General features: G+C 55.7%; 201 protein-coding genes and 2 riboswitches (1 of these 203 cut by a window edge). Of the genes, 112 read left to right on the plus strand and 89 right to left on the minus strand.

Annotation, left to right across the window (positions count from 1 at the left end):
• Positions 1-221: 221 nt before the first annotated feature.
• From KA369_10005 to KA369_10015, 3 genes are all read right to left on the minus strand, one after another.
• Complete coding sequence (locus tag KA369_10005) at positions 222-413, minus strand: hypothetical protein (GenBank protein MBP7736291.1); 192 nt, start codon at positions 411-413, stop codon at positions 222-224.
• 8 nt (positions 414-421) lie between these two features.
• The gene (locus KA369_10010) at positions 422-1096 is read right to left on the minus strand and encodes a hypothetical protein (GenBank protein ID MBP7736292.1); all 675 of its coding nucleotides are present in this window, start codon (positions 1094-1096) and stop codon (positions 422-424) included.
• Between the two features lie 81 nt (positions 1097-1177).
• Entirely contained in the window at positions 1178-4138 is a 2961-nt protein-coding gene (locus tag KA369_10015; GenBank protein MBP7736293.1) for an N-6 DNA methylase, read from the minus strand.
• Positions 4139-4859: 721 nt separating this feature from the next.
• Between KA369_10015 and KA369_10020 the strand changes: the two genes are divergently transcribed.
• The gene (locus KA369_10020; GenBank protein MBP7736294.1) at positions 4860-5222 is read left to right on the plus strand and encodes a nucleotide pyrophosphohydrolase; all 363 of its coding nucleotides are present in this window, start codon (positions 4860-4862) and stop codon (positions 5220-5222) included.
• Positions 5223-5229: 7 nt separating this feature from the next.
• On the opposite strand, the gene KA369_10025 is transcribed toward KA369_10020, so the two are convergent.
• Positions 5230-5703: a PaaI family thioesterase gene (locus KA369_10025; GenBank protein MBP7736295.1), complete on the minus strand. Its 474-nt coding sequence runs from the start codon at positions 5701-5703 to the stop codon at positions 5230-5232.
• A 208-nt stretch (positions 5704-5911) separates the two neighbouring features.
• Here KA369_10025 and KA369_10030 point away from each other — a divergent pair, with 208 nt between their 5' ends.
• Positions 5912-7462, plus strand: a complete 1551-nt coding sequence (locus KA369_10030; protein MBP7736296.1) for a hypothetical protein — start codon at positions 5912-5914, stop codon at positions 7460-7462.
• A 35-nt stretch (positions 7463-7497) separates the two neighbouring features.
• Here KA369_10030 and KA369_10035 read toward each other — a convergent pair whose 3' ends face one another.
• From KA369_10035 to KA369_10045, 3 genes are all read right to left on the minus strand, one after another.
• Complete coding sequence (locus KA369_10035) at positions 7498-8247, minus strand: hypothetical protein (GenBank protein MBP7736297.1); 750 nt, start codon at positions 8245-8247, stop codon at positions 7498-7500.
• A 132-nt stretch (positions 8248-8379) separates the two neighbouring features.
• A complete protein-coding gene (locus tag KA369_10040; protein MBP7736298.1) occupies positions 8380-9333 on the minus strand; it encodes an inositol phosphorylceramide synthase in 954 nt (317 codons plus the stop codon).
• Positions 9334-9462: 129 nt separating this feature from the next.
• On the minus strand, positions 9463-9882 hold the full coding sequence (locus KA369_10045) for a hypothetical protein (protein MBP7736299.1): 420 nt from the start codon (positions 9880-9882) through the stop codon (positions 9463-9465).
• A 139-nt stretch (positions 9883-10021) separates the two neighbouring features.
• Between KA369_10045 and KA369_10050 the strand changes: the two genes are divergently transcribed.
• The 3 genes from KA369_10050 to KA369_10060 all read left to right on the plus strand — a co-directional run bounded on the left by KA369_10050 (position 10022) and on the right by KA369_10060 (position 12348).
• Positions 10022-10345, plus strand: a complete 324-nt coding sequence (locus KA369_10050; GenBank protein ID MBP7736300.1) for a hypothetical protein — start codon at positions 10022-10024, stop codon at positions 10343-10345.
• A gap of 98 nt (positions 10346-10443) precedes the next feature.
• Positions 10444-10947: an ORF6N domain-containing protein gene (locus KA369_10055; GenBank protein ID MBP7736301.1), complete on the plus strand. Its 504-nt coding sequence runs from the start codon at positions 10444-10446 to the stop codon at positions 10945-10947.
• Between the two features lie 72 nt (positions 10948-11019).
• Positions 11020-12348 (plus strand): MFS transporter, encoded by a 1329-nt coding sequence (locus KA369_10060; protein ID MBP7736302.1) that lies wholly within the window; start codon positions 11020-11022, stop codon positions 12346-12348.
• A gap of 61 nt (positions 12349-12409) precedes the next feature.
• On the opposite strand, the gene KA369_10065 is transcribed toward KA369_10060, so the two are convergent.
• From KA369_10065 to KA369_10090, 6 genes are all read right to left on the minus strand, one after another.
• Entirely contained in the window at positions 12410-13252 is an 843-nt protein-coding gene (locus KA369_10065; protein ID MBP7736303.1) for a hypothetical protein, read from the minus strand.
• Positions 13253-13282: 30 nt separating this feature from the next.
• Positions 13283-14110, minus strand: coding sequence for a hypothetical protein (locus tag KA369_10070; protein ID MBP7736304.1), 828 nt, complete (start codon positions 14108-14110; stop codon positions 13283-13285).
• Positions 14111-14238: 128 nt separating this feature from the next.
• Positions 14239-14967 (minus strand): response regulator transcription factor, encoded by a 729-nt coding sequence (locus KA369_10075; GenBank protein ID MBP7736305.1) that lies wholly within the window; start codon positions 14965-14967, stop codon positions 14239-14241.
• Positions 14960-19993: an AAA family ATPase gene (locus tag KA369_10080; protein MBP7736306.1), complete on the minus strand. Its 5034-nt coding sequence runs from the start codon at positions 19991-19993 to the stop codon at positions 14960-14962. The genes KA369_10075 and KA369_10080 overlap by 8 nt, the downstream gene beginning before the upstream one ends.
• 685 nt (positions 19994-20678) lie before the next feature.
• Positions 20679-21587, minus strand: a complete 909-nt coding sequence (locus tag KA369_10085) for a FecR domain-containing protein (protein ID MBP7736307.1) — start codon at positions 21585-21587, stop codon at positions 20679-20681.
• A 62-nt stretch (positions 21588-21649) separates the two neighbouring features.
• Positions 21650-22165: an RNA polymerase sigma factor gene (locus tag KA369_10090; GenBank protein ID MBP7736308.1), complete on the minus strand. Its 516-nt coding sequence runs from the start codon at positions 22163-22165 to the stop codon at positions 21650-21652.
• 115 nt (positions 22166-22280) lie between these two features.
• Between KA369_10090 and KA369_10095 the strand changes: the two genes are divergently transcribed.
• From KA369_10095 to cfa, 10 genes are all read left to right on the plus strand, one after another.
• A complete protein-coding gene (locus tag KA369_10095; protein ID MBP7736309.1) occupies positions 22281-22544 on the plus strand; it encodes a hypothetical protein in 264 nt (87 codons plus the stop codon).
• Between the two features lie 117 nt (positions 22545-22661).
• Positions 22662-22949, plus strand: a complete 288-nt coding sequence (locus tag KA369_10100) for a hypothetical protein (GenBank protein MBP7736310.1) — start codon at positions 22662-22664, stop codon at positions 22947-22949.
• A 233-nt stretch (positions 22950-23182) separates the two neighbouring features.
• Positions 23183-24322 (plus strand): hypothetical protein, encoded by a 1140-nt coding sequence (locus tag KA369_10105; protein ID MBP7736311.1) that lies wholly within the window; start codon positions 23183-23185, stop codon positions 24320-24322.
• Between the two features lie 77 nt (positions 24323-24399).
• On the plus strand, positions 24400-25203 hold the full coding sequence (locus tag KA369_10110; protein ID MBP7736312.1) for a FecR domain-containing protein: 804 nt from the start codon (positions 24400-24402) through the stop codon (positions 25201-25203).
• A gap of 97 nt (positions 25204-25300) precedes the next feature.
• Positions 25301-26377, plus strand: a complete 1077-nt coding sequence (locus KA369_10115) for an AraC family transcriptional regulator (GenBank protein ID MBP7736313.1) — start codon at positions 25301-25303, stop codon at positions 26375-26377.
• Positions 26378-26481: 104 nt separating this feature from the next.
• Entirely contained in the window at positions 26482-27465 is a 984-nt protein-coding gene (locus KA369_10120; protein ID MBP7736314.1) for an NAD-dependent epimerase/dehydratase family protein, read from the plus strand.
• A gap of 47 nt (positions 27466-27512) precedes the next feature.
• Positions 27513-27872: a hypothetical protein gene (locus tag KA369_10125; protein ID MBP7736315.1), complete on the plus strand. Its 360-nt coding sequence runs from the start codon at positions 27513-27515 to the stop codon at positions 27870-27872.
• A gap of 175 nt (positions 27873-28047) precedes the next feature.
• Positions 28048-29715, plus strand: a complete 1668-nt coding sequence (locus KA369_10130; protein MBP7736316.1) for a thiamine pyrophosphate-binding protein — start codon at positions 28048-28050, stop codon at positions 29713-29715.
• A gap of 67 nt (positions 29716-29782) precedes the next feature.
• A complete protein-coding gene (locus KA369_10135) occupies positions 29783-30994 on the plus strand; it encodes an alcohol dehydrogenase catalytic domain-containing protein (protein MBP7736317.1) in 1212 nt (403 codons plus the stop codon).
• Positions 30995-31170: 176 nt separating this feature from the next.
• Entirely contained in the window at positions 31171-32286 is a 1116-nt protein-coding gene (cfa, locus tag KA369_10140) for a cyclopropane fatty acyl phospholipid synthase (protein ID MBP7736318.1), read from the plus strand.
• A gap of 8 nt (positions 32287-32294) precedes the next feature.
• Here cfa and KA369_10145 read toward each other — a convergent pair whose 3' ends face one another.
• Complete coding sequence (locus tag KA369_10145; protein ID MBP7736319.1) at positions 32295-34382, minus strand: SpoIIE family protein phosphatase; 2088 nt, start codon at positions 34380-34382, stop codon at positions 32295-32297.
• 286 nt (positions 34383-34668) lie between these two features.
• A riboswitch (TPP riboswitch) is annotated at positions 34669-34765 on the plus strand.
• A 268-nt stretch (positions 34766-35033) separates the two neighbouring features.
• Between KA369_10145 and thiM the strand changes: the two genes are divergently transcribed.
• The 5 genes from thiM to KA369_10170 all read left to right on the plus strand — a co-directional run bounded on the left by thiM (position 35034) and on the right by KA369_10170 (position 39800).
• Positions 35034-35825, plus strand: a complete 792-nt coding sequence (gene thiM, locus KA369_10150) for a hydroxyethylthiazole kinase (protein ID MBP7736320.1) — start codon at positions 35034-35036, stop codon at positions 35823-35825.
• A complete protein-coding gene (gene thiE, locus KA369_10155; GenBank protein ID MBP7736321.1) occupies positions 35822-36433 on the plus strand; it encodes a thiamine phosphate synthase in 612 nt (203 codons plus the stop codon). Before thiM ends, thiE begins: the two co-directional genes overlap by 4 nt.
• Positions 36430-37701: a phosphomethylpyrimidine synthase ThiC gene (gene thiC / locus KA369_10160; GenBank protein ID MBP7736322.1), complete on the plus strand. Its 1272-nt coding sequence runs from the start codon at positions 36430-36432 to the stop codon at positions 37699-37701. Before thiE ends, thiC begins: the two co-directional genes overlap by 4 nt.
• Positions 37698-38663 (plus strand): thiamine-phosphate kinase, encoded by a 966-nt coding sequence (thiL, locus tag KA369_10165; GenBank protein MBP7736323.1) that lies wholly within the window; start codon positions 37698-37700, stop codon positions 38661-38663. Before thiC ends, thiL begins: the two co-directional genes overlap by 4 nt.
• A 264-nt stretch (positions 38664-38927) precedes the next feature.
• The gene (locus KA369_10170) at positions 38928-39800 is read left to right on the plus strand and encodes a class I SAM-dependent methyltransferase (protein MBP7736324.1); all 873 of its coding nucleotides are present in this window, start codon (positions 38928-38930) and stop codon (positions 39798-39800) included.
• Positions 39801-39943: 143 nt separating this feature from the next.
• Here KA369_10170 and KA369_10175 read toward each other — a convergent pair whose 3' ends face one another.
• The 6 genes from KA369_10175 to KA369_10200 form a co-directional block, all read right to left on the minus strand.
• Positions 39944-41506 (minus strand): amidohydrolase family protein, encoded by a 1563-nt coding sequence (locus KA369_10175; protein ID MBP7736325.1) that lies wholly within the window; start codon positions 41504-41506, stop codon positions 39944-39946.
• A gap of 211 nt (positions 41507-41717) precedes the next feature.
• Positions 41718-42248, minus strand: coding sequence for a hypothetical protein (locus tag KA369_10180; GenBank protein MBP7736326.1), 531 nt, complete (start codon positions 42246-42248; stop codon positions 41718-41720).
• A 16-nt stretch (positions 42249-42264) separates the two neighbouring features.
• Positions 42265-43329 (minus strand): 4Fe-4S binding protein, encoded by a 1065-nt coding sequence (locus KA369_10185; GenBank protein MBP7736327.1) that lies wholly within the window; start codon positions 43327-43329, stop codon positions 42265-42267.
• Between the two features lie 20 nt (positions 43330-43349).
• Positions 43350-43973, minus strand: coding sequence for a TetR/AcrR family transcriptional regulator (locus KA369_10190; GenBank protein MBP7736328.1), 624 nt, complete (start codon positions 43971-43973; stop codon positions 43350-43352).
• A gap of 482 nt (positions 43974-44455) precedes the next feature.
• Complete coding sequence (locus KA369_10195) at positions 44456-45850, minus strand: hypothetical protein (GenBank protein ID MBP7736329.1); 1395 nt, start codon at positions 45848-45850, stop codon at positions 44456-44458.
• Between the two features lie 252 nt (positions 45851-46102).
• The gene (locus KA369_10200) at positions 46103-46930 is read right to left on the minus strand and encodes a phosphate ABC transporter substrate-binding protein (protein MBP7736330.1); all 828 of its coding nucleotides are present in this window, start codon (positions 46928-46930) and stop codon (positions 46103-46105) included.
• A 453-nt stretch (positions 46931-47383) separates the two neighbouring features.
• Here KA369_10200 and KA369_10205 point away from each other — a divergent pair, with 453 nt between their 5' ends.
• Genes KA369_10205 through KA369_10220 form a run of 4 tightly spaced genes read left to right on the plus strand, consistent with a single transcriptional unit; the run spans position 47384 to position 51279 of the window.
• The gene (locus tag KA369_10205; GenBank protein ID MBP7736331.1) at positions 47384-48139 is read left to right on the plus strand and encodes a phosphate ABC transporter ATP-binding protein; all 756 of its coding nucleotides are present in this window, start codon (positions 47384-47386) and stop codon (positions 48137-48139) included.
• Between the two features lie 14 nt (positions 48140-48153).
• Positions 48154-48810, plus strand: coding sequence for a phosphate signaling complex protein PhoU (phoU, locus tag KA369_10210; GenBank protein ID MBP7736332.1), 657 nt, complete (start codon positions 48154-48156; stop codon positions 48808-48810).
• Positions 48811-48843: 33 nt separating this feature from the next.
• Positions 48844-49533 (plus strand): response regulator transcription factor, encoded by a 690-nt coding sequence (locus KA369_10215; protein MBP7736333.1) that lies wholly within the window; start codon positions 48844-48846, stop codon positions 49531-49533.
• 9 nt (positions 49534-49542) lie between these two features.
• Positions 49543-51279, plus strand: coding sequence for a HAMP domain-containing protein (locus KA369_10220; GenBank protein ID MBP7736334.1), 1737 nt, complete (start codon positions 49543-49545; stop codon positions 51277-51279).
• 65 nt (positions 51280-51344) lie between these two features.
• Here the strand turns inward: KA369_10220 and KA369_10225 are convergent, their stop codons facing one another.
• Together KA369_10225 and KA369_10230 are read right to left on the minus strand one after the other, a co-directional pair.
• Complete coding sequence (locus KA369_10225; GenBank protein ID MBP7736335.1) at positions 51345-52349, minus strand: inorganic phosphate transporter; 1005 nt, start codon at positions 52347-52349, stop codon at positions 51345-51347.
• The gene (locus KA369_10230; protein MBP7736336.1) at positions 52346-52972 is read right to left on the minus strand and encodes a DUF47 domain-containing protein; all 627 of its coding nucleotides are present in this window, start codon (positions 52970-52972) and stop codon (positions 52346-52348) included. Before KA369_10230 ends, KA369_10225 begins: the two co-directional genes overlap by 4 nt.
• Positions 52973-53402: 430 nt before the next feature.
• Between KA369_10230 and KA369_10235 the strand changes: the two genes are divergently transcribed.
• Positions 53403-54455, plus strand: a complete 1053-nt coding sequence (locus tag KA369_10235) for an NAD(P)-binding protein (protein ID MBP7736337.1) — start codon at positions 53403-53405, stop codon at positions 54453-54455.
• A gap of 1 nt (position 54456) precedes the next feature.
• On the opposite strand, the gene pstA is transcribed toward KA369_10235, so the two are convergent.
• The gene (gene pstA, locus KA369_10240; GenBank protein ID MBP7736338.1) at positions 54457-55323 is read right to left on the minus strand and encodes a phosphate ABC transporter permease PstA; all 867 of its coding nucleotides are present in this window, start codon (positions 55321-55323) and stop codon (positions 54457-54459) included.
• A gap of 1 nt (position 55324) precedes the next feature.
• On the minus strand, positions 55325-56200 hold the full coding sequence (gene pstC, locus KA369_10245) for a phosphate ABC transporter permease subunit PstC (GenBank protein MBP7736339.1): 876 nt from the start codon (positions 56198-56200) through the stop codon (positions 55325-55327).
• Between the two features lie 345 nt (positions 56201-56545).
• Between pstC and KA369_10250 the strand changes: the two genes are divergently transcribed.
• The 4 genes from KA369_10250 (at position 56546) to KA369_10265 (ending at position 60694) form a co-directional block, all read left to right on the plus strand.
• Complete coding sequence (locus KA369_10250) at positions 56546-57874, plus strand: PhoH family protein (protein MBP7736340.1); 1329 nt, start codon at positions 56546-56548, stop codon at positions 57872-57874.
• Positions 57875-57947: 73 nt separating this feature from the next.
• Positions 57948-59696, plus strand: a complete 1749-nt coding sequence (locus KA369_10255) for a hypothetical protein (GenBank protein MBP7736341.1) — start codon at positions 57948-57950, stop codon at positions 59694-59696.
• Between the two features lie 56 nt (positions 59697-59752).
• On the plus strand, positions 59753-60196 hold the full coding sequence (locus KA369_10260; GenBank protein ID MBP7736342.1) for a rhodanese-like domain-containing protein: 444 nt from the start codon (positions 59753-59755) through the stop codon (positions 60194-60196).
• A 12-nt stretch (positions 60197-60208) separates the two neighbouring features.
• A complete protein-coding gene (locus KA369_10265; GenBank protein MBP7736343.1) occupies positions 60209-60694 on the plus strand; it encodes a hypothetical protein in 486 nt (161 codons plus the stop codon).
• A gap of 82 nt (positions 60695-60776) precedes the next feature.
• Here the strand turns inward: KA369_10265 and KA369_10270 are convergent, their stop codons facing one another.
• The 3 genes from KA369_10270 to KA369_10280 form a co-directional block, all read right to left on the minus strand.
• On the minus strand, positions 60777-61628 hold the full coding sequence (locus KA369_10270) for a hypothetical protein (GenBank protein ID MBP7736344.1): 852 nt from the start codon (positions 61626-61628) through the stop codon (positions 60777-60779).
• 230 nt (positions 61629-61858) lie between these two features.
• On the minus strand, positions 61859-62848 hold the full coding sequence (locus tag KA369_10275; protein ID MBP7736345.1) for an inorganic phosphate transporter: 990 nt from the start codon (positions 62846-62848) through the stop codon (positions 61859-61861).
• Between the two features lie 213 nt (positions 62849-63061).
• Entirely contained in the window at positions 63062-63451 is a 390-nt protein-coding gene (locus KA369_10280; GenBank protein MBP7736346.1) for a DUF1232 domain-containing protein, read from the minus strand.
• A gap of 394 nt (positions 63452-63845) precedes the next feature.
• Here KA369_10280 and pcnB point away from each other — a divergent pair, with 394 nt between their 5' ends.
• From pcnB to KA369_10300, 4 genes are all read left to right on the plus strand, one after another.
• Positions 63846-65207 carry a polynucleotide adenylyltransferase PcnB gene (gene pcnB, locus KA369_10285; GenBank protein ID MBP7736347.1) on the plus strand — a complete coding sequence of 454 codons (1362 nt, stop codon included), beginning with the start codon at positions 63846-63848 and terminating at the stop codon, positions 65205-65207.
• Between the two features lie 270 nt (positions 65208-65477).
• A complete protein-coding gene (locus tag KA369_10290; GenBank protein MBP7736348.1) occupies positions 65478-67412 on the plus strand; it encodes an FAD-dependent oxidoreductase in 1935 nt (644 codons plus the stop codon).
• Positions 67413-67435: 23 nt separating this feature from the next.
• A complete protein-coding gene (locus KA369_10295) occupies positions 67436-68038 on the plus strand; it encodes a TetR/AcrR family transcriptional regulator (protein ID MBP7736349.1) in 603 nt (200 codons plus the stop codon).
• Positions 68039-68085: 47 nt separating this feature from the next.
• Positions 68086-69888 carry an acyl-CoA dehydrogenase C-terminal domain-containing protein gene (locus KA369_10300; protein ID MBP7736350.1) on the plus strand — a complete coding sequence of 601 codons (1803 nt, stop codon included), beginning with the start codon at positions 68086-68088 and terminating at the stop codon, positions 69886-69888.
• On the opposite strand, the gene KA369_10305 is transcribed toward KA369_10300, so the two are convergent.
• The gene (locus KA369_10305; GenBank protein MBP7736351.1) at positions 69885-73019 is read right to left on the minus strand and encodes an efflux RND transporter permease subunit; all 3135 of its coding nucleotides are present in this window, start codon (positions 73017-73019) and stop codon (positions 69885-69887) included. The two genes, KA369_10300 and KA369_10305, sit on opposite strands and share 4 nt — an antisense overlap.
• Before the next feature lie 417 nt (positions 73020-73436).
• On the opposite strand from KA369_10305, the gene KA369_10310 reads away from it, so the two are divergent.
• Positions 73437-74912, plus strand: a complete 1476-nt coding sequence (locus KA369_10310; GenBank protein MBP7736352.1) for a TolC family protein — start codon at positions 73437-73439, stop codon at positions 74910-74912.
• A 21-nt stretch (positions 74913-74933) separates the two neighbouring features.
• Here KA369_10310 and bamA read toward each other — a convergent pair whose 3' ends face one another.
• The 3 genes from bamA to KA369_10325 all read right to left on the minus strand — a co-directional run bounded on the left by bamA (position 74934) and on the right by KA369_10325 (position 81986).
• Positions 74934-77771 carry an outer membrane protein assembly factor BamA gene (gene bamA, locus KA369_10315; GenBank protein ID MBP7736353.1) on the minus strand — a complete coding sequence of 946 codons (2838 nt, stop codon included), beginning with the start codon at positions 77769-77771 and terminating at the stop codon, positions 74934-74936.
• Positions 77772-77777: 6 nt separating this feature from the next.
• Positions 77778-81647 carry a translocation/assembly module TamB domain-containing protein gene (locus KA369_10320; protein ID MBP7736354.1) on the minus strand — a complete coding sequence of 1290 codons (3870 nt, stop codon included), beginning with the start codon at positions 81645-81647 and terminating at the stop codon, positions 77778-77780.
• A 78-nt stretch (positions 81648-81725) separates the two neighbouring features.
• Positions 81726-81986, minus strand: coding sequence for a hypothetical protein (locus tag KA369_10325; protein MBP7736355.1), 261 nt, complete (start codon positions 81984-81986; stop codon positions 81726-81728).
• A gap of 197 nt (positions 81987-82183) precedes the next feature.
• Here KA369_10325 and KA369_10330 point away from each other — a divergent pair, with 197 nt between their 5' ends.
• Entirely contained in the window at positions 82184-82534 is a 351-nt protein-coding gene (locus KA369_10330) for a cupin domain-containing protein (protein ID MBP7736356.1), read from the plus strand.
• Between the two features lie 5 nt (positions 82535-82539).
• Here KA369_10330 and KA369_10335 read toward each other — a convergent pair whose 3' ends face one another.
• Complete coding sequence (locus KA369_10335) at positions 82540-83613, minus strand: DUF2804 domain-containing protein (protein MBP7736357.1); 1074 nt, start codon at positions 83611-83613, stop codon at positions 82540-82542.
• 543 nt (positions 83614-84156) lie between these two features.
• Between KA369_10335 and xsc the strand changes: the two genes are divergently transcribed.
• Positions 84157-85881: a sulfoacetaldehyde acetyltransferase gene (xsc, locus tag KA369_10340; protein MBP7736358.1), complete on the plus strand. Its 1725-nt coding sequence runs from the start codon at positions 84157-84159 to the stop codon at positions 85879-85881.
• A 19-nt stretch (positions 85882-85900) separates the two neighbouring features.
• Positions 85901-87094 (plus strand): acetate kinase, encoded by a 1194-nt coding sequence (locus KA369_10345; protein MBP7736359.1) that lies wholly within the window; start codon positions 85901-85903, stop codon positions 87092-87094.
• A gap of 12 nt (positions 87095-87106) precedes the next feature.
• Here the strand turns inward: KA369_10345 and KA369_10350 are convergent, their stop codons facing one another.
• Positions 87107-87340 carry a hypothetical protein gene (locus tag KA369_10350; GenBank protein MBP7736360.1) on the minus strand — a complete coding sequence of 78 codons (234 nt, stop codon included), beginning with the start codon at positions 87338-87340 and terminating at the stop codon, positions 87107-87109.
• A 253-nt stretch (positions 87341-87593) separates the two neighbouring features.
• On the opposite strand from KA369_10350, the gene KA369_10355 reads away from it, so the two are divergent.
• The 5 genes from KA369_10355 to KA369_10375 all read left to right on the plus strand — a co-directional run bounded on the left by KA369_10355 (position 87594) and on the right by KA369_10375 (position 93312).
• Entirely contained in the window at positions 87594-88430 is an 837-nt protein-coding gene (locus KA369_10355) for an SDR family oxidoreductase (GenBank protein MBP7736361.1), read from the plus strand.
• Between the two features lie 102 nt (positions 88431-88532).
• The gene (locus KA369_10360; GenBank protein MBP7736362.1) at positions 88533-90227 is read left to right on the plus strand and encodes a thiamine pyrophosphate-binding protein; all 1695 of its coding nucleotides are present in this window, start codon (positions 88533-88535) and stop codon (positions 90225-90227) included.
• Positions 90228-90320: 93 nt separating this feature from the next.
• A complete protein-coding gene (locus KA369_10365; protein ID MBP7736363.1) occupies positions 90321-91610 on the plus strand; it encodes an MFS transporter in 1290 nt (429 codons plus the stop codon).
• Positions 91611-91851: 241 nt separating this feature from the next.
• Positions 91852-92667, plus strand: a complete 816-nt coding sequence (locus KA369_10370; protein MBP7736364.1) for an SDR family oxidoreductase — start codon at positions 91852-91854, stop codon at positions 92665-92667.
• Between the two features lie 18 nt (positions 92668-92685).
• The gene (locus tag KA369_10375) at positions 92686-93312 is read left to right on the plus strand and encodes a TetR/AcrR family transcriptional regulator (GenBank protein MBP7736365.1); all 627 of its coding nucleotides are present in this window, start codon (positions 92686-92688) and stop codon (positions 93310-93312) included.
• Between the two features lie 27 nt (positions 93313-93339).
• Here the strand turns inward: KA369_10375 and KA369_10380 are convergent, their stop codons facing one another.
• From KA369_10380 to KA369_10415, 8 genes are read right to left on the minus strand one after another with little or no spacing between them, the layout of a single operon-like run.
• The gene (locus KA369_10380; GenBank protein ID MBP7736366.1) at positions 93340-94941 is read right to left on the minus strand and encodes a (Fe-S)-binding protein; all 1602 of its coding nucleotides are present in this window, start codon (positions 94939-94941) and stop codon (positions 93340-93342) included.
• Between the two features lie 3 nt (positions 94942-94944).
• Entirely contained in the window at positions 94945-95841 is an 897-nt protein-coding gene (locus tag KA369_10385; GenBank protein ID MBP7736367.1) for a respiratory nitrate reductase subunit gamma, read from the minus strand.
• A gap of 17 nt (positions 95842-95858) precedes the next feature.
• Complete coding sequence (gene nrfD / locus KA369_10390) at positions 95859-97007, minus strand: polysulfide reductase NrfD (GenBank protein MBP7736368.1); 1149 nt, start codon at positions 97005-97007, stop codon at positions 95859-95861.
• A gap of 7 nt (positions 97008-97014) precedes the next feature.
• Positions 97015-97785 (minus strand): 4Fe-4S dicluster domain-containing protein, encoded by a 771-nt coding sequence (locus KA369_10395; protein ID MBP7736369.1) that lies wholly within the window; start codon positions 97783-97785, stop codon positions 97015-97017.
• The gene (dsrJ, locus tag KA369_10400) at positions 97776-98168 is read right to left on the minus strand and encodes a sulfate reduction electron transfer complex DsrMKJOP subunit DsrJ (protein MBP7736370.1); all 393 of its coding nucleotides are present in this window, start codon (positions 98166-98168) and stop codon (positions 97776-97778) included. Before dsrJ ends, KA369_10395 begins: the two co-directional genes overlap by 10 nt.
• The gene (locus KA369_10405) at positions 98161-99771 is read right to left on the minus strand and encodes a (Fe-S)-binding protein (GenBank protein MBP7736371.1); all 1611 of its coding nucleotides are present in this window, start codon (positions 99769-99771) and stop codon (positions 98161-98163) included. Before KA369_10405 ends, dsrJ begins: the two co-directional genes overlap by 8 nt.
• Complete coding sequence (gene dsrM, locus KA369_10410) at positions 99764-100759, minus strand: sulfate reduction electron transfer complex DsrMKJOP subunit DsrM (GenBank protein MBP7736372.1); 996 nt, start codon at positions 100757-100759, stop codon at positions 99764-99766. Before dsrM ends, KA369_10405 begins: the two co-directional genes overlap by 8 nt.
• Positions 100756-101325, minus strand: coding sequence for a hypothetical protein (locus KA369_10415; GenBank protein MBP7736373.1), 570 nt, complete (start codon positions 101323-101325; stop codon positions 100756-100758). The genes dsrM and KA369_10415 overlap by 4 nt, the downstream gene beginning before the upstream one ends.
• Before the next feature lie 70 nt (positions 101326-101395).
• Here KA369_10415 and dsrA point away from each other — a divergent pair, with 70 nt between their 5' ends.
• Together dsrA and dsrB are read left to right on the plus strand one after the other, a co-directional pair.
• Complete coding sequence (gene dsrA / locus KA369_10420) at positions 101396-102562, plus strand: dissimilatory-type sulfite reductase subunit alpha (protein MBP7736374.1); 1167 nt, start codon at positions 101396-101398, stop codon at positions 102560-102562.
• A 21-nt stretch (positions 102563-102583) separates the two neighbouring features.
• Positions 102584-103642, plus strand: coding sequence for a dissimilatory-type sulfite reductase subunit beta (dsrB, locus tag KA369_10425; GenBank protein ID MBP7736375.1), 1059 nt, complete (start codon positions 102584-102586; stop codon positions 103640-103642).
• A gap of 102 nt (positions 103643-103744) precedes the next feature.
• Here the strand turns inward: dsrB and KA369_10430 are convergent, their stop codons facing one another.
• The 4 genes from KA369_10430 to KA369_10445 all read right to left on the minus strand — a co-directional run bounded on the left by KA369_10430 (position 103745) and on the right by KA369_10445 (position 108102).
• Positions 103745-104569 (minus strand): nitrilase, encoded by an 825-nt coding sequence (locus tag KA369_10430; GenBank protein ID MBP7736376.1) that lies wholly within the window; start codon positions 104567-104569, stop codon positions 103745-103747.
• On the minus strand, positions 104566-105981 hold the full coding sequence (locus KA369_10435; GenBank protein ID MBP7736377.1) for a cobyrinate a,c-diamide synthase: 1416 nt from the start codon (positions 105979-105981) through the stop codon (positions 104566-104568). The genes KA369_10430 and KA369_10435 overlap by 4 nt, the downstream gene beginning before the upstream one ends.
• 27 nt (positions 105982-106008) lie before the next feature.
• Positions 106009-106326: a TusE/DsrC/DsvC family sulfur relay protein gene (locus tag KA369_10440; GenBank protein MBP7736378.1), complete on the minus strand. Its 318-nt coding sequence runs from the start codon at positions 106324-106326 to the stop codon at positions 106009-106011.
• A gap of 162 nt (positions 106327-106488) precedes the next feature.
• The gene (locus KA369_10445) at positions 106489-108102 is read right to left on the minus strand and encodes a methyl-accepting chemotaxis protein (protein MBP7736379.1); all 1614 of its coding nucleotides are present in this window, start codon (positions 108100-108102) and stop codon (positions 106489-106491) included.
• Positions 108103-108337: 235 nt separating this feature from the next.
• Here KA369_10445 and KA369_10450 point away from each other — a divergent pair, with 235 nt between their 5' ends.
• The 3 genes from KA369_10450 to KA369_10460 all read left to right on the plus strand — a co-directional run bounded on the left by KA369_10450 (position 108338) and on the right by KA369_10460 (position 112029).
• Positions 108338-109198 carry a hypothetical protein gene (locus KA369_10450; GenBank protein MBP7736380.1) on the plus strand — a complete coding sequence of 287 codons (861 nt, stop codon included), beginning with the start codon at positions 108338-108340 and terminating at the stop codon, positions 109196-109198.
• Positions 109199-109396: 198 nt separating this feature from the next.
• Entirely contained in the window at positions 109397-111337 is a 1941-nt protein-coding gene (locus KA369_10455) for a HAMP domain-containing protein (protein ID MBP7736381.1), read from the plus strand.
• A 74-nt stretch (positions 111338-111411) separates the two neighbouring features.
• Positions 111412-112029 (plus strand): hypothetical protein, encoded by a 618-nt coding sequence (locus KA369_10460; GenBank protein ID MBP7736382.1) that lies wholly within the window; start codon positions 111412-111414, stop codon positions 112027-112029.
• An 86-nt stretch (positions 112030-112115) separates the two neighbouring features.
• On the opposite strand, the gene KA369_10465 is transcribed toward KA369_10460, so the two are convergent.
• Together KA369_10465 and KA369_10470 are read right to left on the minus strand one after the other, a co-directional pair.
• Positions 112116-112973, minus strand: coding sequence for a hypothetical protein (locus KA369_10465; GenBank protein MBP7736383.1), 858 nt, complete (start codon positions 112971-112973; stop codon positions 112116-112118).
• A gap of 309 nt (positions 112974-113282) precedes the next feature.
• Positions 113283-114527 carry a PD40 domain-containing protein gene (locus KA369_10470; GenBank protein ID MBP7736384.1) on the minus strand — a complete coding sequence of 415 codons (1245 nt, stop codon included), beginning with the start codon at positions 114525-114527 and terminating at the stop codon, positions 113283-113285.
• A 232-nt stretch (positions 114528-114759) separates the two neighbouring features.
• Between KA369_10470 and KA369_10475 the strand changes: the two genes are divergently transcribed.
• Together KA369_10475 and KA369_10480 are read left to right on the plus strand one after the other, a co-directional pair.
• Positions 114760-114924 carry a hypothetical protein gene (locus KA369_10475; GenBank protein ID MBP7736385.1) on the plus strand — a complete coding sequence of 55 codons (165 nt, stop codon included), beginning with the start codon at positions 114760-114762 and terminating at the stop codon, positions 114922-114924.
• The gene (locus tag KA369_10480) at positions 114921-115274 is read left to right on the plus strand and encodes an STAS domain-containing protein (GenBank protein ID MBP7736386.1); all 354 of its coding nucleotides are present in this window, start codon (positions 114921-114923) and stop codon (positions 115272-115274) included. Before KA369_10475 ends, KA369_10480 begins: the two co-directional genes overlap by 4 nt.
• A 29-nt stretch (positions 115275-115303) precedes the next feature.
• On the opposite strand, the gene KA369_10485 is transcribed toward KA369_10480, so the two are convergent.
• Together KA369_10485 and KA369_10490 are read right to left on the minus strand one after the other, a co-directional pair.
• Positions 115304-116395, minus strand: coding sequence for a hypothetical protein (locus KA369_10485; GenBank protein MBP7736387.1), 1092 nt, complete (start codon positions 116393-116395; stop codon positions 115304-115306).
• A gap of 188 nt (positions 116396-116583) precedes the next feature.
• Complete coding sequence (locus tag KA369_10490; protein ID MBP7736388.1) at positions 116584-117621, minus strand: hypothetical protein; 1038 nt, start codon at positions 117619-117621, stop codon at positions 116584-116586.
• A gap of 281 nt (positions 117622-117902) precedes the next feature.
• On the opposite strand from KA369_10490, the gene KA369_10495 reads away from it, so the two are divergent.
• The 4 genes from KA369_10495 (at position 117903) to KA369_10510 (ending at position 120647) form a co-directional block, all read left to right on the plus strand.
• On the plus strand, positions 117903-118331 hold the full coding sequence (locus tag KA369_10495) for a MarR family transcriptional regulator (GenBank protein ID MBP7736389.1): 429 nt from the start codon (positions 117903-117905) through the stop codon (positions 118329-118331).
• 21 nt (positions 118332-118352) lie between these two features.
• Positions 118353-119162, plus strand: coding sequence for an MBL fold metallo-hydrolase (locus KA369_10500; GenBank protein MBP7736390.1), 810 nt, complete (start codon positions 118353-118355; stop codon positions 119160-119162).
• Positions 119163-119269: 107 nt separating this feature from the next.
• The gene (locus KA369_10505; protein MBP7736391.1) at positions 119270-120085 is read left to right on the plus strand and encodes a ZIP family metal transporter; all 816 of its coding nucleotides are present in this window, start codon (positions 119270-119272) and stop codon (positions 120083-120085) included.
• A 22-nt stretch (positions 120086-120107) separates the two neighbouring features.
• Entirely contained in the window at positions 120108-120647 is a 540-nt protein-coding gene (locus KA369_10510; protein MBP7736392.1) for a hypothetical protein, read from the plus strand.
• A 28-nt stretch (positions 120648-120675) separates the two neighbouring features.
• Here the strand turns inward: KA369_10510 and KA369_10515 are convergent, their stop codons facing one another.
• The 12 genes from KA369_10515 to KA369_10570 all read right to left on the minus strand — a co-directional run bounded on the left by KA369_10515 (position 120676) and on the right by KA369_10570 (position 141913).
• On the minus strand, positions 120676-121857 hold the full coding sequence (locus KA369_10515; GenBank protein MBP7736393.1) for a response regulator: 1182 nt from the start codon (positions 121855-121857) through the stop codon (positions 120676-120678).
• A 22-nt stretch (positions 121858-121879) separates the two neighbouring features.
• Complete coding sequence (locus tag KA369_10520; GenBank protein ID MBP7736394.1) at positions 121880-122251, minus strand: response regulator; 372 nt, start codon at positions 122249-122251, stop codon at positions 121880-121882.
• A 10-nt stretch (positions 122252-122261) separates the two neighbouring features.
• Positions 122262-126746 carry a response regulator gene (locus KA369_10525; GenBank protein MBP7736395.1) on the minus strand — a complete coding sequence of 1495 codons (4485 nt, stop codon included), beginning with the start codon at positions 126744-126746 and terminating at the stop codon, positions 122262-122264.
• 21 nt (positions 126747-126767) lie between these two features.
• Positions 126768-126989 (minus strand): hypothetical protein, encoded by a 222-nt coding sequence (locus tag KA369_10530; GenBank protein MBP7736396.1) that lies wholly within the window; start codon positions 126987-126989, stop codon positions 126768-126770.
• A 128-nt stretch (positions 126990-127117) separates the two neighbouring features.
• Positions 127118-131305 (minus strand): PAS domain S-box protein, encoded by a 4188-nt coding sequence (locus KA369_10535; protein ID MBP7736397.1) that lies wholly within the window; start codon positions 131303-131305, stop codon positions 127118-127120.
• 66 nt (positions 131306-131371) lie between these two features.
• Positions 131372-132484, minus strand: coding sequence for a two-component system response regulator (locus KA369_10540; GenBank protein MBP7736398.1), 1113 nt, complete (start codon positions 132482-132484; stop codon positions 131372-131374).
• Positions 132481-136122, minus strand: coding sequence for a response regulator (locus tag KA369_10545; protein MBP7736399.1), 3642 nt, complete (start codon positions 136120-136122; stop codon positions 132481-132483). Before KA369_10545 ends, KA369_10540 begins: the two co-directional genes overlap by 4 nt.
• Positions 136123-136641: 519 nt before the next feature.
• A complete protein-coding gene (locus KA369_10550; protein ID MBP7736400.1) occupies positions 136642-137958 on the minus strand; it encodes a DEAD/DEAH box helicase in 1317 nt (438 codons plus the stop codon).
• A 158-nt stretch (positions 137959-138116) separates the two neighbouring features.
• Positions 138117-138884: an alpha/beta fold hydrolase gene (locus KA369_10555; protein ID MBP7736401.1), complete on the minus strand. Its 768-nt coding sequence runs from the start codon at positions 138882-138884 to the stop codon at positions 138117-138119.
• Positions 138885-138907: 23 nt separating this feature from the next.
• Entirely contained in the window at positions 138908-139354 is a 447-nt protein-coding gene (locus KA369_10560) for a small multi-drug export protein (GenBank protein ID MBP7736402.1), read from the minus strand.
• The gene (locus KA369_10565; GenBank protein ID MBP7736403.1) at positions 139351-140778 is read right to left on the minus strand and encodes a cellulase family glycosylhydrolase; all 1428 of its coding nucleotides are present in this window, start codon (positions 140776-140778) and stop codon (positions 139351-139353) included. The genes KA369_10560 and KA369_10565 overlap by 4 nt, the downstream gene beginning before the upstream one ends.
• Positions 140779-140905: 127 nt before the next feature.
• Positions 140906-141913 (minus strand): AraC family transcriptional regulator, encoded by a 1008-nt coding sequence (locus tag KA369_10570; GenBank protein ID MBP7736404.1) that lies wholly within the window; start codon positions 141911-141913, stop codon positions 140906-140908.
• A 196-nt stretch (positions 141914-142109) separates the two neighbouring features.
• Here KA369_10570 and KA369_10575 point away from each other — a divergent pair, with 196 nt between their 5' ends.
• The gene (locus KA369_10575) at positions 142110-143540 is read left to right on the plus strand and encodes a glycoside hydrolase family 1 protein (protein ID MBP7736405.1); all 1431 of its coding nucleotides are present in this window, start codon (positions 142110-142112) and stop codon (positions 143538-143540) included.
• Positions 143541-143554: 14 nt separating this feature from the next.
• Here the strand turns inward: KA369_10575 and KA369_10580 are convergent, their stop codons facing one another.
• Both KA369_10580 and KA369_10585 read right to left on the minus strand, forming a co-directional pair.
• Entirely contained in the window at positions 143555-144877 is a 1323-nt protein-coding gene (locus tag KA369_10580; GenBank protein MBP7736406.1) for an MFS transporter, read from the minus strand.
• 31 nt (positions 144878-144908) lie between these two features.
• Positions 144909-145805: a carbohydrate kinase gene (locus KA369_10585; protein ID MBP7736407.1), complete on the minus strand. Its 897-nt coding sequence runs from the start codon at positions 145803-145805 to the stop codon at positions 144909-144911.
• A 242-nt stretch (positions 145806-146047) separates the two neighbouring features.
• On the opposite strand from KA369_10585, the gene KA369_10590 reads away from it, so the two are divergent.
• The 11 genes from KA369_10590 to KA369_10640 all read left to right on the plus strand — a co-directional run bounded on the left by KA369_10590 (position 146048) and on the right by KA369_10640 (position 157176).
• Positions 146048-146614 carry a TetR/AcrR family transcriptional regulator gene (locus KA369_10590; protein ID MBP7736408.1) on the plus strand — a complete coding sequence of 189 codons (567 nt, stop codon included), beginning with the start codon at positions 146048-146050 and terminating at the stop codon, positions 146612-146614.
• A 5-nt stretch (positions 146615-146619) separates the two neighbouring features.
• Positions 146620-146820, plus strand: coding sequence for a hypothetical protein (locus KA369_10595; protein MBP7736409.1), 201 nt, complete (start codon positions 146620-146622; stop codon positions 146818-146820).
• A 75-nt stretch (positions 146821-146895) separates the two neighbouring features.
• Positions 146896-147486 carry a TetR/AcrR family transcriptional regulator gene (locus KA369_10600; GenBank protein MBP7736410.1) on the plus strand — a complete coding sequence of 197 codons (591 nt, stop codon included), beginning with the start codon at positions 146896-146898 and terminating at the stop codon, positions 147484-147486.
• Positions 147487-147845: 359 nt separating this feature from the next.
• On the plus strand, positions 147846-149375 hold the full coding sequence (locus KA369_10605) for an FAD-dependent oxidoreductase (protein MBP7736411.1): 1530 nt from the start codon (positions 147846-147848) through the stop codon (positions 149373-149375).
• Positions 149376-149403: 28 nt separating this feature from the next.
• The gene (locus KA369_10610; protein MBP7736412.1) at positions 149404-150108 is read left to right on the plus strand and encodes a hypothetical protein; all 705 of its coding nucleotides are present in this window, start codon (positions 149404-149406) and stop codon (positions 150106-150108) included.
• 37 nt (positions 150109-150145) lie between these two features.
• Positions 150146-151480, plus strand: coding sequence for an FAD-dependent oxidoreductase (locus tag KA369_10615; protein MBP7736413.1), 1335 nt, complete (start codon positions 150146-150148; stop codon positions 151478-151480).
• A 20-nt stretch (positions 151481-151500) separates the two neighbouring features.
• The gene (locus tag KA369_10620; GenBank protein MBP7736414.1) at positions 151501-152583 is read left to right on the plus strand and encodes an NAD(P)-binding protein; all 1083 of its coding nucleotides are present in this window, start codon (positions 151501-151503) and stop codon (positions 152581-152583) included.
• A gap of 20 nt (positions 152584-152603) precedes the next feature.
• Entirely contained in the window at positions 152604-153314 is a 711-nt protein-coding gene (locus KA369_10625) for a hypothetical protein (GenBank protein ID MBP7736415.1), read from the plus strand.
• Positions 153315-153516: 202 nt separating this feature from the next.
• Positions 153517-154131, plus strand: coding sequence for a TetR/AcrR family transcriptional regulator (locus KA369_10630; protein ID MBP7736416.1), 615 nt, complete (start codon positions 153517-153519; stop codon positions 154129-154131).
• Positions 154132-154322: 191 nt separating this feature from the next.
• Positions 154323-156509, plus strand: coding sequence for a hypothetical protein (locus tag KA369_10635; GenBank protein MBP7736417.1), 2187 nt, complete (start codon positions 154323-154325; stop codon positions 156507-156509).
• Positions 156510-156639: 130 nt separating this feature from the next.
• The gene (locus KA369_10640; GenBank protein MBP7736418.1) at positions 156640-157176 is read left to right on the plus strand and encodes a hypothetical protein; all 537 of its coding nucleotides are present in this window, start codon (positions 156640-156642) and stop codon (positions 157174-157176) included.
• Between the two features lie 51 nt (positions 157177-157227).
• Here the strand turns inward: KA369_10640 and KA369_10645 are convergent, their stop codons facing one another.
• Entirely contained in the window at positions 157228-157923 is a 696-nt protein-coding gene (locus KA369_10645) for a hypothetical protein (protein ID MBP7736419.1), read from the minus strand.
• Positions 157924-158285: 362 nt separating this feature from the next.
• Positions 158286-159368: an EFR1 family ferrodoxin gene (locus tag KA369_10650; GenBank protein ID MBP7736420.1), complete on the minus strand. Its 1083-nt coding sequence runs from the start codon at positions 159366-159368 to the stop codon at positions 158286-158288.
• 199 nt (positions 159369-159567) lie between these two features.
• On the opposite strand from KA369_10650, the gene KA369_10655 reads away from it, so the two are divergent.
• The 6 genes from KA369_10655 (at position 159568) to KA369_10680 (ending at position 164242) form a co-directional block, all read left to right on the plus strand.
• A complete protein-coding gene (locus tag KA369_10655; GenBank protein MBP7736421.1) occupies positions 159568-160050 on the plus strand; it encodes a hypothetical protein in 483 nt (160 codons plus the stop codon).
• Between the two features lie 25 nt (positions 160051-160075).
• Positions 160076-160864, plus strand: coding sequence for an electron transfer flavoprotein subunit beta/FixA family protein (locus KA369_10660; protein ID MBP7736422.1), 789 nt, complete (start codon positions 160076-160078; stop codon positions 160862-160864).
• An 11-nt stretch (positions 160865-160875) separates the two neighbouring features.
• Complete coding sequence (locus KA369_10665; protein MBP7736423.1) at positions 160876-161832, plus strand: electron transfer flavoprotein subunit alpha/FixB family protein; 957 nt, start codon at positions 160876-160878, stop codon at positions 161830-161832.
• 157 nt (positions 161833-161989) lie between these two features.
• The gene (locus tag KA369_10670; GenBank protein MBP7736424.1) at positions 161990-162352 is read left to right on the plus strand and encodes a sulfite exporter TauE/SafE family protein; all 363 of its coding nucleotides are present in this window, start codon (positions 161990-161992) and stop codon (positions 162350-162352) included.
• A gap of 139 nt (positions 162353-162491) precedes the next feature.
• Positions 162492-163052: a sigma-70 family RNA polymerase sigma factor gene (locus KA369_10675; GenBank protein MBP7736425.1), complete on the plus strand. Its 561-nt coding sequence runs from the start codon at positions 162492-162494 to the stop codon at positions 163050-163052.
• A 17-nt stretch (positions 163053-163069) separates the two neighbouring features.
• Positions 163070-164242, plus strand: coding sequence for a zf-HC2 domain-containing protein (locus KA369_10680; GenBank protein ID MBP7736426.1), 1173 nt, complete (start codon positions 163070-163072; stop codon positions 164240-164242).
• A 34-nt stretch (positions 164243-164276) separates the two neighbouring features.
• On the opposite strand, the gene KA369_10685 is transcribed toward KA369_10680, so the two are convergent.
• Both KA369_10685 and KA369_10690 read right to left on the minus strand, forming a co-directional pair.
• The gene (locus tag KA369_10685) at positions 164277-165404 is read right to left on the minus strand and encodes a hypothetical protein (GenBank protein MBP7736427.1); all 1128 of its coding nucleotides are present in this window, start codon (positions 165402-165404) and stop codon (positions 164277-164279) included.
• A 107-nt stretch (positions 165405-165511) separates the two neighbouring features.
• On the minus strand, positions 165512-166096 hold the full coding sequence (locus tag KA369_10690) for a hypothetical protein (GenBank protein ID MBP7736428.1): 585 nt from the start codon (positions 166094-166096) through the stop codon (positions 165512-165514).
• A gap of 162 nt (positions 166097-166258) precedes the next feature.
• Between KA369_10690 and KA369_10695 the strand changes: the two genes are divergently transcribed.
• The 3 genes from KA369_10695 (at position 166259) to KA369_10705 (ending at position 167700) form a co-directional block, all read left to right on the plus strand.
• A complete protein-coding gene (locus KA369_10695; protein ID MBP7736429.1) occupies positions 166259-166696 on the plus strand; it encodes a DNA-binding protein in 438 nt (145 codons plus the stop codon).
• Positions 166697-166862: 166 nt separating this feature from the next.
• On the plus strand, positions 166863-167072 hold the full coding sequence (locus tag KA369_10700; GenBank protein MBP7736430.1) for a DUF2892 domain-containing protein: 210 nt from the start codon (positions 166863-166865) through the stop codon (positions 167070-167072).
• Between the two features lie 49 nt (positions 167073-167121).
• Complete coding sequence (locus KA369_10705; protein MBP7736431.1) at positions 167122-167700, plus strand: carboxymuconolactone decarboxylase family protein; 579 nt, start codon at positions 167122-167124, stop codon at positions 167698-167700.
• A gap of 116 nt (positions 167701-167816) precedes the next feature.
• On the opposite strand, the gene KA369_10710 is transcribed toward KA369_10705, so the two are convergent.
• Positions 167817-168602, minus strand: a complete 786-nt coding sequence (locus tag KA369_10710; protein ID MBP7736432.1) for a hypothetical protein — start codon at positions 168600-168602, stop codon at positions 167817-167819.
• A gap of 183 nt (positions 168603-168785) precedes the next feature.
• On the minus strand, positions 168786-169532 hold the full coding sequence (locus KA369_10715) for a hypothetical protein (GenBank protein MBP7736433.1): 747 nt from the start codon (positions 169530-169532) through the stop codon (positions 168786-168788).
• Between the two features lie 391 nt (positions 169533-169923).
• Here KA369_10715 and KA369_10720 point away from each other — a divergent pair, with 391 nt between their 5' ends.
• On the plus strand, positions 169924-170211 hold the full coding sequence (locus KA369_10720; protein MBP7736434.1) for a PilZ domain-containing protein: 288 nt from the start codon (positions 169924-169926) through the stop codon (positions 170209-170211).
• Between the two features lie 67 nt (positions 170212-170278).
• On the opposite strand, the gene KA369_10725 is transcribed toward KA369_10720, so the two are convergent.
• Positions 170279-171151, minus strand: a complete 873-nt coding sequence (locus KA369_10725; GenBank protein ID MBP7736435.1) for an MBL fold metallo-hydrolase — start codon at positions 171149-171151, stop codon at positions 170279-170281.
• A gap of 364 nt (positions 171152-171515) precedes the next feature.
• On the opposite strand from KA369_10725, the gene KA369_10730 reads away from it, so the two are divergent.
• The 16 genes from KA369_10730 to KA369_10805 all read left to right on the plus strand — a co-directional run bounded on the left by KA369_10730 (position 171516) and on the right by KA369_10805 (position 181794).
• Entirely contained in the window at positions 171516-171860 is a 345-nt protein-coding gene (locus tag KA369_10730) for a winged helix-turn-helix transcriptional regulator (protein MBP7736436.1), read from the plus strand.
• Positions 171861-171872: 12 nt separating this feature from the next.
• Positions 171873-172472, plus strand: coding sequence for a hypothetical protein (locus tag KA369_10735; protein MBP7736437.1), 600 nt, complete (start codon positions 171873-171875; stop codon positions 172470-172472).
• A gap of 567 nt (positions 172473-173039) precedes the next feature.
• Positions 173040-173756, plus strand: a complete 717-nt coding sequence (locus KA369_10740; GenBank protein MBP7736438.1) for an isoprenylcysteine carboxylmethyltransferase family protein — start codon at positions 173040-173042, stop codon at positions 173754-173756.
• A 273-nt stretch (positions 173757-174029) separates the two neighbouring features.
• Positions 174030-174620 (plus strand): RNA polymerase sigma factor, encoded by a 591-nt coding sequence (locus tag KA369_10745; protein MBP7736439.1) that lies wholly within the window; start codon positions 174030-174032, stop codon positions 174618-174620.
• Between the two features lie 479 nt (positions 174621-175099).
• Entirely contained in the window at positions 175100-175342 is a 243-nt protein-coding gene (locus KA369_10750; protein ID MBP7736440.1) for a hypothetical protein, read from the plus strand.
• A complete protein-coding gene (locus KA369_10755; protein MBP7736441.1) occupies positions 175329-175505 on the plus strand; it encodes a hypothetical protein in 177 nt (58 codons plus the stop codon). Before KA369_10750 ends, KA369_10755 begins: the two co-directional genes overlap by 14 nt.
• A gap of 30 nt (positions 175506-175535) precedes the next feature.
• Complete coding sequence (locus tag KA369_10760; protein ID MBP7736442.1) at positions 175536-176105, plus strand: isoprenylcysteine carboxylmethyltransferase family protein; 570 nt, start codon at positions 175536-175538, stop codon at positions 176103-176105.
• A gap of 112 nt (positions 176106-176217) precedes the next feature.
• Positions 176218-176553, plus strand: coding sequence for a winged helix-turn-helix transcriptional regulator (locus KA369_10765; protein ID MBP7736443.1), 336 nt, complete (start codon positions 176218-176220; stop codon positions 176551-176553).
• A 68-nt stretch (positions 176554-176621) separates the two neighbouring features.
• A complete protein-coding gene (locus tag KA369_10770) occupies positions 176622-176858 on the plus strand; it encodes a TM0996/MTH895 family glutaredoxin-like protein (protein MBP7736444.1) in 237 nt (78 codons plus the stop codon).
• An 11-nt stretch (positions 176859-176869) separates the two neighbouring features.
• Positions 176870-177949, plus strand: a complete 1080-nt coding sequence (locus tag KA369_10775) for a permease (GenBank protein MBP7736445.1) — start codon at positions 176870-176872, stop codon at positions 177947-177949.
• A 28-nt stretch (positions 177950-177977) separates the two neighbouring features.
• Positions 177978-178376, plus strand: coding sequence for a putative zinc-binding protein (locus tag KA369_10780; GenBank protein MBP7736446.1), 399 nt, complete (start codon positions 177978-177980; stop codon positions 178374-178376).
• Positions 178377-178410: 34 nt separating this feature from the next.
• The gene (locus tag KA369_10785; protein ID MBP7736447.1) at positions 178411-178893 is read left to right on the plus strand and encodes a hypothetical protein; all 483 of its coding nucleotides are present in this window, start codon (positions 178411-178413) and stop codon (positions 178891-178893) included.
• Entirely contained in the window at positions 178890-179588 is a 699-nt protein-coding gene (locus tag KA369_10790) for a sulfite exporter TauE/SafE family protein (protein ID MBP7736448.1), read from the plus strand. Before KA369_10785 ends, KA369_10790 begins: the two co-directional genes overlap by 4 nt.
• A 14-nt stretch (positions 179589-179602) precedes the next feature.
• Entirely contained in the window at positions 179603-180649 is a 1047-nt protein-coding gene (arsB, locus tag KA369_10795; protein MBP7736449.1) for an ACR3 family arsenite efflux transporter, read from the plus strand.
• Between the two features lie 40 nt (positions 180650-180689).
• Positions 180690-181367, plus strand: coding sequence for a tetrahydromethanopterin S-methyltransferase subunit A (locus KA369_10800; GenBank protein MBP7736450.1), 678 nt, complete (start codon positions 180690-180692; stop codon positions 181365-181367).
• The gene (locus KA369_10805; protein MBP7736451.1) at positions 181360-181794 is read left to right on the plus strand and encodes an arsenate reductase ArsC; all 435 of its coding nucleotides are present in this window, start codon (positions 181360-181362) and stop codon (positions 181792-181794) included. The genes KA369_10800 and KA369_10805 overlap by 8 nt, the downstream gene beginning before the upstream one ends.
• A gap of 31 nt (positions 181795-181825) precedes the next feature.
• On the opposite strand, the gene KA369_10810 is transcribed toward KA369_10805, so the two are convergent.
• Positions 181826-182404 (minus strand): flavin reductase family protein, encoded by a 579-nt coding sequence (locus KA369_10810; GenBank protein MBP7736452.1) that lies wholly within the window; start codon positions 182402-182404, stop codon positions 181826-181828.
• 217 nt (positions 182405-182621) lie between these two features.
• Between KA369_10810 and KA369_10815 the strand changes: the two genes are divergently transcribed.
• The 4 genes from KA369_10815 to KA369_10830 all read left to right on the plus strand — a co-directional run bounded on the left by KA369_10815 (position 182622) and on the right by KA369_10830 (position 189397).
• Complete coding sequence (locus tag KA369_10815; protein ID MBP7736453.1) at positions 182622-183263, plus strand: TetR/AcrR family transcriptional regulator; 642 nt, start codon at positions 182622-182624, stop codon at positions 183261-183263.
• 85 nt (positions 183264-183348) lie between these two features.
• On the plus strand, positions 183349-184884 hold the full coding sequence (locus tag KA369_10820) for a hypothetical protein (protein ID MBP7736454.1): 1536 nt from the start codon (positions 183349-183351) through the stop codon (positions 184882-184884).
• Positions 184885-184988: 104 nt separating this feature from the next.
• Positions 184989-186713, plus strand: a complete 1725-nt coding sequence (locus KA369_10825) for an amidohydrolase family protein (GenBank protein ID MBP7736455.1) — start codon at positions 184989-184991, stop codon at positions 186711-186713.
• Positions 186714-186832: 119 nt separating this feature from the next.
• Positions 186833-189397, plus strand: a complete 2565-nt coding sequence (locus KA369_10830; GenBank protein MBP7736456.1) for a penicillin acylase family protein — start codon at positions 186833-186835, stop codon at positions 189395-189397.
• On the opposite strand, the gene KA369_10835 is transcribed toward KA369_10830, so the two are convergent.
• The 3 genes from KA369_10835 to KA369_10845 are packed head-to-tail and all read right to left on the minus strand — an operon-like array spanning position 189388 to position 193834.
• Positions 189388-191856, minus strand: coding sequence for a hypothetical protein (locus tag KA369_10835; GenBank protein MBP7736457.1), 2469 nt, complete (start codon positions 191854-191856; stop codon positions 189388-189390). The genes KA369_10830 and KA369_10835 overlap by 10 nt on opposite strands.
• 1 nt (position 191857) lies before the next feature.
• Complete coding sequence (locus KA369_10840; protein ID MBP7736458.1) at positions 191858-192967, minus strand: hypothetical protein; 1110 nt, start codon at positions 192965-192967, stop codon at positions 191858-191860.
• 9 nt (positions 192968-192976) lie between these two features.
• Positions 192977-193834, minus strand: a complete 858-nt coding sequence (locus KA369_10845) for an SDR family NAD(P)-dependent oxidoreductase (GenBank protein MBP7736459.1) — start codon at positions 193832-193834, stop codon at positions 192977-192979.
• A 470-nt stretch (positions 193835-194304) separates the two neighbouring features.
• Between KA369_10845 and KA369_10850 the strand changes: the two genes are divergently transcribed.
• Positions 194305-195738 carry a hypothetical protein gene (locus KA369_10850; protein MBP7736460.1) on the plus strand — a complete coding sequence of 478 codons (1434 nt, stop codon included), beginning with the start codon at positions 194305-194307 and terminating at the stop codon, positions 195736-195738.
• 61 nt (positions 195739-195799) lie between these two features.
• Here the strand turns inward: KA369_10850 and KA369_10855 are convergent, their stop codons facing one another.
• The 3 genes from KA369_10855 to KA369_10865 are packed head-to-tail and all read right to left on the minus strand — an operon-like array spanning position 195800 to position 198492.
• A complete protein-coding gene (locus KA369_10855) occupies positions 195800-196306 on the minus strand; it encodes a transposase (GenBank protein ID MBP7736461.1) in 507 nt (168 codons plus the stop codon).
• Between the two features lie 20 nt (positions 196307-196326).
• Positions 196327-197433, minus strand: a complete 1107-nt coding sequence (locus KA369_10860; GenBank protein ID MBP7736462.1) for an AraC family transcriptional regulator — start codon at positions 197431-197433, stop codon at positions 196327-196329.
• 3 nt (positions 197434-197436) lie between these two features.
• Positions 197437-198492, minus strand: coding sequence for a helix-turn-helix transcriptional regulator (locus KA369_10865; protein ID MBP7736463.1), 1056 nt, complete (start codon positions 198490-198492; stop codon positions 197437-197439).
• Positions 198493-199017: 525 nt separating this feature from the next.
• Here KA369_10865 and KA369_10870 point away from each other — a divergent pair.
• A complete protein-coding gene (locus tag KA369_10870; protein MBP7736464.1) occupies positions 199018-199770 on the plus strand; it encodes an SDR family oxidoreductase in 753 nt (250 codons plus the stop codon).
• A 13-nt stretch (positions 199771-199783) separates the two neighbouring features.
• On the opposite strand, the gene ribB is transcribed toward KA369_10870, so the two are convergent.
• The 5 genes from ribB to KA369_10895 form a co-directional block, all read right to left on the minus strand.
• A complete protein-coding gene (gene ribB / locus KA369_10875; protein MBP7736465.1) occupies positions 199784-200443 on the minus strand; it encodes a 3,4-dihydroxy-2-butanone-4-phosphate synthase in 660 nt (219 codons plus the stop codon).
• Positions 200444-200547: 104 nt separating this feature from the next.
• Positions 200548-200696, minus strand: a riboswitch (FMN riboswitch).
• Between the two features lie 80 nt (positions 200697-200776).
• Positions 200777-201502 (minus strand): DUF3592 domain-containing protein, encoded by a 726-nt coding sequence (locus KA369_10880; protein ID MBP7736466.1) that lies wholly within the window; start codon positions 201500-201502, stop codon positions 200777-200779.
• Between the two features lie 66 nt (positions 201503-201568).
• Entirely contained in the window at positions 201569-202396 is an 828-nt protein-coding gene (locus KA369_10885; protein MBP7736467.1) for a 4Fe-4S binding protein, read from the minus strand.
• A gap of 26 nt (positions 202397-202422) precedes the next feature.
• Positions 202423-202806, minus strand: coding sequence for a hypothetical protein (locus tag KA369_10890; GenBank protein ID MBP7736468.1), 384 nt, complete (start codon positions 202804-202806; stop codon positions 202423-202425).
• Positions 202807-202849: 43 nt separating this feature from the next.
• Positions 202850-203674 (minus strand): 4Fe-4S binding protein, encoded by an 825-nt coding sequence (locus tag KA369_10895; GenBank protein MBP7736469.1) that lies wholly within the window; start codon positions 203672-203674, stop codon positions 202850-202852.
• 303 nt (positions 203675-203977) lie between these two features.
• Here KA369_10895 and KA369_10900 point away from each other — a divergent pair, with 303 nt between their 5' ends.
• The 4 genes from KA369_10900 to KA369_10915 all read left to right on the plus strand — a co-directional run bounded on the left by KA369_10900 (position 203978) and on the right by KA369_10915 (position 207278).
• Entirely contained in the window at positions 203978-204757 is a 780-nt protein-coding gene (locus KA369_10900) for a hypothetical protein (protein ID MBP7736470.1), read from the plus strand.
• Between the two features lie 95 nt (positions 204758-204852).
• Entirely contained in the window at positions 204853-205317 is a 465-nt protein-coding gene (locus KA369_10905; GenBank protein MBP7736471.1) for a winged helix-turn-helix transcriptional regulator, read from the plus strand.
• A 49-nt stretch (positions 205318-205366) separates the two neighbouring features.
• Positions 205367-206206: an EFR1 family ferrodoxin gene (locus KA369_10910; GenBank protein ID MBP7736472.1), complete on the plus strand. Its 840-nt coding sequence runs from the start codon at positions 205367-205369 to the stop codon at positions 206204-206206.
• Between the two features lie 82 nt (positions 206207-206288).
• Positions 206289-207278 carry an NAD-dependent epimerase/dehydratase family protein gene (locus KA369_10915; protein ID MBP7736473.1) on the plus strand — a complete coding sequence of 330 codons (990 nt, stop codon included), beginning with the start codon at positions 206289-206291 and terminating at the stop codon, positions 207276-207278.
• Positions 207279-207288: 10 nt separating this feature from the next.
• Here KA369_10915 and KA369_10920 read toward each other — a convergent pair whose 3' ends face one another.
• On the minus strand, positions 207289-207816 hold the full coding sequence (locus KA369_10920) for a hypothetical protein (protein ID MBP7736474.1): 528 nt from the start codon (positions 207814-207816) through the stop codon (positions 207289-207291).
• 252 nt (positions 207817-208068) lie between these two features.
• Between KA369_10920 and KA369_10925 the strand changes: the two genes are divergently transcribed.
• The 5 genes from KA369_10925 to katG all read left to right on the plus strand — a co-directional run bounded on the left by KA369_10925 (position 208069) and on the right by katG (position 214887).
• Complete coding sequence (locus KA369_10925) at positions 208069-209046, plus strand: hypothetical protein (protein ID MBP7736475.1); 978 nt, start codon at positions 208069-208071, stop codon at positions 209044-209046.
• A 116-nt stretch (positions 209047-209162) separates the two neighbouring features.
• Positions 209163-211628, plus strand: coding sequence for an FIST C-terminal domain-containing protein (locus KA369_10930; protein ID MBP7736476.1), 2466 nt, complete (start codon positions 209163-209165; stop codon positions 211626-211628).
• A gap of 109 nt (positions 211629-211737) precedes the next feature.
• Positions 211738-212136 carry a transcriptional repressor gene (locus tag KA369_10935; protein MBP7736477.1) on the plus strand — a complete coding sequence of 133 codons (399 nt, stop codon included), beginning with the start codon at positions 211738-211740 and terminating at the stop codon, positions 212134-212136.
• 93 nt (positions 212137-212229) lie between these two features.
• Positions 212230-212700, plus strand: coding sequence for a bacterioferritin (gene bfr / locus KA369_10940; protein ID MBP7736478.1), 471 nt, complete (start codon positions 212230-212232; stop codon positions 212698-212700).
• An 18-nt stretch (positions 212701-212718) separates the two neighbouring features.
• Positions 212719-214887, plus strand: a complete 2169-nt coding sequence (gene katG, locus KA369_10945) for a catalase/peroxidase HPI (GenBank protein MBP7736479.1) — start codon at positions 212719-212721, stop codon at positions 214885-214887.
• Positions 214888-215173: 286 nt separating this feature from the next.
• Here katG and KA369_10950 read toward each other — a convergent pair whose 3' ends face one another.
• From KA369_10950 to KA369_10970, 5 genes are all read right to left on the minus strand, one after another.
• Positions 215174-215728, minus strand: a complete 555-nt coding sequence (locus KA369_10950) for a helix-turn-helix domain-containing protein (GenBank protein ID MBP7736480.1) — start codon at positions 215726-215728, stop codon at positions 215174-215176.
• 31 nt (positions 215729-215759) lie between these two features.
• Entirely contained in the window at positions 215760-215921 is a 162-nt protein-coding gene (locus KA369_10955; protein MBP7736481.1) for a hypothetical protein, read from the minus strand.
• 322 nt (positions 215922-216243) lie between these two features.
• The gene (gene treS / locus KA369_10960) at positions 216244-217887 is read right to left on the minus strand and encodes a maltose alpha-D-glucosyltransferase (protein ID MBP7736482.1); all 1644 of its coding nucleotides are present in this window, start codon (positions 217885-217887) and stop codon (positions 216244-216246) included.
• Positions 217887-220079: a bifunctional alpha,alpha-trehalose-phosphate synthase (UDP-forming)/trehalose-phosphatase gene (locus KA369_10965; protein MBP7736483.1), complete on the minus strand. Its 2193-nt coding sequence runs from the start codon at positions 220077-220079 to the stop codon at positions 217887-217889. The genes treS and KA369_10965 overlap by 1 nt, the downstream gene beginning before the upstream one ends.
• A 5-nt stretch (positions 220080-220084) precedes the next feature.
• Entirely contained in the window at positions 220085-220930 is an 846-nt protein-coding gene (locus KA369_10970; GenBank protein MBP7736484.1) for a diguanylate cyclase, read from the minus strand.
• Between the two features lie 489 nt (positions 220931-221419).
• On the opposite strand from KA369_10970, the gene KA369_10975 reads away from it, so the two are divergent.
• The 4 genes from KA369_10975 to KA369_10990 are packed head-to-tail and all read left to right on the plus strand — an operon-like array spanning position 221420 to position 225636.
• On the plus strand, positions 221420-222223 hold the full coding sequence (locus KA369_10975) for a sensor histidine kinase (GenBank protein MBP7736485.1): 804 nt from the start codon (positions 221420-221422) through the stop codon (positions 222221-222223).
• 1 nt (position 222224) lies between these two features.
• Positions 222225-223298 carry a mechanosensitive ion channel family protein gene (locus KA369_10980; GenBank protein ID MBP7736486.1) on the plus strand — a complete coding sequence of 358 codons (1074 nt, stop codon included), beginning with the start codon at positions 222225-222227 and terminating at the stop codon, positions 223296-223298.
• A 39-nt stretch (positions 223299-223337) separates the two neighbouring features.
• Positions 223338-224165 carry an amino acid ABC transporter substrate-binding protein gene (locus KA369_10985; protein MBP7736487.1) on the plus strand — a complete coding sequence of 276 codons (828 nt, stop codon included), beginning with the start codon at positions 223338-223340 and terminating at the stop codon, positions 224163-224165.
• Between the two features lies 1 nt (position 224166).
• Positions 224167-225636, plus strand: a complete 1470-nt coding sequence (locus KA369_10990) for a hypothetical protein (protein MBP7736488.1) — start codon at positions 224167-224169, stop codon at positions 225634-225636.
• Between the two features lie 19 nt (positions 225637-225655).
• Here the strand turns inward: KA369_10990 and KA369_10995 are convergent, their stop codons facing one another.
• Positions 225656-227467 carry a sodium:proton antiporter gene (locus KA369_10995; protein ID MBP7736489.1) on the minus strand — a complete coding sequence of 604 codons (1812 nt, stop codon included), beginning with the start codon at positions 227465-227467 and terminating at the stop codon, positions 225656-225658.
• 793 nt (positions 227468-228260) lie between these two features.
• Here KA369_10995 and KA369_11000 point away from each other — a divergent pair.
• Positions 228261-229469 (plus strand): glycosyl transferase, encoded by a 1209-nt coding sequence (locus tag KA369_11000; GenBank protein MBP7736490.1) that lies wholly within the window; start codon positions 228261-228263, stop codon positions 229467-229469.
• Positions 229470-229927: 458 nt separating this feature from the next.
• On the plus strand, positions 229928-230686 hold the 5' portion of the coding sequence (locus KA369_11005; GenBank protein ID MBP7736491.1) for a trypsin-like peptidase domain-containing protein. 750 nt of this gene lie beyond the right edge of the window; only the first 759 of its 1509 coding nucleotides appear in the window; it begins with the start codon at positions 229928-229930; its stop codon lies off the right edge, out of view.

A 230686-nucleotide genomic window follows, 5' to 3' on the forward strand; every position in this document is an offset into this window, starting at 1 on the left:
GATAATCTTATCAGCTTTCATAAAAGTCCTCCTCCTGACTGTTTTAAATGTGGTAATTTAATTTTCGTCAGTTAGAGGACTTTTTTATTGCATGAAAAATGTGCGAAAGATACTATACGTTATCCGGCGGGGCAAATGTCGCACCGGTGCGACATTGAATATTAGTAACTCGATTCAGGCTTGTATTAGACAAATAGGGGACAGAGGCGAAGGTCGACTTGTTATGATTTATTTGAGGAATTTTTTTTAGGTTTTAATATATTAACAGTTCCGGTGGATGACTGAACAATTCCACTTTGTGTAACTGTTAATTTAGAAGGATCAATGGACGTAGTAGTATTGCCGGTAAATGCCTTTTGTAAGCTATCTCCGGAAAAGGATTCATCCAAACGATTGAATTTTTTGTTAGTCATTTCGATCCTCAAGAATTAATTTTCAATATACTTTTATCGTAGGCTTTAATTTCGTCAATTTCATTAATTCTTATAATAATATAATCAACAATAGTTAATTCTTCAAGTTTTTTATTTCTACCGCTATGAATAACGTATGGTTTTGTAATAATAATGTATTTATCGTCTACTGTATCTGGAGCGCTATATAAAATGCCTAAAAATCTATTATTCCCGGATTTTACTTCCACCGCTTTGTTCATATTTTCGTTAAAAAATCTAAACGCAACTGATGGATACCAATCACGACCCGTAAACCATTTAATAATTCCATTGTAGTATTTCCATTTTCGCAGTATCCCAAATAGATTTGATAATGCAAATGTCCATAAACACACAACGAGAAAATAAATTATCACCGATTGCTTTATTTTAAATATTCTAAGATGCAATTCATCAAATTTTTTATCCGCAAATAAATCATTAAGAGTATTCAGTATTATTACCCTCTCGGAATTTGCCAATGGAATACAGGGTATCGCTATAGCGATCACCCAGATAATGGCGCTCCATAAGATTATATTTAATGTTTTTTCAAATTGAGGGATTTTTTCTCTTAGCAAATGGTGTTCTCTTGTTTGAACGAATATGAATCCCGGAATTAGCAATAAAATATATAATCCGATTTTCAAAGGTTCAATCATGAGAATAATCCTTTTTTATATATTCTGAGTAGTTCTAACGGTTGTTCTATAGCTTAACGAATGAGTTTGCATAATATAAAATTATTTACACATATTTTCCACGATTTTTATCTCCTCCTCCGTGAGGCCATACAGTTCGTAGACCAGGGCGTCTATCTGGCGGTCGATAAGATCGGCTTTTTTTCTTATAGCTGATAATGCTAATTCAGATTGAGATTGTAACTTCTCTTTTTTAGTCTCGATCATCTGTAACGTTAAAGACGCTAATTGTTGTTTTTTATCATTGGAAACATTTTCAAGTGGAATGGGAATTTGTGATATATACATCGGTTTATATTCATAATAACCACCCTGCTTGGTTGAGGCAATCGAATAAATAATATAATCAGATACTTTTGAATTTAGTATCGCCACGAGTAAGAATAAAAATTTTATTTCATTATCTAATGAAGATTTATCATTTGGTCTAATAATTGTTGTCTTGTCATTTGAGTAATTTGAATTATTATCTATTAAATATGATGCATTTTGTACAATTGCTGGTACAATTATTTTCGGCTTTTCAAATTCCTCATAATATGCAACAGTATCCTGAATTTCATACCATTGATAACTCCCCGGTTTTCTCCCAGTCCCTGGTTCAAGTTGTTTTTTATATTGGCTTAAATATTCTTTTATCGCAGGATAATCATTAATCTTGATGCCACGGCGGGTGAATATTAAGTACTTATCAGCCACCGGCGTTTCATATCGTTTGATGTCCCGACCGGCAAGAAAGGGTTTGATGATCTCAGCGCTTTTAGGGTCTTCCTTGATGAGCCTTTCCCTTGTTTCCGCATCTATAACAAATGCTTCATTAAGTCCGGTCTTGATTCCATAATAAATCTTCCCGCCGACATATTCCCCCAGTGGAACGCCCTTGCTCTTTATCTTTTCCAGCAGATTCGCTGTTTTTTCATCCGAGAGTGACCATCCTTCGTTGTTGAGGCCTGACGTTGAAACAGCGAAGCGCTTCCCGTCAAGATAAGTCCTGAGATCGATGAAATCAAGGTCCCCGACTTTAGCGGCGTCAAATCCGCCGGTTTTTCCTTTGGCAACGGTGATAATGCATGGATAGGTGGTGGCGTCCTGGAACACCGGCAGGTCGCCGAAGTCTATGATTTCGGCTATGCCTGATTTCAGCAGTAACTCCCTCAAAGGTCCGCCGTAGTTGGCGCGCATCCACTTGTTCGCCACGATATATGAGAAGCGGCCGCCGGGTTTCAATAGAGATACACCTTTTTCTATAAAATAGGCGTATAGGTCCGCCACACCATGATAGGCCTTGAAATGGCTCTGGAAATACTCTTTATAATCCGAAATCATCTCCTGGCGAACGTACGGCGGGTTCCCGATAACGCAATCAAAGCCGCCGCTTTTCATGACTTCCGGAAACCCATTTTTATCGGCCCAGTCGAAGGCGTTCACGCTTTTGAATTCCTCGTCGCTGAAGAGCTTCAGGTCCCTGCCATCGTAGTAGTCGCTTCCGATCAGGCTGTTGCCGCACCGGATGTTCTTCGTCATGTCCGGCAGGAGGGTTCCCACGAAGAGCTGCGCCTCGCCCTTGTCGAAACCCTCTTCAAGAAGTTTCAGGTAGAGGCTCATGATTGCAACTTCCGTTGCCTCACGGTCTATGTCCACGCCATATATATTGCCGGTGAGAATTTCCCTTTTTTTCTGGATGGTGAGATTCACTTCGCCTTCGGGCGTTTCATACCAGTGGTCCTTGTATTTCTTCTCGGCCCTGTGTTCACTGTACCAGTGGCGGTGGTATTCGATCAGATAGTCAAGGGCGCCGATAAGAAAGCTTCCGGACCCGCACGCCGGGTCGAGTATTTTGATCTTGCCGATTTGCTCAGGCGAAAGCCCCTTAACGGCTTCGCCGACGGTGTTTTCGACGATATATCGGACGATGTATTCCGGCGTGTAGTATACGCCGCCGGCCTTGCGCACTTCCGGCTTCTCCTCAACCTTGGCCCGGTGCTCGCCGGTGAGGCGTATCTTTGAGCCGAGAAACTTTTCATAAATGCGGCCCAGAATTTCCGGCTCTATGATATCGAACTGGAAGGGCGATTCCGGCCAGCAGAGGCTCTTGACGATGCCCTTTATGGCTTTTCCGTCGATGGCAAGGTCTTCGCTGAAATGTTTTTTAAACAGGAGGCCGTTGTAAGCTCCGTCAAGACGCTGGAACACGGGTATCAGGGATTTATATACCGCATCATCATCTTTTGTTTCGGCCATGCGCATGAGCAGGCCTTCTTCCTCTATGCCCCGGTCCTCGATGTTTCTTATAAATATCAGACGATCGAGTATTCGCTGTACAGCTTCATTGATTTCGTCTACAGACAGGGCTTTATTCCGCAAAGCGATATTTTTTGCCAGTGTTTCCCTGTATTGGGTTATATCAGCAAGGAATTCCGTATCAAGTGATTTGGTGCTCTTGGAAATTTTTCCAGCAAGAAGGTCAAGGCTTCCTTCAAGGACCGCTTCTTTAGAGAACATTCCGTAGAGGCGGTCCCATTTGTCAGGGAAGTCCGTGTACTTAAAATCATAATCTTTTATGAGCCCCTGCAACGGATTGTCAAAAATCGGACGCGCCATACTGTTGAAGACCCGGAATTCCTGAAAATCGGTGAGAACCACGATCGGCGTTTTACCGCCGGTTGAAAAGGCATATCGCTTGGCCTGGAAAACCGGCCCTTTTTCTGTGAGAGGCACCCAGGGAGCTTTGGCTTCGACAAAGAATTTTACCTTGCCGTTAATCCTGAATGCATAATCAGGTTTTTTTGTGCTTGAATTGTCTCGCTGTGAAAACTCACGGTGCACATCCCAGTGGCGCCGTTGAATTCCGGTCTGGTCGAATTCCCATCCAAGGGCCATGAAGAGGGGATCTATGAAACGGTTGCGCGCCTCAGTCTCCTGAAATGATTTGTCCAGGTACATCTTTTCGTTTTTGTGGAAATCCTCAACCTTCTGCTCCACAAGCAGCTTTCCGCTTTTCATGTCCATGACTGTGTTCCCCGGCAGGATGATGGCGTAATGGTTCTATACCTTATTAATTAATCAACAATAATTCCGGTTAAATACCATTTATAGTGTGTTATTTGATCTGTAATCAGATCGCCGGGCACGAGGCCCGGCGTCGCGAGGATGCCCCAGGAGGTTCCCGACACGGATGTCGCAATGCCGGCTTCGCCACGGATGGCGAAAAGAAGCCGGCGCCCTTCCGGAGCGAAAGGCGTAAAAGACATTATTGCAATCATCTTTGCCAGGACGATCACACCTTCAGTCGATTCCCCATAAACCAGCAACCTGAAACCAACCAGGCCTCAAAACGTCCGCCGACAGGCGGACAAACCTAACAAGGGTGGATGTCTGAGTCGAATCCGGCGAAGCCGGTTCGACGAGTTCACCCGAAGCCCGTCGCGGCGTTTGAGCGACCCGGTGGGAGGAGCACGAGGAGGGAGGCCGGGGAGGCCTTCCTCCTCGTAAAACCGCAGACCGTCTCACGGTCAAAGCCCCCGCCCTGGTTCAGGGCAAAAAACAGGCAGCATCGTGGAGCCTGAGCTGCCGGGATGAATGGGAAACCATTCGAGGGCGAGGATACGCATCCTCACCCTCGGATGTGGTCCTGCCCCGGATAGGGGCACAATAATAAAGTCCATTATTTCTTGACGCCCCGCTGCGGGGCACTACAACAGATACCACCGCACCGGAGGACGCCATGGACAACACCACCACAATCGAAGATTTGAAAAAATCCGTAATAGAATTCCGAGACCGGCGGAACTGGAAGCAGTTCCACGACATCAAGAACCTTTCCATGGGCCTTTCGGTGGAGGCGGCGGAGCTGCAAGAGCTCTTTCTCTGGAAGACTCCGGCTGAGATCGAAGCCATGGTCGGAACTGCCGGAGAGCGGAAAAAAATAGAGGAGGAGCTCGCGGACGTATTCGTGTTTCTGCTGTACCTGGCAGAGGCGGCAGGCATCAACCTTTCGACAGCGGTACGGGAGAAGCTCCAGGTGAACGAGAAGAAATATCCAGTGGAAAAAAGCTACAACAGCAGCAAAAAGTATACTGAATTCTAAGACCCGGCTACTCCTTCGGAATCATGGAGTCAGGGATCTTCACGGCCACGACGGTGCCCCTGGCGCAGACGATGCCGCCCACCGACAGGTCCGTCTCCACCACGACCTTCCGCTCCTTGATCTCTGTTACCCGTGAGCGGAGCTCCAGGGGCCCCTCGATGGGAGTGGGCTTCAGGTAATCCACGTGGAGCGACCCGGTGACGAACCGCAGGGGAGGTTCCGTGCCCATTTCCCGCCCTTCCCGGCGGTACGCGGCAGCTGCAGCTGTCCCCGTGCTGTGGCAGTCGATGATCGACGCGATGAGGCCGCCATAGACGAATCCCTTCATGCCTATATGGTACGGCTCCGGACAGATCGTGCACACGCTCTCGTCCCCGTCCCAGTGGCTCTTGATCTTTAAACCATGGTCATTGAGACGGCCGCAGCCGTAACAGTGGCTGAAGTGGTCCGGGTAGAAATCCTGAAAGGCTTTGCGATCCATGTCGGTCCTCCTTTGCGGATAAAGGCCTGTTTCGTCGATGGCCGGTGTCCGGCGAGTTATGTAAAATCCTGTATATTTATGTCGCTGTTGTGTGCTTTGAATATTATGTGGTCAAGAATAAAATAGTTATATATTATTGATGATAGATACCGATGCCCTTTCGAATTAGCGTAAGCATGCATTTCACCATAATATAAAGCGAGGGCCTATGGGAAAAAAACCTGATTCCTTCTATTACTACTTTCTGAGCGCCTACTCGACAAGCTCCTTCATGGCCCAGCAAAAGGCCAAGGTCTTTCTCTGGTTCGAGGTGGCGGGCCTCGCGCTCATTGTTGTTGCCGCAACGGCCACCAATATCGTGACCCCCGAGGTCGCGGGCACGGTCTATAATGTCACAATGGGGATCATTGCGCTATCCTTCATCTTCTGCATGGTCATTCTGAAGAAAGGTCTGTACAAGCTCGCGTCGAATCTGGGCGTGTTCATCCCCTTTGCCGTCGTGGTGCTCCAGGCCTACCGGGTGCCCACGGGTGTGGGCAAATACATCTACCTGCTCTACCTCATCATGTTCATCGTGATGATAACCCTGTACGGGAACAAGCTTTCCCTGGTTATCGGCACGGCTCTCATTATAGCAGCCGGGGTCTTCGTCGTCCTGACCGCCGGCGCGCTGATAGAACAGGACAAGGTCGTGACGTCGGTCGTCAACTTCGTCATTGTCGTCCTCTTCATGTCATCCCTCTGCTTCCTGCTTCTCTCGATCGTCACGGCGAACATCAGGGAGATAGAGAAAAAGAACGCCGCGGCGGAGGAGCAGCTGGGGAAAATCAACAGCATGGTGGAAACATGCGCCGCGGTGTCGGCACAGTTGAAGTTGATATCCGGAAATATCTTCAACGGCGCGGCGTCCTTTTCCGAGGATGCCCAGTCCCAGGCCTCCAGCGTCGAGGAGATCACCTCCTCCATTGAAGAGATCGCGGCCAGCGCCGAGTCCTCCGCGTCCATGGCGAAGCAGCAGCAGCAGAGGACCGGTGAGTTCATCGAAAATCTCAAGGCGATGTTCGACCTGGTGAGCGAAAGCGCCAACAAGATGACCTCCGCCATGAGCATCAAGAGCGAGCTCAACGCGCGCATCGGCGATTCCGGGGAGGAGGTGGCCACGTGCCGGAGTTCCATGGAGAAGGCCCTCGTGTCCAGCGGCATGGTCTTCGAGGCCACGAACCTGATCAATGACATATCGGACCAGATCAACCTCCTGTCACTCAATGCCTCCATCGAGGCGGCCCGGGCCGGCGAGTACGGCAAGGGCTTCGCCGTAGTCGCAGAGGAGATCGGCAAGCTCGCGGAAAAGACCCTGGTGAACGCCAAGGAGATCACCAGGCTTGTGGGGGAAACGAACACAGAGCTCAAGGTGACGAGCGATTCCCTGGGGAACGTGGCGAACGTGGCGGAGAGCATCGCGCAAATAGGGGAGCGCTTCGGCGACATCATCAATGAGGTCGCCGGCCTATCCGAGAGGGACCTGGAGATCAACCGGAACATGCAGCGGAACGCGGAAAGCGTCCTCGGGGGATCCAACGAGCTGAAGATGTCCATGGAGGAATTGAAACTGGCCATCAACGAGATCACGAAGTCGTTGTCGATCATCAATGAGTCGACACAGCATCTCGCCTCGGGATCGGAAGATCTTTCAGGGACAGCGGACGGCCTCGTGAAGTCGATCAATGAATTGAATGTCAACCTGAGCTCGATGACGTGAGACGGCGCGCGGCCTCTTCGCCCGGCCCGGCGGGATCAGTACTTGAAGGGGTCCTTGTAGGTAAGGCCGTTCCCCTCGGGGCGCTCCAGCTTCTTATATTCGTCCTCGTACTCCTTGAGGTACTTCCTGGCTTTCTGGAACGTCAGGAACAGCTCGTTGTCCTTTCCCCGCTTTCCCTTGTGAAACTCGAAGCCGTATTTTTTTATGTACAGATCATTTATGAGGGCTTCGTCGGACCGCGCGGTGAGGTCCACCGCGACGGTTTCGGGCTTTTCGTTCGGGTGCATGTCGATGGCGAAGCAGCACGCCATGGCTATGGTGGCCCGGGCCACGCCGCGGACGCGGTAGAAGGTGTCGTCCCCTTTAAATTTGCCGAAATAGGCAGGCTTGATATTGTCGGGATAATTCAGCGGCAGGGACGTGAAGTAGTCGATGTATATGCCTGAACGCGGGTGCGTGGTGGTGAAGCGGTAGTTGAAAATGTTGTACCCCAGGAGGAGAAGGGTCTTGTCGTGGCTGATCACGATGGCGTTGCAGACGAAATGGTTCTTTTTCAGGAAATCCATCGCCGTCAGGCGCTTGTCCTCCGGTTCGCAATGAAGGCCATAGCGGCTGTAATAGAACTCCTGGAGATGGTTCTGCCCCCTGCTGTCGATCTTGTTGAACAGGCGCTCCTCCATCCGGTGAAGAGGCATGATGCGTCCGGCGAGCAGCTTCTTGTTGATGTGAATGGGCGCCCAGTTCGCCTTGATGCTGAATTTGAGTAAGGAATCGGGACCGGTCATAATTATCACGTTCTCCGTCAATGATGGTGTCTTTTTTCCTGCAGTACCAGCATTTTTTTCTTGCCGGTCCAAAATAGTGCGATTCGTTTCCGGCAGTGCGGGCGGGTTTTTCTGTAAAAAAGCGCTATCCCTTCAGGCGGGGATTTCGGCCGCGTTGTCCGGTTCTTCCTGTTCCCGGTCAAGGCGCGTGAAGAGCAGCGCGTAGATCCGGGGCCCGAACATATATACGCCGGCCACCGCGATCAGTATCCCCGCTACGGCGTCTACCGCGTAGTGGTACCGGCCGTACACGGTGGATATGCAGAGGCTGACCACGATCGGCGACGTGGCCCAGAAGGCCCTGCGGGCGTAACGCCACGCGAATATGAAGATAGCCACGGTCCCGGCAATGTGGCCGGAGGGCATGGCGCCGCCGGGAATGTCCGCTCTGGCGAGAAATTCACGGGCAAACCAGGAGACCGGTCCGGCCTCGAGGTAACCGCACGTTGCGGGATCGTAATGTACCGGGCCCTGGGCGGGAAAAATGGCCTGGATGATAAAGCAGGCGTAAATGACCAGGCCCGCGTTGAACATGACGTACATGAATTCCTTCTGTCGTTTCGAAAAATAGAGGTAGAGGGGCAGGTACAGGGTGACCCAGTAATAGGAGAGATAGGAAAAGTTCATCCATTCGGTGAGCCAGTACCGGTCACCCCACCGGTGCACAAGGTCGCGGGCGACATGGAAACCGAAGAGGGCCATGTCCGCCCGCAGCAGGAAGTCGTCAAAGGGTACGGGAAAGTAGAATTTCCCGATCGGGTATGTCCACCGGAAAAACGGTCCCAGCAGGAACAGCGGGTAGATGTGCCTGAGCCACCGCACCAGGGGATTCCGCACCAGGGGGTGCCGGATGCGGTCCGTCAGGGGCGCTATGACCGCGGATGTCAGAAGGACCGCGGAATAATTCAGCATCAGGACCACTGCGGTCCGGCCACCCTCCCTGATCCGCAGGGCCACCAGGAGGAGCATGGCGCCGCAAAAGGCGGACACGAGGACATCCACCGGCGTGAGGCGGGCATAGTATTGTTTGAGGCGATAGGTCATCATAAATTGTTCACAGCGGCCATGGGCGGTTCTCGATACCGGAACAGCCGGTAAGGAATTCCATGCCATGGCCTGGTAGGCTACCAGTTCCGGTACGGCGTGTCAAGAGCAAATCATGGGCCGCCCGGGTTATCAGGGAGCCTTCGTTGTTTTCCTTAAGTGAAAAGTGCCCCGGTCATCCGGTTTCACCGATTCGTATTCGCCGTTGAGCTCCGTGAGATCTTCGCCGGACCGCGCCGTATAGGTGATGGTCCCGCCCTCTTCGACAATGACGCCCTTGAATTGCGGATCCCCGGTCACGGCCGCGGAGGCGGCTGTAATAGTGGTGGTGACCTTTTTCTCGATACGGCGGGGACCTTCGCCGTATGAAATGGTCGCTTCCACCGTGAAGGAGCCCTGTTTCGGCAGAGGATCGGGGAACAGGGCCGATACCGCGCCCGCGGCTTTGCCGCCTCCGGAGCTCGACCATGTTCCTTCCCACAGGGCCCGGGCCGGCGCCGCCGCCCGGGTTGGGGCGCCGCTGGAGCTGCAGGTCATAACGCCGGCGGCCATGATAATCGCGCAAAAAATTTTCAGAAATTGAAGCATGGACGATATTTTGATTGAAATGCTCCGCCTATCAAGCACAATTTCGCCATCGGCAGGGATGCTGTCCGGGGCCGCCGTATCATACAGCGCTCGTCGGAATGACATGAAAGAATTCATACACAGGAAAACCGGTGAGGAAATGATGACCGCTCCCTGGTCCTGCACCGTCGTGGAGGAGGGGACGTTGACCTGTAAAGGGCGGCAGTTCCTGTTCGTTGTCGGCGACGCCCTGGTGGGCAGCTCCTGCGTGGGCGTCGGCACCCTCCGCTATATCCAGGTCCCCGGCTTTGTCGCGCTGTGGCGGTTCCGTGTCGATGACAATGGCGATCCTGTCAGCGCCGTGGACCCGGTAACGGACGATGAACTGCGCGACGCCATACAGCAGGCCCTCACGGAAAAATTCCCCGGCCTCCAGGTCTGCTTTTAGCGGAATTTAATTCCATCATAATCCCCAAAAAATTTTAATATTCAGGCAGTGTCATTCGTATATTCTATCAAAGTGCTTTTTTATCGGAGGCGGAAGATATGGATGTCATGACTGAGAAACAGATTGTTGATAAAATATATATCGTTAGAGGGATCAAGGTGATGTTTGATAACGATCTGGCAATGTTGTATGGTGTAGAAACAAAACAATTGAAACGGCAGGTTGGCAGAAATATCGATCGATTTCCCGATGATTTCATGTTCAAACTGAATTATGAGGAATACCGTGAGTTTATAAGGTGCCAATTTGGCTCCTTAAAACAAGGTAAACATTCCAAGTATCAGCCGATGGTCTTTACCGAGCTTGGCGTGGCTATGCTTTCGAGTGTATTGCAATCGCAACGGGCTGTTCATGTAAATATTCAAATAAAGAGGATATTTGCCAATCTTCGGAGAATAATATCATCCAATGAAACACTTATGAAGAGAATCGATGAAATGGAACGAAAGTATGACGGTCAGTTCAGAATTGTTTTTGTGGCGATCAGGCAGTTATTAAAAGAAGAAGAAACAGAAGACCGGAAGATTGGATTTACCTTTTAAATAATTCTTGACCTCTTTCCCCGCATTGCCCTTCGTCATGATTATACGGCCACTGCCGGCATGTACACTTACATGAACGCCTCCAATCAAATATCAGCCAATAGAATCAGCCATGCCCTGCGCTCGCTGCGGCACCGGAATTACCGGCTCTTTTTTTTCGGCCAGGGCCTGTCGCTGGTCGGCACCTGGATGCAGTCCGTCGCGACGAGCTGGCTGGTGTACCGCATGACCCATTCCGAGTTCATGCTGGGCCTTGTCGCCTTTGCCGGCCAGGTGCCCATCCTTCTGCTCTCGCCCATTGCCGGGGTCCTGGGGGACCGGGTGCACCGGCGCTCCATCCTAATCGCGGTGCAGGTCGTCGCCATGGCGCAGGCCTTCGCATTGGCCGCCCTGACTATCGCCGGCGTCATCCGGATCTGGGAGATCGCCCTCCTTGCCCTGCTCCTCGGCGTGGCCAACGCCTTTGAGATGCCCTCGCGCCAGGCCTTTGTCGTGGAAATGATCGATGACCGGGCGGATCTGGGGAATGCCATAGCCCTGAATTCCGGCATATTCAACGGCTCTCGCCTTCTCGGACCGGCCGTCGCCGGCATCCTGGTGGCCTGGGCCGGGGAAGGGATCTGCTTCGCCCTGAACGGGGCGAGCTATGTGGCCGCGCTGGCGGCCTACCTTATGATGAACATGACGGCGCGGCGGCCTGTCAGGCCCGGCGCCGGGCTCCTGTTCCAGATGAGGGAAGGCGTCGCCTATTCCTTCGGCTTCCGGCCCATCCGCGACCTCATTGCCACGGTGTCCCTTATCAGCCTGGTCGCCATGGCGTTCCCGGTGATACTACCCATTTTCGCCGGCACGGTGCTCCGGGGAGATTCCCATACCTACGGATTCCTGGTGGCGGCGACGGGCGCCGGCGCTCTCTCCGGGGTGGTCTTCCTGGCCATGCGGAAGAGCGTCCTGGGGCTGGGTCGCGTCATCAGCGTGTCCCTGGTGATGTTTGGCGTCACCCTCATCGGGTTTTCCTTCTCCCGCTCGGTGGCCCTGTCATTTTGCATACTGGTGCTGACGGGCTTCGCCATGATCACCACCATGGCCTCCTGCAACACCATGGTGCAGACCATCGTTGACGAGGACAAGCGTGGCAGGGTCATGAGCATTTACGTGATGGCGGTCATGGGCGCGGCGCCCCTGGGAAGCATCATTGCCGGGTCCGTGTCCGCGGCCGTCGGGGCGCCCGACACGGTCCTCGGCGGAGGCGTGCTGTGCATCCTGGGGGGCATTGTCTTCGCCCTCCGGCTTCCTTCCCTCAGAAAGATCGTGCGGCCCATTTACCGCCAGATGGGGATCATACCCGAAGTGGCCGCGGGGATACAGGCAGCCGACGAGGTGCCGCGGCCGACGGAATGATTGGATGGATGATTCTTATCACCGAAGCTGCGGGGCAGGCCGCTCCGGTCTGCCGGAGCGGTCAGTAGCTCTGCTGGGTACCGAAGGCGCCGCGGCCGGCCAGCGGGGTGAATTCGAAGTCGGGATACACTTTCTTGAGGCCCGCCACAACAGACTCGCTCACGTGGAGGGGCGTTTTCACGCCGCGCCCGAAGTAGGTCGATCCGGCGTCGACAATAAAATGCTTTTTACCGTCCTTGAGGCCCATCGCTTTTATATGGCCGCCGTTGGTGGGACTGAAATTGAAGGGCTCGTCCATGAGGAGCTTGGCGGTCTCCTCGTGGGGCCTGGTCCCGATCGAGTAGAAGCGGGGAATGTGGTGCTTCTGCTGCATGATCAGCGCCAGGTAGGTGATATGGTTTCCCCTTTGAAGCGTCTGGAGCCATTGCAGAAAGGTTTCGTTGCACAGCCGTTCCGGGTTCCGCCGCTCGTGGAACCGTCCTATGCGGAAACGCTCCTGGATGGGAATGAACAGGTGCGTCAGGGTGTCGTTCTTCGACATTTCAATGATCTGCTCCGGCACATAGGAGAGGGTGGCGAAACTGAGTATCTGCTGCTGTAGCTTGGCGTTGTCCTTGAAGAGGGGCCACTCCTTGATGATCCTGAGGGCCTTGGCCGCGTCCGGGCTTGTCGCGAAGGAGGAGGAATAGTAATAAAGCGCGTCCCCTTCCTTCGGCTTCAGGACGCCTTCGCTGGCCGCCAGTGTGCCGCTCTTCATGTCGATAATGTTGATGAGAATGTAATTTCCCTCGTCGTCGAATTCAAGGAAGCTTCCCTGCTGGTCCTTGCCGTTGCCGATGCGCCGGATCACCGTCCCCGGCTCCAGTTTCGTCGATTCTGTCAGCGGTTTTAATAGTTCATCCATGAGGCGTTCACGTCCTCCGGGGATTGTTTGCTATTTCAGGGCGCCCTGTCCCTCAACCGGGGTAAATTCAAATTCCTGGTAGGTCTCACGGAGCGCGTTAACGACGACTTCGCTGACGTGGAGGGGTGTCTTGACGCCCAGCCCCATGTACTTTGAGCCGGCGTCGACCAGGAAATGCCGCCGGGAGCCTTTCAGCCCGTCGGCCTTGATATGGCCGCCGTGGGTCGGGTCGAACTTGTAGATTTCCTTCCGGAGCTGCGCGGCGGTCTTGTCATGGGCGATGGTGCCTTTGGAATAAAAGAGCGCCCCCTGGTCATTCTGATGAACGATCCGCGCCAGGTAGGTAATGTGCTTTCCGGGTTTCACGGATTCGAGCCACAGCATGAACACGTCGTTGCACACCCGCTCCAGGCTTCTCCGCTCGCTGAACCTTCCGATACGGAACTTCTCCTGTACCGGGATGAACAGCAGGTGCAGCGCGTCGTTCTTCGACATGTCGATTATCTGGTCCGGGGTGTAGCAGAGGCTGATGAAGTTCATGATCTGGTCCTGCAGGTCCGGATGCTTCTTGTACAGGGGCCAGTCCGTGATGATCTTCACGGCCTTGTCGGAGTGAGGGCTGTCGCCGAACGATGACGCATAGTAATAAAGCTTATCGTTCTGCTGGGGCTTCAGGACCGCCTCGCTGGCCACGAGATGGCCCGACTGCATGTCTATGATGTTGGCGAGGATCATGTTGTAGGTATCGTCGAATTCGAGGAAGCTTCCCTGCTGGTCTTTGCCGTTGCCGATGCGTCGGACGATCGTTCCCGGCGCCAGGCCGTCTTTCGTATTCAATGGCTTCAACATGGTTTCCATGGCTGTTTCATGCCCCCCTCGTTGTATGTTTTAACCATACCAATGCTAGCATATCCGCATTAATTAGTCAAGAACATTGACTCCGGGGGCATCTTCGGGCCGTAACCTGAAACCGGTGACCGCGATCGTCACGAAACAATGTCTTTGAGGTCCTCGTAGTACTTGCGTCCCATGGGGATGGTGGTTTTTTCATCGTCGTCGAGGAAGATGACGTATTGGCCGCCGCTGTAGTATTTCACGTGGGAAACATAATCGAAATTGGCTATGTACTGCTTGTGAACGCGCTTGAAGTTCTTCACCGGCAGCCTGCCGGCGATATCCTTTAAGAGGCTGTGGATCCTGAGGTCTTTTGCGGTTGTATGGACCACCGTGTGCTTCGCCTGCGACTCCAGGTAGATGATTTCGTCAAAGGGAATGATGTGATGGTTGCGGTCGTCCCTGCAGGAGAGCCCGAGGGCGCCCATGGGTCTTTGCCCTGAAGAGGGCTTCCCGATCATGGAGAGGGCCCGGTCCACGGCCTTGTTGAAGCGCTCCCTGTCGAAGGGCTTGAGGATATAATCGATGGCGCCCAGCTCGAAGGCCTTTATGGCGTACTGGTCGTAGGCGGTGGTGAAAATGACATAGGGAAGGCGGGTGAGACGCTCCACCACCTCAATGCCGGACAACACCGGCATGTTGATGTCGATGAAAAGCAGGTCGTAGGCGCCGGCGTTGATCTTGTCAAGGGCCTCATCTCCGGTTTCGGCGAAATCCTCGAACTTCAGCTCGGACCGCTCCTCTATGTAGCGCAGGAGGAGCTTACGGGGATACGGCTCGTCCTCCGCGATGAATACCCGTATGGCTTTCTTGCTATCCATGGCGCAGCTCCTTCTTAAGCGCGTACATGATGGTGGCCCTGGCGCCGTCCTTGACGTTCTCGATGACAAGGTCCGAATCGGCGGAGTGGAACCGCAGGCGGTCGCGGATGTTGCCCAGCGTCCGGCCGTAGGGGTCGGGAGCGGTAAGTCCTTCGCCGTTGTCGGTGATCTCAATCTTCAGCATGTCCCGCTCCAGCGCGGCCCGCACGTCGATGCGGCAGGAGTCCCTTTTCTTCCGGAACCCGTGCTTGATGCAGTTCCCGACCAGGGGCTGGATGATGAGGGGCGGCACCATCAGCGGGCCGAGTTTCGGCGGCGCGCTCAGGGAGAAGGAGAACCTGTCCTCCAGCCTGATCCGCTCGAACTCCAGGTAGTGCTCCGTGAAGCGCCACTCGTCCTGGAAGGGCACCAGGGTGTCGAAGGAGCGGTCGGTGAAATAGCGGCAGATCTCCGCGAAGTTGACCAGGGCCCTGTCCGCGACGGCCGGGTCTATCTGCAGCAAACCGTGTATGGTGTGGATGGCGTTGTAGATGAAGTGGGGACGCATGCGCTCCTGCAGGTTCTTGTAGCGGGCGTCCTCGTACTGGCGCAGGATGTTGTCCCTGAGCCGGATCGACTCCTCCTGCTCGCGGTAGAGCCGCGCGTTTTCCAGGGCGATGCCGATCTCGGAGGCGAGGAAGAGCAGTATCTCGGGGCTCACCGACGCGAAGGTGTCGGCGGTGATGCTGTTCTCCATGTAGATGATGGCGGACGTCTTTCCCAGGTTCCCCACCTTGAAGCAGAGGATCGATTTCGGCCGTCGTTCGGCCAGGTACGGATCGGCGCCGAAGGCGTCGGACCCGCGGGCGTCGTTGAGGGAGATGGCCTCGCCGGTCCGCCACACGTAGTGGATGACGGACAGGGGCAGCGTTTCTTCGCAGAGGGGTTCGGCGCGAAGGAGCTCGAGGCGGTTCTTCGCCGGCTCGATCTCTCCCTCGATGAGAAGGCACCCCCGCCGCTCCATGAGGATGGCCACCTTCTGGGCGGAAACGTATTTCACCGCCGCGGTCATGATGGTTTCCAGGAGGCGATCGATGCGGATCTCCCCCATGATCTGGCGGGATATATCAAGAAGGGTATCTGCGGGGAGGGCGCGGTCGCCGATTTGCCTGCCGATGACGGGGGCCCGGCGTACCATCAGGATGTCGGCATAGCGACGTTCAAGGTCCCGGACCTTGCGCTCGGCGCCCCATTTTTTATAGGCGTCCCGGGCCTTCAGGAGATATATGCCGGCGAAGTCCGCCTTTCCCCGGCCGAGCCAGAACTTCCCGGCCAGCTCGCTGGCGATGGCCTCGTCCTGGACGAAGCCGTTGTCGCGGGCCGCCTCTATGGCGCGGTCGTACAGGGCCATGGCGTCCGGGACGTTGTCCACGATCCGGGAAATCTCGGCGTCCATCAGGAGGTACTTATGTTTAAAATTTTCCGGGCATTGGCCGGAGAGAATTTTCATGAAGTCCCTGTGTTGCGTCATGGCCGAGGCGTACAACTCCTTGTCGCTCTCCGTGGACGATGGATAAAGAGCCGCCATGGACAGTGTCATGTAATAATAGATTTCCGGTATTATGTACAGCCCCTTGAAAATATGGATAATTTCTTTAGCCTGCTTCAGGAGGCGATAAGCTGTATCGTATTCTCCGAGGATGAAACGCGCCCCCCCTTCGATGGCTTGTAAATAATTAAGAGGGAACGGAATGGTGTCAGTGGGCCATTGATTCGCCAGATCATATGTTTTTTTGTTATATATCCCGAGGCCTCCCTCTGAATCTTCTTTAAGGAATATAACTGACACAAGTAGGGACTCGGTTATATACAGGGTGAGCCTGTCATCGATTTTTTTAAGATAACCACGGGTAGATAAGACCGATTGTTGAACGGTGTCGAGTTTTTTTCCTTGGTAATAATCATTGCCGACAATATGGGAATAGAGGTCGCCGGTGTGCTTCAGGTTGCCAGATTCGATTCCTGCCTTTATCCCTTTCATGTTTATGAATTCTGTGTCTTTTAGTGAGAGATGAAAGGGAGCTATGAAGTTGGCGAAGATGAGGCATGTTTCGCAGATAGACGATTTGGACCCAAGCGTTTCGGCAAGGTCCATGGCAAGGCGGCCGAATTGATAGCCCACGTTTGTATGGGGCATCTGATCATTCAGGATCCTGCCATAGTGAAGGTATCCCGGTACTGATTCAGGGGCGTTGCCGGATTCCAGGGAGATTCTGATCATGGTCATGATAAGAAGATCGTTTATTGACGAATTACTGTAGTGAGCGGGTAATAATAAATCACTGAGGATCCGCATCGCGGTTCTCATCTTCAGGTCCTTCATGGGAGGGAGTCCCATCAGGGACGATATCTCTTTACGGTACAGGCCTTTCTTGACTACGGCTTGTAATTCCTTTCGCTGTTCATCCGGATTTGTCGTGTTTATATCAATGCCAAGGGTCCGGAGGATTTCCAAACCTATGTCCAGTGCCTCCCTGTGCCTGGTGAACTGGGTCGTATACATGACAACGAGGATGTTTTTAAGATTTGCCGTTTCAATTTCATCGCCGGTGTAGGCGACCGCCTTCTCAATGATCGGTTCGACCCGGTCGTAATTGTGGTTGAGGAATTCGGAATCGGCCAGCTCCAGGTGCACGCAGTAGGCCAAATGATGATGGCGTTCCCATATATTTTTCGCCGATCCCTGAAGGGAATAGAGATGATAATAGGCGGTCCTGAAATAGGGAAGGGCCGTTTCAAAGGCGCCCATCATCTTCGCCTTCCTGCCGGCGAGGTAGTTAAGGTCCGCCACGTTGGCCCGCTCTTCTTCGTCCAGTATCTCGGAGGCCCCGTTATACTGGTCCGCAATGGCGAAGATGTTGTCCGTCAATCCCTCCGGCAGGGCGTTTGCGAAGACCATGATGGCGATGCGGTAGTGGACGGCCGCCCGGTCTTTGCTCGTCATCATCCGCCGGGCCGCCTCCTGGACCCGGTCATGGACGAAGCGGAACGAAAATCCTTCCGGTACGACCAGCCCTTCGTCGATGAGGGCGGCCAGGGCCGGCTCCATCGAGGTGGCCCGCATCCCCCGGGCGCAGGTGAGAACGTCGCCGCTGAAGGTCGAGCCGATGCAGGAGGCTATCATCAGGAGCTCCCGCTGGTCCGCGGGGAGGCCGTTTATCTTCGCCGTGAGAAAATCGATGACATTATCCGTGGACGGCAGCTGCCGTATGCTTTCCAGGTCCCAGGTCCATCCCCTCCGCGATGCGCGGCGCACCAGGGGCTCCCGTGCTATGCCCAGAAGAAATTCATGGATGTAAAAGGGGTTCCCCATGGTTTTCTCATGGACCAGCTCCGCCAGGGGCGCGGCCTTTACCGGGGATGCGGTGAACATGTCCCCGATCATCAGGGCCGCGGCTGACCGCTTGATCGGCCCGAGGTCGATATGGATAATCTCTTTACCGGGGGAGAGGGCGGCGATGGCGGCGGTCAGGGGGTGTTCCGGACCGGTCTCGCCGCTTCTGTAGGCGCCGATGACGCAGAGGTTCCCCGTCTCCCCGCTCGATGCCAGGGCCTTGAGGAACTCCAGGCTCGCCGGGTCGGCCCAGTGGAGGTCGTCCAGGAAGATAACGAGGCTATTCCCTTCTGAAGCGAAGACCCGGGCGAATTTCTCCAGGTACCGGTGCAGTCGGTTCATGGCCGATACCGGGTCCGCGGCCGGAACCGGGTCGGCTGTCCCGATGATCATCTGGAGCTCCGGCACCAGGTCCATGATGAGCTTCGTGTTGGGGCTCAGGGCCTCGCCGATCCTTGTCTTCCAGGACCCTATCTCGCTGTCTTTGAGCTTCAGCAGTTGGCGCGCCAGGCCGCCGAAGGCCCCGGTAAAGGCGCTGAAGGGTATGTCCCTGCGGTACTGGTCGAACTTGCCCTGACAGAAAAAGCAGTTGTCCGCTATAAGGGTTTTTCGGAATTCCCTCACCAGGGCCGTTTTACCAGCGCCGGTGTCGCCGGAAACCATGACCAGGACGTTGGCGCCCTTTTCAGCCGCGCCGTATGCGGCTGACAGGGCCGCGAGGTCCTGTTCCCTGTCATAGAGACGGTCGGGGATGACCAGGCGTCCGCTCCTGTCGCTGCGGCCCAGGGGAAAGGACCTGAGCCTGCCGGATTTTTCAACCATGGCCAGGCATTTTTTCAGGTCTTCCCCGAGGCTGCGGGCGCTCTGGTAACGCTCCTCGGGATTCTTGCCGAGGAGCCTCATGATGATGTTCGAAATAACGGGCGGAATCTCTCCGTTCAACCGTCGTGGAGGAGCGGGTTTTTCCGTCAGGTGCGCGTAGATGATGTCGGTCGGATTGTCCCCGTTGAAGGGGGGCGCGCCGGTCGCAGCCTCATAGAGGACCGCGCCCAAAGAATAGAGGTCCGACCTGCGGTCAGGGGCGCGGTTCACCTTGCCGGTCATTTCGGGCGAGATATAGGACAGCCACTGCAGCGGCCGATGATCGAGGAACGATCCCGCTTCCGCCATGGCCGATATGCCCGAGGCGCGCTCGAAGCCCGTTATGGCGGCCATGGAGCCGTTCCCGCCGCCGGCACGGTCGTCGGTAACGAATATCGACCAGGGGCTGATGTTGTTGTGAATGAGATGCTGTTCGTGGATGCCGGCCAGGATCTCCGCGAGGCCCAGGGCGAGGGAGAGAAAGCCGCTTATGCCGGGCCATCCCAGCCGGCCCGAAAGCGCCAGGGGCCTGCCGGGAAAATCCTCCAGCACCAGGGCCGGGTTCCGGTTATAGCGCATGACCTGAAGCGCCCGTATGATGCCGCCACAGGTGAGGCCGTCAATGGTCGCTTTTTCCTTTTCGAGGAGCTCTGAGGCGTTCTCCACGGATTGTTCCGGCGCGATCTTGACCAGCACGGACGTATTGTCATCGGTCCTGACGGCGCGGCATAACATGATCGACCCGTTATTGAAAAGGGTCTCGTTGATCGTTAACACGCAGGTAGTGCCCATTTGATGCCCGGTTGTGTCTATGTATATCGGTTACAGAAATAGATAACGACAATAGTATCCATATATATTGTTTTGTCAAACAGGTTAGGGTGTGGTTCATTCCCTAAAAGTGCGGTTCATTCCCCCGGGTATTGACAAAAAAATGAACTTGATTTATTCTTAAAAAGTAAGATCAAAAGGAGAATTCTTATACTTATAAAGGAGGAGTTCTGGAACTAATTCTTTAAATGTTACGCGGGGGGATGTGAAATGCAATCCCTGAGATTGCATTATCATGTTTGAGTGTAACATCTGCAGCACGACCGTTAACAGAAGCCCGGGGCAGTTGGGTACCCCGGGTTATTTTTTTTCGATTGCGGCAACAGCCATTAATAGCGGAAGCCACCCTCCCGGGTGGCTTCCTACGAACCGTTGATCATAGATGTTCCTTGAACCCATATTCTTCAGCTTTTATCACATCTGCTTTAATCAAGCTTAAGATCGCACTTGCGGTGCTGATTCTTTAGTGACAGGCTGAACGTCTGTAATTAATATAAAAAGCATTGGTCGATTAATCAAGTTTTTTGAATGAAAAAACAGAAATATTTTTTTAAAGCACAAATCGGGCCACGGGGTAATCTGGTGAGGATTTAATGACGGATAAGGTTGTGAGCAAAGACCATGTTGTCCGGCCCGGGCGGGCCCTTTACTGGATTATCGAATCGCCGTCATCGCTGTCGTCGCCAAGGAGGTCTCGCACCGTTTCATCGTAGAGGGTGCCGTTCTCATCGGCCTCGTCATCGGTCGAATCCATGGCCGACGTTACTTCCTTGTCGGTTATGGAATATCCGCTTCCCTCCTCGGAGTCGATTGAATGTCCCCTGTTGGAGGAAATGCTGGCGGAGCCGTCTTTTACCATGACCCTGGTCTTTTGCGGCTCGACCCTCATGGCCAGCCGTGATCCCGCCGATGACACCTTACCGTGGGGCGTTATGAGGGTATACTGGAGCTTCCATCCCTTGACTGTCTCGGCAAAGATGGAGCCTTTGTCTATGACCATCTCGATATAGATCTTGCCGCTTTTCTTGTCGATATGGGACTTCGTGATGGATATCCGGGATTGGGGGCCGGCGATGAGCTTCATTATCTTTCCATACATGATGGCCAGCTTTGAATCGTCCCCGGTCGTGAGAAGGACCCCCGGCCTGACCTCCTGCCCCTTGCGGAGGATGTGTGTATCAGCCCTGACCGTGCCTTTCACCTTGGAAGCGTATATCGGGGCGCTCTCATACTGCAGGCGGGTATGCAGGGCAAAGATGAGGACGCAGGCGCAGGCGGCGCCGAGGGCGATGACCGCGTATCTGAGTTGGAGCTTGCGCGGAACCGGCGCCGGTACCGCGCGGCTGCTGTCGTAATTGTCGTAATAATCAAGAACGCCCGCAAGGACCGACCTGGCCGGCTTTATCTTTTTTTCACCTGATGGAGAAAGGGCCTTGGCAAAAATGGCGAGGTTTTTCCGGCAGCTATCGCACGTTTCGAGATGATTTCTGACGGCCATGACCTTTCGCTCATTCAATGTTTTCTGAATGTAGCCGATCAGAATTGTTTTTGTCACATGGCCATTCATGATAACGTCCTCATATAGTATAACAATCGGCCCCTGTGTTTTGGACAAAATTATGTCAAAAAACCATCTTTTTTTAACTCAGCATAGAGAAGGTCAAGGACATTTTTTATCCTTCTCCGCACCGTCCGCGCGGAGATTGAAAGGGCGGCCGCCACTTCCTCGTAGGTCATGCCATCTTCCTTGTGCATTATGAAGATGGACCGCGATTCCGGATCCGTTGATTCCAGGATCCTGTAGATTGCACGGTTAAGGTCATCCAGGACAAGTCGATCGAGGTGCCTGTCCTCGGTCCTGAGGTTTTCCTCCATGTCCTGAAGTTCACCCGGATGGGTTCTGTTTTGTTTTATAAGGTAATTAATGGAGAGATTATGGGCTGTTTTATATAAAAAAGCGCGGATTTTTTCATCCTGGATCTCTTTTTCAGCCGTGTAGGCTATAAATTTTTCAAAGGTTTCCTGTAAAAGGTCCTCTGTGGCGTCTTTATTGCGTGCCAATTTGTAAATATAACGGTATAATTCCGCTGAAAATTGCCTGTAAAAGCCTGAAATTTTATCTTTTGGTAACATTTTTTCTATAAAAATGGCCGCATTTTGTAACAGCTATGTCATATAATATAGTTGCATTAAATACTGCAATAAAATTTGGTTCCGGGAAAATACAATTTTACAGGAGAAATCAAACATGAAAAAGATTCTTGCAGTTGCTATCGCTATGGTATTTGGTCTGACAATGATGGGCTACAGCGCTGACAAAAAAGCTGATCCCAAAGCTGACAAAAAAGTAGAAAAGAAAGCTGAAGACAAGAAAGTAGAAAAGAAAGCCGACGACAAGAAAGCCGACAAGAAAGCTGACAAGAAAGCTGACAAGAAAGCTGACAAGAAAGCCGACGAGAAGAAAGCTGACAAGAAAGCCGACAAGAAAGTTGACGAAAAGAAAAAGAAGTAATTTGACCTCTTCAAACGGTTGAACAAAAAAAAGCGCGGATTTAATACCCCGGTACCGGAATCCGCGTTTTTTTTATTAATTTAATGATAATCTATATTAATTATTAAGGAACATATAATGAAAAAGTTATTATCGATCGTAGTATCATTCATGCTGGTCCTGCCGGTATCACTCATGGCCCAGGATGTCAAAGACGAAGGGTCCATGCTTGAAAAAGAAGGGTCCGCGAAAAAAGTCGAAGAGCCGAAAGAAGTAAAAAAAGACAAGAAGCATGCCAAGAAGGAAAAAAAGCAGGCTAAGAAAAACAAGAGCAAGAAAAAACATCATGCAAAGAAAGCAAAAAGCCATAAAAAGCATGTTGAAAAAAAGGACGAAATGAAAGACAATCCGGAAGATGTGAAATAAGAATCGAATAAAGAATCAAAGATGAAGCAGTAAAGGCTGCCGTGACCGTATCCGGCGGCCTTTTTTTATGTATCGCGGCGCGCAAACCCCGGAACTTGCCGCGGGGTATTTTATCCATCCTTCAGAGAAAATGATTTGAAAAATATTGTGCCTGTGATTGTTATATTGAATAAGGTCATTTTCTCCGCTGCGGGCTTCGGGTTGTCATATCCATAAACAGAGGGGATCGGTTTATGAAAAAACTGCTGTTTAAAATGCCGGCCATCATAATTACCGTACTATTGATCAGCCAGGGGCCGTGGGCTCCCTTGTCAGCCCGGGAGAACCCCGGGGAAGCGGAGGAAAAGGAAAAAACCGGCGATGCGACAGGGGGGAGCGCCGGGGAAGGGGACGCCAGGAGGCCAAGGATCGTCGGGTTTGAAGCGGGATACAATGGAGCTTATGCTGAAGGGACCGTGCCGAAGAGTTATTACTCCCAGCCCTATGTGGATATCTTCCTTAACCATGCCTACCTGAAGTTCACCTTCGGCATTTCCCGCATCTGGGACTATCAGATAACGAGCGGCGAGGGCGCGTACGAAACGGTCAATTGCACCCAGCCCAAGATCGCTTTTTCGGTCTATCCCTACAAGGGGATCGAAATTCTGGCCGAGTACCGCTACTGGACCGGCGACAGATCCCATTATTACAAGACCCATGACGCAACCGGCGGTTTTTACCTCGATTTTACTCCGGTCAGCCTGGGGTTCACGGGCAATTACAGGAAGATCGATTACAAGTTCCATTCGGACGACAGGAAGGACAAGCTGTCCATATTGATGTATGCCGCCCCTCCCTATACGCTTTTCGATCGGCTGTTGCTGCATTACAAGTACAAGGACTTCAAGAAACAGAACACCAAGCATCTTGCGGAGTACACCCTGTCACCGGTCTTCACATGGCATATTATCGAGAGCACCGGCCTTGATCTCGGCTATGATTATTATCATACCTACTTCGAAAATCCATATTCCTTCAAAAATGCCTATACCTTCAAGAACGATAGCGTCATCTATTATTCCCATACGGGTAAGCTCGGCGTCTCCTCGGAAACCTGCAGGTTCTTTTCCCTCAAGGCCGGGGTCACCGCCGGGTGGGGATCGGACAAGTATATCCAGGCGGGGGGCGATATAGAGGGGATCGTCAATCTCTTCGAATACGCGAGCCTGTCCGCGGCCTATGCGCCGACGTACAACATCGCGCCATCCATGGATCCCATGAAAAGGAAGTTCCTTGAATTCCGCTCATACCTGTCGATGTTCAGGGCAATGCGCGGAAAGCGGTTGAATGTCAACCCCTACATGAGGCTGAAGGATATCGGCAAATCCTTCTGAAACCACACGGTGACCGTCAATGTCGCCTTCAGGTACTGACGGTGATGGGGAAAATTCCGGCGGGGAGGTGAGTGATTATGACCATGCGGATGAGAATAGTAACGGCGGCGGCAGCGGCGATGTTCCTGATCCCCCGGATTGAGGGGGGCCAGGCGCAGTATCACGTGGAGGCGATCGCGGGAGACGTGAAGATCATTTCCGGCGGCGTCACCAGGCATGCGGCGGTGGACCAGGCGCTGATCGGCGGGGACGTCATCATGACCGGCGGGAGCTCCATGGCCGATATCTCCTGGGGCGACCGCGGCCTCGTGCGGGTCGAGGAAAAGACGAGGGTTGCCGTTTCCGCCCTGGCGAAAAAGGCCGATGACCCGGACCTGGACATGAGCGCGGGCAGCATCATGATAATGCTGTCGAACCTGGTGCGCGGCGAAACGTACCGGGTCAAGACGCACACCCAGATCGCGTCGGTCAGGGGCACCAGCTTCCGCGTAAGCGCCGATGACGACCTCTCCCGCGTCGATGTGCTGACCGGATCGATCATGGTCCACCCCGTGCTGGCGGGAGCCGTCATCCGTGAGATCGGGGAGGCCGTTACCGAGGACCATTCGGTTTCGATGAACCGGTCGCTGGTGAAGGAGATCGTCGCCAGGCGGGTGAAGATATCCGTGCTGATGCTTCAGAAGAGGGACCTGGACGGACTGGCGGACCGGTTCGATTCCATGCAGAAGTCACGCGGGTTCAAGAGGCTTAACGCCAGGATCAGGAACGAGATCGGCGAAAGGATAAAAAGGCACCGGGAGCGCCTGAGGGACGGCGGCAAGCGCCGACCCGGCAGGAAGCCCCAGGACGGAGGCATGAGGCGGCCGAGGCCGGGACGATGAAACGAAGCGGACCCAGGACCGCAGCCGATGATCTGATTACAAAAGCGCCCTTGAGACGTGATGGCAGGGGATTACGGGGAACGTTCCTGATACGGCAATGCTTGTTACCATAGGAATCGAAATTACCTTGTTCGGGTGCGGACTCTGCCTGCTGCAGGCCCTGGAGCGCATGCCTGAATCCGGGAAGGGGACCGCGCCGGGTATCCTTTTCTACATCTTCAATGCCGTGATCATGCTGGGAACGGCCCTGATCGCCCGCGGCGTTCCCCAGGAGTATCCCGCTTCGATCTTCCTTTTTATAACGTCCCTTGTCATCATCGGGCCGCTGAACCTCTTCTACTATCACACCCTGCTCTATCCGGGAGCGCCGCTCCCCTACCGGGTCGCGCTCCACCTGGCACCGGCCATGGCGTGCTTCATCGCCGAGGTCCTGTTCCAGCTCCAGCCCGCGGCGTTCAAGATGGAAATGATCGGCGCTTTCCTGGCCGATCCCCTCGGTTCCCCGCTGGTTTACCTGCTGGCCGCGGTGGTGGCCCACATCCTCATCTATGTCGCGGCCATCATCAAGGTGGCCCTGTCGGACGTGGGCATCAGCGGATCGCCGCGGGGGTTCCGCTTCATCCTCTATATCGCCATAGGCATACTCCTGGTCATCGCGTTCCTCGCCGGCGGGTTCCTGGGCGGAAGCCCGGCGGTGTTCATTGCCGGCGGCATCATCAACGTCTGGGTCCACATCTCCCTCTACATCGGGATCAGGGCGTACCCGCAGTTCTTCTTCGAGCTGAAGCGCGAGATCAGGAAAAAGCGCTACGAGAAATCGATGCTCCGCGGCCTTGACACGGACATCATCAGGGACCGCCTGGAGGAGCTCATGTCGGATGAGGGGCTCTTTCGCGACAGCGACGTGTCCCTCGCCTCCGTGGCTGAGAGGCTCTCCATAACGCCCCACCAGCTTTCCCAGGTGCTGAACGAGCTGATGAACACCGGGTTCTGGGACTTCGTGAACCGCTACCGCATCGACGAGGCCAAGCGGCTCCTCCGGGACAATCCGGACGCGAACATCATCTCCGTCTGCTTCCAGGTCGGGTTCAATTCAAAGTCCTCGTTCAACAGCGCCTTCAAGAAGATGACGGGAATGACTCCGCGGGAATTCAAGCAGGGCCGCCCTGCTTGAATTTTTTCGTATGACTTTATAAGTACGGTCGACAGGCGCCGCTGAATATGATAGAAATGCGTCATGGCTGACGCACCGGCTGACATCACCGGGAGGAGTACTCTATGAAGGCACTGGTCACGGGGGTAAGCGGTTTTATCGGGTCCGTCCTGGTAAAGGAGCTCATTGCCCGGGGGCACAAGGTCAGGGCCCTGGCCTTTCCCCAGGAGCAGGCCTATGACCTGGTGAAGATGGGAGCGGAGATCGTCCGCGGCGACCTGACCCGGCCCGAAAGCCTCCGGGGAATCTGCGACGGCGTCGACACGGTGTTCCACCTGGCGGCCCGCGTCACCGACTGGGGCACGAAAAAGCAGTTCTACGACGCCATATACGGCGCCACCGAAAGCCTCCTGAAGGAGGCGGAGGGAAAGGCCTCCCGCTTCGTGTACGTAAGCTCCATCGCCGCCCTGGGCATGGGACGGCACCTCAGGGGCGTGAAGGAGACAGACCCGCCCCGCAAATCAGGCGTGTACTATAACGACGCCAAGGCAGACGCCGAGGCGCTGGTGCGGCGCTACCATGACGGGGGGACCATCGCCTGCACCATCGTGCGGCCCGCCAACGTGACCGGGCCCGGGAGCGTGTGGGTCCGGGACATAATCGACCAGATGAAAAAAATGCCGGTCCCCCTCTTCGACGGCGGCCGCCATCCCACCAGCTTCGTGTACGTGGACAGCCTGGCGGACGGCATCATCCGCGCCGGCACCATGGACATAGCCCGGGGGAAGGCCTACCACTTCAGGGACGACTGGACCGCCACCTGGAAAGAGTACATCACGGCCCTTGGGTCCTTCATCGGCCGGAAGCCCTGCGGGAGAATTCCGTTCCGCCTGGCCTGGTCCCTCGGTTTTGTGATGGAAAAGATACTGAACCCGCTCCAGGTCCGCGCGCCGCTGACGCGTCTCAACGCCGGCGTCCTGGGCAGGAACAACGATGTGGACACTACCCTTGCCCGCACCGAGCTCGGCTGGCGCACGACGCATTCCTACGAGGAAGCGATGGAAGCCATCGGCCGGTGGGTGAAGGATACATACGGCGGCAGGCCCTGAGTGAGATCACTACCGGCCGCCGCGATCACGTTATACAGGAGAAGCCTATGAGATTCACGCTGCTGCTTTTTGTTCTGCACAGGATACTGAAATGGGCATCGAAGCACAGGCCCGCGTACCGCAACTACATCGGCTCCATTCACCAGGTGAAGATCATGATCAAGACCGCCGACGGGAAGCGGGGGAGGCTCTTCATCTTCGACAAGGGCGACGTTCTCACGAAAGGAGGCGCCCGGCACCCCTATGACGCGGCCATCGTCTGGTCCGACGCGAAGACCGGCTTCAGGGTGATGGCGTCGAAGAGCGACGAGGAGCAGTTCATGGCCGCGGCCGCGGGGAAGATGAAGCTCGACGGCATGGCCTTTTTCGCCCAGTGGTTCAACGACGGCGTGAAGCTGGTGATGTAGGAGGCCTGTCCCTCCCCCTTGATGGGGGAGGTTAGGAGGGGGTGATACAATGAAAGCACAATAGCGGTTTTGGTATGTGATAATGATCTTTTTCACCCTCCCCTTTCCACTCCCATCGAGGGAGGGGAATGTCTCAATAACATGTGCTCAATCAACAACAATGAGGAGGAACACAATGGCTCAGATAAGCGGCGGGCACCTGGTTGCCAAATACCTGAAAGAAGTAGAAAAAATCGACACCGTCTTCGGCATTTCCGGCGGGCATATCGAGGCGATGCTGGACGGCTTTACGGAATACAAGATCCGCACCATAGACGTGCGGCATGAGCAGGCGGCGGCGATGATGGCCCACGCCATATCCATTTACACGGGCAAGCCGGGGGTGTGCTTCCTCACCGCCGGTCCCGGCTTCACCAACGGCGTCACCGGCATAGCCAACGCCTACCTGGACAACGCCCCCCTGGTGGTGCTCTGCGGCAGGGCGCCGATCCGGGACGACCTGAAGGGCGCGCTCCAGGAGATGAACCAGATCGAGGTCGTCAGGCCCATAACAAAATGGGCGGCCACCTGCTATGACACGAAGCGCATCCCGGAGTACATGGCCATAGCCTTCAGGAACGCCACCGAGGGACGGCCCGGACCCGTGTTCCTCGAGTTGCCCCCGGATATCCTCAATATAAAGGTGGACGAGTCCCTCGCGCCCATGCCGGCCAGGTCCACGCCGAAATTCACCGTCCATCCCGACGACGGCGAACTCAAGGCCGCGGCGGAGATCATCAACAACGCGAAGAAGCCCCTCTTCCTCGGCGGCAGCGGCGTGAACTTCAGCGGCTGCTCCGAGAGCCTCGGGCGGTTCGTGGATAAGACCGGTGTCCCCTTCATGCTGCTCAATTACGGCAGGGGCGAGCTTCCGGACGATCATCCCCTGTCGGTCATGGACATGGGCAACCTGGGCCTCTTTTTCGCCATCGGCCAGAACGACGTGATCATCGCCGCCGGCCTCCGGTTCAACTGGCTCCTGCAGTTCGGCAAGATCATCCCGCCGACGGTGAAGATGATCAGGATAGATATCGATCCCCACGAGATCAACCGCAACGTGGAGGCCACGGTCGGCCTGGTCGGCGATATCGGCTCCGTCCTCGACCAGCTTCTCCCCTTCGTTCAGAAGATCGACCACGGCGATTGGATAAAGACCCTGAAGTCGGCGGGAAGTTCCATACTGGACTACGAGATAAGGATGCGGGAAACGGCGTCCGATCCTATCCATCCGATCCGCCTCGTTTCCCAGATACAGAAGTTCGTGGGAAGCGACGCCATCTATGTGGCTGACGGCGGCGATACCCAGTATTTCGGACTCGGCTTCATGACGCGGCAGAAGGCCGGGGTCATAGCCTCGGCGGCGGGCCTCCTCGGGTGCCTGGGCACCGGCATCCCCTTCGGCATGGCGGCGAAGCTCGCCCGGCCCGACAAGAAGGTCGTGGTCCTCAACGGCGACGGCTCCTTCGGCTTTAACTCCATGGAGTTCGACACCATGGTGCGCCACAATATCCCGGTGGTGGTCGTGGTCAACAACGACTGCGCCTGGGGCATGATCAAGCACAGCCAGGAGCTGTCCATAGGCAAGGACCGGCTCCAGTGCGCCGAGCTGGGCACGCGGCATTACGAGAAGCTGGCCGAGGGCCTCGGCGGCCACGGCGAGTTCGTCACCAGGGACGAGGAGATCATACCGGCGCTGGAGCGGGCCTTTGCCTCGGGCAAGCCCGCCTGCGTGAACGTCATGACGGACCCCACGGTGACGAGCCCGGCGACGCCGCTGTTTTATCAATCGCTGAAGATGGATTGATACCCGGTAGCCCCGGGTTTAAACCCGGGGCTACCGGGGCTAACAGAAATATCCGTGGAGGTATCTCATGAAGGCTTTAATGCTCAATCTCGATCCGCTGCGGTTCGCCGCTCTGCAGGTGCTGCGGCCCCTGAGCCTCAAGTTCTGCTACAACGGGCCCTTTTCGACGATCAGCCTTGCCGATATCCCGGAGCCGAAGCTGCCATCGCAGGATTGGGTGAAGATAAGGATCAGGCTCTGCGGCCTCTGCGGGAGCGACATCAACCTCATGTTCATGAAGGACTCGCCTACGGCCATGCCTTTCACCTCCTTCCCCTGCGTGCCGGGCCACGAGTTCTGCGGCGAAATAGTCGAAACGGGAAGCGCCGTGAAGTCGGTGAAGATAGGCGACCTGGTCACCGCGATCCCGGTACTCAACTGTGACACGCGGGGGATCAAGCCGGTATGCAAGAGCTGCGCCGCCGGCGTCCCGGGGAACTGCGAGAATTTCGCCGAGGGGAACATGGCGCCGGGCATGTTCATCGGCATCTGCAGGGATATTAACGGCGGCTTCGCCGAGTACGTGGCAGTCCATAAGAGCCAGGTGGTGCCGGTGCCGAAGGGCGTATCGCCCGAATCGGCGACCCTGACCGAGCCCCTGGCCGTGGGCCTCCAGGCGGTGCTGGACAACCTGCCGGGCAACCGCGACCGGGTCCTGGTCATAGGCGGCGGCGTCATCGGCGCCATGACGGTCAAGGCCATACGCGCCCTGGGGAGCGGCTGCGATATCACCGTGGTGGAGCCCTCCGGGTTCGCGGCAGCTTATGCGAAGGAGTCCGGAGCCGACAGGGTCATCGGCGGCAGTCTCATTGACGCGGCCGTGGATATCGCCGGCGGCAGGGCGTACAAGCCCCTCCTGGGAGAGCGGATCGTGATGGGAGGCTTCGACCGGATATTCGATACCGTGGGTCACCGGGAGACCATCAACAACTCGCTTCGTATTCTCGCCACGAAGGGGACCCTTTCTGTGCTCGGCATCGGCAAGGAGGTGAAGCTGGACCTCACGCCTATCTGGCTCAAGCTCCAGACCGTGAAGGGCTGTTACGCTTATCGCTACAATGATGTCAGGGGCGGCAGGAAGCAGGCTTTCGAGATTGCCCTTGACCTGATCGCGAAGAGGAAGGTCCGCGTTGATGACATGCTCACCCACAGGTTCAGGATCGAAGATTTCAGGAAGATGATCGAGGTGAACGTGCACAAGGGCCGCCACAGGGCCATGAAGACCGCGGTGGAATTCTGATTGCATGACCCGAAGGCGAGGATGTGCATCCCTGCCTTCGGGGGCACCTCCATAATTATTTGATTATCCCTCATTTCTTAATTATTATATCTATATCAAAAGGCGGCAGCGGACATTCACGGACCTGATCATGGCATTTGAGAGAAGTCTATCTCGTTGGTTCAGTGAGGTGCCTTATGATCCACAAAAAGATATGCCGGTACATTGAAAATCTCTTCAATTCGGCGGATATCCGCGTTGACGGTCCCAGGCCCTGGGACATCCAGGTGCACAACGACGAGTTTCTCGCGAAGGTCTTCAGGGGCGGCTCCCTTGCCCTGGGCGAATCGTACAGCGACGGGTGGTGGGACTGCGAGGCCCTGGACCAGTTCTTCGACAGGGTCTTCCGCGCCCGCTTGAACGAGACGGTGAATCCCAGGTCCTTGCTGGCTATACTGGCGTCCCTGTTCATCAATATGCAGAACAGGGCACGGTCCCACCTGGTGGTGAAGAAGCATTATGACCTGGACGTGAACCTGTACCTCTCCTTCCTTGATCCCTACAACCAGTACACCTGCGGCTATTTCAATGACACCGAGGATCTCGCCAGGGCCCAGGAGCAGAAGCTCGACCTCATCTGCCGGAAGCTCATGGTATCGCCGGACGACTCGGTCCTCGACATCGGGTGCGGGTGGGGCGGCTTCGCCAGGTTCGCGGCTGAGCGGTACGGGTGCCGCGTCACCGGGATCACCATATCCGACGAGCAGCTGCGTTATGCCAGGGAATTCTGCCGGGGCCTGCCCGTGGAGATAGTCAAGTCGGACTACCGTGATTTCAGGGGCGTCTTCGACAAGGTCCTGGTCTGCGGCATGATCGAGCACGTGGGGTACAAGAACCACCGGAAGCTCATGGAGATGGCCTGCCGTTCCCTGAAGGAAAGGGGCCTCTTCCTCCTCCAGACCATCGGGTCGAACATCTCATCGCGGATGGGGGACCCCTGGATCAACAAGTACATTTTCCCCAACGGCCTTATTCCGTCGGCCAGGCAGATCGCCGCCGCCGCCGAGGGGCTCTTCACCATCGAGGACTGGCATTTCCTGGGACAGCACTACGACCGAACCCTCATGGCCTGGTACGGAAACTTTATAAAAAACTGGGACCGCGTAAAGAGCGCCTTTGACGAGCGGTTCTTCCGCACCTGGAAATACTATTTTCTGAGCTGCGCCGCTTCCTTCAGGGCGAAGGTCAATGACCTGTGGCAGGTGGTGTTCTCGAAGAATGGCCTGTCCCGGGACTATGCCTGCGTCAGGTGAGAGGTCCCTCACTCAATTTCCAAACAGATAATGCACACGTCGTCCTCGAAGGAGTCGCTGCCCCGGTACTGCACGAGTCTTTTGAAGAGCTGATCCACGAAACCGCCGCAGGGCAGGGCCGCCAGCTGCCGCAGCGCCTCGGCCAGGCCGTTCTCCTCGAACATGAGCTGGTGCCCCTTCACGGGGCTGGCCTCGGAGAGGCCATCTGTATACATGAACAGCTTGCCGCCCGAAGGAAGCGTGACCTCGTTGGTGACATAGGCCTTGCCTTCCTGTATCATCAATTCATTGTCCATGATGCCTATAGGCAGGCTGGAGGATCCTCTCAGCTCGGAAACGCCCCCGGGCGTTATGATATACGGATAGTTGTGCCCGGCGTTGGCGTACCTGAGGGTCCTTGTCGACGCGTCGTATACGCAGTAAAAGGCGGTGATGAAGTTGTCGCCGGTCTGGCTGAAGATGACCTCGTTGATGTACTGTAAAAGCTCCGACGGATTGTTCTTCCGCTCGCCGGCCTGGAGGATGATGGTCTTGATCATCGATGTTATGAACGCCGCGGGCACGCCGTGGCCCGTCACGTCGCTCAGGAATATGCCGATCCTGTCCTGGTCCCTGAACTGGATGAAATCGAAAAAATCGCCCCCGACGGCCCGCATCGCGCGGTACAGCGAGCAGATGCTGTTCCAGGGGCTCGTGGACGGGATGAGATGCTCCTGTATCATCCGGGCCATGTTGATTTCCCGCTCGATTTCAGTGTTGCGCGCCTGCAGCTTGTTCCGCTCGATTTCGAGCTCCCGCGTCCTTTCGGTGACTTTTATTTCCAGGTCCCTCGATAGCTCCTCCGCGGTGGAGAAGGCCCTGGAAACGCGGCTGGAGAGAAGAAATGACTGGACGAAGAAAAACATGAAGAGACCGTAGGCCATCATGTAGGTCGTCTGTATAACGCGATAGTTGTAGAGAATGTCATTGGTGACGGTCATGAACAGTATCACGGTGCCGGCCAGGAAGATATTCGCCTCTTCACGTTTTCTCGCTATGGCGAGGGAGATGTAATATATAAACAGCAGTATCAGGAGCCCCACGAAGAGGTTGAAGGCGATGAGGGTCCTGGCGTATATCATGATCGGTGAAGCGGCGACGATCAGCGTGAAAACGGCGCATACGGCGGCGATGATCCTGATCGCAAGGGCCGGTATTTCCCGCGGATACAGGCTTCTCATGTAGAGGGCGCAGGTCAGGACGCAGCAGTAATAGAAAATGTATTCGGCGGCGGTGCCCATGTTCCAGGTGAACCAGGGAAAGCGGTAGGCGTACCCTTCCCCGATGACCGCGAGGCGGCCGACTGTGCAGAGGCAGAAAAGGGAGAAGTAGAGGGATGATAGGTCTTTCCGCCTCAGATAATAGAATCCGAGATGGTACATGAACATCATAAAAATCGATCCGATCAGGAAGATGTCCACGATAAGAAGGCTTTCTTTTTTTTCCACGAGGGCTTTCTTCTCATCGAGAATTATCTCGTCCCTGAGGCCGGGGCGGGGATAGTGAAAGTTCGACACGTGTATGACGATCGATGTTTCTTTTGTCGGGTGAAATTCAATCAGGACCGGCATGTAATGGACCGGCTTTGACGATTTGCCGGTCGCGCCGATCGGGCCGTTTTCGTAGAGCTTTTCACCGTTGACGAAGAGCCGGTAGGCGGTATCGACAGCGGGCATCCTGATCGAAAGGTTGGCGGGCGCCTGCTCAGGGAGGAGTATCTTCAACCGGTAGGTGGCCATTCCCGTGACCGGGAGAGGGCGCGCACCCACCTTCTGTTCGGTCCAGATTGATGGGACTTTTATGTATCCGGTGAGGAGTGGCACCGGGCCGGGCTTCAGCATGCCCTGGTCATGGAGCATCCCCCAGTAAAACTCCCACTGGCCATGGAGCTTCACTGGGCCGTCGTGGCTGAAATCCCAGGAGGAAAGGTCAAGGACGCCCTTTGTCGCCCGTGGCGATGGTTCGGCGAGGGCCCGCGAATCGCACGCCATGATAATCGCCGCCGCCAGAAGAGAGAAGAGGAGAGGGATGGTGATCGCGGATCGTGATCCTTTCATGTACGCCATCGGTACAATCTCCATGCAGCAGAATATGGAAAACATGTTGAGCCGATGAAACAGTCAGCCGGCGATGCTGATAATTGGAAGTGGAACTATTTGTCTCCGCTGATGGTATCATCGGGCTGTTCTTTCGTCAAACCATTAATTGCACCCAATGGCGCGGGGTGGCCCCGGTTTCATGATGATGCGCGGCGCTTCAGGGATATGCACCATAATGTCATACTGAAATACATGATAAAATTATTTGACGAGTACTTGACGCCGGGAGGGTATTTTAGTATTGTTGTATTGCCATGGGGTGGTTCCTTAAGGAGCCTGAGATTATACCCGATGAACCTGCTCTGGGTAATGCCAGCGAAGGGAGCCAAGGCCAATAATCCGATCTCCTCACGACAAACCCTCCGGTGAGTATATATGGCATAAGGTATAGTCATTAGATAAAATAATATCAGTATCAAAAAATACCCCTCCCTTGATGGGAGGGGAAAGGGGAGGGTGAAAAAAGTATACTCTTACTGAAAGAATAATCACCCCCACCTGACATCTGCCGGACAGGATGTCCCAATGCCGCGGAGGCCACGGATGGCCAAGAGCGGCCCCCATCAAGGGGGAGGGAAAATGATTTTATAACAGCAAGGATTATCATTCATGAACGCTTATCCCTATCTTGAAGCGGTCCGCGGGAAAAGTCCCGTGGTCCATCATCTGACCAACTGGGTCACAATCTACGACTGCGCCCAGGTGGTGAAGTCCTTCGGCGCGTCGCCGGTCATGGCCCACGCGCCTGAGGAGGCGGCCGACATGGCGGGCATCGCCTCGGCCCTGGTGCTGAATATCGGCACCCTGACCTCGGATATCATCGAGACCATGAAGATCGCCGCGAAGGCGGCCAATAAAAAAGGAATCCCGGTGGCGCTGGACGTGTGCGGCGCCGGCGCCACTCCCTTCAGGGACGCCAAGAGCTTCGAGCTGCTCGACTCGGTGAGAATCGACATTATAAAAGGAAACGCCTCGGAGATTGCGCGCATCGCCGGAAAGGACGTGCGCACCCGCGGCGTCGACTCCACGGAGGTGGCCCATGACCTGCGCGAGGTCGCGTCATCCCTGGCGAAGGAGCGGAAGTGCGTCGTTGTGATAACCGGCAGGGAAGACATCGTCGCCGATGCCGCGACGATCTACTCCGTGAAGAACGGCCACGAGATGATGACCCATGTGGTCGGCACCGGGTGCATGGCCGCGTCGGTCATCGGGGCCTTTGCCGGCGCGACGCCGGGGGATATGGCCGCAGCGGCAGCGGCCGGCCTCGGCTGCTACGGCATCGCGGCGGAGCTCGCCATGATGCTCTCGGCCGGGCCCGGCACCTTCAAGGAGCGCCTCTTTGACTGCATCTATAACCTGAAAAAAGAGGATGTCGAATCAATGCAGAAGATCGTCCCATGAAAGGATATTATTTTATCACCGACGAGGCCCTGAGCGCGGCCGGCATCATGAGCGACGCTGAAAAGGCCGCGGCCGCCGGCGTTGCGGTGGTCCAGTACCGGAACAAGACCGCGGACACGCGGCGCCTCTACGACGAGGCGCGCCGCCTCAGGGAGATCTGCGCCGGGAGCGGCGCCCGTCTCATCATCAATGACCGGATCGACATCGCCCTGGCGGTGGACGCAGACGGCGTCCATATCGGGAACGAGGACCTGCCCTACGGAGAGGCGCGGCGCCTCCTGGGAGCGGGGAAAATCATTGGCGTCACCGTCCATGACGTCGCCGAGGCAGTGGCGGCGGAGCGGGCCGGCGCCGATTACCTGGGCGTGAGCCCCATCTACGCCACGGGAACCAAGGCCGACGCCGGCGCGCCCTGCGGCACGGAGACCCTGGCGGCGATACAGCGGGCCTGCAGGGTGCCCCTGGTGGCCATCGGCGGCATTGATCTGTCCAACGCGGACGATGTGATCAGGGCGGGCGCGGACATGGTGTGCGCCATATCTGCCGTAGTCACTAAGCCCGATGTCGCGGCTGAAATATTAAAGTTTCAAAGGAAGTTCAACCTATGACACAACTTGAAGAAGCGAAGAAAGGAACCATTACCCCGGAGATGCGCTCCGTGGCGGAGCGGGAGCCCCTCTCGGCTGAAGAAATCCGCGACGATATCGCGGCCGGGAAGACCGTAATCTGCAAGAGCGGTCTCCACGACTGCGTTCCGGTGGGGATCGGCCGGGGCATGAGGATCAAGATCAACGCCAACATCGGCACCTCCGGATACAACAACGACCCGGCCATGGAGCTGGAGAAGCTGGCCGCCTCCGTGCGCTACGGGGCCGACACGGTGATGGACCTTTCCACCGGCGGCGACATCCGCGCCATGCGCAGGACGATCGTCGCCGAGTCGAGGGTGCCCGTGGGCACGGTGCCGGTGTACGAGGCCATCGTGCGCTGCCCCGACGTGGCGGGCCTCGGTGAGGACGATTTCCTCGAATCGATCCGGACCCATATCGAGGACGGTGTCGACTTCATCACCGTCCACTGCGGCGTGACGAGGCAGTGCGTGCCCCTCCTGGACTCCCGCATCATGGGCGTGGTGTCGCGGGGCGGGAGCTTCCTCATCAAGTGGATGCTCCACCATGACCGGGAGAACCCGCTCTTCACCCGCTACGACGAGATTCTGGACATGGCCCGGGAGCACGACGTTACCCTGAGCCTGGGCGACGGCCTCAGGCCCGGCTGCCTGGCGGACGCCAGCGACCGGGCGCAGTACGAGGAGCTGAAGACCCTGGGCGAGCTGGCTGCCCGGGCCCGGGCGAAGAACGTGCAGGTCATGATAGAGGGGCCGGGCCATGTGCCGCTCCACCTGATAAAGGAAAACATTGAGATGCAGAAGAAGTACTGCGACGGCGCCCCCTTCTATGTCCTCGGGCCCCTGGTGACCGACTGCTCGCCGGGCTACGACCATCTCACCGGCGCCATCGGCGGTGCCCTGGCCGCCTTTTACGGGGCTGATTTCCTCTGCTACCTCACGCCGAAGGAGCACCTGGGCCTTCCGGATATCCAGGATGTCATCGACGGCGTGGTGGCCTCGAAGATAGCGGCCCATGCCGCGGACATAGCCCGGGGCATCCCCGGCGCGAGGGACCGGGACGACGCCATGTCCCGGGCCCGGAGCAACCTGGACTGGGAGTCCATGTACCGGATATCCATGAACCCGGAGAAGGCCCGCGCGGTCCGGAAGGAGACGGGAAAGGATGACGCCGATGTCTGCACCATGTGCGGCGACTTCTGCTCGGCGAAGATCAACAAGGAATGCAGGACGCGGTACCATAAATGAAGATCTCCGATATTGGCGGAGAGTTCGCCTTCATTAAGAGGATGACAGGCGTATCCTACAGGGACCCCGCCATCATACGGGGCGTGGGGGACGACTGCGCCGTGCTGGAATACACCGCGGACAAATATCTCCTCGTCACCGTGGACATGATGGTGGAGAACAGCCACTTCCGGATGGACTGGTACAGCCCCTACCAGGTGGGAATGAAGCTCATGGAGGTGAACGTGTCGGACATCATCTCCATGGGGGGGAGCCCGCGGTGGGCCTTCATATCCCTTGCCCTGACCCATGAGACCGAGGTGGAGTTCATGGACGAGCTCTACCGCGGACTCTACGATTCCGCGAACAGGCACGGCGTGGCCCTCATCGGCGGCGACACCACCCACGGCCGTGAGCTGGTCCTCAACCTTGCCCTGATCGGCGACGTTGAAAGGGAGCGCGTACGCCTCCGCTCCCAGGCGGAGCCGGGGCACCTGATCTGCGTCACCGGCACCCTGGGGAAGAGCGAAGCGGGCCTCAGGCTCCTTCTCGCCGGAAAAAAGGACGGCTACCTGGCCGGATACCTCGAGCCGAAGAGCCGCCTGGAGGCTGAGGGAAAGGCCATAGCACGCCACGGCCGGGCCATGATCGACGTGAGCGACGGACTCGGCAGCGAGGTGGGCCATATCTGCGAGGAGAGCGGCACCGGGGCGCGCATCGACTGGGAGAATATCCCTCTCTCCGGCATTACCATCGAGGCGGCGCGCATCGCCGGGGGCGATCCCAGGCTCTACGCCCTTTACGGCGGAGAGGACTTCGAGCTGGTCTTCACCATCCCTCCGGAAAACCTGGAGCCCCTTAAAAAAGATTTCTCCGATTTTACCGTGGTGGGAGAGATCCTTCCCAAAGAGAAGGGCCTTTTCATCAGCAGGGGAGGTGAGAGGGTGGAGCTGAAAGGCGGTTATGACCACTTCAAGGGGTGATCATGCAGATAAACGTCCAGTATACACTGAAGCGATGCGAGGACTGCAAGGGATGCATGCAATGCGGCGTTACCCACTGTCTGTATCAGTCACATGGGAACGTCGAAACATGCTATTATGAAATATGCCGGTATTGCACGGATTATCTGCAAAAACCGAAGATGTTCTTAAATAACGTCGGGTGATGCTTGTTTTTGATTGACATGATATCATCCATGATGTTGGTGATAATTCAAAATCTAAATAATCCGGGGTATGCCATCCATGAGCGCCGTCACGAAGGGAGGTCCGCTGGTGCGGTTTCTGATCACCAGGTTCGATTTCATCATACGCTTTGTTTACTGCAGGCTGAAATTTTACAAGGTCTTCAATTTTCTGCTTCCCTGGCTCTACAGCAGCAACTATGAATCGCTCAACAGCTATTTTGACATAATAGCCGGCGCGTTGAAAAAGAACAGGTTCAAGATCGAGGGCAAGAGGATCCTGGAGCTGGGGCCGGGGAACTCCTATATCAACGCCTTCAATTTTCTCCGGAACGGCGCCAGGGAGGTCATCCTCATCGATAAGTTTCCCCGCTATACCGATTCGGAGAGGCAGAAATCCTACATAAGAAACGAGATTGAGTTTTTCAAGACAAAGCGCCGGGTGAAGAAGTTCGACTACGTGGACGAAAGGACCTGCTGCCTCAACGAGAAGTGCGTCACCTTCATCGGCGGCGACCTGTGCGAATGCACCCTCGACCGGAAGGTTGATTTCATATATTCCATAGCGGTGCTCCATCACATAAAGGGCCTCGACCGGTACATCCGGAGGATGTCCGGGCTCCTCAATCCCGGCGGCATGATGTATCATGTCATCGACCTCAAGGACAAGTTCCATTTCTTCGGCAATCCCTTCCTGTTCTACAAGTATTCGGATTTCACCTGGGACCACCTTCTCACCGACGAGGCCGTGACCTACACCAACAGGGTTCGCTACAGGGAATATCTCGACATGTTCGAAGCGAACGGCCTCGAGCTGGTGTGGGAGAATACCATCTCCCATGAAATACCACGGATGAAGATCAATAAGAAATTCGCCGGCAGGGACGACCTCAATGTGGGAGACGCGCATTTCCTGGTCAGGAAAAAAAAGTGAATAGAAAGGGGCACGGGTCACTCCCGCTCACCCGCCAAAATAGTACGTCCTTGTACTATGGCGGGCGGGAACATCCTGTTCCCTGTTAGCGTGAGCAACCCGCGCTCCTTTTTGTAATTCAAGTTATTAATCAGTCGTAACCATTAACCCTTACGAGACGCGGCCGGCGACTGGTACATGATCCTTCCCCCCTTGATGACCGCGAGGGGCTCACGGCAGGCCCTGATATCCCGGAGCGGGTCCTTCCCGAGGAGCACCAGGTCGCCCAGCTTGCCGGTTGCGATTGATCCGATCCTGTCTTCCATCCTGAGGATCCTGGCGTTGTTCAGGGTGGCGCAGCGGAGGGCCTCAAGGTTGGAAAAGCCGATGCGGGTCAGCATTTCCATTTCGCGCCAGATGGTGCCGTGATATGAATAGCCGACCCCAGCGTCGGTGCCGCAGCCGATCAGGACCCCGGCCTGCTTCATTTTTGCGAGATTGGCCGGGCCGTATTTCAGGACGCCGAAATAGAGGTCCGACTTGGTGAGAAGTATCTTGCGCTGGTACAGCTCTTCGCAGGGATACTTCTTATAGCTTTTCAGCAGCTCCATGTTGAACCGGTGGAGCGACGGCTGCGCGTACCTGTCGTTGAAGTTGTAGAGAAAGTCCCTGCGATCCTTAAGCTCCTCGTCGATGTAGTCGCTGCGGAAATCGTCTGGGAGCTTATCGTATTGCTCCTCGTGGCAGAGGACCTGGGCCAGCTGCATGGTGGGGACGATGGAGAGCTTCTTCGCCGCCATCTGCCCGGCTTCCTTGTCTGTTATGGAGGCGTCGCCGATGGTGTGCTCCATGTTGATGCCGTACTCGATGGCCCGGTCGAAGCCGAACTTGCGGTGGATATGGGCCGTCACCGGCAGGTTGCGCTCCGCCGCCCAATCCTGGATGACCTTCAGGTGTTCCCCGGAGTAGGTGTCCAGCTTTTCCCTTCCGCACATGACGGAAACATTATCCATGGTGAGCTTTACGAAATCAGGCTTGCTTTCGTAATTCAGGGCGAGCTTCCGCTTCAAGTCGTTGATGTCGGTGAAGTGGCAGTTGGGATCGCCGGAGAAAGCCAGGACCATGGCGCCGAAGGCGCTCACGAAGCGGATATCTATGTCGGGATGGCTGTTTTTAATATTGATAAACCTGGTGCAGTGGTTTATCCGCGGGCCTGCGATGGACCCTTTTTTTATCTTATCGAGGTACTTGGGGAGAAGCTTCGGCGCGGACCCGGCGTCGCGCACCGTGGTAACCCCGGCGTGGATCTGCTGGACGTAGTTCCGGTCAATCTGGATGAGGATGTCGTTCAGGAGCCCCGCGTCCGCGCCGTTGATGCAGGGGAGCGTGGTGTGGCAGTGGGCGTCTATGAGGCCGGGGATGACGAATTTATTATCCCCGTCCATAACGCCGAAATCCGGCGAGGGAGGGTTCTTCGCCTCATCTATCCTGACGATTCTTTCATCAATGATGGTGATGCTCTGACCCCTTCTGATCTCGCCCTTCTCGACATCGACTATATTGCAATTCCTGATGAACAGGCCCTTCCTGGAATCTGACGCTGGAGGCTTCATTCCCTGGAGGGTGGAGCACCCGGTCTGGGAGCCGGCGATGGTGGCATAGGCCAGGGAGGCCGCCGACAGTTTCAGGAAATCCTTTCTGCTCATTGTTGTTTTATTGCCGCCCATGGAAACCCCCGAGGTCGTCATTGAGTATCGATCATTTCTGATCCAAAATATGAACCGATGGAGCTAATTATTGTCCAGATATAAATTGTTCTTTGACGGAATTTTTTGGTAGGAAGACGCGATAGTCGATCGCGTACACTGTATACACAATGCTTGAATCAGGGGCCGGATTATTTTACTCTGACACCCCGATGCAACAGGGCGCGTCATTTCAGCCGGGTAGGTTCACGATAATATCGCCATGGCAGTAACCCTTTTCATGCATCATGCAGGTGTCGGGATTCGGCTCAATGCGGTGTTCTATTCCCAAAGCATCGAGCCAGCAGCCAATCCTGTAGATGACACCGCAGGAGTAGCGGTCAATGCAGCCGGCCAGTTTTATTCCCTTGTAGGCAAAGCACTCTCCGGGCTCCCATTCCCACCTGAAAATGTTTGGAGGCAGCATCGTGGCATGGTAGTGCTTTAATATGGAAGCCGGCAGGACCATGTCCAATGCCCTGATCATGAAATCCGCAAGGTCCGGAAAGGCGCCGAGATCCTGGGGCGTTATGCCCAGTATGGCCATGGTCCTCTGCATCTCCATTGACGCCATGGAGCGGATGGCTGCCCGGTTCAGTGCATTGGCTGTTTCGATTCCCAGGGTGTTCAGGGCGTTGAAAAACCACATGCCGTCATGGGTGAGCCATCCCTTGGCGAGATAATCCCGGATGCGGTACGGTGAAAGGTGCTGTAAAGAATCCATGATAAACCTCCGCGATTTACATCTTGCCGCGCTCTTTTGCGATCTTCACATAGGTGGTCATGAAATTCTCGGAGGGCACATAGAGCGAATCATCCGGTTTCTTTTCGAGCCTCACCGCCCCCGAGGGACAGCCGGTGGCGCAGTTTCCGCAGCCTATGCAGCGCCTGTGATCGATGGTCGCGGTCCCGTCGGCCATGGCGATGGCGTCCATCTGGCACCGGTCAACGCAGGCCTCGCACCCTGAGCAGGAGGAGCCGTCCACCGCGGCGCGATAATTGCTTCGCGCCGCCTCCGCCGGGTTCGGCTGCATTTTCAGGGAGCGGAGCAGGCCGCAGCAGTCGCCGCAGCACATGCAGAAGCCCCCGCCCTTTTGGGTGTTGGCCATCTGGATCACCAGGGGCGCGGCGTCGAGGTTCTTCTTCACGAGGGCCTTCGCTTCGTCCGGGCCCAAGTACCGTCCCATGCCGTTTTCGACGTAGAAATCGGCCTGGGTGCCGAAGGAGAAGCAGGCCTCGAGGGGCATATCGCACCCCTTGCCGAGGAGACCGCTCGCCTTGCGGCAGAAACATTCCGCGACCATGATCGTCTTCTGCTCGCCGAGGATCTTCATGACATCATCGTAGGGGGCGATGGAGGCCCCGGCGGCCACGTCCCTGTCGACCGGCACCGATCGCATCAGGGGGGTCGCGGTGGCGGTGATCGATCGGCCGAAACCTCCCTCGTAGTTGGCTTCCATCTCCCGGGCGAGGTCCTTGTCCAGGTGACCCACCTGGAACTCCATGATGCCGATGATGAAGGGAATGGCGCCGTATTTCACGGAATCGGGCCGGCGCAGCCGGAACAGGAGGCCACGCTTCGCCATGTCTTCCATGTGGCCGGCCAGCTCCTCCTCGCCGCGGCCAAGTCTTTTCGCTGCGTCCGCCGGCGTCTCCAGCATCGGGGTCATCTGGAGAAAGAGCGAGGCGTCTTTCTCCGTAAAGAGCCGCCTGAGGATCGCCATATCGCCCCTGTTCTCTGTCCTGGGGAACCCGGTCGACATGGCGTCGAGACGCTCCCGCAATTGTTCATATACATCGCCCATGACCCGCCTCCTTTGATTTTTTATATAGTATTCTGTTCCGACGTCGTCGCCAGTGCGCGCCAGACCGCGTCGGCGATCAGCTCAATGGCTTTTTCCAGGGGAGTTGCAGCCTGCCCTGAAAGGTGGACCCTGGAATATTCCTGGCAGGGACCCATCATGATGGCCGGGTACAGGTCCGGCGTGAGGCGCCGGATCGTTCCCGCCTCGATATGCTTTTTGAACCAGGACGATACTTCCTTGTAAAATCCCTCGTTCAATTTCGCAAACTCATCCTCCGTGTCGCCCATGAAATCGGCATGGCGCTTCTGGAAGAGATAGCGGGCCCATTCCCGGTTTTTATCGACCCAATGCAAATGGTAACTGATGATGGCGGTCACACCGTTCCGCGCCCCTGTCTCCGATTGAAGGGCCTTGATGTAACCCTGCTGGTAATCCCTGATCCCTTCGATATAGACGGCCGCAGCGAGCTGCTCCTTGGACTTGAAATGGTGGTAGAGGCTCCCGACGCTCATGCCGGACCGGGCGCACACGTCGCTGATGCTTGTCTCGGTGAAGCCCTTTTCTGAAAAGCAGGCGAGGGCTCCATGGATAACTTTGAGTTTACGTCCCGGAGACGCGGAATGTTTAGATTTGAGTTTTTTCATGGGTTAACTGTTAAATCTTAAATTAGAATTATATTTTAGAATAATATTCTAATATGTCAACAATAAAATAGTAGGGGGTCAGAGTAATGTGGATTGGCGATGTTGATTATTTAAACAAAAATATTTAAATGTATAATTATTTGTGGTGAAAATTTTACCGATTGTTATCGGTGGATAGAATTATTTTTAATTGGCGCAGTTTATTTTCCCCTGCAACCGATAACTATCGGAATCAATCGTGGGGTCAGAGCAACCAGGGACGATAACAATCGTTAAAAGCCCGTCAAAATTACTATCTGCTCTGACTCCACAGTGGCTCACCTACCGGTAACAACCGCCTATCAGCCGATAACTATCGGAAAAATACAAAGCCCATGGCATTAAGTTGCGCCATGGGCTCGTAAATGCAGCATTTAGCAGTTTGCTGAAAAACAGCAAACCACCATTGAAAAACTCCAGGGAAGGAGTTTTTCAGGTAACAGTTAGAAGGATATTTCCGCTTTTACATAAACCCGCTTCGTATCCTTGGGGTCCTTGGCCGGGACAAAGGCATAGGTGCTGGCGCCGTTGAATACCGCATTGAACCAGTTAGTGCCGGCAGATTGCGTTTCCAGGTACCGGAGCTCCCGGGGTTTCCTTACGATATATCTCTGGAGCTCGCCGCCAAGAAGGATGCGGACATTTTGGTTGAACTTCCATCCGATCCCCAGCGCATAGAGAAGGGAAACCCTTTCCTTATGGTATTCGGTGTCGGTGTAGGCTTTCTGGGTTGTTTTCCTCTGGAGTCCATAGACAAAGCGGCCAGTGACAAGCAGCGGGGCTTCGGGAACCACTGCGCCGAGGTTGAAGTTGAAAAATGTGTCTATGATCATGTATCCCCGTCTCAGCTTCGGGTAAAAATAAAGCTCTGCGCCGTTCCATTTATAGGCCGAATTGAATTTCGACGCCAGGCCCACGGTGGTGATATAGGGAAAGGAATGGGTCGCGCCGATCTTGATCAGGTCTGTCGAATAGATGATGCCATAGCCGTAGTATTCGCGCTTCGCCTTTTTGCCGGTGTAGTCGTATTTGTCAGTGATCTCATTCCTGCCGAATCCGAGGAGGTAGAGGTCCTTGACCGGGCTCACCTGGGCGATGTAGGTGGCGGCCTTGTACGAGTTCGACTCGTCTTTTTTAAATCCGCCGCCGTTGGTAAAGGAGCCTGACAGGGTCAGGTATTTCTTCACGCCGAAGGAGGCCTTGATGCCCAGGTCGGCGGAGTTGTCCAGTGACTGGCCGATAACGTTTTTCGATTGGTCGATGTAGTTCTGGCTGATCCAGCGGTAATCGCTGATCTTATCAATAAGGCTTATGGTCGGGGTCTCTAAAAGGCCGCCGGTAGCGCCTATCCATACCGGGCCGAAATCCTTTTTAGCTTCGATATAGGCGTATTTCAGGAAAATGTGGAACGCGGCGTTGGTGTCGGCCGCCGGCGTTACCTGGCCGTCCACGTCCGTTGTCAGCCGGGCGGTCAGGATATCGTTGATCTTGTACCTGATATCGAGGTAGGCGCGGTTGATTCTGAATGAGTTGTTGTTCTTCTCCTGGTAGGAGCTCGGGTCCTTTTTCGCTAGTCCCACCTTGTCGAAGGTGGAGGGGTCCTTGTGGCCCCACTGGCTGATCCAGTCCATGTAGATCTTTACCCCGATATCGAGGCGGCGGTAGATGTCCTTGATGGCTTCGAGGGCCTTGTCGTCGCTTTTCCTGTCTCCCTTCTTTTCTTCCACGGCGGCTTTCTTGTCGTCGTCTTTTTTTTCCTGCTTCTCCTGTGAAAATACAGCGCTGCTGCTCAGGACAATGACGGTCCCTATGATTAGTGACAGTATTTTATTACTCATATAATCCTCCACGTAAGTGTTTAATATGTGATGCGGGGAATAAATATCCCGGCATTATGTGAACTTTCAAGTTCACAGGAAATATAGACACTGATTCATGAAGAAAAAATTATGGTCCTGTAAATAAATTGTGAAATAGAGGTGAATGGATAAACTGGCGCTGTGTAATAATAATTTTTATTTTGAATATAATGAAAAAAAACCGGATCGGCATCAGGACGACCCGGTTTTTTGATTTTTTGGGGTATTTATTTACAGGGGAATGTATCCGGCTTCTTTTACCAGGGCCTGGCCTGCGGCGCCCATCAGGTAATCGATGAATCTTTTCGCGTTATTCGATAGCTTGTTTTCGTTGATATACATGTACAGTTTCCGTGATACAGGGAATTTGCCCGATTTGCCGTTTTCTATGGTGACGTCGACGCCGTTGACGGTGACGCCCTTGACCGTGTCGTTGATATAGCCGAAACCGACATAGCCGATCGCCTTGGCGTTGCCGGCGACGGTCGTCACGATGGCGCCATTGGAGGCCTGCAGGAGCGCGTCGCCCCGAACATCGGTCTTCTTCATGACCTTTTCATGCCAGATCTCATAGGTGCCGGAGCTGGTATCGCGGGAAATGACGACGATGTTCTCATCCTTGCCGCCCAGCTCCTTCCAGTTCTTGATCGAGCCGTCATAGATGGCTTTGAGCTGGTCCATGGTAAGGTTTTTTACCGGGTTCGACGGGTGCACGATGGGCACGATCATGTCATAGGCTATGAGAATTTCTTTGACCTGGATCTCTTTCTTCTTTGCGGATTCCTTTTCTTCAGCCTTCATTTCGCGGGATGAGTTGGCGATATCGCAGCCGCCGTCGACGAGGGCCTTGATGCCGTTCCCGGATCCGCTTCCCTCGACGAAGACGTTGATGCCTTCCGCTTTTTTAAAGGCTTCCGCCGCCTTCTGCGTTATGGGCAGGACGGTGGTTGATCCTTTGACCACGACGCGGTTTCCCTTGTCCTTCTTGCAGGAAACGAATGTGACGGTCATGGCTGCCGAAAGCAGGGCGGCACAGGCCATTAATAATATTTTCTTCATTTAATAATCCTCCTGGATATGTATTGAATTAATAAGATTGTATGGCTTCAATTTAAAGAAAATATGAAGAACTTATGAATATGATGTTAATTATATGTTACATAATAATGAGATTATGATGCCGCCTCCAGGAACATAAAGCCGCGTTATATTTAACAGATTATCGCCTGCATGATTTTACCGGGCTGTTTCAGCCCTGATGATGGCAGGACCTATTCCTGGACGCCATGATATTAACAAAATCTTTACAATAATGTTATATTTCTTTAACAGATAATAGGAATTATAGTAATGATGAAAATTGATGCCAAGTTGATTGCGGAGAGGCGTTTACCTCATCGGCCCGGGACCCTGTGAAAGCGACGGATGTCGCATTGCCGGTGAAAAACGAAACGAAATTCTTGATAATTCCTATTTTTTAAGGGACCCAGATATTATAAGCAGGCATATGACATGACGGTAAAAATAACCACGTCAAATCTTACGTTTTATTATGGAAGCGTTCCGGCGATCAAAAACGTTTCCCTGACCGTTAAGAGCAATACGGTGCTCGCCCTCATAGGGCCGTCCGGATGCGGAAAATCGACCTTTCTGCGCTGCATAAACCGCATGAACGATATCATACCGAACACCAGGGTCGAGGGGGACCTGAGCATCGACGGCGATTCGATATTTCACCCGAAGTATAACGTGACCGCCCTGCGCCGCAGGGTCGGCATGGTGTTCCAGAAGTCCAACCCCTTTCCGAAATCCATTTTTGAAAATATCGCCTATGGCCTCAGGATCAACGGCATCAGGGACAAATACGAGATCGAGAGCATAGTGGAGAAATCCCTTAAAAGCACCGCCCTCTGGGACGAGGTCAAGGACCGCCTGGACGAGTCGGCCCTGGGCCTGTCCGGCGGCCAGCAGCAGCGGCTCTGCATTGCCCGCACCATAGCGGTCCAGCCGGAAGTGATACTCATGGACGAGCCGGCGTCGGCCCTGGATCCCATATCCACGCAGAAGATCGAGGAATTGATACAGGACCTCAAAAAGAACTACACCATCATCATCGTAACGCACAATATGCAGCAGGCGGCGCGGGTGAGCGATGAAACGGCCTTTTTCTACCTGGGAGACCTGATAGAAATTAATTCGACCGAGAAGATATTTACCAAGCCGGACATAGAAATGACTGAAAATTATATCACCGGGAAGTTCGGATAATAAGGGGGGAGTCGATGACCACGCATCTTGAGCAGGAGCTCGAAACAATAAAATCAAAGGTGTTCGAAATGGCCGACCTGGCCATCGAATCCATAGCGAAATCCGTGCGGGCCATGAAGGAATCCGACGCGCGGCTGGCCGAGCAGGTCCTGCGGGACGATTCGCTGCTCGACAACCTGGAGGTCGAGATCGACAACGAGTGCATCAAGGTGCTCGTCACGCGACAGCCCGCGGCCGTTCACCTGAGGTTCGTCCTGGCGATGCTGAAGATCAACACGGACCTGGAGCGCATCGGCGACCTCGCCACCAATATCGCCAACGAGGCCATAAGCCTCCACGGCCGCCCGACGCTGAAGCCCCTGGTGGACATTCCGCGCATGGCCGAGATAGCGATCGCTATGCTCCGCGACGTCTTCACAGCCATTACGGATCGCAATGCCGACAAGGCGAGGGAAGTCATCGCCCGTGACCGCGATATAGACACGCTGAACATGCAGGTGTACCGTGAGCTCTTCACCTACATGGCGGAGAACGCCCACAGCATATCCCAGGCGCTGGGGCTCATCATGGTGTCGAAGGCGCTGGAGCGTATCGGGGACCATGTCACCAATGTCGCGGAACGCTCCATATATTATATTGAAGGGGTTGACATCAGGCACGCCGACGAGTAAAATAGACGCGTTATAATAGTGCCGGGGTGTATGATGCAAAAAAAAATTTTTGTCATCGACGATGAAAGGGACATACAGGATATCGTTAAGATAAACCTCCGCGCCGAGGGGTATGACGTTTTCTGCCACTCCTCCGCCGAGGAGGCCCTGAAGGCCCTGGAGACCGATGTCCCGGACCTGTTCATTCTTGATATCATGATGCCCGGCATCGACGGGTTCGAATTCTGCCGGAGGGTCCGCGCCGCGACGCAATACAGGCATATCCCGATCATTTTTCTTTCCGCACGGTCCGATGAGATCGACAGGGTCCTCGGCCTCGAGCTGGGCGGGGACGACTACATGACCAAGCCCTTCAGCGTTAAGGAGCTCAAGTCGCGGGTGAAGGCCATGTTCAGGCGCCTGGCGCGGGTGGAAAACGGGGCCCCCGCCTCGTGCTCCCTCGTCCACGAGGGGATTGAGCTGAATCCGGACCATTACAGCCTGACCGTGGACGGGAACGGCGTCGACCTGACCAAAACGGAATTCGAGATCCTCCGGCTCCTCCTGGCCAATCCCGGCAAGATCTTCACGCGGGACAATATCATCGACAGCATCAAGGGCCAGGACGTGTACGTCATCGACCGGACCATCGATGTCCATGTCATGAATCTCCGTAAAAAGCTGGGGCCGTACAAGAACGTCATAAAGACGTTCTCCGGCGTCGGCTACGGATTTAAGAAATAAAGGAACGCCATGCTGAAGAAAAAGATCGGGAACCGCATCATCGTTTCGTATATAGTCCTGATAACGACGCTCATCATCGTGCTGCTTTTTCTCATCATAGATCATATAAGGGACTACCATCATTCTGTCCTCAAGCGGGAAATGACGGAGAAGATCAACTTCATCGAGCTGGAGATCCGCAACGCCCCGCAGCGGTACCTGGCCGGGACCGTGACCGACAGGGAATCTCGCGTTCGGGAGCTGTCTTCCATCGTCAATCTGCGCATAACGCTGGTGGATTTCTCCGGCAGGGTCCTCGCCGATTCGGAATACACCCATGTGGATGAGATGGACAACCACCGTTACCGCGTCGAGATCAAGGACGCCATTTCCCGCGGGTCCGGCGAAAGCATCAGGTACAGCGGCACATTGAAGACGGACATGCTCTACATCGCCAAGAAGTCCGACATGGAAATCATCAGGCTCGCCAAGCCCCTGCGGGAGGTCGACGAGAGCATAGCGTTGCTCAGGGGATACATCCTCATGGTCGGCGCCGCGGCCCTCTTCCTCTCCTCGATCATCGTCGTTATCGTTTCCCGGCGGATCACCAGGCCGATCAACGAAACCGTGCGGTTCGCCCGCGATTTTTCAAACGGCGAATTCGGGCGGAGGATCCCCAATTACAGCGACGACGAGATCGGAACGCTCCAGAAGGCGCTCAACCGCCTGGCCGACACCGTCGTTGAAAAGATCGACTCGCTGCTTTTTGAGCAGAACAAGCTGGAGACGACGATCGAAAGCATCAACGACGGCATCGCCGTGGTCGGCAGGGACAAGAGCATACTTATCGCGAACCGCGCCTTCAAGTCCCTGCTTGATATAGAATCGGCGGTCGTGGGGAAGCTTTTTTTCGAGGCCATACGGAACCGGGCATTGAACACCAGGATAGAGCAGGCCCACGCGACCAACATGCCGGCGATGTTCGAGGAAACGTTCCTGAACGGGCGGCACTGCGACGTCTTCATCAATCCCATTTCCGGCGAGCAAAACGCGGGGGGCATACTCATCGTACTCCACGACACCACCGAGAGGAAAAAGGTCGAACAGATGAAGACCGACCTGGTGGGCAACATGTCCCACGAGCTCAAGACACCCATCGCGATCCTGAAGGGATATCTTGAGACCATGGAGCCGCACCTGTCCGATCCGGTTATGGCGAAGGAGCTGCTGCACAAGGCCCTGGCGAACGTCGATCGTCAGAGCTCCCTTATAAACGACATATTGAAGCTAAACCGTCTTGAAACATCGATGGAGTTCGCGGCCGAGTACGTCGACGTGCGCGAAATAATACGCAGCAGCATCGATATACTTATCCCCAAGGCCCAGAAGAAGAACATTTCAATTACGTTCAATACGGACGGGCAGAACGCCCGGGTGCAGGGGAATAAGTTCCTTGCCGAGGAGATTCTCTTCAACATCATCGATAATGCCGTCAATTACAATACGGAAGGCGGATCCATAGCCGTCGACATGGAAAAAAACGGCAGCCGGCTGACTGTCGCGATCGTTGATACCGGAGTCGGCATCCCCGAAGACTCGATAGACCGCATATTTGAACGTTTTTATCGTGTCGATAAAAGCAGGTCCCGGGCCACCGGCGGCACGGGCCTGGGGCTTTCCATCGTGAAGCACGCGGCTGAGATACTGGGATGGAATATCAAGGTCACATCCTCATCGTCCGGGACGAAGTTCATCATAGAAATTTAAACGCGGGCGTTTCCCGCCGGCAGGAAAACAGGGCGTCCCATGAACGGCGTGGAGGCCCTGCCTCGTCATGAAACAATGAAATAGGTGATGGCCGATATGACCGCGGCGCACGGTATGGTGAGTATCCAGGCCCATACGATCTGGCCGGCGACGCCCCATCGAACGGCTGCCAGGCTTCTCATCGCGCCGACGCCCATGATGGATCCGGTGATGGTGTGGGTCGTGCTGACCGGCACGCCGAGGAACGTGGAAAAGTAAAGGGTCGCGGCGGCGGCGCTCTCCGCGCAAAAGCCGTCGACGGGCCTCAGCTTGGCGACTTTCTGGCCCATGGTCTTTACGATGCGCCAGCCCCCGAACATTGTGCCCATCGATATGGCTCCCTGGCAGGAAAGGACCACCCAGAGTGGGATGGCGTCCTGCATCTGCTGGCCCGGGGCGAGGGTTATCGAACCCGTGCTGATCAAAAGGCCGGCTATGATACCCATGGTCTTCTGGGCGTCGTTGCCCCCGTGTCCCAGGCTGTAGAGGGCCGCCGATACGAGCTGTCCCTTGCGGAAATATTTGTCGACCTGGGTCGGCGCGCTTTTCCTGAAGAGGCGATATACGATGGTGCCGAAGACCAGTCCGAGAAAAAGACCCAGCAGGGGAGAGATAAATATGAAGGCGATGGTTTTGAGTATGCCGGACCAGACGAGGCCCTTGAGTCCCGCCTTGACAACGGCCGCCCCGATAAGCCCGCCCATAAGGGCGTGGGACGAGCTGGTCGGAAGCCCGAAATACCAGGTGATGACATCCCAGAGGCAGGCGGCCACAAGGGTGGCCAGGATAAGGTCCTTGTCCATTATGGAAATGTCGATGATTCCCTTGCCAATGGTGCCCGCCACGTGGAGGCCGAAGAAAAGAAAGGCGATGAAGTTGAAAAAGGCTGCCCACGCCACGGCATAGCGGGGGGAAAGAACGCGCGTAGATACGACCGTGGCTATCGAATTGGCGGCGTCATGGAATCCATTGAGAAAATCGAAGAGGAGCGCCAGCAGTATGAGGAAGAGAACATAATAGTCCATCGTCATCCCTGCTTGACCAGTATCGATTCCATCAGGTTGGCGATGTCCTCGCATATATCAAGGACAGTTTCGACGCTCTCGAATATTTCCTTCCATTTAATGATCTTTATCGGGTCCTTTGTCTTGTCGAAGAGCTTGAGGATTATGGCGTCCCTGAGCTGGTCGCCCATGTTCTCGATCTGGTTGACCTCTATGCAGGCGTCGTATATGTCCTTCGGATTCTTGTGGTTCCGCATTGCCTTGATGCCCCGGCTGAGGGCCGATACCGACTGAACGATCAGGTCCGAGAACTGGATCAGGTCGTTGTTCACGACCGCAAGCTTGTACAGGCGCAGGCGTTTCGACGTGGTGTAGAGCATGTCCACGACGTTGTCCAGCTCATGAGCCAGGGAGTGTATATCCTCGCGGTCAAAGGGGGTGATGAAGGTGCGGTTCAGCTTGTCGATAATATCGTGGGTGATGGAATCGCATTCATGTTCGAAATCGCGCATCATCGTTATGCCTTCATCATCCCACTTACCCGAGGCAGCCAGGTCTCTGAAGGCGCTGGCAGCCAGGGAAATCTTGTCCGCCTGCTGGTCAAACATGTCGAAAAACTTCACTTCCTGCGGGATAAAACGAAATGCCATGTAGATGTCTCCTTTCGGAAAGCAGAATTGTATTCAGGGAAACACGAAAACAATCAGACAGATGATTTAGCGGGGATACTGAACCCCTTATCTGATGCCGTGGAATTATATAAATTAATAGGTCCATTTCGTCAATATTAATGTTTATAATTCTGAATTAATATGTCGGATTAAAAAAATATACAAAAATCAATTCTGTGTATATTCGTTGGTAGATTACCATCAGAAATAATTGATTTTAAAATTTGCTGACCCCCCTGTCCCCCTGAGGGGGCACGAAGGAAATATTACATGAATATATGTAAAAAAATAATGATTGAAAGCTATATTTAACTTATATATAGCTATATCTGTATACTGATCGTAAAAATCATCTATAAAAGATTATGACGCATGCCCCCTCAGGGGGACAGGGGGTCTACGTTTAATTATGAAGAAAACCAGGCACATTCACATAATCGGGGCGGGCCTGGCCGGCATGACGGCGGGGATATCCCTGGCCCGGGAAGGATTCCGGGTCACGATTTCCGACGCGCAAAAGAAGATCGGCGGCTCTCCCATGCTCCACCCCTCTGTTCACACCACTCCGGCGCAGCTCCCGGAGCTGTGCCGGTTCACCGGCATCGATTTTACCGGCGCCTTCGCGCCCTGCGATCCCTACCCGGTTTTTTACAACAAGACACGGCGCCTCACTTTTCCTTCCTACGTGAAATACAACAGGGCCTTCTGTATCGAGCGGGGACCCCGGCCCACGTCCATCGACAATTTCCTGTATCACATCGCCGTCAGGGAAGGAGTGAAGTTCGAATTCGGCGGAAAAGCCGATTTCAAATCCCGCCGGCCCGGAACCATCGTGGCCACGGGCCTTGACGCGGCCGGCTACGGGGCCTTCGGTGTCCCCTGCCGGACGGTCTATGGGGCCTGGTCGGCGCGGGAGACCGGCGACCGGTCCGCTACCGGCAGCATCTACATGGGGCCCTTTTCCACCGATTACGGGTACACGGCCCGGGTCCACGGCCTCGACTACAATCTCCTCTTCTCGCGGAAGCCATTGACCGACGGCGACCTGGACGCCTACCGGGCCGTTCTCGCGAAAATAGGCGTTACCGGTTATCCCGAGCCGTGGCGGTCCGTGACCATGGCGGTGCCGGCGGCGGTGCGCCTTTTCGCCGGGGACGTGATCCTCGCCGGGACATTATCCGGCATGATCGAGCCTTTCTGGGGTTACGGCATCGTGGGCGCCATCATCTCCGGGCGCCTCGCCGCCAAGGCGGCGGTGGACAGGAACGCCGCAGAATGGGAATTCAATCTCTTCAACAAGGGCTTCGATAAGAAATTTGCGCGGCGGGAAAAGTTCTCCTCCTATTCGTCGCCGGTACGGTCTATCCTGACCGACTTCGGCCTCGCCGCGGCGCGGCTGCAGTGCCTCTTCGACAAAGAGCTCGCGTCCAACCCGCGGGAGCCCCTCCGGTGGTTCCGCTGATTTATCCCTTCAGGCGCTTCCGGAAGCGGTAGCGCGTCACCAGGCCGATCGAATTGAGAAGAAGCACGAGGACGATGAGGATGATGGCGGTCCCGTACTGGAGGTGCCGCGTCTCCTGGATGTGCGTCCCGGCGGTGGCCATCACGTAGATGTGGTAGGGGAGGGCCATCACTTCGCTGAAAATGCTGTTGGGGAGGTCCGGCGCGTAGTAGGATGCGGCGGTGAACATGATGGGCGCCGTCTCCCCGGCGGCGCGGCCCAGGGAGAGCATCACGCCGGTGAGAATGCCCGGCAGGGCGTTGGGAAGCACGATCCTGAAAATGGTCTGGAGCCGCGTCGCCCCCAGTGAGAGGGACGCCTCGCGGTAGGTCATGGGCACCGTCATGAGCGCCTCCTCGGTGGAGCGGATGATCACCGGCAGGTTCAGCACGCCCAGGGTGAGGGACCCGGCGATGATGGAGGTGCCGAAGTCGAGGAAGACCACGAAAAGGGCGAGGCCGAAGAGGCCGAATACCACGGAGGGCACGCCGGCCAGGTTGCTCACGCCGAGGCGGATGATCTTCACCAGGGCGGGCTTTTTCGCGTATTCGGTCAGGTAGATGGCGGTGATGATTCCGATGGGGATCGACACCAGGGCCGAGCCGATCATCAGGTACAAGGTGCCGAGGATGGCCGGGAAAATTCCGCCCCGGGTCATTTCGCTCATGGGCATCTCGGATATGAATTCCCACGATATGGCGGTGTAGCCCTTCATGATGATGTAGCCGACCATGAACAGGAGCGCCCCCAGCACCATGAAGGACATTACCCGGATGACTGTGAACATCGTTCTTTCGATCGCTTCGGATCTGGATTGACGTGAAAACATCTCAGTTCCCCTTGAATTTGTACTTGCTGGAGAGATAATCCGCGATCAAATTGAAGATGAACGTGATTATAAAGAGCATGATGCCGATGGCGAAGAGGGCGTGGTAATGGCTCCCGCCCACGGGCGCCTCGGCCATCTCGGCCGCTATGTTCGATGTGAGGGGCCGGACCGGATCGAAGATGGATCCCGGTAGGACCGCCGCGCCCCCGGCGACCATCAGCACCACCATGGTTTCGCCGATGACGCGGGATATGCCCAGGATGACGGCGGTCCATATCCCGGACAGGGCCGCCGGCACGGTGATGTGGAAGATCGTCTCCCAGCGGTTCGCTCCCAGGGCGTAGGACGCCTCCTTGAGGGACACCGGCACCGACGATATGGCGTCCTCGGATATGCTCGCGATGGTGGGAATCGCCATGAAGGCGAGCATCAGGGAAGCGTTAAAGAGGTTAAGGCCCGTATCGATGTGGAAATATCGCTGCAGAAAGGGCGCCACCACCACCATGCCGAAGAAGCCGATGATGACGGATGGAATGGACGCGATGACCTCCACCGCTGGTTTCACGACCTCGCGCACCCGGGGGGACGCCAGCTCCGACAGGTACACGGCGATGGCCAGGGAAAGGGGAACCGCGAAGACCGAGGCCAGCAGGGTAACCGCCACCGATGCGGCGATGAGGGGCATGATGCCGAAGCGGGGATTGACGCTGGTCGGGTACCACTGGGTGCCTAAGAGAAAATCCCCGATTCCGACGTCCTTCAGCACCGGAAGTCCCTCTGAAAAGAGGAAGATCATTATGAGGAGCAGGACAAAGAGGCACGACAGCCCAATTATCATGAAAAACTTTTCGAATATTTTTTCCGCAACGAGGCTCATGGCGTTGTTGTCTTTTTTTTTCTTTTTTTCTGTCATAGGCGCGGACGCATATTGATATTGGACATTTGGGGTTTCCATCATTGTTAAGATGAGCCAGATTTGTTAAGAAATTATAAAGGGATTATCAATAAAAAGTTAAAAAAAGGCGGCCTCTGTCGGCGTATTCCTCATAGACCCGGCTGTTTTAAATGGAGGATTGGCCGTGAATGATTCTTCTTTTTCATGCTGCCAGCCTGATGACGCGGGGTAGGTTGTATCTGTCCAGTCGCCAGTGAAAAAGCGGAATCAGTAATAATTTTACACTTGCAATTTTTGTGTGATATCGTATTATGTCTCATAGAGTGTATGCTAGACACGAACTCCAACAAGATATTCGTTCTCGACACCAACGTTGTTCTCTATGATTACCGCTGCATCTACTCCTTTGAGGAGCACAATGTAGTCATCCCCATCACCCTCCTGGAAGAAATCGACAAGTTCAAGCGCGGCAACGAGATCATCAATTACAACGCCCGGGAGTTCTCCCGGGAGCTTGACGCCATCATCGGCTACGACCTTCCGGGCACCGGCGTGCCCCTGGGCACCGGCGGGTTCCTCTTCGTGGAGACCAACGTCAAGATGGGGAGGGACCTGAAGGACATCTTCTGGGAGGACAGCTCCGACCACCGCATCCTATCCCTCGCCCACAACCTCTCCGGGCAGTACGGCAGGGACCGGGTCTTCCTGGTGTCGAAGGACATCAACCTGCGCATGAAGGCGAAGAGCATCGGTGTGCAGGCGGAGGACTACGAGACCGGCAAGGTCAAGGATATCGGCGAGCTCTACACCGGGAAGAACATGATAGAGAACGTCGAGCCGGGCCAGGTGGACCGGATCTACCGCGAGGGGGCCATTCCCGCCGGGGAGCTCCTGAACGGCCGGGACCCGATGCCGAACGAGTATTTCATCATACGGAACGGCACCAAGAGCGCCCTCACCTCGTACCAGAAGCATTCGGGCCTGCTCCACGTGGTCGAGAAGAAGAAGGCCTACGGCATCCATCCCCGCAACGCCGAGCAGACCTTCTCCCTGGACGCCCTCATGAACAACGACATCAAGCTCGTGACCCTGGCGGGCAAGTCCGGCACCGGCAAGACCCTGATGGCCCTGGCCGCGGCGCTGGAAAAGCGCAACAGCTACAAGCAGATACTCCTGGCGAGGCCCATCATCCCCCTGTCGAACCGCGACATCGGCTACCTTCCCGGCGATATCAGGAGCAAGCTCGATCCCTACATGCAGCCCCTCTTCGACAACCTCTCGGTGATCAAGAACCAGTTCGACGAGGACACCCAGGACTACCGCCGCATATCCGACATGGTGAACAACGAGAAGCTCCTCATCATGGCCCTGGCCTACATCCGGGGCCGGAGCCTCTCCAAGGTCTTCTTCATCGTGGACGAGGCCCAGAACCTGACGCCCCACGAGGTCAAGACCATCATAACCCGCGCCGGCGAGGGCACCAAGATCGTGTTCACCGGCGACCCCTACCAGATCGACACGCCCTACCTCGACTCCCGCTCCAATGGCCTCACCTACCTCATCGACAAGATGAAGGGCCAGGAGATTTACGCCCATGTGACCCTGGAGAAGGGGGAGCGCTCCCAACTCGCGGAGATCGCCAGCGATCTGCTCTAAATTTTTTGCTTGCCGAAGCCGTCCTGCAATGCCATATTTAATGGTGATACCTGTCGCAGTCAAGGGAGGCCCCATGAAAAAACGCCATGCCATAGTCTCGTTGATCCTTATCGCCGCAATACTCTTTGTCGCTCCCGCCTCCCAAACGGTGGCGAAAGATACTGACAGGGGCCGCGTGCCGGGCTGGAGCCTCGTCGATGAAAAGGGAATACGGACCTTCGGCGAGGGCAGGATGGAAACCCGCGAGGGAATTCCCTTCGTGAAGCTCAGCGGCTCGCCCTATGAAATGGGCTACCAGTACGGGGCCCTGCTGAAGAATGAGATCCACCGGTCCTACGGCGAAATGCAGAAGACGATCGACGCCTTTTTCACCCTTGTGCCCCCGATCCTCCGGCCCCTGGCGCGGCTGATGTACAACATCCAGGCCTCGAAAAAAGGGAAGGCCATTCCGGAGCGCTACCGGGAGGAGCTCAGGGGATTCGCTGACGCCACGGGCCTTGACTATGACTACATCATCCGCATCATTTTCTCCGCCGATATCGTGGGCGCCCTGGGGTGCAGCTCCGTCATCGTCAACAATGACGGGAACCTGATCCACGGCAGGAACCTGGATTATACGCCGTCGAACCTGGGGCGGTATCCCCTTATCATGGAAATGAGTCCCCTGGGCAAGCGGTCGTACACCATATTGAGCATCATGGGATATCTTCCCGCACTGAGCGGCATGAGCGACGCGGGGATTGCGATCACCCTGAACATCAGCTTCCTGACGGAAGAGGTCAAGAACCCCGGGGTACCCGTCGGGTACAAGGCCCGGGAGGTGCTGGAAGACGCGGCGACCCTGGCCGACGTCGACAGGCTGCTGAAAGGATACGTGTGCGACGGCGGATGGTTCTTCACCATCAGCAGCGCCTCGGAGAAGACCGGCGCCATCTATGAGATGGCCGGGGCCGAGATAAGGAAAAATCCGCTGACGTCGAACTTTGTCTTCGTGGAGAACAGGTACCTCCACGACGAGCTGAACCGCCGCTACAAGCAGATAGAGGAGGCCGCCGGGGATTACAACGAGAACAGGATATGCCGCGTTACGGAGCTGGCCCCGAAGGTGAAGAGCGTCGATGACATGGCGGCGCTGCTGGGCAATACCGATTACTACTCCCATAAGAACGCCTACGGCAAGTTCACCGTCAACAACTACGAGACCGTGCAGTCCATGGTGCTCCTGCCCGGGTCAGGCGACATCTATTTCAGCACGGCCCCGATGTACGCGGCCTTCGCCCGCATGATACGGTACAACAGGAACACCGGGAAGGTGTCGGTGTTCCGGGAGGCCGATCCCCGCATCAACGACCCGGCGATAAAGGGCCTCCTCGCCTCGGCCGATCTCTTTTATGTCGATCCGGACAGGGCCCTCAGGGAGATAAGCCCGGACAATGCCAACCTGCTCCAGATATCCTTCGCCTACCGGCTCTGGAGCTTTGATGAAGACCTGTACAAGCTTGAGACTCTCATCCCGTCCATGGACCGATGGCTGGCGGTGTACCCGGACGACGCGAGCCTCTACCGGATCAAGGGCCACGCCCTCCTTGAGACGAAGCGGTATGACAGGGCCATCGAGACCCTTGAGGCGGGGCTGAAATCGGCCATAGCCGCTCCGGCGGACCTGATGTATATCCATGCCCTGCTGGCCAAAGCCTATAAGAAAGCGGACCAGAAAGAAAAGGCGTCGCTCCACGCCGGCGCCGCCCTTGACATGATGGCGAAATATCAGCTCAACAGCGACCAGAAGAAACTGAAGCGAGAGTTGAAGTGGATCAGGTAGGATCGGGGCCCCGGGACCGGATGGCGCCATGACACTGTTAAGGAGGAGTGACGATAATGAAAAAGACAATCGTATCAGTAGCGGTTATGATCGCGGCCGCCTTGCTTTCGGGCTGTTCCGAGGGGTACACCGGAAAGGACGGGGCCGCGCTCAAAGAATACATGGAGCCGGCGAAGCTGAAGGAGCTGACGGAAAAGCCGAGGAAGGATATCTGGATCATTGATGTGAGGCCCGCCGAGGCCTACCGCAAAGGCCACATTCCCACGGCAAAGAGCTTTCCGTCGGGAGAGATCATGGATCGTCTCAACGAAATCCCCAAAACGCAGAATATCATCATGTACTGCGAAACCGGCGGCAGGGCCCAGATGGTTCTCAAGAAGCTTGAGAAGGCCGGCTACACCCGCTTCATCAACTGGGGCGGCGGTTACCGCTATTTCGATCGTTTCGGATCGATGACCGAAGAGCCGAAGGCCGATAAAAAGAAGCCTGATAAAAAATAGAGGAAGGTCCAGATGAGACGGATACGCCAACTGGCCGTGATAATGCTCCCGATCATGGTCCTGGCATACTGCGGCAAAGGGATACGGGAGGTCGGCCCGGCCGACGCGAAGAAGAAGATCATGATAGCGACCCTGTCGAGCGAATACAAGGACCGGGTCGCCAGGGGCCTGGAGGAGCGCTACAGGGAAAGCTGCCGCGTTTCCATGGTGCCCATAGAAAAGATCGATTCGGTGGAATACAAAAAATACGACGCCCTTGTGATCGTGGACGCGCTCCTGGCGTGGCAGATGTTCAACGCCCGGACGCGGTGGTTCATCGGCAGGGTGAAGGAGCCCGAGGAAAAGAAGAAGATCGTGCTCTTCTTCACGGCCGGGAAGCCGAAAAATCCTTACAGTGTCATGGGAGTCGACTGCGTCACCGGCGCGTCGGAGATGAGCGCCGAGGCCGAGGCGGTGAGGAAGCTTTCGGAGAGGATAGACGCTATCCTGAATCGGTAAGGTTGGTCCGCAGTGCGGATCAACAGTGTTTGAAAAAATTAATTTTTATCCCCGCGTCAATTCATCGGATTGTTAGAGGATCCTACTTCATCCTTGCGAGGAGCTCCTTCTTCCATTTTGAAATATCGTCGAATCTCTGCTGGTCATAGCGCTCCATCAGGGAAACGCCTGCCTTCAGGGTGTTGATCTTCCTGATGACGTCGGGGCGGTCCTGACGATAACGTTCATACCGCTTATCGAGCTTTCCGGAAAGGATGACATGGGTTTTCTTCAATGGTTCCATTTCCTTTTTGTTTAACGTTACAAGGAGGTACACCAGGGGCTGGTTGATCTTCATCCAGTAGAGCATATAGTATGACTTGTTCATGGCAGTGACCGACTCCGGCGATTTCCTGTAGAGCTGCAGCAGCTCCGCCTTGTCGTTGAGAGCCATTTCCCCGGATGCCGGCATGCGCACCGCGTTCACCAGGATCTGGCGCCCCGTTGCCACGTCGATCACCCTTGTTTCGATGGTCACCATGGCCGCGTCATGGACGATGGTGCCGTAGATGATGGCGTCGATCGGGAGGCCTCCCCCGCTCTTGCGGACAGCGTCGATATCGTACATGGTGGCATGCTCAATTGCGCTGTTTTTCATCATCGCGTCCAGCCTGGCCAGCGGAACCAGGGTAAGGCCTCCCTTGGCGGCAAGGTAATCGGTCAGCTTCCCGGACAGGCGCCTGCCCGCGTCAACGATACGCCAGTCCAGGGTGGTGAAATAGAATACGCCGATCCTTTTGCGCGCCAGGAGCACCTTGTGAAAACGGATGTCGTCTCCCAGCCTGGCGATGGCCGCGTCCTCGCTTCCCACAACGGCCGCCGGCCTGGTGAGAGACGCGCAGGAGGACAGGGACAGGGCAAGCACAATGAATATGATTACAGGGGTGTGTCTCATTTCCTAACAACCTCGATCAATGCGTTATGCAATATGTTTCTTGATTAAAACCAAGTATGAATTGAATCAAAAAATCTGTCAATAATGATTGTGTGCCGCCGTCGGAGCAAAGGTTACATTTTAATTACTATCCTGCCGGATCAAGGCGGCTGGCGGGGTGACGGCGAGGGATGGCCGGTGATCCTTGCTGCGCCTATGGGCTGATGAGTTGTACCGGGAGTAAGAGACTGTCAGAACAGTATGCCGCATGCATAATAGACAAGGGCGGAAATAACGGCTGCCGCCGGTATGGTCATTATCCAGGCCCACACGATCTGGCCGGCCACGCCCCACCGCACCGCGGTCAGGCGCTTCAGGGAGCCGACCCCCATGATGGCGCCGGTTATGGTGTGGGTGGTGCTCACCGGGATGCCGAGAAAGGACGCGAGGAAAAGGGTGCCGGCAGCGCTCGTCTCCGCGCAGAAGCCGTCCACCGGCTTGAGCTTGGCCACGCGCTGCCCCATGGTCTTCACGATCCTCCATCCGCCGAACATGGTGCCCAGGGCGATGGCGCCGTGGCAGGAAAGGACCACCCAGAGGGGAATGTGAAACTCACCCTTGAGAAAGCCGGAGCTGAAGAGGAGGCCGGCAATGATACCCATGGTCTTCTGCGCGTCGTTGCCGCCGTGGCCCAGGCTGTAGAGCGCGGCCGATAGGAGCTGGCCCTTCCTGAAGAGGTGGTCCACCTGGCCCGGGGCCTTGTTCCAGAAGACGCGGTATACGATGGTACCGATCAGCAGACCGAGGGTCAGTCCGAGGATCGGCGAAACGAAGATGAAAATCACGGTCTTGACAATTCCCTTCCATACAAGGGCGGTGGTGCCGGCCTTTACCAGGGCTGCGCCGATAAGGCCCCCCATGAGGGCGTGGGAGGAACTGGTGGGAAGCCCGAAATACCAGGTTATGAGGTCCCAGGTGATGGCGCCTGCCAGGGTGGCCAGTATGATCTCATTGTCCATGATGTTGATGTCGATGATGCCCTTGCCGATGGTGCCGGCCACGTGGAGGCCGAAAAAGAGGAAGGCAATGAAGTTGAAGAAGGCTGCCCACATCACGGCGTACCGGGGAGAGAGAACCCGTGTCGACACGACGGTGGCGATGGAGTTGGCTGAATCATGGAATCCATTGATGAAATCAAAGGCGAGGGCGAGAAATATTAAAAATATTATATAAATATCCATTGCGTAATCCTGGGTATTGATGCAGTATTGGGATTGATGATCATCGATTTCAAAGAATTCATGTATTCTGAATAATATACTAATTCTAAAAAATTGTTAAGAAATTATAAAGATTCTGTTAATAATAAGTGAATATGGAGCTGCGGATTGATCGCAGCTCGCGCAAAACCTTATGCGACACGATGCCCCCGTAGCGTGCTGCCGGATATTGTGTCAGGATAAGACTATTCCTGTTACTTTGCGGGCAATGATGAGAATGATGATTATCCAGAGTAGGATGATCACTGCCGCGAACTTCCAGTTCTTTTTCAGAGTGACGGGGCGCTCCCCGGCCTTCCGGCGGCATTCCTCCATAACATCGGCCGGGATGAGCCGCACCGACAGGGCAATGAGGAGCGGAATGATAATGAGGTCGTCCAGGTATCCGATGACGGGAATGAAATCCGGTACCAGGTCCACCGGGCTCATGGCGTACCCGAGGGTGAAAAGAATGATGAGGCGCGGCGCCAGGCCTGTCCGGGGATGCTGATAGGCGTAATAGATGGCTGATAGCTCCTTTTTCAAAGCCGCGGCTTTCCGCTTCAATGAGGACGTGAGGGACATAGCGGAAGGATTATCTGATTTTGAAATACGTCAAGTATACTTTTGAATTTTCAATTATTTGATAGATAATGCCCATGTTTTGAATACTTTTGACCCCTCATCCCCGGCCCGCGTTCTCAGGATGAGGTTGATGCAAACGCAGCCACAGGATGTGGCGAAGGCGTTTGCCTTCTCCCATTGAAAATTGGAAAAAGGAGAAGGGGATTTAGGAAAGGAACCCTCTCTTTTTTCCCTGGCTTAATGGGAGAGGGCGCGCCGGCTTGTCCCGCTTGCACTGAGCTTTGTCGAAGTGAGCCGTGTTGAGGGGAAGATGTGATACACATTTATATCAAACGTTTATTGACAAATAAAAGCGGAAATTGTAATGTGTGAAAAAATCGCGATTTGACCATATATGAAACTATTGCCTGCTCTATTCAGAAAAAAGTATCCCATAATAGTGCCCCAGACCCGTCACTCCATGTCCCGGAAGCACATCGAGCGGAACGTCCTTGACATCATGCAGCGCCTGAAGGGCAACGGCTACGATGCCTTCCTGGTGGGCGGATGCGTCCGCGACCTTCTTCTCGACAAAAAGCCGAAGGATTTCGACATCGTCACCAACGCCCGTCCCCAGCAGATCAAGCGCCTGTTCCGGCGCTGCTTCCTCATCGGGAGGCGATTCCGCCTGGCCCATGTGTACATCAGCCACGACCGCTTCGTGGAGGTGGCCACCTTCCGGGCGGCCGTTGACCCGGACGAGGTCGTAGGCGAGGGGCGCTTCGCCGCCAATAACCAGTACGGCACCATCGCTGAGGACGCACTTCGCCGCGACTTCACCGTGAACGGCCTTTACTATGACAGCACCGACGGCTCCATCCACGACTACGGCGGCGGCCTCGAAGATCTGAAGAAAAAGACGATCCGGTCCATCGGGGACCCGGCCAAGCGTTTCGCCGAAGACCCGGTGCGCATAATCCGGGCCGCCCGCTTCTGCGCGCAGCTAGGCTTCACCCTGTCCCGCCGCGACTTCAAGGCGGCCATAGGCAGCGCGCACATGATCACCCAGGCTAACGCCCACCGCATGCTGGAGGAGCTGTACAAGATACTCCGGAGCGGCGCATCGGCCGGAACCATGGAGAACCTGAAGAACTTCCGGATACTCCAGCACTGGCTGCCGGAACTCTCGCCGGAGCGGCACGCGGTCCTGCTGCCGCGCCTGGCGGCGGTGGACCGCCGCCGCGCCGCCGGCGAGGAGATCCCGCCGGCAGTGCTCCTGGCCGCGCTCTTCTATGATCTTTTCGATGAGGCCATGGGGGAGAAGCGCGGATTCCAGGACGTTTTTTCCATGATGCATCAGCGTTTCAACGAGGTGGTGACGCGCCTCAAGATCCCGCGCCGCGAGTGGGACGCCATTACGAACCTGATTGCCCGCCAGTCGAGCTTCACCCGTACCGTGAGCGGTCCCAAGGGGAAGGGCTTTGAAAAGCGCTTCGTGCGTAACGCCCATTTCGCCAATTCGCTCATGTTCTTCGAGATTTTCGCGGAAGCGTCGGGGAAATACCAGGAGGAGCTGAAGTACTGGAAAGAGCGGGGGGTGCATTCTGCTTCCCACGAGGGCGCCCGGCACCAGCACCAGGGCGGCGAGCAGCGGCCTGAGCCGAACCGGCAGCGGCCCGAAGGAGTGCCGGGCCGCCAGGGCGGCAAAAGCGGCAAGCGCAGGAGAAACAGGCGTCCCCACAGACCTGCTGGACCGGCGCCTGCTGCCGGAGAGTGACGCGCCTCTAATGTGACTCTATTTTTTTATAGCCAGTTTAATTTGCATAATAATCAATATCATTTACCGATAGTTATCGGTAAAAAATAATTTTGCTCTGACCCTATCTAAATCTGCTTGACAATCCCTTGGTAATTAAATGAATGTTCAGTTAATTATGTAGTCTTAACTTCATAATAAAGGATAACTCAGGGTCGCCCAGTGGGCGTATAAGGGGCTTTGCCCCTTAATCCTTAAGAGAATCAAATATTATTCCTGCGAGTAAAAACCATGAATGAACTGCCCCATCTCTTCAGCTCTTATAGCATCAATAATCTCAAACTGGCAAACCGCGTTGTCATGCCCGCCATGGGTACCGGCTACGGTGGAAAGGATGGCACGGTAACAGACCAGCTTGTCGCCTACCTTGAACGAAGGGCCAGGGGCGGTGTGGGCCTTATCGTCACTGAGGAGTGCGCCATCGATCCCCGGGGAAAGAACATGGGCCGCGAGATAGGGGTATGGAACGATTCCTTTATCCCCGGCCTGTCGCGCCTGGCCGATGCCGCCCACCGGCACGGATCGAAGATCGCCCTACAGCTCCATCACGCCGGCCGCGAGACCATTGAAGCGGTGACAGGGGCAAAGCCGGAGGCGCCATCGGAGCTGCCGAGCCTCATCTACAACCAGCCGACCGAGGCAATGTCCATTGACCGCATCAGGGAGATTGTGAACGCCTATGCCATGGGAGCGCTGCGGGCGAAGAGCGCGGGTATGGACGCGGTGGAGATCCACGGCGCCCATGGCTACCTGGTGCACCAGTTCATTTCCCCCTTTTCCAACAGGAGGACCGATGAGTATGGCGGCAGCGACGAGAACCGCGCCCGGTTTTACCTGGAGATACTGAAGGCGGCCCGGGAAAAGGTCGGCCCCGATTTCCCGATCATCGCCAGGCTCTCGGCCGAGGAGTGCATCAAGGGCGGCTTCGAGCTGGAGTTCACGAAGTGGCTCGCCCCGCGCCTTGTTAACGCCGGGGCGAGCGCGATCCACGTATCGGTCGGGGTCTACACCACGCCGGGCCTCCTCACCATAGCCGCGTCGGACACACCGGAGGGATTCAACCTCTTCCGGGCCCGGGAGATCAAGGAGGTCGTGAAGGTCCCCGTTATCGGCGTGGGAAGGATCATAGATCCCCGCATGGCCGACGAGGCCATCGCCCGGGGCGACGCGGACCTGGTGGCCATGGGGCGCCAGCTCCTGGCCGATCCGGAGGTCCTGGTCAAGGCAAGGGAGGGCAGATGGGACGACGTGCGCCGGTGCCTCGGGTGCAACCAGGGGTGCATCGAGCGCCTCAGCTTCGAGTTCAAGCCAACCACCTGCTCCATCAACCCCGAGTGCGGCAGGGAGCACGAGGACCGCTACAAAAAAAGCGATGCCCGGAAAAAGGTGTGGATCATCGGAGGCGGGCCGGCGGGCCTTTCGGCGGCCCTGGCCGCGGCCCTGCGGGGCCATGCCGTGTCGCTCTTTGAGCGCGAGGCCCTGTGCGGAGGCCAGCTTCTGTCCGCGAGCAAGCCGCCCCACAAGGAAGGATTCTACCGGTGGGTGGAATGGATCGCCCGCCGGCTGAAGGACCTGGGCGTCGCCGTGAAAAAGTCTGCCGTGGTAACCGAAGCGATGCTCGCGGACAACAGGCCGGACGCGGTGATCCTCGCGGCCGGAGCGGCGCCGGTCACGCCTCCCATCAAAGGCATCGATGGCAGCACTGTTTTCGAGGCGCGGGACGTTCTCACCGGAAAGGCTGCGGTGAAAGGCCCCGTCGTGATCCTGGGCGGCGGCTACGTGGGCATGGAGACCGCCGATTTCTGCATCGACCGGGGCGCCGCGGTCACCGTGGTGGAGATGGCGAAGTTCCCGCCGGTGAGCTCCTTCCCTGCCCATGGCTACTGGCTCCACCGGCGCCTCAAAAAGAGCGGCGGGACCCTGATGCTGAACAGCAGAATCACCGCCATTGAACAGGACACCGTCACGGTCGAGCAGGACGGAAAGGAGCTGCGGGTCGGGCCCGCGGCCATGATCATAAAGGCCTTCGGGTCCGCGCCGGAGCGCGGCCTGGCGGAGTCCCTGAAAAAGCTCGGCATTCCCTTCGCCGAGGCGGGCGATGTCATCAAGCCCCGCCGGCTCATCGAGGCGGTCCACGAGGGCGACGAGGCAGGCGTGTCGATATGATCGCAATCATCATGGAATGATAAATGCAAGGGATAAAAAAAAGACAGAACGCCGACGTACGAAAGCCGGATATCGTAAAGAATTTCTACCAGGTCATCCTCGAAGAGGGTATCGAAGGCGCGTCCATCGGCAAGGTGGCGAAGCGGATGGACATACATCCCAGCCTGATCATCCATTACTTCCGGAACAAGGAAAACCTGATCATCGCACTGGTGGATTACATCATCCGCAGGTCCGGCGAGATCTACCGGGAGTTGATCGTCCAATCGGGCGACCCCGGCAGGCGACTGCGCAACCTCGTGGAGATATTCTTCAGCGAGGCCTGGTACGGCATGTCGGACATCAGCGGCGACTTCGCCATCCTCTCCATGAGCGGCCGGGAGCCGCGCATCCGCGCCCGGCTGAAGGAGATGTACGCCATCCTGAAAAAACTCATCATCGATGAGCTTGGCAAGATCAACGACGACGGGGCCATTCCCCTCAGGGACCCGGGCCGCGCGGCGGATATCATCATCTCGATGTACGAGGGATACCGGCATTTCAAGCACTTCTATATCGATGATGCCGATGCGGATGCCTTCCGGGAAGACATGATCGAAGCGACCATGGCGGCGCTGTCAAAATAGCATGTGAACCTTGCAATGACGTAATCAGATTATCGGAGGAATTAAATATGGCAGAACGATTTTTCAGCGAGCGAAATCTAGCATTCACCCTGTTTAACGTCCATGATATCGAATCCCTGCTTGGGCTGGAGCGCTTCGGCGAATACACCAGGGAGAGCGTGGACATGATCATCGGCACGGCGATGAAGATCGCCTCCGGGCACATGTTCCCGCTCTTTTCCGAGATGGATAAGAACCCGCCGAAGTATGTCGACGGCACCATCAGGGTCCATCCGAAAGTGAAGGAGTTCACGGCCATGGCCGGGGAGGGAGGATGGATCAGCGCCATCTTTCCCTACGAGAGTGGAGGCCAGCAGATGCCGGTGTCGGTGTTCAACGCGTGCCAGTTCATATTCGCGGCGGCCAACTATTCTTTGAGCGTGTATCCCGGCCTCACCACGGGGGCGGTGAACCTCATCCTCTCCTTCGGGTCGGAGGAGCTGCGGAAAGCCTATGTCTCGCCTATGACCGAGGGGAAGTGGCAGGGCACCATGGCCCTCACCGAGCCGGAGGCGGGGAGCTCCCTGAGCGACGTGCGCACGTCGGCAGAGCCGACGGACAGGGGTTACTACCTGATCAGGGGGCAGAAGACCTTCATTTCATCGGGCGACAACGATGTCGCGGAGAATATCGTGCACCTGATGCTGGCCCGCGTCAAGGGCGCCCCGGCAGGCGTCAAGGGGCTTTCCCTCTTCGTCGTTCCCAAGTACCGTTTCGCCGCGCCGGGGAAGCTAGAACCCAACGACGTGAGCTGCGCCGGGTGCTACCACAAGATGGGCTACCGGGGCGCGCCCATCGCCCAGCTCAGCATGGGTGAGAGCGACGACTGCCGCGGATGGCTGGTCGGGGAGGCCAACAAAGGCCTTTCCTACATGTTCCAGATGATGAACGAGGCCCGGATCAACGTGGGGCTGGGGGCCACGGGTATCGCCTCGGCCGCCTACCACGCGTCCCTCGAATACGCGCGGGAGCGGCTCCAGGGGAGGAGCATCAGCGAGAAGGACCCGGCGAAGCCGCAGGTTCCCATCATCGAGCACGCCGACGTGAAGCGGATGCTGCTCCAGCAGCGGGCCATCGTGGAAGGGTCGCTCTCCCTCATCGTGTACGCCGGCAAGCTCGTCGACCTGGCGCAGGCCGGAAGCGGCGAGGAAAAGGAGCGCAATGAGCTGCTCCTCGATTTTCTGACACCCATCGTCAAGACCTATCCGTCGGAGATGGGCATCATTTCAACCAGCCTTGCCATCCAGTGCCTGGGCGGCTACGGCTACAGCGACGAGTTCCCGGTGGAGCAGTACATGCGGGACATCCGCATTCATCCGATCCATGAAGGGACCACCGGCATACAGGGCATGGACCTCCTCGGCAGGAAGGTCACCATGCACAAGGGGAAGGCCGCCGCGATCTACCTGGAAGAGGTGGCAAAGGCGATCGAGGCCGCCCGGTCCGTGAGGGGCCTTGGCCCCTGCGCGGAAAAGCTGAAGGGAGCGGTGGATATCCTTAAAGCCGTAACGGGCGCCCTTGTCGGCATCGCCGTCAAGGGCGAGATCGAGCGGTTCCTTGCGGACGCGACCCTCTACCTGGAGATGTCCGGGATCATCTGCATCGCCTGGCAGTGGCTACTCCAGGGGATGGCGGCCGAAAAGGCCCTTGCCAACGCCGCGGAAGCGGACCGGGATTTCCTGGAAGGGAAGATGCTCGCCATGAAGTACTTCTTTGAATACGAGCTGCCCAGGATCGAGGGGCTGCGGACCAGGCTCATGAGCGAAGAGGCGGTCACGACAGCGGTCCAGGCGCGGCACTTTACGGATTAATTCTTGATCTCCCCGAGGGAATCAAGGGCCTCGTGGAGCTCCTTCTGGTGCCGTGTGCTTTCAAGGCGGCTCATGAGGCTGTAGGCGCAGGGGACCACGAAGAGGGTGAGGAGCGTCGACAGGAACACGCCGCCGATGACCACGACGCCCATGGGACGGGTCGTTTCCGCCCCGGGGCCGAGGGAGAGGGCCGGCGGTATGGCTGCGGCGATGGTCGCCAGCGAGGTCATTAAAATCGGCCGTAGCCGCACCGGGCAGGCGTCAAGGAGGGCCTCATGGACGTCCATGCCGGCGACGCGGCGGTGATTGGTGAAATCGACCAGCATGATGGAGTTCTTCTTCACGATCCCCATCAGGAGGAGCAGGCCGATCATGCTGTAGATGTTCAGGGATATGCCGGTCATCCTCATGGCGATGAAGGCGCCGCTGGCGCTGAAGGGCAGCGCGAGAAGGATGATGATCGGGTGCAGAAAGCTGTTGTACTGCGACCCGAGGATCATGTAGGCCACCACGATCCCCAGGATAAGCGCGAAGATCAGGCTCTCGAAGGATTCCTTGAAGGTCTCGGAGCTTCCTGAAAAGGTGATGTGGTATTCCTGGGGGAGGACCTGCTTCGCCGTTTTCTCTATGAAGGCCAGTATGTCGGACTGGGATTTCCCCGGACCGATGTTGGCGAATATGTTGATGGCGCGCTCCCGGTTGTACCGGGTGATGGTCAGGTACGAGGGTTTTTCCGCGATATCGACGACGCTGGAGAGGGGGACCATCTCGCCGTGGATGTTCCGCACCTTGATGCGGCTGATGTCGGTGGGCGCGCGGTTATACCGGTCCAGGAGCTTGATGCGCACGTCGTCGCGCCGTCCGGACTCGCCGGTGTACTTCGCGACGCGGAGGCTCCCCACCGAGGCGCTGATGGTGTTGGCGATGTTCGTGATAGTCACGCCGCGGTCCCTGGCCCGCTCCCGGTCCGGCGTCACCCGCACCTCCGGCATGCCGAGCTGGTAATCGGTGTCGACGTCGGTGACCAGCCCCGATTTTTCCAGCCGCTCCATCATCTTCTGGCTGTACCCGCCGAGCTTTTCCCAGTTCGGGCCCTGGACGGAGAACTGGATCGGAAAGCCGCGCTTGGCGGTAAAGCCGGCCTGGGACAGGTCCATCATGTTCGCGGTATATATGCCCGGGATCTTCCTGATTTTTTCCCTTATGAAACCCATGAATTCCTGCTGGGTGGGACGCTTCTTGAACGGGGCGGCGACGGGGCGCTCCTTGTAGTCCTTCAGGGTGATGAAGATCGTGCCCTGGTTGACCAGCCCCCCCTGGAAGCCCCCGATGTTGCCGAAGTATTTTTCCACTTCCGGCCGCTCCTTTAGCATGGCCTCGATCTTTCTGACGACCGAATCGGTGAATTCCAGCGACGAGCCGAGGGGCGTCCTTATGGTGGCGATGAAAATGCCCTGGTCCTGGGATGGCACGAACTCTTTTCGCATGCCAGGGAGCAGGAAGATGGAGGCGGCGAAGATCAGCGCGGCGGCTCCCAGCACCTTCCAGCGGTTGTCGAGGCACCGGACAAGGGCGCCCCGGTATTTCGAGGAAACGAATTCCATGAATCCGTCCATGACCCTCCCGAGCCTGGTTTCCCCGCCCTTTTGCAGCATCTGGGAGCAGCGCATCGGAGCCAGGGTCAGGGCTTCCAGGAGGGAGAGTATGACCGCCACGGAAATGGTGACGCCGAACTGAAAAAAGAACTTCCCGATGATCCCCTTCATGAACACGACCGGGATGAAGATGGCCAGGATGGCCAGGGACGCGGCCACGGCCGCGGAGGTTATCTCCCGGGCGCCCACGATGGCCGCCTTGACGCGGCTCATGCCGCTTTCGAAGTAGCGGACGATGTTTTCCATGACCATGATGGCGTCATCCACGACGATGCCGATGACCAGGGAAAGCCCCAGGAGCGTGAAGGTGTTGAGGGTGAAGCCGAGAAAGTAGAGCACGATGAACGATCCGATGAGGGATGTCGGTATGGCCAGTATGACGTTGAAGGCGGAGCTCCACGATCCGAGAAAGAGCCAGCAGACGATCGAGGTCAGGATCACCGACAGGGTCAGGGTGAACATGAGCTCGTTGGTGGAATCCTCGATGAACTTGGTGCTGTCGAAGGAGATGTTCATCTTCATGTTCTTCGGAAGCATCCCCGAAACGTTGAGCGACTGCACCTTCTCCTTCACCTTGCGCCCCACGGCCACGGCATTGGAGCCCCGCTGCTTGATGACGCCGAGGCCGACGGCCGGCACGCCCTTGAAGCGCGCCATCCGCCTGACGTCGGCGGTCCCTTCCTCCACGGTGGCCACGTCGCCGAGCCTGATGGGCCTCCAGATCGGCTCGCCGCCGCGCCGGGTAATGATGAGCCTCTTGAATTCGTCCGGGGTCTTCGCCTCGGAAAGGACGCGGACATTGGCCTCGCGGGGACCGCTTTCTATATACCCGGAGGGGGTCAGGGTGTGCTGGCTTGATATGGTGGCGATGATGTCGTCCACGGTTATTTCCTGGCGGGCCATGCTGTCGGTGTTGAGCCATATCCGCATGTTCGGGTCCACGTAGCCGCCCATGCGCACGTCGCCCACTCCCTCGATGGTGGTGATGGCGTCCTTGAGGCGGTCGCGCAGGAAGAGCACCTTTTCCCGGGGAGACGCCGTCCCGCTCAGGGAGGTGAACATGATCGGGTTGTCCTCGGGGTTCGACTTGGTTACGATGGGCGGATCGATATCGGCGGGAAGGTTCCGCTGGGACTGGAGGATCTTGGTCTGCACCTCCTGCAGGGCCGTGTCCACGTCGCGGGAGAGCTCGAACTCGATGGTTATGTTTGTGAGGCCCTCCATCGACGTCGAGCTGATGTTCCTGATCCCCTCGATGGTCATGACGGAATCCTCCAGCACATCGGCTATGGAGGTCTCCATGGTTTCCGGGGAGGCGCCCACCCAGGTGACGGTGACGGTGATGACCGGGAAATCCACGTCGGGCATCTGGCTGATCCCCATGCGGCTGAAGCCGATGGCGCCGAAGATGATAAGGCCGAACATCAGGATCCAGGCGAAGACGGTGTTTTTTATCGATATGTCAGATAGGGTCATGGCAGCTGCCGGCGATTGTTTATTCTTGGTTACTCATAGGATGCATTGTATGATCGGGTCGTCATAAGATGCAAATACAATACTTGGCAATTTATGAAAAAAGTTGTAAGAGCTAATTTATCATTATGATCCCTCACCCCCCGGCCCCCTCTCCCATTTAAAATTGAAAAAAGGAGAGGGGGTGCATTAAAAAGAGCCCTCTCCTTTTTCCCGAACTTCATGGGAGGCAACATCTTGTACATCCATGTACGATGCTGCATGCGCGACATCCTGTCGCTTAGTGCGCGCCGAAGGCGGGGTGAGGGTTGACCGTGTTTTTCCCTGAATATTTAAAATTCTTGATATTTTTATATTATTAGCCACGATTGTTCCCTGAATATTTAATGGGATGATTTTACACCAATGAAGCTTTTTCGAATGACATATCGTACTACCCAAAAAGGCCACAGGATCCGCCTTTTTTGTGCCCCGCTACTGGGATTTCTTGCCGCTGCGCTGTTTACCGTTTCTCTTCATGCCATCGACAGCGACGTGAAAAAAATGCTCCGCGCCGCCACCGGCGTCACCGACGAGGACGTCAGGGCGGCGTCGGGAAAAAAGGAGATCACCCTCTTCGACGCCTTCGCCCTGGCGGTGCTCAAGACCGAGCGCCTGGCCATCGAGGGGGAGAGCGCGATCCAGGCGCAGGAGCGGAAGCTCCAGGCCATCGAGGCATGGCTCCCCTATTTTTCGCTCAGGGCGAACAAGGTCTTCCCCGATCCGGACACCAGGCATATAAACCTGGCGCGGTCGGCCGTAAGCCTCTACCTGCGCCAGCCCATCATCACCGGCCTCAAGGAAGCTTCCCTGATCAAATCGGCGTGGTCCGACAGGAAGATCAGGGAGTACCAGCTCCATAACGGCGCGGGCCAGCTGCTGATGGACGTCGGAACGGCCTATTACTCGGTCCTCCTTCTCGAGCGCGACCTGAAAAACAACGAGGAGCTCCTCAAACTGTCCATGAAAACGGTCGGCGAGATCAGGCGCCGCGTCGATATCGGCCGGAGCAGGCAGAGCGACCTGTTAAGGACAAACGGGCAGATATACACCCTCCAGGCGCGCATCAAGTCCCTGAGCACCGGCCTTGATCACGCGAGGCTGGTCCTGGCCGCCCTGACCGGCATTGAGACCGAGTTTTCCCTTTCTGATTCGGTCAAGCTGAACGACCCGCCGTACACGCCCGGGGATGTCACGGCCCTCGCGGAGGCCCGCTGGGACGTGAAGGCCGCCCGGGAGCAGAGGGAATACGCGAAGGCCGGCGTCCTCGCCGCGTACGGGGCCCATCTCCCCTCCGCGTATCTTGAAGGAAGCTACTACCTCTGGCAGGATTCTCTTTACAAGACCGATAAGACCAGGCAGCTGACGCAGCTGGCCCTTTCGTCCAATCCGGCGTCTTCGCTGCTCGGGGCGCGTCTGAACAACGGGAACCCGACCAGGACCCGCGATTACTATTTTTCACTCGGCGCGGAGCTGCCGATCTTCGGCGGCGACATCACCTTCGCCAGGGTCCGGGAGGCCAATTCCAGGAAGCGCCAGGCCGACCTGGCATTATCGCAGGCGGTCCGTTTCGCCAGGCAGGATATCGTCGATTCGTTCCAGAACTGGGAAAGCTCGAAGGTCGAGCTCGAGGCGTACCGCAAGGCGCTGGCGTCGGCCGAGCAGAGCTACCAGGTCGTGTCGAATGAATACCGGCTGAACCAGGTGACGATCCTGGACGTGCTGACCTCGCTCACCAATCTCCAGAACGCGCGGGACGATTTCGACCGCGCCCTGCTGCAGCTCAAGCTCAACCGCATGCGCCTGGGCGTTTCCATTAACGAGTTCACCGGCGAGAAAATCAAGTCCCTCAAGTAGCGGCCCTGAGCCCGGACCGCGTTAAAAGGTGTATCCGATCGACAGGTGGAGCATCCCCAGGTCATCGCCCCTCTGCCGGTTGATCTTGAAGCCGTAGAGGAGGCCGATGGGTCCCACGGGGGTGACGTAGCGCAGGCCCGCGCCGGCGGACATGCGCATTCTGAAAAAGCGGTGGAAGGTGTTGTCTATCCTGCCGGCGTCGAAGAAGCCGGTCAGCTCGAAGTTGTATCCCAGGTCGATGCGGGCCTCGACGCTCGCCGCGAAGGACGCGCGGCCCCCGGCCGCCTTGTTGAAGAGGTCGCGCTTCAGCATGTTCTCCCTGAAACCCCGGACGTCCCCGATCCCGCCGAGGTAGAACAGCTGGTCGCTGATGACGCCCTTGAAAAACGTGTAGGGCTGGATGTAGCCGATCGCCGCCTGGGCCGCGAAGGTGAGGCGCGGCAGCGGCGTGATATAGCCCTTGAGGCTCCCGTGATACTTGATGAAATTGTCGGAGTAATCCGCGGCCAGGAGCCGCCACTTCGGCCTGGTGAGATCCACCGATACGTCGGCGGAGAAGGCCGCGATGAAGCCTTTCCGGGGCCGGATGAAGGAATCCCTGCGGTCGTAGGTGAGGGCGGCCGAGAAGAGGAGTATCCGCCTGAGATGGTACGTGCCGGTCTTGTCGACATCGCCCAGGTCTCCCATGGACAGGTAGCCGATCATTTTCCTCTGCTGGTAGCTGACGCCCAGGCCTGCGGCGAGGCCATCGAACCAGAACGATTTCATCGACAGGGTCGGGCCGTACACGATGGTGCCGAAGGTCTGGTTGAATTCCTTAAGCTTTTCTATGGAAAAGCTCAAGGTAGCCGAGGCCCGGGGGCCGATGAGGCGCGGCTCCGTCAATCCCGCGGCCGCGCTGTAGCCGGTCTCGCTCGCTTCGCCCCTGGCCCACAGCGACTTGTATCTGCCCAGGAAGTTTTTGTCCTCCAGGCCGGTATTGGCGAAGAACCCCTTCTCCGAATTGTAGCCGCCGCCGATGTTGAATACGTACGGTTTTCTTTCCAGCACGTCGATGTACAGGTCTGCCCGTTCCTTCTTTTCCTCCAGGCCGGAGGTCGCCATGTTCACCCACTGGAAGATTTCCATGTCGCTGATGTTCTTGTACTCCTCCAGCATCCGGGACACCGACAGGGGATCGCCGGGCCTGTTGGATATCTGTTTTTTCAGGTAGGACGTCATGGTGCGGAGGTTGCCGGAAAAGAACACGTTCCCCAGCCTGACCTGCTTACCCTCGTCGATGGTGAAGAGGAGCGCCGCGCCGGCGCGGTCCGCGCTTATGGAAGCAGTCCCCCTGACGGTGACGTAGGGATAGCCGAGGGCGGACACCGCCATGGCGATCCGGTTTTCCGCGCTTTTGACCGCCGCCTCCTGGAAGGGGGCGCCGGGGGCAAGGTCGATTTTCGCCCGGAGGTCTTTGTCGTCGATGACATGGTTTCCCCTGAACCCGATTGCCGTGACAAGGGTGCGCGGTCCCTCGGCAATGGCGATCAGTATCCGCGCCTTGGTCCTGTCGCGGCTCATCGTGACGCGGGGAGTGACCGCCGCCTCCCGGAATCCGTTCTTTATGTAAAACGATTCTATCATGAGGATGTCGTTGTTCAGCAGGTCGGGATTGAATATTTTTTTTATGATCCGTCCCGACGCGGCGGTGCGCATCAGCTTCAGTATCCGCTTTTCGCCGAAGGAGGCGTTTCCCGTGATCCGCAGCTCCTCCACGTCGACGCGGCGGCCCTCGTCGATGACGAAGGTGACGATCGTGCGCCTGTTTCCCCGCTCCACGGCCTCCCGCGTCTCCACCTTGACCTGCGCGCCGGGATAGCCCTTCGATTTGTAGAGGTCCGCGATGTTCCGGGCGCTCTTTCTCGCGCCGGCGTCGTTCCTGTTCCCCCGCTCGGCAAAGGCGAGGCTTTTCCTGAGGGTGATGTCCCGGAAGCGCCTGTTCCCGGTAAAGCGGACCCTGTATTTCCGGCCCTCGCTGATCGTGATGTCGATATCGGCAAGGCCGGCGGCCCGGTCCCTGTTTATCGTGTACCGGATCTCGGCCTCGGGGTAGCCCTGGTTCCAGTACTGCTTTCGCAGGAGGGAGATGTTGTTCCTGAATTCAGATTCGATGAAGCGGAAGGTTTCTGAAAAGAGCCGCAGCCGGATGGCGGCGTCCGGATAGGCGCGGTTCCCCTCCACGGTGATGTCGCCGTAGGAATAATACGCGCCGGGCCGTATCGTGACATAGACCGTGTAGTTGCCGTCCCTGCCGCTCCTTTTCGCCCGGGCGGTCACGGCCGGGTCGATGAATCCCTCGGCGATGAATTTCTCCCGGACCAGCCTTTCCTGCTCCGGCAGGCGCTCCGGCTGAAAGGCCTCGCCGGCGTGGATCGTCATGGTGGAGGAGATCTCGCTTTCCAGGACCGCTCCGTTTCCGCGGATGACGATATTCCGTATGAAGCGGTACGGCGTCAGGCTGAAGTCCAGGGCCACCTTCCCGCCGTCTAGGCGGATGTCGGTCTGTATGGACGAGAATCTCTTCAGCATGGCCAGGGACTTTTTCGAATCCTCCAGCAGGGCGGCGGAAAAAGGATCGCCCTCGCGGAGCTGGAGCGCCTTCCGCGCCGTGTCCGTCCATTCGTTGATATTCTCCCGATCGTTGAAATCATGAAACCGCACGGTGATGGAACCGACGGCGGCGCCGTTATACCGTGCGGAGGGGACGTCCTTCGCCGGCATGGCCCGGGCCGGCGCGGCGGAGAGCAGGGCCATCGCCGCGGCCAAGACCAGGGCGGCGGTCCTCGCTCCTGTCGATCTCTCGGTAAAGGGTCTCATGGCGTGTCAGCGGAATTCCTTGTTGTACTGCATGTCGATTCCGACCTCGCCCTTCGAGTCGTACTTGAGGTCAAGGAGGACGCTGTCGTTCAGCCTGTATTTCACGGTGGAGGCGGTGCGGATATCCTTGCTGTCCTTGCCGACGGTGTAGTACACGCTGAAGCGCCGGTCAAGGTATTTGCCGATGGTCACCGATTGCCCCTTGCCGGTCTTCGGATCCGGGGCCTTCACCTCGAGGGTGTCGATGCCGGTCGATTTTTTTATCTGCCCCCCGTAATTGAAGGCGATCAGCTGCCCCAGGAGGTCGCTGGCGGAATAGGTCATGGCGCCGCCGGTCGTTTTCCCGAGCATGACCAGGGAAAGGATGTTGTTGCTGTCCAGGACCGGGCTCGAGGACAGGTCGTACCGGAGCGTCGACGGGGTCCCGGACACGGCGATGGAGACAAGCCATTTCTGTATCCGGGCGTTGCTGCTGATGCTGATCAGCGGCTCGATCCGGTAGGGATTGATGAAATCGATCTTTCCCTTCACAATGTCGAAGTCCCTCCCGAGGTAGTGGATCACGCCGCTCTCGACCCGGGCGCTGCCGATGAGGACCGGGGTTGCCGCGGTGCCTGCGATCCTCAGGTCGCTGGCGATCTTCAGGCCGGCGATATTGTTCTCCACGGCGAAGGGGCTCCTGGTCCTCACCGCCGCGTCGATGATGATCGAGTCGAGGATGGTCCGGCGCGCTTTTTCGTCTGCGGCCTTCGTCGGTCTGTCCGTCACGGCGCCGATCTCCTGAAGGGGGCGGAGGACCAGGTCCTGGTAATATATCCCCTCCAGCACCGTCACGTCGCCCCTGAGGAGGGTCCTGGCGGAATTGCCGGTGATGCGGGCGTTGGCGTCAAAGGTCATGCGCATCGTGTCCGTTATTTCGACCGGTATGTTCCGCGCCGCGGCGTTCACCCTGATGTCGCTGAGCTTCAGGCCCCGCGCCGCCATGGAGCCGCCGATGGAAAAAACGCCCTCGCCCACGTTCCCACGGATCCTGTCCAGGGTCACCCTGTCCGGCGAGAGCGATATCCCGCCGGTGAGGTCCCGGATATCGTTATTGATGGCCGGTATGAAAAAGCCGATCCTGTCAAGGCCGATAACCGCGCTCATGCGGGGCCGTTGCGCGGTCCCGGTGAGGCCGCCTTTCACCGAGAGGGTCCCGGTGAAATTGGTCAGCGAGTCCGTGAAGCGGTTCGCCAGCTCCAGGGGGACCCGCGCGTCGCAGGTGACGGCCAGGGGGCCCGAGAGGTTTCCCCTGCCGCCGATGGCGATCCACCCGGAATCAAGGAGTGAAAGGTTTATGCCGGGAATGGTGAATATGCCTTTTGAGAGAACGGCCTCGCATTTCCGCGACGTCACCAGCCGCCGGCCTTCGCTGAAAAGCTCCAGCTGCCCCAGGCTGAGGCGCAGGTCGGACCGGGCCGGGGCGGCGGCGTTCCCTGAGGCCCTGACCGTTCCCGTGACGGCGCCGCCGAGGCTTTTCCTGCCGGCCGCGGCAAGGTAGGGCGTGAGGTCGGTCCTGTCGAACAGGGCGGCCGCGGTGAAGCCCCGGTCCCTGAGATCGTAGGAGCCTTCGAGATCGAAGTTCATCCTCCCCTTGAAGGAGATGCGGTGGTCGGCCATGGTCACCCTGACGATCATGTCGTCGTAGGCGGTGTCGCCATAGGTGAGGCCGGTGGCTGCGATGGAGCCGCCCAGGGCCGGGTTGCCTAGGAAGCCTTTACCCTTCATGTCTATGGTCATCCTGCCCTGTAATCCCTCCGCCGCCTCCAGGGCCTGGATCCTTGTAAGGGAAATCGGGTCCGATGTCATGGTGAAATCATAGGAGCGGTCCGTGCCGATCCAGCCGTCACACCGGATCGCTTCGCCCGGCGACAGGGTCAGCAGGAGGGGATCGATGATGGCCTTCCGGTCCCTGAAGTTGACGGTGCAATCCAGGGACTTGAATCTCTGGATGCGGAGGTTGAGGTTCGCGCCGGACAGGGCGAGGGCCCCCCTGGGGTCCCTGACGCTTCCGGAAACCCGGCCCGTGAGCGTCAGGGCGCCGCCGAACCTGCCGTCGAAATCGCCGGGGCTCACCGCGAAGCGCTCTATGTCCAGGGTGATGGGAGGATCGGCGCGCAGGCCCCTGAGGCCCTCATTGAAAAGGCCGACGGCGCCGGACAGGGCGACCCGTGATTCGCCGTTCGACAGGGTAAACTTCGTCACTGTTATCGCGCCGGCCCCATCGAGGGTGGCGCCGAGAAAGAGATCGCCGATGGCGATGTCCCTGACGTGGATCGCTTCTCCCGACAGGGTAACAGCAACGACGGGGCGGCGGATGGTCCCGGAAAGGGAGCCCTCCATGCGCGCGGAGCCGCCGCAGCCGCCAAGGCCCAGCGCCGAGGCTTCACCGCCTATGTCCTTGCTCTGGACCGAGAAGGCGCCACGCATCGACTTAGCCGCTGTATCGATGGACCCGCCCGCCCTGAGACGGGCGTTGCCGAGGTCCGCCTCCAGGGCGTCCACCCTGAGGATACCGTCTTCCATGGACGCCCTTGCCTGGAGGCTCGCCGCGGCGGGCGCCGCTTTTGTCCCGATGGAAAAATTCGTTATGGACCCCTTAAGGTCCATCAACGCTGACATGGTATCGGCGTAAACGCCCCTTGCGGAGAAGGATATATCGGCGTTGACAAGGCCCCGCGCATTGCGGCTGAGGCCGGGGATGTTCCCGATATTATAATTTCTGGCAGCGGCCGTCACCGCGTATGATATCATGTCCGGATCGCGGTTGGGCCTGATGAAGCCGTCCCGGCAGGCATCGCGCAGGCTGATGGATCCGCGCAGCTCCAGGGACCCGGCTCCGGCCAGGGCCTTCACCGTGTTGATCGTAACGACCCGGTCCTCCATGGAGATGTCGGCCCTGGCGGCGTCCACCCTGTTCCCGAGGATTGCGCCGCCGGAGTAATCGCCCGTGAGCGAGACGGCCGGGTTGTTCACGGTGCCGCGCGCCCTGAAGGTGCCATTGACAGTGCCGTTTAAGGGCCGGGTCATGTTCAGAATGTCGTGGAGCTCGGACAGGGAAATCGCGTAGCGGGCGCTGATGTTGAAAGCGGGGTTCCTGAAGAGCTCCTCTATGTCCCCCTCTATCGCCAGGTCCGAAGCCGTGGTTTGCAGTTTCAGCCGGAGACGCTCCGCTATTCCGCCGGTGACGGCGCTTGACAGGGTCAGGCGCTTCAGGTCGGTCCTGCGGCCCCCGGCAGTGAAGTATCCCCTGCCGATCGTCAGTTCGATGGATCCGGTTTCATCCCTGAAGTTCAGTCCCGCCGTTGCGCTGATATCGCCAATGTCCAGTTCAAAGTTCGATGAAGGCCGGGCAAAGCCAAAGCGTCCCTTTTCCAGAACGCATTTCCCGACAACGAGAAAGCCCGGCAGACCGGCGGGCTTGCCGGGAGCCTTCTGTTTTTCCGGCAAGATCCCGAAGGCCTTGACGATGTTGAGTCTGCCGTCCCTGTCCAGCGCGAGGAGGCACACCGGTTTTTCCAGGCGCGCCTCGGCTATGTCAAGCTTTCCCCGCAGGGCCGACCAGACCGATATCCGCGCCCTGAGGCGGTCAAAGCCGGCTATGGGAGCCCGGTCTTCCCCGGTGAGGAGAGCCTTTGTTATTTCAACCCTGCCGGTAAGCGGCGAAATGCGGAGGCTCTCCCAGGTGATCGAGCCGGGAATGATGCCGTTAATGATTTTCCGGGCGCGCCTCTGGGCGAAATCGGCATTGAGAACCAGGATAGCCTGCACCGCCAGCACGGCAGTTGCGGCTATGGCGATTGACAGGACCAGGAGGGTTTTTTTCAGTAACTTCATTATTGCCTGTCAATTATCATCATGGGGCAATCGTGTGCAACAAATAATGATACTGGTCCATGCTCCTTCGGCGGATGATCAGTTGCAGGAGCAGGAGGCTCCCTTGCCGCCGAGGGACTCGGCCAGCTTCTCGGCGTCGGACAGGTAATCGAAGGTCCCCTTGATGCAGGTGTTCGATCCCCTGGCCGATTTCATCTCCTCAAGGGTCCTGGTGTCCACCTCGATCTTTCCTTCGGCGCAGAACACGTTATACTGGCTTCCGCCCATTACCTTTGTGGAAAAGACAACCATGACCGGGAGAACAAGAGCTACAGCGATGGTAAAGACGATTTTTTTCATGCAGGCACCTTCCTGAATGTGCTGGATAGATTTATCATGCAACTGGTCTATAAATAGAGTAATCGCAGATATAATTCAACACAAATTTTACCGAGCATCGGTTGCCGAGCGGAGTCGAGGCAAAATATTACTCGACACATCGAAGAACGATGATATCATGTGGTGCAGTTCAAATACCAATCGTGAAGGGGGCTGTCATGGGATTCGAGTCACTCTCCGATCTGCTCGGCCGGGTCGAGGTGAGGGCTGATCTGAAAATCGGACTGGAACAGGTTTTCCGGAACGAGACCATGAGCTTCAACGTCGGCGTCGTGCCCTTGGAGGTGCCCGACCACTATCACAAAATAAGCGACGAGATGTACTTTGTCCACGAGGGAAAGGGAAGGATGAGGCTCGGCGACGAGCACCGGGACGTGGCCGAGGGCGATTTCATCTCCATTCCCCGCGGCACGGTCCACGGCCTCGTGAAAACCGGCGGCGCCAGGATGGTCATATTCATCATAACGTCGCCGCCCTTTGACCCGGAACACGACCGCTTCACGGTGTAGCGGCCCTACCCGCGGAAATACTTCTGCTCGCCCATGCCGAAGAACCCGTCAACGGAAACCTTCAGGCCCGACGAGGGCCTGATGGCGCCGGTGAATGATCCGAAGGGTCCGTAGTAATCCGTTTTGATCGCGACCAGGTTGAGCTTCAGTGGGTTCTCGAAGACCGGCCTGAAGGCGATGTCCACCATGCCGTAGTTGTCCCTTATGGTCCATTCGCCGCTTACGCCGCTGGGACGGTTAAAGGTAACCGGCGGCAGCAGGTGCAGCTTATTTCCCAGCCAGAGGCAATTCTCGTTATAGCGCTCCTTGTCGCGCACCTGGTTGTCGGTCAGGTTGAAGCCGGTGAGGCCTTTGTCCGTGAAAGAGGCGCCGGTGACCCAATCGTATTTAAGAATATACGGATAAAATCCCTTGTGATCGTCCATGATGGCGAAGCTGACCCGCTTCGGGAAGTCGATCTTCCGGCCTTCGAAAAAGAGGGTCCCCTGCATCGGCATCAGGCATTTATGGGAATACATGCCCCGGTTGGCGGCGAAGGGGAGGCTCACCACAAGGGGATTCACCGCTCCTTTTTCGTGGAAGGCCTCGAAGTGACCGTACAGGGACGGCAGCCTGTCGTCGGCGTCGATGGCCACGTCAATGAATATCCTGCCCCGGTCCAGCTTGTTGTGCACGTCGATGCGGAAGCTATCCGAAACATAGCGCGCCCTGGTGTCGCCCAGGGAGGAGGGAACGGCGGTCACCCAGGAGGGAACCTTTTTTTCATACTTGGTCATCCGCCCGTTTTTTTTGTCGCAGACGATGAACTGGACCAGGGTCCCCGCCTTCTGGTTGTAGATCACGGCGAGCATGAAAAAGTCCCTGTTGCCGAGCTGGAAGGCCTGCCATTCCTTGAGACGGAAATTCCTGAAAAAGCGGGGGAGAGGAACGCCGAAGGGCCTGGCCGCGTCAAGGGGATTGATCTTTTTCAGGGGCCCGTTGAAGGTGCCGAAGGCAATCCTGCCATTCGTAACCAGGCATTCCGGCGGGGGAAGAATCTCCCGGGAGTATATCGGCTGCTTCATTGGTTGTTTTGTCATACTGTTTCCTCTCCAGTCAATGATTTGGATCTACCGATTTTATTTGCCCATAATCGAACAGAGCAATAAACAGGCAGGAATTAGATCGTTTATAATAAGTAACTCGGGTCAGGTGTTTTTTAATATAAATAAATAACAACGAATTTGATATCTCATTTTTTCGATGTGATATATAATAGAATACTTTAATTTATCCTAAAACGAGCAAAACATGGATGTTTTGCGTTAAGCGAGGATGGTCGCCGACGTGGTTTTGACATCCTGTCAATGTCGGCACTGCCAACCTCCTGTTGGCAGCAGATGGACCCTCCGCAGCAAAACAAACGATTACAAATAGCTCTCTAACGAAACGAGTAAAAAATGAGATATCAAATTCGCTAATATCACATATAATAATAAAAAACGCCTGACTCAAGTAAATAATATAGAATTGTTAATAGTCGAGAAGAAATTAATCAAAAAAATCATTGACACCAGAACCCTACTGAATATAGTTCACATATTGAATATTATTCAATAATTTTTACCCCGCTGGAGGCTGAAATGACAAAAATGACCCCATCCGAAGCATTCGTTGAATCACTGGTAGCCGAGGGAATAACCACCACCTTTGGTATCGTCGGGAGCGCCTACATGGACGCCCTGGACCTTTATCCTACGGCGGGGATACGCTTCATTTCCGTGGCCCACGAGCAGGCTGCGGCCCATGCGGCTGACGGCCTTGCCCGGGTGACCGGCAGGCCCCAGACCTGCATCGCCCAGAACGGGCCCGGCGCCGCAAACTTCATATCCGCCATAACCGCTGCCTTCTGGGCCCATTCGCCGGTGGTGGCCATCACCCCGGAGACAGGCAGCATGGGCATCGGCACCGGCGGGTTCCAGGAGCTCGACCAGATGCCCTGGTTCGAGAAATGCACCAAGTTCCAGGTCCGGGTAAACCGGCCCGAGCGGATGGCGGAGCTGACCCGCCGCTGCTTCTACATGGCAAAGCTCCTGTCCGGCCCGGTGCAGCTCAACATCCCCCGGGACTTCTACTATGGCGATTTGGACTGCGAGATATTCAAATCGGGCGACGTCAATTACGGCAGCGGCCCCGAGGGTCTGATCAAGAAAGCGGCGGAGCTCCTGGCCAAAGCGAAGAACCCGGTCATCCTCGCCGGCGGCGGCGTATCCATGGCCAACGCCATTGATGAGACAAAGGCCCTGGCGGAGTACCTTACCTCGCCGGTGGTGAACACCTATCTCCATAACGACACATTCCCGGCGGCCCACGAGCTGGCCGTGGGCCCCATCGGCTACTGCGGGTCCAAGGCGGCCATGCGCTCCATCGCGAAGGCCGACGTGGTCCTGGCACTGGGAACGCGCCTGGGGCCCTTCGGCACGCTGCCCCAGTACGACATAGCCTACTGGCCAAATTCGGCGAAGCTCATCCAGGTCGACATCGACGGCACCCAGCTGGGCGTTTCGAAGAGGATCGACCTCGGCATCGTGGCCGACGCGCGGGAGTTCGCCCTGCAGCTCCTGAAGGCCCTGAAGGCCGTCGACGGGAGCCGTCAGAAGAACACGGCCCGCCTGGCCGATATCGCGAAGGAAAAGGCCGCCTGGAAGGAGGAGCTCGATTCCTGGTCCTCCTCGACCAACAAGCTGATGCACCCGCGCCGCTTCATCAAGGAGCTCACCGACGCCATTCCCGACGGGTCCATCGTGGCCACGGACATCGGCAATAATTCATCAATTTGCAACAGTTACCTGAAGTTTACCGGACCGCGCCAGCACATCTCGGCCCTCTCCTGGGGGAACTGCGGCTTCGCCTACGGGGCCGCCATGGGCGCCAAGATAGGGGCCCCGGGCACGCCGGTCTTCGCCCTCCAGGGCGACGGCGCCTACGGCATCAGCGGCCTCTCGGAAGTGATGACCGCGGTGCGGGAGAACATCCCCGTCATAGCGGTGGTCTTCAACAACCACGAGTGGGGCGCGGAGAAAAAGAACCAGATCGACTTCTTCAAGAGCCGCTTTGTCGGCGCTGATTTATTGACGAACCCGGACTACGACCAGGTGGCGAAGGACATGGGCGCCGTCGGCTTCAAGGTGGAGAACTACGCCGACGTGAAGGACGTCGTCCGCGAGGCGGTGAAGTGCGGCAAGCCCGTGGTCATCAACGCGGTGATCGAGGGCGGCGAGAAGGTCCTGGCGGAGCCGTTCCGCCGCGACGCCTTCAAGCCGGCGGTGCGCTACCTGCCCAAGTACAAGCACCTGAGCGCCGTGTAGGCCGCTGCCGGGAGGGGCGATGAAGGTCCTGGTGATCAACGCGGGAAGCAGTTCCCTGAAATTCCAGGTCCATGACGGAGACGCCGGGGCCATGGTCGTCAAGGGCCATTACCTCGATATCGGCGAGACCTCCGCGGACCGCGCCTGCGTGCGGAAGATAACCGCTCGGGGCGCGGAGGAGAAGACGGAGATGGCGGTCAGGGACCACCGCTCCGCCATCCTTGACATGCTGGGGCTCCTCGAATCGAGGGGCGCCGCTTCCGGCCGGTGCGGCATCTCCGCCGTCGGCCACCGCATCGTCCACGGCGGCGAGCGCTACAGCGCGGCCGCGCGGATCACGGCGGACGTGCGGGACTACCTCGAGTCGATATCGTTTCTCGCTCCGCTCCATAATCCAGTCGGCCTCGCCTGCGTCGACGAGATCGCGGCGTCGCTGCCGGACCTGCCGCAGTACGCCATCTTTGACACGGCCTTTCACCGGACCATCCCGGAGACGGTCTACCTCTACGGGCTCCCGATGGAGCTCTACACGAAATACGGCATACGGAAATACGGCTTCCACGGCACCAACCACAAGTACGCGGCGCACCGGGCCGCGGAGATCATGGGCCGGGACATAGCCTCCCTGAGGATCATAACCTGCCACCTGGGCAACGGCCAGAGCGTCTGCGCCGTGAAACGGGGTCAGAGCGTGGACACCTCCATGGGGTTCACCCCCCTGGAGGGCCTGCCGATGGGGACGCGGAGCGGCTCCTTCGACCCGGCCATAATCTTTTTCCTGATAGACCAGGGCTACGAACCGGACGAGATCAGGACCATGGTCAACAAGCGGTCCGGACTCCTCGGCGTGTCCGGGATCAGCAGCGACTTCAAGGTCCTGGAGGAGAGGGCGCGGGGCGGGGATGAAAACGCCAAGCGTGCCGTCGATATGCTCGCCAACCGCATCACCTGCCTGATCGGAGCCTACACGGCGGAAATGTCCGGGGCCGACGCCATCGTGTTCACCGGCGGCATCGGGGAGAATTCGGCGTTTTTGCGGAAGGAAGTTCTGGGCGCCCTGGCCCATACGGGCCTCGCCGTCGACGACAGGGCCAATGAGGCCCATGATGAAGTGATCACCGCGCCGGGAAGCGCGGTCACGGCCCTGGTGATACCCGCGGACGAGGAGCTTCAGATCGCGCGGGAAGTGATCGGGGCGATCGAGGGACAATGATACCAGGAGATGTCAGATAGAGACTTTTCGGTACGAATACCAGGGTCTTTGAAATTTCAACGGGCAAAAGGAAACCTCGCAGTCGCAGAGGGGATCGCCCTGGGGCGGAGGGGACTGGTCCTGTCCCCCGCTTCTATCCCTGACCCACCGGGCGGCCTCTTCCTCGGTGTCGGCGAACCCGGCGCTGAAAATAATCTCGCTTTTGCAGTGCCGGTAGCCATAGATAAGCTCATATCGTTCCTTCATGGCTGGTCGATTTCTCCCCTGGTTTCCTCGATCAATATCCCCGGGAAGAGCTTCCGGTAAACAATGCTTCTTTTATCGACACCGGGCCCTTTTTGTATTGACAGGGGAAGAGTTGTCCGACATAGTCTCATATAATGAATATTATTCATAATATGAATATAATTTATTGCAAGCAGTTTATTATGGCAGCGGCAAAAAAAGCGAAAATCCGGGTTGTGCGGCATCGACGGCATGACCCTTCAGGAGAACAATCATGATGACAGATCTCAAAGGAAAGACGGCCCTGGTCACCGGGGCCGGAAAAAAGACCGGCATGGGCTATGCCATGGCGCGCAAGCTGGCCTCGTTTGGAACCAATGTAATCATTGCGGACCTGGGGGGAGCGGCCCCGGCGGGCGCCCAGGTCGCCACGGGCACGACCGCGGATATGCAGGAGATCGCCGAGTCCCTCGGCAGGGAATTCGGCGTCAGGACCATGGCCGTACCGGTGGACGTGTCAAGCACCGAGTCCGTCGCCGCCATGGCGGAGGCGGTGAAGGGGAAATTCGACCATGTGGACATCCTCTGCAACAACGCCGGCGCCTCCTTCGGCGTCCCGGCCGCGGTCCATACCTATGACGAGGCGGCGTGGATGAGGACCGTGGACATCAACCTCCACGGCGTCTTCCGGGTCTCCCGGGCCATGCTTCCCCTCATGCTGGGAAAGCCGGCCAGCATCGTGAACAACGCCTCGCGGGCCGGCAAGTTTCCCCCGGTCATGAACGGGGCCTACGCGGTGGCCAAGGCCGGGGTGATCATGCTCACCAAGGTGATGGCCAAGGAGCTGGCCGGAGCCGGCGTGCGCGTCAACGCCATCTGCCCCGGCCAGATCATGACCGACCTGGAGCGGTGGCGCTTCGGGCTGGAGGCGAAGGTCTTCCAGACGACGGCTGAGGAGCGCGAGAAGGAGATGTGCAAGACGATACCCCTGGGACGCATCGGCACCCCGGAGGAGGTGGCGAACCTGACGGCGTTCCTCGCCTCGGAGGCGTCGTCGTACATGACCGGCCAGGCGATCAACGTCACCGGCGGGCAATTAATGGAATTGTAAGATATTGATATCACCCCCGCCGCAATCCTCCCCCATCAAGGGGAGGAGGTCGCGGGAACAAGATAGTGTATAGTAAGAATAAACAATCTCAGGAGTGTTAACATGGAAAAGATGATCGGCGGAAGACTTGCCGCGGAAGCCCTTATAGAACGCGGCGTGAAGTATATTTTTACCATAAGCGGCGGACACATAACCCCGGTTTATGAATTTCTCGAGAATACCAGCGTGAAGCTGTTTTGCACGCGCCACGAGCAGGCGGCGGTCTTCATGGCCGAAGCCATGGCGCGCATGACGCGGCAGCCCGCCGTGGCGATGGTGACCGCGGGGCCCGGCTTCACCAACGCCCTCACGGGGATCGCCAGCGCCCGCCTCGCCAACGCGCCGGTCATTCTCATCTCGGGCATCGTGGGTCTGGAGATGTCGGAGAAGCTTGACCTCCAGGACATGGTCCAGCTCCCCGTGATCCAGCCGATGGTGAAAAAGGCCCTGGTGTGCAACAACGTCGAGCGGATACCTGAATTCATCGATATGGCCTTCCGGTACGCCATGCAGGGGCGTCCCGGACCGGTGTACCTGGAGATACCCGTGGACGTGCTGAACGCGAAGCCCGACATGGGCAAGGTAAAGAAATACCAGAGCACCATCGTGTCGAAGACCGTGGACACGGCGGCGGCGGAAAAGATCGTGGACATGCTCGGCCAGGCGAAGAAGCCGATCGTCATAGCCGGGAGCGGCGCCTGGTGCGCCGACGCCGGTCCGGAGCTCGTATCGTTTGTCGAGAAGACGGGAATGCCCGCCATGACCATGGCCGGCGCCCGCGGCCTTATCCCCGACACGCACCCACTCTGCTTTGAATCGGCCCTGGCCATCCGGCCGGGGGCGGCCCTGGTGGCCGACACCCAGGCGGACCTTGTCCTCTTCCTCGGATCGCGTCTGAGCCTTTTTTTCATTTTCGGGGGCATCTTCAACCCGAACGCCAAGTTCATACAGGTCGACATCGAGGCGGAGGAGATCGGACGGAACCGTTCCGTGGACCTCGGCGTGGTGAGCGATATCAAGATGCTGCTGGCGGAGATCAACCGGATCATCGACGCCCGGAAGCTCGGGCCGTCCCTCGTGAAGCAGTACGCGGAATGGGTGGAGGCGGTCAAGGCCGCGGACGCCAACGGCAAGGCCCAGGCGAAGCCGATGTGGGAAAAGGAGGGAGCGCCGATCCATCCGATGCGGCTGGCCCATGAGATCAACAAGTTCATGGACCGCGAGGACGACATCGTCGTGGCCGACGGCGGGGACACCACCACCTGGATGGGGATGACCCGCACCGTGCGCCGGCCGGGGCATTATCTCGATTACGGCCTCTTCGGCAGCCTGGCCGTGGGCATACCCTACGCCAACGCGGCCAAGCTCATCAATCCGGACAAGCGGGTTCTCCTGGTCATCGGCGACGGGGCCGCGGGATTCAACTTCATGGAGTTCCACACCGCCATCCGGCACAACATTCCGATCGTGGTGGTCGTGGCCAACGACACCCTCTTCGGCATGATCGCCCACAGCCAGCAGATCCGCCTCGGCCACGCCATCAAGGACGGGACCGACCTGGGCATGGTCAATTACGAGAAGATGGTGGAGGCACTGGGCGGCTTCGGCGCCTTTGTCGACAAGCCAGAGGACATCCGGCCGGCCATCGAGGCGGCCTTCAAGTCCGGCAAGACCGCCTGTATCAACGTGATGGTCGATCCGTCGACGATCAGTCCGGGCAGTGTGGCCCTGGCCAACCTGGGGGCGTACAAGGCCTAAAGCATAATGACGCCATGGGCGCGCTAATGTGTGCGCGCCCATGGCGGATAATATATCAATACAAGGTTATCATATTCCACAGGAGGTATTATGATGAACGGTCAAAGCGGTACCCATGAATACAAATTATCCAGGGGGTATACGAACTATGTTTTCATCCTCCTGTTCCTCCTCTACTTCTTCGACTACGTGGACCGCATGGTGGTCACGTCGCTCTTTCCCTATATCAAGGAGGAGTGGGCCATCTCCGACGCCCAGTGCGGCATGCTGGTGTCCGCCATCTACTGGTCCATTATCATATTCACCATTCCGGCGTCGGTGCTGGTAGACCGCTGGAGCCGGAAGAAGACCATCGGACTCATGGCGGTCATCTGGAGCATCGCCACCGCCGTGTGCGCCCTTACCAAGAATTTCGGCCAGCTCTTTGCCGCGCGGGGCGTCATCGGGGTGGGCGAGGCCGGGTACGCGCCGGGCGGCACCGCCATGCTCGCGGGCCTCTACCCGGAGGAAAAGCGGTCGAGGATGATGGGCATCTGGAACGCCTCCATACCGCTGGGAAGCGCCGTGGGCATAGCCCTGGGCGGCATTATAGCCAAGGAGTTCGGATGGCGCCACGCCTTCGGCCTGGTCGCCCTGCCGGGCCTGATCGTGGCGATCCTCTTCTTTTTCGTCAAGGATTACAAGACCGTGGAGCTGGTCAAGACCGCGGATGTTGGCGGTTCCAAGGTCGCCATGAGCAAGATGGACATATTCAGGGAATTCATCCACACCCCGTCGCTCATCTTCACCTATTTCGGCTTCGCGGCCATGACCTTCGTGACCACGTCGCTCATCACCTGGCTCCCGACCTTCTTCCACCGCGTCTATGAACTGCCCATGGACCAGGCGGGAATGAAGGGGGGCTCGGTAATGCTCCTTGCGCTGGTGGGCGCGCCGGTGGGCGGGCTCCTCGCGGACCTGTGGCTGAAGAAAAGAAAGAACGCCCGCCTTGTGTTCTCGTCGATCGTGGCGGTCCTTTCCGCGATCTTTCTCGGATCGGGGCTGCTCTTCTTTACCGGCAACATGCAGTACGTACTCATACTGCTCATGGGCCTGGTGGTGGTCGCCTTCGTGCCGGCCGCGGCCGCGGTGACCCAGGACGTGGTGCACCCCGGACTCCGGGCCATATCCTACGCCCTGTGCGTCATAGTGCAGAATCTTCTGGGCTCTTCCATGGGGCCCATCGTGGTAGGCTCCATTTCCGACGGCTATAACATACAGACGGCCCTCTCCATTCTGCCGATATTCCTGCTCGTCGCGGCGGCGCTTTTCTTCGTGGCTTCGTTGTTCTACGAGCGGGACCTGGACAAGGTGGAAAAGGTGACGCTGGAAGTGGAGGGCTGAGATGTGAAGACCCTCACCCCCCCGTCCCCCTCTCCCATTAAAAACTGGAGAAAGGAGAGGGGGAGCATATAGAGTAGCCCTCTCCTTTTTTCCAAGCTTCATGGGAGAGGGCGCGCCGGAGACGGGGTGAGGGAAAAAAAGATTCAACGCGGAGGCGCTGATGAGTAATCCGTCCTCTGCGACTCAGCGTTGATAAAGCGGTTGATCGCACACTATTGTGAAGTGGTGAAGGTGACAAGGCATGATAGAACACGAACAATTCAACAACAAGATCGTCGCCGTGACCGGCGGGGCCAGCGGCATCGGCGAGGCGCTGTGCCGCAGGTTCGGTAAGGCCGGGGCGAAAGTGGCGGTCATCGACATGGACGGCAGGGGCGCTGACAGGCTGGCCGGCGAGCTGAAAGACGGCGGGATCGAGGCGGCCGGGTTCGCCTGCGATGTCAGCAAGCAGAAGGAGTGCGAGGCCGTTATCGGAGCGATCATCAAGCGCTGGGGCGGCATCGACGTGCTGGCGGTGAACGCCGGGATCACCCAGCGGAGCCCCTTCGTGGACACGGACCCGGCCGTATACCGGCGCGTCATGGACATCAATTTCTTCGGGGCCCTTTATTGCGCAAAGGCGGCCATAAAAGACTTGATCGCGAGAAAGGGTGTGATAGTGGTGACATCAAGCCATGCCGGCTACAGCCCCCTACTCGGAAGGACCGGATACAGCGCGAGCAAGCACGCCCTCCACGGGCTCTTTGAGAGCCTGCGTACGGAGGTGAGGCCCCTGGGCGTCCATGTCATGATGGTCTGCCCCGGCTTCACGAAGACCAATCTCCAGACAAGGGCCCTCGGGTCGAACGGTACGGTGACGACGCACCCGCAGTCGAGGGTGGGCAAACAGGACACCCCGGGCCATGTGGCCGAGGCCGTGTTCCGTGGAACGGTGCAGCGCAAGAACATCATCGTGCTGACCACGGTGGGAAAGCTCACCTATTACCTGCACCGCCTGGCGCCGGCGCTGTACGAACGGCAGATGGCCAAAAAATTACGTTCGGAGATCGAACGGTAAAAACAGAGAGTGAGACCAATGGGATCACAGGAACGCAGGGAACGGGAAAAGGAAGAGAGAAAGAACCACATCCTCAAGGCGGCGCGGACGCTTCTCCTGAAAAAAGGGCTCCACGCCACCACGGTCAACCAGATCGCCAAGCTCTCCGAGCTGAGCGTGGGCACCATATACCTCTATTACCACAACAAGGAAGATATTTTCGCGGCGCTCCAGGAGGAGGGGCTGGCAATGCTGAACGACCAGATAGGGAAGGCCGTGGCGGCGGCGTCCTCCCCGAAGGAGAAGATCAAGGCGGTCGCCCTGGGGTATCTCGAGTTCAGCGAAAAGCAGAAGAACTACTACGACATCATCACCTATTTTCTATCGACGCCGGAGCAGCTTTTTCCGCCGCGCCTGAAGAACAGGGTCGACAAGACCGGCGGCAGGATCCTCGGCTTCTGCACCGAGGCGATCGAGGCGGGAATGAAGTCAGGCGAATTCAGGAAGGTCAACGCGCGGCGCCACACCATCTGGCTCTGGGGCATGCTCCACGGCCTGATCCAGTTCAGGAAGATGGAGAAGACCATCCTCCAGAAAGAGAGCTACACCTCCCTGGTGCAGTACGCCCTCGAGAATTACCTGAAGACCCTGGCCCCGGAAAAGTAAACCCTCCGGCCGTTATCATATTCTCCTTTAAAGGTCCCACTTGATGATAGGGGCCTTGACGTCCACCATGGCGTTGACGATGAGCTCGACGAGCCCGCCGTAGGCCATCCCCGATTTTTCCCGTACCCCGTAATAATCGAAGAGGTCCCTGATCTGTCCCTTGCAGTTGGAGCAGGGAGCGCACAGGTATTTTTTTGTATCCGGACCGGGGCAGTCGGCAAAGGCCTCCAGTATCTGCCGGAGCTTCATCCTCCCCGCCACGCTCACACGCCAGTCCCGGAAGTTGTTCTGGCCCATAATGGCGAAGCCGCTCCCGCCGCCGCAGCAGTAGTTATCCGCGCCGTGGGGCTCCATCTCGCGGAACTGCGGGCAGAGCTTCCGGATGATGCGGCGCTGGGGCTCCACGATGCCCAGGTTCCGCACGATGTTGCACGGGTCGTGGAGGGTCACCGGGAAGTCGTTCTTCGACGGGTCGAAGGCGATCCGGCCGCCCATGACGATCTCCTCCAGGAAGGTGAGGGAGCTCTCCCGGGGGATGTTCAGGTCTCCGGTGAGGATGCGGTCCGCTATGGTTATCAGGGCCTTGTGGGCGTGGCCGCACTCGCCGAGAATCACTTTCTTGACCTTGAGCTTCTTCGCGGCCTCCATGTGCTTCATCACGATGCGGGAGAGCTGCACGTCGTCGTAGAAGAGGCCGTAGTTCACGCTGTCGTAGGCGGGTGCCTCGGACGACAGGGTCCAGCTCACGCCGGCCGCGTTCAGGATGATGGCGAAGGCGGCAGGATTCTCAGGCCAGGCCAGGATCTCGCCAGCGTTGTGCATGAGGAGCACGTCGGCGCCCTCTTTGTCCCAGGGCGTTTCGATGGTTATGCCCAGCTCCTCGGACAGGTCCTCGTCGAGGAAGTCGACGTTGTCTTTCACCACGTTCGGCTTCATGCCGGTGGATGATCCGACCGCGAGTTGGAGCACAGTTCCCTTCTCGTGGAGCTCCTTCGGCGCCCAGCCGAGCTCCTGGCTGAAGAGCTTGCGGAGCTCCCTGGTCACCAGGGCGTTGTCGAGGCCCATGGGGCAGGCCTGGGCGCAGCGCCGGCAGAGGGTGCACCGGTATGAAAGCTCGTAAAGGCGGCTCACCGCGGTCCAGTTCAGGTCGATATCCTCGAGCCTGAGCTTCGCCATGATCCCGCCGCCGGGTCTCGCGTATTTTTTAACCAGCCGCCGGAACACCTCGGAGCGGTACGTGGGGCGGTAGATCTCGTTCCCGCCGCTTTCGCGGTAGATCGGGCAGGCCTGGGAGCAGGTCTGGCACCGGGCGCAGTAGTCTATCGTGAGGAGGAGCGGCTGGAGGAAGGTCCAGTTGTTCTCCCGCGATAGGAGCTTTTGGAGCCCGGCGATGAAAGCTTCGACGACGCGCCGCTCATCGGCCGCGTCCTTCGGCTTCGGAAGGGAGAGGGCCGCCACGCCGTCGAGGTCGCAGGCAATGGTGTTGCGCTGGTCGTCGCTGAGCTTTTTCCATCCGGGCTGGTCCTCGATCCGGTCATAGGGAGGCGGGAGGGGAAGGAGGTCGTTGACGTTTATCTCGGTGAGGGGCGCCTCGCCCCTGCTTATATCTTTGATCCCTGTTTTTTTCATTATCTATTTCCCCTGAGCGATATCGATCCAATTTTTTGAGCCCTCCGATCCGACATGGGGAGCGGACCATCGGACCGGTTGGCCGAGCAGCTTTTTTATCTTCTCTTCAGCGGCCGCGTCCATGGGGCTATCGTCCCAGAGGACGCTGTGAAAGGTGAAGAATTTCGCGGCAAAGTGCCTCATGGAGGTGAAGGGAAGCACGGCCAGGAAGAAGAGGACCGCGCCGATGTGCGCCGCCCCTGCCCGTGACAGTGAAATATGCGAATCGGCCCTGAATACCGCTTCGATGAAGTCCCTGATCTGGGAGGCCAGGTCGCCGTCCGCGACCAGGGAGGACACGCCCGTGGCGAAAAGGGCCAGCAGGATGATCAGGTTCAGGTAGGCCGAGATCCCGGAGTAGGAGCGGAGGTCCCGGCGCACCGCCCGCAGCACCAGCAGCGACAGTGACCCGGCGAGGCCGAAGAGGTAGCCAATGGTGCCGAGGAAAACGGCTATTCCTTCGAGGAAAGCCGCGGCGGAAGAGAACCCGGCCGCGTCGACAGCGGCGGCGGCCGCCAGGCACAGCGCCATGAAGAAGATGAAGTAGATGCCGCCATGGAGGGCCATCGAAAAGGGCCAGAGCCGCCTGTGTCCCTTCCATACGGTGTGGAGAAGGAAAATTTCCTTCATCATATAAATGATTTCATGAATTATGGAGCGCTCCCGGGGCTTCATCCACCAGTCCTGCACCTCGAAATAAGAGCCTCCGTAGGATGAGCCGGCCCTGTCATGGGGCACCGGCGCGAGCTCCCACCGGAGATGGGCCGGTAGGCGGGCGATGCGGACAATGCACGCCGCGATGCCTGCGATGAAGATTGCGATAGATGAGTAAGCGGCAATGAGCCAGATTGTTCCGTTCATGGGTCCTCCAGGGTGCGTCAATCTCTCCGCCGCACCGCGGCTGTTATCTTGAAGAGCAGGGTAAGGATGAAAAGCCCCGTTGCCCACACGCCGAGGGTGATGAATACTTCGGCCAGGGTGGGCCGGTACGACGGTATCTTCTCGAGGGGATCGGGGATGAATCCTCCCACCACGAAGCCGAGGCCCTTCTCGATCCACACGGAGGCGAACACGGCGATGGCCGCGATAAGAAGGCCCGCGTCGCGCCGCCGCGCCGGCGTGTAGAGAATCGCCAAGGCGGCGACTGCCAGGGCTATGGAAATCCACATATAGGGCGTGAGCGACGAGGGATCACCCCAGCCCCAGAAGAGCCGCTCCAGCGGCGCCCGGTGCGTGGGGATGCCGCTGTAGAGGGCGGTGAATATTTCGAGAATAATGAAAAAGACATGGGCGCTGAAGGCGTAGGTGATGATGGTCCCCAGGGAGCGCTCGGGCCGGTCGCCCGGGTCGAAATCCGTATAGCGCCGCGCCACGCGGCAGAGCACGATGAGGAGGGCCGGGCCGGAGGAAAAGGCCGACGCCAGGAAGCGCGCCGCCGTGATGGCCGTGAGCCAGAGGTGCCGCCCCGGGAGCCCCGCGTACAGGAAGGCGGTCACGGTGTGGATGCTGATCGCCCAGGGGATCGACAGGTAGATGACCGGCTTCACCCAGGCGGGCGGCGGCGTTCCCCGGTGCTCGGCCGTGAGGACCGTCCACCCGATCAGGATGTTGATTACCAGGTATAGGGAAAGGACCACCGTGTCCCAGAACATGGGGGACGTCGGCGACGGATAGAGTATGACGTGGAGTATCCGGAAGGGCTGTCCCAGGTCGACGAAGATAAAGAGAAGGCACATGACGACCGCGGACACCGCCAGGAATTCCCCCAGGATCGTGATCCTGCCGAAGGCCCGGTGGTCGTGGAGGTAGTAGGGGAGCACCACCGTCACGGCCGAGGCGGCCACGCCCACCAGGAAGGTGAACTGGGCGATGTAGAGGCCCCAGGACACGCTCCGGGACATGCCGGTAACGGAAAGACCCTCTGTTGTCTGTTTAAAGTAAAAGAATATCCCCGCTGCGATGAAGAGGCCCAGTGCCAGGAGAAGGAGCCAGTAGCGCCGCGGGCCATGGAACACTTTTTCTATCATGGAATCCTCACAGGAGATAGTATACGGCCGGGTCGGTCCCGAGCTCCGGTTTTCGCCGGAGGGCGATCCTTCCGGCCAGTGCCTTCCGCACCGCCGAGGCGCCATCGCGGAGGTCGCCGAAGGCAATGGCCTTTTCACCGCAGGCGGACGCGCACAGGGGCTCCTGGCCGCGGTCGACCCGCTCCGCGCAGAACTCGCATTTTTCCACGGTCCCCTTGGTGCGGGTCGGGTAGTCTTTATTGATAGATTGCTTCGCCAGGTATTTTCGCGGGTCGCTCCAGTTGAAGCTCCGGGAGCCGTAGGGGCAGGCAGCCATGCAGTAGTGGCAGCCGATGCAGCGGTGCTGGTCCATCATGACGATGCCGTCGCCGCGCTTCCAGGTCGCGCCGGTGGGGCACACCCGCACGCAGGGCGGGTTCCCGCACTGGTTGCAGAGAAGCACCGGTTTCGCGCCGCGCAGTTCCCCGCCGGAAAAGTCGTCCAGGACGCCGGGCATGGCGCGCTCCAGGTCGTCCCGCCAGATCCAGGCGATGGCCCGCTTCACGTCCGGTATGGCCGGCACGTTGTGGCCCCGGTGGCAGGCGTCGACGCACTTCTCGCACTGCCCCGCCTTCAGGCAGGCCCGGAGGTCCACCGCCATGGCGAGGCGTTTTCCGGCCGGCGGCGCGGTTTCGGCGCCGAGGGCTTTGCCGGCCATGATCTCGAAGGAGGCGCCGCCGAATATGATGATGCCGGTGCGCCAGGCCTTTCTCAGGAATTCAAGCCGTGTCAGTTCCATGGTCCCCGCTCCGATGTGTCGATATGGCAGTCAAAGCAGGCCGGTGCCGACCCCAGGGCGGTGTGGCAGCGGTCGCAGAAATTTTCTTTTTTAGCATGGCATTTGAGGCAGGAGCCGCTGAGGCTCTTCTCGTACTGTTTGCCGCCGATTGTCACGGCGCTGCGGACGCCCTTCCGCACGACATCGTCGCGCCATTGAAAGAGGAGGGTCATGTGGTTCGCCCTCATCTCCGACGCGGGGAGGACGCATTCTTTTTCAACGGCGGGCTTTTCCGGCGCCGGCGATTTTTTCTTCGCGCCGCGCAGGACGTTCCACCAGAAGGGCGCCCCCACCAGGGCGGCGACCAGGGTCAATGCGGCGGCCGTCTTTATTATCCTACTCATTTTTGCTGCCCTCCTCCCCGAGGGGCTCGCCCCTCAGGTTCGCGGTCCGGGGCGTCTCGCCCTTCATGACCAGGGCGTTGCCCAGGAGCTCGTGGACGCCGCACACGTCCACGCCGGGGACCCAGAACTGCATCAGGGTGGGGAGCGTGGCCTTGTCGATGGCGCAGATGCAGGAGAGCATGTTCACGCCGTGGCGCTCCCGCACGTGGCGCACCGCCTGGGCCCGGGGGAGGCCGCCGCGCAGGCGCATTTCCAGGTTCTCGTCCGTGCCGATGCCGGAGCCGCTGCCGCAGCAGAAGGTGTGCTCCCGGATGGTCTCCTCCGGCATTTCGTAGAAATGATCGCAGGAGGCCTCGATGACGGCCCGGGGCTCGTCGAAGAGGCCCATGGCCCGGGCCGGGTTGCACGAGTCGTGGTAGGTCACGCGGTAGGCCCTGTTACGGGAGGGGTCCAGGGCGAGCTTCTTATTGTGTATAAGGTCGGCGGTGAATTCGCAGATATGGACCATCTTTGTCGAGCGGGCGTGGTCGAAGACCGTGCCGGTGACCGGCGACCGGGGCGTTTCCAGAAAATCGGCCGGCCCGTTCATGGTGTCCATGTACTGGTGGATGACGCGCCACATGTGGCCGCACTCGCCCCCCAGGACCCACTTCACGCCCAGGCGCTTCGCCTCGGCGTAGATCTTGGCGTTGAGGCGCTTCATCAGCTCCGTCGAGTGGAAGAGGCCGAAGTTTCCTCCCTCCGACGCGAAGGCGCTGAAGGTATAATCGATCCCCATCTCGTGGAGCATCATCAGGTACCCGTAGAAGGTGAAGATGTGGGGATCGGCGAAGATGTCTGCCGACGGGATTATGAAGAGGATCTCGGCGCCCTTCCTGTTTATGGTGGGCTCCACCGTGATCCCCGTGAGCTCCCGGATCTCGTCCACGGCGAAATCGATGTTGTCGCGGAAGGTGTGGGGCTGGAGCCCCAGGTGGTTCCCGGTGCGGAAGCAGTTCGAGGCCGGCTCGATGATCCAGTTGATGTTCACGCCGATGAGGTTCAGGAGCTCCCGGCCCATCATGGTGATCTCGGCCGTATCGATGCCGTAGGGGCAGTAGACCGCGCAGCGGCGGCACTCGGTGCACTGGTAAAAATAATAAAACCACTCTTTTATAACCTGCTCCGTGAGGCGGCGGGCGCCGATGAGCCTGCCGAAGATCCTTCCCGGAAGGGTGAGCTCGCCGCGGTAGACCGACCGGAGGAGCTCGGCGCGGAGCACCGGCATATTTTTCGGGTCGCCGGTGCCGAGGAAGAAGTGGCACTTGTCGGCGCAGGCGCCGCAGCGCGCGCAGGTCTCCATGAAGAGTCGGAACGACCGGTTCCGGCCCAGGCGCTCCCGCATACCATCAAGGACGATCTTTTTCCAGTCCGGCGGGAGCTTCCAGTCCCCGTCATGGGGCTGCCACTCCCGCGGGTTCGGCAGGCCCAGGTACTGGACGTGCTTCGCCACGCCGGCGTGGCTGTAGGTGCCCTTGCGCATCGGCGCCGGCATATCCTTCCAGTCTTCGGCGGGCATAGGGGCCGCCATGGCCAGGTCGTGGGGTCGGTATTTCTCAGCCATTGCCGCCTCCCTCAAGGTCGTAGCCTGATTTCGCCAGGCGGTCGCGGAACTCCTCCTCCCACTCGCCGTAGCTGTGGACCGGCACCTCGGGGTTCCACGGGTTCACCCGGCGCCGCCTGCGGCTGTCCGCGGCGGCATTCCGTGTCGGCGAGAAGAATACGCCGGCCATGTGCGATATCTTGCCGGCCGGTATCGCGGCGGCCAGGATCGAGACCAGGGCGATGTGCACGTAGAACGAGGGCGGCGCCTTTTCCGGAAGGACCGGGCTGAAGGAGAGGAGCCCCAGTGCGTACTGCTTCACCGCCAGGAGGTCGACGCGGCCGAAATAGCGCAGCCAGATGCCGGAGAGGGCCACGGCCCCGATCAGGGCCAGGAGAAAATAATCCTGGAACAGCGAGACATAGGCCACACGCCGGTCCGCGATGCGCCTCATGAAAAGGAAAAGGAGCGCGGCGATTATGATAATGTCGGTGATAAGCAGAGGCGGAGTGCCGATATGGAAGACGCCGTCAATGCTCTGCAGCAGCCCGGTCCATGCCGGCACCGGCTCGACGGCGAGGCGCAGGTGCCTGAGAACGATGACGAGCATGGACCAGTGAAAGGCCATGGAGCCCAGCCAGAGCCACGTGGCCGGTCCGTACACGATGGCCGTGCCGTACCGGCCGGCTTTAGAATTCCTGAAAAGGGAGCGGAAAAGGGCCGTTTCCAGGACCATGCGGAGCGCCGCAGCCCAGGGGCGCTGGGGATTGTCCAGGGGCTCCGCCTTCACCCAGAGAAGGGACTTCTGCTGGCCGCAGGTGACAGCTATATTGAAGGGAACCGGGGTCAGGGCCCAGCGGCCCACGCGCCAGAGCATCCCCGCGGCCAGGACCAGGCAGCCGGCGTAGGGCAGGGCGATGCCGATGAGGCCCCTCAGGCCCAGGACCGCGCAGGCCCAGGCGGCTAAGGCGATACAGGCGGCTGCCGCTATGGCGATGGCGCTTTTCATTGGCCGGCCTCCACGCTTTTATTCTCGTTTAATACCCGTATTTCCGTACGCCGCCGTTCCCTCGATTTCAGCCGGGGGATGAGGGCGCGGTATTCATGGTAGAGTTCTTTCGCGACCGATATCCATTCGTCAAGGGCGGCGTCAATGACACGTACCGCCTCTTTCCCGGCGCCGTCACGGCCGGCGGCGTGTTCCTCGACAAGGGTTTTCAGCATCAGGAGAAAATCGACGGCGTCTTCGGGCCCGGTCGCTTCCAGGGACTGCAGCTTCATGAAGGTGTCCAGGGACCCGATCATGAAATCCCGCCCGCACTCACCGGCGATCCCGGCGAGGATCTTGTGAATGGTGTCATGGAGTATGAAGCCCCGTATGTTCCTGAAGCGGTCCGCCTCTCCCCGCGCCGGGGAGCATCCGGCCGCGTTATGGATACGCTCGCTCCAGGGGACCGCTACGGCTTCGCAGATCTCCGCCACCAGGGCGGCAGTGTCGTTGTTGCTCCTTTCGATCATGGTGTGATTGTGCGGCCGGAGGCGTCCCGTGTCAATTAAAAAATGAATGGTATTCATTTTTTAATTGACATTCAGTGAATGGCCCCTAGATTGGTGATATCGATATTAAATTTTGAGGAGGTGACCCATGTCGGATACACCCCTGCTGGATAAGCTGGAACAGGGCCTGTGGCCCAGCTTCGTAAAGGAGATCAAGCGCGCGGCGGAGAAGAACCCCGCGGCGAAGGACCTGCTCGGCATCGTCGAGCTGTCCTATAATGACAAGGTGACCCACTGGAAGCACGGGGGCATCGTCGGCGTCGTGGGATACGGCGGCGGCGTCATCGGCCGCTATTCGGACGTGGCCGAAAAGTTCCCGGCCGCGGAACAGTTTCACACCGTACGGGTGAACCATCCCGCAGGATGGTTCTATGACACGAAATCGCTCAGGAAGATATGCGATATATGGGAGAAGCATGGCAGCGGCCTGACCAACTTCCACGGCTCCACCGGCGACATCATACTGCTGGGCACCAGGACCGACAGCGTCCAGCCCTGCTTCAACGAGCTTTCCGAGGCGGGCTTCGACCTGGGAGGCTCCGGGTCGTGCCTGCGGACGCCGACGGGATGCGTGGGACCGGCCCGGTGCGAATGGTCCTGCTTCGATACCCTGGACCTCATCCACGACCTGACCCACTCGTTCCAGGACGAGCTGCACCGGCCGCGGTGGCCCTACAAGTTCAAGATCAAGGCCTCCGGCTGTCCCAACGACTGCGTGGCCGCCATAGCGCGGTCCGATTTCACCATCATCGGGACCTGGCGCGGCAGCATCAGGATCAACAACGACGAGATCAAGAAATACGTCGCGAAGGGCGTGAACATGAAGGAGGACATCGTGGACCGCTGTCCCGGGAGCGCCCTTTCCTTCGACGAAAAAACATCGACCCTGTCGGTGCGGCCGGAGGAATGCGTCCGGTGCATGCACTGCATCAACAAGCTCACGAAGGCGGTCAAGCCGGGCGCGGAGAAGGGCGCGGCCATTCTCATCGGCGGCAAGGCGCCGATTCTCCGCGGCGCCTTCCTCTCCTGGGTGCTGGTCCCCTTCATGGAGATCAAGCCGCCCTACAAGGAGATCAAGGACCTGCTGGCCAAGATGTGGGACTGGTGGGACGAGAACGGCAGGAACCGCGAGCGTATCGCCGAGACCATTTCGCGCGTCGGCCTGAAGGTGTTCCTGAAGGCCATGGATATGAAGCCGCTGCCGCAGATGGTCAAGCATCCGCGGTCGAATCCCTTCGTATTTTATAACCGATAACTATCGCAGGAGGAAAACATTATGGCACGCACAGATATAGGCCCCCCGGATTTCCGCACCATGCTGCCGGAGGCCATCAAGAAAAATTACGGTACATGGGATTACCACGAGATTCTGAAGCCGGGCGTGATGCGCCACGTCGCGGCCGGCGGCGACGTGCTCTATACCGTCAGGGCTGGCACGCCCCGCCTGCTGAGCATCGATTGTGTCCGCGACATCTGCGACATAGCGGACAAGTACTGCGACGGCCATCTCCGGTTCACGAGCCGGGCCAACGTGGAGTTCATGACGCCGAAGAAGGAGAACGTCGACGGCATCGTAGCGGCGGCGAAGGCCATGGGGCTCCCGGTGGGAGGCATCGGCGACTGCGTGTCGAACATCGTCCACACCCAGGGGTGGATCCACTGCCACAGCGCCGCCACTGACGCGTCGGGCCTGGTGAAGGCGATCATGGACGAGCTCTACGGCTACTTCACCGAGTTCAGGCTCTCGTCGAAGCTGCGCATCGCCGTGGCCTGCTGCATCAACATGTGCGGCGCCGTCCATTGCTCCGACCTGGCCGTGGTGGGCGTCCATACCAAGCCCCCCAAGATCGACAATGACCGCCTGACCAAGGCGTGCGAGATTCCGTCCACGATCCGGTCGTGCCCCACGGGGGCCATCCGGAAGAACCCGGACGGCGACGGCCTGGTGGTGAACCGCGAGCGGTGCATGTACTGCGGCAACTGCTACACCGTGTGCCCCGCCATGCCCCTGGCCGACGCCGAGGGAGACGGCCTCGCCATCTTTGTCGGCGGCAAGGTCTCCAACGCGCGCAAGGCGCCGATGTTCTCGCGCCTGGCGATACCCTTCCTGCCGAACAATCCGCCCCGCTGGCCCGAGGTGACCGATGCCCTGAAGAACATCGTCGAGGTGTATGTTAAGCATTCGCGCAAGTACGAGCGCCTGGGCGAGTGGATCGAGCGGATCGGGTGGGAGCGCTTCTTCACCCTCACCGGCATAGAGTTCACCGAGGACCACGTGGACGATTTCACCACCGCCACGGAGACCTACCGGTCGTCGATGCAGTACCGCTGGTAACGCCGGCAAGAAAATCCCCCGGGCCTTTGTTCGGGGTTTGTATAGAGCAAAGAATTATGCGGGAGAGCCCCATTCCGGGATGCCGGGATGGGGCTCTTGTTATTAATTGCCGGCGAGCCCGCCGTAGGCGCCGGGGCGGCGCTCTTTCAGGAAATACCCCATGGACGAGGAGCGCACCCGGCCGATGACGTCGCGGCGCACATCGGCGGCCGCGATGGCGGCGCCGTCTCCGTGGGAGCTGTCCAGGATCTCGCCCTTCGGATCGAGGACCAGGCTCGCCCCCTGGAACACCATGGCGCGGCCGTTGTCGCCGCACTGGTTGCAGGCCGCCACGTAAAGGCCGTTGTCGTAGGCCCGCGCAGGCAGGTAGCGGAGCCACCGGGCGAGCTTTTCCGCCGGGGTTTCCGGCGGCGGCGACGCGTGGGGATAAAATATGATGTCCGCCCCGGCCAGGGCGTAGAGGGTCGCGAGCTCGGGGAAGTGCGCGTCATAGCAGAGGCCGATGCCGAAGGAGAAGCCCTTCCACCGGAAGACGGGCGTTTCGCTCCCGGCCGCGAAGAGTCGCTGCTCCCCGGGAGAAAGGTGCATCTTGCGGTAGAGCCCTATCAGGCCCCCTGGCCCCGCCGCGACCTGGGTTATGAAAAATTCGCCGCCGGAGCGTTCGATGAATCCCGCGATCACCGCGCACCCCCGTGTGCTGCTCGTCTGGATGAGCCGTTCGGTGAGGGGGCCGGGCACTTCCTCGGCCAGGTCCAGGGCGTCCTTCGAGAGACAGTAGCCGGTGAGGGAGCACTCCGGGAAGCAGACAATATCCGCGCCAGCGGTCCCGGGACCCTGAAGGAGCCCTTCCATTAATGAGAAGTTCCCGTCAACGTCGCCAAAGGGGGCGGGGCAGCTCACCGCGGCGATCCTGATAACATCAGTCATGATATCCTCTCCCGGGCCAGGGCCACCAGGGCCCGCGGCCAGGTGACGCCGCTTCCCAGGGCGTGGGTGTGGCAGAAGGTCCCCAGGGCGTTCTTATACAGGACCCCGTCGCGGCCCTCCCTGAGGCCCGTGCCGCGCTCCATGGAGAAAACGGTTTCAACGGCGCCGGCGCCGTTGAGGCGCGAATACCTGAATTCATGGCCCCGCACAACGGTTCCCTGCGGATAATAGGGATTGCCCCGGTCAACGGTGAAGCAGGTGTAGCCATGGCCCTGGGGCTTCCGGCTCACGGTGAAGCGGAGAGGGAACACGCCGGTCATCGGGTATTCCGTTCCGCCGGCATCCAGCGTTTCGGAAAGATACACCAGGCCGCCGCATTCGGCGTAGACCGGCAGGCCCTCCTCCACGGCGTCGCGGATGGCTTTTCGCAATGAGACGTTGGCCGCGATCTCCCGCGCGTGGGTCTCGGGAAACCCCCCGCCTATGTAAAGCCCGTCGATGGGCGGCAGCGCCGCGTCGCGCATCGAATCGATCTCGACGATGGCGGCGCCGCTCCCGGCCAGGGCCTCTATGTTTTCAGGATAGTAAAAGGTGAAGGCGCTGTCGCGGATGACGCCGATGGTCGGAGCCGCTTTCCCGGTTTCCGGTGAAGGCGCGGCGCTGTCGGCAGGGCCGCCGAAAAGCGACGCCAGGGACGGATAGCCATGGCGCTCCATGATGGCCATGATGCCGTCGAGGTCCACGGCTGCGCCCACGGCGCGCGTTATGGTCTCGATGATGCGGTCCGGTTCAGTGTGCTCCTGCACCGGCACGAGACCCAGGCTTCGCTCCGCAAGGTCGAGGCCCGGTATGCGGGGGATGGCGCCCAGGACCGGTATGCCGCAGTAGCGCTCGATGGCGCCGGCTGTGATGGAGCGGTGCCGCTCCCCGGCCACGCGGTTCAGGATCACGCCGCGCAGGGCCAGGTCAGGGTCGAAGGCCTGGCAGCCCCGGACCATGGCGGCGACGGTGCGGCTCGCCTTGGCGCAATCGGCCACCAGTATGACCGGTATACCCAGGAGCCCGGCAAGGCCTGCGACGCTGTGGGTCCCTTCAATGTCCATGCCGTCGAAGATGCCGCGGTTTCCCTCCACGACGGCGACGGCGCAGTCGCTGTTGCGGGACAGGTACGTATCAATGATGGCGTCCCTTTCCAGGAGATAGGTGTCGAGATTGTGGCAGTGGCGGCCGGCCGCGCGGGTGAGCCAGGCCGGGTCGATGTAGTCAGGCCCCTTCTTGAAGGGGGCGGCGGCGATGCCGCTCCGCCTCAGCGCCCCGATGAGGCCCAGGGTCACCAGGGTCTTGCCGCTGCCGCCCCTGAGGCCGGCGACGGCGATTCCCCTGCGGGATTGCGTTCGGGTGCTGTCGGCCATGGGCGCCGGAACAGTCCTGGCGGCGGGTTATACGCATCCGGTCGGTTTCGGCAGTCCCGCCCATTTGCACGCGGAGTTGGCCGGCCCCTGCGGAAACAGCTCGTACATCTGTTTCAGCTGCACGCCCGTTTCCTTGGTGAGTTTGCGCACCATGGGGGCGATGCCGTTGTCCTTGTAATAGTCCCGAAGGTAATTCATCACCTTCCAGTGCTCGTCGGTGAGGCTGTTGATGCCTTCCTTTCCGGCCAGGGCAGCCGCGATGGCTTCAGTCCATTTCTCCGGCTCCTGGAGGAAGCCGTCCTCGTCAACCTCGTACATTACGCCGTTGAGTTCGATTTGTGGCATAGTCGTATCCTTTCATAATTTATTAATGTTCAATTTCAATATAGTATGTATCTCCCGGGTGTCAAATGAATGTCAATTAAAAAATGAACGGTATTCATTATTTTTGTTCCCAAAACCTGCCCCGCCTCGTCGATTGATTTACGGCGCCAATTATTAGTTTTTTTAACCGTCGTTCCGCGTGGAAAGGTTCCTGAGCACGCCGGATGTTTTAACCAGATTGTCGGATGTGGTTGACAGATCATGGGCGCTCATCGCGATATCCTGCGTGGTGTCGTTTATGATCGTTATGCTTTTTGATATCTCCAGGAGGGCCGTTTTCTGCTCGTTCGTGGCTGCCAGGATGCTGTTCGCCTCTTTGTACACGTCCATGAGGGATTCCCGGGCGGTACTGTTGAGGTCCAGGTCCTGCCTGGTAAGATCGACAACGATGTCAATGCGGTTGCTGAAATCCGTTATGCAGTCGATCATGCTGTTCAGGGAACTGACGAACTCCTCGAGCCTGCCGTAGACGTTGCTTATTTCACTGTTGCTCATCGAGAACGAGGTGTTTATCGATTTGACGTTGGAGGAGGTGCTGTCGGCGAGCTTCCCGATCTCGTCCGCCACGACGGCGAATCCCCTGCCGTGATCTCCGGCCCTGGCCGCCTCGATCGACGCGTTGAGGGAAAGCAGGTTGATCTTTTCGGATATGTCCTCTATGACGTTTACCGTTTCCTGGACGTCTTTGAATTTCATGGTCGCGGTTGACATCACGGCCAGGACGTTTTTTATCTCGGCCTTTGATTTCTCGACCATTTCATTGAGCCTGTCGCGGATAACGACGGCGTCGCGCATCTTCTCCCCCGCTTTGGCGACTATGCCATAGAGGTTTTCCATGTCGATCCTGACCTTGTCCGTGAGATGAGACTGGTTCATGGCCATGCCGTATATCGAGTCGCCGCTGGCGGTCACCTCTTCGACGGTCGAGGTTATTTCCTCGACGGATGCTGCCTGTGACTGGGCGCCTATGGAGAATGACTTGGTCATGCTCGCCATGTTGCCCGTGGCCCCCGCAAGGTCCACGGCGACGCTGTTCGCCTGCAGCAGTATGCTGTTTATATTTTCGCGGTGGCGGTTGCTTTCTCCGAGGGCCATGTTGATCGAGTCGTATGACTGGCGGCTGTTGGAGAGGATCGTGAAGCAGATTATGCCCAGCATGATGAGGGCCGCGAGTCCGTCGGCTAAATAGCTGAAGGAGGCGGGCCTGCTCATGATCTCGTTATCCAGGGCGAACTTGACGAATCCACCGAGGGCGAGGCAGTTGGCCGCCGTGTAGATGATTATCGAGACCCTGTTGGTGAGAAGCGCCGAAAGCCCGATCAGCGGGAACAGCAGTATAATGGCGTCGATGACCCGAGCGATCTCAACCTTGCCCGCGGTGGTGACCATCGTCAGCCATACCACCGACATGATTGGCACGAGCATGATGTGGGAGGCAATGGTATTATGGCCTTTTTTCGTGAGTATGAAGCTTGTGATAATGATGCCTTCAAGGATGAAAATTCCCAGCACCGAGACATCCGCGAGGTTTTTTCCCTGGACCAGCATGAAAAAGAGGTTGAGGGCGAGCATGATCCCGCCTATGGACACGCATATGATGTACAGGCTCCGCGCCTTTTGCTGATCGCTGATAGCCCGATCCCGGTATGCGCCGAATAAAAACTGATTGATATGGCCCACGTGCGTTTCCTCCAGATTGAAAAAATTCGTTGTTATGGCCATGTATGGGGCTGCCATGGACTCACGATGCTCCCGGCGTATGTTTCAATCATGATTGTTGGTAATGTACTTTTTTACATCCAGTTTACTGAATGTCAATTAAAAAATGAACGGTATTCATTTTTTTGCTTCACCTGCGCGGAGCAGGGGGAAAATTTGTTGACAGTGACCTTGTAGAGGCTTTCCTTCAGGAAAGACCATGGTTTTGAGAAACGCGGCGGCCCAATCCATCCGGCTCTGAACAGGACCCGACATGAAACAGGAAATCCATACCGGCATACTGACCAGACAAAACGGCAGGACCTATCTCCTCGGCGAAAGGGGACGCAGGCTTTGCGGGGACGAAACTATCTGGGAGGGATACGTGACCCACTGGCTGGGGAAAAAGGTCAATGCCCGCCGCCTTCCCCAGCGGGAGTACGGGACCGGGAGGAACATCCTTGTCCTCTGGCCGTACCGGGAGTGGTCGGGGGAGCCCTCTGTGGAGCTCTACTACAATGAGCGGCTGGTGAAGTATCCCCTATCCATCGTTGGGCACCTGGCGGTCAACGTCAGCGGCGAGATATTCAATTTCTCCCATCTCATCAACGAGAATGAGATCATCTCGGAGGAGGAATATTTTTACCGGCCCGCCCTGGGCGAGTTCGCCCCCCATCCCCTGACGGGGCGTTTCAATGTCGATGATCCCGCGCGCCCCTACTATGACAAGTTCGGCAGGAATTTCATGCGGACCATCCATGTTCTGCGCATCACCGGCATCGACGCCGGCCGCCTCGCGGGCCTGTACAGGGAGATGCTGGCGGAGATCGTGAGCAGGCCCGACCCGCGCCGCCCCGAGGAATACCGCGATTTCAGCATCATCACCCGCAGCTGCGTCACCTTCATCCGCGACGGCCTGCGCGAGTGCGGCTTTGCCGGCCTGAGGGGGATATTCCCGCGGGACTTCTTCATCAACGCCGCCTATCATTTTTTGAAGATGAACGGCGCCGGCGCCGTGAGCTCCTCCCTCTACCGCATGCCACAGCTCATGGTGCCGGAGTCGCCCCGCAGCGCCCTCACGTTCATTTTCAATCCCATTAATCGTATCCGGGCGCGTAAGCTCCCGCGGTATTGATGTAAATTATTCTCTTGACGTGGATGTGTGAACTTTTTTAAAATACAAACATTCTAACATGATGCGATTCTCCCTCCCCCTTGATGGGGGAGGATCGAGGTGGGGGTGAATGCATTATTAGGCGTGACGCGATATGATCACCCTCCCCTTTCCCCTCCCATCAAGGGAGGGGGATCTCGAAATATTCAAGGTGATTGATTGGCATCATCAAAACAACAGCCTCTTCATAAGCGTCTCCTCAATGTTATCTTCAAACAGAACAGGGAGATCGGCGATCTCGTCAATGTCCGGGAGGTCTATTTCGGCCTGAGGAGCAGGGTCCTGGGGCTCCTCGCCCTGGTGATGATCGTCGTCGTGTCGATCCTCGCGGTCGTCATGTACTTCAATAACCGCCGCCTCGTGGAGAGTGAGAAGAGCGCCAAGGCGCGGTCCCTCACCCATATCCTCACCGGCCCGGCGGAGTTCTATCTCGACAAGACCAATAAGACCACGGCGGAGGAGCTGCAGACCAAGTACCAGATCATCCAGCGTGAATCCCAGAATTTTTTGACCTACAATGACGACATAGTAAAGATCATTCTCACCGATGAGTCCGGCAGGACCAGGTTCAGCACCAGCCCCTGGGATTACCGCCGCAGGGACGTGCCGCCCTACATCAGGGGGGGGCTTCTGCAGAAAGAGGAAAAGCTGGTATCCACGGATTACACGGAGCAAGTGAAGGAACCCAAAAAGAAAAAAACGCGCGCCGCCAGCTACCGGGCGCTTACCTATCCGATACTGCTCCACAAGGGCGAAACGGTCAACATTCTGCAGGACTTCAACCGCTTCTATGGCGAATACCACGGGGCGGGCAAGGGGAGAAAAAGCCGGATCTACTTCTACCTGTGGAGCAGGCACAGGGATCTCCTCGGCAAGGACTTTGATCCGGCGGCGGCAAGCAGGGATAAGGGTAAGCCGAAAGGGAGGACGGAGGCCCCGAGGGTCTCGAAGGTGTATGATGTCGATTTTCTCTTCCTGGCTCTGTTCAATCACTGCATGACCTCCAGGAACAGGAGGATCCTTCCCCGGGAGAGGTGGCTCTGGAACGACCGCTGGCTTTTCGCCCTGAAAGAGGACAAAATGAAGGCCTACCGCGACGACGCTTCAGCCAGGGCCAAGGAGATCGACGACCTCATACAGTCGCGGATCCGCGGCCTTGCAGCCCGGGTCGAGGAGAGCAGGAGGCTCGGCGTCCTGGCCGTGGTCTTCAACGTGGACTCGTTCAGGAAGGTTCCCACCGGGAACATCGAGCTGATCATGAAGATCGCCCTGGTCATGATCGCCGTCGGCTGCGCGGCGGTCCTCGTTGTCCTCAACTTCAGCGTCAGGAACCTCAAGAAGCTCGAGAAGTGGGCCATTTCCGTCAGCAGGGGCAACCTCGACGAAAAGATAGAGATCGCCTCCAACGACGAGATCGGCAGGCTCGGCGACATCACGAACTACATGATCGACGAGATCAGGGCGAAGTACCATCTCGAGAAGTTCGTGTCGCGCTCCACGAGGAGCATGATCAGCGGGTCCATGACCGCCGAGAACGGGCCTGACCTCGGGGTGACCGGGAGAAAGACACTGGCCTTCATTTTCTCGGACGTCCGCGGCTTCACGTCGTTCTCGGAGAAGAACGACCCGGAGACCGTCATCGAGGTGCTCAATTATTACCTCGAGCTCCAGTCGAACATCATCAAGGGCAACAAGGGCGATATCGACGATTTCGTCGGCGACCAGATCATGGCCCATTTCTCGGGGGAGACGAGGGCCGACAGGGCCATCGACACCGCGATAAAGATAATGAAGAGCGTCGCCGGCACCAACGCCGAAAGAGCAGGGGCCGGCCTCCCGGTCTTCGAGGTGGGCATCGGGGTCCACGAGGGAGACGTCGTGACGGGCAATATCGGGTCGAAGTTCAGGATGGATTTCGCCTGCGTCGGCGATGCGGTGAACCTGACGTCGCGGCTCTGCTCCGCCGCCGGGGCCGGGGAGATCTTCGTTTCGCAGGACCTATTCGACCGGGCGAAGAAAAAATACGCCGTGGCCGGGCGGCCCTCCATCGAGGTCAAGGGGAAGGAAAAAAGGGTGAAGATCGTGAAGATCGACTACTGACACGATTTGTTATTGAAGTTTTTGCCGCCTTCGTGTAATACTGCTGAAATACATCACGGGAAAGGAGAGACGGTATGGCCGAGGTTAAGTTCGTTATAGCTCTTGATAAGAAGCTGATGGAGGAGGGAATCATCGATCCCGCGTACATGGATGACTACAAGAAGGTCCACGCCATGCTCAACACCCACGTGAGAAAGACCGGAAAGATCCTTTCCGAGGAGACCTTTGACCGCGGGGATCAGCAGCTCAGGAAGTGGCTCATGGTCCTCTACCGCCAGGGGGCGCCCCAGGAAAAGCTTTCCAGCTACCTGCGGTGCGGCCTTGCCCATCTCTGCTTTGATTTTATCGAATCGTCCTATCACGCCATTTCAACCGATGACCTGGTCACGAGGGCCATCCAGTCCTTTAAAAAACGGAATTTCCACAAGACCTACTTCAGGGTCGCACCATCGGAGATCAAGGCTCCCGCCGGGAAAAAGAAGAAAGCGGTAAAAAAGAAATCCCCGAAGGCCGCGAAAAAGAAATCGCCCGCAAAGAAAGCCGTCAAAAAGAAAGCGGTGAAGAAAAAAACCGTGAAGAAGGCGGTGAAAAAGACAGCCGTCAAAAAGAAGAAGGCTCCCGCCCGCTCGAAGGGGAAGAAAAAAGGAAAATCAAAAAATAAAAAAGGCATTTTCGCCCGTCTCTTCGGCTAGTACTTCCGAATAGCTATTTCTGTCGCATAGCCGTATTCCTCTTGGGTCTAAGGGGCGAAGCCCCTTGGAAAGCCCCCGCAGAGCAATTATTTTTTCCACCGGTCGGTGTTGTAGACCATCTTCAGCTGGATGAGGACGTCGTCGATGGTGTCGGGACTGAGGGGCGGAATCACCATCATCCGCACAAAGGGATCATGGCGCTTCACCTGAAGGAGCGCCTCCTTGTCCGCGTTGGTCAGCGCCTCGCTGAAGGCGACAAGCCTTGCATTGGTGCCGATGTATTCCTCGGCCAGCCTGCCCGGTTCCTCCACCCGGTACACGTCCTTGTTCGGAATGAAATCGGGCGATATCTCGAATTTCTTGTCGAACTTGTGCGACAGCATCGATCCGACCAGGTCGATGCTCTTCCGGTAACCGTCCCTCTCGGCGTATTCATTGGACTGTATGGATCCGTACAGTATGATGCCGTTTTCCGAGCTGCGGAGGAAGAATTTCTGGGACGCCTCGACATATATCTTATTTCCCTTCCATTTGTGGAGGTCGAGTCTTTCGCCGTGCCTGAAAACGATCTCCTGCTGGGACTGCCTCCCGTCGTTCCAATAGATATCGCCGATGATCTGGAAGAATCGTTTGCGTTTCGACTGCGCGTTTATCAGGTCGAGTTCGGCCAGGAGCTTCTCCATCGTTACGGAATCGACCCAGCGTACGGGCCGGCGGTATTCCACCGGGTATTCGCGGATGAGGTACTCGTACAGGGTGACATCGTATCGCACGTCCAGCTCTTTGACGCCGTTTTTCTGGAGCTGGTTCGCGTGGAGCAGCAGCACCTCGGAGCCCGCCCTGTACTTTTTTCCCTCGATGACGGTATCATGCAGATAGAAGCAGTTGAATTCGTCCGTGTACTTGTTGATCAGGTACTGGAGTTTTTTTATTTCTATTATCATATGGGTCCTGACACCGCGCCCATGCCGCGGTGACGGCGATCATGGCTCTGATGATAATTTCACGGGTTTACGACATTCAATATCAGTCAGAAAAAAAATCAAACTATTTTTGATTGCAGCGGTTCTGAGGCGGATCATTGTCCTGTGCGGCCATGGCGCTGAATTGGCGGAAAGGTCAACATTGAAACCTCGGGAGCCGCTGATTGTATACAATATGAAATGCCGAATTCGTCCTGTGATGCGAAGACCTTCCGCCTTTATGGCGGTTTGGATCGTCAGGGGCATGCCGCGGCCATGGAGGGGCGGCCCTTATTTTTTTATTATCCTGAATTCCGTGCGCCTGTTCAGCTCGTCATAGTCCTTGCCGGTCCGGTTAACCACGGGCTGGGTTTTGCCGGCTCCCTTGATGCTGAAACGCCCGGCATCGAGGCCTTTTTCCGTGAGGTACTTTTTCACCGCTTCGGCCCTTGCGCGGCTCAGCCGGTTGTTGTAGTCGTCGGTGCCGTGGAGGTCCGTGTGGCCGATGATCTCGACGTTCGTATCGCCGTGCTCCTTGATGAACTGGAAGAGGGCGTCAAGATAGGGGTATGATTCTTTCCGGATCACGGCCTCGTTGAAATCGAAATGGATGGCCCGGGTCTCGAAGGCCGCGTCCTTTGTGAAGACGAAGGATGAATAAAGGTCGAAGAGGCCGGAGCCCCCGGGCCGGTCTGAGCAGAGGTAGTACCTCTGGTCGGCCCGGGACAGGTATATCTCGTTTTCCGCGCCGTTGACCCTGTCCCCCAGGTTCTGAGGCGCGCCGAATTTCCCGTCTTTATACGACACGAAGTAGATGTCGAACTTGCCGATGCTGTCGTTCCTGTTGGAGGCGAAAAAGAATCCCTTCAGGTCTTCGGCCGGGATGAGGGCCACATCCTGGAACCCGCTGTTGAAGGGGGTAGGGAGGGGCCTGGAATTCACGAACCTGCCGTCGCGAAACTCCGCCTGCACCAGGGCGCTCCTGCTCATGTCGCCGAAGAGCCAGGTGCTGTAATAGATCGTTTTACCGTCCCTGCTCAGGCTCGGCGTTTTTTCATGGAACCGGGTGTTCACGTCCCCGGGAAGGGGTTCCGGCGCCGACCATTGGCCGTTCACCCGCCTGGACCAGTACAGGTCAAAGGATACTTTTATCTGGTTGCGGCTGTCGGGGGGCATCTCGACGCTCCCGTCACGGTCCGAAGAAAACAGGAGGATCGTGCCGTCGGCCGAGATGAAGGGCGTCTCGTCGTTGAAGGGAGAATTGAGCTGTTCCAGCGGAACCGGATCGCTCCATGCACCGTCCTTCAGGCAGGTGATATAGAGGTCCTGGTACTTGCCGTTCCTGTTTGAATTGAATATCATGTAGCTCCCGTCGGGACTGATGGCCGGCGCGAAATCGTTCCTGGTGCTGTTCACCGGAGAGCCGATATTCTTAGGCGGTTCATAGGATGAGAAGGACTGTGCGGTGAGATGGCCCCATGCCATTGCTAGTGAAATGCAGGTCAGGATTCCCACTGGTAGTTTTACAAGTTGCATACATATTATCCCCTATTTACTATTAACGGTTTTTACTGTCAATTCTTGAGAAAAATTTTTAATGATGCCATTGGAAACATTGATAATAATTAAGCTTTGCAGAAAGTTTTATATATAAAAATTAATATAAATTAAACACATAATATGTATTATTAAAAAAACCCATCTGTATGGGATTTAATAATTGACTTTGTTTCTTACTATTATTATAATGAACTTAAAGAGGAGAATAATGGGAATGTTAACCGCAATAATGATTAAAATCCATGATAGAATAGTGGATCTCATGGAAACATATCTTGGAACGCATAATAATATGATGCCTTCCCCGGTAAAGGTTCGTGGAAAAAATGAAAAAAATAAGGTCGTTGCAGGATCATGGAAAATCGATCGATGAAACAAGTTGAATTTGAAATGATAGATAATATCATCATCCTGCACCTGGAAGGGGACATGAATTCATGCGGGATCATGAACGTTGAAAGCGTTCTGGATGAGATCATGGAAAGGAATCCCATCACCATAGCGGTGGATTGCGGCAGGCTCCTTGTTCTTGATTCCGTGACCGTCTCGCAATTGACGAAATATCTGAAAAAGGCAAAGAGCAATAATATAGAACTGGTGCTCTATAATATCAATCCTGAAGTGCTCATGACCATCACATTGATGCAGGTGGACGGGCTGTTCACCCTTGTTACTGAGGAACAGTTCGAACGGCGGTATATAAACAAGGAGATGCTTAACTAGGAACGGCCCGCGCACCGGGCAGCTTGTTTTTAGTATGAATGGCGGATGAATTTTTTTATCAGAATATAGCCTGATCCTTTTTCCAGAACTGCGGCATTATCGTAGCCCACCACGATGCTGATTCTCGTAAATCCCGACAAGCTCTTTGTCAACAACATCACCAGCGACGATATGATGGTGGCGTCTATGGTGCAAAGGTTTCCTATGTTGATGACCACGTCATCGTTCTTGTGAAATTGCCTGCCACCTATGCCCTTCACGATGGAGTCACTCAGTTGTCCGGCGACCTCAGCCTGGTTTTTATACTCCCATCTGCCGACGACGTAAAACTGATCGGCGGAAAAGGAGCTGAATGACGCGATCCTGTCTTTGCCGACCGGGACTCCGTCACAGTACACCGTGGCGTCGTCGACACGGAACACGATATGGGCCACGGGCGCTTCGGCCGAGTTTTTTTTCGCGGCCTGGGCCTGCCGGGGGGCCGAATCCTTCTCTTCCGGCCGTTCCGATGAATGTTCGATTTCTTCTCCCGTGGAAAGCGCGATTACGGTCTTTTCGAAAGAAGCTTCGAAGGAGTCGCCCTGAATCGGCACGATCCGGAATGTCCGGTTGAATTGGGCCGGATCCTTCTTTATGCCCGCTATGAGGGTGTTGACCTCCTCGTTGTCCGACTTCATGATGTCGAGAAGCGATACCGGATTTTTCTGGAACGCCGCGGCTTCGGCGAAATCGGCCTGATCCGTGATGAGGACGAAGGCGATACTGTTTTCGCCCAGCTCGTTTCTCTTCATCATGATGACCAGGGAAATGAAAAACGTCCGCAGCAGTTTCCTGTGGTCGGAATCGTTGATCGAATCGGGGCCCAGGTTGATCCGATAGTCGAGGATCAACATGGCCGGCGGCCCCCAGTCCTTTATCAGGCGCGTAAAGGACTTTCTGATGAATACCGTGTTTTGCGTTTCCTTCAGGGAATTCTTGATCACGGTGATGGAGTTCAGCGATTCATATTCGGTATTGACGGTGATGCGGTATTTGCCGAGCATCGATCTGGCATGGGAGCCAAGGGCGGAGTTGCCTGTTATCAGCAGGGCCTGTTTATTTCTGGCGTTGGCGCTGTCCATTGTACCGTACCATGATGCCCGGCAGCGGAAATCCAATGCGTGCCCGGCCAATAACACTTTAGGATATAATTGAAAGATGTCAATAGCTTTATGCGGCGGGGCCCGATAATTGCAACCCGGCCGGGCCCCATGACCTGACCATGATACCATGGGCAGGTCATGGGGTTTTTACTGGCGGGAGTGGATCGTCAGTCGTTATAAAAAGTCATCTCGGTATAGTTTTTCCCCTTGACCGGCTTGCCCTTTATGGAGCCGTCAACGGTGCAGAGTCCCTCCCAGTAGCTGGGCGTCTTGACATGGTGGATGCTCTGTGCGTCGAAGATGGGCTTCACGGTAAACCGCGCGTCGAGGTCTTTAATCGCGATGGTCCAGTCCACGGGATAGGTGGCCTTTCCGGCGTCGTCCCGCCATTTGCGCGCCGCCGTTATGGTCGCGCTGGACCCATAGGAGGCCGAGCCGTCAGGGGCGCGGTAGGTCCATTCGACACGGTGGGGCTTGTCATTCTTGTCCCTGATGTTAAAGAGCATCAGGGCGCCGCCGTCGTCAAAGCGCATGGAGAACCAGTCCCAGTGCATGCCCGGGATCTTGAAGTTGCCCCACTGGTGGTCCATCCAGGTCCTCCCGGAGACCACCTTGTGCTCCTTGCCGTTGTAGGCGATGGTGCCCTCGGTCGCCAGGTCGGTGAAGGAGTAGTAGGCCGATTCGCGGTCGTCTCCCATGAGAATGCCGCCGTCCTCGCCGTGGAGCAGGACGCCCTGCTTCGATTTCAGCTTGAGGTTCAGCTTGATGCCGTTGCTGTCCGCGGCTATGGCGAAACCGTTGGGATCGTTGTAAGCGTAGTTGAATTTCCCGATATTGACCTCAGCTTTCGTCCGGTCAGGCTTTATCGAGTAGAGGGGGGCGATGTATTCGCCCAGGTAGTGTTTCTTCGCGTCCAGGTCGCTCACGGCCACGTGGCCCACATATGCGAAGTCCATGAGGTACCAGCGCACCTTGCCCATCTGGAATATGGTGAACTCGTAGCCGAATTCCTTCCCGCTGTCGGTCCTGACGACGCCGGTGAAGTAGAGCCATTCAGCGTATACAAAGTGGAGGCCATGGTCCCTCGGGAACGTGAAGGGTTTTTTTACCTCTTCATAGTTGGTCCGCGCCGCGCTCACGATGAAGAACACGACGATGAGTGTCAGGATTATCGCAGACGCGATAAAAAATCTCTTTTTATTCATGGTATCACCCTGGAAAAATTTTCTTTCTGGCCATGGATGCTGATGCCATTCGTGGCCTATTCATTGAAAATTTTGATGAGTATTGAGTCAACAAATAAAACCCGTTTTTTTCAAGTATCGGACCGATCATTCCCCTCCATTGGCCAAAGTCCAATGAATAAGCCTGTTATCCGGTGAAATTCTTGACAAAACCGGGATGTTTTGGCAAAAATAGTTTTGTGCAAAACTAATTATTCCCCCTGCGTGGAGCCGTAAAACCTGTAAAGGATGCTGTGTGCCTGATGGAAGTGAACCGGAACAATTTTCTGTATGCGCTGACAAAAATCCGCCAGCGCATTTTCGCCTTTCTTGAGGAGGAAATGGCAGAGAAGGACATCGACGACATCGCGCCGTCGCACGGCCATATCCTTTTTATCCTGGATACGAAGGGCCCGCTCTCCCTGATGGAGCTGGCCCGGTTCGCGGAAAAGGACAAGTCCACGGTGTCGTCGGTGATCACACGGCTCGAGGAGAAGGGCTATGTCGCCAAGGTAAAAGGCGCTGAGGACGGCCGCTTTGTGAAGATCAGGCTCACTGCGCGGGCGAAAAAGATCAGGCCCGTATTGTGGGGCATATCGGCCGCGATGAATGAGAGGCTTTTCCGCGGCTTCAGCCAGGATGAAAAGTCTAAGCTTTTCGAGCTTGTCGGGAAAATGTTGAATAACTTATAATCTGAGCGGAGTCGGTTCACCATGATAGAATCAAGCGTCTTTGAAGAGGTAATACAGATACGGATGAGCAGGGAAATTGGCGGCAGGGCCCTTTACTGGGTGGCCGCATACCTGGTGGACGGCCTTCTCATAGACACGGGGTGCAGCTACACCTCGAAGGAGCTGCTCTCGTTCCTGGCCGGGAAGGATGTGAGGCTCGCGGTCAATACCCATTTTCACGAGGACCATGTCGGGGGGAATCGCGACATCATCAATGCCCTGGGCATCCCGGTCTATGCCCATCCCGACTCTGTTCCGCTCATAGGGAAGCGGCAGGAGCTGTTCCCGTACCAGGAAATGGTCTGGGGCCATCCGGCGCCGTCCGTTGTCGAGCCCGTACCGGAAATCATCAGGACCGAACACTGCTCCTTCACGGTGATGGAAACGCCGGGCCACAGCGCCGGCCATATCGCCCTCGCGGAGCCGGCCCGGGGATGGTTCTTCACCGGCGATATCTTTTCTCGGGAAAAGCCCAAGTTCATACGGCCGGAAGAGAACATCGGTCAGACCATCGCGTCCATGAGAAGGATCATGGAGGTTCCCGCCGGGCGCCACGTCCTGTTCACCTCCGTGGGCAAGATCGTGGAAAACGGCCGCGCCGCCCTTGGAGCGAGCGTCGATTATCTGACCGGCCTTGCCGGGTCCGCGAAGCGGCTGAAGGGCGAAGGCATGGGTCCGGAGGATATCATGAAGGAACTGTTCGGCGGGGAGCATGACTTTGCCCGGCTCACCGACGGCCAGTACACGACCCTCAACCTGGTGCGTTCCCTGCTGGAGGCCGGGGGAGCGTAGCATGGCCGGTTTTTCAGACATCTGCATATTAACTGCTTGAAAAAAATTTCCTGAAGAAGAATGCTTTGACGCGTCTTCCGATCATTGACCGCGCAGGGGGTATCAGTATGCTTACAGACCTGTTGAAAGAATTTAATCCGGTGCTCATGGCGCTCTTCGCCACCCTTTTTACCTGGGGCGTTACGGCCCTCGGCGCGTCCATGGTCTTTTTCTTTAAAACGATCAACAGGCGTGTCCTGGACGCGATGCTCGGCTTTGCGGCCGGGGTGATGATTGCCGCCAGTTTCTGGTCCCTCCTGAGCCCGGCCATCGAAATGGCCGGGGCTGACGGCGTGCCGCCGTGGCTTCCCGCCGTAATCGGCTTTCTCGCGGGCGGGGCCTTCCTGCTCCTGATCGACAGGGTCATGCCGCACCTCCACCTGGGCCTACCCATGGATGAAGCGGAAGGCGTGAAGACCTCCCTGCGCCGGAGCATACTCCTTGTCCTGGCCGTCACGATCCACAATATACCGGAAGGACTCGCCGTGGGCGTCGCCTTCGGCGCCATCGCCGCCGGGCTGCCGTCCGCGTCGATCGCCGGGGCGGTCGCCCTGGCCCTCGGCATAGGCCTCCAGAACTTTCCGGAGGGGGCGGCCGTGTCAATACCGCTGCGGCGGGAGGGCCTGTCGAGGCTGAAAAGCTTCTGGTACGGGCAGCTTTCGGGGTTCGTGGAGCCGGTCTCGGGTGTGTGCGGCGCCCTCCTGGTGATGGCCGCCAGGCCGATCCTTCCCTACGCCCTCTCCTTTGCGGCCGGCGCCATGATCTACGTCGTGGTGGAGGAGCTGATCCCGGAGTCACAGCAGGACAGGAACACGGACCTTTCCACCATCGGGGCCATGCTCGGTTTCGCCGTCATGATGTTCCTTGACGTGGCCCTGGGCTGACGGGGCCCCGCGGATAGGCGCCATGATAGAATATTACGCGAACAGGGTCAACCGGTGCCGGCCGGGCCATGGCGCCTCCTGCGCCTTCTGCTGCGGCAGCCACAACTATTCCATGGCTCCGGAGGAGATCGAGGAGCTCTTCGACGGGCGGGGCCGCGGAGGCGCTGCGGGCCCGGCGCTCCACCAGGACATCGCCTGCGCCGAAAAGCTCTTTCATGACGCGATCCAGTGTTCCCACGTGGGCATGGACCCGTCGGAGCCGGGGGTGGTCTGCTGTCTCCTCTACGGAGAAGACGACCGGGGAGGGGACGTCGAATCTTTTTTCATCGGCACTTGCAGAAATTTTTACTGCCCGGCCTGGGACGACCTCACGGACCGGCAGGTGCTGTTCGCCGCGCGCCTCATGGGCGACTGGTACTATTACAGCCTCCTGATCAACGACATCGCCGAGGTCCTTGACCTGTGCGCTGCCTACGACCGGCCGGAGGATGTCCCTCCGGAGGAGCTCGTCTCGCTCAAGGAGAGGCTGACGGAAAGGTTGATGGAGGAGGATGGGAAATAGCCGCACCCTTCGGGGCGCGGCTTATCCGCTATAGCTTGCCGCTCATCTCCGACAGGAAGGCCTTGATCCGTGACCGCTCCTCATCGTTGAGGGAATCCGTGTCGATGCGGATATGGCAGTGGTCGGATTGAAGTGAACAGGTGCCGGCAGACGCGGCAGACATCACTTCATAGGCCTGCACCGGGTACGATATCCCCTTAACGTCGATGGGTGGCTGCGCCACGCATTCAAACTGGTCCTTGACGAGCTGGTAGGTCTCTTCCGATATCATGATCCCGCCCGGCTTCGCCTGGCTCTGCAGGCGCGACGCCAGGTTTACCGGCGTGCCCATGATGGTGTAGGCCAGCTGGGTGGAGCTTCCGAAGTTCCCGACGGTGCAGAATCCCGTGGTTATCCCCATGCGGACCTGCAGGGGGAGGGCGATACCCTTTGATTGCCAGGCGCTCTGCAGGGTCCCGATGGCCTCCTGCATGGCCAGGGCCATGCGGATGCACGCCTCCGCGTCTTCCCTGACGCCCTGGGTGGCCGGGTCCCCGAAGAACACCAGTATGGCGTCGCCGATATACTTGTCCAGCGTTCCCCTGTACGCGTGGACGATCCCGGTCATGGTGTCGAAATAGTGGTTGAGCAGATAGGTCATGTCCTCCGGCTCGAGCTTTTCGGTCTGCCTCGTGAAGTCCTTTATGTCGGAAAAGAACACCGTCAGCTTCTTGCGACTGCTGCCGATGGATGCCGTGATTTCGCCGTCGCGGATGCTCCGGGCGAGCTGCGGCGAGATGTATGTCGAGTACTGCCTGCTCAGGTCCTCGATCTTTTTCCGCGCCCGGGCCAGCTCAAGATGAAGCTTCACCCGCTGGATCACCACGGGCGGGCTTATCGGCTTGGTGATATAATCCACCGCGCCCAGCTCAAAGCCGAGGGCCTCGTTCTGTGCGTCGGTCACCGCCGTCACGAAGATGACCGGGATATGGCGCGTTTTCTCGCTGCCTTTCAGCCTCCGGCAGACCTCGTGCCCGTCCATCTCCGGCATCATCACGTCGAGGAGGATGATGTCGGGCGGGGAGTCGCCGTCGCAGATGCTGAGGGCCTTTTTCCCCGACGTGGCCGCCTTGATGAGGTAGAAATCTGAAAGAACGCCGCTCAATACCGATATGTTTTCCGGCGTGTCGTCGACAATGAGGAGAGAGGGCTGCAGCTGTTCCGCATCCATAGTATAAGACTCCTGTCTGGTGTTATATCATTGATGTCACAAGGCGGCGTATCGCTTCCGGATCAAGGGGCTTGGTGATGAACCCGGCCGCTCCGAGGGACGTGGCTTTCTCCCGGTCCTCGTCGCTCGCCAGGGCGGTCACGTATATGACCGGTATGGCCGCGGTGGCGGGATCGGCCTTGAGCCTCCCGAGTACTTCCCACCCGTCCATTTCCGGCATCAGGATATCAAGGAATACCAGGTCCGGCCTGGGATCGCCCGCGCATATCTTCAGCGCTTTTTCGCCGCTCGTCGCGGCTTTGATCTTTCCAAAGGGGGCCAGAATGGCGCTCAGGGCCGTTATATTTTCCGGCGTGTCGTCTACGATGAGAATGTTTTTCCCGGTTGCAGTCATTGGTGCCTCGCTAATCCATTGGTAAATTATCGATACGGTTTTTCAATTCTGTCATATGCTCCAGAACCGATTCGAAGTCGTAGTTTTCAGCCTTTTTCTTCATGGTGGTGAGAAGATCATGAAGGTCCGGGATGTCCATGTCGTATATCTCGGAAATGACGGCGATGGATGAGATATCGTCGTTCCTGAGGAGGGCCTCAAGGGCATCGGCGCGCTCCATCAGGCGGCCGACGTCGATCGCCGCCGGGCCTTGGCGCCGCGTTTCCTTCGCGGCCGCGATCCATGATTCCAGGCCGGTCACGACCTCCGAGAGGGCCCGTTCCATCAGGTCCAGCTTCATCCCCGCGTCGCGGCCGTGCTTGAGGGCGAACTCCGCGTCACGGGAGGCGGCGTGAAGCTCCTTCGCGCCGAGGTTGCCCGCCACCGATTTAAGCGAATGGGCGAATCGCACCGCCTCGGCCTGTTCCCCGTGGGCGATGAGCGAGCGTATCGATTCTACGCAGGACCCCTGCCGCTCGGGGAACTGGCGCAGCAGCCTGATGTAGGCCGCGGCGTTTCCGGCAAGGTGGGTGAGGCCGTCATCGATATCAATGCCGGGGAGCTGTTCCGGCAGGGCTGAAGCATCCGCATGGAACGAGTGAAACGAGCCTTCATCGGGCTTCACGTCAAAGGGTTTGTCCGGATCAGGCTTGATGAATTCGACGAGGGTGCCGTACAGCTTCTCCGGATCGACCGGTTTGGCCACGTGGGACACCATCCCCGCTTCGCGGGCCCTGTCAAGGTCCTGCTCCATGGCGTTGGCGGTCATGGCTATGATCGGGATGCCGTCAAATTCGGGCCTTGACCTGATGATGCGGGTCGCCTCGTATCCGTCCATGACGGGCATCTGCATGTCCATCAGCACGGCGTGGAAATCGGCCTTCATTTTTTCAACCGCGTCCCTGCCGTCGACGGCCAGGGTGACGGAGAGCCCGGCCCCTTCGAGAAGCTCGATGGCGACCTGCTGGTTCAGGTCGTTGTCCTCGGCCAGGAGGATCCTGGCGCCGCGGATGTCCCTGACGATCTCCGCCGGGTCTTTGCCGGCGCGGCTCCGCCGGTGGCCCTGGACGGCTTCGTCTCTGCGGAGGAAGATGTTCATCAGGGTGTCGATGACGGTGGAGGGACTGACCGGTTTTATAAGGAAGCCTTCAATGCCGATCTCCTCTGCGCTGTTCAGGAGCCCCTCGGATCCATAGGCCGTCACCATGACAATCGTCGGGATTTTCGACAGGTTCGGATCGGCCTTGATCCTCCGGCTGGCCTCCAGGCCGTCCATGCCGGGCATCTTCCAGTCCATGAGCACCAGGTCGTAACCGGCGCCCGTCCCGGACGCCCGTTCCAGCTCCCTGATGGCGTCATCCCCGGAGGGGCACACAGAGACCTTGAAATCGAGGCGCTCCATCATGTCCTTCAGTATCTGCCGCGAGCTCTGGTTGTCATCGACCACGAGTACCCGCATGCCCCGGAGCTCAACGACCTTCTTGTCTATGGGCGCTTCCGATCCTTTCTGGACCCGGAAGGCCGCGTTGAACCTGAAAACGCTTCCGGCGCCGAAGGTGCTTTCCATCGATATGGCCCCGCCCATCATTTCCACGAGGCGGCGCGATATGGAAAGGCCCAGGCCGGTGCCTCCGTATTTTCGCGTCGTCGAGCTGTCGGCCTGTGAAAAGGACTGGAACAGCTTACCCATCTGTTCGTCAGTCATGCCGATTCCGGTGTCCGAGACCGTGAATTCGACATGGACCGAGTCATCCGACCGACGGAGGAGCCGCGACCTGACCACGATCTCCCCTTTTTCGGTGAATTTGACCGCGTTGCTGCAGAGGTTGACCAGCACCTGGTTGAGGCGCAGGGGGTCGCCGATCAAGAGGTTGGGTATGTCCGCCTGCGTGTCAAAGATCAGTTCGAGACCCTTCTCCTGGGCCTTGACGCTGACGACCGTTGAGAGGTTTCCCATCACGTCGTCGAGGTTGAACGGGATCTGCTCCATGTCGAGCTTTCCGGCCTCGATCTTGGAAAAGTCCAGGATGTCGTTTATGATATGGAGAAGGCTGTGCGCCGCCCGGTCGATTTTTCCCAGGTAGTCCCGCTGCCGAGGATTGAGGCTGGTCTTGAGAGCCAGGTGCGACATGCCGACGATGGCGTTCATCGGGGTCCTGATCTCGTGGGACATGTTGGCCAGGAAATCGCTCTTTGACCTGTTGGCCGCCTCCGCCGCGTCCCTGGCCTCCTTCAGTTCTTTTTCGGCCCGCCGTATCTCGGTGATGTCGCGGATCGATTCAATGGCGCCGATGATGTTCCCCTGCGAATCGCGGAGGGCCGACGCGAATCCGATAAGGATGATCCCGTTCGTTCCCAGCATCGGAATAAAGGACTCGGCGGTCAGGATATCGCCCTCGCGCTGGACGTGCTTGTAGCTGGTGTCAAGCTCCTCTTCCGAGGCGAACACGAGGTCGATCAGGACGGGGCGCCGCTCCCCGTAGAATGGAAGGGAGTACTCGTGGTCTCCCTTGCCGATGATGCCGTTACGTTTAACTCCTGTTATGTTTTCCATTGCCCTGTTCCACGCGGTGACCCTTCCCTCGCGGTCGATGACGAAGGTGGCGTTGGGGAGGAAGTCGATGATATCGGCCAGGCGGCGCTCCGAGTCGAGCAGTGCCTCGGTCGCCGATTCCAACTCCGTGATGTCCCGGAAGTACCAGACGCGCCCGTAATAGTCGCCTTCGTCGTCTATCATCGGGGCTGAGTAGCGGTCGAAGGTGTGGCCGTCTTTCAGGAGGATTTTGTCGCGGCTTGTCTCGGAGCGGTTCCGGTTCAGGTAGCGTATCTTGCCGGTGACTTCTTCCGGGTCAACACAGTTTTCCAGCATTGACTGCTGCACCTGCCGGGCCGACCGTGATTCAATCACGGTGAGTGGAAGGTTCCACATGTCGACGAACCGCCTGTTGTACGAGAGGATGCTCCCTTCCCCGTCGACGATGAGGACGCCGTCAAGTGAGACCTCCTGCTGTGTCGTGAGCAGGATATTCCTGAGATACAGCTCCTTCTGTTTTTCCTTGATCTCGGTGAGGTCCGATATGATGCCGAGAAGGTGATACTTGGTCCCCAGGGTTATCCTGACAAGGCTGATCTCGCAAAAGACCTCTCCGCCGCCGCGGTGCCTGAAGACAAACTCGCTGCGGACCTGACCCTCTTCCATGGCCCGGTCGCACATCTCGTAAAAAAAGATGACCGACGCCGCGCCGTTATGCTGGATTTCAGGGAGCAGTGACGGAAGGTCCGACAGGAATTCATCTTCGTGATCGACGCCGAACATCGTTTTCACCGCGGGATTGATGCTGAGGAGCCGCGGCGGCGTTTCATTGGCGTCAATGATGAGTATCGCAACGGGTGACTGCCGGTGCACGGCGCCGAGCATTTCTCCCGTTAACCGCTTCTCGGTGACGTCTATCAGCACGGCCATGGCGCCGCCCCCCGCCTCGGGGCTGACGGGCGAGACGTTGAGATTGATCCAGACCGGTTCGCTGCCGGGGGTTATTATGCCGATGTCACGGTTGTCTATCCTTTTCATCTCCGACAGGGTATCCACCAGGAGGTATTCGGAGGCAGGCATCACCGATCCGTCCTGCCGCAGGATTTTCCAGCCCCGTTCAACCACCTCCTTCAGGTTTTTGAGGGGCTCTGCCAGGTTCAATATCTCCAACAGCTTTTTGTTGTGCTGCTGAATCGATCCGTCCGGCATCAGCCTGAGCAGGCCCACCGGTATGGCGTCGAATATCACGTCATTGAGCAGCGTCTTTACCGAGATCGTATGCCTCTGATCATCGATGGTGATATTCTGAAGAAAATTTTTCTTGAAGCCCGAGTACATGATCCGCGTCAGGACCCAGGATATCAAGGTCAGGGTTGTTCCATTTGCATAATGGCCGTAGAGCTGATTGTAGTCGGTCTGGGTGTAGGATATCCCGATCAGAAAAAGCGCCAGTGCAATACCATGGATGACGATACTCGCGGAATGGGAAAAAAGGATTGAGGCGCTGATGCCGAAGGAGAAAATGACATAGGCGGTGATCTGGCCGTGAATCTTCTGGTCGGCCGCCGCTGTCGCCACCGCGCTTAACATCAGGGCGAGGCAGATTCCATTGACGGCTATTTTATGGAAGATGTTGATGCCTGCTTCCGATTTCGGCCTGGAGAGGAAAAAAACAAGGGCAAAAAATACCATCGCCGCCAGTGTCGCGCAATGGATAATGAAGAGATCATAGTAACCGGGATTGCTCCAGAGCCCCTTGTCTTTATTTGACAAATCAGCGATGACATTTAAAATGAAAACGGGAATCAGGATGGCGGCAAAAATTCTGCACCGGGCGAAATCGGTTGCGTAGAGATTGCGGATGAAAGTCTGTTTTAAGTCTTTCGGTAATCTGGTGATTGTCACGTACCTGTTCAATCTCATGTTGTTTTCACCTGGTATGTGTTATTGCCCATCCCGGAGGATTTCCCCGGCCCGGTCAGTATTATCCGGGTAGAGGTCCGGGGGGACTTTTTCTTTACCCAGCGTGCTCGCAACCATGAAACGGGCGCACCGCGCATTGCTGCCCAGGCAGTATTTCTTTTTGATAAAGATGGATTTACCCGGCATGTTCGCCAGGGTATCGTTGAAAAAAGGACATGTTTTCAATGATGGGCATTCCGCCATACATACCTCTCAAACCGTTATTATAGGCTGTACCCTGAAAAGTATTCTGTCAAACACTAATGGGCCCGGTGCCGATGATTCTTCCATGTTGGAAATCAAACGGGATAATGCCCGTAATGGCCGGCGGCTTAATCCTCTTTTATATTCTCCAGCAGTTTTTCAAGCTTAGCAAGGCGCAGCAGCGCCGATTCAAAATTATAATTTTCAGCTTCTTTCCGCAGGTCGGACAGTACCTCCCGGAGGGCAGGAATCCTCATCGCGTCCAGCTTGTCAATGATCCCGATGGCCGCGGTGTCATCGTCCTTGAGAAGAGCCCCGAGTTCCTTTGCCATCTCCTCCAGGCGTTCTCTGCCGACGGGCGCGGTCTCGTCACGCCGTTCATTCCCGGCGGCCGCCGCCCAGGATTTGATCCCCGAGACAATGTCATCAAGGGCGCGGTCCATGGCGGCGAGCGCCACGGCGGGGTCGCGGCCTTCCTTGAGGGCGAGCTCGGCATCGCGGGAAAAGGCGAAGAGCTCCTGCGCGCCGATATTGCCGGCCACGGACTTGAGCGAATGGGCCAGGCGCACCGCCTCGGTCATTTCGTTCTTTTCCACGCAGGAGCGAATTGATCCGGCGCTTTGCCCCAGCCGCTCCGGGAACTGCAGCAGGAGCCTGATGTAGGCCTGCGCGTTGCCTCCCAGGTGGGACAGGCCGTCGTCGATGTCTATGCCGGGAAGGCTGTCAGGAAGCCCGGCGCGGTCCGTCACGCGCGCTCCGCCTGTCGGCTCCTCCTTCGTGTCAAAGGGCTTCGCCGGGTCCGGTGTGATGAATTCGGCAAGGGTGCGATAGAGCCTTTCCGGGTCGACCGGTTTCGCCACGTGGGAGACCATCCCGGCTTCCCGCGCCTTCTCGAGGTCCTGCTCCATTGCGTTGGCTGTCATGGCTATGACGGGGATGCCGTCGAATTCGGGCTTGGACCTGATGATGCGGGTAGCCTCGTACCCGTCCATGGCGGGCATCTGCACGTCCATCAGCACCGCGTGAAAATCGGCCCTCATTTTTTCGACCGCGTCCCTGCCGTCCACGGCAAGGGTGACGGAAAGGCCGGCGCCCTCCAGGAGCTCTATGGCCACCTGCTGGTTCAAGTCGTTGTCCTCGGCCAGGAGGATCCTGGCCCCGCGGATGCCCTGCACGATCTCCGCGGGGTCCTCGCGGAGATCCCGTACGGCGGCGCGGCTCTCCTCTGCGCCGCTGTCGTGGAAAATGCGGATGATCGTGTCCACGATCGTCGAGGGGCTCACCGGCTTCACGAGAAATCCGTCGATGGCCGCTTCCCCGGCGCGGTTCATGAGGTCCGCCGAGCCGTAGGCGGTGACCATGATGATCCTCGGGGGCTTCGATATGTCCGGGTCGGACCTGATCCTCCGGCTGGCCTCCAGGCCGTCCATGCCGGGCATCTTCCAGTCCATGAGCGCCAGGGAGTAATCGTCGCCGGCCTTCGACGCCTGCCTGAGCTCGCTGATGGCTTCCTTCCCGGAGGCGCACACGGACACTCGGAAGGCGAGGCGCTCCATCATGTCCATCAGTATCTGCCGCGAGCTCTGGTTGTCGTCGATGATGAGAACCCTCATCCCTCTCAGCTCGCCTATCCTTTCGTTTATCGATATTTCGGGGCCTTTCTGCAGCTGGAACAGCGCGTCGAAGCGGAACGCGCTCCCCTCGCCGAAGGAGCTTTCCACCTTGATGGAGCCGCCCATCATTTCAACCAGGCGGCGTGATATCGAGAGGCCCAGGCCCGTGCCTCCGTATTTTCTCGTGGTGGAGCTGTCGGCCTGAGAAAAGGAGTGGAACAGTTTTTTCATCTGCTCGGGGGTCATGCCGATGCCGGTATCCGTGACGCTGAATTCGATTTTCGCCTTGCCGTTGACCGCCCCCGCCAGCCTGGAGCGCACGACGATCTCCCCCTTTTCGGTGAACTTGACGGCGTTGCTGCAGAGGTTCACCAGCACCTGGTTGAGGCGCAGGGGGTCGCCGACCAGGCGGTTGGGAATGTCGGCCCCGGTGTCAAAGATGAGCTCCAGGCCTTTCTCCTGGGCCTTGACGCCCACGACCGTGGAGAGGTTTGCCAGCACTTCGTCGAGCTGAAAGGGCACGCGCTCCATGTCCAGCTTGCCCGCCTCGATCTTGGAGAAGTCGAGTATGTCGTTGATGATCTGGAGCAGGTTGTGGGCCGCGCGGTCGATCTTCCCCAGGTAGTCCCGCTGTCGCGGATCGAGGCCGGTCTTCATCGCCAGGTGCGTCATGCCGATGATGGCGTTCATCGGCGTCCGGATCTCGTGGGACATGTTGGCCAGGAACTCGCTCTTCATGCGGTTGGCCTCCTCGGCGGCCTCCTTCGCCTCCGTGAGGGCCTTCTCGGCGCGCCTGCGCTCGGTGATGTCGCGGGAGAGGCATAAGAATTCGGTGCCCGCGCCTGGGATCTCCACGGTCTTGGTCAGCACACCCAGCCACATGAGATCGCCGCCCTTCAGGTTGATCGGGAATTCGTAGTAGGTCTGCGGGATCTTCCTGACCGCCATGTCCAGGTAAAAATCCTTTGCCGCCTGCCGGTGTTCCGCGTCGATGATGTCCCAGAAATGATGCTTTTTCACGTCGTTGGCCGAAAAGCCGAGTATCCTTTCGGCCGCGGGATTGAGAAACGTGTAATAGCCCCTGTAGTCGACCCGGTAGATGAAGTCGGAGGCGTTCTCCACGATCTGGCGGAATTTCTCCTCGCTCTCCAGCAGGGCCGTTTCCGCTTTTCGCCGGTCTGAGATGTCGCGGGAAGCGCCGAGGAAGCCGATCAGGCGGCCGGCATCATCCCGCATTGTTTTAATGTTGACCTCGACCCATAATGTGGAGCCGTCTTTCCGGTACTGCAGGATGTCCCTGCGCAATGCGGGGTTGTCTCCCTTCTCGATGGCCGGCAGCAGGCGCGTATATTCGCCGATTATCACGTTCAGCGATTCCGGCGTCATGCAGTCCTGAAGGCTTTCCTGCAGCGCCTCCTCCACGGTCAAGCCGCGCAATTTCGTGATGGAAGGACTCATGTAGGTGAATTTCAGATTGGCGTCCGTGGTCCAGATCACGTCGTCGCTGTTTTCGGCCAGGAGCCGGTACTTCGCCTCTCCTTCGCGAAGGGCCTCTTCAGCCCGCTTTCGCTCCGAGATGTCGCGGGTGACTCCGAGGTAGCCGATGAGGCGCCCCCCGGCGTCCCGCATGGTCTGGATCGACGCCTCCACCCAAACGGTGGATCCGTCCTTGCGGCATTCTTCGAGGTCTATGCGAAGGGTTGGGTTTTCCCCCCTCTCGACCGCGGGGAGCATGCGCGTATACTCGGCGATGATCCTGTTCAACGAGTCGGGCGTCATGACCTGATCCAGGGTCTCATTCATGGTCTCCTCGGGGGTCAGGCCGCGCAGTTTCATGTTGGAGGGACTTACATAATTGAATTTCAGATTGGCGTCCGTGGTCCAGATCACGTCATCGCTGTTCTCGGCCAGGAGCCGGTACTTCGCCTCGCTCTCGCGGAGGGCTCTTTCCTTGGCCGAGAGCTCTTCAACCGTGGCCATAAGCTCCTCATTGGCCGCCTCGAATTCCTCGTTTGACGCCACGAGCTCTTCGTTTATGGTTTGCAGATTCTCATCCTGCCTTTTTATGGTGGTGGTTTGCATGAAACTCTTCCTGTATCCCAGGAACATCATCCGGGAGAAAACCCATGCCATTGAGATCATTATCAGAATATTGATCTTCAAACCCTCTATTAACATGGCATCTATTTGAGTATAATCCAGCATGATGATAAAGGCCAGATAAGAAAGTGAATACATGACAAGGCTTTCCCGGTGGCCCATGATTATCAGGGCCCCCAGGCCAAATGCGATAATCACATGGGCTATTATCTGCTTGGCGATGGGGAATGCCAGCAGCGTGGTCGAAACGCCCACCAGGAGCATGACGAACACAAATATAATAACCGTGAAGCGGTGCAGGAGCGTGATCTCTTGAGCGGTCCGGGGCGGCTTGAAATAAATCGGGACAAGCATCATTATTAGAAAGACGGCGGTAGCGATATGAATATAGAAGACCACTATTACGGTGCCGGAGGACAGGATCTTATCCCAGATCAATAATCGGTCAAAGGCAACCAGTGAAACATAGACCAGGAGGAGGATGGGGATCAGGATCCTGAGGCGGTTGAAATTTGTAAAACTGACATCCATGACGAAGGCGCGCCGCGTCTCGGCATTCATGCCATGGGACCGGTATAGTGATCTGAGTTTGTCGAAAATCATTGCCGCCTCTGCAGTGCTAGTGTGGTATTGCTTCCCGCCGCTATCTACCTTTTCCGCCTTCGGGTGTTATTCCAGCGATTTTTTCAATTCCGCGTCAGCGTCGAGGTGCTGCTGGGCGATCCGCCTGAACTCCTCATTAAGCTCTATGAACGCGTCTACAACAACGGGATCGAAGTGGCTCCCTTTGCTTTCGTTTATGATCTGGATCGCCTTCTCGTGGGGCATTTCCTTCTTGTATACGCGGCAGGAAATCATGGCGTCGTAGACGTCGGCCAGGGCCATGAGGCGCGCCGCGACCGGGATGTCGGCGCCGGCGAGCCCGTCGGGGTAGCCGCTCCCGTCCCACTTCTCGTGATGATAGAGGATGATCTCCTTGGCGATTCTTAAAAACTCCACGGCCAGGCCGAGGGTATGCTCGGCATGCTCGATCGCTTCCCGGCCGAGGATGGTGTGCTTCTTCATGATCTCGAATTCTTCCGGATCCAGGCGGCCGGGCTTCAGCAGAATCCGATCCGGAATCCCAACCTTTCCGATGTCGTGGAGCGGCGCCGACTTGAACATCATGGTTATGAAGGAATCATTGAGGAATCCCTCGAAGCGGGGATGGGATCTCAGCTTCCCGGCGAGAAGCTGCACGTAGAGCTGGGTCCTTCGGAGGTGGTTGCCGGTGTCGTTGTCGCGGGTCTCGGCCAGGGACGCCAGGGCGAGGATGGTCACCTCCTGCAGCGTCTGCACCTCCGACGTGCGCCGCTCGACTTCCTTCTCGAGAAACAGGTTCTTGTCCCGGAGAAAGTCCGAGGCCATCTTGAGCTTCAGGTGGGTCTCGATCCGGGCCATGACAATGGGAGGGCTGATCGGCTTGGTGATGTAGTCCACGGCCCCCAGCTCGAGGCCCTGCTTCTCGTCCTCGATGGCGGTCTGGCCGGTGAGGAAAATGACGGGAATATCGCGGGTCGCGGGATCGGCCTTGAGGCGGCGGCACACGTCAAAGCCGTCCATCCCGGTCATGAGCACGTCGAGGAGCACCAGGTCCGGCAGGGAATCGCCTGAGCAGATCTGCAGCGCCTTCTCGCCGTTGGTCGCCGCTTTCACCCTGTAGGTCCCGCTCAGGGATGCCGTGAGAATCCGGATTATTTCGGGCGTGTCGTCCACGACCAGGATAGTTTTCTTGTCGTTCATGGGTTTTCCCGTCCTTGATCTGTCATCGCGTCGATTATTGAAAGGGCCCCGTCGAAATCATAACCGGAGAGGGCCTTGTGAATTTCCTCCAAGCGCTCCCTGACCGCCCGGGGCGCCCGCTCAATGATCTTCTCGCAGGCCTCGTGGGAAAAGGCGTCGTTGTCCGCAATGAGGGCCCGCAGCTCCCTGAGCGCGCCGGACCACGCGGCGCCGTCCGGCTCGATCCCGGGATCGCCCGGTTGTCCGGCACCGCTCGAAAGCCATTGCCGGAGACCCTTCATGACGATATCATGATCCGCTTTCAGCGCTTCAAGTATCTCCGTGGTCTCCGATTCGTTCTTCAGCGTGCGCTCCGCGGCGGCGCTCGCGTTGTACAGCTCCCTGGCGCCGAGGTTTCCCGCCACGGACTTGAGGGAATGGGCGGCCCGGGCGGCGGCCTGGCGGTCCCGCGCTTCCAGCGCCATAAACACATCATCCAGCATCCGGCTGTTCCGGGCAAAATGCGCCAGGAGCCTCCGGTAGGCCCCGCGGTTGCCGGCGAGATGGCCGAGGCCTTCGGCGATGTCGATCCCCGGGAGGACGGCCGGCAGTTCCGCCTGCGCGGCCGCTGCGTCTACCGCCGGTTCCCTGTCGGGGATGATATCGAAGGGCTTTGCCGGATCTTGCCTGATGTGTTCCGCAAGGGTGCGGTAAAGCTTTTCCGGGTCCACCGGCTTGGCCACGTGGGACACCATGCCGGCCTCACGGGCCTTTTTCAGGTCCTGCTCCATGGCGTTTGCGGTCATGGCGATGACCGGGATACCGTCGAACTCGCGTTTCGAACGGATGATCCGGGTCGCCTCATACCCGTCCATGACCGGCATCTGCACGTCCATCAGCACGGCGTGGAAATCGGCCGTCATCTTTTCCGTGGCGTCCTTTCCGTCGCCGGCCAGGGTGACGGAGAACCCGGCTCCCTCCAGGAGCTCGATGGCCACCTGCTGGTTCAGATCATTGTCCTCCACCAGGAGTATCCGCGCGCCCCGGATGTTCCTCACTATGTCCGCCGGATCGCCGCCCCTGCGGCTTTGCCGGGGCGCCGGGCTTTCCTCGTCGGCGCGCGGCAGGATGTTCATGAGGGTGTCGATGACGGCGGAGGGGCTCACCGGCTTCAGGAGGAACCCGTCCAGGCCGATGTCGTCGGCGCTCTTCATGAGCCTCTCCGAGCCGTAGGCGGTCACCATGATGATCTTCGGCGCCGGCGCGAGCTTCGGATCGCCCTTGATCCTCCGCCCGGCCTCCAGGCCGTCCATGCCGGGCATGTTCCAGTCCATCAGCACCGCGTCGTACCGCTCCCCGGCGCCCGAGGCCCGTTCCAGCTCGCGCAGCGCCTCTTCGCCGGAGGCGCACGAGGAGACGGCGAACTGAAGCCGCTCCATCATGTCGGTCAGTATCATCCGGGAGCTCTGGGTGTCGTCCACGACAAGGACCTTCATCCCCTGGAGCTCTTTGATCTTCCTTGCCGGTGATATGTCCGGACCTTCCTGCACCTTGAAGAAGGCGTCGAACCTGAAGACGCTCCCAGCGCCGTATTCGCTTTCAACGCGGATGGCGCCGCCCATCATCTCGACGAGGCGCCGCGAGATCGAGAGGCCCAGTCCCGTGCCCCCGTACCGCCTCGTGGTGGAGCTGTCGGCCTGGGAGAAGGACTGGAACAGCTTTTCCATCTGCTCCGGCGTCATGCCGATGCCGGTATCCGAAATGGCGAATTCGATCCTGGCGGCGCCGCCGGCCTTTTCCAGCAGCCGGGACCTGACGACGATCTCGCCCTTTTCCGTGAACTTGACGGCGTTGCTGCAGAGGTTCACCAGCACCTGGTTGAGGCGCAGGGGGTCGCCGATCAGACGGTTGGGAATATCCGCGCCCGTGTCGAAGATCAGCTCGAGGCGCTTCTCCTGGGCCCTGACGCCGATGATCGTGGAGAGGTTCGCCATGACATCGTCAAGATGGAAGGGGATCGATTCCATGTCGAGCTTGCCTGCCTCTATCTTGGAGAAGTCCAGTATGTCGTTGATGATCTGCAGCAGGCTGTGGGCGGCCCGGTCGATTTTCACCAGGTAGTCCCGCTGCCGCGGGTCGAGGTCGGTCTTCATCGCCAGGTGGGACATGCCGATGATGGCGTTCATCGGGGTCCGTATCTCGTGGGACATGTTGGCCAGGAACGCGCTCTTGGATATGTTGGCGGCGTCCGCGGCGTCCTTGGCCTCCTTGAGCGCCGTGATGTCGCGCGCCGTCCCGCGGAACCCGACGATCTCGCCGCGGCTGTTCGTGATCGGATAGGCCGAGGCGGCCGAGTGGGCCGCCTTTCGCCCCTCCCGGGTATACTGCCAGTAGAAATCGCCGGAAGAATTTCCGGTTTTATAGAGGTCGTGGAATATCTGGAACACGCGGGGCGCCTCATCGGGATCCATGAAGTCGCGGAAGTTCACGCCCTCTATCTCATGCTCGTTGTAGCCGAGAAAATTCCTCAGGGCGGGGTTGCAGAAGAGAATGTTTCCCTCCAGGTCGACCTCGTAGTAGCCGCTGTCCATGCTTTCGAGGATGGTCCTGTATTTTTCCTCCGCTTCCCGGAGCGCCAGCTCGGACCGCCTGCGCCCCGTAATGTCCTCGATGGTTCCCTCGACAAAGACCGGCGCGCCCGTCTCGTCGTAAATCATGGTGCCGCTGATGGAGGCGGGAAGGATGGAACCGTCGGAGCGGGCAAAATCCGTCTCGAAACCGGCCACCGGAGCCTCTGAGATTTTCTTCCATAGACGCTCCCTGTCGGCCGGGATCGCGTACAGGGCGGAGAGACCCGCGCTGTTCATGTCGTCGATGGAATTGAACCCGAGCATGCCCAGCAGGGCCCGGTTCGCGGCGAGCACCGTGCCGTCGGTCGAGATCCTGAAAACGCCGATGGGCGAGTTCTCGAAGAGGCGCTGATACTCGATCTCCGAGAGGCGGATCTTTTCGTCCTGCCTCTTGATCGTCTGACGGGCGATGAAATTCTTCCTGTGGCCCCTGTAGATGACCTGGGAAAGGAACCACCCGATCACGATCACCGTTGAGCCGTTGATGTAATGCGTGGACGCCACGCTGGGGTTGTTCTGGGAATAGCCTATGGCTATGAAGAACAGGATCAGCGAAGCGGCATACAGCAAGGTGCGTGAGATCAGCGGCATCAGGACGATGGCCCCCAGGCCGATGGCCATGCTGACAAAGGGAGATATCTGCCCGCTCAGGTGCTGGTCCACCATGGTTGTCAGGATCTGCGTGAGGACGGTGATGACAACGATGGCCATGACGCCGATCCTGTGCCGTACCGTGACGTTGTCGGGGTCGGCGGGCTTTGAAATGAAAATGGAAAGGATGGCCAGTAGGTATACTATGACCGACGCAAGGTGAATATAGAAGAGGTTGAGATACCACTGGTTGCTCCATAATCCCCGGGCCCTGTTGACCAGGTCAAGGGCAAGGAGGATGATAAAAATAACCAGGAGCACCAGGGAGAATATCCTTGAGCGCCTGTAGTTGATAAAGATGATTTCCCTGACAAAGGCCGAGCTGGTGTCGTGGTCAAGCTTTTGCGAGCGAAATGATTCTTTTATCCTATCAAGCATAATTACCCCGCCGCTTGATATCTGGTCCGGATGCGTGAAAGAGATTTGGCGCCATGCCGCATCGGCCGTTGAAATGAAGGGTGTTGCTGGAAATTGAATGACGCCCCCATGACGTTACGCGTTTCATGTTCATCATGTTGCTGCAGTATATTCCAGATGGGGCGGCGATATCCTTCTAAGCTTGGCCGCAGGTTGGAATCTGAAACGCGGATTGCACACGTGGAAGACCGGCTGGCACGGGAAAATTTCAGAAAGTTGAATAAGACTCTATTGTTTTTAAATTGATCGGAATTCAACGGTTGTGTACCCTTTCGTGATCATACCCCTCCCCACAACAACACATCCCGAATTTTCTATTTATTCAAGCGACTCTGTACGAAACGCTTTAAATTAATATGGGCATATCAGTTCGTCAAGTTTAATTTGCCGGTGGGACGTGGCGTAGCAACTCCGGAGGAGCTGGGCTCCTCCGGAAGGGAGGTAGGGTGCGCCGTTTAAGGAAGAGGACGGGATATAGCTCTATTCCTCATTTCTCGGTTGATATACTCCGGTATATCTTTTTATGGCAGGCCGGGGTGAAGGGGCCCGGTCCTTCCTGGCGGTATAGCTTTTCGCGCGGGGCTTCCGGTTTGCCGGGGCCCCTGTTTTTCTGACGGAGGAATTATTCCCCCCGTCCTGGCGCGCGGATGGCCCCCTTTCGATCAAGGGATACGGGTGGCCTTCGACGACCGGGATCTTCCGCGCGATCAATTTCTGTATATCCGCCAGGAACGGTTTTTCTTCCTCATCGCAGAACGACAGGGCGACGCCGCTCAGTCCCGCCCTGCCGGTGCGCCCGATGCGGTGGACATAGGTTTCAGGGATGTTGGGCAATTCGAAGTTGATGACGTGGGATAGCTCTTCAATGTCCAGGCCCCTCGCGGCGATGTCCGTGGCGACCAGCACCCGCGTATCACCTTTTTTAAAATTGCCCAGTGCCCGCTGCCGCGCTCCCTGGGACTTGTTGCCGTGGATCGCCTCGGCGCGGATGCCGGCTTTGACCAGGCCTTCGGCCACCTTGTTGGCCCCGTGCTTGGTGCGCGTGAAGACCAGGGCCGATTCAACGGATGCGTCCTCCAGGAGCCGCACGAGGAGCTTTGTCTTGTCTTTGCCCCCGACGAAATAGACCGACTGATCGATGGCCTCCACCGGTGATGAAACCGGCGTCACCGCGACCTTTTCAGGATTTACCAGGATCGTCTCGGCGAGCTTTGATATCGCCGGCGGCATGGTCGCGGAAAAAAAGAGCGACTGTCTCCGGGCGGGCAGCTTCGCGATTATTTTTTTAACATCGTGGATGAATCCCATGTCTAGCATCCGGTCGGCTTCGTCAAGGACGAACTGCTCTATCCGGTTAAGGCTGACCTGGTTCTGGTTCATGAGGTCGAGAAGCCTGCCGGGGGTCGCCACCAGTATGTGCACTCCCGCCCGCAGGGCGTCGGTCTGCGATTTCTGCGACACGCCGCCGAAAATAACAGTGTGTTTGAGTCCCGTGTGCCGTCCGTAACTGGCGATGCTTTCGCCGATTTGAATGGCCAGCTCCCTGGTCGGGGTCAGTATCAGGGTCTTGATGGCACGGGGCCCCTTGGATTTGGCCAGGTCCCCGTGCAGCAGCTGCAGCAGAGGTATGGCGAAAGCCGCCGTTTTGCCCGTCCCGGTCTGGGCGCAGCCGAGGAGGTCTTTCCTTTTCAGTATGATGGGGATCGCCTGGCGCTGGATAGGCGTCGGTGTCGTGTATCCTTCGGTTTGTAATGCCTTCATGATAGGCGCGATGAGATGTAAGTCTTCAAATGACATGTTATAATTTTCTCCTTTGATAAAAGCCGGCTGAAACGTAAGAGGGGTTGAAACAGCGGGATAATATACAGTTTTAGACATTATGCGCCGCTCATCTCTTTTGTCAATGATTATATGATGAGTGGTCGCGCTGCGATCAATTGCCTGTAATAACTGCTTTACCGTTCGAGAAAGGCGATGACCTGTTCGGCGAGCTCTTCCTTTTCAAGGTCGGCGGTGATGGCGTGATTGCTCTTCTTTAATAAAAGCTTTTCTTTTTTTGTGGCCGCCATGCGGGAATAGATGTGCTCCATCGAGTCCGGGGGTATCACCTGGTCCCCTGCCGACTGGACGACAAGGGCCTCCGCCTCGATGAGGGGAAGGGCCTTCATGGCTCTTTTTATGAGCCTGAAAAGGTGCCACGACTGCTTGATGGGCGTTCCCTGGCTGTAGCACTCGTGAACGCGCCGGGCCTCTTCCGACGCGAGGCCCCTGGTGACGTCTTCCTGCCACAGTATTTTCACGAAGGTTCCTATGAGCGGCGCCAGGTAGATGCTTTTTTCCTTCAGCGTCCGGGGCACTGAGAGGAGGACGATTTTTTTCACGGGATGGTCCCGGGCGAGGAGGAGGGTCAGGATTCCGCCCATGGAGAGGCCCACGACGGAGACCTCGCGGCAATGGCTTGAAAGCTCCACCAGGGCTTCCCGGGCGGCGGTGAGCCAGTCCCTTCCCGTGACGCGGGTCAGGTCCTTGATCACGGTGCCATGGCCGGGGAGACGCGGGATGCTGATGGAATAGCCCCGGGCGGAGATCCGCTCTCCCAGGTATTTCATTTCAGAGGGGGAGCCCTTGAAGCCGTGGAGGAGCAGGACGCCCCGGTCGGGGCTGGTGATCCTCACCAGGGCCCGGGAGTTTTTCATGATGGGAGGTATGGTTTTCTCTTTCATGAGGTGCCTGCCTGACCGGATGGTCACATATTCAGGAACAATCCGACGTATTCCATGCCGAGAAGGAGCCCCATGGTCACGATGAGCGCCCATAGAACGATGCCGGCCGTGACCCAGAGGAGGATCTTCCCGGGCCGCGCGCTCAGGGCCAGGCCGATGAGGGCGGCCTGGGGTGCCCCGGGCATGACCGGGGCGATGAGGCCCAGGCCGGCCATGCCGTATTTCTGGAATATGGCGCCGGCCTTTCCGCTCCTGGTCTTCTCGAGCCACGCGGGATATTTGCGCAGCAGGTAATCCTGGATCGGCTTGCCCATGAGGAGGACCAGTACCACGGCGATCTCAGCTCCCGCGGCGGTGATGAGGCCCGCCGCCACCGCGTGGTATTTGAAGGCCAGGGCCGCTGGAAATCCCCCCCAGAAAAAAACCGCGCCGAGGGACATGATGGAGATTATCTGCGCCGCGGTTTTCATTTATAGTTCTCCGAGCTCAGGGTGATGCTTTTCCGTCCCGCCGCTGTGGATTCGCAGGCCAGGTACAGTTCGTCGTTATCGTAGCCGCATTCAAGGGAATCCCCGGTGGAGGAGGCGTTATATCCGCCGGTTCCGATAAGGGCTTCCCGGGGCAGGAATATCCTTGTTTCACCCTTCGCCGGGTCGTGGTCCCATTCGATGCGCACCTGGATCGCGCCGGTATCCTTCCTCGACACCGTGAAGGAGACCGGCGTTCCGGCGATCCTCTGCGCGTAGGGCCTGATCCGGTAGTTGGCCCGCAGGGCGCCAAGGTTGTCCACGACGCTCAGGTTCTCGTCGTTGAATCCGTCAAAGGTGTCCGGCTTCCAGCCGGGGGTGTAGTTCCACTGGGTGCCGGAGGCGTGGTTGGCGTCCAGCCAGGCATAGAAGAGGTCCATGTATTTCGCGCCGCCGCCGGCCGTGGCGTTGACGCCGAATTCCCCCCACAGTATGGGCACGTTCCACGCGTCGGATTTTTTCTTTTGCTTGTTGAGGGCGCTGTCCGGCGAAGTGCCGAACCACGCGTTGAAGACGATGATGCTCCCGTCGTAGTAATGGGGCGCGTAGGCGTAGTTGCCGAAGGACATCTTCGGCAGCTCCGAGGCGTTGCCCGCGCTGATGAGGGCGTGGGGGCAGAGGAAGAGCACCGAGTCGGGATCGTTCTTCCGGATGATCTTCGCGGCGTCTTCGTACAGGACGGCGATCTCCTTGACCTCGTCGCCCCACGGCTCGTTGAGAATATCATAGCCGAGCACCGCCGGGTTGCTCCCGAAATGGGCGCTCACGGCGTCCATCATCTTTAAAAACCTGGTGCGCACGCCGTACTTGTCCCTGTAGAAGCGGTTCCAGCAGGTGTGCATGTCGAAATCCCAGATCATCTGGGCCCCCCAGATCTTGCAGCTGCTGTCGTTGCGGGGGGTGTCCTTCGATACTTCTGCGGGAACGGCCCATTCGGGGAAGCCCTCGCCGCAGCCGTTGACCTGGTAGCGCGAGAACGCGTCCTGGTGAAAGTCGATGATGACCTTGATGCCCCGCTCCCCGGCCCAGGACACCACCCGGGTGATATAATCGAGGTATTCGCTGTTGTACGATCCCATGACCGGCTCAAAGGCCTCCCAGGTGAACAGGAGCCTGATGACGTTGACGCCCCAGCCGGGCAGGGGATCAAGGAGTTTCGCTTCCTTTATTGGCATGAAGTCCGGCACCTTGGCGTCGCCGGCCACGTTGAGGCCGCGGTAGAGGACGACACCGCCGCGGTCATCGACAAAATATTTCCCGCTGGCCTTGACGGTCTGGCTTGTCACGGTTGTCGTGTCGCATGAGAGGTAGGCTGCCATGGACAGCGATAAGGAAAAAAGAATAAGTCGGCGTATCTGTTTTTTCATGGCTGATTCTCCAGGATGATTTCAAATGGCGCGGCATAGCCATCAATCGGATCATGAATCAATGGATACCATGAGTATCACTTTAAATCGACTTATCCGCTGAGTTGAGACTCTTTTTTTCGGGATGCTACAGCTTCTTCCTGTATTGCGTCGGGGTCAGGCCGGTAAATTCCTTGAATATCCTGTTGAAGGTCGCCTTTGAATTGAAGCCGGTATCAAAGGCTATGCGCAATACGGTCTTTTCCCTGCTGGCTTCATCAGCCATCATCCGCCGGGCCTCCTCTATCCTGAATCCATTGACGTACATGAAAAAGTTCTGGTTGTATTTTTCGCTCAAAATCTGGGTCAGGTGATGACGCTTGATCTGGAGGGCCCGGGCGACGTCGTCAATGCGGAGCTCCGGGTCAAGGTACGGTTTCTTATCGTCCATGTAGGCCTCCAGCATCGCCGAATACTCGTCGACGCTCGATTGCTTCAATCCCGACCGGTCATATTTTCTCCTCAGCAGGTTCAGAATAAATATCCTTCTGCTGTCGGCGTCGGTGCTGTAACTGGAAAAGAGGAGCATGATGATGATGAAGCTGAAAAAGAGGACGTTGCGGAGTATGTTCCCGATGCCGAGGCCGGTGAAGAGAGCCAGGCCGGCCACCTGGGTGAGCATCATCAGGCCTATGACGCCCAGCGATATCCAGAAGGGGAAGCGGATGAGGGTCGACGAGAAGATGATCACGAAGAGCGATCCCAGGGGCAGGTCATAGCCCGCCGCGTTGACCCCGATGACGTCGATGGCCACGACAGAGGCGTTCACGATGATCATCGACGCTGAAACCATGGCGTAGGTCATCCGCACGTCGCCGGCGCGCCTGGCCAGGAAGACAAGGGGAACGATGACTGCGGCGGTCAGGGCCCGCACGATCCAAGCCCGCACGGCCGCGGGGAAGGGGAAGGCGATATAATCAAGGATGGTAAAGAGGAGAAACGCGGACATGCCGATGATGAGCACCCTGTTTGACACGATCAGGCGCGTGCTCGCGTGGTGCAGGATGTACCGCTTTTCAAGCTCGTCGGGGAATTTTAAAACCGGCGAGTCATTGTCCAGCCTGGCTGCGAGCTGTTGCAGATCATGGTCGTCCATAGGGTCCCATCGGGTCATGCCGTATCGTGTATATAGAGAATCCCCCTGACCGTGGAAGTGTCAAGTTATTTTGAAGGTGCCTCCGATCCCGGCTGCAGGGGAAACCTTTTCCCGGTCCCGGGAAATAATAATTGCCATTATCACGGGATTGCTATATATGAAGATTCGTGGCTTATCATGTCCCGGGGGTGCCTGCATGATTGTAACTGTCCTGATCGGAATTGCCATACTCGCCGCCGCTTTATTCATCATCGCAATCGTCTACGGCAATGTCCGCAAGCTCCCGCCTTCACGGAAAGCCGTGGTGAAGGGCGACGCCTTCCCCGAAGGGTTCCTCTGGGCCACGGGGGAGGACGCCTACCAGCATGAGGGCGGCAATTGCAACAACGACTGGTTCCAATGGGAGTCCGGGACGCCGTCTCCCATCGAGAACGGCGATACCTGCGGCGCCTCCGTCGATTTCTTCAACCGCTACGAGGAGGATTTTTCCCGCGCGAAAAGCGACGGCCAGAACGCGCACCGCATCGGCATCGAGTGGAGCCGCGTCGAGCCGGAGCGGGGACGCTACGATGAAAAAGCGTGGGACCATTACGGCGCCATGCTGGCCTCTCTTAAGGAGAAGGGCTTCACCGTGTTCCTGAATCTCTGGCACTTCACCCTGCCCCTCTGGGCGGCGGACCTGGGCGGGTGGGAGAGCGGGGCGGTCATGGAACGCTGGCGCGCCTACGTGAGGGAGTGCGCCCTCCGCTTCGGCCGTTACGTCGACTTCTGGAGCACCATGATCGACGCCCAGATCTACGCCCTGGCGGGGTACGGCCTCGGCGAGATCCCGCCGAACAGAGCGGACATCGCCCTGGCGGTAAAAATATACGGCATCCTTATCCATGCCCACGCCGAGGCCTATCACATCATCAAGGAGCATGCCGAAACGCCGCCGGGAGGAAACGCGGCTGGGCCCCGCGTCGGCATGATCTACTTTTTCTTCCATTATCGGGCCAAGAGCTTTTTCCTCGACCGGGTCGTGGCCGGACAGACCGACCGGATCTTCAACTGGAATTTCCTCGACGCGATCCACTCCGGCGTCATCGACATCGGTATCCTGTTGGGCCCCTCCCTCAGGGAGAAGGATGATCGCCTGAAGGGGACCCTGGACTGGCTCGGCGTGAACTACTACACCCGCGAGATCCTGTCCTTCAATCCCTTCAAGCCCGGCATGGTGAACCGCACCTCCTATCCGCACTACCCGGTCACGGACATGGGCTGGGAGATCTACCCCGAGGGACTCTACCATGTGTGCAGGGAGGCCGCGCGGCGATACCCCGGCGTGCCGATGATGATCACCGAGTGCGGCCTGGCCGACGCGAAGGACGACCGGAGGCCCGGCTATATCCTGGATCACCTGGCGTGGACGCTGCGGCTCATCGAAGAGGGATGCCCCGTCATCGGCTTCACCTACTGGAGCCTCACTGATAACTGGGAATGGGCGAAGGGCTTCGGCCCGAAGTTCGGCCTCTACCGCGTGGATATGAAGAGCTTCGCGAGAGAGGAGACACGGTCAGCCCGGATCTACCGCTTTATCGCTGACAACAACCGCCTGCCGGACAACGAAGAGCTGCGGGCTCTGTAGCGCAGCGCCCGGTTTCAATCCTTTATATAGGCCTTGCCGTCCTTTTCCCGTATCGGGTAGCGGAGGAAGACGGCGAAGGCGATGAGTGACGATAACCCCGCGGCCGCCGCGATGAGCTTCAGGCCGAGCTCCGTGGGCCTGGCGTCGCCGCCGAAATACATGAGGGCCGTGGCGACCGCTATGGAGACGCCGATGGCGATCTTCTGGAAGATGGCCTGCACCCCCACATATATTCCCTCCCGCTGCTTGCCCGTCAGGGTCTCGTCGTGGTCGATGACGTCGGAGAGGATCGCGTAGGGGAGGATCATGATGCCCGCCACGGGCATGCCGATGCACGCCATGACGATCTGCGTGTGGAGCATCGCGTCTGCGCCCGGGGCGGTGCTGACGAGCCAGAGGAGCGGCATGGTGAAGGCGGCGAGGATGAAGGTAAGGAGCATCACGGGGTACTTGCCGAAGCGCTTCGAAAGGTAATTGAAGACGAAAAAGAAGATGATGTTGGTCGCCAGGAGCGGCGCCATCAGCAGCACCACGTCGCGGTCGCTCCTGCCGAGGACGTACTGGGTCCAGAAGGGGATGATCAGGATGATCATGTTCAGGCCGAACCAGAACACGGCGGTGGCCCCGAGGAGGTAGCGGAAGGGCCTGTTGTGGAAGGTGGTCCGCGCCCACTGGAATATCATGGAGAAGCGCATCTTTTCCGCCGCCGTCGCGCTGCCGGTATCGGAGGGCTTTTCCCGTATGGCCAGCATCGTGGGGACGAATGAGGCGACGGTGAGACAGCCGGTCACCAGGCCGAGGCCGGCCCATCCCAGGGCGTCCTTGATGGGGCCCATGACGCCGAAGACGAGGGTCCCGACCATGAGGAACACCGCCTGGTAGGTCGAAATGTTCACCCTCTCTCCGAGATCGGAGGTTATCTCCGGGAGGAGCGCCATGTAGGGGTTCGCCAGGAGGGACCAGCAGATGAAGAAGAGCTGCACCAGCGCGAAGACCCACACGGCGTTGGCCCAATGCATGGCACCGGGCACGGGCGGGACCCAGAGGAGGAAGGTGATGATTGCGGCCGGCAGGGTCATGGCCATGATGAAGGGAATCCTGCGGCCCCGCCGGGAGCGGTGATGGTCGCTCACGAACCCGGCAATGGGCTCGGTGACGCCGTCCACCACCCTACCGACGAGAAAAATAGCGGCGAAGAGAAACCCGGGCACCAGGGCCTCCTCCTTGTTGGGCACGTACAGCTTGAGGAGCCACTGCGAAATGACCAGGTTCGCCAGGTTCAGGGAGAGGCCGCCCATGGCGTAGGATAGCTTCTGCTTCATCTTCAGCTGGTTCATGGATTCCTCCGTCGGTATAACCGTGTAAGTATTATCCTGCCATGGTATTCACGAGCCTTTGAATCTCTTCCGAGTATTCCGGCACCGCGCCGCTCCGGGACGCCACAAAGGCCCCCACCCTGACGGCGAAGCGCGCCGCCTCTCCGGCGGTATGGCCGCCAAGGAACGACCTGAGGAAGGCCGCGCCGAAGGCGTCGCCGGCGCCGACCGTGTCAGCCACCGCTACCTCGATGCCGGGCGCTTCAATGAAGGCACCGTCGTGGAGCACGGCGGCCCCGCGGGCGCCGCGGGTGACGCACAGGGTCGTGATATTGTAGCGCTCCGCCGCGGACCGGGCGAATTCCTCGTCGTCAAGGCCGCGGGCGAAGAGGAGCCTTCCCAGCAGCGAGGCCTCGTCGTCATTGCACTTCATGATGGTGCAGGCGCGGAGGGACCACTCGATCCATTCCGCCGCGTAATAGTCCTGGCGGATATTCACATCGTAGAAGACGATCCGGGGGGCGACGCAGTCGAGGAGCAATTCGAGGCTTGCCCGGTTGACGGCGCTCCGCTGCGCCAGGGTGCCGAAGCAGAGCGCGTCTACGACGCCGGACCCGAGGGCCCGGGCCTCTTCGGATGTAACAGTTATCTCGTCCCAGGCGACGTTGTCATGGATGGCGAAGTCATGGGACCCGTCACCCTTGAGGGTAATCTCCACGGTCCCCGTGGGAAGACGGCGGTTCACGGCGACGGCCCCGGTATCGATGCCGCATTTCTTCGCCTCTGCCCGCGCCTTCCTGCCGAGGCTGTCATTGCCGACCGACGATACCAGCGCGGCCCGGGCCCCCATCCTCGCGCAATGGGCCGCGAAATTAAAGGGGGCGCCGCCAATATGCCAGCCGTCGCCTATATGGTCCCAGAGGATTTCCCCGAACGAAAGTATCTTCATGGCTCAGCACCGCCAGCACTATAATCCGGGGCGCGCGGAATGTAAAGGTTTTTATGATGGCGGTTTTCTGAAAACGCCATCCATGGAGCTTGTCAGCGAATCGCCGGGGAACGGCGGATGGCTCTATTTTGTTATGCAACAAATGTAACATAATTGACATCTGTAATTTAATCAGTCATCCTGCCGCCGACAGGGGATGATTCGTTCGGTCCGTGTTATAAGTGACAGATCGGAGGGGAGTGATGCAGATGAAGTCCGTCGATATCAGGATCGTGAAATCCAGGGCGCTGATCCTCGACGCCCTCCTGGAGCTCATGAAGGACAAGGCCTATGCCGAAATCAGCATCACGGAGCTGGCCGAGGAGGCCTGCGTGGCCCGGCAGACCATCTATCGCAACTTCAGCGGCAAGGACGAGATCCTGCTCCATTACATGGACGGGGTCTTCGACGGATATTTCAGGGATATCGTTGACATGATGCACCGGAAAGAGTATATCGGCGATATGTCGATGAGCCTGCTCCGGATATGGAAAGAGAACAAGAAGCTGTTCCTGGCGCTGCAGGGAGCGGGCCTGATACACAAGACCCTGGAGCGGTTTTCCCAGTACGCCCTCATGCTTCAGAAGCACCTCGATACAAGGAGCGGCAAAAAGTCGGTGCATCACGCCTATGCCGCGCATTTCATCGCCGGCGGGACCTACATGGTTCTGAGCAAGTGGTTCCAGGACAACATGAAGGTGCCCGTTGAGGAGATGGGGGACCTTTTCAGCGAGATCGGCAGGTTCGCCCTTGAGATTATCAGGCGCTGACGATCATGATTAAGACCATTGTATCATATATCAGGATACGCCGGGTCGAATCAATGCTCCCCGGCGCCAATTGCGCGGCCTGCGGGGCCGATGACTGCAGGGGCTTTGCGCGGATGATCGTGCGGGAACGGGCCGACGCGGCGCGCTGTTCCGTGTGCGACAGGGCCATGATCGACCGCATTCGGCATTATCTGAAATTGAAGTGACGCCGGGTCGCCGATGATTTTTCTTGTTGACAATCGGGATTCCACCCGGTGTTACATACGGACATTGGAGAGGTTATGGCACAGAAAAAAAGGCGGGTCCCCACGGCCCAGAGGCAGGAGCAGATAATCAGGGCGGCGACGAGTCTCATAGCTGAGCAGGGCCTGTCGGGCGCCTCCATGGGCCGCATCGCGGAGATCGTCGGCATCAGCGAGCCGGCGATATACCGACACTTCGAGAACAGGCGGGAGATTCTCCTGGCCGTGCTGGACGGCGTGAGCATGCGCCTCATTACAATATACAATCCCGAGGGAGACGCGATTAATCGCATCAAGCGCACCAGCGAGGCCTTTTACAATTTCGTCATGACCCACCCGGAGGACGCGCGGGTCCTCCTGGAATTCGTCTGCTCCTCCCCGTCGGAAGGCCTCAGGGAGAATGTCCGGGAAAAGATGCTCCTGATCATAGGAATGGCCCGGGGATTGCTCGACGAGGGCGTCCGCCAGGGATCCCTGAAGAAAAACCTTGATATCGACACCAAGGCCTGGGAGATCTTCTCCCACGGCTTCACCCTGAATTTTGCCTCTCTCCTCGGTTTCGGCGATTATCTTACCAGGGACAAGGCGATGAGCATCATAGAATCCATCATCGCGCAGATCAAGAAATAGGCGCCCCCTTGTCATCCGCAGGGGATGTCGCCGAAAGCGCGGTCACGTGACCGCGCCTACATGATATTTGCGCCCTTTCTATATGAAGGACCCACAATGGGGTTGACCCGATCAGACCTCACCCCCTCGGTCCCCCTCTCCTCTGAGGAGAGGGGGAGGATCAAAGAAACACCGTCTATCCCAAAAATTCCGAAAAAATAAATATTAATATATTGACAAATATTTATGTTAGTTATTTATAACCAACATAAATAAAAATAAGTTATTGGAAACTAACTTATTTTAAACAGCGACAACTCAAGGGTGACGCATTGACGCATAACCCGTTGAGAATATCAACACAACGGCGGAGGATTTTTATGAAAGCATTGATTATGGGCGGCGGCATGGCTGGTCTTGCCACCGCGGTCAACCTGATCGACCAGGGCATAGAAGTGGAGCTGATCGAGTCCGACGAGATCTTCGGCGGCCGCGCCAACTCGTGGCTCGACAAGGACGGCGACATGATAGACAACGCGCTCCATGTCTTTTTTCCGTACTATGTGAACCTTCTCAACTTTTTCAAAAAGATGGGCATCGAGAAGAATATCGTCTGGAAGAGCCAGGACTTCTACTACGCGCAGGAGAACGGCAACCAGCCGGTCCTGCATATCCCCAACCTGCCGGCGCCGCTCCACGCGGGCATGGCCTTTTTCTACCTCATGAAATCCTACAAGGGGATCCCGAAGCTCGACATGATCAGGGCCATGATAACCTGCGCGGGCATGATGGGCATCTCGAAGAAAAAGCTCGACGAGCTCGACAGGCTCTCCTGGGCGGAATGGACCATCAAGAACGGCCCCGAGGGCGCCTTCAAGATGTTCGAGCCTGCGATCTACGGCCTGACCTTTACTGACCGGTACGCCATATCTGTCAAGGTGATGCTCAACTGGCTTCTGAAAGTCGCGGCATCGGCCAAGTCGTCCCGCGTGGGCTTCGCCAACGGCGGCCTCGGCGAGATCTGGGTGCAGAGCTGCGTTGACTACATCAGGAGCAAGGGCGGGAAATGCGAGATTAAAAAGGAAGTCACCGCCATCGACGTGAAGGACGGAAAGATCGAGAGCGTTACGGTGAACGGCAAGGAGAAGAAGAGCGCCGACATCTACGTGTCGGCCATGAGCCCCTACGCGCTGCGGAAGATCATGCCGGCCGAATCGTACCGGCTGCAATATTTCGAGGACCTGACCCATTTCGAGGAGGCGGCCTCCATGTCGATCCAGATCTGGTACGACCGGAAGATCACCGACGTCGACGTGACCTTCTTCTCCAGCGACGTGACCTTCAACACCTACGCGGACCTCTCCAACGTGCTGCCCCATATCTTCAAGGGCGGCTCCATGATGGAGATGGTCATCGCCCCGGCGGAGCAGCTGCGCCACCTCCCGGACGAGATCATTTTCGAGAAATGCCGGGATGACATCAAGAAGCTCTTCCCCAAGGCCCGGGAGGCAACGATCAAGAAGTGGGTGCTGGTGCGGCAGCGTCAGAACGTGTACAAGCCCACGCCGGGAATGGAGTCGCACCGACCCTTCCAGCGCTCGCCCTATCCGAACTTCTACCTCACCGGCGACTGGACCAAGACGCACGTCAGCTCCGGCGGCATGGAGGCGACGATCTGGAACGCCAACAAGTGCTCCGAGCTGGTCATCCAGGACAAGCTGGGAAAGACGATCCCGCTCAACACGGAGTTCAAGCCAGGCAAGGGACTTCTGCCCCTGGTGCGGCCGATGATGTTCGCCGCGAAGTGGGGCATCAGGGCCGCGGCCGTGATCGCCCTTGTGTGGCTTTCCCTCAAGGCCTTCGGCTTTTCGGCCGGCCTGGGCACCCTCGTGGGCATGCTTGGATTATAATTGCGATAAAACAAGTCAGGAGCTATATATGAAACGCAGAATTAGCGCAACGATCATGATGCTTCCGGTGCTGGTATTCCTGGGCCTTCCGGTCTACAGCGCAGAAGCGACGGCAACCGCGACCCAAACCGAGGAGTGGGTCAAGGTGAAGGAAGGAAAAGGAATAGTGAGCTACGGCAAGCCGGGCTCGAAGAACCCCGTAAAGACGGTCTATGCCGTAGGCATCGTCAACGCGTCGGTCCCGGTCATAGAATCGCTCCTCAGGGACGTGGAGTGCCACAACAAGTACGTGCACATGGTGTCCGAGGCGAAAAAGATAGACCTGCCCGGAAAAAGGAACACGATCGACCTGTTCTACGAGTACTGCAGACTGGGCATGCCGTGGCCCGCATGGGACCGGGACGCCATCGGCTCCGCGCAGTTCCTCTACAACAAGGCCTCGGGCGAGCTCAGGGTGATCATCAAGGGCGTCAAGGCCGATGATGTGAAGCCTAACCCGAAAACGATCCGCATGCCCGTGACGAACCTTTCCTTCAAGCTCGTTCCCAAGGGCCCCCAGGAAACCGAGGTGACCTATGCGATCGAGGCGGACCCCGCCATAGCGCTGGCGCCCTTCATCCTCGACATGCTTTTCAAGACGCTGGCTTACAACACGATCGTGAACATGCGGGAGATGGTGAAGCAGGAGAAGTACAGCAAGGCCACCTCCGTCATAACCACGACCCCCTTTTAAGCCGCAGGGGCAGGAGAGGCGACAGGAGCGTATCGATATGAAAACCATAATCATAGGAGCGGGGGTTTCGGGACTGGCGGCTCTGCACACCCTGCGCAAGGCCGGGGTTGACGCGGTCTGCCTCGAGGCCACGAACAAGGCCGGGGGCCGGGTCGCCACGGTGCGGCGGGACGGGTTCATCATGGACGTGGGCGCGCAGTTCTTCTTCCGCTACTATGATACGTGCTTTGGCCTCTGCCGCGAGATGGGACTGGGCGATGACATCGTCCGGTTCCCCTTCAAGGCGGCGCTCCCGGACATGGGCCATGGCAACAGGCTCACGCCGATCCTCGCCTCGATCAGGCCGATGGATATTCCCCGGGTGCTCTGCGACCTTGTCCGCTTCAGGGGCGTCTCCCTTCGCTCGATACGGGAGCTCCTTCCCCTGGTGCCGACCCTGGCCGCGCGGAACAGGAGCTTCCGATTCATCAGGCCGGAGGATACCCTTGACCTGGACAACGAGTCCCTGGCGGAGTACGTGATCCGGAAAGGCGGGGTCGAGGCCCTGGAGAGGATCCTGCAGCCGGTGGCGTCCTGCATGACCCTGGGAGAGCCGGAAGAGCTGGGAGCCGGATACGGCCTGGGTCTCTTCTGGTACATGATCAACGGTCTCTGGACCCTCAGGAACGGCATCGGGTCCCTGAGCGAGCGCCTCCATGAGAGGTATCGCGACCATATACGCTGCTCCATGGCGGTGTCCAGGGTCGTCATAGAAAAGGGAAAGGTGAAGGGCGTGGAGACGCCGGCGGGCTTCATGGACGCCGACGCCGTGATCTGCGCCACCACCGCCACGAAGGCCCTGGAGATAATTCCGGACCTTCCGCCGGCGATGGCTGGCCCCCTGAGCACCGCCACGTACAGCAAGTGCTGCCACGTGATGTTCGCCCTGGAGAAGCGGCTTCTTCCATTCGGGTGGTACGCTGTGGCCCTTCCCCGGCGGACGGGCTCTCCCATGGCGGGCTTTGCCGACAGTTCCATCAAGTCCCCCCTGTACGCGCCCCCCTGGGGAGGGATGGTGAACTGCTTCACCTACGGCAAACACGCGGAGGAAATGAACAGGATGCCGGACGAGAAGGTGATACGGTTGATAACCGATGATATCAAAAGATTCGTGCCGTCGATGCCGTCAAAGCCGCTCTTCACCGAGATCTACCGGTATGACGAGGCGGTCTGCACCGCCGGCGCGGGCATGGTCACGGCCATGCATAATATGAAGACCCATCACTACAGGGACGTGCCGGGCCTCGCCCTGGCGGGCGAATACCTGTACATGCCCTCCGTGGACGGGGCGATCCGTAGCGGCATTGACGCGGCGGAATCATTGCTGAAATGAACAGGGAGCAGGGATAGGATATGAAACAGAGAAAAGAGATCACCATATACGGCTGCGGCATGTCGGGACTGGTGGCCGCCATCAACCTCGCCCGGGATGGATATTCCGTCCTGGTGAAGGATAAGGAAAAGGGCTACGGCGGGGACACGATGTACAATCCATCTACCCACTGCACCCCCATCGACCGGAAGCGCACCTCCGATTACATCGGCATAGACATTTCCACGGTCTTTTATCCCCTCATCGCCTGCCCCTTCTATCTCCATGACACGAGGTCGGACGCGCCCCACAGCGGCCTCTACTCGGTGGAGCGGGGCAACCGGCCCACGAGCCTGGACACCCTGCTGTACGGGATCGCCCGGAAGGAGGGAGTGTCCTTCGAGTTCAACGCGCCGCTGAAAAAGGGCGACCTGGGCAGCCTCCCGTCAGACACCGTCATCGCCTGCGGCCTCACGCCGGAAGCGTACACGACCCTGGGGATACCGAGCCTGGCCTGGTACGGCTGGGTCTCCCGGGGAGAGGCCGGGTTCAGCGATTATTCCCGGATCTGGTGGGACGAGTGCATCACCGAGTACGGGTACCTGAGCTCGGCCAACAATTACTATTTCGACCTTCTCTTTTCCATCAGGCCCGTAACAAAGGAGGCCCTTGAGAAGTACAAGACCTTCATCCGGAGAAACGAGGGCCTCGAGTACGATAACTGGCAGTACGTGAAAGGGGCGGTGCCCGTGGCGAAAAGCTCCAATCCGCGCCTGATCCACAACGGCATGATCATGTGCGGCACCATCAGCGGGTACATGGACCCCTTCGGGTGGTTCGGCATAGCCGGCGCGTTGATCTCCGGGAAGATCGCGGCCATGGCCGTCACGGACAGGGCAGCCGCGCAGAGGGAGTTCGACCGGTTCATCCGCTATTACCGGCGGGTCTTCTATTTCAAGAAATATCTCTGGTACACGCTGCTCCGTCCCAGGGTGGAGCTGCTGGAAAACCTTCTCATATGGTTCGGTCCCGAGAAGTTCAGCAGGCTCGTGAGCGCCCGGGTCAATGAAGAACATCATCTGCCTTTCTCGATTCCCGCCTTTGCGCACCTCGGGGCGGAATAATATGATAGCGGAGGCCTCCCATGGTACATGCCGTGAGCGAAGTGATGGAATACTGTAAGATACCGATGGCCCATGCCGTGAGTAAGTTAATGGATTACCGGAAGCTTCCGGCGGTCCAGGCCGTGAGCAGGCAGCTATGCGTCCCCCTCTGCATGCTGGTGGCGCTGCCGGTGCTGGGCGGCGATGAGTGGACCCTGGAGCGGTCGTCCGGCGATGTGAAGGTTTTCTCGAAGCGCACGGAGGGATTTCCCCTGAAGGAGTTCAGGGGGGAATGCGAGGTGCCGGCGTCCCTGGGAACCCTGAAGTCCCTGATGATGGATTACAATAATTACCAGAAGTGGTTCGCCCTGTCCAGGCGCATCACCCTCCTGAGCAGCGCTTCCCCGACGGGCTTCACGGTGAACTATGTCGTGGCCTCGCCGTGGCCCATTGCGGACAGGGAGGCCGATGTGGCGGTCACCGTCAATTTCGACGAGGGCGCGGGCAGGGGAACCGTGACGCTCGATGCCATACAGTCCGGCGAAAAGACCGGGAGGAACGGCCTTGTCAGGATCACCGACATGCACGGGACGTTCCGGTTCACCCGCGTTGACAGCGGCCGCACGAAAGTGGTCCTCACCATGAGGGTCGACCCGAGAATCGACATGGCGGCCCGCTTCCAGAATGATTTTTTGAGGAGCTATCCCCTTGACACGCTCCGGTGTTTGCGAAAAGCCGTCCTGTCCCATTAGAGCCTCCACCATCCTTTTCCAGAAAATCCGCCTCGTGCCTCGGCTCCGCTCGGCAACCGGGGCGCACGGATGCCTGAGAGCGGTCTCGCCGGGATGACTCCATACCCCCTAAAATATACCGCACTAATTCATGACGATCGCCGGTACCGATTTTGAGTTGACCGGCAGGGCCATGGCGTTGTTATGTATCCGGACAGGAACTATGAAGAAAAAAGAGGACATCACCAGGATCTACCGGGCGGCCCTTTCCATGTTCGCGAAATACGGCTTCAGGAAGGCCACCATGGACGATGTGGCCGGTGAGCTGGGCATGACCAAGGGGAACCTCTACCTCTACGCGAAGGACAAGCGGGACCTCTACGACCGGGCCGTGGCCCACGCCCTGCGGGAATGGCAGGGGAGGGTGCTCCAGGCCGTGCTGGCGGAAGAAGACCCGAGGAAGCAGTTCGAGGTCATGTCCCTCAAGGCGATGGAATACCTCGCCCATGACGACCATCTGCGGAACATCCTGGCCATGGACCCCGAGATCTTTCCCATGTTCACCGACAACGATCCCTACGGCGAGATAAACAGGAACTCGGTCGCCATCATCACCCGCATACTCAAGGATGGCATGAAGGCCGGGGTCTTCAGGCCGGTGAACCTCGCCACGCTTCCGCAGATCCTGTTCATGATCTACAAGATGTTCATCATCGGGAGCTATATCAGTTCCGAGGGGGGAATGCGCCAGAAAATGTATCGCGAGACCCTCGATCTCATCACGAAGGGCATTTTTCGCGGCACTGAATGGGATGTTCCCCGGAAAAAAGGTAAATGAATATCCCGCGGACAGCAACGATTGCGCCCCGGGAACATGGGATGAACCGGAAGCGGGCATATCGGCGCCACCGAACCCGGCCGAAGTGAATTATTATTGACAGCCGATTATGGCGATGGTATCATCAAGCCGTTGTTAGCCAATGCTACTTATAATTCACGTCGCGCGCCAGTTGGCACCGGGGAACATAAATGAAACGATTCCTTCTATTTTCCTTGCTGATGCCGCTCGTTGTAACAGGTCATAGTGCGTTTTCCGCCAATGCCGCCGCAACCGAACCGGTGATCATAGATGAGTCACTGGAGCAGTATTCATTCTGCAGCCATGTGGATTATCTCGAGGACCCCGGAAAGAAGCTCTCCATAGAAGATGTCTCCGGCAACCGGCAGAAGTGGACCCGGGAGACAAAGAAGGCCTTTAACTTCGGCTTCAATACGTCCGCCTACTGGTTCAGGTTCTCCGTAACGAATCGTACCGAGGCTCCGGTCAGCTGGCTCCTCGAAATCGATTATCCGATGCTGGATTCGGTAGGGCTGTACATACCGAAAGAGGGGGGCGGCTATGCCCTGAAGGAGACCGGAGACCATCTCCCGTTCTCCCGCCGGGACGTTAACGATAAGAATTTCATGTTTCTCCTGACCGAGGAGCCCGGGACCCGCACCTACTACATGCGCGTCGATTCAACGAGCTCAAAGGCCTTCTCGATGATCATGTGGTCCATGAAGGCCGACCGGAACAGGCTGACGACGGAGCTGCCGCCGCTCTGGATCTATTACGGCCTCATGCTGATAATGGTCGTTTACAACCTGTTCATTTTCTTTTCGGCGAAAGATATCAGCTATATTTACTACGTGCTCTTCATTTCATCGTGGATACTGATGCAGCTGGGGCTGAACGGCCTCTCCTTCCAGTACCTCTGGCCCGACCAGATATGGTGGACCAATAACAACCTCCCGTTCTTCACGGGAAACGTCGACCTCTGGTCGGCCTTTTACCTTCGCGCGTATCTGCAGACGAAGGAAAAATTCAAGATCATAGACAGGATCGCGCTGTTCGCCATGGTCATTCCGTCCGCCATCCTGATCGTCCTGTCCCTGGCGGCCCCCTACCGGCTGGCGATGATAGGGACCACGGTAAATTCGCTCTTCATAACCGTCATGCATTTCGCCATCGGCATCACCCTGGTGCTGCGCGGCTACAGGCCGGCGCGGTTTTATCTGATAGGTTTTTTCATAATGATGATCGGCATCGTGGCCTACACGCTCAAGACCCTGGGAGTGCTGCCCTCGGTTTTCGTCACGAACTGGGGGATGCAGATAGGATCCGCTGCCATGGTGGTGCTCTTCTCCCTTGGCCTCGCCGATAAGATCACGGTCATGCGGAAGAACCTTGAGAAGCTCTTCGGCGATCAGCGGGAAAGCGAAAAGAAAGCGATCGAGCACGCGGAATTCCTCGAGGGGATCGTGAGGACCGTGAACGTCATCTCCAATGAATTCATGCAGGTGAGCCTGAAGCTGGACGAGGTGAGCGGGGCCCTGGCCGATCTTTCCAACGAGCAGGCGTCCAGCAGCGAGCAGTTCTCCGCCACCTTCGAGGAGATGACCGCCTCCACCGAAAATATACATAAATCGTCCCTGCGGCAGAAGAAGGAGGGGGACAGGTCCCGGGAGATGATAGATCAGCTCAATGCCGCCCAGAAGAACATGGTGCGGGAAAGCCTGAAGGTGGCGGAGGGCATAGGCGAGATCTCGAACTCGGCCACCAGCACCGAGGCGAGTCTCGGCCGGATGAACGAAAAGATGACGATGATCAACGCCGGCGGCAATGAGATCAGCGAGTTCGTCACGATCATCGACGACATCTCCGACAGGATAAACCTCCTCAGCTTGAACGCGGCGATCGAGGCCGCCCGGGCCGGCGAGTACGGCCGGGGATTTGCGGTCGTCGCCGACGAGATCGGGAAGCTGGCCCAGGCGACTTCGGACAACTCGAGGCAGATAGCCGACAAGATCAAGAAGATCATCGGGGATATCGAAGAGGGGACGAGGATCGTGGGCGACACGAAACAGGCGACCGATGTTATCTTCAGAATGCTGGGCGATATCAGCGGCCGGATCGACGAGGTCAAGAAAAGCATGGAGATCCAGACGCGGGGCGTCAATAGCGTCGTCACCCAGGCCTCCGTCATCGATCGGTTCACGCAGGACATAGCGACGGCCACGACTGAGCAGCTGAGCTCGATGAACCAGTCTCTCAAGACGATCGAACGCCTGTCGGAGATGGCCATTGAAGTGACCCGGGTGAACGAGAGGATAGTCGAAATGACGAAGACTATAATGAGGAAATCCGAGGAGCTTTCGGTCCTGGTTAACTCATAGGGGCCCCGGTAGCGCATTCAATCTGTTTGGTTAATTTTATTCATATAGCGCCCAAGATACGGAAAATATATTGACTAATGATCTAATTCATGATATAATTAAGTATCATGGTACAAGGAGAGGTGCTGGTATGCAACGTAGAAAACAGATGATAATCAACAAACAGTTTCAGATCAAAACCACCTTTTCCATCATCGGGATCGTGACCCTGCTGGCCGTCGCCATAATCACGGCGATAGCGATCAGCGTGTGGCATAACAACCGTAAGATCGAGCAGATCAACGTCATGGAGGACAATATCGTGCAGTACCTCCAGGTGAAAAGCCTCTCCGCCGCCAATGTCGAGGTTGACCAGAAAGCGATGAAGGAGATAGCGGTCAACCACAGCAAAAACATGACCGACATGGCGGCCATGATACGATTGAACAGGGTGCTCCTGCTGGTGCTGATCGTGATCATGATAGTTCAGGGTGTCGTTCTTTACATGCTGCTGATAAGAAAGACCCACCGTATCGCCGGCCCTATTTTCGTCATGTCCCGATACATGCAGGAGATCATTGACGGGAAACACCCTTCATTGAGGCAGCTGCGGAAGAATGACGAATTCAAGGAGTTTTATTCGCTTTTCTCCACCATGGTCGAATCGATCAAAAACCGCGGGAAATAAAACTGCCAACCATTATTACAAAGCGGCGCCGGGCGGCGCCGCTTTACGTCATTATTTTGCAACATCTTTGAGAAGCTTCTCCACTGTTTCTGCCACAATCGGATCCTTTGAATTCCTGCAGTATACCGAATAGGGCGGAGTCGGGTGTATTTCGAGCCGGAAAATCTTGTAGTAGTTGGTCTTGAACTGGAGGTCGTACCGGTTGTTTTCCTTCCTGAAATAGAATTCGGCCATGGACATGGTCTTCGTGTCAGGATCGATGAATTTGGCGATGTATCCCCTGTCTGACGTGTACAGGTTCAAGTCGGCGCTTATCACGTAGCTCAGCGTTTCCATCGATTTCATCTGGTAGGTGTACGTATTCTGGTATATCGATCCTGAAATGATGTCGCGTTTCATCTTCCCTATATCTGAGGAAAAATATTGCGATATGGATGAGTCTTTCCGCACCCGCAGCTTCTTCGATTTCGGGAAATATTCATAGACTGCGTCGATGGTGTTATCGCTGTTTTGATCGATGATCTGGATGATCATTTCCTGCTGTCCGGAGAAGTCGCCGATAAGGATCGACGTGGAATCGTCGAGGGATTGGAGGAAAAAATAGTTCCGGAAGTCACGCGTTTCCGGCAGGACCCTCATGACGTCCTTGGTTATCGTATTGGTCCACCAGGTCCCGTCGCTCATGAGCGTTATCGGCATGAGAAGAATAAATGTAACAAGGAGTGCGAGAATAGACATTTTTTTCATGGTCCCACCTCGTTATTGAATATCATGTTTCTAAAGGCACCCCGCATGATTATATAAAATAATCAAAAAAAAGGGATCAATCAACAATAATTTAGTTAAATGTGCTGTTATATGTTACATTGGTCTCCCCGGCTCCGCATACTATCATAGCGTACTATGTCGCCTCGATATGGCCACAATATTATTTAGCATAACCGCTGTAATAATGCAACTACTTTCTTTGATGCCGGTTCCGGGGTTGAACGGTGAAGGCAATTCATTTGGGAAAATATCCTCAAATATTCTTATTGGGATGAAAATCGGAATAAATGCTGGTCGAAGATCGCCATTATGTTCAGGAAAAATGGTGCAACTTCATGGATTCAGGATTTTTCACCACGACCACCGGGCCTGTCGGAGCGATAATCCCTGAGGGTTATACCGGGGGCCCTGTAGCGGCGCCAGTACCGGGTGAGGGACGTAAAGGTGAACAGGGCGTTGACCGGTTTTAACCGGAGGAGCATCTGCAATAATCCGTACAGGAAAAAGACGATGAGGAGCACGATGTATGCGTTCAGGAACGAGACGATCCACCGGTGATTGATGACTGAAAGAAGGGGCATGGCGGTGAAAAGGTACGCGGTAAAGGGTATCTGGCTGATAAGGACTATAATCAGAAAAAACAGGTGCGACGCCTGGATCGCCTGCTGCGGGCAGTTGTCGATACAGCGCATGCAGCTTTCGCAGGTGAGCTTCCAGTAGGGTTTGCCGTGACGTATCTCGATGGCGCCCACCGGGCAGTTGTTAACGCAGATCATGCAGTCGTTGCAATTGCTTGAATAGATGAAGGTCTTGGCCAGCATGAAGCGGCCTATGAGGAAATAGATGACGGCAACGGGCGCGATGGCGAGGTCGATGGGAAGCGTGATCAGGGACCGGAAAAACCTGCGGTGACCCGAAAGGATCGCGCCGGCGAAATCCATCGTTATCTCCTCGCAGCGCCTGACGATGAAGGATATCCACCGGTCGCTATACCCCGGATGAAGCGAGATCCAGTTCGACGGCATGTCCAGGGGAAGGCCGCCCCGGACGCTGAAGCCCTTAATGGCGAGGATGGCCATCGGAAGGACCTGGGCCAGGCCGGACAGGCCAGGCCCCAGGAAGCGGAAAATCTTGCTTCCCGCCCTGGTGTTGAGAACAAAGGCATGGCCCCCCCTGATCCTGGGGAATTTCAACAGGAAATAGATCATGGAAGGGGCGGCGTTAAAGCCATGGGTAGGATAGAGGAAACCCACGAGGGTGGAGCTGTCCAGTGTTGAGATATCGGGCCTGTATCCGCGGTCTATGGCATGGAGCTCCGCGTCCATGGCCATGGAGGATGCTTTTTCTAAAATCCACCGGGCCGCCCTGAGGGCGTTTCCAGTGCCGGTAAAATAGTAAAGAACAACTTTTTTATATTTAGCCATCGTCATCTCCTTTTAAAATACCTACCGTCGGTATAAATATATAATTATTATTAATATTCGTCAATAAAATAATAATAAATATGAATGATAATTAATGCTTAATGATCCCTTGACTTTCTGTATGACAAATATTATATTATTAATGTCATACTGGATGACGTGATTAATAAAAAAATGTCATACATAAAAGGATAGCATGATGATAAAGGATGATACAAAGGACAGGCGCATCAATTTACGCCTCGATGAAGAAACATATCTGGCAATAAAAAAGACCGTGGAGAAGGATCTGAAAACCGATATTTCTTCCTACTGCAGATCGCTGCTCCTGATAAGCACGCTCCACGACGCCACTGTTTTTCGGATAAAGAACGCCGTTGAAAGGTTCGGGAAAGAGACCAATACGGATAACATGGAATATATGATAAAGATAAAAGATGAAATTCTTTTTATAGAGAAATTTCTGATCAAGATGAAAGAGGATCGAAAAAAATATGATGAGTTCATTTCCATGATGGAAAAATGGCATGAAACCGTAAGGGATGAGGCGCGGCGGTATTTCAAGAAGCATAATGATGTAATAGACTACTGGGAAAAGGAATACAAGGAATACTGGGATGAAGAGCATGAAAAGAATCCGACCATTGCCAAATGGTCTATGAATGAAAAGATAGATATTTGACTCTGGCGAGAGGCGGGAGGGTGTCATGAATATCGTGGTCTTTATCAAACAAACGGTCAACGTCGATCAGAAAATAAGGGTAAAAGAAAACGGCAGGATTCTTGAGAACGGCCTGGAATACGTTATCAGCGCCTGCGATGAGTGCGCCATTGAAGAAGCCGTCCGGATCAAGGAAAGGAATAAGGATGTGGATATAACCCTGGTATGCATGGGACCGGCAGGTGCGAAGAGGGCGATCCGCAGGGGGTTGTCACTCGGCGCCGACAGGGCGATCCACCTCCACAACGGCGCCTTCAATTCCTGCGATGCAACGGCGAACGCCAGGATATTCGCCGCCGTGCTGAAGGCCATTCCCCATGACCTGGTGCTCCTCGGCAGGCAGGCCCAGGACACCGACATGCAGGCCACGGCCGAGATCCTTTCGGAAATGCTCGGGCTCCCCATGGCCTCCAACTGCGTGAAGGCGGACATCGGGCCGGACAGGGCCGTTGTGCACCGCCAGGCCGACAGGCACCTAGAGGTCATCGAGCTCGCGAGGCCCTGCGTTATCAGCGTCAATAACGATATCAACAACCCGCGCTATCCGAGCCTGAGAAGCATACTGTCCGCCAGGATCAAGCCCATTGTCGCGAAGAAGCCCACTGATTTCGGCCTCGGAGAAGATGAGATCGGCAGGGCGGGGTCCCTGGTCGAAAGAATAAAGTATGAGACGCCCCGGCAGAGGGCCGCAGGGAAACTATTCGAGGGCGATGCCGCTGAAATCACCGCTACGGTCATCGAGCTTCTGGCGAATGAAGCCAGGGTGATAGGATAAGGAGGCGCGTTATGGCGAAAATACTGGTTGTTGCTGATATTGAGAAAGGCGCAGTGGGACGGTCAACCCTTGAACAGCTGGCCTTCGCCAGGAAGTCGGGAATTCCGGCGGACGCGGTCCTCATCGGGAACGGCGTGGGACAGCTGGCCGACCTGTGCGCGGGCCACGGCGCGGAAAGGGTTTTCGTCTGCGACCATTCAAGCGTTGAAAAATTCCTCAACGCGTCCTGGTCCGCCCTGATCGTGGAGGCACGGAAACAGAGCGGCGCCGACATCGTGCTGATGAAAGCCTCGGAATTAGGGAAGGCCCTCGCGCCGAAGGTCGCGGGCAAGCTGGGCGCGGGAATCGCCAATGACTGCGGCAGGATTGTCATTGACGGCGACACCGTCACCGTGTCAAGGCCGGCCATGGGCACGAGAGTCATGGAGACATTGAAGTTCAAGTCGTCCCTCAAAGTAATATCGGTCAAACAGGGACTGGCGGAGATTGATCCGGCCGCGAGGCCCCGGGCCGCCCGCAGGATCGACATAGCCGTGCCCGCCCCGGAACCGCGTAACATCCTCAGGGAGATAATCGTTAAAAAGACCGAGCGGGTCGACCTGGGAGAGGCGCGCATAGTCATCTCTATCGGCAGGGGCGCGCAGAGGAATCTGGATGATGTCAACAAGCTCGCCGATTCAATGGGCGCGGCAGTGGGAGCGACACGCCCCGTCATCGATGCCGGCCTTCTTCCCTACAACCTCCAGGTGGGGCAAACAGGGCGCAAGGTCAGTCCCGACCTTTACATCGCACTGGGCATATCCGGATCGATCCTCCATGTCTCGGGAATGGTGGAATCGAAGTGCATAGTCGCGGTGAACAGGGACCCGCAGGCGCCCATCTTCGCCGTTGCGGATTACGGTATTGTCGGCGATGTCAATGCGGTTCTGCCGGTCTTTAAAAAAAATATCGCAGGATTCTTTAAATAAAAAATGAAGAGACTTGTTGGCGCCGTCTTCGGGAAATGCGAATGCAGCAATATTTATTTATTGAAATATTCGAAAGTTAATCATTAATGTTACCGTGCATCCGTATCAGTATCGGATGTAGAATACTTTATAATCATGATAACCGGGCGGTAACTCTATGGCAAATATAATACTTCTTATTGTCCTCGGCGTCACGGCCGGGATCCTGAGCGGACTGATCGGCATCGGGGGCGGCATCATCATCATTCCGGCCCTGATCTTTATTTTCGGGTTCTCTCAGCACCAGGCCCAGGGCACGACCCTGGCCCTGATGGTCCCGCCCATAGGGATCCTCGCGGCCTGGACCTATTACCGGCAGGGCCTTGTGGACCTGCACGCGGCCCTGTTCATATGCATCGGCTTTGTCGCGGGCAGTTTTCTCGGGGCCAAGGTGGCGACGGTCGTCTCCAGCGCTGTTATGGAAAAAATATTCGGCGTCGCCCTGCTGCTACTCTCGTTAAAAATGATATTCGCCAAATGAAACGGGCTAAATTCTTGACGAACGGTGCGGTTGTTGTAAGACTTGATAACCGTAAACCATGTCATGGCTTTATAATCCCATTTTTGATTTATATAGTAAGCTGATAAATATATTGAATAATAATAATCCCCGCTGATCCATGATAGACAGGAAACTTGTACAAGACATATATTACAGGCATGGAAAGGAACTCCTGGTCTATATCTGCGGTTTCGTGAAGATACGTGAAACCGCCGAAGACCTTCTTCATGATGCGTTTGTGCGGCTCATACGCCATTCCCTCGATCATCAGATCGATGAAAGCAACCTCCGCGCGTTTCTCTACCGGATCGCGCGAAATACCTGCATTGACTACCTGAGGAAAAACCGCAAAAAGCATGAAACGGAGCTCCATGAATATATGGAATATGCCCGGTCCGCGTCGGTCCAGGAGGATGTCGAATACGGCGAGCTGAAGCAAAAGGTTGACGAGCTTGTTGATTCGAAAGACCCGGTCTCCCGGTCGGTATTCATAATGAGGACGGAGCTCAATATGACCTATGATGATATAGCGGGCAATCTCGGTATCTCCGAACGAACGGCGCAGAGAAAAATGAAGGACATGCTGGAATTCCTGACGGAATCCCTGGAAAAGGGCGGTTTTACGCTTTTATTTCTGATTATGCTGGCGGTTTTGCTTATGAAAATCGTTTTATATTAATGAAGGGATGATACCCAGTGAACGACCATGTGACACATGATGAAATGGCATCCTATCTTGCAGATACCCTGCTCCCCGGGGAGCGTGATCGTTTCGACAGCCATATCCGTGAATGCGAAACATGCCGCGACAAGCTTGATAAGATCAAAATAGCGCTGACGCCCCGCTTCCGGTCGGTGGAATTGCGCGATGAGACCGTCGCGAGAATATTGAGATCGTGGGACGCCATACAGGTTGAGGCGGCCCGGGGCGGCATGATCGCATTTCTCAGGAAGCATCCGAGGGCCGCGGTCGCATCGGCGCTGGCGGCAGCGGCGGCGACAATCATTGTCGTGTCGGCCCTCATGAACGCGCCCCGGGAGCCGGCCGGCGCCCATTTAACCCTGGGACGCGTCGAGGGGGGTGTTGCTGTCAACGAAGAGCAGGTCCATGCGGGCGGTAACGTTTTTGGCGGAAGCAGGATAACATTGCCGGATAAGGCGCTGGCGCGCCTTGTCTACGGGGAGATCATGAAAATTGATCTTATCTCCAGGTGCGATCTTTCTGTTGATGCCTTTGGATTTGACAGGGCTGATACCATCCGGCTGGAAAACAGCCTCCGCGACGGCATTATCATTTCTTCGATACACGACAGCGGAAAGAACGTGAGCTATGTCTATACGACGCCGAACGCCCGTATTGAGTCACAAGGCACCGAGTTCCTGCTTCAGGCCGAGGGAGGAAAGACCCTGCTGATAATGAAAACTGACGCGGTGCGGGCTATCCACGCGCGATCGGGCAAGAGCGAGATTGTCCCGGCAGGGATGAAGTGCGTCATTTCTGATTCGCTTGAGATCATGGCCGCAACGGATGAGGATATGCGAATTTTTGAAAACATCGAGGGACTGCGAAAGGGAGATTTCGGACGCCTCCTTTTACCCGCGTTCCATGACAGGAAATCCGGCACACAGGGAAAGTCGCCGGCCCCGGGCGATCCAGGCGTGAAAAATGGCGGTTCGATGATGGATAAAGGGAACGGCGCCGCTGAAAAGGTCCGGGAAGGAGATACGGACGGGCGGGACGCCCGGAGAGAACGGGACAGGGAAATGCGTCAACAGAGAATGGAACAGAAGAAGCTCCATATGAATGAGATGCGGAGGAGCAGAGGGACCAGCGCGAACCAGCAGATGCAGATGAGAAGGGGGCGTTAGTCCGTCGATCGCGGGGGACTAACGTGCCGGGCTTTCAATACCTGTAGTTTACGTTAAAGGAGACGCCCTGATTGAAAAATGATTTTCCCACCAATGATGACTGCAGATACGGATTGGCGCTGATATTATAATTGTAAACATAGAGAACGTACAATTCCATGAATTGTTGCAGGGCGCTGTTTGATTTCGGCGCCAGGTAATAGCTTGGCAGATAAGAAGCCGACAGGGTTACATATCCGAGGATATTGAACGTGACGCCGATATCCCCCCCCGCTATAAGATATTTTTCACTGTCAATTCCGAGGCTTACGCCGCCGTGAAGCGACAGATACTTCCAGACCTCGGAATACGCCCCGATCCGGGGCGTGTGAATATAATATGAATCCCTCGGATACTTGAACATGCTGTAAAGATAAAAATAGGTCGCGTCAATACCGGTAGTATCCGTGACATTCCATGTGACATTGATCGTCGTCGAAATGTCATCAAGGTATTTCATATCATTCAGGTCGATGATGTAATACTGGTTCGTCTGGCTTTGACTATTGATGTCGCTGTACAGGAAGGTGATCTTTTGCGCCCAGTTTATCGATTTAAAACGGTACTCGGTAGTCCTTTTGTTCAAGGAAACGTCAATTATAACCTTGTCGAAATCGAGGAGAAAACCGGCGGTCCCCTCATGGCCCCGGTAGTAATGGGAATAGTCCCCTGTTGAATAACGGTATTCTCCATACAGCTCAACGACTTTGTGGGGATAGATGGAGAGTGCCGCCTTTGGCTGGGTGAAATTGATGTTTTCAAACTTTCCTTCCCCGTCGGTAACGAGGTAATTCTGGCATCGTGCCATGCCGGCGGTGAATTTTACATATTCATGTTTCAGGTGGATGTTGCCATAGGGCTTGTACATGAAGTTGCTCACCGAGGCTCCTTTTGAATAACCGCCGGATATGCCCATGTCGAAACCGAAGATTTTCGGTTTATTGTCCTGCTTCACATCTTCCCTGTCATCGCCTCCCGCCGTAGTTTCAAGGGAGGGATCGCTATCCGGCTCATTGCTTTCATTGTCCCTGGATATCGCGGCAGTGGAGATCATGCAGAGAAATGCGAGGAACGACAAGGTGATCACGATGCCTCTTCGCAGTTTAAGATTTGATAAGATCATTGCCGTATCCGTGCGGTATGATGAAATGTGCCGTATCAATTAAGACAGACCGGAAGGAAGCATCCATCCGGTCTGCCACCATTATGTCCGGGCATCCAGGTCCCGTATTACCTTCCCCCGCGATTGCCGCCGGTGCCGGTTGTGCCGCCGGCAGTGCCGGTGCTGCCGCGGTTTATCCTGACCATCTCGCGGCTGACGGCCCGCTGTTGCGTCTGGTTCTTAATCTGCTCTCTTTTGGCTTCCTGGCTCGCCTTGCGATCTTCCCGGCGCTCCCTTGTTTGTTCTCTTTTGTTTTCCCTTATCCGGTCACGGTCCTGTTTCTTGGTCCTTACCTGATTCTTCTTGGCGTCGCCTTTTTGGGTCTGATCCTGTTTTCTTTCCCTCACCCGGTCTTTTTCAGTTTTCCGCATCCTCTCGCGGTCCTGTTTCTTCTCTTTCAACTGATCCTTCTGCGCGTCTTTTTTCTGGACACGGTCCTGCTTCCTTTCCCTGACCTGGTCTTTCTGGGCGTCGCGCTCCCTGATACGGTCCTGCTTCATTTCCTTGACCTGGTCTTTTTTCGCCTCTTTTTTCTCAATTTTTTCCTCTGCCCTGGTTTTTATCTGTTTTTTATCCATTTCCTTTTCCTGGGCAACGATCAGCACCGGCAGGGCCAGCACCAATGACGTGAAAAGCATTACTAATTTTTTCATAAAACTTCATCTCCTTTGTTAAGTTTTATTATCACAGATATAACGGAAAAATGCCATAAAGAACGACATGAATTTTAAAAAAAAATCAAAAAACTTGACGATTGTAAAATAAGTAAGTATTTTAGATAATACTAAAATTACATATTAAGGAGGTCATAAAAAATGAAAACTAAAAGAATTATGGGATCAATATTTTTTCTCTCATTATTGGTTGGAGCAATGGCAATCTATGCACAGAGAATGCATGGGGCGGGTTATTATTATGATCCATCTAAGGTAATCACTGTATCCGGGATTATTACATCGGTAGAAACCGTGGAACGGGCGCGGGGCTATAACAGCGGCACGCACCTGGAGATCAAAACCGACGGTGGGATTCTATCGGTCTATGCCGGTCCATCTTCCTTTCTGTATAATAAAATAACTTTTGTAAAGGGAGATGCCGTTGAAGTGACCGGCGCGCGTGTTGCCGATGACGGCAAACCGGGCATAGTTGCCAGGGAGATTCGAAAAGGCGATAAGAGGATCGTTTTAAGGAATAATGATGGAACGCCTCTCTGGGCCGGCCATGGTGAAAGAAGAGGAAGGCATCGATGGTAATAGTGCATTCAGGGGTTAATCATGGATTGCAATGATTGATCCCTGAATTATTAAGAAATAATTAACAAGGAATGAAACGGCGCATTAAATATCCATTTTATTTGCTTATGCCATTGGTAGTTTATATTATTAAAGAATTAGATGTAACACATAACAGGAGGCGGCCATGAAAAAGAACATGGGATTGATAGACAGAATTATCCGGGTCGTGCTTGCCGCGGTTGTGGCGGTATTGTATTTCACGGGACAAATAACCGGCGTCGCGGCCATTATTCTCGGAATATTCGCCGTCATATTTGTGGTTACGAGCGCCATCGGTTTTTGCCCGCTCTATGTTCCATTCAAGCTTTCGACCATGAAAAAAGAGTCGAAGTAGCATGAAAGGATCCGGACGAATTCCATTGTAACGCCGGAGGCCATACCGGATGTTTTTTGAACCTCCTCCACGGTTTCCTTGGTGGCTGAGACTTCTGGTCTGGATAGGGGACTGGGCCGCAGGGAGAAAAATGATGCCCTCGCGGCTTCTTTCCTGGTATCCCAGGGCTTTGATCAGCTCGGGAATATTTGAAGGTCTGGTAACCCATAAGGACCGGACAGTCAGCGGGAGAATACTGAAGCTTGTCCGAATGCAGGTCTCGTTTGTCGTTTCATGCGCCTTCTGTATCGACATGAATTCCTTTGGTTATGAGAAGGAGCATATAACAAATGAAGAAATCGAAGCTCTCCAGGGAATTCATAATCCTGATGGGGTGCCGACTTTTTCAGAACGGGAAAGGGTCGCTGTTGAATATGCCAGATCCATCTGTAAAACTCCAATCTCTTTTGAAAATGATTTAATCGAGAGGTTAAAACATAACTTCACGGAGCGTGAGATCGTTATTTTGGCTTCCACAGCCGCTCAGGTAAATTACTGGACACGTCTTATACAGGCTCTTGGCATAATGCCTGCCGGATTCACCGATAACTGTCCCATATTAAAGCTCGATTCATATAAAACAAAGTGATGCAGGATAAAATTGGTTCGGATCATTATCATTATACAGTGGATTTAATAATTTTTTTACTATATCGGTACTATACAAGGTAGATGCCTGTAATTGACCGTGAAAAAAATCACGTATCAGCCTCGGGGATTCCGGGGAAACTTCAATTCATCCGGGATGAGGTCCAGCATCGATGCGATGCTCCTCCTCATGTACTCGTACCCGGCATTCTCCCCCTCGATGCCATAGAAATGGAGGCGTCGTATCAGATGTACCAGCTTGATCTTGTCATCCTCTTCGGCCGGCTTCCGCACCATCCAGAGGGTGCGCCAGGTCCGAACGGGCCTTTTCCCGCTGAGATAATCCAGGACGGCCGCGGTAAATCGTTCCGGTTCTTCCCGTGACGATCGATCCAGTTCGATCATCCTGCATGCGTCGTCGTAGCATTCCCCGAAGTCAGTTTTTATTTTTCGCCCGATGCCTGACTGGAACTTGCTGGAGCCGGTAAGGAAAGGATATTTCTCGAAGATGTCCTCCTTCGGCTTCACGTTAAGGCCCTTTCTCAGGCTCCTGATTTTCGCGTATTCAAGGAAGTTGTCCGGAGTCACGCTGATCCCGGACCTGGCCGCTTCAATCAGCTCCCTGCCGGCCGAATCGTTCAGGCCATAGGGGCCCGCTCCCCTCCTGTCATGGGCCGCCACGGCGTCCTGTTCCGATTCGGTCCGCTGGAATCCGGTGTCCTTTGATATGACAATTGATTCAATCTGGACTTCGCGGGACGCTTCCAGCAGGGATTTCTTTTTTGCATAAAGATAATTGATATAGGTTATTGAGAGCATTATAACAGCAAACAAGGCGTGTATGATTATGGAAAGTAAGTATGGCGAGAATAGGGGCAGGTCATTGCGGATTGATTTTTCCATGGTGGCTATTATTAATAATTGATGCCGCCGCGGAGATAATGTTACCGATAAAAATGAATTAAATTATCATTGAGATTGCGGACTGTTCAGGTCTTCGGGGGCGTTTTCAGGGGTATAGGTTCGTCGCCATCCCCCTTGCTATGGCGGGCTGAATCCCGGGATTGCTATTCCAATCCGAACATGCTACCGGAGGCGGAGGGCGGGACACCTCTTCTTTAAGAATTTTTCCATGTCTTCGTTGGTCTTGTATTTCAGGATCACCTCGTCTGGGTCTTTGGGGTCCTGCACGGCCAGGTCGCTGTTCTTTATCTGGCACTTGTTCCCCATGCCGTCATAAACGACCGGGGAGGACCAGATCTTGGCATGGGCCGATGATCCGGTCATCCATCCGTAATCTATCAGGAGGAAGCCTTTTTCCGGCTTGATCTCGACGCCGCCTTTCTTCTTCACCATTTCGTCAAAGTGCTCCAGGGGGGTCGTGGTGACCGTGAACCCTTCAATGGCCGAGACGTCGCCCGATTCCGCCGAAAAGGTGACCTTGTACCCGTAGGGTGACATCCCTTCGATCGTGTTGTCGTCCACCCTGGTGAATGTCGGCTGTACGCTCTCCCGGAAAGGCAGCAGCCGGTAGGTGTGGGACCCGGTCGATTTGGACATCCTGTCGTAATCATTGGAGCCGACGAACACCATCACCATGCCTTCCTTGTTAAATGAGAAGGACCGGTTCCTGCTTTTATTCTTCATCTGCAGCCGGTATGATGAGTTGGAGGAGAGGCGCCATTCTCCGGCCCTCATTTCCTGGATCGTGATCTCGATGTTGTTGAACGTGGATTGCTTGAATCCCAGGTTGTCTCTTGCCGCAATCCCGCCGGACATGATGGAATAAAAAACAGCTGTCAGGATAATCGACGCAAGGATCATCTTTTTCATGGGTGTTTACTCTCCTGGCTTTATGGCTGGGTAATGCTTTTTCCTGACAATACACCCCGGGTGCTCCCTGTCAATGATTATGAACAGGCCGGATGGTCTTTTTTGCCGCATGAACATATGCAAATTAAATGAGAGGCCGGACCTGGTGAATTCATTGAATTGTCGGTGGCGCTAAATTTCCATCCGCATAAATTAATCAAGAACATGAAAAAATATCTCGCCATTCCGGAAATCCGGTGTATTATTAATACTAACAACCTTGGGTGTTTCCTGACGACGCGACTATCGTAATGGAATGAAGTCGCTTCCGCAACCAGCTTCGACCTGATCTGTGAATGCAAACGACGCACCTCATGTTAAGTGACCCATTCCTACAAAGCCGGGAGGCGATATGGAACTAAGAAAGTATCCCCGCAAAGAAGTAATGCAGAATGCCCTCTGTCTTTTGAGCGACAGGACCATAGCCTGCAACGTGCAGAACCTGTCGTGCGCCGGAGCCTACATCAGGGTTGAAGAGAGCCCGCCGAACTCCATCCCGAAAATCGATATCGGCGTTGACGTTGAAGTGATTTTCCATCCGGAAGAGCCTGGCGTTAAGGGAAAAATTCTTCGTCTCATCAATGAAGCGGATGCCATCTATTTCGCGATCTATTTTCTGCGGCAGTACAACTTCGAATAATACGCGGGCCGTCCCCGCTCTTTCCCCGATCCGTTGCGGTGATTGTCCTTATATGTTCGCTGCTGAATTAAAGTGTTATCTCGTCACCCTGGGCGATGGCGCTGCACGCCATCGCGCTATGACGCGACTTTAACGCCGCGACGCATTCATCCACCATCGCATCGACTTCCGCATCGGAACGGTCCTGGTTGATGTGAAAAAGCCCCAGCCGCTTGACCCCCGCGTCCATTGCCAGGTCTATCACGTCCCGCGAGCAGCTGTGTCCCCAGGACATGCGGTTCCTGTGATACTCCTCATGGGTGAATTCCCCATCATGAACGAGGAGGTCGGCGCCCTTAGAAAACGAAACATAATCCCCATAATCCATGCCGGTGGGATGACGGAATGCCAGCTTTTTGCTCCCGGATTCTTTAAAACCGATTTCATTGTCGGTCAGATAAACAAAGGTTTTGCCGTCTTCGATGAATTTATAGCCGATGGCATTGTTGGGATGGTTGAGATTGATGGGGAATATTTTAATGGAATCTATCGTTATGGATTCCTGGCAGGTCCCGGCGAAATGTACGGCGCTTTTCAATTCAGCGAGTTTTACCGGAAAAAAGGGCGGTTCCATCACGTTCGAAATGATATTGTTGATGGCGATCTGAGAATCAGAGCAGCCGGCGATGACGATCCGGGTGCCGGTCACATACAATGGCTTAAAAAAGGGAAAGCCGATGATATGGTCCCAGTGGGCATGGGTAAATATGATATGGATTCTCTTTTTCTTTTCGTCGATGAGCCTGTTACCCAATTCCCTGACGCCGGTGCCGGTATCAACGATGATCACCTCGTCGTTTTTCGTCCGTATTTCCACGCAGGCGGTGTCCCCTCCATATTTTATGAACTGAGGGCCTGATACGGGAATCGAGCCGCGGGAACCCCAGAACTTTATGTTCATGATATTGGTCCTGTTTTATTGTTTGCTTCTTATCATGAATGTATTGGATTATGGTGGATAATTCAAGCATAATAAATTGACTTGTCGCGAAACTGCGTCTCGCCCTCGCGGCAATACCGCCGCAGCGTCTGATAAATATAGGCTCCAGTCTTCGGGTGAATATCAGAAAAACATTATCTTGATTCCTCTCTATCGATCGTATGCACCAATTTTCCATTCAATGAAACATTGAATATGGCAGATCCTTCTTCTGTGTTGAACAGGGCTCGAACTCAAAAAAAACTCAAAAAATGTATCGACCCTATTGACTTTTTCCCAATGATTCATTATATATAAGTTATCATTTATATAAACGGATATTTATATGAGTAAGAAAGTATATGCCGACATCGGCGTATTGCAGCTGATTTTCCAGACCCTGTCCGATGCCAACAGGCTGACAATAATCAAATATATCAATGACAGCGAATGTTCGGTCAGCCAGATCGTGGAAGAGACGGGATTGTCCCAACCTCTCGTATCGCATCACTTGAAAACATTGAGGGAACGGCAGATCCTTGAGACCGCCAGGAATGGTCCTTTTATATATTACCGCTTAAAAGATAAAAAATTACTGAAAATCTTCGATTCGATTTTAGAGGTTGTCGGTCCCATCGATGAAAGCAAGCTCGGCAAGCCATTCAGATGCGGACCAATGTCGTGTCGATGACAGGGAGGAGAAATGAGCATAAAAGATAAAATGATGGATTCAATGATGGGGAAGATGAGCGCCGAAGAAAAACGGCAGATGATGGAAGCGATGATGAGCAGGTTTTTTGATACTATGACGAAGGAGGAAAAACAGAACATGATGCAGGCAATGATGGATAAATTCTTCGGGACCATGTCGGCTGAAGAGAAAAGGGAGATGATGAGCGGCATGATGCCGAAGATGATGGCGGGCATGATGGGCGGAGGCGGATCCCCCATGATGGGCATGATGAAAAACATGATGGGAAAAATGATGGGCGGAAAAAAGGAAGGCGATGAGAAGGAAAGCGGCCCCATGGGATTCAATCCGATGGAAATGTGCCAGAAGATGATGATGAACATGGGAAAAACGAGCGAGATGGCGAGCTATGCCACCCCGGAAGTGCGCGCGCTGTTTGAAGAATGGTCGGAACAAATAGAAAATGAGATCTACAATTACCTGAAGGAAACCGGGACGGTTGATCCTGATAACCTTGCCGAGCATTTCAAGCTTTCAAAAGACAGCATCAATTTCTTTTTGTCCAAGCTTGCGCAAAAGGGAAAAATCAAGCTGAAAGCCGAGAAAGCATAATGAGGGCTTCGCCCTAAACCCAATAGGCGCAGGGGAACCCTGCGGGGCTCATTAAGGGGCTCCGCCCCTTAGATTCCGTAAAAAAGTTTTCACTAAAGACACAAAAAGTATAGGGTGATACTTTTAAATTATTTGCAAAGATGATTAATCGCCTCATGGAGGATTAGTTTATGAACGCCCGGAAGATATTCGTTATTTTTGTTCATATGTTTATCGGCTGGTTAGTTTGTTCGGCCATAATGGGAATAGGCCGGCAGTTCATTCCAATTGATACGCTGCTGATAGCTCATCTCATCGCGGTGCCCGTGGTGTTTTCTCTCATCTCAATTGTATACTTCTCGAAGTATAATTACTCCACTCCTGTTGTCACTGCCCTGATTTTTACATCGTTCATAATAGTGATGGATTTCCTGATTTGGGCAGTGCTGTTGTTAAAGAGTATGGAGATGTTCCAGAGTATATTGGGAACATGGATCCCGTTTCTGTTGATCTTTCTTTCTACTTTTACTACGGGCCTAATAATAAAAAGGCGAAATCAACGGAATAATATCAATTGAATGAAAGCATATGAATAATTTCGGGAAAAAAATAATAATCTATGCTGCATTTGTCCTGGGGGCCGGATCATTGATTATGTTTTATATGTTCCTGTTCCTGGGTTCATTCACTCTTGTCAATTTGAATATGGGATTGCTCCCGGCGCTGGCCCTTGACGCCTTTCTTTCCATTCTTTTCTTTCTACAGCACAGCTTGTTGATAAGAAGGAATGTCCGTAATAGACTATCAAAAATAGTACCTGATCCCTACTATGGCGCGTTCTATGCGATAACATCCGGAGCAGCCTTGCTCATCATGATTCTGTTCTGGCAGCGTACGGCTGCCATCGCAAGCGCAGAAGGACTGATCTACTGGCTGCTGCGATTATCATTTATCCTGTCCATGGCAGGGTTTTATTGGGGTGTAAAAGCCCTTGGCGCGTTTGATCCATTTGGTGTTGTGAAAATAAAGCTCTCCATGAGGAACAGGGAGCTGAAAATTGTCCCTCTCGCCATAAGGGGGCCCTACCGGTGGGTGCGACACCCATTATATTTTTTCTCGCTTATAATGATATGGGCCTGTCCCGATCTTGCGTTTGACAAACTGCTCTTCAATGTCATGTGGTCCCTGTGGATTTTTATTGCTACAATGCTTGAGGAGCGGGACCTGGTTCGTGAGTTTGGAAATGGATACCGTGAATATCAGAAAAAGGTGCCGATGCTGATCCCCTATAAGAAACCGTTATAACACTCCAGAGTCGATAAATTTTCATTGACCTTTCATATTTTTACAATAATAATTGCTACTATCCATCTATAACAGTATTATAAATATATATAATATTTCGCAGCCGATTACACCAGATTTGGACGTCACCGGGAAGGGGCGAAACGGCCTGCGGAACTCGGACAAAAAAATGAAAACTCAGACAGTCCTCGGCTCGTTCCGCCCCTTCCCGGTGACATATGTACGCATGTTTAGCAACCAGTTTTTTCTGAAACGGATATAGAAGGTCAGTACATGCTCAGCTACAATGAAATACATGACAGCTATTATCAAAAAATATTGAGGTACCTGTCCCGTATCGTGGGGCAGGATGAGGCTGAGGATATTTCCCAGGAAGTATTCATAAAAATCAATAAAAGCCTCGATACGCTTCAGGATGAAAATAAGCTTACCTATTGGATTTATCGCGTTGCCCTCAACGCCGCCCGGGACCATATCAGAACGAAGAAATCGAAAGTACCCGTTGTCTCTATTGAGGACCTTGCAGGTTCGATGGACTCCGGATGCCACTCCAGGCTGAAAGAGTTTGCCGATAGCCGCGCCAAAACTCCTGAGGAAAAGCTGATAAAGGATGAAATGCTGCAGTGCTACATCGATTACGTTGAAAAACTGCCGGAAAAATATTACCAAATATATGTCCTCGATGAATTCGAGGGCTTTTCCAACCAGGAAATCGCCGACAAGCTTTCAATAAGCCTGGATACCGTTAAGATCAGGCTCCACCGGGCCAGAAACGAGCTCAATGAGCTGCTGAGGAAAAACTGCAGTTGTTATTCCGATAAAAACGGCAATATCATGTGCGAGCCGTGCGAACCTAAAGAATAAGACACACCAATATACATAGACCCCCCTCGTGGCCCTGGCCGGAAGTCTGGCGGGCATAGAGTCTATCCGAAGTAATCCTTTAAAAAATCAAAAAAATCATCTCCTTCCGTATCCTTCGCGTTGCCGTATCCGTCATTTGAAATAGATGGCTGATACAACACGAAATGGCGAAGCCACGAATCGGTATTAATATTTTGGAGGTATGAAATGGTTGAATCCATAATGAACTTACACAAATGTGCCGACTGCTCTATCCGGTGCAGGGCACAGGCGAGGCCGCGGTCGCTTTTTGCACGCATTCATCGGTGGCATATGAAATGGTGGCCCGGCTGGAGGATCTACCAGGAGGAGCTGCGCGCCGATGGCGCCAAGGCAATGACGTGCATTTGAGAATGGACGGCAGGATGGTTTCCGGGCATACTTGGCAGCGGAAACCATCCTGCACAGCTGCATCTAATTTAAAATCGGAGGACATAATAATGAGAGAAAAACGGGAACATGTCGAAAGCAGGTTCTTTTCCGCTGCTTTTGGCGTAATAATCATCGCGGTAGGGCTGGGTTGGTTGTTGCAGACAATCGGAGTCCTGCCTGAAGGGTTTGAAATTTTAAACTACGTTTGTCCTGTCTGTATCGTTCTTTTGGGTATGCGGATACTGATAGGGCATACCACGAAAGGAAATAATAATCAAAAAATTATGGAGAATACCAATGTCAAAATGTGAACATTGCAAATTCAGGAATTATTCGGAGAAAAACCCGGAAAAACTGATCAGCAGGATCTGGAAATGGCACACCACCTGGTGCCCGGGATGGAAAAAATACCAGCGGGAGCTCAGGAAAAGTGAATTTTCCTGCTGCCAGGGCATGACTTGTGCTGAGAAGTAACATTAAATAAATCGAGGAGAGGTGCGTGAGATGTTACAGTATGGTATGCTGGCCGGTTTTATTTCATTCTCGATCGTTCTGGCGCTGTTCGTGATACGGATCGTTTCGAGGGGCATCAGCATTGTTGCCAGGCCGCCTATCAATCCGCTGGCATTTGTAACAGCCAAACTATGCGCCTTTTCTTCATGCTTTTTCATCCCGGCCGGTATTATCCGGCCGGAGCTGAAATGGTATGAGGCGCCGGAATGGCTGGGCCTGACCGCATTGCTGCCGTTTTTCTCCGGGATAGTTATCGCGGCTGTGGCAATGAAAAAGCTGGGCGATGATCTTATCTTCGGACTTCCTGAAGGCTCTATAAGCTCCCTTAAAACCGATGGGATCTTCAGGTTCAGCAGAAATCCTCTCTACCTCGGATTCATCCTGCTCATCCTGTCATCGTGCCTGATTACGCCGAATCCCTTCAATTTTGCGGCGGCAATCATTGCGATTCTCATTCATCACAGGATAATCCTGCAGGAGGAGAATTATCTGTTGTCCAGGCTCGGGGATAGGTATAAGGATTATATGAAAGCGACAGGGAGATATTTATTACGCATATAGTGGAATTGGTATAATCAGCAGGAAGCGCAGGTCATAAATAATTATTCTTTATTTGCTTGACAATTATTGCAATATTGGCAAAATTGTCAAATATTCATTAAAGGATAATCAGATGGATCCGAAAGTCTGGTCATTGTGCGAAGCCCGAGCCAATATAATCAAAGCAGTCTCTCATCCGGCGAGGCTATTTATAGTAGAGGAGCTGCAAAAGGGAGAGAGGTGCGTGTGTGAATTGACCGAAATGCTGGATTTCGATACATCCACTATATCGAAGCACCTGTCCATATTGAAAAATGCCGGCATCCTCGGCGACAGGAGAGATGGAACCAAAAGCATTTATTTTTTAAAGGTTCCCTGCATACTCAACTTCTTCGGGTGTATTGAGGAAGTGATGGAATCGAATCTTAAACAGCAGAATGAGATTCTCATGACCTGCAAGAAAAGGTAAGTAAATTTTTTTAAAGTATTTATGGCGATTTTGTCAAATTGTCATAATTAAGCTTTAGGAGGAACATGATGTTGCTGGAAATACTCGGAAGCGGCTGCGCCAAGTGCAAAAAACTCGAGGAGTTGACGAAAGAGGCGGTTGGTGAAATGGGAGTCGATGCTTTTGTAAATCATGTCACAGACATCAAGGTAATAATGAACTATGGCGTCATGACCACGCCAGCCCTGGTAGTTGACGGAGTGGTGAAGGTCGCCGGTAAAGTGCCGTCTAAAGATGAAATTAAAAAATTGATAAGCACTAAATAGAGGATAGATTCATGAGCGAGTGCTGTACCGGGAATAATACGAGTCCAACCATTGACTCTCAAAACAATGAGAGAAAAATAAAGCTGACGGCCCTATTGCCGTTATTGCTCATCCCTGTTGGTATCGTTCTGTATATTTTTCTTGAAAGCGGTGTAAATTACATTGTCTATTCCTTGCTTGGATTGGACAAGACCTCGCATCTTACCGAAGCGATACGCTTTTTTCTGTTTGAAGTGCCCAAGGTCCTGCTGCTTCTGACATTCATCGTTTTTGTCGTTGGCATTATCCGTTCCTTTTTTTCACCGGAAAAAACACGCAAAGCCCTGGAAGGGAAGCCCCTCTTTGTTGGAAACATCATGGGAGCCACCCTCGGTATTGTAACGCCATTTTGTACCTGCTCCGCGATCCCGCTTTTTCTCGGATTCATGGAGGGCGGCATCCCCCTGGGTGTCACATTCTCCTTTCTGGTGGCGGCTCCCATGATCAATGAAGTCGCGCTCGTGCTCCTCTTCGGTCTGTTTGGATGGAAGACGGCTGTTTTATACGCCTCCACCGGCCTTATTATCGCGATACTGTCCGGCTGGATCATCGGTAAACTGAAAGTTCAGCGTTTTGTCGAGGATTGGGTTTATGAAATAAAGGCGGGGAAAATCGAGATCGAAGAAAGAAAAATAACATTCATTGAAAGAATACAGGCGGGATATCTTGCCGTAATAGATATCGTCTCAAAGGTGTGGGTATATATCGTGATCGGGATTGCCGTGGGAGCGGGAATACACGGTTACGTTCCGGAGAATTTCATGGCGTCCATCATGGGAAAATCGGCATGGTGGTCTATACCGGTGGCTGTTCTCATCGGCGTGCCCATGTATTCGAACGCAGCCGGCATTATCCCGATAGTCCAGGCCCTTCTCGAAAAGGGCGCGTCCCTCGGGACCACGCTTGCCTTCATGATGTCGGTCATCGGGCTTTCGCTTCCGGAGATGATTATTTTAAAAAAGGTCCTTAAGCTGCCGCTGATCTTCATATTTGTCGGCATCGTTGCGGTGGGCATTATGATCGTTGGATATGTTTTCAATCTGATATATTAAACTATATAGCAAAAAGGGGAGGATTATTATGGCTGATTGTTGTTCTGGCGGCGTAAAACTATTGTATTCATGCTCCGGCGCGGCCGATGTTGGCCAGATTGCGGACCAGGTTTCTCGAAAGCTCCGTGATAAGGGATTCGCGCGCCTTACCTGTCTTGCCGGTGTCGGAGCGGACCTTTCGGGCTTTGTTGAATCCGCCCGCGGCGCTGATCTGAACATTACCATTGACGGCTGCGGGACCATGTGCGCGAAAAAAGCGCTCGAACGAGTCGGTGTTTCTGCTACCTCATATGTTCTGACTGATTTTGGCATTGAGAAGGGTAAAACCCCTTTTACCGAGAAGATTGTGGCTGAATTGAGCGACAGGATCATGGGGCAGGGTGCGCCGATATCTGAAGCAAAGGCTTCGGGTTGCTCGTGCAGTTAGATCTTCTGATATGACATTATAAAAGGATTGCTTCATGAAAATAAGAAGGATAGTGACTATTGTATTATCGATTTTTGTAGCTACTAGTATTGTCTACCTTGTCGCAACAGAAGTGCGAAAGCCGGATAAAACCGAAACAGCATCGGAAGGAACGCAACAAAATGCCGCGGCCATGGAAAACCATGCGATCACGGTCTATTATTTTCATACAACGTTCCGGTGTCCAACCTGCCGGAAAATTGAGGCATTGACCGAATCGACGGTTAAGAACTTTTTTTCTGCGGAATTGGCGGAAAAGAAAATCATATGGAAGCCGGTAAATATTGAGCTGCCTGAAAACAGGCATTTTGCCGACGATTACAAGCTGTTCACAAAATCAGTGGTTATCGTTGATTCGGCTAGCGGCAAGCAGATACGATGGAAGAACCTGGATAAAATCTGGGAGCTGGTGCGGGATGAATCGGCTTTTACTTGTTATATTAAAAACGAGATAACAGGATATTTAAAGGGCATATGAGCGAAGGAATATCATCCGGCTTGATTGCCGCCATCTGGCTGGGCATTCTCACGTCAATAAGCCCCTGTCCCCTTGCGACAAACATCGCCGCTGTCTCTTTTATCGGAAAAAACGCCGCTGAAGCAAAAAAGGTCTTTATCACCGGAACATTGTATCTGCTGGGAAGGGCGACCGCCTATGCCGCGCTTGCGGCGTTAATTGTCGCGAGCCTGCTTTCTATTCCGGCGGTGTCAAACTTTTTGCAGAGTTATATAAACAAGATACTCGGTCCGGTTCTCATCATTGCCGGTATGCTTCTCATGGAGCTTGTAAGCCTTCCGGCCGGCAGAGGGACCGATACATCAAGGCTCCAGCGCCTTGCGGAAAAGAACCTTTTTGCCGCTTCCTTCGCGATGGGAATTATATTCGCTCTCGCCTTTTGTCCGGTATCAGCGGCATTGTTTTTCGGGAGTCTTATCCCTGTCGCTGTCCAACAACAATCGCCGGTCCTTCTCCCCGCTATTTATGGCGCCGGCACGGCCTTGCCGGTTTTATTCTTTGCGCTGGTGCTGGCTTTCGGTGCCAACTATCTATCAAAGGTTTTCAATGCCGTTTCCCGCGTCGAAGTGTGGGCGCGGAGAATTACCGGTGTGTTATTTATTTTGATAGGCGTATATTTCTGCCTCACCTACATCTTTAAAATACAAATGTGGTAATGGAAGGTTGAATCATGACAGAACAAGTATCCAGGAAACTTTCTTTTCTCGATCGCTTTCTGACACTGTGGATATTCCTCGCGATGTTCGCGGGTGTTTTTACCGGATATTTCTTTCCCGGCATCGTCGATTTCTGGAATCGGTTCCAGTCGGGAACGACCAATATACCGATTGCCATCGGCCTGATATTGATGATGTACCCGCCTTTAGCCAAGGTCAAATACGAGGAGTTGGGCGATGTGTTTACCAACTGGAAGGTGCTCGGCCTTTCGCTCGTCCAGAACTGGATCATCGGACCGGTGCTCATGTTCCTGTTGGCCATCGCGCTGCTTAACGGATATCCGGAATACATGGTGGGCCTCATCATGATCGGTCTTGCCCGCTGCATAGCCATGGTCATCGTGTGGAACGACCTGGCGAGCGGCGATACGGAATACGCGGCAGGCCTGGTCGCCTTCAACAGCATCTTCCAGGTCCTGTTTTTCAGCGTGTACGCCTGGTTCTTTATTACCATCCTGCCGCCGCTTTTCGGCCTGAAGGGCAGCATCGTCGATATCACCATAGGACAGATCGCTAAAAGCGTTTTTATCTACCTGGGCATACCCTTTATCGCGGGGATCATTACCCGTTTCGTTCTTCTTAAAGTCAAAACCAAAGAATGGTATCAAACGAAATTCATACCCAAGATAAGCCCGATAACGCTGATCGCCCTGTTGTTCACCATCTTTGTCATGTTCAGCATGAAGGGCGAGTATATTGTGAAGATACCGATGGATGTCGTGCGCATCGCCATTCCGCTTTTGATTTACTTTATAGTGATGTTCATGGTCAGTTTCTTTATGAGCAAAAAGATCGGGGCCGGATACCCGGTGGCTGCGACTCTTTCATTTACAGCGGCGAGCAACAACTTTGAGCTGGCCATTGCCGTGGCCGTAGCGGTCTTTGGTATAGGCTCCGGTGTGGCCTTTGCCGCAGTCATTGGGCCCCTCATCGAGGTGCCGGTCATGATAGGGCTGGTGAACGTGGCTCTTTATTTCAGAAAGAAGTATTTTGTATCTTAAAGGCGAGGTCTCGTGACCTCGCATTCCTGGAGTGCAATAATTGTTAAAAGTTAAGCCACATCCGGATTATCCCTGTGAACCAGGGCGATATATCCGTGGCAATGATTTTTCTCCGGCAGCGGTAGTCATTATCCTTAACACTGATGAGGATAAAATCCCTCCGGAAATTGAGGCCCTGGTGCGGGCAGGGGCTGAAACCGGAGCCGCCCTGTCAGGCACGGTGCAGACGCCGAACATAGGCTTCGAGAAAATGATATGCAACATAGTGGCAAATCCGAATATACGCTATATCGTGCTTGGAGGACCGGAATCTGACGGTCATCAGACTGGATCCGCCTTGAAATCCCTGCTTGCAAATGGCATTGACGAGAAGAAGAAAATCATTGGCACAGAGGCTATGCATGCGTGCCTCTACAATATCCCCATGGAATTCATCGAGCGATTCAGAAAACAGATAGCCCTTATTGACCTTCAGTTTCAGGGAGACCCAAACCTTATTCGCAAAGCGGTATGGTCCTGTTTCCAGGAAACACCGGTGGATTTTATGGGACATGATGTGCATGATCCCGGCGCTTATCCTGAGGAACCTCTTGCCGGGAAATTGACCTGGCAGGTCACTCAGCCCTGGTCGGTTCCCTGTGATAAGGGGGAACAAGATGCTGTTAATAAAGCAAAAGAGCTTATGGAACGGCTCAGGAAGAGAAATACAAATGAGTGAAAATAAATTACAGATTTTATTCCTCTGCACCGGCAACTCCTGCAGGAGCCAGATGGCCGAGGGGCTGGCGCGTCATTTCAAGGGCGCCATCATGGAAGCGTGCTCCGCAGGCACGGAGCCGAAAGGCCTTGACCCGCGCGCTGTTGCGGTCATGGCGGAAATCGGCATAGATATATCCCGGCAGCGATCCAAGCATGTAAATGAATTTGCCGGCCGGGAATTTGATTTTGTGATTACCCTGTGCGGCGGGGCGCAGGAAACCTGCCCTTTCTTCCCGGGAAAGACAAAGACAATGCACGCGGGTTTCGATGATCCGCCCGAACTCGCCCGTAGCGCCGCATCTGAAGAAGAGGCCCTCGGTCATTACCGGCGCGTCCGTGACGAGATACGGGTGTTCATTATGAAGTTCGAAGAGTTGTCGGCTTGAGGAGCATCCCGCCGGCGATCGCAGGTCTCGTTCAACTTCGCTTTATCTCTTTCCCGACGGAAAAGGCGGCGCCGAGCTTTTCGCCGATGGTATAATAGGCCATGGTGCCGTAGGAGCCCCATACGATTGACCGCACTTTCTCAATGTCCGGGACATTGTTGGCGTTCACTACCTCGCTATCCGCCACCATGCCGACGATTTCGCCGATGAACATCGTGTGAAGGCCGCAGTCGACCTGCTTGAAAAGTTTGCATTCAAGCGCATAGGGGAATTCCATCACGAGCGGGGCGTTGACCAGCTTGCTTTTCTCAGCGGTGAGGCCGGTGTCCTTGAACTTGTCATGGTCCTTTCCGGACACGATGCCGACGTAGTCGGCCTCCTTGAAATACTTTTCGGAGGGAAAGTTCACCGTGAAGGCCCCCGTATCCTTGATGTTGTGATGGGTTAGCGTCGCCTCCCGGAGCGACACGCTTATGCAGGGCGGATTGCTTGAGGCTATGCCGCCCCAGGCCGCGTTCATGATGTTCGGCTTGCCGTCGGGGCAATAGGTCCCGATGATGAGCACCGGGGAGGGGAGCAGTATGGTTTGGGGCGGAAGGGATAGTTTCATTTTTTTCCTCTATTATATTTGATGATGGCTAATGTATCCTCAAATCGTAAAAAAATCCAGTTAAAAATAACAAAGGGCGGCTTTAGTTAAGGCCGGGTCCGTCGTAATAAAATTTCTAAAAACACGATAACAATCGTGGTTATCTGAATTTTTTATTGACAAAAACAGAGTGAAATGAGAAATGGAGAGTGAACGTTCATTTTCTGGTCAATATTATATGAATGCAACATTTTTAAAACTAAGTAAAGAAAGACAAAACGAGATCCTTGATGCTGCGGCCACTGTTTTTGCCAACAATGGTTATCATGGGGCAAATATTCCCGATATATGCTCCCAGGCAGGCATATCCGTCGGAGCATTATATAAATACTTCAATAATAAAGAGGCTGTATTCATAGCGATATTACAGCGCATGGGCGATCTCCTCACCAATGAATTTTATGGGAAAATTCAGATCAACAGGGACTCATTGCTTGCCACCATTGGGGATATTTTAAAATCAATGACCTTTACCCAGGAATTTCAGCAGTACAGGCAGTATTTTATCCTGTATCTCGACATCGGGTCCTATTCCCTCAATGGCTTCGCTGAATCGATAACCGACAGCTTTGAAAACATAGGCCGGGAATTTTATTATAACCTGGTCGAGCATTTCAGGAAATCAGGGCAGCTGCGAAGTGATATCAATGTGGATCATGCGGCGTATTTTATCGACAGCTATGTGACCCTGTACGCCTATACCCTGGTGAGCAAGCATCATCTGATCCGCTTTGACAGGTTTTTCAAGAATGTCAGTGCTTCTCTATCCAATGAGCAGCGTATTGAAATCATTTTAGATTCTATAAAAATGATCCTTTAAAATTTTTTAATCAATTAGAGAGCGAATATTCGTTCTCTAATTTAAAAATATAAATTTATATTAAAAATTGAATAGGAGGTTCATTATGGCATCAGGAATAATGAAGATCGATGATTGTCTTTCAATTAGAAACGGCCATCTTTTTATGGAAGAATGTGACACGGTTAACCTGGTCAAAGAATATGGCTCGCCGATTTTTGCGGTGTCAGAGGACCATCTCAGGCGAAACATCAGAAGGTACAAGCAGAGCTTCGAGGCCGGGTGGACCGACGGACCCGTAAAGGTGATGCCGGCAGCGAAGGCCAGCTGGTCCCACGCGATACAGAAGATAATCGCCGAGGAGGGGTGCGGGTGCGATACTTATTCTCCCGGTGAATTAGCCGTCGCGCTGGACTCGGGTTTTGATCCGCAGTATATTTCAGTAAACGGCGTCCCCAAGGATGATGATCATATCGAGAATGCTATAAAAAAGGGCGCCCGCATCACCCTCGACGGGATCGAGGAGATCGATGTGGTCGAAAGGGCCGCCAACAAGCTGAACAAGACCGCGAGTGTACGGCTGCGTCTCAGGCCGACCATTTCCGGGTTCCGCAAGTTTTCCCACTTCAATCCCACCGGGCCCGTCGCCACCGACATCGCGGCGATGTCCTACAAGGGAGGGATGATGTACCAGCAGGCCATCGAGATCGGCAAAAGAATTATGAAGATGAAGAATGTCGAGCTCGTGGGATTCCATGAGCACCATGGCCGTCACCATCAATCGACGCGGTACTGGACGGAACAGATGAAATCCTATGCGAGGGAAATCGGTTATGTATGCAAGGCCCTTGGCGGCTACCAGCCCAGGGAGATCAGCATCGGCGGCGGGTTCGCCGGTCACCGGGATCCCTTTAACGCGGAGACCCACTATTCCGAGCCCTACCAGCTGCTGGCGCTGCACGGGCTTTCAATCTTGTTGAAACCCTTTGGCTCCACGATCAGATACGCGGTGGTCAGGTTCATCGTAAACCTGATGATGGAATACGTTCCCAACAAGAAGCTCGCGCCCACCATCGAGGACTATGCCGAGGCCTGCACAACGGCGCTGAAGAAATATCTTCCAAAGAACGGCATATCCACGAAAGGGCTGATGCTCCAGATGGAGCCGGGCCGCTCCCTCCACGGCGATACCGCCATACACCTGACCACGGTGAAGAACGCCAAGCCGATGGACAGGCCCCTCAAGTGGAACAAATATATCGTGGACACCACGCAGTTCTGGTTCACGGGAGGGATTTACGAGCACCATCTCCATGACTACGTCGTAGCCAACAGGGCTGACGAGAAAAAAACAGAAAAGGCCGATATCGTCGGCAGGAGCTGTTACGGGGACCGCCTGCTCCCCTTTGTCCGCTTGCCGAAAAATTTCAAGGTCGGCGATCTTTTAGCGCTTCTCGACGTGGGCTCCTACCAGGAGGTGTCCATGAGCAATTTCAACGCGATGCCAAGGCCGGCGACGGTCCTGGTAACGGGCAAATCGACAAACCTGATCCGCAGACCGGAAACCCTCGAAGACGTTTTCAGCCGCGATCTGATGCCGGAGCATTTGAAGTCGCGTGTCAAGACGGCGGCGTCCAGTTAGTATAAGACCATAATGCTGCTATCCCTCCCCTGTTGGATTCCCGGCGGGGGAGGGGTAGATATACTCTGCGTATTGAACAATTACTCACACCGGGAGGATCAACCATGGTGGATGTCCTGATTAAAAACGCGACGATCATTGACGGCACCGGCGCGAAGGCGCGCCAGGGCGACGTGGGAATCATTAATGACCGGATTGTAACCGGTGAGCGGCTCGGCGAGGAAAAGGCCTGGCGCTCGATCGATGCGACGGGGCTGGCGGTGTCCCCGGGGTTCATCGATGTCCATTCCCACCACGATTTTTATATCGTGGACCAGGATCCGGTGAAGAGGTTCCAGTCTTTTGTGAGGCAGGGCGTGACCACCTGCGTTGTGGGTAACTGCGGCTGGTCCCTGGCTCCATGCCTTCCGGAAAACAAATCCAGGGTACTCGAGCTTATCCAGAGCATGAGCGTCCCGATCCAGGGACTCTACTGGAATTCCATGAAGGAATACCTTGTGTATATTGAGAACAGGGGTGTCATGTGCAATATCGCGCAGCTGGCGGGGCATGGGACCATCCGCATTTCGGTAATGGGCGATGACAACCGTTTCTGCACGGAGAAGGAGCTTGAGAGGATGAAATCCCTTCTCCGGGAAAGCCTTGATGCCGGCTGCGTCGGAGTATCCAGCGGGCTCATGTACTATCCGGGGATGTATGCCCATACCGACGAGCTCGCGGAGATCGCCCGGGTCGCCGGGGACTACGGCCGCGTATACGCGACCCACCTTCGCGGTTATTGCACGACGCTGCCGCAGTCCGTAGCCGAAGCGATCGATATTGCCCGGAGGGGCCGTGTCTCATTGCAGATTTCCCACCTGCACTCGGTGCCGTTTCTTCCCGGCTGGCTCAGTGCGATCCTGCCCTATTTTTTCGATCTCTTCGAGGCCGTCAACGCGATACTCCCGCTCCCCGGTCTCCCGAATCCGGCGCTTGATAAGGGGCTGAAGGCCATCCGGGACGCCATGGAGAGCGGCGTGGATATCGGCATGGACGCGGTTCCCTATACCCTCGGCAATACGACCGCCACGGTGCTGTTCCCTCCGTGGGCCAACCGTGGTGGACGCGGCAGGCTGCTTGAAAGGATCCGGGACCCTGAATCGAGGGAACGGATGAGGCGTGAAATCGAAACAATCGTTCCGCGGTGGCCCCACTGGGAGGAGGGGTCGTGGTCCGATCCCTATATCCGCGCAATCGGATGGAAGCCTATCCGCGTGCTTTCGGTAGGGAGTGATGACAACCGCTGGACGGAAGGAAAAACCTTTCTTGACATAGCCCGGGCATGGAAAACGGACCCCTTCAGCGCTCTCTGCCGGCTCACACTGGAGGAAGAGGGCGAGGTCGCCTTTACCTTCGGCTTTCCCGCGCGGCCCTGGATCGAAAAAATGTTCAATCCCATGCTTCTGGACCCGTCAATGGGAATCGGGGCGGATTCGATTCTCCCGGCCCATGAGACCGGTACGCCCCCGCCATCGGCGTACGGTTGCTTCCCGAGGATCATCGGGCACTATTCCCGGAAGATGGGCCTGTTCAGTCTCGAAGAGGCCGTGAGAAAGATAACCGGTTTGCCGGCGCGGCGCTACAGGCTGGAAAACCGCGGGGAAATCAGGAACAACGCCTTCGGTGACCTCGTTGTGTTCGATCCTTCTGAAATAGATGAAAACTTCACGGACGACGGGAAGCCCGATTTCGCCAAAGGAATACGCCATGTTTTCATCAACGGCCAGATGATAGTCGACAACGGGGCCTTCAATGGCGCGATGCTCCCCGGGAGGGTGCTCCGGGCTTAGATAATGCTTGCCAACTCCCCGCGGATAATATCAAATTAATCGAAAAATAATTTGATTTTTTTGCATTGCGGCGACTCAATTCGTCTAACATGGCAAAAATCATACGGAAGGATGTTATAATGAAACACATGATCGGTCCAGGGCCGCACAACGGCGGAAGGTTGTTTTTCAGGATGTGCGGGATTATCGCGCTATGCCTGCAGCTGGGAGGCTGCGCCACGCTGGTGGACAGGCATTTCAAGGCAAAGCTTGACGCGCCTAACGGGAGTATCGACATCGCCGGTCTCAAGGAAACGGTGGTGGTGCGCCGCGACGCCTACGGCATACCCTTCGTGGACGCGAAGAACAGGGAAGACATGGCCCTGGCCGTGGGTTACGTCCATGCCACGGACCGGCTCACCCAGATGATAAGCATGAAGATGCTCTCCGAAGGACGCCTTTCCGAGATGGGCGGACCGGTCATGGTCGACCTGGATATTTACATGCGCGCCATGGATCTCTCGGGCGCGGCAGAAACCCTTTTCAAGAATGTAAGCGCCGAGAACCGCAAGCTCCTGGAGAGCTACAGCAGGGGCGTGAACGCCTATCTTGACTCGCACAAAGACAGGCTGCCGCCGGAGCTTGCCCTGGCGGGCTTCAAGCCGGAGCCGTGGCAGCCCATCGATTCCCTTAAGGTGTTTACCCTGGTCAACCTGGGCCTGTCATCCAACATAGCGGAGGAAATCGCCTCTCTGAATATAGTCCAGGCCGTGGGCACGGAAAAAACGGCCTGGATGCTGCCGATATATCCTGACGAGCCGATCCCGCTGGATGAGGCGGCCAAGCTCAGGGGCATCGACCTGAAAAAGGCGGCCGAGAGCGTCAGGGACCTTGCCGGGCTTCATCCGATTTTGAATTCCCTCAGCCTGGGGGGCATTGCCGCGTCCAATAACTGGGCCATCTCAAAGCAGAGGACGAAAAACGGCGCCAGCATTTTCTGCAACGATATGCATCTTCCCCTGGGCATACCGTCATTATGGAACATGATCCATGTCCGGTGCGGCGACTATGACGCGGCCGGCATGAGCATCGCCGGCGCCCCGGTCGTGGTCGCCGGGTATAACGGCTCCCTGGCCTGGGGCATGACCATGGTCATGGCCGATAACCAGGACCTGTTCCTGGAGCAGCTGAAGGAAGTGAACGGGAAGCTTCATTACCTGTACAAGGACGAGTGGCTCCCTGTGGCTGAACACCAGGAAACATTCAAGGTCAAGGGCAAAAAGCCCATTACCCTGACCTTCCATGAAACCGTGCACGGGCCGCTGTTGAACCGGGCCCTGAAAAGAGAGCCGGTCCACTTGCTTCATCCGGGCCCCCTCGATCTTCCCTACGGCGTGGCCCTGAGCAGAACGGTCCCCCTGGCGGACGACGAAAGCATGAACGCCTTCTTCCAGCTGAGCTCCGTCAAATCGGTGGAAGAGGCTATCCCGGTCATCAAGCGGATCCGTTCGATACCGCTGAACATGGTATTCGCGGATAAAGACAATATCGCCTGGCAGGTGATCGGTTATTATCCTGTCCGCGCCAGGGGTCGCGGCCTCATGTCTTCCCCCGGCTGGACCGGCGAATATGACTGGAAGGGCGTGTTGAAAGTGGACGTATTGCCCAACGCCAAAAATCCCTCCGCCGGGTTCATCGGCACCGCCAATCACCGCACCGTGCCGAAGGATTTTCCCTATATTCTCTCATCGACATGGTACTGGCCGGAGCGGGCCGAGCGGATTGTCCAGATGGCGACGGCCACGGACAAGCACACGGCGGAGACCTGTATGACCATGCAGCTCGATGTCCGTTCGCTCTTCGTGCCGAAGCTCAAGAATGTGATCTTCAAGGGGGAATTGGCCGAAGCCATCGGGAAAGAGATCGACGGCTGGAAGGACGAAAAAAAGAAGGCCGGCGCGCGCCTGTCCCTGGCGATACTGAAAGACTTTGACGGCGACATGAAGGCCGATTCGAAAGGGGCAGCCCTCACGGGGGCGTTCCTGGACGCGGCGACAAAGAATATCTTTCTGGATGAGCTGGGCCCGGCCGGGTCAAAGGCGTGGAAATCCTTCCTGATCGTCGATAATGAAAGCTACAACGCCACCTGCGATCATCTTATCGTCCGCGGCGACGAAAGCCCTCTGTGGGACAATATCGGCACGCCGGAAAAGGAGACCAGGGCGCAGGTCATAGCGCTCTCCCTGGCGGACGCGACCGCCTTTTGCGAGAAGACCTTCGGCGGCGACACCGGGAAATGGAAATGGGGCGCGCTCCATACCTACACCTGGGAAACGGACACCTCCAAGATGACGCCGCACCTTGAATCGTTTTCGCGCACGGCGATAAAAATGCTCTGGCCCTACTTCAACCGCGGCCCCTATCCCGGGCAGGGGGACATGTTCACCCTCAATGTGTCAATGTACATGATGGGCCTGGATTTCAAGACCTGGCTGGTCCCTTCCATGCGCATGGTCGTCGATTTCAGCCGGGAGGAGCCGATGAGGGCGGTGAACAGCTCTGGCCAGTCGGACAATCCGTCAAGCCCTCACTACGATGACGGCATCAGGGCCTGGCGCGACGGCATATATTTTCCCTTTCCGTTCAGGAAACCGGCCATCGAAGCCCAGTATAAGGACGTGCTGCTGCTCAATCCTCAGCGGTGAGATGATTCCGGATCGGCATCCGGCTCCAGCGTGCCGCGGTCGCCGTCCAGGACCACGTAATCGCCGGTCTTGAAAATACGCGTGGCGTTCGGAAGCCCCGCCACCGCCGGGATGCCGTACTCGCGGGCCACCACCGCGCCGTGGCTTACGATGGAGCCGACCTCCGTGGCAAGGCCGGCTATTATCGGAAAGTAGGGGGTCCAGGCCACGTCAAGGGCCGAGGCGATAAGAATCTCCCCGGCCTGAATCGAGGCTGCCTCGTCCGGCGTATGGGCCACCCGGGCCCGCCCGCGGACCCTGCCGCGGCAGACCGGCGTGCCCTGGAGCGCGCCGTTCCCATCGGCCGGCGCTTCACTTTTATCTTCAGGCGACAGAGGCTCGGGAAAACCGTGACAAGCCTCGGGAAGCTCCACCTGCATCTGGGCGGGCCAGGCCGCCCGCCGCTCAACGGCCAGGTTCGCGTAGGAGCCTTCGTTGCGGCAGAATTTTCCCAGCTCGTCATGGAATAGAAAAAAAACAGCGTCCCCATCGGGAAGCCTGCCGTTGACGGCCAGCCGCTCTCCCAGGTGCCGGTAGGCATCCTTGAACCCGGCCACGATTGATATCAAAAGCGACTTGGTGCGCTCCCGCCGCCTCACTCCTGACTGTATTATCCGCACCAGCCGCCTCAGCAGGTAAGACGGCGGCTGATTGTTATCGGTGTATCCTTCGCGCTGCCGGTCGGCCGTTTTGCGCAGCCGGGCGCGGCAGGCGGCCTGGAGCGAGCGCACCAGCGGCAGCGGGTCCGCGCGCCATTCGGGCTGGCGCAGCTCCAGCTCGCGATAGGCCCTGTGTCCGTGGCGGGCCAGGTAGTCCTGGAAGAGCCGCCCTCCCTCGGCGGAGTCGGCACCGGCGAGCCACTGAAGGGCCTTCTCAGTCTCGCAATCGACGAACCGGGACCTCAGGTCGCTATGGCCCATAAGGGCCGATGTCACCCGGTCGATCCCCTGGGCGATATCGGCGCTCTCCACGTCATGGTCGCTTTCATCGACCAGCATGGCGGAAAGACGGGCCGTTGCCTCCGCCAGGGTCATCCCCTGCCGCTTGAGGACCTCCATGACGATCGGCTCGACCGTCGCCGGGATAAAAGAAGTGACCAGATGATCGTCGAAGGTGTCCCAGAGGTCGTCGAGCCTTGCGTCGATGGCGCTCCACTGCGCCAGGGGGTCGTCATGCTTTTCAATGAAGAATTTTTTAACGCGCTCTTCGAGGCTGCGATGACGGGCCTTGCCCGACAGTCCGTAGGCGGTGTATTTCAGGGTATGATAGAGACGGAACAGGAAATGCTTTTTAATGCCGGGGTCTAGTCCCGGCACCGGTCGTCCGGTGATGGCGATGGCGATCCGGTCAGGATCGGCGCCGAGGACCGACGTGGCGGTGCGGGCGATCCGCGTCAGGTTGATGAGCACCTGCCCCAGGCGGAAGCCCATGATCTCGAAGTGGGGGCTCATCGCTTTCATGGCGCCGCAGCGGACCTGCATGACCTGCATGCCCAGGTCGAAGGCGCGCCAGATGGTGGAGGCGGAGAGGGGCGTGACCGCGCCGGGCGTGCACTCGCCGAGGTTGCCCCTTGTGTAATGGTCATTCGGGGACTGGAGGATGTCCCAGCTTCCGGGATCGGCGGGGAGCCGGGTGACGGGACGGGCCTGGAGCCAGTAAAGAGCGCCGCTGCGATCTATGGCCCACTCCATGTCGAGGGGAAAGCCGAAGCCCCTCTCCGCCTCGAGGGCGCTGGAGCGGATCGAATCGATCTCGGTTTGGCTGAGCACCTCCGTTGGACCTGCCGGCCTGTTCTGAATTACAGCGCCGCTCTTGGACAGGCGGTAGCGGTCGGGATGAGACGTGCCGCCCACGAGGTTTTCGCCGAGGCCGGCCACCGCGTCGAGGATCAGGATATCGCGGCGCCCCGTGACAGGATCGGCGGTGAAGATCACGCCTGAGGCCCGGGCGTCGACCATCTTCTGCACTACCACCGCCATCTGCGATGCGCCGCCGTTTGCCTGATGATCGCGGTAGGCCGTGACGCTCTCCTGCGCGGCGGAGGCCAGGCAGGAGAGTATGGCCTCACGCGCCGCCTTTTTGCCCTGTACTCCCAGAATGGTATGGTACTGCCCGGCGAAAGACGCCGAAGCCGAGTCCTCGTCCATGGCCGATGAGCGTACCGCCACTGCTCCATCGCCCAGCTCTTCCAGGGCCTTTTCAAGCCCTTCAGGAAAATGTCCCGGGGCTGCGTCGATCAGGACGAATCCGTCTGGGATGGGAAGTCCCAGTCCGGCCAGCCGCGCCAGGCCCCGGGCCTTGCCGCCGGCAGGTTCAGTTCCCGCGTCCCGTAATGGTACGCAGCGGGGGCGCGGCTGTTTTGATTTATCAGGATCTTCCTGAATGTCTTCCCGTGACGGATAGGAAACGGTATTACCCATGTCAGTAGCTCTGGTACCCGTATTTTTCCACTTTCCCGAGATTGACCATCTCCAGCAGGCCATGGCCGGTGTCGGAGCCGCAGCGGGCGACGCAGATGGTCTCGCTCAGCATCCTCACCTTTCCGTACTCGGCCGGATCGTTGATATCGGTGACGAACCCGTCCATCCACGACGGGCCCTTCCACATGCCGGAGCAGTAGCCATTGTAGTTGTCGTAGCCGGCCAGGCCGGGCAGGAAGAGGGACGCAGCTGTGAAGTCGATCTCGATCTTCGTGCCGTCGATGGCCGACAGGGTGACGCGGCCTTTTGTCGCCAGGCGGGCGTCCTTCCGGAAGGTAAGGTCGTGGTCCACGCCGGTCAGCTGGATCTGCTGCCCGTATTTCGCGCTTCCCCGGGGATAGCTCACCCAGCCCTCGAAGTGGTTGGGCCTGCCCTGGTGGTCCTCCCGCACGGCGCAATGGACCATCCACGTGCCGAAGTCGAAGATGCACATGAAGTAGAGCACGCCCGGAGGGGGCGCTTCCGGCTGGGCCATCGGCTCGGGCCAGGCCCCGCCGCCGCCGCCGCGGCGCACGCCCCAGGAGTGGTCGCGGCCGATGTACCACTTTTTCGGATTGATTTCTATGCGCTTGCCGGCCACCTCTATCCATCCCCCGGGACGGCCGAGCTGGTAGTAGCGCCGTGCCTCCTCCAGGATTCGGCCGTTCCTCCGGGAGAACATGGGGATCTGCTCATAGGGATCGTAGTCCCCGTTGAATAAAAGGTCAAAGGTGAGGCCGTGGGGATTGTCTGAAAGGGCGGACCGTACCTTCGTCAGCGGTTCCACCACGCTGTAGGTGAAGGGCCCCACCTTCGTGGAATCGATCTCGGGCCGGAGCTCCCGGGAGGCCCGCACCACGTGGGCCTTCTCGCCGCCGACGGTGACCATGCCGTAGGCGTCGATCACGTTCCGGTTGGCGTAGCGCGCCATGCCGGTCATGATATTCATGTTGCTTTCCGTATCCCAGGCGTAGAGGACCACCCGCTCGGTCCAGCGCGGGTCGCTGGTGTACACGTGGTCAAAGGTCGTGGCCAGCTGGTGGCAGAGATTTTCGTCAAAATGTGTTATCATGGGCCCCTCTCAAAATTTCACTTTAAAGACTTTCTTCCATATTTTTTCTATCCTGCTCCGGGACATCAGGCGGTGCATCAGCGGCATCGGCCACACCCCGGCCCCGACGAGATAGGAAGGCTTCCATTTTTTCGCGATGATTATCTTGTAAACTTCTTCAGCGAATTTTTCCGGGGGCCAGAACTCGAATTGCCCGTCGATGGGAGCGCCAGGATGGTTGAAGTATTTTTTATATTCCGGCAGCAGCCGCTCCGGGATGGAGGCCCATGACTTTTCCTCCTCTTCCTTCGTAAAGGACGTCATCTTTGTCCGGACCCCTCCCGGCTCAAGCGCGGTCACCTCGATGCCGAAGGGCTCCATCTCCACCCGGAGATGGCGGGTGAAGGCGCTGAGGGCGCATTTGGAAACAGGGTAGGGGCATCCCAGGGGGATGGTCATGTAGATCGACCCGGAATCGACGTTCATGATGCGGCCCCTGTCGCTTTTCTTTATAAGGGGGAGAAAGGCCTGGCAGGTGCGCACCGACGCCCAGAAGTTGACTTCCATCAGGAAATGAAATTCGTCGATGTTGAGCGATTCGATGGGCCCCTCGGCCCCGGTGGTGGTGGCCGCGTTGTTGACCAGCAGGTCAAGGGCCCCGCCGTTCAGGGCTTTGCCGACCTGTTCCGCGGCTTTCACGATTTCCTTTGGATCTCCCACGTTGCAGGCCATGGCTGTCAGGCGGGGAGAGGCTTTCTTGATCAATTCATCGGGAGGGGTCTTGTTGTAGGTGGCGAATACCCGCCATCCCATTTGGTCGAGCTTCAATGACAGTGCTTCGCCGATGCCAGTGGCGGCACCGGTAATAAAGGCGCTTCTTTCAGTCATGGTAATACTTCTTTTTATGTATTTATTTGTGTACAACTGCCGGACATCGGAATCCAGCAAATCCTTCCCTATAAATGGAAGATACATGGATTAATGCAACAATTTTTTATGACAGCGCGCGAAACATAATGCAGTAGCAGTTGTAAATTGGGGGTATGGGCCATCCCGCTCGTCCGCCTCGTATAAGCAGAGCCAAATGCGACCTCCTGTCGCGGCTCTGCACTCGGACATCCTGTCCAGCGCACCATGTTGACTCGGCGGAATCGGCGACATCCTGTCGCCTACTCGCCGGGATGGCCCCATACCCCTCAAAATATACTGCTACCACATTATCTTCGATTCATTATAAAAATTTTGTTTTTGAGAGGAGTCCAAAATAAAAAAAACCCGTTCGGGTTTATAAAACGGGGCGACCATAACAAATAATATGCTTAATTTGAGTGCGAATACAATCCAGGGAGTTTATTGATATGAAGCGTTATATGCGTATTTTTGGAATTTTGACGGTTGCGGCGGGATTGTTCTTTACCGCCTGTGAAAGTGGAAGCGGCGGCGGCGGGATATCGCCCTTCTTGGCCCTGTTTTTGAATGGCGGCGACAGCGGCCATAGTATCACCGCCTTCAGCTTCACCTCCGCGAAGAATTTGGGGCTTTCGGCGGACGTTTCCGGTACCATCAGCGGCACGTCCATAGCGGTCACGGTCCCGTACGGCACCACGGTTACGGCCCTGAAGGCGACCTTCACCACGACCGGAAAGTCCGTTTCCGTCGGAGGTGCGGCCCAGACGAGCGGAGTCAGCGCCAACGATTTTACGGGTCCCGTGACCTACACGGTGACCGCGGCCGACGGCTCCACGCGGGATTATACGGTGACGGTGACGGTCGCGATAAACACCGCGAAGGAGATCACCGCCTTCGGATTTACATCGGCAAAGAACAGCGTTCTTTCCACCAATGTAACGGGCGCCATAACGGGAACCATCATTGCAGTTACGGTTCCCAACGGCACCGCCTCGATCGCGAACCTTATCGCGACATTTACGACCACAGGAACGTCGGTGAAGATCGGAACCGTGGAACAGACGAGCGGAACCACGGCAAACGACTTCACGTCGGCGAAGATCTATACCGTGACCGCGGCCAACGGATCGACGCAGAGCTATACGGTCACGGTGACGGTCGCGTCGGCCAGCGCGAAGGAGATCACCGCCTTCAGCTTTCCGGTGGATACTAATGTTTATAACCTCAATCATGAGTATGGGATCGATTTAGGTACTACTATCAGCGGTACGTCGATTACGGCAAAGCTCCCCTACGGTTCAACCCTGGTGGCGACCTTCGCGACAAGCGGAGCTTCCGTTACCGTGGGAGGGGTGGCCCAGGTGAGCGGAGTCACCTCCAATGATTTCACGAATCCGGTGACTTACCGGGTGACCGCGGCCGACGGTTCGTGGCAGGATTACACGGTGACGGTACTGTTCGCGCCGGCGCTCGGGTGTCCTACATTAGGTAAAGACAACTCATCCTACTGGGCAGGCGAGTTCAGCACAACTACGGATACAGACACCTTTGCCCTCGGATTGACCTGCGATGCCATCAACGCGGCCGCGGATCCTTATTACTTGTATATATTTATGAACGTCGGATTATTTTACAATCGAACGGCTCTTGAGACCTATGCCGCCGGGCTGGGCGCTACAGTAACCCCTATGAGTGATGAGAGAGTCCTTGAACTCACAGCTCCCTCGCTGGATGCGATGCAGAAAATCCTCGCGAGAATAGTGTATGTCCCACCCGGTGAGGCGGTGTTAGAGGATGGTCGTTTTTACATTCAGTTTAAGAATAACAACAGCGGGCTTAGGGCCTCGGCGAGAATAAATATAACCGTCAACGCGCCGGAATGACCGGAGGGCTTTGACGGTTTCATGGGGAAATGACGTGTAGGGACAGAACAGTGTTCTGTCCCTACACGTCATTTCCCCAATTTTTTGGATTTCGTTTAATATATTCCCTGATGCGGTATAATTCGTCATTGTCGCGGATGATCCGGTCGTAATACGACCGCTGCCATATCGATTTTCCGATATGTTTCGTTACCGCGTTTTTAAATGATTTGATGATTTTGGATAACGTACCCGTAAGGACAGAACATTGTTCTGTCCTTACGGGTACGTCACCAACGGTCATGGCACCAACAATCCATATAATCCCATGAATATGGTCCGGCATAACGCAGTATTCATCCAGCCGCACGTTGTCATAATGGTCCGGGATTTCTTCCCAGTAACGTACGGCAACTGTGCCCCATTCATTTAACGACATTGTGCCGTTGCTGATCGATCCGAATACGGGTTCTTTTCTCATGCGACCATGAACGCATATCGTCACAAAATATGCGCCGGGCGACGAATAATCATAGCCGCGTTTCCGGTTCAATTTCCGTTCTCTCAACACTGGCGCCCCAATTTTAATTTCACGTTTGCCGCTCCGCTTTACAAATCAGAAGGCGTTTTTTTGTTTCTATCCCTGAACTGCGTGGGGGTCATTCCTTCCGATTTGAGAAAGGCGGTATTGAAAACGGTCTTGGAGATAAAGCCGCACTGGAGGGCCGCGCGGAGGACACTCATGGCGTCGTTCTCCAGGAGTAGCTTTTTGGCGGCGCCGATCCTGTATGAATTGACGTAGGAGCGAAAATTCGTATCGAGCCGGTCGTTCAATATTTCAGAAAGCTGATGGGGTGTGATGCCGAGAAGGGCGCTTAACTGCTGCAGGGACAGGCCCTCGTCAAGATAGATCTTTTCGAGCTCCATGAGCTCCTGCAGGCGCTCGATCACCGCCTTCGTGTCGATGCCGCGGAGCATCGATTTCGCGTATCGTGTCGCGCTCGCGTCCTTTTGCATTTCAAGAAAAAAATCGGCGTGTTTTTTTTCCCAATAATAAGAAATAATGAGCAGGACGGTTATGACGAGAACCGTCCACCGGTGCATCAGGCTCTTATCCGAGACTATCGCGATATAAATGATGAAAAGCATGGATATCCATAAAAGATTATAGCCAAGGAAATACTTTTTCTGTATCAAAAGCCGGATGCCTCTTTTTGAAAGGGTCCGGTAACCGTGAATGACCCCGAGGACAAGGCATGCGATTAAATACGGCGCCGCTGAGTACATGATGAAGAGATAGATGCCGCGCGCCGCCCCGCTATGAATGGTATCGAACCCCACGGACGCGAGCTTTACTTCCGGGCTTTGCAGGAAAAAGGGAATGAAATAAACGACCGCAAGGACCCCCGGCGCGAATAGGAGCGCGGTAAGAGGGTCCAATCGAATTTTTCCTTCTATCATTATCTTGAAACGGCAATACACCAGGGGGCCCAGAAAAAGCTCGAAGGGCTGGTTGAGATACAGGAGATGCGGATAATATCGATAAAAAAAGGTATCCTCTGACAGCATGAACAGGGAGTCCGCTCCCCAGAGAAATAACAGGGAGAAAATGACTATGATTTCCGTTCTATTTCTTTTTTCCATGAAAATCCCGAAGGAAATCGTTATAAGCCAGCAGGCGGCCGCGAAAATTAATGCGTTAAGGATGGCGTCCATGGTTCAGGCCCGCCTTTTTTTGCTTTGCTGTATGAATTCCGTGGGAGTCATGCCTTCACGCCTGGAAAACGCGTTGTTAAAGGCGTTTTTCGATTTGAACCCGCATTCATAGGCCGCGTTGATGACGCCGATATTCTCGTTTTCCAGGAGCATTTTCTTCGCTTCTTCGATCCGGTACGCGTTCACGAAAGTGGGGAACGTGGCGCGCACCGTGCCGTTGAGAATCTCCGAAAGCTGGTGGGGCGTGATGCCGAGGCGGGAGCCCAGGCTTTTCAGCGACAGGTCCTCGTCGAGATAGAGCCGTTCAAGCTCCATGAGCTCCTGTATGCGCTCCACGACGGCGCCGGTATTGACGCCCCCGAGCATCGACCGCTTGTACCTGGTCTCGCTCGAGTCTTCCCGTATCAGGAGGAACAATTCGGGGTATTTCTTTTCTATGAAGTAAAAAAGGACGATCATGCAGTTGGTGACGATTATCATCACCCGTATCATGCCGCTCTGCCCCGTGAGATATACGGCATACCCGGTTATGGCGATGGTTATCCAGAGAAGATTATAAGCAACGAGGACTTTTTTCTGCATTATCAGCCGAAGCCCTTTGGCGGAAAGCATCCTGGACCCGTGGACGATGAAAAGGGCTAGGCAGAATACGAACCATGGAGTCTGGCCGTACACGATCGCAAGATATATGGCGCGCACGGCGCCGTTCTGAATGTTCTGGAACCCGGCCAGGGCGAGCTTCTCCTGTCCGCTCAGCGTGAAATAGGGGATGAAATAGAGGACCGCCAGGATCCCCGGCGCAAAAAGGAGCAGGGTGAGAAGGCTGAGCTTCATTTTCCCTTCCACCAGTATCCTGAAACGATAGTATATCAGGGGGCCCATGAAAAGCTCGAAAGGCTCGTTGACATGGAGGAATTGAGGATACGAATAGATGGCGCCGGTTTCCTCCGCCAGAATGAACAGGGTGAAGATTCCCCATAGCGAACAGAAGGTAAAAACGATGATCATGTCGGCTTTTTTTCTATTTTCCGAGAAATAGCCGAAGGCGATGGCGATCACCGAACATATGCTCGCTAAGGACAATAAATTCAGGGGATCGTGCACTGTTTATTCCTGCCGCGTCTCTCGCATGGTGATAATCGAACCGTTTTGCCATTCCGATCCGGTCACCGACTATGCTTCAGTGAAGCATTTATACATATTTTGTCAATTGTTATCTGACGCGTTTTATCGTCGCACATCCCCGGGGCGGCCTGATCGAACAACAATAACCCCTTGGGTTACTGTGCCTCGACGGGCTCGTGATCAGTAGCAGTCAAATTATTGGGATGGGGAGCTATCCCGCTCACTCCGCCTCGTAGTTACATCCTGTAAGACTCGGCTGCCGGCGGCATCCGTGCCGCCTGTTCACGGGATAGCTCCCCACCCCAAAAGAAAATACCGCGACCCGAGCCTGTCGAGGCATGATTGCCGCCCTTCGGCTTTGCTCAGGAACCGCGCAGTCGAGGCATTATCCTTGACAGATGTGCATCCGGCCGGATAATCGTGGAAGAAGTATTACCACATTGCCAAGGAGAAACATATATGAGATTCAAAGACAAGGTCGCCATTGTGACCGGCTGCAACACGGGGATCGGCGAGGCCATTGCCATGGCCTTCGGCAGGGAAGGTGCGAGCGTCGTCCTTGCCGACTGCGTGACCGATAACCTGGAGGGCCACGCGAAAAAAATAAAAGAGAGCGGCGGCAGGGCGCTGCCGGTGAAGACAGACATCAGCAGCCCCGACAGCGTTAAGGAGATGGCCGCGAAGGCCCTCGGCGAATTCGGGCGGATAGACATCCTGGTCAACAACGCGGCCTACACGAATATCAGCCTGAAGCCCTTCATGAACACCGAGCCCCATGAATGGGACGGGGAGATAAACACCACCCTGCGGGGCACCCTGAACTGCTGCTGGGCCGTGCTGCCGCAGATGGCGAAGCAGGGCTACGGCAGGATCGTGAACATCACCACGGCCGGCGTGAAGACCGGGTCGCAGTACCTGTCGCTCTACGGCGCGTCCAAGGCCGCGGTGGCGCAGTTCACCAAGTCCCTGGCCATGGAGGTCATGGGGCAGGGAATCCTGGTGAACGCGGTGGCCCCCGGCATGATAAAGACCGGGGCGCTGAACCGTGTCTTCGGCGAAGACCTTCTCAAGACGCACCTGGCCACACAGGGCGTGAGCCGCCTCGGCGAGTCCGGGGAAGTGGCCGGGGTCGTGCTCTTCCTCTCCTCGGACGAGGCGAGCTACGTGACGGGCCAGCACTGGTCTGCCTGCGGCGGCCTCAGCCCGCAGTAGGGAAGTTGCCGGCTCAGAGCCCCCGCTCTTCCCGATACTGGACGAGATCGTCCACCGTCATGACGGGCATGACGTGCTTCAGTGCGAAGTCGATGACGCCCGGCAATTTCGCCATGGTGCCGTCGGCGTTGGTGAGCTCGCAGAGCACGCCGCAGGGCTTGAGCCCCGCGATGCGCATCAGGTCCACCGTGGCCTCGGTGTGGCCGCGCCGCTCCATCACCCCGCCGGGGCGCGCCCTGAGGGGAAAGACGTGGCCCGGCCGCCGGAGGTCGTCGGGCCGCGCGCCCTCCGCTATGGCGGCCCTGACTGTGGCGACGCGGTCCGCGGCGGACACGCCGGTGGTCACACCCCGGGCCGCTTCGATTGAAACCGTGAAAGCCGTTCCGTAGGCGCTGGTGTTTGCGTCCACCATCATCGGAAGCTCCAGCGTCTCCACCCGGTCCGGCGTGAGGCAGAGGCACACGATTCCGCTCCCTTCCCGTATAAGCATGGCCATCTGGCCCACCGTCAGGCGCTCCGCCGAAAAAATGATGTCACCTTCGTTCTCCCGGTCCTCGTCGTCGGTCACGAGAATTCCCCGGCCTTCACGAATGGCGGCGATGGCTCCCTCGACCCGCTCCCGGGAATCGCCGAAATGTTTTAGCTGATGGTTGTGATTGATGATCTGATCCATGGTAATAGCTCCAATGTAAAAAATTTACCAGAATCAGGGCTTGTGAAAAGACAGGTTTGCTTGAAGATAATGAAACATCCTGCGAGATGACAGCATCCGCGGATCCCTAATCTCTTCCATCCGGACTGTAACCGTCGGCTCCGGCATCTCACCGGATCTGCTGACCTTTCCTTCTAGTGGAAAGCGCTCGCGGGCTCCCCGGAAAATCCGGGATACCGCCGGTGGGGAATTTCACCCCGCCCTGAGAAATAGTGAATTTAGGAGGCGATCGATGGATATTTTTGTCAAGGTAATTTCTGGTGCGGGCTGTGCCGGATGATATGCTGAGGTCAGTTATACCGTCGTGTTCCGCAATGGCCGCCGTGGATCGTATACAACCGGTATCTCCTTTCCTTCCTCCGGGGGCGCCGTTGTCTTATAGAAGCCGCTTATCTGCCTGCCGGTGTCAGTGGTAAATTCATAGCGCACGACCATGATCCGGCCGCTTTTCCGCGACTGGGACGTGGCTCTGATCCTGGTCACCAGGGCCGAGGCGGCCGTGCCGTTGCGCAGGAGTTGGAGCCGGTTCCTGCCGGAAAGGTACGATGTCAGGAAAAGCCCGAGGCCCGCGGCAATGAAAATAACACTGAGAAGGTCCATGATGCTGATGGTATCGCCGGCGAAGCGGCAGCGTGAAGGCTTCCGCGGATCGTATTCGACCGCCACCGGCCTGCCGGGATCGAGCCGGGCCATGAAGTCGTTGTCGTAGGACCAGAGTCTTGCGTTGACGGCGCGCCCCTGCCTGTCTTTGAAGCTGATTTCGATGGTGTACAAGGGATTTCTGTTTATCGTGCCGGGGAGGCGGCGGATGTGGACCAGGCGGGCCGACGCGGTGACGCCATGGCGGTTCAGGATGACATGGTCCCACAGCGGCGGCTCTTTCATGACCATGAACGTTCCCCAGGCGATAAGCCATACCATGCCGAACATTATGTTGAGCTTGCGTCCCCAGTCCACCATTTCCCAGGTAACGCGGCGCGGCGGCCGCTGGTCTGTCAGGGCATTTTTTGCGAGTGCCATGACAATGTTATGAAAGGCTTTCGGGGGAATGTCAAACTAAAAAAGAAAACCCAGGCGCAACGGCCGTCACGAGATGTCGGCCACCTTCCGCACCCGCTCCATGATCCGCCGGAACAGCGCGTCCTGGTCGTCCATGACGAGGGAGAGGGCCCCCGTCGGGCAGGCCTTGACGCAGCGGCCACATCCCTTGCAAGAATCCAGTATGCGCGCGGCGCCGTCCTCGATCCGCACCATGGCGGCGAAGCATCCCTCCGCGCAGATCCCGCAGCCGTTGCATAGTTTCGGGTCGACTCGGACCGATATGCCCGGCAGGCGGTGATAGGCCCGGTCGAGGTTGGGGCCGGGCCGCTTCATGTCCGTGCGGTACATGCAGCAGCAGTCGTCGCAGAAGCAGATGAACATCAGGTGCTTGAAATCGGGGAGGCCGAAGGCCACCACGTCGATCCAGACGTGGGCAATGTTGGCTATGAGGCCTGCCTCTGCCGCCCTGCGCACGTGGGCCTTCGCCTCGTCGTAGGTGGCGCGCCTGCCGTGGGAGGGGTGGATCCTCTCCGCGCCCTTTCCGAGGGCCATGCAGCCGATGTTGATTGGATGGTTGGTACACTGGAATTTCTTCCGGCACACGCATTCGTCGAAGATCACGATATGGGACGCCTCGCAGACGAAGCGCTCCACCGCCTCGGTCGGCACCACGACGCTTCCCTGGCGGGGAACCTCCACGCCGATAGGAATGGATGTGACCTCGTTGTGGGGATACCGGAAGAAGAGGCTGATGAAGTGCTTCAGCACCGGGTAATCGCTCCAGCGCTTTCCCATGGTCATGAGGGGCCAGGTCAGGTCCGTGGCGACCTTGGCCATTTTTTTCGTGGGGCCGTATCGGAACAAGTTCTTCATGAAAGCCTCCTTGCTGTCCGCAGGGCCTATCGCCGGTCCAGAAGTATGTCCATGAAGTCACGGCCCAGGGCGCGGGGCAGCCCGATGAAGTAGGCCAGGGCGATGGCCAGGTCCACAACCCCCAGCAGTCCCGCCATGATATTTCCCGTGGAATAGCCGAGCCACGCGAACAGGAAGAAGGCCGCAGTGCGCAGCATGCCGTCCCAGAAGACGATGACCGCCCGGTGCTCCAGGTCGCGGGCCGCGAAGATCAGCATGATCCCCATGAAAAGCAGGAAGAACGCCGGGAGCAGCAGCCAGAAGCGGTTGTCCGGCGCGGTGATGCCCGTCGGGGCAAGGCCCCCCGGTATGATGAAGGTCAGGGCCGCGCCGATGTTGAAGAGGCCGGTGGCGATAACGAACTTTTTCATGTCAGTGATTCCTCCATATAAATATTAATATCTCCTATTATCATCAGCGGTACTGGATGATGCCGCTGATGCGTCCTGTCAGCTCGTCGATCGCCTCTTCGACCGAGTCGATTGTTGCGGTGATCGCCTTTTCGGGACAGAGGGTGGCGCAAATGCCGCAGCCCCTGCATCGCTCCCGGTCGATAACCGCTCCCCCTTCGTTGACAGTCGCGGCCCCGGCAAAGCAGTGTTCCGCGCAGGTTCCGCACCGGGTGCAGCGCGCGGTATCCACGGCCATGGAAAGGCCCTTGAGCTTGATGATGGATTCCTCGATTTCCCTCGGCATGAATTTCCGGTTGTTCATGATGGTGCAGCAGCAGCGGCAGCAGAAGCATATCGTCAATAGCTTTCCGCGGTCCCTGACGCCCCAGAGGAAGTTGTCCGGCTTGAACCGTCCCGCGAAGGGGATGAGGCCGTTTTCCACGCAGGCCCGGGCGTGGGCGATGGTTTCCTCGACGCCGCTATGGATCGAGACGGCCGGGTCGATTTCAGCGGCGCCGTCTCCCAGGAAGATGCAGGCCAGCTCGATCGAATGATTGGCGCAATGGTTGCCGTCCCTGCAGGTGCACCGTTTGATGATGGCGCGGCTGGAGGCGCTCCGGATGAGCTCCTCGATGATCGCCAGGGGAAGATAGGAGCTCCCGGCCCCGGCTATGGCCCTGTTGATAGGCAGATAGGTGATATTGAAATTTTTCCCGCTCAGGATGGGGACCACCAGCTTTTTCACCAGGGGGCCGGCCAGGGGCAGATGGGTCGCCTTCACGATCCCCCCCGAGAGGGGGAACGTTTTCGCTAAAACTTTGAGCCACCATGCGGGTCTGCGCGACATGATCGGAACCTCTCATTGATTCTCCCATCGATACTGCGGTGCTGTCGAGAATTTATTGATAGGGCGGGTAAAAATATTTCATGCTGTTGATCAACACCCAACAAAATGATCGTTGACCAGCCTGACAAAATGTATATACTATCCACAAAATATCAGACTTGTTGCGAAATTGCGTCTCGCCCTCGCGGGGGGCTTTTAGGGCTGGCATTAATGAAACATCCTGTCCGCTCGGTCTTCGCCTCTTAACCCCGATTTAAAGATCCAGATGTGCAATAAGTCCATTGAATGATAAAGGTGCACTGAATGATGAAAAATGGATTTCAACTGATGATACTCTGCGTGATGATGCTCGGCTGCGCCCGGGGGGCGGTCAAGAAAGAGCTGCTCTCCCTCATGGACAATCCAGGCACCGCCGCCGGCTCAGACCTGATGACGGCCCTGTGCGGATGGCCAGCCGGTGACAAACTGCGGCCCGATTCCATGGATATTGAGCTTGGGCCGGAGAGCACCGGCAGCAGCGGCCAGGGTTTTGTCCGCATTTCGGCCGGGGGTGATTCCTTTTCCTGCACGGGTAAAGTTTCCTTCTCCTACTGGCACTCCTATGGGGGAGGCCATGGTTACAGCGGCGGGAACGAGATTCAGCTTGGAAAATTCAAAAGACTGGATGCCGTTGACGCAGCGATAAGCGATCCGCCGGGGGCGCGGCCCATCGGAATGAACGAAACGAGGAAGGGACAGCTGGGAGAAAAGAGCGGACGCCTGCCGGACGGGTCCTTCGCAGATCATTATAGTATCAATCTGGAAAACGAAAATCCCCTTTTGCGGTTTAACCTGGAGGCTGAAAAGGGCCTGAACCCCCGCGGCTACGTGTACCAGGGCGGTAAACTCGTTGATGTATTCAGCTCCCGGTGGTCCGGAACTGCGCCCTATGATAACATCTGTTTCCTGGAAAAAGGGAGGGCTGTCGTGCTCATAACCACCGGGAAGAAATCGGGCTCCTATGCCATTCGTCTCGACGAGCCCGATGAGGCTGCCCGCTCCATGTTGAAGATGCCCGAGCGTTACAGGAAAAAGGCCCGGTGAGCGACGGAATCAGCAGCGGGACGGTTGACGGCACTTTCCAGAAAAAAATAGTTTATTAACTTGACATTTAAGTAGCTTAATTATATATTGCATGCATGAAGAACAATGATCTGCTCTCCTTAAACGCCCAGTTCAACCGCATTGTAAACAAATTCAATGCCTTCAGGAACAGGAAAGTCCAGTACGAGCTCGGCCATGTCTTGTACCCCGCTGAAATACAGGTCCTTATCATCATATCCATGAAGCCGGGAATTACCGTTTCGTCGATAGCCGATGAATTGTATATAAGCGCCAGCGCGGCGTCACAGCTGGTCAGGAAACTCACGAATAAAAAATATGCTGTGAAAAAACGTCTCAGCGGCAATGAGCGGGTTGTGGAGCTCTATCTCACCGATTCCGGGAAAGGCGCGGTTAATTCCTACCGGGCCTTTGAGGCGAAAACGGCCGGCGAATTTTTAAAGCATTTTTCCAGGCTCACTGATAAGGAAAAAGACAGTTTGATGAAGCTGTTCAACGGGATCGAGAAAATGATGGATGAGAAGCTGGAAATGACACAATGAAATTTTTTTGCATAATAGTTAAGTAGATAAAATAATAAGGAGATAAATTATGAAGATCAGGATCATTTACTTTTCAGGCACGGGAAATACGACCTTTATCACCGACAAGCTTATGGCGGCGCTTCGCGACAAGGCCGGTGATATACGGGCCATTCCGGTGGAAGAAGCGATTTCCCGGATTGACGCGCTGGAAACGGGAGCGGAGACGATCCTTGGCGTCGCCTACCCGGTCTATGACCTGAGCGCGCCTGAAATCATCGACCGGTTCATCGAGCTGCTTCCCATCTCCCGGGCGCCTGTCCCTGTCTTTATCTATTCAACGCAGGCATTGATCAGGCTGGATTGCAATGCCGTGACGTCGAAAAAATTAAGGGAGAAAAATTATCTCACAATAGCGAAAGAAGGCTTCAAGCTGCCTTCCAACGGCCTGTCTTTTTACGGCGACGCGGGCCATGTCGCCTATCGGTACGCCACCCGTTTTGAATATTCAACTGACATTAAAATCGTGAAATTCTCCAATCGGATTATAAGGCAGTACGCGAGGTTCCGGAACAAACCGTTTTCGCTGAATCCCTACACCTTCAGGGCGGTCAACGTGGTGCGCGGTTATTCACTTCGCCTGGTGGGTGAAAAACTCTATAGAAACCTTCAAGTAGATACACGGTGCGTCAGGTGCGGCATCTGCAGCGCCCTGTGCCCCGAAAAAAATATTGTAATCACCCGGGAGGGAGTAATGCTCAAGGAGGATAATCATTGCCTGCGCTGCCTGAGATGTGTATATAGCTGTCCGTCAAAATCGATCAATTTTACCAGTTCCGCCAGAAGCGGCAATTATACTTCCGCCATAAGGCAGCAGAGGTATGTGCAGTCTATTATAAAAACGAATTGATTATATTCATATATGATGTATGCTATGGGGCGCAATGGGTCATGATGAACGGCAGGATGGAATATTAAAGAGGGAGGGGGCAATGAAAAAACTCGTCACAGGCGCGACCGGGTTCATGGGCTCATCGATCGTAAGAGAGCTCTTGAAGGACGGCGAAGAAGTCAGGGTCCTCGTGCGTAAGACCAGCGACATGGGCAATATCGACGGCCTTGACGTGGAGATCGCTTATGGGGACATCCGCGACGGCGACTCCATGCGGCAAGCCCTCAAGGGCTGCGACACGCTCTATTACACGGCCGCTTTTTTCGCCCACTGGGTGCCGGACAGAAAACTGCCCTACGAGGTCAACGTCGAGGGGACGAAGACATCGATGAAGGCGGCCCTCGACGCCGGGGTGCAGAAGGTGGTGTACACGAGCACCAACAACGCCCTGGGGGCCCACGGCCCGATACCGGTGGACGAAAGCGCCCAGTTCAACCACTGGAAAACCGGGGACCACTACTCCATCTCCAAGTACCTCGCAGAAGAGGAGGCGAAAAAGTTCGTTCCCCTGGGTCTGCCTATCGTCATAGTCAATCCCACCCTGGTCATCGGCGTGCGCGATATCAAGCCGACACCCTCGGGGCAGATGATAATCGACATAGCCACGGGACAGATGCCCGGATACATCGAGGGGGGGACCAATATCATAGACGTGGAGGACGTCGCCCGGGGCCATATCCTCGCGGCCAAGAAAGGCAGGATCGGGGAGCGATACCTATTCGGTAACCAGAACATGACGGTATCCGAGTACTTCAGCCTGATTGCCGAGGTCGCGGGAGTCAGGCCACCGCGGATAAAGATACCGTACCACGCCGCCGTCGCCATGGGCTATCTCTTCGAGGCGGCGGCCTATTTCACGAAAAAGCCTCCGGTGGTCACGGCCTCGGAGGTGCGGATCGGCAAACTGCAGGAGTGGTATGACTGCTCCAAGGCAGTGAAGGAGCTGGGCCTTCCCCAGACGCCGGTGCGGCAGGCCATAGAGAAGGCCCTTCACTGGTTCACCGAAAATGGATATATTAAAAAGAAATGACCCGGACGGGTCATTTCTTCATCCGGTCTTCCCCGACCCATTCGTCCCAGCTCGATTCATATCCGTCATAATGGATAAAATATTTTTTGCCCTTCACCTTCAGAATGACCGCCGGATACCACTGGTCGTTCCACAGTACCTGTACGCGGTCGTTCACGGCATAACCGGCGGGGGCCGGATTCTCGGAACCGCCGGACGTGTCGGGACCGGCGACGCGGCGATAGGTTCCCGGTTTTTCCGAATCGAACTGGATCGTGAGCCTGTCCCCCTTCAGCTGGATGATCTTTAAAACCGGGGGGCCGTCGAAGCCGCAGTCGCTCAGCTTGATGATGTTGCCGGCCAGTGTCCACTTGCATTGAAAGGGACTGGGCCCGGAATAGGTAAAGGAGCCGTTTGCTTCAAAGATCAGGCTGTCCCGATTTCCCGGATAATTTTTGAGTTCTTTCAGATTTTCCCAGCTGCCGACAATGGGCGGATCGGCCAGGAGAGTGATGGGAATAAGACAGGTAAAAACAAGCGTCAGCATTATGGTTTTCATAGGCTCCTCCTGTTTTTTATCGTCATGCAGGATCATAGCCATCGGATTATGATCTGTCAATAATAAATGTCACGGTTGTTTTTCGCCCTGTCGATCGGGGTGTTTCATTGGCGAATCCCATGATCTGCCGCAGATACGCGGTCCTATTTTATATGTTGACCGCGCCGGAGATATAGGACAGTATGAGGCCGTAACGCAATGATATTTGATAAGCTGATGAAGTCATAATGAATAAAAATCAGGATAAACCCTATGAGAATAATAGCGTATCTCATCATCATCTCTCTTTCCGCTTTAGCGGTCAGCTGCGACAAAAAGGCGGCAGACTTACCGGTAAAACAGTTCAGCAGCTACACATTGCGGCAGGGCCTGCCCCTCCATGAAAGGATTACACCGGCGCCGAAGGTCGTCACGGATTTCTGGATGGAAGCGGATGGCCGAAAGGATTATACTTCCTACTCGCCGAACGGAAGGGAAATGTCGGATATCAGAAAGAGCCTGGAACTGCTGCCGCCTCTTCATAAGAAGGTATTAAAAGAACGCCTCCTCGGTATTTATTTCATCAATAATTTTCTGGGGAGCGGCGGGGCGGACTGGGTCATTGACGGTAAAAGGAACCTTTATTTCTATTTAATCATCAATCCCAGGCTGCTGGCGATGAAAGACCTTTCGGAAATGCTGACATGGCGGGAGCGTTCATGCTTTATCGATGAAAGGGATGTAACGATTTCGGTGAATTGCGGCAGCGGCGTCAATCAGTTGACCTACATAATGCTCCATGAAGGCACCCATATGATAGATTATGCGAACCGGATCACTCCCAATGTTGAAAAGGAAGTGATTGAATTGTACAACGACACAAAGACGGAGACGGATTTTGTCAGGGGTGTCTGGAAATCAATCCATGATCCGGTCAGGCCCTATAATTTCAGAAAAGACGTGACTTTTTATGGATTCAACAAGGGCCCAAAGATAAAGGCGTCGGATGCCCCGAGCATATATCGCGGTCTGTCAGAGAGCCCCTTCGTATCCCTCTATGGTAGTCAGAGCTGGGCAGAAGACCTTGCGGATTTCGTCACCTTTTATCACGTGACCCAAAAGATGAAGCACCCCTATGTCATATCGGTTAAGATAAAAGGAAAGGAGATCGTCAACTACAAGCCAATGGATAATCCCGAGGTGAAAAAGCGTTTCTGGCTGATGGCCGGGTTTTATGAGAATAAACCATGAGTTTGAGGGAATAATATTCATAATTTATTGTCATAATCGATATCTTTTCGATATATTGAACGTGCGGGTGTGGCGGGCATAGACCATGTTTATCGTTGATGGCGGGTGATGATAAAATGGATGAATCTCCGGTACATATTATAAAAACGGATCCCTCCCTTGCGGGACTTTCAAGCGAGGTTTTTCAGTTCCCTGCCGGAAGTTCCCCCCTGGCCATCGCCTTTATTTCGCCCCATCTGGATTTCTCGGACGTCGTGTCGCGTTTAATGGGCCATGCCGGGAATACTCCTCTGGTGGCAGTGTCCACGGCGGGCGAGCTCTGTTCCATCAATCAGGGCGAGCAGCTCTACTGCCCCACGGGTCAGTCCTGGTCTACGGTTGTCGTCGAAGTGTTTTCCCCTTCTTTGATCAATGCGGCCAGCATTCACGCCATTCCTCTGCCCAATGAGGATATCCGTCGCGGGACGCCCTCTGTCCCGTGGGATGAAAGGGTCAGGCGAATCGCCCATTCGCTGGCCTCGGTCCGGCCCTCTTTTCCGCTCAGCGTCCGTGACAGCTTCGCGCTGACCTTCATTGACGGGTTATCGGCCTGCGAAGGCCAGTTCATGGAGGCGGTATACGCCAGCGGCCGCTTCCCGGTGCTCTTTGTGGGCGGTTCGGCCGGCGGCAAGCTGGATTACCGGCATACATACCTCTTTGACGGATCCCGGGTTATTGAAGACCACGCGATCGTGATTTTCGTGAAGGTCGCGCCCGGCATGGCCTACAGCGTTCTCAAGTCGCATAATTTCCGCAAGACCGGCGTTTCATTTGTTGTCGTGGACGCCGATCCTGACCGGCGTACCGTATCCCTGGTCCAGGACACGCAATCCGGCCGCATCTTACCTCTGGTGGATTATTTGACCATGCTGCTGGGCGTGCCGCCCGGGGAGCTGGATGATAGGCTGACCGGATATTCCTTCGGTATCGAGCTGGAGGGGGAATTATTCATACGGGCCGTTAGAGAAATAGATCCGGACAATAGAGTAATGACGTTTTTTTGCGACATAAGCCCCGGTGATGAGCTTTTCTTGCTGGAGGCCGTGGATTTCATTGAAACCACGCGCCGCGCCTTTGACGATTTTTTGCTGGGCAAACCCCGACCGGTTGTGGCGATCCTGAACGACTGCATCCTGCGCCGCATTGGCAACTCTTGCGAGCTCGACGGTCTCTCCTCCCGCTGGTCGTTTCCCATGGCCGGTTTTTCGACCTTCGGCGAGATCTTCGGCATCAATATCAATCAAACATTGACCGCCATAGTATTCTTCGAGGACAGTGACGGCCATTTTCGTGACGCCTTCATAGATAATTTCCCTGCCATCTATGCGGGCTTCGCCCAGACCAGGCTGCACCGCCTGATGACGCTGAACCGCCTGCTGATCCGGGCCGCCGACCAGATGAACAAGATGACCGTGGGGGAGTTGCCCATTAATCCGCTCCTGGGCAAATACCCGGATGAGATCGGCTACCTTGCCAACGCCTTTCATCGCTTGATGGAGAAGCTGCTGAACAATCAAAAAGAGATGGCCCAGATCATCGAGTTTCTTCCGGATCCGACCTTTGTCCTAGACCAGGAGCAGAAAGTGGTCTTCTGGAACAAGGCCATGGAACAATTGACCGGAACGAAGAAGGAGGATATGATCGGACAGGGCGATTACGCATACGCCGTTCCTTTGTACCGGGAAAGGCGGCCGATTCTGATCGATGCCATTTTTCTTCCCGACGTCGAGCCGGATGAACGGTATAGGAACGCCCATCGTGTCGATAATACCATCTATACGGAAACGTATATTCCCCACATGAACCGGAATGCCGGCGCATACCTCTGGATAGCGGCGGCCCCGTTGTTCGATTCAAGCGGCCGGCGTATCGGGGCCATCGAGGTCATACGGGACATCACCGAACGAAAGCATGCCGAGCAGGCCCTGGAGAAATCGCTGGAGGAAAAGAATGTTCTTTTCAGAGAGCTCCAGCACCGGGTCAAGAATAATCTCAATATCATCGCGAGCCTTCTTAACCTTTCCATACCTGATTTGACCGATGACCATTCAATAAAGATCATCAATGACACGGTATCCAGAATACACTCCATTTCGGAAATATATACCCAGTTGAATGATACCGGCGATCCGCGGGAAGTTGATCTGGATGACTACATTAAAAAAATGGCCCTATCCCTTGTCGATACCCTGACCGTGGGAAACAGGCGTATTGACGTGAACATGAAGCTTGATGGCATCAAGCTTGACATCAAGCGCGCGGTACCGCTCGGGCTTATTTTAAATGAATCGATGACTAATACGGTGAAATATGCCTACCCTGATGAATCAACGGGAGTATTGAATGTCGAGCTCGGCAAAAAAGGGGAATATATCACCCTTGTCGTTTCAGATGACGGTATCGGATTGCCGGAGGCCGTGAAAAACGGCACATCAAGGGGAATGGGATTGCAGCTCATGGAGATGCTCACCAGGCAGATAAAAGGAGAGCTGGCAATCAATTCCGGGAATGGCACCTCCATAGGGGTGACATTTAAAGAGTGACCCGGTGGGTATCGTTTCATCATAAATAAAAAGAAAGTGACCCCGATTTTTTCACGTTTTGACTTGACCTTTTCCGGTTTTTATATTAATATTAAGAATCATTATTAACATGAAAACCATACGCCGCAAAAGCAGACAGCGCGAAAGGATTTGCGAGTTCATACGATCCCGCATGGATCATCCGACGGCGCAGCATGTCTATGACGCATTGAAAAAGGAAATGCCCTCCCTCAGCCTGGGCAATGTGTATCGCAATATCAGCATACTGGTCGAGGAAGGGCGTTTAACGCGCAGGGAGTTCGGCGACGGGATGGAGCATTATGACGCCATACCGGGATTGCATTATCACTTCATCTGCGATACATGCAAAACCGTTACTGATTTTCCCATGACTGTACAGGACCTGATAACGAAAAAGGCCCGGGAAATGACGAAGAGTCACATATCAGGCCATACCATACAGTTTTACGGCATTTGTGACAAATGCCTGAAACGAAAAAAGAAATAATAAGTATCGCGGGCAACAAGGCCATGGCGTCAATGGGGGCCATGGTCCAGGGATTGGCATCTTAAAATTTCTAACAATAATGGGAGGTTGTAAATGAAAGGAAACGAGAAACTTATCGGCGCGCTCAATGCGCTCCTTGCGGACGAGCTGACGGCGATCAATCAGTACATGGTGCATTCGGAGATGTGCGACGACTGGGGATATGAGAAGCTCCACAAGCACTTCGAGAAGCGCGCCATAGACGAGATGAAGCACGCGGAAAAGCTCATCGGCCGCATCCTGTTCCTGGAGGGCACGCCGACGGTCAGTACGCTGAACAAGATCATGATCGGGGACAAGGTTGACAAGCAGCTGGCCAACGACCATGTCGCTGAGGAGGGGGCCATCAAGGCCTACAATGAGGCCATCATCCTCGCCGGCGAGGTGAAGGATTTCGCCACTCGCGATTTTCTCCAGCAGATATTGAACGATGAAGACGCCCACATGGACGGCATCGAGGAGCTGCAGAGCCAGATAGAGCAGATGTCGCTCCAGGTGTTTTTAACGACGCAGGTAAAAGAATAACCCCAAAGGAGGACCATTATGACCGATATGAATAATAAACCGGCCGGCCGCGGCACATCGAACCGCGACTGGTGGCCCAACCAGCTGAGGCTGGAAATATTGCGCCAGCATTCTTCGAAGTCCGATCCGATGGACCCCGGCTTCAACTACGCGGAGGAATTCAAGAAGCTCGACCTTAAGGCCCTGAAAAAGGACCTGGCCGCGCTCATGACCGACTCGCAGGAATGGTGGCCCGCGGACTGGGGCCACTACGGCGGCCTCATGATACGCATGGCCTGGCACAGCGCCGGCACCTACCGCACCTCCGACGGCCGCGGCGGCGGCGGCACCGGCAACCAGCGCTTCGCGCCCCTCAACAGCTGGCCCGACAACGTCAACCTGGACAAGGCGCGGCGCCTCCTCTGGCCCGTTAAGAAAAAATACGGGAAGAAGATATCCTGGGCCGATCTCATGATCCTGGCCGGCAACGTCGCCCTGGAGTCGATGGGCTTCAAGACCTTCGGCTTCGGCGGCGGACGGGAGGATATATGGGAGCCCGAGGAAGACGTCTACTGGGGGACGGAAGATACCTGGCTCGGCGACAAGCGCTACAGCGGCGACCGCGAGCTGGAGAATCCCCTGGCGGCCGTGCAGATGGGACTGATCTATGTGAACCCCGAGGGCCCCAACGGAGAGCCGATACCGGCCGCTTCCGCCCATGATGTCCGCCAGACCTTCGCGCGCATGGCGATGAACGACGAAGAAACTGTCGCCCTCGTCGCCGGCGGACATACCTTCGGCAAGGCCCACGGCGCCGGAGACCCGAAGCATGTGGGCCCGGAGCCTGAAGCAGCGCCGATCGAGGAACAGGGCCTGGGATGGAAGAGCAGCTACAGGAGCGGCAAGGGGGGCGATACCATTTCGAGCGGGATCGAGGGCGCCTGGAAACCGCATCCCACCAGGTGGGACACGGGCTACCTGAAGGTCCTGTTCAAGTATGACTGGGAGCTTCTGAAAAGTCCGGCAGGGGCCTATATCTGGCTGGCGAAAGACGTGGAAGACGAGGACATGGTTATCGACGCCCATGATCCGTCCAAAAAAGTCCGCCCCATGATGACCACCGCCGACCTTGCCCTCAAGTTCGATCCTGTTTACGAGAAGATCGCCCGGCGCTACCTGGCGAATCCGGATGAATTCGCCGACGCCTTCGCCCGGGCCTGGTTCAAGCTGACCCACCGCGACATGGGGCCGCGCTCGCGCTACCTGGGCCCCGAGGTCCCGGCGGAAGAGCTCATCTGGCAGGACCCGATCCCGGTGGTCAACCACGCGCTGATCGACGCGAAGGACATCGCCTCGCTCAAGGAGAAGATACTGGCTTCGGGACTGTCGGTAGGGGAGCTGGTTTCGACCGCCTGGGCGTCGGCGTCAACGTTCCGCGGCTCCGACAAGCGCGGCGGCGCCAACGGCGCCCGCATCCGCCTGGCCCCGCAGAAGGACTGGGAGGTCAATCAGCCCGCACAGCTGAAAAAGGCGCTCCAGGCCCTTGAAAAAATCCAGGGCGAGTTCAACAAGGCTCAGTCGGGTGGGAAGAGGGTGTCGCTGGCCGACCTGATCGTCCTCGGCGGATGCGCCGGCGTCGAGAAGGCGGCGAAGAATGCCGGTCACGACGTAACGGTGCCCTTCACGCCGGGCCGCATGGACGCCTCGCAGGAGCAGACCGACGCGGGCTCCTTCACGGTGCTCGAGCCGAAGGCCGACGGTTTCCGCAACTACCAGAAGGCCAAATACGCAGTGTCGGCCGAGGATCTGCTGGTCGACCGGGCCCAGCTGCTGACCCTGACCGCGCCTGAGATGACGGTCCTCGTGGGCGGCATGCGCGTCCTGAACACCAATGTTGGAGGGACCAGGCACGGTGTCTTCACAAAACGGCCCGAGGCGCTCACCAATGACTTTTTCGTGAACCTCCTCGACATGGCCACGGAATGGAAGCCGGCCGCCAAGGACGACGGCGTGTTCGAAGGGCATGATCGCAGGACCGGCGAGCTCAAGTGGACCGGCACCCGGGTCGACCTGGTCTTCGGTTCGAACTCACAGCTCAGGGCCCTGGCGGAGGTCTACGCCTGCGATGACTCCCAGAAGAAGTTCGTGCAGGATTTTATCGCGGCGTGGAGTAAGGTGATGGACCTGGACCGTTTCGACGTTGGCTGATCGAAGCAGGACCGTCTTCGGCGGCTGCGAAGGGCTACCCGGCAATGGCCGGCGGACCTTCGGGGCCGGAGGGGCCCTGAAGGCGCCGTTGAACCGGCATGCCTGCAGGGAATATGAAGAAGAGAGCTGTAATGGAACAATGGCAGTAATCAAAGGCGGGGGCCCAAACCCCCGTCTTTTTTACTTGTAGGGATTTCGCACTCTATGATCGATGGACAAAGCCTGATGTGATGGTTGATATGCTGCGCGCTCCGATTATTGCGCAGGCGCCCATAAGATAAGAAGCTTATAAAACCAGCGGCGGCATTCCCGAAACAAGTATTCTTGCTTCATCAGCAGAGCTGTTGACCATTGTGCACGCCACATAGGACTTAAAATTGATTGAATCGCCTTTGCCGACTGTGAATGTTTCATCGTCGAGATTCACCGCGATCGATCCCGATATTCCATAGATTATCCGCTCGCCGTTTATGGTTTCATCAAGTTTCGCGATTTCCAGGGTCGAGCCCGGATTGATTTCGACAATGAACGATTCAAGGGCGTTATTTTGTAATTTTGAGGCGAGCAGCGTGAGTTTGATGCCATGGTCCCTGCTTGTGAGCGTTTCCGCGTCGGCTTCGCTCACGTATACATACTTCTTCTGCTCTACCTGCTTGAAAAAATCCGAAAAATTTACCGCGTAAAACCTCAGCAATTCTTCAAGGGACTGTAAAGAAGGCGTAATTTTATCATTTTCAATCTGGGACAGAAGACTGACCGAGACATTGATGCGCTCGGCTACTTCTTTTATGGTATATTCCTTTTTAAGCCTGATTTTTTTTAACGAAGGGCCTATGTCCATGGCGTGAAGTGTCCGTTAGCAATTCATGTTTCTATTTAAAAACCCCCGCGAGATAAAAGATGCCGCACATGGCGCCGAATATCGCGGTTACCACGACAATAATCGTGATAACCGTAGTCTTATCAATTACTATATCATATTTTTTAAAGCTTTTACGATATTCCTTTGAGGTTCTTTTTCCGTCGTCTGGCATTTGTTCATCTCCGATAATTTGCTATGTAATGGATTTTCTACATATAAAAATACAGAGGTGATATCAATATGTCAATAAAAAATTCATTTAAAATGAAATATATTAATTAAAAATTCATTAAAAATAAAAATAATTGGTTTTACAACTGTTTTTTTATTTGGTTGGACCTATATAATTGAAAAATGAATATTTATGCGCCAAGGTCATGATCAAAGCAATGGTAGCCATTATCCGGCAATTAAGGATGTTGCCGTCTTGCGCGACAGTACGGGATTTTTTGAATCGAACATTATAGGCTAAGTCACGATACGATACGGAGATGTTATTCCATTATATGAAATATATAGTATCCGTAACCGTTCGGTGTAAGAAGGTATGGCAATTCCCCGATTGTCGGGAAAATGGTCCCTCCGATAATTTCAATCGGAACATAGTTGTTTAAAAACGATAGATCAATTTCGACGGGCTGCGCCGACGGTGAAAGGTTGAATACGCAGAGCATTCGTATGTCATCTTGTCTGATCATGTAGACAAGAATTTTTTTGTTGTCGGGATAGAGAAATTCGATTGTTCCGGTACCGAACACCGGGAATGTTTTCCTGATATGGATGATGTTTTTAAGCCAGTTAAAGAGCGAATTTGAGTTATTCATGTCCTCCTCGGCATTGACCGAGTTGTAATTATAAACCGGATCGGTTATTACCGGAGCGTATAATCGAGACGGCTGCGCTTCGGAAAACCCCGCGTTTTTATTGTCATTCCAATGCATCGGTGTTCTGACGCCGTTCCTGTCGCCAAGATAGATGTTATCCCCCATGCCGATTTCATCGCCATAATAGATTACGGGAGTACCGGGAAGGGTTAATAAAATTGCATATAATAACTCTATTTTTTTTCTATCATTGCCCAGAAGAGGTGCCAGGCGCCGCCGGATTCCCTTGTTAATACGCATTTGTTTGTCTTCGGCGTACGTGTGAAACATGTAGTCACGTTCTTCATCAGTAACCATTTCAAGGGTCATTTCATCGTGATTCCGGAGGAACATGGCCCACTGGCAGGTATCGGGAATTTGCGGAAGCCGCTTCATGATATCAACAATGGGACCGTGATGCTCGAGTTTCAAAGCCATGAAAAGGCGCGGCATGAGGGGGAAATTGAAAGCCATGTGGAATTCATCGCCGCTTCCGAAGTATTCAACAAGATCTTCCGGCCATTGGTTTGCTTCAGCCAGTAATACTGAGCCGGGATAATCCCGGTCGATGATAGTCCTTATCTCTTTTATAAAAAGGTGTGTTTCCGGTAGGTTTTCACAATTGGTGCTGTCTTTTTCAAAAAGATACGGCACGGCATCAACTCGAAAACCGTCAAGGCCCATATCCAGCCAGAACCTGATAACTCGTATCATCTCTTCGCGCACCCGGGGATTTTCGTAATTGAGGTCCGGCTGGTGGTAGAAGAAGCGGTGCCAGTAGTACAATCCATTTTCCTTGCAATAGGCCCAGTTGGATGTTTCAATATCTGAAAAGATAATGCAGGCTTCCCTATACTTGTCAGGGTTATCCGACCATACGTAGTAATTGAAATAGGGTGAAACGGGCCCCTTTTTCGCCTCAAGGAACCATAGGTGCTGATCTGAGGTGTGATTGAGGACCAGTTCTCCAAGAACTTTCAGACCCCTGCTATGCGCTTCATACAGGAGGTTCCGGAAGTCCTCAATGGTGCCATATTCAGGATTCACGCCGTAGTAGTCCATGATATCATACCCGTCGTCCCTCCCGGGAGAGGGGTAAATGGGCATGAGCCACAAGCAGTCGATTCCGAGGTCAACGAGATAATCAAGGCGTGATATCAAGCCGCGAAAGTCTCCCCTGCCGTCCCGGTTGCTGTCCTGGAATCCGCGGACATACAGTTCATATAATACGGCGGTCTTGTACCACGGCGTGTTGTCGATAACTCCGTCCGGCATCAATGAACCTTCCCGAATTCCTTTAATACCTGCCGCACCGTTGCAGTTCTGCTTATATAGTATCTTGCTTTTGACTGGCTATATCCGACCTTGATGCTGAAGCCGCTATCTGGAATTGCCGAGAAAAGATCTTCGTCTGTTACATCATCACCGATTGCCAGTATAAAATCATAATCTTTGGCAGATAACAGGAAATTGGCAATTTTACCCTTGTTTATCTCGAGACTTTTTATTTCAAGTACCTTGTTGCCTTCCATGATGCCGAGATTGTGGTTGGCTATCATGTGCAGGAGGTTCCCCTTTAGTTCCATGGCCCGCATGGAGGCGAGTTCGGCATCGGCTCGACGGTAGTGCCATGCCAGAGAGAATTCCTTTTCTTCGATGAAAGTACGGGGAGTCCGGTCACAATAGGATTCGAGAATTGGCCTTATTTCATTTTTCCATTGCGTATCCAGGTTCGAAATCGTCTTCCACCCGTCGCCGTTGAGCTTTATCCAGGCCCCATGCTCGGCTATCAAAGACAGATGCATGCCGCTGAAATATCGTTCCAGGAATTCAAAGTTGCGGCCGCTGATTATTGCCACGGTATTTTTGATGTCAGAGGTTAGTCCCGATAAAAGCGAGATAAGATCCGGATCCGGCACGGCCAAATCGGGCCTGTCGGTGAAGGTAACCAGGGTCCCATCATAATCGAGCAGCAATAATCGGGAATGGCTGCTCCGATATGCATCAAGAATCGCACCCAGATTGGCGTTATTTATGCTTTTTGCCATATATACTTCTTCAATTTTCTTCATGTTCGACAGCTTCTCAATGAAGGAGGAAGACCATTGAATCACGTCGTTTCTCTGCAGCCTTCGTTGCATGATCTGCATCCGGCGGTGCTTTTCATCTTCTGGCATGGAAAGTGCAGAAGCAATCGCATCGGCAACTTCCTCGCTGTTGTTGGGGTTGACGATCAGCGCCTCGCCCAGCTCTTCGGACACGCCGGCCATCTCGCTGAGGATGAGAACGCCGTCATTGTTGATACGGGCGGCAACGTATTCCTTGGCCACCAGGTTCATTCCGTCGCGAAGGGGGGTGACAAGGCAGACGTCCGAACAGTGATACAGGGTCATTATCATTTCAAAGGGAAGTGACCGGTATAGGTATTGTATCGGCGACCAGCTGAGGGTGTTGTATTTCCCGTTGATCCTGCCGACATGCTCGTTGATGGTTTTCCTGAGCTTGATGTAAGTGTCGACCTGGATCCGCGATGGTACGGTTACGATTATCATCTGGACCCTGCCGTGGTATTCAGTGTATTTATCAAGAAAGCGCTCAAAGGAATTGAGTCGCTCTATGATCCCCTTGGTGAAATCAAGCCGGTCCATTGAAAGGATCAATTTTTTACCGGTCATGCTTTTCTTGAAGCCGGTAATTTCCTTCACGATTTTCTTGTTGTGCATGTAATCCGAATATCGCTGGTAATCAATTCCCATCGGGAATGTGTCGCATTTAACCATGCGGTTTTCTATAGTCATCTGCCCCATGGAATGATCAATCCCTATAAGGCGCTGGACGCTGCTTAAAAAATGCCGGACATATCCGAATGTATGAAATCCGATCAGATCGCTTCCCATGAGGCCAGTGAGTAGCTCCTTACGCCATGGCAGCAGACGAAAAACCTCATATGAAGGGAAGGGAATATGAAGGAAAAAACCGATTGTCGCATCGGGGATATTCTGCCTGATGATTCCCGGCAGCAGCATGAGATGGTAGTCGTGCACCCAGATAATGTCTCCCGGTTCGTAGACCTGTTTCAAAGTATCAAAGAACTTGTTGTTCACCTCCATGTATGACTTCCATGTTTCTTCATTGAAACTTGTGAAATAGGGGAAATAATGGAACAGCGGCCAAATTGTCTTATTGGCAAATCCATTATAATATAATTCGATGTTCTGATCCGTTAAAGGCACGGGATATGCATTATATTTATCAATAAGGATATTCTTAATATGATCTGATTTAGCTTGCTCGATGCTTTCTAAGGGAATCCCGGAATAGCCGGCCCATAGGCAGGAATATTTTTTCGATAATGACGACATGCCGGTAGCGAGACCGCCAACGCTTGGACTAAAGGCAGGTTCGCCGCTTTTTTTAATTTCGACCGTAACCGGAAGCCGGTTGGCGGCTAATATTAATTTTGACATTTTGGTTACCTTGCCACTTTTAGGCTGATTCTATTTTTGCCTGCTTTTTTTGAATGATACATGCATGTGTCTGCGATGTGCATCATCTCCCTGATGTTCCTCGTGAAAGTATAAAATGTCACAATGCCAAAGCTGAAAGTTACGGGAAAAGCATGAGCTTCCATTGACATGAGCAATTCGTGTTGAACCTTTTTAATAAAATTTTTCGCTTCATTCTCGTTTGTTTCAACAAGGAGGAATGCAAATTCGTCACCGCCAAGACGAGCGATAAAATCAGTAGAACGAATATTGCTGTTTATAATGGAAGAGATTGTTGTCAGAATTTTATCCCCAGCCCGGTGCCCGAGATTATCATTGATGGCCTTGAAATTATCCACATCCATGTAGACAATGGTGAGCGGGTGATTGTACCTGTCGCTGCGTTGGATTTCATTTGTAAGTACTTCCTCGAAATGTCGCCTGTTTGATATCCTCGTTAAAAAATCGATCCGCGCTTTTTCTCTTTCTACTTTAAAGTAATGAAGAACTGAAGAAATGATGATAAAAAAGCCGAGGCGTACGATTGAATTCCATGCTACAATGGTAAAGGGAATTTCATGTTTATGTGAAAAAATCGCTGCAATGAACCACATCACAGAGCTTAGAATTGAAAATAGAATTCCAATCTTGATTCCGGCATACCATGTGACAAGAACAACCGGGAGAACGTAAAATATCGAAAAGCTTATACGGATATCGATTAGTGAATCTATAAAGCCTAAAAGCAATACGAGAATGAATCCTATCGCAGTTATAAAGAAATTTGGTTTATCGAATATCTTGCTACGAATATTTTTATTAATATCAAACATACATAATTATATAAAACAATGTGCTCGATAGTTATTATGTTAGCAATTAAGTAAAAATGAGGCGTTTGCTTTGGGTAAACACAACTTGTCTATTTGTTAATATAATGATTTGGCAGTGATAAATCAAATATAATTTTATTATAAATAAAAAATATTAAATATATTTAAATATTACTGAAATTTTTGTATATTATATTCCATGAATAAATAATGTCATATTTTTAAGGCATTTTATCAAATTTTAATGTGCTAAGAAAATCAGTGAATATGAATAATAATATGAAGAATTATATAAGAAGTTTTAGGGATAATCGAATTATCACTATTGTTATAACTATGATGCTCGCATTCATTGTGGGTTTCGCAGATATTGTCACAACATCTCAGTATAGATTATTCTTTTTTTATACAATCCCGATTATCATATCTTCCTTGTATATTAACGCCTATTACAGTTTTTTTCTCAGTTGTTTATCGACTTTTTTCATAATGGCATCCAGTTATATTGATCAAGGTGCTTTGCATTTGTTTCATTTTTGGAATGCGGGAATGATGCTGATTATTTTCATTTCGATCACCTTTATGACACGATCCATAAGTAAAAAAAGGATTATTGAAAATGAGAAAATATTGCTACAGGAAAAAACCAGGATGCTGACTGCTTCCCTTGAAGAGAAGGAAATGCTGATCCGTGAAACGCATCATCGCATAAAAAACAACCTGGCTACATTGAGCTCGCTGATTTCGTTAACGGATGCCGCAAACAGTGACACGTTAATAATGAAACTTAAAAACCGGATCCAGACTTTTACTGTTCTATATAATAAGCTGTCTTATGCCGGGAAGGATGATTCTCAATTGCTATTGGATGATTACATGCGAGGAATTATCGATCTCATAATACAGAATTATGACATCCCGCGCGGCAGCATTGAAGTTGCCATTTCCGGGGGCGATTTCCATATTAACGCCAAATCGGCGTCATTATTCGGCCTTATAATCAACGAGCTGGCGACCAATTCAATCAGGCACGGGTTCAAAAATATGCAGAATGAAAAAAAAATAGTGACCGTGCAGTTTTCGAATGAAGGAAACATGGTCATAATGAGATACGGCGACAATGGTCCGGGTTTCGATTACAATAGCCTGGCGGCTGATGAGCGGCATCTGGGGGTCTATCTGATTGATTCATTGACGAAACAGCTGGGCGGCGAGGTGAGCCATGACGGAGGAGTGAGTTCGGGTTTTACCTTTACATTCAATGACGACAATATTATAATTCGGGACATTTGACATGAGCTTTTTACCGGAGTATATAACAGGCTATACCGTTCTGGGAAATTCAATCATTGCGATAGCCCTGTGCATCGGGACCATCCTGATCGGATTCGTCGCGGTGAAAGGTTTCAAGCGTTACGTAAACAGGAAAAGGGCCAGCTCGTCCGGGGAAGAAACGGGGTCAATTTTATCCAGGTTGTCGCATATCCCCAATTACGTCGCCCCGCTGATGTATTGCATCATCATATACCTGTCCCTGACCAACTTCCTGTCGCTCTCCTCCCAGGCGGGGAAGATGATTTATCTTGGATTCATCATCGCAATAACGTTTTTCGGACTGCGGTTGTTTTCACATATCGTGAGGGATTCGCTGAAAACGTATTTGCGGAGCAAAGACGGCGAGAAAAGCGATGACCAGATAGATCAGAGCATCCGGGGCATATCCACCTTCATAAATATTCTCATCTGGACCATCGGATCGATTTTCGTGATCGACAACATCGGGTTCAACATATCCGCTGTTGTCACAGGCCTCGGCATTGGCGGCGTGGCGGTCGCCCTGGCGTCGCAGACGATTTTTCGCGATCTCTTCAACTACTTTGTGATATTCTTTGATCAGCCCTTTAAAATCGGCGACTTCATCGTCATTGATGACAAGATGGGCACCATCGAAAAGATCGGGATAAAAACAACGCGGATCAAAAGTATCGGGGGCGAAGAGATCATCCTGTCAAACACTGATCTGACCAACGGCCGCGTTCACAATTACAAGAAGATGGATAAACGCCGTGTCGTGCTGACTGTCGGTGTCGTGTATCGGACGACTCCCCGGCAGGTTGACGCAATTCCGGGTATTATCAGGGAAATCATCTCCAAAACCGAAGATGTAGAATTCGACCGGGCCCACTTCAAGGAGTTCGGCGATTCGGGCCTGATCTTCGAGGCCGTGTATTATGTAATAGGATCGGACTATAATTATTATATGGACAAGCAACATCATATCAATCTGCAGGTATTAAAGAAATTCAACAAGCTCAAGATTCAATTCGCGTATCCGACGAGGACGCTGTACCTGGAACGGTCACGGTAACCGGACCGGTATCATTATAACCACTGGAGGAGGCCCCACATGCTTCGCAGCATGATGATTGTTGCCAGTTGTTTCATCACTCTTCTGGGCGTCGTGCCGGCCCCTGCCGCCGGGAACGGCGAAGTGTATTCATCTATCATGAGAGAAAAAACGGTCCGTGTGGGCATATCGATGGATTATCCGCCCCTCAATTTCAATGCCGGAGCCAAAGGCGCGGAGATAGAAATGATCCATCATTTTGGTGAGTTCCTTGGGGTCCGCGTCGTGCTCGTGCCCCTTGAGGTGGAGGAATATGCCGCCGCCATCAAGGCGCGGAGGGTCGACATGGTGATAGCGGGTTTCTCGCGCAACCTGGAGCGAGGGCGGGTCATCTGGTTTTCGAAACCGTACATCTCGGTGACTCCCGGTATCCTCGCTGACAATCGTTCCATTCCTCAAACCCGCTTCGGGGAGCAGTTCGAGCAGACGCCCATCAGCTCCATCTGGGACCTCAAGAGGCTGCCGACTTTCCGTTTTGCCGTAAAAAAAGGAAGCTCCTATCAGCATCTGCTGGAAACAACCTTTCCGGATATGCGCCGGGTCATTGTCGTTTCCAACGGGGAAGGGCTTGACCTGTTGGGCAAGGGAGCCGTTGACGGTTTCGTTCATGACTCGCTTTACCTGGAATATCTCTACGGCAACAGCGCAAAACTGAGAAACGCCTATGTCCTCCTGAAAGGGGGCGGCAGGTTCGAGCATTTATGCATCGGTCTACCCTTCGGTGATGTCATTCTTAAAAACCAGGTGGACATGTTCATCGACGAGATCACCCGCCTGGGGTTGGTGGAAGAGTGGCTGAAAAAGTACTCCGCGGAAAGCCGTAAATAATATGAAGAGAAATGCGTCGTTTAAAACAATCATCATCGTGACGCTGATGGCGGCTCCGGTCGTTTCCACGGGATCAACTCTTGACACCCTGCTCGACCGGATCGACCTGTCCGGTTATTTTAGAGTGCGCATGTGGGATATCGCCGGCCGGACCTACGTGCCGGATACGCTGCCCTCGCGGCACGGCTACAAGAACATCAACTACCTGGACCTTTTTCTCAGGTCGCGCATCAACCTTGCCATCATTCCCGAAATCGAGATACGCACCGTATTCGATATCAGTTCGTTGTTCGGCAAGGGATCGTCGTCGATCGATTCGGGCAAGGGGGATTTCATTGTGCGTGACGTCTATGCCCTCTTCAGGCCCGTTAACGGTTCGGAGCTCTCCATCGGTCTTTTGCCTTTCAGCCTGCCGGGCGGCTATATCATTGCACGGGATGCCACCGGCATCCAGTACAGTCATCATTTTCCGAAAATCAAGACGAGCCTCTACGCCGGGTACATACGGGCCTTTGATAACGCCGATGACAGCTTCGGCCATGAATCGGATATGCCCGAATATGTCATGGATAACGTCCTGTTCCTTGGCTCGAGGTTCTCCATCGGCTCGATCATCAGCGGGGAGGCGTATTACGTTTTTGAGGATGACCGGTATACCACGAACCGCCTCACTCTCAGGTCGCTGAATTTCAGATATGACCGCACGGCCGGCGGCTTTATGATCGACACCTTCGATCCGGACAGGGCCCTCGAGGGGGACGGCAGGAAGGTTTCCCTTCACTGGCTGGGGCTGCACTGGAAGATCATGAGCGGCAGGTGGTTCCTGCGTTTCGGCGGTATCTTCAATACCGGCATTATCCGCATACGGAACGAGCTGTACCTGTTCCGCAGGGTCCGGATCATGGCCGGCCTGTTCGAGTGCGAGGCGGGTTTTGACAACCGGGACCTCCAGTTCTCTCTCATCGCCGAAGGCGCCACCGGCGATCCCGACAGGCCCCACGCGGGCATCTCCTTTCAGCAGATTAAAGGCTCCCATGACTTTTCCCTTATCGCCGTTGATTCGACGGGCGGTCTTGCGCTGAGAGGCAGCGGTAAATCCCAATGGTACGGCCTTTACGGCTGCGGCGTCAAGGCGCGTTACACGGTGCTGGATTCGCTCATCATGGAAATGAAGCTGCTTCATTTCGGCACCACCAAGGTGATGTACTGGAGGGGCCGGGGAACCACATGGTTCGGTGATGAGGTTGACATAAGCGCCGAGTACCGGTTCCGCAATATACTTTCAGTGTTCCTCACTGCCGGCGGTTTCCTTCCGCAGAGAGCCTATAACGCCCAAAGAAAAATGAGCAACAGCCACTGGGGTTATTTTTCAGAATTTGAAACCGACCTGATCCTGCGCGATCTTGATAATTATTCATCGAAGAGCATGATTTTTGAGTTCATGGTCGGCATGAAAGTGTCATTCGATTAGGCTTGAGAAACAGGGGCTCTTACGTCCTGCCGGGCTCCGGCGGAAGAGGCGCGTATTGTTCCATGAACACGCTCAGTTGTGCCGTCGTGGAGGCATCATTCATTACGATGCAAAGGGTGTCGTTTTTTTCCAATTGTAAGCCTTCATGATACACATGGCAATTCTTCCTGTTTCTGATGATGAACAGGATGAAGATGTTCTCCGGGATCGGGTATTCTCCGGGATTGTTCTGCAGAAATGCCTCATTGGTGAGGGATACTTCCCTGATGACCGGTTTTTTTGTAGTAAAGTATTCTTTTATTATATTGAAAAAGGATGCGGACCTGGATGCGCGCAAACAGGCGCAAGCCGTCTTGATTCCCTCGGACCGTATTATGTCCGAAAGCTCCTCACCGGCCTTTTCGGTCAATATAACATACAGGTTTTTTACACCGTAGCTGTCTTTCAGAAATCTGCAGAAAAGGACATTGATCTCGTTGTTTGGCGATGCCGCCAGCACGGAGGAATAGTCATCGACATCTATTCCGGTAAAGGTGTCAGGGGCCAGTCCGTTTCCATGAATGTATGAAAATCCTTCTTTTCCAGCCAGCAGGCAGTTGGAGAGATTTGAGTCGATAAAAATCACATCGTTCTGATATTCTCGCCACTTCAATGCCATGCCTATAGTTGTTGGATTGATGCCGAGGATGATGATGTTCTTGTCGCCGGTGATGAGGATGTCAAGCTTTCGAGCCGCCACGCCGGCGCTCAAACCCTGCAGCAATACTGTAATCGATATCAGCATGAAGATGAGAATCTCGATGATCTCCGTGTTATGCAGGCCCGCTGTTTTTAGTTTTATTATCGCGATTGAAGCTACTGAAAGAGCGATTATTCCCCGGGGGCCGACCCAGCCCATGAAGAGCCGTTCCCGTATCGAGAATGCACCTCCGGCGGTACTTGCGAAAATAGTCGGGAATCGGGCCGCAATAATTATGCCGACGACCGCCAGGCCGGGCAGTAGTTCCTCGGATAATAGTGAGATGTTGAAATGCGCCGATAACAGAATGAACAGCAGTGAAATAACGATTCTCGATATCTGTTCTTTGAAAGAAAGGAGTTTTTCCTTATCTCTGTAGCCAATGGTGCTGAGCACCAAGCCAAAAACCGCCACCGCCATCAAACCGGATTCTGAAGATATTGATTCGGCGATATAGAAGACCAGAAAAACAATCCCCAGTATGAATATGCTGCGGCTGTGTTCGGGAACAGCCGGTGTTTTCATCAGGAGCACTTTTACCAGCAAGCCGGATATGACGCCGATGGCGACTCCAGTGAAAATGGAAAGGATAAAGCCAAGGATGGTGAGGCCGAGAACCTGTTGAGAAACAAAATATTCAATCATGGCTATGGCCAGTATGGCACCGACTGCATCAATGATGACCGCCTCGCCATTAAGAAATGTCTTTACGTCTTTTCTCAGAGGGATAAATCGTATGATGGGTTTTATAACAGTCGGCCCGGTGACTATAGTGAGAGACGCAAATATGAGAGCCAGGTCAAATCTGAGCCCGGCAATATATACCGCTGCAATCCAGCTCAATGTCATGGTCACGGCAATTGTTAACACGATTTGCCGTGCAAGATAGATTTGAATCGTTCGTAATCTCGAGATATTTAAAGACAGTCCCCCCTCAAATAGGATTATGCTGACGAAGAGGGTGATGAGAATAGTGAGGCCGCCGCCTAATGACTCGGGTCTTATGAGCCCGATTCCGTACGGGCCCAAAGCTATGCCGCATATGAAAAAGAGAATAATTGCGGGGAATTTGAAACGATCAGAAATGACCATCCCCAATGATCCGGCAATTATTGCAATTATGATAGTGCGGATTATTACGTCATATTCCATGAAATTTTAAAATGTTATCCTCGAAGTTTATACAAATAATACATAGGTGATTATTTATTAAATGTCAATGTAAAAATTGCCTTTACTCAAATGCTATGAAAGTCGACGGGAGGGATTTGCGGTGTGAAACCATGTCATGCGCCGATGATTCAGTGAAAAACGAAAAGCCTGGCGATTGGCCATCAACGGCCGTGTTATTGGTTTCCGTGGTTTTCGATAATTGACGCCGTCACATTCATTTTTTTTCGGCATATGATTAAAAATAGTAAAGAGGGCTCCCTTCGATCGAAATACGATGCCCGTATCGTTCGAGGTGGTTGATGTTTAAATATTCAGAAATAATCAACTCTTTGATTAATTGAGAAAACCCGCTTGTATCGGAGTTGCCCGGGAATGTCTCTTTAATATTAAACGCGGTCCGCTCCTCCTCGTCAATCAAATTGAGGGCTTCTATAAACGCTAGTATCCGGCATTATTCAGGTTGTATCTCCGCATCATGAGTTTTTTACAGCGCTTAGATAAGTGTGGAAATCCCGATTTTTACTGTTGACAAAATTCTTTTTTGAAGATATTTTTTATGCATCAAGAGAATATTATGTCAATCTTGGAGTGATATTTTCTTTATACTTCCGAATCCGGCGCTGTTGGCAAAATTTCTAGAAATAATATTTATCGGCCTGTTATAAGATACATTGACGTTCATCATGTAACGGCAAATCATCAGGAGGCGGTCATGGCTGATTTTTTTCAAAACGGAACAATAACGACGCTGCAAAACATCAGCAAGAGATCGGTTGATTCAATTGAAGAGGAACTGCGCCAGTTTTCCCAGATGCGCAACATGGTACTCCTTCTGCCCGCGCTCTTCTCGGAATTCGAGGGACCCGCCATGCCCAGGATCATCGAAGAGCTCAAGAAGGTCGATTATGTTTCAAAAATAATTATATCCCTCGACCGCGCCGATGCCGATCAGTTCGCCATTGCCAAAGAAAAAGTTTCCGTGCTGCCGGGTGAGGTAAAAGTGGTATGGCATGACGGACCCCGCATGCTGTCGTTATACAAAGAGTTGTCGGATGCTGATTTCGATCTTTCCACGCCGGGAAAGGGGAGGTCAGTGTGGATGACCCTCGGATATATTCTGGCTGACAGGGACACCTACGCCATCGGGCTCCATAATACGGACATCGTGAATTATTCCAGGGAACTGGTCGCGAGATTATTCTACCCGGTGGTCCACCCGGCCCTGGACTATGAATTCTGCAAGGGGTATTACGCCAGGGCCACCAGCAGGTTTTATGGACGGGTCACCCGCCTCTTTTATACACCCCTCATACGCTCCCTGAAGAAAATCCTGGGACACAACAGGTTCCTCGAGTTCCTCGACAGCTTTCGCTTCGCCCTCTCCGGTGAATTCGCCTTCATCGCAACCCTGGCGCGGGGCCTTCGCGTTTCACCGACCTGGGGCCTCGAGGTCTCCATGCTGAGCGAAATATATTCGAAGACAACGGTCAACAGGGTCGCCCAGGTTGAATTGCTGGAAACGTACGATCACAAACACCAGAATATCGATAAATTACAGCGCGATACCGGTCTCTTTCGCATGTCCAATGAAATCGCGAAGACTCTTTTCAAGGTGCTCACCCAGGACGGCATCGTCATGTCGGGCTCGTTTTTCAGAACGCTCCTCGCCACCTACATCCAGGAATCGAGGTTTGCAATAGAAAAATACAATGCCCTGGCCATGTTCAACGGGCTCGCCTATGACCGCCACGAGGAAATCGTCAACACCGAGATATTCGTCGAAGCCCTCACACAGGGTGTCACAGAGTTCATGGAAGACCCTATCGGGGTTCCCATGCTGCCGGGATGGGTGCGCATACGCGCGGCCCTGCCCGGCTTTCAAAAAAAATTCAAAAAGGTCGTCGAGGACGACAACGCGTAAATGCAATGGCGAAAACGGAGCGATTGTCGCTGGACGAATCTTTGTCGTGGTCCGAAATAATCAAGTGAAAAAAAAGTTGATTAATCCATATGGGGCATGTACTATAATGGAACAAAGAGGAAACCTGTTGTCATTTGATCGAACCCTGAAAAATACACGTGGCTGGCACCACATGAACAGATCAGATACACCACTCAAATCAGCCGACGACATGGTACGGATTTCAGGAAGTGAGTTTTGCAACCTCAAGAGGCAGGGCTCAATGTCACATGATGTGTCACAAAAAACTTGGCGGCCAATGCTTTCAATAGCCGTCCTTCCTTTTGTCATAATAATTCCAAATTTAAAAAAAGACCGAAGATCAGGATAACGAGATACTGCGGGACAAAATTGCAAAGAACAATAAAACCCATGTCGTCATCTGCATAAAAAATGACAAGGAAGGGTCATCGGCGTCCATGGTGGTACCGCAATCAAACAAAAAAATGAAGATTAATCGCACAATCATGGTTTCATGTCTGCTGTTGTCATCTCTTTTGCTGGGAAATACCGCGCTGCCCCCGGATGTGTCGATCAAATCGTCAATTGTAAAAATCTATTCAATTTACGCGGATTATAATTACTCCCAGCCGTGGCAAAAGAGAACTCAGAAGGAGTCTTCAGGGTCGGGTTGCATCATTGCGGGAAATCGGATTCTTACCAATGCCCATGTCGTCAGCAACAGCACATTCTTGCAAGTGAAGCGTTCCGATCAGGCGAAAAAGTATAATGCCCGGATACACATTGTTGCCCATGAATGCGATCTTGCAATTCTCACGGTCAATGATGAAGCATTTTTCGATGGCACCAAACCGATCCCGATATCGACACTTCCCAGTATCCGCGATAAAGTCGCAGTTTATGGATTTCCAGTCGGCGGAGACGAACTGAGCATCACTGAAGGCGTGGTGTCGCGCATTGAACATGTGCGATATGCGCACAGCAGCGTTAAGTTCATGGCGTGTCAGGTGGACGCGGCTATCAATTCAGGCAACAGCGGCGGGCCCGTCATCATGAATGACAGCATCGTGGGCGTGGCCTTCCAGGCCGATGTAACAGGAGAAAACATCGGCTACATGATCGCAACGCCTGTCATCGGTCATTTCCTTGAAGATATCCGGGACGGCCGGTATGATGGATTCCCCGACCTGGGTCTGCATATCCAGAACATGGAAAAC

It is taken from the genome of Spirochaetota bacterium (assembly GCA_017999915.1).
Classification (GTDB): Bacteria; Spirochaetota; UBA4802; order UBA4802; family UBA5550; genus RBG-16-49-21.

Coding starts and splice junctions, on each gene's coding strand:
- KA369_10325 (MBP7736355.1), bottom strand. CDS start 81,986: ATGAAAAAAATCGTCTTTACCATCGCTGTAGCTCTTGTTCTCCCGGTC.
- KA369_10900 (MBP7736470.1), top strand. CDS start 203,978: ATGATGAAAAATGGATTTCAACTGATGATACTCTGCGTGATGATGCTC.
- thiC (MBP7736322.1), top strand. CDS start 36,430: ATGACACAACTTGAAGAAGCGAAGAAAGGAACCATTACCCCGGAGATG.
- pstC (MBP7736339.1), bottom strand. CDS start 56,200: ATGAGCCTCGTTGCGGAAAAAATATTCGAAAAGTTTTTCATGATAATT.
- KA369_10180 (MBP7736326.1), bottom strand. CDS start 42,248: ATGGATTCTTTACAGCACCTTTCACCGTACCGCATCCGGGATTATCTC.
- KA369_10690 (MBP7736428.1), bottom strand. CDS start 166,096: ATGAAAAAATTAGTAATGCTTTTCACGTCATTGGTGCTGGCCCTGCCG.
- KA369_10965 (MBP7736483.1), bottom strand. CDS start 220,079: ATGTCAAAATTAATATTAGCCGCCAACCGGCTTCCGGTTACGGTCGAA.
- thiE (MBP7736321.1), top strand. CDS start 35,822: ATGAAAGGATATTATTTTATCACCGACGAGGCCCTGAGCGCGGCCGGC.
- KA369_10730 (MBP7736436.1), top strand. CDS start 171,516: ATGAGTAAGAAAGTATATGCCGACATCGGCGTATTGCAGCTGATTTTC.
- KA369_10700 (MBP7736430.1), top strand. CDS start 166,863: ATGAAAAAGAACATGGGATTGATAGACAGAATTATCCGGGTCGTGCTT.
- KA369_10665 (MBP7736423.1), top strand. CDS start 160,876: ATGGCGAAAATACTGGTTGTTGCTGATATTGAGAAAGGCGCAGTGGGA.
- KA369_10720 (MBP7736434.1), top strand. CDS start 169,924: ATGGAACTAAGAAAGTATCCCCGCAAAGAAGTAATGCAGAATGCCCTC.
- KA369_10205 (MBP7736331.1), top strand. CDS start 47,384: ATGACGGTAAAAATAACCACGTCAAATCTTACGTTTTATTATGGAAGC.
- KA369_10590 (MBP7736408.1), top strand. CDS start 146,048: ATGCAGATGAAGTCCGTCGATATCAGGATCGTGAAATCCAGGGCGCTG.
- KA369_10130 (MBP7736316.1), top strand. CDS start 28,048: ATGGCTCAGATAAGCGGCGGGCACCTGGTTGCCAAATACCTGAAAGAA.
- KA369_10935 (MBP7736477.1), top strand. CDS start 211,738: ATGAAAACCATACGCCGCAAAAGCAGACAGCGCGAAAGGATTTGCGAG.
- KA369_10015 (MBP7736293.1), bottom strand. CDS start 4,138: ATGAAAAGCGGAAAGCTGCTTGTGGAGCAGAAGGTTGAGGATTTCCAC.
- KA369_10685 (MBP7736427.1), bottom strand. CDS start 165,404: ATGATCTTATCAAATCTTAAACTGCGAAGAGGCATCGTGATCACCTTG.
- KA369_10470 (MBP7736384.1), bottom strand. CDS start 114,527: ATGCAACTTGTAAAACTACCAGTGGGAATCCTGACCTGCATTTCACTA.
- KA369_10610 (MBP7736412.1), top strand. CDS start 149,404: ATGAAACGCAGAATTAGCGCAACGATCATGATGCTTCCGGTGCTGGTA.
- KA369_10460 (MBP7736382.1), top strand. CDS start 111,412: ATGGCCGAGGTTAAGTTCGTTATAGCTCTTGATAAGAAGCTGATGGAG.
- KA369_10375 (MBP7736365.1), top strand. CDS start 92,686: ATGGGATCACAGGAACGCAGGGAACGGGAAAAGGAAGAGAGAAAGAAC.
- KA369_10625 (MBP7736415.1), top strand. CDS start 152,604: ATGGTACATGCCGTGAGCGAAGTGATGGAATACTGTAAGATACCGATG.
- KA369_10530 (MBP7736396.1), bottom strand. CDS start 126,989: ATGGCGGAATGCCCATCATTGAAAACATGTCCTTTTTTCAACGATACC.
- KA369_10710 (MBP7736432.1), bottom strand. CDS start 168,602: ATGGAAAAATCAATCCGCAATGACCTGCCCCTATTCTCGCCATACTTA.
- dsrM (MBP7736372.1), bottom strand. CDS start 100,759: ATGAAAAGCGCCATCGCCATAGCGGCAGCCGCCTGTATCGCCTTAGCC.
- KA369_10675 (MBP7736425.1), top strand. CDS start 162,492: ATGATAGACAGGAAACTTGTACAAGACATATATTACAGGCATGGAAAG.
- KA369_10300 (MBP7736350.1), top strand. CDS start 68,086: ATGGCAGAACGATTTTTCAGCGAGCGAAATCTAGCATTCACCCTGTTT.
- KA369_10435 (MBP7736377.1), bottom strand. CDS start 105,981: ATGGCCGACAGCACCCGAACGCAATCCCGCAGGGGAATCGCCGTCGCC.
- KA369_10265 (MBP7736343.1), top strand. CDS start 60,209: ATGAGACGGATACGCCAACTGGCCGTGATAATGCTCCCGATCATGGTC.
- KA369_10060 (MBP7736302.1), top strand. CDS start 11,020: ATGAACGCCTCCAATCAAATATCAGCCAATAGAATCAGCCATGCCCTG.
- KA369_10215 (MBP7736333.1), top strand. CDS start 48,844: ATGCAAAAAAAAATTTTTGTCATCGACGATGAAAGGGACATACAGGAT.
- KA369_10880 (MBP7736466.1), bottom strand. CDS start 201,502: ATGGCACTCGCAAAAAATGCCCTGACAGACCAGCGGCCGCCGCGCCGC.
- KA369_10005 (MBP7736291.1), bottom strand. CDS start 413: ATGACTAACAAAAAATTCAATCGTTTGGATGAATCCTTTTCCGGAGAT.
- KA369_10695 (MBP7736429.1), top strand. CDS start 166,259: ATGAAAACTAAAAGAATTATGGGATCAATATTTTTTCTCTCATTATTG.
- KA369_10440 (MBP7736378.1), bottom strand. CDS start 106,326: ATGCCACAAATCGAACTCAACGGCGTAATGTACGAGGTTGACGAGGAC.
- KA369_10115 (MBP7736313.1), top strand. CDS start 25,301: ATGCTTGTTACCATAGGAATCGAAATTACCTTGTTCGGGTGCGGACTC.
- KA369_10970 (MBP7736484.1), bottom strand. CDS start 220,930: ATGTTTGATATTAATAAAAATATTCGTAGCAAGATATTCGATAAACCA.
- xsc (MBP7736358.1), top strand. CDS start 84,157: ATGACAAAAATGACCCCATCCGAAGCATTCGTTGAATCACTGGTAGCC.
- KA369_10780 (MBP7736446.1), top strand. CDS start 177,978: ATGGCTGATTGTTGTTCTGGCGGCGTAAAACTATTGTATTCATGCTCC.
- KA369_10820 (MBP7736454.1), top strand. CDS start 183,349: ATGGCATCAGGAATAATGAAGATCGATGATTGTCTTTCAATTAGAAAC.
- KA369_10270 (MBP7736344.1), bottom strand. CDS start 61,628: ATGAGACACACCCCTGTAATCATATTCATTGTGCTTGCCCTGTCCCTG.
- KA369_10055 (MBP7736301.1), top strand. CDS start 10,444: ATGGATGTCATGACTGAGAAACAGATTGTTGATAAAATATATATCGTT.
- KA369_10645 (MBP7736419.1), bottom strand. CDS start 157,923: ATGAAAAAAATGTCTATTCTCGCACTCCTTGTTACATTTATTCTTCTC.
- KA369_10550 (MBP7736400.1), bottom strand. CDS start 137,958: ATGTCATTTGAAGACTTACATCTCATCGCGCCTATCATGAAGGCATTA.
- ribB (MBP7736465.1), bottom strand. CDS start 200,443: ATGGATCAGATCATCAATCACAACCATCAGCTAAAACATTTCGGCGAT.
- KA369_10630 (MBP7736416.1), top strand. CDS start 153,517: ATGAAGAAAAAAGAGGACATCACCAGGATCTACCGGGCGGCCCTTTCC.
- KA369_10090 (MBP7736308.1), bottom strand. CDS start 22,165: ATGTTACCAAAAGATAAAATTTCAGGCTTTTACAGGCAATTTTCAGCG.
- KA369_10255 (MBP7736341.1), top strand. CDS start 57,948: ATGAAAAAACGCCATGCCATAGTCTCGTTGATCCTTATCGCCGCAATA.
- KA369_10045 (MBP7736299.1), bottom strand. CDS start 9,882: ATGGCCGCCGGCGTTATGACCTGCAGCTCCAGCGGCGCCCCAACCCGG.
- KA369_10030 (MBP7736296.1), top strand. CDS start 5,912: ATGGGAAAAAAACCTGATTCCTTCTATTACTACTTTCTGAGCGCCTAC.
- KA369_10725 (MBP7736435.1), bottom strand. CDS start 171,151: ATGAACATAAAGTTCTGGGGTTCCCGCGGCTCGATTCCCGTATCAGGC.
- KA369_10575 (MBP7736405.1), top strand. CDS start 142,110: ATGATTGTAACTGTCCTGATCGGAATTGCCATACTCGCCGCCGCTTTA.
- KA369_10905 (MBP7736471.1), top strand. CDS start 204,853: ATGAAGAACAATGATCTGCTCTCCTTAAACGCCCAGTTCAACCGCATT.
- KA369_10570 (MBP7736404.1), bottom strand. CDS start 141,913: ATGGACGACCATGATCTGCAACAGCTCGCAGCCAGGCTGGACAATGAC.
- nrfD (MBP7736368.1), bottom strand. CDS start 97,007: ATGATAGAAAAAGTGTTCCATGGCCCGCGGCGCTACTGGCTCCTTCTC.
- KA369_10175 (MBP7736325.1), bottom strand. CDS start 41,506: ATGGGCGGCAATAAAACAACAATGAGCAGAAAGGATTTCCTGAAACTG.
- KA369_10100 (MBP7736310.1), top strand. CDS start 22,662: ATGAAAAAGTTATTATCGATCGTAGTATCATTCATGCTGGTCCTGCCG.
- KA369_10540 (MBP7736398.1), bottom strand. CDS start 132,484: ATGAACGACAAGAAAACTATCCTGGTCGTGGACGACACGCCCGAAATA.
- KA369_10230 (MBP7736336.1), bottom strand. CDS start 52,972: ATGGCATTTCGTTTTATCCCGCAGGAAGTGAAGTTTTTCGACATGTTT.
- KA369_10025 (MBP7736295.1), bottom strand. CDS start 5,703: ATGGATCGCAAAGCCTTTCAGGATTTCTACCCGGACCACTTCAGCCAC.
- dsrA (MBP7736374.1), top strand. CDS start 101,396: ATGTCGGATACACCCCTGCTGGATAAGCTGGAACAGGGCCTGTGGCCC.
- KA369_10735 (MBP7736437.1), top strand. CDS start 171,873: ATGAGCATAAAAGATAAAATGATGGATTCAATGATGGGGAAGATGAGC.
- KA369_10760 (MBP7736442.1), top strand. CDS start 175,536: ATGTTACAGTATGGTATGCTGGCCGGTTTTATTTCATTCTCGATCGTT.
- KA369_10745 (MBP7736439.1), top strand. CDS start 174,030: ATGCTCAGCTACAATGAAATACATGACAGCTATTATCAAAAAATATTG.
- KA369_10850 (MBP7736460.1), top strand. CDS start 194,305: ATGAAGCGTTATATGCGTATTTTTGGAATTTTGACGGTTGCGGCGGGA.
- KA369_10770 (MBP7736444.1), top strand. CDS start 176,622: ATGTTGCTGGAAATACTCGGAAGCGGCTGCGCCAAGTGCAAAAAACTC.
- KA369_10450 (MBP7736380.1), top strand. CDS start 108,338: ATGAAACAGGAAATCCATACCGGCATACTGACCAGACAAAACGGCAGG.
- KA369_10565 (MBP7736403.1), bottom strand. CDS start 140,778: ATGAAAAAACAGATACGCCGACTTATTCTTTTTTCCTTATCGCTGTCC.
- KA369_10715 (MBP7736433.1), bottom strand. CDS start 169,532: ATGAAAAAGATGATCCTTGCGTCGATTATCCTGACAGCTGTTTTTTAT.
- KA369_10190 (MBP7736328.1), bottom strand. CDS start 43,973: ATGAAAAAACTCAAATCTAAACATTCCGCGTCTCCGGGACGTAAACTC.
- KA369_10465 (MBP7736383.1), bottom strand. CDS start 112,973: ATGATAATAGAAATAAAAAAACTCCAGTACCTGATCAACAAGTACACG.
- KA369_10750 (MBP7736440.1), top strand. CDS start 175,100: ATGAGAGAAAAACGGGAACATGTCGAAAGCAGGTTCTTTTCCGCTGCT.
- KA369_11000 (MBP7736490.1), top strand. CDS start 228,261: ATGGCTGATTTTTTTCAAAACGGAACAATAACGACGCTGCAAAACATC.
- KA369_10805 (MBP7736451.1), top strand. CDS start 181,360: ATGAGTGAAAATAAATTACAGATTTTATTCCTCTGCACCGGCAACTCC.
- KA369_10660 (MBP7736422.1), top strand. CDS start 160,076: ATGAATATCGTGGTCTTTATCAAACAAACGGTCAACGTCGATCAGAAA.
- KA369_10670 (MBP7736424.1), top strand. CDS start 161,990: ATGGCAAATATAATACTTCTTATTGTCCTCGGCGTCACGGCCGGGATC.
- KA369_10585 (MBP7736407.1), bottom strand. CDS start 145,805: ATGAAGATACTTTCGTTCGGGGAAATCCTCTGGGACCATATAGGCGAC.
- KA369_10275 (MBP7736345.1), bottom strand. CDS start 62,848: ATGGATATTTATATAATATTTTTAATATTTCTCGCCCTCGCCTTTGAT.
- KA369_10350 (MBP7736360.1), bottom strand. CDS start 87,340: ATGAAGGAACGATATGAGCTTATCTATGGCTACCGGCACTGCAAAAGC.
- KA369_10095 (MBP7736309.1), top strand. CDS start 22,281: ATGAAAAAGATTCTTGCAGTTGCTATCGCTATGGTATTTGGTCTGACA.
- KA369_10170 (MBP7736324.1), top strand. CDS start 38,928: ATGAGCGCCGTCACGAAGGGAGGTCCGCTGGTGCGGTTTCTGATCACC.
- KA369_10755 (MBP7736441.1), top strand. CDS start 175,329: ATGTCAAAATGTGAACATTGCAAATTCAGGAATTATTCGGAGAAAAAC.
- KA369_10020 (MBP7736294.1), top strand. CDS start 4,860: ATGGACAACACCACCACAATCGAAGATTTGAAAAAATCCGTAATAGAA.
- KA369_10385 (MBP7736367.1), bottom strand. CDS start 95,841: ATGAACGGAACAATCTGGCTCATTGCCGCTTACTCATCTATCGCAATC.
- KA369_10885 (MBP7736467.1), bottom strand. CDS start 202,396: ATGAAGAACTTGTTCCGATACGGCCCCACGAAAAAAATGGCCAAGGTC.
- KA369_10070 (MBP7736304.1), bottom strand. CDS start 14,110: ATGGAAACCATGTTGAAGCCATTGAATACGAAAGACGGCCTGGCGCCG.
- KA369_10705 (MBP7736431.1), top strand. CDS start 167,122: ATGTTTTTTGAACCTCCTCCACGGTTTCCTTGGTGGCTGAGACTTCTG.
- KA369_10825 (MBP7736455.1), top strand. CDS start 184,989: ATGGTGGATGTCCTGATTAAAAACGCGACGATCATTGACGGCACCGGC.
- cfa (MBP7736318.1), top strand. CDS start 31,171: ATGATCCACAAAAAGATATGCCGGTACATTGAAAATCTCTTCAATTCG.
- KA369_10105 (MBP7736311.1), top strand. CDS start 23,183: ATGAAAAAACTGCTGTTTAAAATGCCGGCCATCATAATTACCGTACTA.
- KA369_10395 (MBP7736369.1), bottom strand. CDS start 97,785: ATGGAACTGACACGGCTTGAATTCCTGAGAAAGGCCTGGCGCACCGGC.
- KA369_10990 (MBP7736488.1), top strand. CDS start 224,167: ATGAAGAGAAATGCGTCGTTTAAAACAATCATCATCGTGACGCTGATG.
- KA369_10495 (MBP7736389.1), top strand. CDS start 117,903: ATGGAAGTGAACCGGAACAATTTTCTGTATGCGCTGACAAAAATCCGC.
- KA369_10765 (MBP7736443.1), top strand. CDS start 176,218: ATGGATCCGAAAGTCTGGTCATTGTGCGAAGCCCGAGCCAATATAATC.
- KA369_10310 (MBP7736352.1), top strand. CDS start 73,437: ATGACATATCGTACTACCCAAAAAGGCCACAGGATCCGCCTTTTTTGT.
- KA369_10830 (MBP7736456.1), top strand. CDS start 186,833: ATGAAACACATGATCGGTCCAGGGCCGCACAACGGCGGAAGGTTGTTT.
- KA369_10235 (MBP7736337.1), top strand. CDS start 53,403: ATGAAGAAAACCAGGCACATTCACATAATCGGGGCGGGCCTGGCCGGC.
- KA369_10040 (MBP7736298.1), bottom strand. CDS start 9,333: ATGATGACCTATCGCCTCAAACAATACTATGCCCGCCTCACGCCGGTG.
- KA369_10915 (MBP7736473.1), top strand. CDS start 206,289: ATGAAAAAACTCGTCACAGGCGCGACCGGGTTCATGGGCTCATCGATC.
- KA369_10975 (MBP7736485.1), top strand. CDS start 221,420: ATGGCATCCAGTTATATTGATCAAGGTGCTTTGCATTTGTTTCATTTT.
- KA369_10125 (MBP7736315.1), top strand. CDS start 27,513: ATGAGATTCACGCTGCTGCTTTTTGTTCTGCACAGGATACTGAAATGG.
- dsrB (MBP7736375.1), top strand. CDS start 102,584: ATGGCACGCACAGATATAGGCCCCCCGGATTTCCGCACCATGCTGCCG.
- dsrJ (MBP7736370.1), bottom strand. CDS start 98,168: ATGAGTAGGATAATAAAGACGGCCGCCGCATTGACCCTGGTCGCCGCC.
- KA369_10035 (MBP7736297.1), bottom strand. CDS start 8,247: ATGACCGGTCCCGATTCCTTACTCAAATTCAGCATCAAGGCGAACTGG.
- KA369_10525 (MBP7736395.1), bottom strand. CDS start 126,746: ATGAGATTGAACAGGTACGTGACAATCACCAGATTACCGAAAGACTTA.
- KA369_10500 (MBP7736390.1), top strand. CDS start 118,353: ATGATAGAATCAAGCGTCTTTGAAGAGGTAATACAGATACGGATGAGC.
- KA369_10520 (MBP7736394.1), bottom strand. CDS start 122,251: ATGACTGCAACCGGGAAAAACATTCTCATCGTAGACGACACGCCGGAA.
- bfr (MBP7736478.1), top strand. CDS start 212,230: ATGAAAGGAAACGAGAAACTTATCGGCGCGCTCAATGCGCTCCTTGCG.
- pstA (MBP7736338.1), bottom strand. CDS start 55,323: ATGTTTTCACGTCAATCCAGATCCGAAGCGATCGAAAGAACGATGTTC.
- KA369_10290 (MBP7736348.1), top strand. CDS start 65,478: ATGAATGAACTGCCCCATCTCTTCAGCTCTTATAGCATCAATAATCTC.
- KA369_10280 (MBP7736346.1), bottom strand. CDS start 63,451: ATGTCCCTCACGTCCTCATTGAAGCGGAAAGCCGCGGCTTTGAAAAAG.
- KA369_10790 (MBP7736448.1), top strand. CDS start 178,890: ATGAGCGAAGGAATATCATCCGGCTTGATTGCCGCCATCTGGCTGGGC.
- KA369_10075 (MBP7736305.1), bottom strand. CDS start 14,967: ATGGATAGCAAGAAAGCCATACGGGTATTCATCGCGGAGGACGAGCCG.
- KA369_10345 (MBP7736359.1), top strand. CDS start 85,901: ATGAAGGTCCTGGTGATCAACGCGGGAAGCAGTTCCCTGAAATTCCAG.
- KA369_10220 (MBP7736334.1), top strand. CDS start 49,543: ATGCTGAAGAAAAAGATCGGGAACCGCATCATCGTTTCGTATATAGTC.
- KA369_10555 (MBP7736401.1), bottom strand. CDS start 138,884: ATGAAAGAGAAAACCATACCTCCCATCATGAAAAACTCCCGGGCCCTG.
- KA369_10890 (MBP7736468.1), bottom strand. CDS start 202,806: ATGAAAAAGTTCGTTATCGCCACCGGCCTCTTCAACATCGGCGCGGCC.
- KA369_10640 (MBP7736418.1), top strand. CDS start 156,640: ATGCAACGTAGAAAACAGATGATAATCAACAAACAGTTTCAGATCAAA.
- KA369_10185 (MBP7736327.1), bottom strand. CDS start 43,329: ATGGGCGATGTATATGAACAATTGCGGGAGCGTCTCGACGCCATGTCG.
- KA369_10510 (MBP7736392.1), top strand. CDS start 120,108: ATGATAGAATATTACGCGAACAGGGTCAACCGGTGCCGGCCGGGCCAT.
- KA369_10365 (MBP7736363.1), top strand. CDS start 90,321: ATGAACGGTCAAAGCGGTACCCATGAATACAAATTATCCAGGGGGTAT.
- KA369_10260 (MBP7736342.1), top strand. CDS start 59,753: ATGAAAAAGACAATCGTATCAGTAGCGGTTATGATCGCGGCCGCCTTG.
- KA369_10225 (MBP7736335.1), bottom strand. CDS start 52,349: ATGACGATGGACTATTATGTTCTCTTCCTCATACTGCTGGCGCTCCTC.
- KA369_10775 (MBP7736445.1), top strand. CDS start 176,870: ATGAGCGAGTGCTGTACCGGGAATAATACGAGTCCAACCATTGACTCT.
- KA369_10835 (MBP7736457.1), bottom strand. CDS start 191,856: ATGGGTAATACCGTTTCCTATCCGTCACGGGAAGACATTCAGGAAGAT.
- KA369_10050 (MBP7736300.1), top strand. CDS start 10,022: ATGAAAGAATTCATACACAGGAAAACCGGTGAGGAAATGATGACCGCT.
- KA369_10135 (MBP7736317.1), top strand. CDS start 29,783: ATGAAGGCTTTAATGCTCAATCTCGATCCGCTGCGGTTCGCCGCTCTG.
- arsB (MBP7736449.1), top strand. CDS start 179,603: ATGACAGAACAAGTATCCAGGAAACTTTCTTTTCTCGATCGCTTTCTG.
- KA369_10605 (MBP7736411.1), top strand. CDS start 147,846: ATGAAAGCATTGATTATGGGCGGCGGCATGGCTGGTCTTGCCACCGCG.
- KA369_10615 (MBP7736413.1), top strand. CDS start 150,146: ATGAAAACCATAATCATAGGAGCGGGGGTTTCGGGACTGGCGGCTCTG.
- KA369_10955 (MBP7736481.1), bottom strand. CDS start 215,921: ATGCCAGACGACGGAAAAAGAACCTCAAAGGAATATCGTAAAAGCTTT.
- KA369_10995 (MBP7736489.1), bottom strand. CDS start 227,467: ATGGTCATTTCTGATCGTTTCAAATTCCCCGCAATTATTCTCTTTTTC.
- katG (MBP7736479.1), top strand. CDS start 212,719: ATGACCGATATGAATAATAAACCGGCCGGCCGCGGCACATCGAACCGC.
- KA369_10250 (MBP7736340.1), top strand. CDS start 56,546: ATGCTAGACACGAACTCCAACAAGATATTCGTTCTCGACACCAACGTT.
- KA369_10195 (MBP7736329.1), bottom strand. CDS start 45,850: ATGAGTAATAAAATACTGTCACTAATCATAGGGACCGTCATTGTCCTG.
- KA369_10475 (MBP7736385.1), top strand. CDS start 114,760: ATGGGAATGTTAACCGCAATAATGATTAAAATCCATGATAGAATAGTG.
- thiM (MBP7736320.1), top strand. CDS start 35,034: ATGAACGCTTATCCCTATCTTGAAGCGGTCCGCGGGAAAAGTCCCGTG.
- KA369_10930 (MBP7736476.1), top strand. CDS start 209,163: ATGGATGAATCTCCGGTACATATTATAAAAACGGATCCCTCCCTTGCG.
- KA369_10360 (MBP7736362.1), top strand. CDS start 88,533: ATGGAAAAGATGATCGGCGGAAGACTTGCCGCGGAAGCCCTTATAGAA.
- KA369_10635 (MBP7736417.1), top strand. CDS start 154,323: ATGAAACGATTCCTTCTATTTTCCTTGCTGATGCCGCTCGTTGTAACA.
- KA369_10430 (MBP7736376.1), bottom strand. CDS start 104,569: ATGACTGATGTTATCAGGATCGCCGCGGTGAGCTGCCCCGCCCCCTTT.
- KA369_10490 (MBP7736388.1), bottom strand. CDS start 117,621: ATGAATAAAAAGAGATTTTTTATCGCGTCTGCGATAATCCTGACACTC.
- KA369_10650 (MBP7736420.1), bottom strand. CDS start 159,368: ATGGCTAAATATAAAAAAGTTGTTCTTTACTATTTTACCGGCACTGGA.
- thiL (MBP7736323.1), top strand. CDS start 37,698: ATGAAGATCTCCGATATTGGCGGAGAGTTCGCCTTCATTAAGAGGATG.
- KA369_10810 (MBP7736452.1), bottom strand. CDS start 182,404: ATGAAACTATCCCTTCCGCCCCAAACCATACTGCTCCCCTCCCCGGTG.
- KA369_10355 (MBP7736361.1), top strand. CDS start 87,594: ATGATGACAGATCTCAAAGGAAAGACGGCCCTGGTCACCGGGGCCGGA.
- KA369_10595 (MBP7736409.1), top strand. CDS start 146,620: ATGATTAAGACCATTGTATCATATATCAGGATACGCCGGGTCGAATCA.
- KA369_10110 (MBP7736312.1), top strand. CDS start 24,400: ATGACCATGCGGATGAGAATAGTAACGGCGGCGGCAGCGGCGATGTTC.
- KA369_10655 (MBP7736421.1), top strand. CDS start 159,568: ATGATAAAGGATGATACAAAGGACAGGCGCATCAATTTACGCCTCGAT.
- KA369_10080 (MBP7736306.1), bottom strand. CDS start 19,993: ATGGGCACTACCTGCGTGTTAACGATCAACGAGACCCTTTTCAATAAC.
- KA369_10330 (MBP7736356.1), top strand. CDS start 82,184: ATGGGATTCGAGTCACTCTCCGATCTGCTCGGCCGGGTCGAGGTGAGG.
- pcnB (MBP7736347.1), top strand. CDS start 63,846: ATGAAACTATTGCCTGCTCTATTCAGAAAAAAGTATCCCATAATAGTG.
- KA369_10445 (MBP7736379.1), bottom strand. CDS start 108,102: ATGGCAGCCCCATACATGGCCATAACAACGAATTTTTTCAATCTGGAG.
- KA369_10295 (MBP7736349.1), top strand. CDS start 67,436: ATGCAAGGGATAAAAAAAAGACAGAACGCCGACGTACGAAAGCCGGAT.
- KA369_10925 (MBP7736475.1), top strand. CDS start 208,069: ATGAGAATAATAGCGTATCTCATCATCATCTCTCTTTCCGCTTTAGCG.
- KA369_10545 (MBP7736399.1), bottom strand. CDS start 136,122: ATGCTTGATAGGATAAAAGAATCATTTCGCTCGCAAAAGCTTGACCAC.
- treS (MBP7736482.1), bottom strand. CDS start 217,887: ATGCCGGACGGAGTTATCGACAACACGCCGTGGTACAAGACCGCCGTA.
- KA369_10370 (MBP7736364.1), top strand. CDS start 91,852: ATGATAGAACACGAACAATTCAACAACAAGATCGTCGCCGTGACCGGC.
- KA369_10620 (MBP7736414.1), top strand. CDS start 151,501: ATGAAACAGAGAAAAGAGATCACCATATACGGCTGCGGCATGTCGGGA.
- KA369_10380 (MBP7736366.1), bottom strand. CDS start 94,941: ATGAAAAAAACAGGGATCAAAGATATAAGCAGGGGCGAGGCGCCCCTC.
- KA369_10480 (MBP7736386.1), top strand. CDS start 114,921: ATGAAACAAGTTGAATTTGAAATGATAGATAATATCATCATCCTGCAC.
- KA369_10010 (MBP7736292.1), bottom strand. CDS start 1,096: ATGATTGAACCTTTGAAAATCGGATTATATATTTTATTGCTAATTCCG.
- KA369_10950 (MBP7736480.1), bottom strand. CDS start 215,728: ATGGACATAGGCCCTTCGTTAAAAAAAATCAGGCTTAAAAAGGAATAT.
- KA369_10505 (MBP7736391.1), top strand. CDS start 119,270: ATGCTTACAGACCTGTTGAAAGAATTTAATCCGGTGCTCATGGCGCTC.
- KA369_10740 (MBP7736438.1), top strand. CDS start 173,040: ATGAATAATTTCGGGAAAAAAATAATAATCTATGCTGCATTTGTCCTG.
- KA369_10785 (MBP7736447.1), top strand. CDS start 178,411: ATGAAAATAAGAAGGATAGTGACTATTGTATTATCGATTTTTGTAGCT.
- KA369_10120 (MBP7736314.1), top strand. CDS start 26,482: ATGAAGGCACTGGTCACGGGGGTAAGCGGTTTTATCGGGTCCGTCCTG.
- KA369_10600 (MBP7736410.1), top strand. CDS start 146,896: ATGGCACAGAAAAAAAGGCGGGTCCCCACGGCCCAGAGGCAGGAGCAG.
- KA369_10895 (MBP7736469.1), bottom strand. CDS start 203,674: ATGTCGCGCAGACCCGCATGGTGGCTCAAAGTTTTAGCGAAAACGTTC.
- phoU (MBP7736332.1), top strand. CDS start 48,154: ATGACCACGCATCTTGAGCAGGAGCTCGAAACAATAAAATCAAAGGTG.
- KA369_10515 (MBP7736393.1), bottom strand. CDS start 121,857: ATGGATGCGGAACAGCTGCAGCCCTCTCTCCTCATTGTCGACGACACG.
- KA369_10845 (MBP7736459.1), bottom strand. CDS start 193,834: ATGACTGAAAGAAGCGCCTTTATTACCGGTGCCGCCACTGGCATCGGC.
- KA369_10335 (MBP7736357.1), bottom strand. CDS start 83,613: ATGACAAAACAACCAATGAAGCAGCCGATATACTCCCGGGAGATTCTT.
- KA369_10560 (MBP7736402.1), bottom strand. CDS start 139,354: ATGAAAACCGCGGCGCAGATAATCTCCATCATGTCCCTCGGCGCGGTT.
- KA369_10580 (MBP7736406.1), bottom strand. CDS start 144,877: ATGAACCAGCTGAAGATGAAGCAGAAGCTATCCTACGCCATGGGCGGC.
- KA369_10985 (MBP7736487.1), top strand. CDS start 223,338: ATGCTTCGCAGCATGATGATTGTTGCCAGTTGTTTCATCACTCTTCTG.
- KA369_10415 (MBP7736373.1), bottom strand. CDS start 101,325: ATGAATACCATTCATTTTTTAATTGACACGGGACGCCTCCGGCCGCAC.
- KA369_10910 (MBP7736472.1), top strand. CDS start 205,367: ATGAAGATCAGGATCATTTACTTTTCAGGCACGGGAAATACGACCTTT.
- KA369_10320 (MBP7736354.1), bottom strand. CDS start 81,647: ATGAAGTTACTGAAAAAAACCCTCCTGGTCCTGTCAATCGCCATAGCC.
- KA369_10405 (MBP7736371.1), bottom strand. CDS start 99,771: ATGGCTGAGAAATACCGACCCCACGACCTGGCCATGGCGGCCCCTATG.
- KA369_10145 (MBP7736319.1), bottom strand. CDS start 34,382: ATGAAAGGATCACGATCCGCGATCACCATCCCTCTCCTCTTCTCTCTT.
- KA369_10200 (MBP7736330.1), bottom strand. CDS start 46,930: ATGAAGAAAATATTATTAATGGCCTGTGCCGCCCTGCTTTCGGCAGCC.
- KA369_10305 (MBP7736351.1), bottom strand. CDS start 73,019: ATGACCCTATCTGACATATCGATAAAAAACACCGTCTTCGCCTGGATC.
- KA369_10815 (MBP7736453.1), top strand. CDS start 182,622: ATGAATGCAACATTTTTAAAACTAAGTAAAGAAAGACAAAACGAGATC.
- KA369_10840 (MBP7736458.1), bottom strand. CDS start 192,967: ATGATAACACATTTTGACGAAAATCTCTGCCACCAGCTGGCCACGACC.
- KA369_10860 (MBP7736462.1), bottom strand. CDS start 197,433: ATGGACGCCATCCTTAACGCATTAATTTTCGCGGCCGCCTGCTGGCTT.
- bamA (MBP7736353.1), bottom strand. CDS start 77,771: ATGAGACCCTTTACCGAGAGATCGACAGGAGCGAGGACCGCCGCCCTG.
- KA369_10920 (MBP7736474.1), bottom strand. CDS start 207,816: ATGAAAACCATAATGCTGACGCTTGTTTTTACCTGTCTTATTCCCATC.
- KA369_10980 (MBP7736486.1), top strand. CDS start 222,225: ATGAGCTTTTTACCGGAGTATATAACAGGCTATACCGTTCTGGGAAAT.
- KA369_10535 (MBP7736397.1), bottom strand. CDS start 131,305: ATGATTTTCGACAAACTCAGATCACTATACCGGTCCCATGGCATGAAT.
- KA369_10485 (MBP7736387.1), bottom strand. CDS start 116,395: ATGGACAGCGCCAACGCCAGAAATAAACAGGCCCTGCTGATAACAGGC.
- KA369_10065 (MBP7736303.1), bottom strand. CDS start 13,252: ATGGATGAACTATTAAAACCGCTGACAGAATCGACGAAACTGGAGCCG.
- KA369_10870 (MBP7736464.1), top strand. CDS start 199,018: ATGAGATTCAAAGACAAGGTCGCCATTGTGACCGGCTGCAACACGGGG.